The sequence below is a fragment of the Haloferula helveola genome (genome assembly GCF_037076345.1).
GTDB classification, from domain to species: domain Bacteria; phylum Verrucomicrobiota; class Verrucomicrobiia; order Verrucomicrobiales; family Akkermansiaceae; genus Haloferula; species Haloferula helveola.
The window spans coordinates 2,710,201-2,940,886 of record NZ_AP024702.1 but is presented as its reverse complement, the minus strand read 5'-3'; the positions used below and the strand labels follow the sequence as shown (position 1 = coordinate 2,940,886).

184 protein-coding genes and 1 pseudogene (2 of these 185 running past the window's edge) are annotated in these 230,686 nt (G+C 63.8%); 108 read left to right on the top strand and 77 right to left on the bottom strand.

The features are described 5' to 3' along the window. The 5 genes from HAHE_RS10840 to HAHE_RS10820 all read left to right on the top strand — a co-directional run. Nucleotides 1-1,184: the end of a hypothetical protein gene (locus tag HAHE_RS10840; protein ID WP_338684359.1), read on the top strand. The gene continues 9,082 nt to the left of window position 1, outside the view; only the last 1,184 of its 10,266 coding nucleotides appear in the window; its start codon lies off the left edge, out of view; the stop codon is at nucleotides 1,182-1,184. Between the two features lie 20 nt (nucleotides 1,185-1,204). Beyond that, a complete protein-coding gene (locus tag HAHE_RS10835) occupies nucleotides 1,205-3,718 on the top strand; it encodes a Calx-beta domain-containing protein (RefSeq protein ID WP_338684357.1) in 2,514 nt (837 codons plus the stop codon). A gap of 9 nt (nucleotides 3,719-3,727) precedes the next feature. Then, nucleotides 3,728-4,393, top strand: a complete 666-nt coding sequence (locus HAHE_RS10830) for a hypothetical protein (protein ID WP_338684356.1) — start codon at nucleotides 3,728-3,730, stop codon at nucleotides 4,391-4,393. After that, nucleotides 4,390-5,295, top strand: a complete 906-nt coding sequence (locus HAHE_RS10825; protein ID WP_338684354.1) for a peptidylprolyl isomerase — start codon at nucleotides 4,390-4,392, stop codon at nucleotides 5,293-5,295. Before HAHE_RS10830 ends, HAHE_RS10825 begins: the two co-directional genes overlap by 4 nt. Before the next feature lie 75 nt (nucleotides 5,296-5,370). Beyond that, the gene (locus HAHE_RS10820) at nucleotides 5,371-6,705 is read left to right on the top strand and encodes a hypothetical protein (protein WP_338684353.1); all 1,335 of its coding nucleotides are present in this window, start codon (nucleotides 5,371-5,373) and stop codon (nucleotides 6,703-6,705) included. An 11-nt stretch (nucleotides 6,706-6,716) separates the two neighbouring features. On the opposite strand, the gene HAHE_RS10815 is transcribed toward HAHE_RS10820, so the two are convergent. Both HAHE_RS10815 and HAHE_RS10810 read right to left on the bottom strand, forming a co-directional pair. Continuing rightward, nucleotides 6,717-7,028: an SLBB domain-containing protein gene (locus tag HAHE_RS10815; RefSeq protein ID WP_338690819.1), complete on the bottom strand. Its 312-nt coding sequence runs from the start codon at nucleotides 7,026-7,028 to the stop codon at nucleotides 6,717-6,719. Nucleotides 7,029-7,263: 235 nt separating this feature from the next. Continuing rightward, a complete protein-coding gene (locus HAHE_RS10810; RefSeq protein WP_338684351.1) occupies nucleotides 7,264-8,640 on the bottom strand; it encodes a sulfatase-like hydrolase/transferase in 1,377 nt (458 codons plus the stop codon). Between the two features lie 130 nt (nucleotides 8,641-8,770). On the opposite strand from HAHE_RS10810, the gene sthA reads away from it, so the two are divergent. Both sthA and HAHE_RS10800 read left to right on the top strand, forming a co-directional pair. Continuing rightward, a complete protein-coding gene (sthA, locus tag HAHE_RS10805; protein ID WP_338684349.1) occupies nucleotides 8,771-10,216 on the top strand; it encodes a Si-specific NAD(P)(+) transhydrogenase in 1,446 nt (481 codons plus the stop codon). Between the two features lie 34 nt (nucleotides 10,217-10,250). Then, entirely contained in the window at nucleotides 10,251-10,649 is a 399-nt protein-coding gene (locus HAHE_RS10800) for a hypothetical protein (protein ID WP_338684347.1), read from the top strand. Nucleotides 10,650-10,659: 10 nt separating this feature from the next. Here the strand turns inward: HAHE_RS10800 and HAHE_RS10795 are convergent, their stop codons facing one another. Next, the gene (locus HAHE_RS10795) at nucleotides 10,660-12,117 is read right to left on the bottom strand and encodes a hypothetical protein (protein ID WP_338684345.1); all 1,458 of its coding nucleotides are present in this window, start codon (nucleotides 12,115-12,117) and stop codon (nucleotides 10,660-10,662) included. 93 nt (nucleotides 12,118-12,210) lie between these two features. Between HAHE_RS10795 and HAHE_RS10790 the strand changes: the two genes are divergently transcribed. The 4 genes from HAHE_RS10790 (at nucleotide 12,211) to HAHE_RS10775 (ending at nucleotide 16,171) form a co-directional block, all read left to right on the top strand. Continuing rightward, entirely contained in the window at nucleotides 12,211-12,753 is a 543-nt protein-coding gene (locus HAHE_RS10790) for a glutathione peroxidase (RefSeq protein WP_338684343.1), read from the top strand. A 35-nt stretch (nucleotides 12,754-12,788) separates the two neighbouring features. Further along, on the top strand, nucleotides 12,789-14,282 hold the full coding sequence (locus tag HAHE_RS10785) for a sulfatase (protein WP_338684341.1): 1,494 nt from the start codon (nucleotides 12,789-12,791) through the stop codon (nucleotides 14,280-14,282). A gap of 52 nt (nucleotides 14,283-14,334) precedes the next feature. Then, the gene (locus tag HAHE_RS10780; protein WP_338684340.1) at nucleotides 14,335-14,589 is read left to right on the top strand and encodes a hypothetical protein; all 255 of its coding nucleotides are present in this window, start codon (nucleotides 14,335-14,337) and stop codon (nucleotides 14,587-14,589) included. A 154-nt stretch (nucleotides 14,590-14,743) separates the two neighbouring features. Beyond that, the gene (locus tag HAHE_RS10775) at nucleotides 14,744-16,171 is read left to right on the top strand and encodes a sulfatase family protein (protein WP_425510990.1); all 1,428 of its coding nucleotides are present in this window, start codon (nucleotides 14,744-14,746) and stop codon (nucleotides 16,169-16,171) included. A 6-nt stretch (nucleotides 16,172-16,177) separates the two neighbouring features. On the opposite strand, the gene HAHE_RS10770 is transcribed toward HAHE_RS10775, so the two are convergent. From HAHE_RS10770 to HAHE_RS10760, 3 genes are all read right to left on the bottom strand, one after another. Beyond that, nucleotides 16,178-17,518 (bottom strand): sulfatase, encoded by a 1,341-nt coding sequence (locus tag HAHE_RS10770; protein ID WP_338684336.1) that lies wholly within the window; start codon nucleotides 17,516-17,518, stop codon nucleotides 16,178-16,180. Between the two features lie 69 nt (nucleotides 17,519-17,587). Next, nucleotides 17,588-18,433: a serine protease gene (locus HAHE_RS10765; protein ID WP_338684334.1), complete on the bottom strand. Its 846-nt coding sequence runs from the start codon at nucleotides 18,431-18,433 to the stop codon at nucleotides 17,588-17,590. Between the two features lie 36 nt (nucleotides 18,434-18,469). Continuing rightward, a complete protein-coding gene (locus HAHE_RS10760) occupies nucleotides 18,470-20,500 on the bottom strand; it encodes a PDZ domain-containing protein (RefSeq protein WP_338684332.1) in 2,031 nt (676 codons plus the stop codon). Nucleotides 20,501-20,687: 187 nt separating this feature from the next. Between HAHE_RS10760 and HAHE_RS10755 the strand changes: the two genes are divergently transcribed. After that, nucleotides 20,688-23,414 (top strand): DEAD/DEAH box helicase, encoded by a 2,727-nt coding sequence (locus tag HAHE_RS10755; RefSeq protein WP_338684330.1) that lies wholly within the window; start codon nucleotides 20,688-20,690, stop codon nucleotides 23,412-23,414. A gap of 35 nt (nucleotides 23,415-23,449) precedes the next feature. On the opposite strand, the gene HAHE_RS10750 is transcribed toward HAHE_RS10755, so the two are convergent. The 4 genes from HAHE_RS10750 to HAHE_RS10735 all read right to left on the bottom strand — a co-directional run bounded on the left by HAHE_RS10750 (nucleotide 23,450) and on the right by HAHE_RS10735 (nucleotide 27,586). Next, nucleotides 23,450-23,572 carry a hypothetical protein gene (locus tag HAHE_RS10750; RefSeq protein ID WP_338684328.1) on the bottom strand — a complete coding sequence of 41 codons (123 nt, stop codon included), beginning with the start codon at nucleotides 23,570-23,572 and terminating at the stop codon, nucleotides 23,450-23,452. Nucleotides 23,573-23,729: 157 nt separating this feature from the next. Further along, on the bottom strand, nucleotides 23,730-25,166 hold the full coding sequence (locus tag HAHE_RS10745; protein WP_338684326.1) for a serine hydrolase domain-containing protein: 1,437 nt from the start codon (nucleotides 25,164-25,166) through the stop codon (nucleotides 23,730-23,732). A gap of 27 nt (nucleotides 25,167-25,193) precedes the next feature. Further along, nucleotides 25,194-27,095 carry a hypothetical protein gene (locus HAHE_RS10740; RefSeq protein WP_338684324.1) on the bottom strand — a complete coding sequence of 634 codons (1,902 nt, stop codon included), beginning with the start codon at nucleotides 27,093-27,095 and terminating at the stop codon, nucleotides 25,194-25,196. Nucleotides 27,096-27,154: 59 nt separating this feature from the next. Further along, entirely contained in the window at nucleotides 27,155-27,586 is a 432-nt protein-coding gene (locus HAHE_RS10735; protein WP_338684323.1) for a hypothetical protein, read from the bottom strand. A gap of 462 nt (nucleotides 27,587-28,048) precedes the next feature. Here HAHE_RS10735 and HAHE_RS10730 point away from each other — a divergent pair, with 462 nt between their 5' ends. The 3 genes from HAHE_RS10730 to HAHE_RS10720 are packed head-to-tail and all read left to right on the top strand — an operon-like array spanning nucleotide 28,049 to nucleotide 30,755. Further along, on the top strand, nucleotides 28,049-28,984 hold the full coding sequence (locus HAHE_RS10730) for a hypothetical protein (RefSeq protein ID WP_338684321.1): 936 nt from the start codon (nucleotides 28,049-28,051) through the stop codon (nucleotides 28,982-28,984). 5 nt (nucleotides 28,985-28,989) lie between these two features. Further along, the gene (locus HAHE_RS10725; RefSeq protein WP_338684320.1) at nucleotides 28,990-29,640 is read left to right on the top strand and encodes a hypothetical protein; all 651 of its coding nucleotides are present in this window, start codon (nucleotides 28,990-28,992) and stop codon (nucleotides 29,638-29,640) included. 5 nt (nucleotides 29,641-29,645) lie between these two features. Further along, the gene (locus HAHE_RS10720) at nucleotides 29,646-30,755 is read left to right on the top strand and encodes a filamentous hemagglutinin N-terminal domain-containing protein (RefSeq protein ID WP_338684319.1); all 1,110 of its coding nucleotides are present in this window, start codon (nucleotides 29,646-29,648) and stop codon (nucleotides 30,753-30,755) included. Nucleotides 30,756-31,023: 268 nt separating this feature from the next. On the opposite strand, the gene HAHE_RS10715 is transcribed toward HAHE_RS10720, so the two are convergent. Both HAHE_RS10715 and HAHE_RS10710 read right to left on the bottom strand, forming a co-directional pair. Beyond that, the gene (locus HAHE_RS10715) at nucleotides 31,024-33,681 is read right to left on the bottom strand and encodes a CHAT domain-containing protein (RefSeq protein WP_338684317.1); all 2,658 of its coding nucleotides are present in this window, start codon (nucleotides 33,679-33,681) and stop codon (nucleotides 31,024-31,026) included. Beyond that, nucleotides 33,639-36,758: a S8 family serine peptidase gene (locus HAHE_RS10710; RefSeq protein WP_338684315.1), complete on the bottom strand. Its 3,120-nt coding sequence runs from the start codon at nucleotides 36,756-36,758 to the stop codon at nucleotides 33,639-33,641. Before HAHE_RS10710 ends, HAHE_RS10715 begins: the two co-directional genes overlap by 43 nt. A gap of 385 nt (nucleotides 36,759-37,143) precedes the next feature. Between HAHE_RS10710 and HAHE_RS10705 the strand changes: the two genes are divergently transcribed. Together HAHE_RS10705 and HAHE_RS10700 are read left to right on the top strand one after the other, a co-directional pair. Next, complete coding sequence (locus HAHE_RS10705) at nucleotides 37,144-38,817, top strand: ShlB/FhaC/HecB family hemolysin secretion/activation protein (protein ID WP_338684313.1); 1,674 nt, start codon at nucleotides 37,144-37,146, stop codon at nucleotides 38,815-38,817. Nucleotides 38,818-38,873: 56 nt separating this feature from the next. Then, nucleotides 38,874-39,722, top strand: coding sequence for a D-hexose-6-phosphate mutarotase (locus HAHE_RS10700; RefSeq protein ID WP_338684311.1), 849 nt, complete (start codon nucleotides 38,874-38,876; stop codon nucleotides 39,720-39,722). A gap of 52 nt (nucleotides 39,723-39,774) precedes the next feature. Here HAHE_RS10700 and HAHE_RS10695 read toward each other — a convergent pair whose 3' ends face one another. From HAHE_RS10695 to HAHE_RS10680, 4 genes are all read right to left on the bottom strand, one after another. Beyond that, complete coding sequence (locus HAHE_RS10695; RefSeq protein WP_338684309.1) at nucleotides 39,775-41,568, bottom strand: chloride channel protein; 1,794 nt, start codon at nucleotides 41,566-41,568, stop codon at nucleotides 39,775-39,777. A 216-nt stretch (nucleotides 41,569-41,784) separates the two neighbouring features. Beyond that, entirely contained in the window at nucleotides 41,785-43,797 is a 2,013-nt protein-coding gene (locus tag HAHE_RS10690) for a hypothetical protein (RefSeq protein WP_338684307.1), read from the bottom strand. A 63-nt stretch (nucleotides 43,798-43,860) separates the two neighbouring features. Next, complete coding sequence (locus HAHE_RS10685; RefSeq protein WP_338684305.1) at nucleotides 43,861-45,879, bottom strand: hypothetical protein; 2,019 nt, start codon at nucleotides 45,877-45,879, stop codon at nucleotides 43,861-43,863. 162 nt (nucleotides 45,880-46,041) lie between these two features. After that, nucleotides 46,042-46,857 (bottom strand): methylated-DNA--[protein]-cysteine S-methyltransferase, encoded by an 816-nt coding sequence (locus tag HAHE_RS10680; protein WP_338684303.1) that lies wholly within the window; start codon nucleotides 46,855-46,857, stop codon nucleotides 46,042-46,044. A 224-nt stretch (nucleotides 46,858-47,081) separates the two neighbouring features. Between HAHE_RS10680 and HAHE_RS10675 the strand changes: the two genes are divergently transcribed. The 3 genes from HAHE_RS10675 to HAHE_RS10665 all read left to right on the top strand — a co-directional run bounded on the left by HAHE_RS10675 (nucleotide 47,082) and on the right by HAHE_RS10665 (nucleotide 50,787). Beyond that, on the top strand, nucleotides 47,082-47,951 hold the full coding sequence (locus HAHE_RS10675; protein WP_338684301.1) for a hypothetical protein: 870 nt from the start codon (nucleotides 47,082-47,084) through the stop codon (nucleotides 47,949-47,951). Between the two features lie 91 nt (nucleotides 47,952-48,042). Further along, the gene (locus tag HAHE_RS10670) at nucleotides 48,043-48,645 is read left to right on the top strand and encodes an N-acetylmuramoyl-L-alanine amidase (RefSeq protein ID WP_338684299.1); all 603 of its coding nucleotides are present in this window, start codon (nucleotides 48,043-48,045) and stop codon (nucleotides 48,643-48,645) included. A gap of 669 nt (nucleotides 48,646-49,314) precedes the next feature. Next, nucleotides 49,315-50,787 carry an NAD(P)H-hydrate dehydratase gene (locus HAHE_RS10665; RefSeq protein ID WP_338684297.1) on the top strand — a complete coding sequence of 491 codons (1,473 nt, stop codon included), beginning with the start codon at nucleotides 49,315-49,317 and terminating at the stop codon, nucleotides 50,785-50,787. 7 nt (nucleotides 50,788-50,794) lie between these two features. Here the strand turns inward: HAHE_RS10665 and HAHE_RS10660 are convergent, their stop codons facing one another. Beyond that, a complete protein-coding gene (locus HAHE_RS10660) occupies nucleotides 50,795-51,250 on the bottom strand; it encodes a hypothetical protein (RefSeq protein ID WP_338684296.1) in 456 nt (151 codons plus the stop codon). Between the two features lie 111 nt (nucleotides 51,251-51,361). Here HAHE_RS10660 and HAHE_RS10655 point away from each other — a divergent pair, with 111 nt between their 5' ends. After that, on the top strand, nucleotides 51,362-52,174 hold the full coding sequence (locus HAHE_RS10655) for a protein-disulfide reductase DsbD domain-containing protein (RefSeq protein ID WP_338684295.1): 813 nt from the start codon (nucleotides 51,362-51,364) through the stop codon (nucleotides 52,172-52,174). 28 nt (nucleotides 52,175-52,202) lie between these two features. Beyond that, the gene (locus HAHE_RS10650) at nucleotides 52,203-56,309 is read left to right on the top strand and encodes a PVC-type heme-binding CxxCH protein (RefSeq protein WP_338684294.1); all 4,107 of its coding nucleotides are present in this window, start codon (nucleotides 52,203-52,205) and stop codon (nucleotides 56,307-56,309) included. A 27-nt stretch (nucleotides 56,310-56,336) separates the two neighbouring features. On the opposite strand, the gene HAHE_RS10645 is transcribed toward HAHE_RS10650, so the two are convergent. Continuing rightward, complete coding sequence (locus tag HAHE_RS10645) at nucleotides 56,337-57,158, bottom strand: hypothetical protein (RefSeq protein WP_338684292.1); 822 nt, start codon at nucleotides 57,156-57,158, stop codon at nucleotides 56,337-56,339. A 134-nt stretch (nucleotides 57,159-57,292) separates the two neighbouring features. Between HAHE_RS10645 and HAHE_RS10640 the strand changes: the two genes are divergently transcribed. Beyond that, on the top strand, nucleotides 57,293-58,126 hold the full coding sequence (locus HAHE_RS10640) for an alpha/beta hydrolase (RefSeq protein WP_338684291.1): 834 nt from the start codon (nucleotides 57,293-57,295) through the stop codon (nucleotides 58,124-58,126). 90 nt (nucleotides 58,127-58,216) lie between these two features. Here the strand turns inward: HAHE_RS10640 and HAHE_RS10635 are convergent, their stop codons facing one another. After that, on the bottom strand, nucleotides 58,217-60,037 hold the full coding sequence (locus HAHE_RS10635; RefSeq protein ID WP_338684290.1) for an SLC13 family permease: 1,821 nt from the start codon (nucleotides 60,035-60,037) through the stop codon (nucleotides 58,217-58,219). A 136-nt stretch (nucleotides 60,038-60,173) separates the two neighbouring features. Between HAHE_RS10635 and HAHE_RS10630 the strand changes: the two genes are divergently transcribed. The 6 genes from HAHE_RS10630 to HAHE_RS10605 all read left to right on the top strand — a co-directional run bounded on the left by HAHE_RS10630 (nucleotide 60,174) and on the right by HAHE_RS10605 (nucleotide 66,995). Continuing rightward, a complete protein-coding gene (locus HAHE_RS10630) occupies nucleotides 60,174-61,247 on the top strand; it encodes an SPFH and helix-turn-helix domain-containing protein (RefSeq protein ID WP_343218185.1) in 1,074 nt (357 codons plus the stop codon). Nucleotides 61,248-61,324: 77 nt separating this feature from the next. Beyond that, a complete protein-coding gene (locus HAHE_RS10625; RefSeq protein ID WP_338684287.1) occupies nucleotides 61,325-62,530 on the top strand; it encodes a zinc ribbon domain-containing protein in 1,206 nt (401 codons plus the stop codon). Between the two features lie 101 nt (nucleotides 62,531-62,631). Then, nucleotides 62,632-63,228 (top strand): transposase, encoded by a 597-nt coding sequence (locus tag HAHE_RS10620; protein WP_338684285.1) that lies wholly within the window; start codon nucleotides 62,632-62,634, stop codon nucleotides 63,226-63,228. An 86-nt stretch (nucleotides 63,229-63,314) separates the two neighbouring features. Then, complete coding sequence (gene trmD, locus HAHE_RS10615) at nucleotides 63,315-63,989, top strand: tRNA (guanosine(37)-N1)-methyltransferase TrmD (protein ID WP_338684284.1); 675 nt, start codon at nucleotides 63,315-63,317, stop codon at nucleotides 63,987-63,989. 167 nt (nucleotides 63,990-64,156) lie between these two features. After that, on the top strand, nucleotides 64,157-64,621 hold the full coding sequence (locus HAHE_RS10610; protein ID WP_338684282.1) for a hypothetical protein: 465 nt from the start codon (nucleotides 64,157-64,159) through the stop codon (nucleotides 64,619-64,621). A 154-nt stretch (nucleotides 64,622-64,775) separates the two neighbouring features. After that, on the top strand, nucleotides 64,776-66,995 hold the full coding sequence (locus tag HAHE_RS10605) for an Ig-like domain-containing protein (RefSeq protein WP_338684280.1): 2,220 nt from the start codon (nucleotides 64,776-64,778) through the stop codon (nucleotides 66,993-66,995). A gap of 15 nt (nucleotides 66,996-67,010) precedes the next feature. On the opposite strand, the gene HAHE_RS10600 is transcribed toward HAHE_RS10605, so the two are convergent. Continuing rightward, entirely contained in the window at nucleotides 67,011-67,802 is a 792-nt protein-coding gene (locus HAHE_RS10600) for a hypothetical protein (RefSeq protein WP_338684278.1), read from the bottom strand. Between the two features lie 45 nt (nucleotides 67,803-67,847). Then, nucleotides 67,848-68,567 carry an AraC family transcriptional regulator gene (locus tag HAHE_RS10595; protein ID WP_338684276.1) on the bottom strand — a complete coding sequence of 240 codons (720 nt, stop codon included), beginning with the start codon at nucleotides 68,565-68,567 and terminating at the stop codon, nucleotides 67,848-67,850. A gap of 210 nt (nucleotides 68,568-68,777) precedes the next feature. On the opposite strand from HAHE_RS10595, the gene HAHE_RS10590 reads away from it, so the two are divergent. From HAHE_RS10590 to HAHE_RS10530, 13 genes are all read left to right on the top strand, one after another. Then, the gene (locus HAHE_RS10590) at nucleotides 68,778-71,636 is read left to right on the top strand and encodes a PSD1 and planctomycete cytochrome C domain-containing protein (RefSeq protein WP_338684274.1); all 2,859 of its coding nucleotides are present in this window, start codon (nucleotides 68,778-68,780) and stop codon (nucleotides 71,634-71,636) included. Nucleotides 71,637-71,889: 253 nt separating this feature from the next. After that, nucleotides 71,890-73,365, top strand: a complete 1,476-nt coding sequence (locus HAHE_RS10585; RefSeq protein WP_338684272.1) for a DUF1501 domain-containing protein — start codon at nucleotides 71,890-71,892, stop codon at nucleotides 73,363-73,365. Between the two features lie 75 nt (nucleotides 73,366-73,440). Beyond that, nucleotides 73,441-74,250 carry a hypothetical protein gene (locus HAHE_RS10580; RefSeq protein WP_338684270.1) on the top strand — a complete coding sequence of 270 codons (810 nt, stop codon included), beginning with the start codon at nucleotides 73,441-73,443 and terminating at the stop codon, nucleotides 74,248-74,250. Nucleotides 74,251-74,396: 146 nt separating this feature from the next. Next, nucleotides 74,397-74,864 (top strand): hypothetical protein, encoded by a 468-nt coding sequence (locus HAHE_RS10575; RefSeq protein ID WP_338684269.1) that lies wholly within the window; start codon nucleotides 74,397-74,399, stop codon nucleotides 74,862-74,864. Next, on the top strand, nucleotides 74,861-75,643 hold the full coding sequence (locus HAHE_RS10570; RefSeq protein WP_338684267.1) for a sterol desaturase family protein: 783 nt from the start codon (nucleotides 74,861-74,863) through the stop codon (nucleotides 75,641-75,643). Before HAHE_RS10575 ends, HAHE_RS10570 begins: the two co-directional genes overlap by 4 nt. Nucleotides 75,644-75,718: 75 nt before the next feature. Next, nucleotides 75,719-76,945 carry a putative DNA modification/repair radical SAM protein gene (locus HAHE_RS10565; protein WP_338684265.1) on the top strand — a complete coding sequence of 409 codons (1,227 nt, stop codon included), beginning with the start codon at nucleotides 75,719-75,721 and terminating at the stop codon, nucleotides 76,943-76,945. A gap of 243 nt (nucleotides 76,946-77,188) precedes the next feature. After that, entirely contained in the window at nucleotides 77,189-77,635 is a 447-nt protein-coding gene (tnpA, locus tag HAHE_RS10560) for an IS200/IS605 family transposase (protein ID WP_338684263.1), read from the top strand. A 270-nt stretch (nucleotides 77,636-77,905) separates the two neighbouring features. Beyond that, on the top strand, nucleotides 77,906-79,360 hold the full coding sequence (locus tag HAHE_RS10555) for a UdgX family uracil-DNA binding protein (RefSeq protein WP_338684262.1): 1,455 nt from the start codon (nucleotides 77,906-77,908) through the stop codon (nucleotides 79,358-79,360). A 49-nt stretch (nucleotides 79,361-79,409) separates the two neighbouring features. Continuing rightward, nucleotides 79,410-79,778: a DoxX-like family protein gene (locus tag HAHE_RS10550; protein ID WP_338684261.1), complete on the top strand. Its 369-nt coding sequence runs from the start codon at nucleotides 79,410-79,412 to the stop codon at nucleotides 79,776-79,778. Next, nucleotides 79,763-80,503 (top strand): DUF2071 domain-containing protein, encoded by a 741-nt coding sequence (locus tag HAHE_RS10545; RefSeq protein ID WP_338684259.1) that lies wholly within the window; start codon nucleotides 79,763-79,765, stop codon nucleotides 80,501-80,503. Before HAHE_RS10550 ends, HAHE_RS10545 begins: the two co-directional genes overlap by 16 nt. Beyond that, on the top strand, nucleotides 80,490-81,239 hold the full coding sequence (locus HAHE_RS10540) for a hypothetical protein (RefSeq protein ID WP_338684258.1): 750 nt from the start codon (nucleotides 80,490-80,492) through the stop codon (nucleotides 81,237-81,239). Before HAHE_RS10545 ends, HAHE_RS10540 begins: the two co-directional genes overlap by 14 nt. Continuing rightward, nucleotides 81,236-81,661 carry a hypothetical protein gene (locus tag HAHE_RS10535; RefSeq protein WP_338684257.1) on the top strand — a complete coding sequence of 142 codons (426 nt, stop codon included), beginning with the start codon at nucleotides 81,236-81,238 and terminating at the stop codon, nucleotides 81,659-81,661. The genes HAHE_RS10540 and HAHE_RS10535 overlap by 4 nt, the downstream gene beginning before the upstream one ends. Before the next feature lie 10 nt (nucleotides 81,662-81,671). Further along, nucleotides 81,672-82,583 (top strand): oxygenase MpaB family protein, encoded by a 912-nt coding sequence (locus HAHE_RS10530; protein ID WP_338684255.1) that lies wholly within the window; start codon nucleotides 81,672-81,674, stop codon nucleotides 82,581-82,583. A gap of 48 nt (nucleotides 82,584-82,631) precedes the next feature. Here HAHE_RS10530 and HAHE_RS10525 read toward each other — a convergent pair whose 3' ends face one another. Then, nucleotides 82,632-83,432: a ThuA domain-containing protein gene (locus HAHE_RS10525; protein ID WP_338684254.1), complete on the bottom strand. Its 801-nt coding sequence runs from the start codon at nucleotides 83,430-83,432 to the stop codon at nucleotides 82,632-82,634. Nucleotides 83,433-83,600: 168 nt separating this feature from the next. Between HAHE_RS10525 and HAHE_RS10520 the strand changes: the two genes are divergently transcribed. Together HAHE_RS10520 and HAHE_RS10515 are read left to right on the top strand one after the other, a co-directional pair. Next, entirely contained in the window at nucleotides 83,601-84,332 is a 732-nt protein-coding gene (locus HAHE_RS10520; protein WP_338684253.1) for an STAS/SEC14 domain-containing protein, read from the top strand. A gap of 36 nt (nucleotides 84,333-84,368) precedes the next feature. Beyond that, complete coding sequence (locus HAHE_RS10515) at nucleotides 84,369-84,893, top strand: RICIN domain-containing protein (RefSeq protein WP_338684251.1); 525 nt, start codon at nucleotides 84,369-84,371, stop codon at nucleotides 84,891-84,893. Nucleotides 84,894-85,347: 454 nt separating this feature from the next. On the opposite strand, the gene HAHE_RS10510 is transcribed toward HAHE_RS10515, so the two are convergent. Further along, a complete protein-coding gene (locus HAHE_RS10510) occupies nucleotides 85,348-86,166 on the bottom strand; it encodes a hypothetical protein (protein WP_338684249.1) in 819 nt (272 codons plus the stop codon). Between the two features lie 129 nt (nucleotides 86,167-86,295). Between HAHE_RS10510 and HAHE_RS10505 the strand changes: the two genes are divergently transcribed. Together HAHE_RS10505 and HAHE_RS10500 are read left to right on the top strand one after the other, a co-directional pair. Next, nucleotides 86,296-88,020: a sulfatase-like hydrolase/transferase gene (locus HAHE_RS10505; protein ID WP_338684247.1), complete on the top strand. Its 1,725-nt coding sequence runs from the start codon at nucleotides 86,296-86,298 to the stop codon at nucleotides 88,018-88,020. Beyond that, nucleotides 88,017-88,775, top strand: coding sequence for an aspartate/glutamate racemase family protein (locus HAHE_RS10500; RefSeq protein ID WP_338684245.1), 759 nt, complete (start codon nucleotides 88,017-88,019; stop codon nucleotides 88,773-88,775). The genes HAHE_RS10505 and HAHE_RS10500 overlap by 4 nt, the downstream gene beginning before the upstream one ends. A gap of 3 nt (nucleotides 88,776-88,778) precedes the next feature. On the opposite strand, the gene HAHE_RS10495 is transcribed toward HAHE_RS10500, so the two are convergent. From HAHE_RS10495 to HAHE_RS10485, 3 genes and pseudogenes are all read right to left on the bottom strand, one after another. Further along, on the bottom strand, nucleotides 88,779-89,861 hold the full coding sequence (locus HAHE_RS10495) for a substrate-binding domain-containing protein (protein WP_338684243.1): 1,083 nt from the start codon (nucleotides 89,859-89,861) through the stop codon (nucleotides 88,779-88,781). A gap of 72 nt (nucleotides 89,862-89,933) precedes the next feature. After that, nucleotides 89,934-90,743, bottom strand: a pseudogene (locus tag HAHE_RS10490) (IS5 family transposase); the annotation flags it as partial. A gap of 40 nt (nucleotides 90,744-90,783) precedes the next feature. Further along, nucleotides 90,784-92,514: a sulfatase gene (locus HAHE_RS10485; RefSeq protein WP_338684241.1), complete on the bottom strand. Its 1,731-nt coding sequence runs from the start codon at nucleotides 92,512-92,514 to the stop codon at nucleotides 90,784-90,786. A 136-nt stretch (nucleotides 92,515-92,650) separates the two neighbouring features. On the opposite strand from HAHE_RS10485, the gene HAHE_RS10480 reads away from it, so the two are divergent. From HAHE_RS10480 to HAHE_RS10470, 3 genes are all read left to right on the top strand, one after another. After that, nucleotides 92,651-93,592 (top strand): aspartyl protease family protein, encoded by a 942-nt coding sequence (locus tag HAHE_RS10480; RefSeq protein WP_338684239.1) that lies wholly within the window; start codon nucleotides 92,651-92,653, stop codon nucleotides 93,590-93,592. 146 nt (nucleotides 93,593-93,738) lie between these two features. Next, on the top strand, nucleotides 93,739-97,254 hold the full coding sequence (locus HAHE_RS10475) for a beta strand repeat-containing protein (RefSeq protein WP_338684238.1): 3,516 nt from the start codon (nucleotides 93,739-93,741) through the stop codon (nucleotides 97,252-97,254). 124 nt (nucleotides 97,255-97,378) lie between these two features. Further along, the gene (locus HAHE_RS10470; RefSeq protein ID WP_338684236.1) at nucleotides 97,379-98,863 is read left to right on the top strand and encodes a sulfatase; all 1,485 of its coding nucleotides are present in this window, start codon (nucleotides 97,379-97,381) and stop codon (nucleotides 98,861-98,863) included. A 6-nt stretch (nucleotides 98,864-98,869) separates the two neighbouring features. On the opposite strand, the gene HAHE_RS10465 is transcribed toward HAHE_RS10470, so the two are convergent. Further along, nucleotides 98,870-99,247, bottom strand: a complete 378-nt coding sequence (locus tag HAHE_RS10465) for a DUF1801 domain-containing protein (protein WP_338684235.1) — start codon at nucleotides 99,245-99,247, stop codon at nucleotides 98,870-98,872. Between the two features lie 187 nt (nucleotides 99,248-99,434). Here HAHE_RS10465 and HAHE_RS10460 point away from each other — a divergent pair, with 187 nt between their 5' ends. After that, nucleotides 99,435-100,661 carry an aspartate kinase gene (locus tag HAHE_RS10460; RefSeq protein WP_338684233.1) on the top strand — a complete coding sequence of 409 codons (1,227 nt, stop codon included), beginning with the start codon at nucleotides 99,435-99,437 and terminating at the stop codon, nucleotides 100,659-100,661. An 84-nt stretch (nucleotides 100,662-100,745) separates the two neighbouring features. On the opposite strand, the gene HAHE_RS10455 is transcribed toward HAHE_RS10460, so the two are convergent. Then, entirely contained in the window at nucleotides 100,746-101,243 is a 498-nt protein-coding gene (locus tag HAHE_RS10455; RefSeq protein WP_338684232.1) for a hypothetical protein, read from the bottom strand. Nucleotides 101,244-101,363: 120 nt separating this feature from the next. On the opposite strand from HAHE_RS10455, the gene HAHE_RS10450 reads away from it, so the two are divergent. Continuing rightward, entirely contained in the window at nucleotides 101,364-101,855 is a 492-nt protein-coding gene (locus HAHE_RS10450; protein WP_338684230.1) for a TlpA disulfide reductase family protein, read from the top strand. A gap of 77 nt (nucleotides 101,856-101,932) precedes the next feature. Here HAHE_RS10450 and HAHE_RS10445 read toward each other — a convergent pair whose 3' ends face one another. Both HAHE_RS10445 and HAHE_RS10440 read right to left on the bottom strand, forming a co-directional pair. Further along, on the bottom strand, nucleotides 101,933-102,286 hold the full coding sequence (locus HAHE_RS10445) for a zinc ribbon domain-containing protein (RefSeq protein ID WP_338684228.1): 354 nt from the start codon (nucleotides 102,284-102,286) through the stop codon (nucleotides 101,933-101,935). Nucleotides 102,287-102,337: 51 nt separating this feature from the next. Further along, nucleotides 102,338-102,658: a hypothetical protein gene (locus HAHE_RS10440; protein WP_338690806.1), complete on the bottom strand. Its 321-nt coding sequence runs from the start codon at nucleotides 102,656-102,658 to the stop codon at nucleotides 102,338-102,340. 114 nt (nucleotides 102,659-102,772) lie between these two features. Between HAHE_RS10440 and HAHE_RS10435 the strand changes: the two genes are divergently transcribed. The 4 genes from HAHE_RS10435 to HAHE_RS10420 all read left to right on the top strand — a co-directional run bounded on the left by HAHE_RS10435 (nucleotide 102,773) and on the right by HAHE_RS10420 (nucleotide 106,117). Next, nucleotides 102,773-103,570, top strand: coding sequence for a DUF4328 domain-containing protein (locus HAHE_RS10435; protein WP_338690805.1), 798 nt, complete (start codon nucleotides 102,773-102,775; stop codon nucleotides 103,568-103,570). Nucleotides 103,571-103,686: 116 nt separating this feature from the next. Beyond that, nucleotides 103,687-104,883, top strand: coding sequence for a glycine C-acetyltransferase (gene kbl / locus HAHE_RS10430; RefSeq protein ID WP_338690803.1), 1,197 nt, complete (start codon nucleotides 103,687-103,689; stop codon nucleotides 104,881-104,883). A gap of 156 nt (nucleotides 104,884-105,039) precedes the next feature. Continuing rightward, on the top strand, nucleotides 105,040-105,525 hold the full coding sequence (rnhA, locus tag HAHE_RS10425) for a ribonuclease HI (RefSeq protein WP_338690802.1): 486 nt from the start codon (nucleotides 105,040-105,042) through the stop codon (nucleotides 105,523-105,525). A gap of 166 nt (nucleotides 105,526-105,691) precedes the next feature. Beyond that, nucleotides 105,692-106,117, top strand: a complete 426-nt coding sequence (locus HAHE_RS10420; RefSeq protein WP_338690800.1) for a DUF6515 family protein — start codon at nucleotides 105,692-105,694, stop codon at nucleotides 106,115-106,117. A 54-nt stretch (nucleotides 106,118-106,171) separates the two neighbouring features. Here the strand turns inward: HAHE_RS10420 and HAHE_RS10415 are convergent, their stop codons facing one another. After that, nucleotides 106,172-106,993 carry a hypothetical protein gene (locus HAHE_RS10415; RefSeq protein ID WP_338690798.1) on the bottom strand — a complete coding sequence of 274 codons (822 nt, stop codon included), beginning with the start codon at nucleotides 106,991-106,993 and terminating at the stop codon, nucleotides 106,172-106,174. 202 nt (nucleotides 106,994-107,195) lie between these two features. On the opposite strand from HAHE_RS10415, the gene HAHE_RS10410 reads away from it, so the two are divergent. Both HAHE_RS10410 and HAHE_RS10405 read left to right on the top strand, forming a co-directional pair. Then, nucleotides 107,196-107,708, top strand: coding sequence for a gamma carbonic anhydrase family protein (locus tag HAHE_RS10410; protein WP_338690796.1), 513 nt, complete (start codon nucleotides 107,196-107,198; stop codon nucleotides 107,706-107,708). An 82-nt stretch (nucleotides 107,709-107,790) separates the two neighbouring features. Then, nucleotides 107,791-110,223: a hypothetical protein gene (locus HAHE_RS10405; protein ID WP_338690794.1), complete on the top strand. Its 2,433-nt coding sequence runs from the start codon at nucleotides 107,791-107,793 to the stop codon at nucleotides 110,221-110,223. Nucleotides 110,224-110,391: 168 nt separating this feature from the next. Here HAHE_RS10405 and HAHE_RS10400 read toward each other — a convergent pair whose 3' ends face one another. The 4 genes from HAHE_RS10400 to HAHE_RS10385 form a co-directional block, all read right to left on the bottom strand. Next, nucleotides 110,392-110,781, bottom strand: coding sequence for a response regulator (locus HAHE_RS10400; protein WP_338690793.1), 390 nt, complete (start codon nucleotides 110,779-110,781; stop codon nucleotides 110,392-110,394). A gap of 49 nt (nucleotides 110,782-110,830) precedes the next feature. Beyond that, nucleotides 110,831-113,080, bottom strand: coding sequence for a PAS domain-containing protein (locus HAHE_RS10395; protein WP_338690792.1), 2,250 nt, complete (start codon nucleotides 113,078-113,080; stop codon nucleotides 110,831-110,833). Nucleotides 113,081-113,281: 201 nt separating this feature from the next. Continuing rightward, the gene (locus tag HAHE_RS10390) at nucleotides 113,282-113,929 is read right to left on the bottom strand and encodes a L,D-transpeptidase family protein (RefSeq protein WP_338690791.1); all 648 of its coding nucleotides are present in this window, start codon (nucleotides 113,927-113,929) and stop codon (nucleotides 113,282-113,284) included. Between the two features lie 108 nt (nucleotides 113,930-114,037). Continuing rightward, nucleotides 114,038-115,483, bottom strand: a complete 1,446-nt coding sequence (locus tag HAHE_RS10385) for a tetratricopeptide repeat protein (protein WP_338690788.1) — start codon at nucleotides 115,481-115,483, stop codon at nucleotides 114,038-114,040. Between HAHE_RS10385 and HAHE_RS10380 the strand changes: the two genes are divergently transcribed. Together HAHE_RS10380 and HAHE_RS10375 are read left to right on the top strand one after the other, a co-directional pair. Beyond that, the gene (locus HAHE_RS10380; RefSeq protein WP_338690786.1) at nucleotides 115,482-117,314 is read left to right on the top strand and encodes a sialate O-acetylesterase; all 1,833 of its coding nucleotides are present in this window, start codon (nucleotides 115,482-115,484) and stop codon (nucleotides 117,312-117,314) included. The two genes, HAHE_RS10385 and HAHE_RS10380, sit on opposite strands and share 2 nt — an antisense overlap. A gap of 104 nt (nucleotides 117,315-117,418) precedes the next feature. After that, nucleotides 117,419-117,940 carry a hypothetical protein gene (locus HAHE_RS10375; RefSeq protein ID WP_338690784.1) on the top strand — a complete coding sequence of 174 codons (522 nt, stop codon included), beginning with the start codon at nucleotides 117,419-117,421 and terminating at the stop codon, nucleotides 117,938-117,940. 17 nt (nucleotides 117,941-117,957) lie between these two features. Here HAHE_RS10375 and HAHE_RS10370 read toward each other — a convergent pair whose 3' ends face one another. The 5 genes from HAHE_RS10370 to HAHE_RS10350 form a co-directional block, all read right to left on the bottom strand. Next, complete coding sequence (locus tag HAHE_RS10370) at nucleotides 117,958-118,344, bottom strand: hypothetical protein (RefSeq protein WP_338690782.1); 387 nt, start codon at nucleotides 118,342-118,344, stop codon at nucleotides 117,958-117,960. Between the two features lie 68 nt (nucleotides 118,345-118,412). Beyond that, nucleotides 118,413-118,847, bottom strand: a complete 435-nt coding sequence (locus tag HAHE_RS10365) for a hypothetical protein (RefSeq protein WP_338690780.1) — start codon at nucleotides 118,845-118,847, stop codon at nucleotides 118,413-118,415. 85 nt (nucleotides 118,848-118,932) lie between these two features. After that, complete coding sequence (locus HAHE_RS10360) at nucleotides 118,933-119,322, bottom strand: VOC family protein (protein ID WP_338690778.1); 390 nt, start codon at nucleotides 119,320-119,322, stop codon at nucleotides 118,933-118,935. Nucleotides 119,323-119,658: 336 nt separating this feature from the next. Continuing rightward, entirely contained in the window at nucleotides 119,659-120,174 is a 516-nt protein-coding gene (locus tag HAHE_RS10355) for a hypothetical protein (protein ID WP_338690776.1), read from the bottom strand. A gap of 298 nt (nucleotides 120,175-120,472) precedes the next feature. Next, nucleotides 120,473-120,877, bottom strand: a complete 405-nt coding sequence (locus HAHE_RS10350) for a hypothetical protein (RefSeq protein WP_338690775.1) — start codon at nucleotides 120,875-120,877, stop codon at nucleotides 120,473-120,475. Nucleotides 120,878-121,011: 134 nt separating this feature from the next. Between HAHE_RS10350 and HAHE_RS10345 the strand changes: the two genes are divergently transcribed. The 3 genes from HAHE_RS10345 to HAHE_RS10335 all read left to right on the top strand — a co-directional run bounded on the left by HAHE_RS10345 (nucleotide 121,012) and on the right by HAHE_RS10335 (nucleotide 125,660). Then, nucleotides 121,012-123,078, top strand: a complete 2,067-nt coding sequence (locus HAHE_RS10345; protein WP_338690774.1) for an HAD-IIB family hydrolase — start codon at nucleotides 121,012-121,014, stop codon at nucleotides 123,076-123,078. Continuing rightward, nucleotides 123,075-125,264, top strand: a complete 2,190-nt coding sequence (locus HAHE_RS10340; RefSeq protein ID WP_338690773.1) for an HAD family hydrolase — start codon at nucleotides 123,075-123,077, stop codon at nucleotides 125,262-125,264. Before HAHE_RS10345 ends, HAHE_RS10340 begins: the two co-directional genes overlap by 4 nt. Before the next feature lie 75 nt (nucleotides 125,265-125,339). After that, a complete protein-coding gene (locus HAHE_RS10335; RefSeq protein ID WP_338690771.1) occupies nucleotides 125,340-125,660 on the top strand; it encodes a hypothetical protein in 321 nt (106 codons plus the stop codon). 3 nt (nucleotides 125,661-125,663) lie between these two features. On the opposite strand, the gene HAHE_RS10330 is transcribed toward HAHE_RS10335, so the two are convergent. The 6 genes from HAHE_RS10330 to trxA form a co-directional block, all read right to left on the bottom strand. After that, nucleotides 125,664-126,572 carry a PQQ-binding-like beta-propeller repeat protein gene (locus tag HAHE_RS10330; protein WP_338690769.1) on the bottom strand — a complete coding sequence of 303 codons (909 nt, stop codon included), beginning with the start codon at nucleotides 126,570-126,572 and terminating at the stop codon, nucleotides 125,664-125,666. A gap of 142 nt (nucleotides 126,573-126,714) precedes the next feature. After that, on the bottom strand, nucleotides 126,715-132,753 hold the full coding sequence (locus tag HAHE_RS10325) for a beta strand repeat-containing protein (RefSeq protein WP_338690767.1): 6,039 nt from the start codon (nucleotides 132,751-132,753) through the stop codon (nucleotides 126,715-126,717). Nucleotides 132,754-132,957: 204 nt separating this feature from the next. After that, complete coding sequence (locus tag HAHE_RS10320) at nucleotides 132,958-134,391, bottom strand: SDR family oxidoreductase (RefSeq protein WP_338690765.1); 1,434 nt, start codon at nucleotides 134,389-134,391, stop codon at nucleotides 132,958-132,960. 446 nt (nucleotides 134,392-134,837) lie between these two features. After that, complete coding sequence (locus HAHE_RS10315) at nucleotides 134,838-135,440, bottom strand: nitroreductase family protein (RefSeq protein ID WP_338690763.1); 603 nt, start codon at nucleotides 135,438-135,440, stop codon at nucleotides 134,838-134,840. Nucleotides 135,441-135,469: 29 nt separating this feature from the next. Further along, nucleotides 135,470-135,673 (bottom strand): hypothetical protein, encoded by a 204-nt coding sequence (locus tag HAHE_RS10310; protein WP_338690761.1) that lies wholly within the window; start codon nucleotides 135,671-135,673, stop codon nucleotides 135,470-135,472. Between the two features lie 32 nt (nucleotides 135,674-135,705). Next, a complete protein-coding gene (trxA, locus tag HAHE_RS10305; protein WP_338690759.1) occupies nucleotides 135,706-136,020 on the bottom strand; it encodes a thioredoxin in 315 nt (104 codons plus the stop codon). A gap of 129 nt (nucleotides 136,021-136,149) precedes the next feature. On the opposite strand from trxA, the gene HAHE_RS10300 reads away from it, so the two are divergent. Then, on the top strand, nucleotides 136,150-137,022 hold the full coding sequence (locus HAHE_RS10300; RefSeq protein ID WP_338690817.1) for an IS1595 family transposase: 873 nt from the start codon (nucleotides 136,150-136,152) through the stop codon (nucleotides 137,020-137,022). Nucleotides 137,023-137,816: 794 nt separating this feature from the next. Here HAHE_RS10300 and HAHE_RS10295 read toward each other — a convergent pair. Next, nucleotides 137,817-138,308, bottom strand: coding sequence for a hypothetical protein (locus HAHE_RS10295; protein WP_338690757.1), 492 nt, complete (start codon nucleotides 138,306-138,308; stop codon nucleotides 137,817-137,819). Nucleotides 138,309-138,758: 450 nt separating this feature from the next. Then, complete coding sequence (locus tag HAHE_RS10290; protein WP_338690755.1) at nucleotides 138,759-139,313, bottom strand: TetR/AcrR family transcriptional regulator; 555 nt, start codon at nucleotides 139,311-139,313, stop codon at nucleotides 138,759-138,761. A 126-nt stretch (nucleotides 139,314-139,439) separates the two neighbouring features. Between HAHE_RS10290 and HAHE_RS10285 the strand changes: the two genes are divergently transcribed. The 4 genes from HAHE_RS10285 to HAHE_RS10270 all read left to right on the top strand — a co-directional run bounded on the left by HAHE_RS10285 (nucleotide 139,440) and on the right by HAHE_RS10270 (nucleotide 143,990). Then, nucleotides 139,440-140,366: an alpha/beta hydrolase gene (locus tag HAHE_RS10285; RefSeq protein ID WP_338690753.1), complete on the top strand. Its 927-nt coding sequence runs from the start codon at nucleotides 139,440-139,442 to the stop codon at nucleotides 140,364-140,366. Continuing rightward, on the top strand, nucleotides 140,363-141,307 hold the full coding sequence (locus tag HAHE_RS10280) for an archaemetzincin (protein ID WP_338690751.1): 945 nt from the start codon (nucleotides 140,363-140,365) through the stop codon (nucleotides 141,305-141,307). Before HAHE_RS10285 ends, HAHE_RS10280 begins: the two co-directional genes overlap by 4 nt. Before the next feature lie 58 nt (nucleotides 141,308-141,365). Beyond that, a complete protein-coding gene (locus tag HAHE_RS10275) occupies nucleotides 141,366-142,001 on the top strand; it encodes a hypothetical protein (RefSeq protein WP_338690748.1) in 636 nt (211 codons plus the stop codon). Nucleotides 142,002-142,070: 69 nt separating this feature from the next. Continuing rightward, on the top strand, nucleotides 142,071-143,990 hold the full coding sequence (locus tag HAHE_RS10270; RefSeq protein WP_338690746.1) for a glycoside hydrolase family 2 protein: 1,920 nt from the start codon (nucleotides 142,071-142,073) through the stop codon (nucleotides 143,988-143,990). Here HAHE_RS10270 and HAHE_RS10265 read toward each other — a convergent pair. The 3 genes from HAHE_RS10265 to HAHE_RS10255 all read right to left on the bottom strand — a co-directional run bounded on the left by HAHE_RS10265 (nucleotide 143,973) and on the right by HAHE_RS10255 (nucleotide 149,885). After that, nucleotides 143,973-147,545, bottom strand: coding sequence for a DUF2339 domain-containing protein (locus HAHE_RS10265; protein WP_338690744.1), 3,573 nt, complete (start codon nucleotides 147,543-147,545; stop codon nucleotides 143,973-143,975). The genes HAHE_RS10270 and HAHE_RS10265 overlap by 18 nt on opposite strands. A gap of 197 nt (nucleotides 147,546-147,742) precedes the next feature. Next, nucleotides 147,743-149,344, bottom strand: coding sequence for a SulP family inorganic anion transporter (locus HAHE_RS10260; RefSeq protein ID WP_338690742.1), 1,602 nt, complete (start codon nucleotides 149,342-149,344; stop codon nucleotides 147,743-147,745). 94 nt (nucleotides 149,345-149,438) lie between these two features. Beyond that, nucleotides 149,439-149,885 carry an RDD family protein gene (locus HAHE_RS10255; protein WP_338690740.1) on the bottom strand — a complete coding sequence of 149 codons (447 nt, stop codon included), beginning with the start codon at nucleotides 149,883-149,885 and terminating at the stop codon, nucleotides 149,439-149,441. A 242-nt stretch (nucleotides 149,886-150,127) separates the two neighbouring features. On the opposite strand from HAHE_RS10255, the gene HAHE_RS10250 reads away from it, so the two are divergent. Together HAHE_RS10250 and sppA are read left to right on the top strand one after the other, a co-directional pair. Then, nucleotides 150,128-150,478, top strand: a complete 351-nt coding sequence (locus tag HAHE_RS10250) for a YkvA family protein (RefSeq protein ID WP_338690738.1) — start codon at nucleotides 150,128-150,130, stop codon at nucleotides 150,476-150,478. 187 nt (nucleotides 150,479-150,665) lie between these two features. Then, nucleotides 150,666-152,438 carry a signal peptide peptidase SppA gene (gene sppA, locus HAHE_RS10245; protein ID WP_338690736.1) on the top strand — a complete coding sequence of 591 codons (1,773 nt, stop codon included), beginning with the start codon at nucleotides 150,666-150,668 and terminating at the stop codon, nucleotides 152,436-152,438. A gap of 67 nt (nucleotides 152,439-152,505) precedes the next feature. Here the strand turns inward: sppA and HAHE_RS10240 are convergent, their stop codons facing one another. Next, a complete protein-coding gene (locus HAHE_RS10240) occupies nucleotides 152,506-153,942 on the bottom strand; it encodes a DUF1501 domain-containing protein (protein ID WP_338690734.1) in 1,437 nt (478 codons plus the stop codon). Next, the gene (locus HAHE_RS10235) at nucleotides 153,939-156,329 is read right to left on the bottom strand and encodes a PSD1 and planctomycete cytochrome C domain-containing protein (RefSeq protein WP_338690815.1); all 2,391 of its coding nucleotides are present in this window, start codon (nucleotides 156,327-156,329) and stop codon (nucleotides 153,939-153,941) included. The genes HAHE_RS10240 and HAHE_RS10235 overlap by 4 nt, the downstream gene beginning before the upstream one ends. Before the next feature lie 381 nt (nucleotides 156,330-156,710). On the opposite strand from HAHE_RS10235, the gene HAHE_RS10230 reads away from it, so the two are divergent. The 7 genes from HAHE_RS10230 to HAHE_RS10200 all read left to right on the top strand — a co-directional run bounded on the left by HAHE_RS10230 (nucleotide 156,711) and on the right by HAHE_RS10200 (nucleotide 164,273). Further along, the gene (locus HAHE_RS10230; protein ID WP_338690733.1) at nucleotides 156,711-156,914 is read left to right on the top strand and encodes a hypothetical protein; all 204 of its coding nucleotides are present in this window, start codon (nucleotides 156,711-156,713) and stop codon (nucleotides 156,912-156,914) included. Nucleotides 156,915-156,974: 60 nt separating this feature from the next. Then, nucleotides 156,975-158,186, top strand: coding sequence for a VCBS repeat-containing protein (locus HAHE_RS10225; protein WP_338690732.1), 1,212 nt, complete (start codon nucleotides 156,975-156,977; stop codon nucleotides 158,184-158,186). A 49-nt stretch (nucleotides 158,187-158,235) separates the two neighbouring features. Next, complete coding sequence (locus tag HAHE_RS10220) at nucleotides 158,236-159,405, top strand: right-handed parallel beta-helix repeat-containing protein (RefSeq protein WP_338690731.1); 1,170 nt, start codon at nucleotides 158,236-158,238, stop codon at nucleotides 159,403-159,405. 143 nt (nucleotides 159,406-159,548) lie between these two features. Then, the gene (locus tag HAHE_RS10215; protein ID WP_338690730.1) at nucleotides 159,549-160,625 is read left to right on the top strand and encodes a Gfo/Idh/MocA family oxidoreductase; all 1,077 of its coding nucleotides are present in this window, start codon (nucleotides 159,549-159,551) and stop codon (nucleotides 160,623-160,625) included. A gap of 10 nt (nucleotides 160,626-160,635) precedes the next feature. Then, complete coding sequence (locus tag HAHE_RS10210) at nucleotides 160,636-161,871, top strand: DUF1080 domain-containing protein (RefSeq protein ID WP_338690728.1); 1,236 nt, start codon at nucleotides 160,636-160,638, stop codon at nucleotides 161,869-161,871. A 105-nt stretch (nucleotides 161,872-161,976) separates the two neighbouring features. After that, nucleotides 161,977-162,426 carry a type II secretion system protein gene (locus tag HAHE_RS10205; protein ID WP_338690727.1) on the top strand — a complete coding sequence of 150 codons (450 nt, stop codon included), beginning with the start codon at nucleotides 161,977-161,979 and terminating at the stop codon, nucleotides 162,424-162,426. A gap of 179 nt (nucleotides 162,427-162,605) precedes the next feature. Beyond that, complete coding sequence (locus tag HAHE_RS10200; protein ID WP_338690725.1) at nucleotides 162,606-164,273, top strand: DEAD/DEAH box helicase; 1,668 nt, start codon at nucleotides 162,606-162,608, stop codon at nucleotides 164,271-164,273. Nucleotides 164,274-164,325: 52 nt separating this feature from the next. Here HAHE_RS10200 and HAHE_RS10195 read toward each other — a convergent pair whose 3' ends face one another. Together HAHE_RS10195 and rmuC are read right to left on the bottom strand one after the other, a co-directional pair. Further along, a complete protein-coding gene (locus HAHE_RS10195) occupies nucleotides 164,326-164,952 on the bottom strand; it encodes a C40 family peptidase (protein WP_338690724.1) in 627 nt (208 codons plus the stop codon). A 112-nt stretch (nucleotides 164,953-165,064) separates the two neighbouring features. Continuing rightward, on the bottom strand, nucleotides 165,065-166,585 hold the full coding sequence (rmuC, locus tag HAHE_RS10190) for a DNA recombination protein RmuC (RefSeq protein WP_338690723.1): 1,521 nt from the start codon (nucleotides 166,583-166,585) through the stop codon (nucleotides 165,065-165,067). Between the two features lie 71 nt (nucleotides 166,586-166,656). Here rmuC and HAHE_RS10185 point away from each other — a divergent pair, with 71 nt between their 5' ends. Together HAHE_RS10185 and HAHE_RS10180 are read left to right on the top strand one after the other, a co-directional pair. After that, a complete protein-coding gene (locus tag HAHE_RS10185) occupies nucleotides 166,657-167,277 on the top strand; it encodes a superoxide dismutase (RefSeq protein ID WP_338690722.1) in 621 nt (206 codons plus the stop codon). A gap of 251 nt (nucleotides 167,278-167,528) precedes the next feature. Beyond that, on the top strand, nucleotides 167,529-167,717 hold the full coding sequence (locus HAHE_RS10180; protein WP_338690721.1) for a DUF4250 domain-containing protein: 189 nt from the start codon (nucleotides 167,529-167,531) through the stop codon (nucleotides 167,715-167,717). 82 nt (nucleotides 167,718-167,799) lie between these two features. Here the strand turns inward: HAHE_RS10180 and HAHE_RS10175 are convergent, their stop codons facing one another. Beyond that, a complete protein-coding gene (locus HAHE_RS10175; RefSeq protein ID WP_338690720.1) occupies nucleotides 167,800-168,600 on the bottom strand; it encodes a hypothetical protein in 801 nt (266 codons plus the stop codon). A 123-nt stretch (nucleotides 168,601-168,723) separates the two neighbouring features. Here HAHE_RS10175 and HAHE_RS10170 point away from each other — a divergent pair, with 123 nt between their 5' ends. The 5 genes from HAHE_RS10170 to HAHE_RS10150 are packed head-to-tail and all read left to right on the top strand — an operon-like array spanning nucleotide 168,724 to nucleotide 172,675. After that, on the top strand, nucleotides 168,724-169,581 hold the full coding sequence (locus HAHE_RS10170; RefSeq protein WP_338690718.1) for an ABC transporter ATP-binding protein: 858 nt from the start codon (nucleotides 168,724-168,726) through the stop codon (nucleotides 169,579-169,581). Next, nucleotides 169,578-170,486, top strand: coding sequence for a hypothetical protein (locus tag HAHE_RS10165; protein WP_338690716.1), 909 nt, complete (start codon nucleotides 169,578-169,580; stop codon nucleotides 170,484-170,486). Before HAHE_RS10170 ends, HAHE_RS10165 begins: the two co-directional genes overlap by 4 nt. Before the next feature lie 12 nt (nucleotides 170,487-170,498). Further along, nucleotides 170,499-171,446 (top strand): tetratricopeptide repeat protein, encoded by a 948-nt coding sequence (locus HAHE_RS10160; protein WP_338690715.1) that lies wholly within the window; start codon nucleotides 170,499-170,501, stop codon nucleotides 171,444-171,446. A 54-nt stretch (nucleotides 171,447-171,500) separates the two neighbouring features. Further along, on the top strand, nucleotides 171,501-172,283 hold the full coding sequence (locus HAHE_RS10155) for a metallophosphoesterase family protein (protein WP_338690714.1): 783 nt from the start codon (nucleotides 171,501-171,503) through the stop codon (nucleotides 172,281-172,283). After that, nucleotides 172,280-172,675: a (deoxy)nucleoside triphosphate pyrophosphohydrolase gene (locus HAHE_RS10150; protein WP_338690713.1), complete on the top strand. Its 396-nt coding sequence runs from the start codon at nucleotides 172,280-172,282 to the stop codon at nucleotides 172,673-172,675. The genes HAHE_RS10155 and HAHE_RS10150 overlap by 4 nt, the downstream gene beginning before the upstream one ends. Nucleotides 172,676-172,772: 97 nt before the next feature. Here the strand turns inward: HAHE_RS10150 and HAHE_RS10145 are convergent, their stop codons facing one another. Continuing rightward, nucleotides 172,773-173,456: a lysozyme inhibitor LprI family protein gene (locus tag HAHE_RS10145; RefSeq protein ID WP_338690712.1), complete on the bottom strand. Its 684-nt coding sequence runs from the start codon at nucleotides 173,454-173,456 to the stop codon at nucleotides 172,773-172,775. A 105-nt stretch (nucleotides 173,457-173,561) separates the two neighbouring features. Here HAHE_RS10145 and HAHE_RS10140 point away from each other — a divergent pair, with 105 nt between their 5' ends. The 3 genes from HAHE_RS10140 (at nucleotide 173,562) to HAHE_RS10130 (ending at nucleotide 177,164) form a co-directional block, all read left to right on the top strand. Further along, a complete protein-coding gene (locus tag HAHE_RS10140) occupies nucleotides 173,562-175,238 on the top strand; it encodes an amidase (protein ID WP_338690711.1) in 1,677 nt (558 codons plus the stop codon). A gap of 73 nt (nucleotides 175,239-175,311) precedes the next feature. After that, nucleotides 175,312-175,962, top strand: coding sequence for a PEP-CTERM sorting domain-containing protein (locus tag HAHE_RS10135; protein WP_338690710.1), 651 nt, complete (start codon nucleotides 175,312-175,314; stop codon nucleotides 175,960-175,962). 230 nt (nucleotides 175,963-176,192) lie between these two features. Then, entirely contained in the window at nucleotides 176,193-177,164 is a 972-nt protein-coding gene (locus HAHE_RS10130; RefSeq protein WP_338690707.1) for a family 43 glycosylhydrolase, read from the top strand. Nucleotides 177,165-177,223: 59 nt separating this feature from the next. Here the strand turns inward: HAHE_RS10130 and HAHE_RS10125 are convergent, their stop codons facing one another. Next, nucleotides 177,224-178,453, bottom strand: coding sequence for an ammonium transporter (locus tag HAHE_RS10125; RefSeq protein ID WP_343218209.1), 1,230 nt, complete (start codon nucleotides 178,451-178,453; stop codon nucleotides 177,224-177,226). Nucleotides 178,454-178,638: 185 nt separating this feature from the next. Between HAHE_RS10125 and rlmN the strand changes: the two genes are divergently transcribed. The 3 genes from rlmN to HAHE_RS10110 are packed head-to-tail and all read left to right on the top strand — an operon-like array spanning nucleotide 178,639 to nucleotide 181,313. Then, nucleotides 178,639-179,745, top strand: coding sequence for a 23S rRNA (adenine(2503)-C(2))-methyltransferase RlmN (rlmN, locus tag HAHE_RS10120; RefSeq protein WP_338690703.1), 1,107 nt, complete (start codon nucleotides 178,639-178,641; stop codon nucleotides 179,743-179,745). A gap of 19 nt (nucleotides 179,746-179,764) precedes the next feature. Further along, nucleotides 179,765-180,583 (top strand): glycosyltransferase family 32 protein, encoded by an 819-nt coding sequence (locus HAHE_RS10115; protein ID WP_338690701.1) that lies wholly within the window; start codon nucleotides 179,765-179,767, stop codon nucleotides 180,581-180,583. 13 nt (nucleotides 180,584-180,596) lie between these two features. Then, a complete protein-coding gene (locus tag HAHE_RS10110) occupies nucleotides 180,597-181,313 on the top strand; it encodes a hypothetical protein (RefSeq protein ID WP_338690699.1) in 717 nt (238 codons plus the stop codon). 180 nt (nucleotides 181,314-181,493) lie between these two features. Here the strand turns inward: HAHE_RS10110 and HAHE_RS10105 are convergent, their stop codons facing one another. Continuing rightward, a complete protein-coding gene (locus tag HAHE_RS10105; protein WP_338690697.1) occupies nucleotides 181,494-182,075 on the bottom strand; it encodes a DinB family protein in 582 nt (193 codons plus the stop codon). Nucleotides 182,076-182,156: 81 nt separating this feature from the next. On the opposite strand from HAHE_RS10105, the gene HAHE_RS10100 reads away from it, so the two are divergent. Next, complete coding sequence (locus HAHE_RS10100) at nucleotides 182,157-182,513, top strand: helix-turn-helix domain-containing protein (RefSeq protein WP_338690696.1); 357 nt, start codon at nucleotides 182,157-182,159, stop codon at nucleotides 182,511-182,513. Between the two features lie 4 nt (nucleotides 182,514-182,517). Here the strand turns inward: HAHE_RS10100 and HAHE_RS10095 are convergent, their stop codons facing one another. Genes HAHE_RS10095 through HAHE_RS10080 form a run of 4 tightly spaced genes read right to left on the bottom strand, consistent with a single transcriptional unit; the run spans nucleotide 182,518 to nucleotide 186,196 of the window. Next, the gene (locus HAHE_RS10095; RefSeq protein WP_338690694.1) at nucleotides 182,518-183,255 is read right to left on the bottom strand and encodes an isoprenylcysteine carboxylmethyltransferase family protein; all 738 of its coding nucleotides are present in this window, start codon (nucleotides 183,253-183,255) and stop codon (nucleotides 182,518-182,520) included. After that, nucleotides 183,252-184,034, bottom strand: coding sequence for a carboxy-S-adenosyl-L-methionine synthase CmoA (gene cmoA / locus HAHE_RS10090; protein ID WP_353415622.1), 783 nt, complete (start codon nucleotides 184,032-184,034; stop codon nucleotides 183,252-183,254). Before cmoA ends, HAHE_RS10095 begins: the two co-directional genes overlap by 4 nt. A 57-nt stretch (nucleotides 184,035-184,091) precedes the next feature. Further along, nucleotides 184,092-185,525: a sensor histidine kinase gene (locus tag HAHE_RS10085; protein ID WP_338690691.1), complete on the bottom strand. Its 1,434-nt coding sequence runs from the start codon at nucleotides 185,523-185,525 to the stop codon at nucleotides 184,092-184,094. Continuing rightward, nucleotides 185,522-186,196: a response regulator transcription factor gene (locus HAHE_RS10080; protein ID WP_338690690.1), complete on the bottom strand. Its 675-nt coding sequence runs from the start codon at nucleotides 186,194-186,196 to the stop codon at nucleotides 185,522-185,524. Before HAHE_RS10080 ends, HAHE_RS10085 begins: the two co-directional genes overlap by 4 nt. 120 nt (nucleotides 186,197-186,316) lie before the next feature. Between HAHE_RS10080 and HAHE_RS10075 the strand changes: the two genes are divergently transcribed. After that, nucleotides 186,317-186,847 carry a hypothetical protein gene (locus HAHE_RS10075; protein WP_338690689.1) on the top strand — a complete coding sequence of 177 codons (531 nt, stop codon included), beginning with the start codon at nucleotides 186,317-186,319 and terminating at the stop codon, nucleotides 186,845-186,847. A 261-nt stretch (nucleotides 186,848-187,108) separates the two neighbouring features. Here the strand turns inward: HAHE_RS10075 and HAHE_RS10070 are convergent, their stop codons facing one another. Next, complete coding sequence (locus tag HAHE_RS10070) at nucleotides 187,109-187,762, bottom strand: family 16 glycoside hydrolase (RefSeq protein ID WP_338690688.1); 654 nt, start codon at nucleotides 187,760-187,762, stop codon at nucleotides 187,109-187,111. A 137-nt stretch (nucleotides 187,763-187,899) separates the two neighbouring features. Between HAHE_RS10070 and HAHE_RS10065 the strand changes: the two genes are divergently transcribed. Then, nucleotides 187,900-189,501: a SpoIIE family protein phosphatase gene (locus tag HAHE_RS10065; protein WP_338690687.1), complete on the top strand. Its 1,602-nt coding sequence runs from the start codon at nucleotides 187,900-187,902 to the stop codon at nucleotides 189,499-189,501. Between the two features lie 8 nt (nucleotides 189,502-189,509). Here the strand turns inward: HAHE_RS10065 and HAHE_RS10060 are convergent, their stop codons facing one another. The 4 genes from HAHE_RS10060 to HAHE_RS10045 all read right to left on the bottom strand — a co-directional run bounded on the left by HAHE_RS10060 (nucleotide 189,510) and on the right by HAHE_RS10045 (nucleotide 193,599). Next, nucleotides 189,510-190,034 carry a phosphopantothenoylcysteine decarboxylase gene (locus tag HAHE_RS10060; RefSeq protein ID WP_338690686.1) on the bottom strand — a complete coding sequence of 175 codons (525 nt, stop codon included), beginning with the start codon at nucleotides 190,032-190,034 and terminating at the stop codon, nucleotides 189,510-189,512. After that, a complete protein-coding gene (gene gmk, locus HAHE_RS10055) occupies nucleotides 190,031-190,627 on the bottom strand; it encodes a guanylate kinase (RefSeq protein ID WP_338690685.1) in 597 nt (198 codons plus the stop codon). The genes HAHE_RS10060 and gmk overlap by 4 nt, the downstream gene beginning before the upstream one ends. 143 nt (nucleotides 190,628-190,770) lie before the next feature. After that, nucleotides 190,771-191,226, bottom strand: a complete 456-nt coding sequence (locus tag HAHE_RS10050) for an REP-associated tyrosine transposase (protein ID WP_338690684.1) — start codon at nucleotides 191,224-191,226, stop codon at nucleotides 190,771-190,773. Nucleotides 191,227-191,484: 258 nt separating this feature from the next. Further along, nucleotides 191,485-193,599, bottom strand: a complete 2,115-nt coding sequence (locus HAHE_RS10045; RefSeq protein WP_338690683.1) for a M3 family metallopeptidase — start codon at nucleotides 193,597-193,599, stop codon at nucleotides 191,485-191,487. A gap of 86 nt (nucleotides 193,600-193,685) precedes the next feature. On the opposite strand from HAHE_RS10045, the gene HAHE_RS10040 reads away from it, so the two are divergent. Together HAHE_RS10040 and dinB are read left to right on the top strand one after the other, a co-directional pair. After that, nucleotides 193,686-194,294, top strand: a complete 609-nt coding sequence (locus HAHE_RS10040) for an NUDIX hydrolase (RefSeq protein ID WP_338690682.1) — start codon at nucleotides 193,686-193,688, stop codon at nucleotides 194,292-194,294. A gap of 98 nt (nucleotides 194,295-194,392) precedes the next feature. Next, nucleotides 194,393-195,430 carry a DNA polymerase IV gene (dinB, locus tag HAHE_RS10035; RefSeq protein ID WP_338690681.1) on the top strand — a complete coding sequence of 346 codons (1,038 nt, stop codon included), beginning with the start codon at nucleotides 194,393-194,395 and terminating at the stop codon, nucleotides 195,428-195,430. Nucleotides 195,431-195,697: 267 nt separating this feature from the next. Here the strand turns inward: dinB and HAHE_RS10030 are convergent, their stop codons facing one another. Beyond that, nucleotides 195,698-196,105, bottom strand: coding sequence for a cytochrome b562 (locus HAHE_RS10030; RefSeq protein ID WP_338690679.1), 408 nt, complete (start codon nucleotides 196,103-196,105; stop codon nucleotides 195,698-195,700). Nucleotides 196,106-196,397: 292 nt separating this feature from the next. Here HAHE_RS10030 and HAHE_RS10025 point away from each other — a divergent pair, with 292 nt between their 5' ends. From HAHE_RS10025 to HAHE_RS10015, 3 genes are read left to right on the top strand one after another with little or no spacing between them, the layout of a single operon-like run. Then, nucleotides 196,398-198,245 carry a metallophosphoesterase family protein gene (locus HAHE_RS10025; protein ID WP_338690677.1) on the top strand — a complete coding sequence of 616 codons (1,848 nt, stop codon included), beginning with the start codon at nucleotides 196,398-196,400 and terminating at the stop codon, nucleotides 198,243-198,245. A 20-nt stretch (nucleotides 198,246-198,265) separates the two neighbouring features. After that, entirely contained in the window at nucleotides 198,266-199,372 is a 1,107-nt protein-coding gene (locus HAHE_RS10020; protein ID WP_338690675.1) for a DUF4956 domain-containing protein, read from the top strand. Beyond that, complete coding sequence (locus HAHE_RS10015; protein ID WP_338690673.1) at nucleotides 199,373-201,472, top strand: hypothetical protein; 2,100 nt, start codon at nucleotides 199,373-199,375, stop codon at nucleotides 201,470-201,472. Nucleotides 201,473-201,498: 26 nt separating this feature from the next. Here HAHE_RS10015 and HAHE_RS10010 read toward each other — a convergent pair whose 3' ends face one another. Then, nucleotides 201,499-202,293: a hypothetical protein gene (locus HAHE_RS10010; RefSeq protein WP_338690672.1), complete on the bottom strand. Its 795-nt coding sequence runs from the start codon at nucleotides 202,291-202,293 to the stop codon at nucleotides 201,499-201,501. A 585-nt stretch (nucleotides 202,294-202,878) separates the two neighbouring features. Here HAHE_RS10010 and mutS point away from each other — a divergent pair. Beyond that, nucleotides 202,879-205,731, top strand: a complete 2,853-nt coding sequence (gene mutS, locus HAHE_RS10005; RefSeq protein ID WP_338690670.1) for a DNA mismatch repair protein MutS — start codon at nucleotides 202,879-202,881, stop codon at nucleotides 205,729-205,731. A gap of 361 nt (nucleotides 205,732-206,092) precedes the next feature. Here the strand turns inward: mutS and HAHE_RS10000 are convergent, their stop codons facing one another. The 3 genes from HAHE_RS10000 to HAHE_RS09995 are packed head-to-tail and all read right to left on the bottom strand — an operon-like array spanning nucleotide 206,093 to nucleotide 208,580. Then, nucleotides 206,093-206,950, bottom strand: coding sequence for a response regulator (locus tag HAHE_RS10000; RefSeq protein WP_338690668.1), 858 nt, complete (start codon nucleotides 206,948-206,950; stop codon nucleotides 206,093-206,095). A 9-nt stretch (nucleotides 206,951-206,959) separates the two neighbouring features. Next, complete coding sequence (locus tag HAHE_RS21745) at nucleotides 206,960-207,406, bottom strand: response regulator (protein ID WP_353415621.1); 447 nt, start codon at nucleotides 207,404-207,406, stop codon at nucleotides 206,960-206,962. Continuing rightward, nucleotides 207,393-208,580 carry a PAS domain-containing sensor histidine kinase gene (locus tag HAHE_RS09995; RefSeq protein ID WP_338690667.1) on the bottom strand — a complete coding sequence of 396 codons (1,188 nt, stop codon included), beginning with the start codon at nucleotides 208,578-208,580 and terminating at the stop codon, nucleotides 207,393-207,395. Before HAHE_RS09995 ends, HAHE_RS21745 begins: the two co-directional genes overlap by 14 nt. 201 nt (nucleotides 208,581-208,781) lie before the next feature. Here HAHE_RS09995 and HAHE_RS09990 point away from each other — a divergent pair, with 201 nt between their 5' ends. Together HAHE_RS09990 and HAHE_RS09985 are read left to right on the top strand one after the other, a co-directional pair. Continuing rightward, entirely contained in the window at nucleotides 208,782-209,798 is a 1,017-nt protein-coding gene (locus HAHE_RS09990) for a transposase (protein ID WP_338690666.1), read from the top strand. Between the two features lie 859 nt (nucleotides 209,799-210,657). Further along, nucleotides 210,658-211,512 carry a toll/interleukin-1 receptor domain-containing protein gene (locus HAHE_RS09985; protein WP_338690665.1) on the top strand — a complete coding sequence of 285 codons (855 nt, stop codon included), beginning with the start codon at nucleotides 210,658-210,660 and terminating at the stop codon, nucleotides 211,510-211,512. A 201-nt stretch (nucleotides 211,513-211,713) separates the two neighbouring features. Here the strand turns inward: HAHE_RS09985 and HAHE_RS09980 are convergent, their stop codons facing one another. The 3 genes from HAHE_RS09980 to HAHE_RS09970 form a co-directional block, all read right to left on the bottom strand. Next, nucleotides 211,714-212,862 (bottom strand): hypothetical protein, encoded by a 1,149-nt coding sequence (locus HAHE_RS09980; protein WP_338690664.1) that lies wholly within the window; start codon nucleotides 212,860-212,862, stop codon nucleotides 211,714-211,716. A 564-nt stretch (nucleotides 212,863-213,426) separates the two neighbouring features. After that, nucleotides 213,427-213,945, bottom strand: coding sequence for a tetratricopeptide repeat protein (locus HAHE_RS09975; protein WP_338690663.1), 519 nt, complete (start codon nucleotides 213,943-213,945; stop codon nucleotides 213,427-213,429). A 384-nt stretch (nucleotides 213,946-214,329) separates the two neighbouring features. Further along, nucleotides 214,330-215,052, bottom strand: a complete 723-nt coding sequence (locus HAHE_RS09970; RefSeq protein WP_338690662.1) for a hypothetical protein — start codon at nucleotides 215,050-215,052, stop codon at nucleotides 214,330-214,332. A 347-nt stretch (nucleotides 215,053-215,399) separates the two neighbouring features. Here HAHE_RS09970 and HAHE_RS09965 point away from each other — a divergent pair, with 347 nt between their 5' ends. From HAHE_RS09965 to HAHE_RS09955, 3 genes are all read left to right on the top strand, one after another. After that, complete coding sequence (locus HAHE_RS09965) at nucleotides 215,400-216,026, top strand: hypothetical protein (RefSeq protein ID WP_338690660.1); 627 nt, start codon at nucleotides 215,400-215,402, stop codon at nucleotides 216,024-216,026. Nucleotides 216,027-216,169: 143 nt separating this feature from the next. Further along, a complete protein-coding gene (locus tag HAHE_RS09960) occupies nucleotides 216,170-216,655 on the top strand; it encodes a hypothetical protein (RefSeq protein ID WP_338690658.1) in 486 nt (161 codons plus the stop codon). A 193-nt stretch (nucleotides 216,656-216,848) separates the two neighbouring features. Further along, nucleotides 216,849-217,568, top strand: a complete 720-nt coding sequence (locus HAHE_RS09955; protein ID WP_338690656.1) for a hypothetical protein — start codon at nucleotides 216,849-216,851, stop codon at nucleotides 217,566-217,568. Between the two features lie 44 nt (nucleotides 217,569-217,612). Here the strand turns inward: HAHE_RS09955 and HAHE_RS09950 are convergent, their stop codons facing one another. Then, nucleotides 217,613-219,025: an SLC13 family permease gene (locus tag HAHE_RS09950; RefSeq protein WP_338690654.1), complete on the bottom strand. Its 1,413-nt coding sequence runs from the start codon at nucleotides 219,023-219,025 to the stop codon at nucleotides 217,613-217,615. A 359-nt stretch (nucleotides 219,026-219,384) separates the two neighbouring features. On the opposite strand from HAHE_RS09950, the gene HAHE_RS09945 reads away from it, so the two are divergent. From HAHE_RS09945 to HAHE_RS09925, 5 genes are all read left to right on the top strand, one after another. After that, nucleotides 219,385-222,597, top strand: a complete 3,213-nt coding sequence (locus HAHE_RS09945; protein ID WP_338690652.1) for a choice-of-anchor Q domain-containing protein — start codon at nucleotides 219,385-219,387, stop codon at nucleotides 222,595-222,597. A 746-nt stretch (nucleotides 222,598-223,343) separates the two neighbouring features. Further along, nucleotides 223,344-227,126 (top strand): DUF1800 family protein, encoded by a 3,783-nt coding sequence (locus HAHE_RS09940; protein WP_338690650.1) that lies wholly within the window; start codon nucleotides 223,344-223,346, stop codon nucleotides 227,124-227,126. 38 nt (nucleotides 227,127-227,164) lie between these two features. Further along, nucleotides 227,165-228,778, top strand: coding sequence for a DUF1501 domain-containing protein (locus HAHE_RS09935; RefSeq protein WP_338690648.1), 1,614 nt, complete (start codon nucleotides 227,165-227,167; stop codon nucleotides 228,776-228,778). A 71-nt stretch (nucleotides 228,779-228,849) separates the two neighbouring features. Further along, nucleotides 228,850-229,401, top strand: a complete 552-nt coding sequence (locus HAHE_RS09930) for a hypothetical protein (RefSeq protein WP_338690646.1) — start codon at nucleotides 228,850-228,852, stop codon at nucleotides 229,399-229,401. Further along, nucleotides 229,385-230,686: the 5' portion of a peroxiredoxin family protein gene (locus HAHE_RS09925; RefSeq protein WP_338690644.1), read on the top strand. Its footprint extends 780 nt past the window's final position; only the first 1,302 of its 2,082 coding nucleotides appear in the window; the start codon lies at nucleotides 229,385-229,387; its stop codon lies beyond the right edge, outside the window. The genes HAHE_RS09930 and HAHE_RS09925 overlap by 17 nt, the downstream gene beginning before the upstream one ends.

The window sequence follows — 230,686 nt, the reverse complement described above, 5'->3', positions numbered from 1 at the left end:
CCTCGACCACCACGCAGCTCCGTTACGAGGACTACACCTTCCGGACCTTCCACCACGACGCTCTGCGCAAGTACCGCAGCAGCTTCGACCTCGCCGCCCGTTACGCCTACCTCGCCGGCAAGGCCTACCAGTACGAACTCAACCTCGGTGACTTCCACGCCGCCAACGCGTCACCCCTGCTCGCCGAGATGCTCCGCACCCGGACGCTGGGCCAATGGGACGGCGGTGAACCGGTCCTCGGCCAGGGTGGTCTTGCCGAATGCCTCGCTTTGCTCGACGGCAACTTCCAAGCGCTCAAGGGCCAGATGGGGCTGAACCAGAGCTCCACCGAGATCACCGAGTTCTCGCTGCGCCGCGAGCTTGCGCGCGTCGGCATGAGTTCGCGGGTCAACGGCGATTGGCAGACCAAACTCGAGACCTGGCGCGTGCCCGACCTGTGGAACTACGAGTATCAGGAAAACGGCGTGAACTACGGCTACGTCTTCCGCCGCTACTGCCGTCCGTTCTCCTCCGAGTCCGCAGGCGCGCAACCCGCGCTGGTGATCCCCTTCACCACCACCATCGAGGCCGGCAAAAACTGGTTCGGGCTCGGTCTGGCAGGCGGTGACAGCACCTACAACGCGTCGAACTTCTCGACCAAGATCCGCTCGGTCGGTGTCCGTTTCGACGGCTACAATAACACCGCGCTGAGCCAGACGCCGCAGGCTTACTTCATCCCCGTCGGTCAGGACCGCATGTTCCTTCCGAACAGCGGCGACCTCGAGTTCCGCTCGTGGCAGGTGGCCGACCAGCGGATCCCGGCGCCGCTGCCGATCGGCACCCAGGAGCTCACCAGCGACGACTGGCAGCCTTACAGCGGCAGCGCCGACGGTCACTTCGAGGACCTGCGCAAGTTCAGCAGCTTCCGCGCCTACCATGATGCCGGCGGATGGTCGTCCGAGGAAATGCTCGGCTCCAGCCGCTTGCTCGGACGCAGCGCTTGGAACAGCCGCTGGGTGCTCATCATTCCGAGCAACACGCTGCTCTACGACGCCGCCAACGGGCAGGCCGGTCTCGACACACTGATCTACGGCGCGCCCCTGCCGGGCTTCGACCAGTCGACCGCCGGCACCGCGCTGCGCGACCAGGTCGGCATCCGCGACATCCGCCTCCTCCTTCAAACCTACAGCGCCAGCGGCAACTGAACCTCCTTCCCCGACGTCCCATGAAAACGTGGATCCTTCCTACGCTCATCGCGACCCTGGCGACCCTCACCGCCCGCGGCGCGATGCCCGAACCCGACATCGTCTTCTACGGCCGCGTGCTGCACCTCGGCGGTGGTGCCGAATACGTGCTGACCTCCGGCGAGATCGTCTGGACCGTGACACCCGACGAAGCGTCCGGCGGTGAAGTCCAGACGGTGCGTGGCAATCTCGCGCCGCTGAAGAACGGCACGATGTCCTATGTCTTGCGCATTCCCCAGCACCTCGCGGTGGAAGGTACGATGCCCGGCGTACTGGCCGGCCTCCGGTTGCCGTCGGGCACCCCCAGCCTGCCTTTCCGAAACACGACCATCTCGGTCGAGGGGCTGCCGACCCGGCTTGCCGACCCGTCCACCTCGACCTTCGAACTCTCGACCGAAGACCATGGGGACTTCCAGCGCCTCGATCTGATCGTCGAAGGCTCCCTTCCCGACAGCGACGGCGACGGCCTTCCCGACTGGTGGGAGGAGGAGAACGGCACCGACCCATTCCTCGCGGATGCGGATGCCGATCCCGATGGCGATGGCGCCACCAATCTTGAGGAATACGCGGCGGGCAGCGACCCGACCGGCCCCGACCAGGAGCCGAAGCTTCCTTCCGAGGTTCTGGCCAACCTCGAACCCGGCGGTGCGGCCGCCCTGGTGGTGCGCACCATCGACCGCGACTCAGCGCCGTCAGCGCTGACCTTCGTGCCGGGCACCCTCCCGGCCGGCCTGACCATCACCCGTGCCGGTAGCACGGATGCGCTCACCACTTTCACCCAGGCCGACCTCGACGCGGGCGACGTCGTCATCCGCCACTCGGGCAGCGCGGAAGGCGAATGGATTGTCCCACTCACGGTCCGCGACGAAACGCCGTCGCACGAACCGGCGGTTGCAGACCTGCGTATCGTCGCGGGCGATGCTGAAGCGATGTGGCTCGGTTGGGGGCTCGCGGCGGAATCCCAACCCGCTTCCCTGCCCACCGTTCACGATGCTTCCCGCCTCACGGGTGGTGCCACTCTGCGCACTCCCGGTGGTGACCGCGACGAGGCCCGGATCTTCATCGCGTCCTCCGGCGCGGACGAGGTGGCCGGATCACCGCACGACGACCTGATGGTCGTCGGCAATGGCGACCGCGTGCGCGGCAACGAGGGTGCCGACCGGCTGCTGCTGGCGAACGCGACCGGCACGGTCGAGATGCTCGACTTCTCGGTCGAGGAGCGCGACGTGATCGACCTGACGGGGTGCTTCTCCCCGACCACTCCGACCTTCCTTCGCGATCACGTTTCCCGAGTCGGCGATGCCCTCTGGGTCGACTTCAGCGGCGATGGCGGCAGCACGCCCGACCTGATCGTCGATCTCACCGGAGCCGAATTCCCTCAGGACCCGGCCGACCTCTGGGACCTCGGTCTTCTGGTCACCGGCGACATCGTTCCTGAAACCACCCTGTTCCTCACCCTCTCCGGTGCGGCTTCCGAGGAGAACCTGACCACCGCGACCATCACGGTCCGGCGTCGCGGCGATGCCAGTGCTCCGCTCGACGTGCCTCTCACCTGGAGCGGCACCGCAACCATGGGGCTGGACTTCCTTTCCTTGGCATCCACCGCTCACTTCGCGGCAGGTGTGAAGGAAATCGACTTCGAGATTGTTCCGCTGGCCGACGACATCAAGGAGCCGACCGAGACCATCCAACTCGAGCTCACGACCGCCGAAGGTTGGTCCATCGCCGAAGGCCACCGCACCCTCAGCGTGCCGCTTCTCGACCTCCCGAGCCGCGTGTGGATCGAGGTGACCGAAAGGATCGCCTACAGCGATTTCGGCATGCCGGCCCAGATCCTCGTCCGCCGCAGCGGGCCTATGAGCACCTCGCTGACCGCCAAGCTCGGGACCTCCGGAAAGGCCCTGGCCAACTTCGACTACAAGAAGCTGCCGGCGACCGTGACCTTCTCGCCCTATCAGGAGGTCATCGTGCTCGACGTCGAACCGCTTCCGATCGCGAACCTCCGCTACGGTGCCGAAGATGTCCGGATCAGTGTCCTTGCCGACTCCGCCTACCTCTTCGGCGAGACCCCGCAGGGGACCGTCCTGATTCTCGAGCGGCCCAAGACCCTCGACGAGTGGCGCACGGCTCACACCATCGAGGAATCGACGCCGCTCGGTTCGGACGGCGATGGCGACGGCCGCGACTTGCTCGGTGAGTTCGCCTTCGGCGGAAATCCGAATGTCTTCGACCACATCGAGCCGACCCGCCTCGGCAAACCGACCGACGGACGCATCCAACTGACGTGGAAACGTTGGCCGTCGGCTCCGGAAATCCGCTACGCGATCCGTGTCTCGACCGACCTCAAGCAATGGTCGGACGCGCCGGAAGCGGAGATTCGAGAGGTGGCCAGCGAGATCCTCTCCGACGGCATGGAACGGGTCACCGTGAGCCTGCCGGTCGAAGCGGGTGAGAACGCTTGCTTCTATCAGATCGAGGCCCAATATGCCGACTAAGTGACGGGCGTGGCGCGGATCCTGACAATCATCGCGGTCGCACTGTGGCTGCCGCTGCAGGCGGCGGTCAGCTCGCTCGACCTGCCGACGTCGACCTCGAACGCCACGGCAAGCTACAACCAGTGGCTGGGGACCTCGATCCAGGCCGGCGCCGCGGCCGATCCGGAAGTGTTCGCGGGTGGTCTGACCATGCGGATCCAGAAGCTGGTCCCCAATGCGAACACGACGATCATGATCGTCGGCGAAACCGGGCTCGCCCCCGATCTGTCGAAGGTGCTCGCGGTTTACGACACGAGCCCCTTTGACTCGTTGCCGACTGGTGTCGACTCGCTCGTGACTGTTTTGCCCGACCCGGAAATCCTGCCCTTGGGTCATCTTCCCAGCGTCGAGGGTGAGCGGGCATGGATCGTGTTCGGCGTGACCGCGCCGGACTTCGACCAAGCCCTGGCCACCGGACTTTACTACTGGCGCTTCGCCACGGCCACCGGACCCACCATCGACGACGAGCACGACTACTCGGTCGGCGACCGGGTGGCGGAGAGCGGAACCGCTGGAACGGGTTGGAGTTCGTCGGTCGACACTCCCTACTCGTTCAGTCTCGAAATCGTCCCCGAGCCCGGCGTCGCGATGCTGACCGCCATCGCGGCCATCTCCCTTCTCCGCCGGAAACGATGAAGTCCTGCGGTTGGATCCCTCCGGTGCTGGCCATCGCGGTGCTCCTCAGCTCCTGCGACCCAACTCCCCCGGCACCGTCCGAAAAGACCGCACCGCCGGACGCGGTCGCCAAGGTCGGTGACCGCTGGATCCTTGAGTCCGACATCGATTTCGCGATCGAATCCGGACGAGCGATCGACAAATCGTCCGCCCTTGAGATGCTCATCGAGGACGAGCTGTTCGCCGCGATGGCACGGCGGGAAAAGCTCGATGACGAGCCGTCCGTCCGAGCTGCACAGCGCCGGATGCTCGCCAGCCGCTACCTCGAGTCGGCCCCGGATCCCGAGCCGACGGAAGCCGACTTGAAAGCCGCATGGGAGGCGCTGCCCTCTGCGGGCGCCGCATGGGCCGTGACAGCGGTGCTCCGCCAGCGCATCACTTCCGACCGTGAAGCCGCGGTCGCGAATCTCGAAACGGCCCGCGAAGAGTGGCTGGGACTGGCGGACCCTGAGAAGCAGCGCGGCTTCGGTGCCCTCGCTGTGAAATTCTCGGATGATGCGGACACGCGCTACCAAGGCGGTTCGTTGGGTCGGGTGACACGCGGGCAACCTCATCTGATCCTCCCCGAAGAGCTCGTCGAATGGGCCACCGGGCAGACCGGTCCGGCATTGAGCAAGATCGAGGTGATCGGAGATTCCGCTTGGCTGATCCGCGTCTCAGAGGTCGGCAAGCCGGGCAAGCGCCCCTTCGAGGAGATGGCACCTGAGTTGAAAGTGAAGTGGAAAGCGGAGGCCATGCGTGAGGCCCAGCAGAAACGTTTCTCGGAGGCAGCAGAGGAGGTCTCAATTGAGCGGCTCGTCGAGTTTGAGGAGAAGAGAGCGAGCAAACCGGCCACTCCCGAGCCCCCGAGTCCGGAACGTTGATCCAGCCGAGGCTCTCCGGGTTTTCACACGCCCTTCACACCCCGGGCGTACCGGCAGGTCCTTGATCCCTTCGTCATGCGGCGCGCCATCCGACGATTCTTCGCCCTGTGTATTCTTCTACCTGCACTTGCACTGGTGCCATGTGCCACCAGTGCGTGGCATCTGTTCGGTGACCCGGGGCTGAGATCCGCGAGTTCCAGCCGCTTCGCCTTCACCCTGCACCGATCCCTGTCGAAACGGATCCCCTCCTACGTCGATGCGCGGATCGCGTCGGGAGCGGCCGAGACCCTCGACGTTTCCCAGATCACCGCCACGGAATGGCCGGTCTACGGAGCCTTCTTCTACCTGCTGGCGACGGAGAACCTGCAGCACCAGTGGGAGAATGATCCGTCGCTGTCGGCCCATCCACCAACCGAGTATGGCGCCGCGGCGATCGAGGCGAGCGTCCGTATCATGCTGGACGAAGGCCACGCCCACTGGGTGAAGACCTACTGGGGCGACGATTACTTGCAGGACCCGAACTGCTTCTACCGGATGCTGATGATCGGTTCACTGACCGCCCACCACAACCTGACCGGCAAGGACGATCACCTGCCCTTGCTCCGGACGCTGGTGGACGATCTGGCGACCGACATCGACCGCTCGCCCGTCGGGCTCGTCGACGACTACCCCGACCAGTGCTTCCCGGCGGACGTCGGTGTGGCGACCGCGATGATCCGCCATGCCGGCATCGCCCTCGGCTCCGACCGGAAGGAATGGGCGAAGGCCGCGATGGACCGGCTGGTCGGCACCTTCGGCGGACCGCTGCCACCCTACATGGCGGTCGATGACACCGGCAGGCCGCTCGCACCCAGCCGCGGCTGCACGAACGGCTTCTTCTTCTCGTTCATCCGCAGCGTCGATCCGGACATCGCGGACCGGCTCTATGCCAACTACGCGTCCGGCTTCTGGCAGGAAAACGACTGGTGTGCCGGCTGGCGGGAGTTTCCCCGGCCCGCGACCATCGGAGGCAAGGAAGAGACCTACTTCGATCCCGACTCGGGACCGGTCATCGGAGGCTTCGGGACCAGCGCGACCGGACTCGGGCTCGGTGCGGCACGGCTACACGGCGACCACGAACGTGCGGGGAAACTCGGCGCCGAGCTGATCACGACCTCGCTGCCCCTGCCCGGCGGTCGGCTGCTCGTTCCGGCGGCGGTCGGCGACCCGTTCCACGCTCCCCATTTCCCGGAGATCGTCATGCTCCACCAACTGTCGCTCTCATCGACGGCCCGCACCCCACCGGCACCGGTCCCGTGGGTGGTCTGGGCCGTTCTCGGCACCGAGTTTCTCCTCGGCGTACTCAGCCTGCGGGTCTTTTGGCGGCTGTGGCGCGGAAAGAAACGCCGCGAACCCCGAGTCGCTCCCTGACGAGTCGGTCGTCAGCGCCCGAGTACCATCTTCTGCGGCACTTTGATGACATCCTCCGGCTGCAGAAAAATCGCAGGTGGCGCCTCTTGGCTGAGGTCATACTCGTAGACCTTCCCCGCCCGATACAGCCTGACCCGCTGGATCGCACCAAACTCATTCGCTCCTCCCGCAGCCGCGATCGCTTCGCCAATGACCTGACCCGGGCGAATCTCCACCGGTCCCGGTGTCCGAACATTGCCACCAACCGTTACCTCGAAGGGCCTTGCCGACTTTGATGCCAGGGAACCTTCCCCGGGGTGGGCACCCCGGAGTGTCCGCTCCATCCGCCTCTCGGAGATGTCCACGTCACCGACCGGCCGATCCCACCGGTCGTTCCGAGCTTCGCGCAAACCTTCATGCCGCGCTTCGGCGGCTCGGCTTTCACCCTGCCGATGGCCCAAAGCCAGCACGCCCGCCACAGCGACGCAGACGGACGCCGAACCCAGCAATAGCAGCCGCTTCCCGATCATCCCGGGAAGGGTGCACTTCTCGGCTTTGTCATGCAAAGCAAAATCCGTTTCAGCGCGGCGAATCGGCGGGTTCGTCCTCGAGCTGCTGGTAGAAGGCCTTCCGCTTCTGGTGGTAGGTTCCGAATCCATGGAAAGCCGGCCGCTTGTTGGGCGCGTTCCACTTTTCCCATGCCGCCATCAGACCCGCTGACTTTTTTTCGATGGGCGACTGCTCGCCGATATCGGTCGACAGGTCGAAGACGGCGGTCAGGTCATCCTGTCGGAGGAACTTGAGGTTCCCCTGCCGGATCGCGAAGTCCTTTCGTCCATTGTTCCCCATCCGCCAGAAGAGCGCCTTGTGCGGTGGACCGGCAGGATCACCGCCTTCCGTCAGCCACGGCATCAGATCCACACCATCAAGCGGGCCATCGGTCGGTGCTCCGGCGAGATTCAAGGCCGTCACCGGAAGGTCGAGTGCGATCACCGGTTGTTCGAAAACGAGGCCCTTCGGCAACTTCGCCGGCCACGAGACGAGGTAGGGCACGCGGATGCCACCCTCGAATACGGTACCCTTCGTACCTCGCAGCGGTCCGTTGTCCGATGCGTTGTGCGGCTCGGGTCCGCCGTTGTCGGAAAGGAAGGCAACCACCGTGTTGTCGCGCACGCCGGCATCGTCGAGTGCCTTGAGCACCATGCCGATGCCGTCATCCATCGCGCTCACCATCCCGGCGTAGGTGCGGCGCTTCTTGTTCTTGATCGACGCGAACTGCTTGAGCTTCTCTTCCGGCGCCTGCATCGGCGTGTGCGGGGCGTTGTAGGCGAGGTAGAGGTAGAAGGGCTTGTCCTTGTTTTCGCCGATCCACTTCGCCGCCTCTTCCGAAAGCTGGGTCGTCAGGTAGCCCTCCACACCGAGGGGTGCGCCATTCCGCATCAGCGGTGCCTTGTAACCCTCGTGCTGGCTCTGGGAAAGGTCACTGGTGAAATAGTCATGACCGCCACCGAGGAAGCCGAAGAAGTAATCGAAACCCCGCTTGTTCGGATGCTTGCTCGGATGCGCGCCGAGGTGCCACTTGCCGACCACCGCCGTCGTGTAGCCCGCCTTCTTCAACCGCTCGGGGATGGTCACGACATCGTTGGGCAATCCGAGATTCGGGTTCTCCATGTCGTAGGGCACGTTCGTCTCGTAGCCGAACCGGTGCTGATACCGGCCGGTCAGGAAACCTGCCCTCATCGGCGAGCAGAACGGATGGTTCGAGTAGCCGTTGCTGAAACGAACACCGCTGCTGGCGATCGAGTCGATGTGGGGCGTCGGGATGTCCTTGCAGCCGTGGACCCCGACATCGGCGTAGCCGAGGTCGTCGGCGACGATGAAGACGAAATTCGGTGGCGCGGCGCAGGCGGAAAGGGCGCCAAGGGCAGTGGCGAGGGCAATCATTACGGGCTTCACGGCCTCATCATGGCGAACCTCCCTTGGTTTCCAAGCCCTCGCGGCGCCTGACGCGCCAGAGAAGCCGAATGGCCTGCAAGCTGCTCCTAATCAAGGAATCCCCAGACTTCACGGCCCCTCCACCCAACCCATGTACGACTTCGACCTCATCTGCATCGGCTCCGGTCCCGCCGGACAACGCGCCGCCGTCCAGGCCTCCAAACTCGGCAAACGTGTCGCGATTATCGAGAAGCAGACCTGCATCGGCGGCGTCTGTATCGAGACCGGCACCATCCCCTCGAAGACCTTCCGCGAGGCGGTCCGGAGGCTGTATGCCGATCCCGGGATCGACCACGGCACCCCAACGGCGCGCAAGGCCCGTCCGTCGATGGACCAGCTGATCGCCCAGGTCGACAACGTCGTCGCCAAGGAGTCCGAGACGGTCCAGGACGCCCTCTCCCGGAATGACATCGAGGTGATCCGCGGCCGGGCATCGTTCGAGGATCCGCACACCTTGGTGGTCGACGGGATCAGCTCGAAACGCCGGGTCAGCGGAGCGAATATCCTAATCGCGGTCGGCACCCGCCCGGCCGAGCCGCGGGGCATCGCCGCCGACGGCAAGGTGGTCGTCACTTCGGACTCGCTGCTGCAACTTGAGAAACTCCCGCGCAAGGTCGCCGTCGTCGGCGCCGGGGTGATCGGGATCGAGTATGCGTCGATGTTCGCCGCCCTCGGCGTGCAGGTCACGATCATCGACAAACGGCCCCGGCCGCTCGAATTCCTCGACCACGAGATCGTCGATGAACTCGTCCACCAGATGCGCAAACAGGACGTCACCTTCCGCTGCGGCGATGGAGTCTCTTCGATGGAAGTCGTCGAGCACGGCGGCCAACGCGAAGGCCTGATCGAACTGGAGTCCGGCAAGCACGTCGTCGCCGACATGATCCTGTTCTCGGTCGGCCGCCAGGGCGCCACCGACGCCCTGAACCTGCCCGCAGCCGGCCTCGAGGCCGACGACCGCGGACGCCTCAAGGTGAATGACGACCACCAGACCTCGGTGTCGCATATCTATGCCGCCGGCGACGTCATCGGCTACCCGGCACTCGCCGCCACCTCGTCGGAGCAGGGACGGCTCGCCGCCTGTCACATGTTTGGCAAGGAGGCCCAACCGATGGGCATTCATTTCCCGATCGGCATCTATGCGATCCCCGAGATCTCGATGGTCGGCAAGACCGAAGAGGAACTGACAGCCGCCCGGGTGCCCTACGAGACCGGCATCGCGCGGTTCCGGGAGATCGCCCGCGGCCAGATCCTCGGCGACGACTCCGGGATGTTCAAAATGATCTTCCACCGCGACGAAGGCACCCTGCTCGGAGTCCACTGCATCGGCTCAGGTGCCACCGAGCTGATCCACATCGGCCAGGCGGTCATCGGCCTCGGTGGCGGGCTCGATTACTTCCTCAATACCGTCTTCAACTACCCAACGCTGGCCGAGTGCTACAAGGTGGCGGCCTTCAATGCCGCCAACAAGATCCAGACCGTCCAGAGCCTGAAGCAACGCAAAGCCGCCAAGGCGGAAGCCGAAGCGCCTGCTTGATCCCGGAACGGCAGTCGTACAGGTTGGGGACGCTATGAAAACCTCCCTCCTGCTCGTCCTCGCCGCTTTCCTGCTCGCCTCCTGCGCGGGCGTCGGATCCTCGAATACCAAGCGCCTGCTTTCGGCGTCCGGTTTCCAACCGCGGAAGCCGCAGAACGAAAAGCAGACGGCCCTCTACGACCAGATGGAGCCCTACAAGCTCTACAACAAGGAGATCGATGGCAAGATGCTCTACGGCTACAAGGATCCGGATCAAGGAGTCGTTTATGTCGGCGGCCCGAAGGAACACGAGCAGTACCAGAAGCTCGCCGTGCAGCAGCAGATCGCCCAGGACCAACGGGTAGCGGCCGAGATGCAGATGGAAGCCGCCTATGGCTGGGGCTCGTACGGCTGGGGAAGCTGGGGTCCCTATGGACGCCGGATCTACTACTGATCCGGCCCGATCACTCGGCGATCGCAGGCAACTCGGGCTGGGGTGCGAATGGATCGCTGCTCTCGATGTAATCGATCCAGGCGGCTTTCTGTTCCGGCTCAAGTGCCAATCGGCCGACCAGACGAATCATCTCGGATTCGGAGTGCCCCGGGATCTGAGCCGGTAGCAGCCCATCGAAGAGCGGCCAGGTCGATTGAGGTGAAGACATGAAATGCTTGTACCGGAGTTGATTGAATGCCATGGGGTCGCCGTCCAGACCCCGATCCTCTAGCAATTGATACGCCCTGACAGGATCCGACTTGAACAGTTCGCGGGCCGTCGAGATCCAGTGATCGGAAACAACCGCGGACGGGTTTCCTTGTTCGAGGTCCGTCAGGAACCGGATCGCTCCCTCCGGATCCCTTGCCGTCCAATTGGAGAGCAGCGACTCGCGGGTGGTCGATGTAGCTACCGGCGACTGCGCTTGCTCCGGCGCTGCCCGATTGACTTCGTCAAACTCCGCCAAGTCCCACGCGAGATGCGGATCATGCTCGGCAACCCCCGCAAGAGCTCCGCCGACCGACGTTGCCAAGCTGGGGATGGAGAACCGGTGGGGATTGTTGAGAATCGCATCGATGCTGTTGCGTTCGATCGCGGCATCGCCGGTTCGCACGTTGGAAAGATTCACAAAGGAAGTGCTTCCCGCCATGAAGCCCAAGGACGAAGGATCGCTCTTCAGTTGTTCCAAGATCCGTTCGATCATGCCGGGGTCGCCAGTCGTCGCTAGCAGTCCCCGGTAAGCACCGGACCCTGCGCCGCTAACGGCGGCGAGAGCGGCTTTCGGATCCTGTTTTCCCCACTCCCGGAAGATCGCCTCCGTCGCCGAGCCGCTGGGCCACCATCGCACCGTGCCGGTCTGGATGAGAGGAATCCCGGGAATCGTCTGGGCATCGAGCGGTGAGATGAAATCGGCGTTGGTCCGGAAGGGCTCGGACAGTGATTCGAAGGCTTTCGCCGGACTGTGCCGCGCCAGTCCGACGAGAGCCGCCTGCCCCGCATGGTGGACCACGGCTGCGCCTGCCGGATTCGAGAGACTCCACTCGTCGATCAGTGCGGCAAATCCCTCATAGTCCCTTTCACCAAACTCGATCGAGAGAGCGCACAGCCACGGGACGACGGTCGTATCCGGTTCATCCGCCCGGACAAATTCATCGAGCAGCTCCAAGCTCAGCCGCCTGAGCTCTTCGTCGCTCAACGAAGCGGCCCAAGCCTCCCGTTTCTCAAATGGGGTGGTCCGTACGGCCCGGACAAGATCGCGGACGCGGACGCCGCGGGACTCCAGCACCGGTCGGGTGTGGGTCTTGGCGACTCCGGCTGCCTGCACCTCCGGCTCCTCCTCAGTTTCCCCGCCACGCGGACGCAGCGCCAGCCCGCCCGCGACCACGATCAGGGCGCTGGCAAGCACGATGGGACGGGAAATCGCGGCCACAGCCGGAACCCTGGATCAGAAATCATCCGACGGCAATCCGACAGCCGCATCGCTCCGCTTGCGGATCCGCCGAATGGCAGTAGGCTCGCGACGATGAAACATCTCCTGTCGCTCTTCTCCGCCACCGTCACGCTCGCCTCCCCGACCTTCGCCGGTGATCTGGCGAAGATCCCGTTCAAGACCATCGACGGCAAGGAGACTTCGCTGTCCGACTACAACGGCAAGGTCGTCCTTGTGGTGAACACCGCATCGAAGTGCGGACTGACCAAGCAGTACGACGCGCTCGAGGAGATCTACGACAAATACAAGGAGAAGGGTTTCGTGGTGATCGGTTTCCCCTGCAACGATTTCGGCAACCAGGAACCGGGGACGCTTGAGGAGATCCAGAAGTTCTGCACGACCAAGTTCGACGTCAGCTTTCCGCTGATGGAGAAGATCCACGTGAAGGGCGACGAGCAACACGCGCTCTACACCGCCCTCACCGGCAAGGACGGCGCGTTCCCCGGTGACGTGAAGTGGAACTTCGGCAAATTCCTGATCGGCAAGGATGGCAAGCCGCTGGTCCGCTTCGAACCGCGCCAGAAGCCGGACAGCAAGGAAGTGACCGAGGCCATCGAGAAGGCCCTCGCCGGTTGACAGGCCGAGGGCGCGGGAGGCGTAATTCCCGCCCCATGCGACGCCTCATCCCGCTCCTCTTCGCCCTCTCTCTCCCGGCCCTTGCGGCCGACCGGCCGAACCTGCTGGTTTTTCTTGTCGATGACATGGGGCTGATGGACAGCTCGGTGCCTTTCCTCGCCGACACCGAGGGCAAGCCGGAAGTCCACCCGCTCAACAAGTTCTACCGCACGCCGTCGATGGAGCGGCTGGCGAAGAACGGGATTCGCTTCGAGACCTTTTACGCCAACAGCGTCTGCTCGCCGACCCGGATCTCGATCATGACCGGGCAGAGCTCGGCGCGCCACCACACGACGCAGTGGATCCGCTCGGAAGGAAACAACCGGGGTGCGCTCGGACCGCACGACTGGAAATGGGAGGGCATCACCGAAGGCCAGCAGACGCTTCCGGGCGTGCTCAGGGAAGGTGGCTATCACACGATCTACGCCGGCAAGGCCCACTTCGGCCCGATCGGTCTCTACGGTGAGTTTCCGAGCAACTTCGGCTTCGACGTCAACATCGGCGGCTGCTCGTGGGGCCAGCCCGGCAGCTACTACGGCAAGGACGGCTTCGGCTGGATCAAGGGCAACAAGAGCCGCGCGGTGCCCGATCTGAAGAAGTACCACGGCAAGGACATCTATCTGACCGAGGCGCTCACCGAGGAGATGAATTCGGCGCTCACCGAAGCGGCCGAAGGTGACAAGCCCTTCTTTGCCTACATGGCCTATTACGCCGTCCACGCACCGTTCCAACCGAACAAGAAGTACATCGACCACTACGAGGGTGCCAAAGTGAAGGGGCAGGCCAAGACCTTCGCGACGATGATCGAAAGCATGGACACTTCGGTGGGACAGATCCTCGATCACCTCAACGAGATCGGCGCCGCCGAAAACACCTTCGTCATCTTCCTCGGAGACAACGGCACCGACGCGCCGCTCGGAGGCATCCACGAGATCGCTTGCGCCGCGCCGCTGCGCGGCAAGAAGGGCACGCACTACGAAGGCGGCATGCGCGTTCCGTTCATCGCGGGCTGGGCGAAGCCCGATCCGTCGAGCGAGTTGCAGAAGCGCCTGCCGGTGGCCGCGGGAACGCTGAGCCGCGAGGCCGGCAACATCACCGACATTTTCCCGACGCTGCTTGATCTCGCCGGTGTGGACTACAAGCAGCCGATCGATGGCGCCGACCTCAAGCCGGCGCTCGGCGGCGGCTCGCTCGAGCGCGAGCCCGAGTTCCTGATGCATTTCCCGCACGATCACCGCAGCAGCTATTTCACCTCCTACCGCCTCGGCGACTGGAAGCTGATCTACCACTACAACAAGCCCGCCGGAAAACGTTGCGAGCTTTTCAACCTGGCGAAGGACCGCACCGAGTCGGACAACCTTGCCGACAAGGAGCCCGAGGTCCGCAAGCGGATGATCGAGGCGATGGCCAAGGCACTCGAGAAGGCGGGGGCGCAGTATCCGCTCCAATCGAAGGACTCCGACAAGCCCGCGAAGCCGGTCGTCGAGTGACCGGTGGCCGCCGAGGCATTTGACGGCGCCGCGAATCTCCCGAGGGTGACTCATGAGCGAGAAGCCCAAGGCATCCTTCAGCATCGTCTCCCTGCTGGCCATCGTCGCGGCCATCTGGAGTTTCTTCCAAGGCGCGACCTTCGGCCTGCTGCTCGCGCTCGCTGCGATCGTCCTCGGTATCATCGGTCTGCTCATCTCCTTTTCGGCGAGCAAGAGGGGCGGGATCGTCAGCCTGACATCGATCGTCTTCGGCGTGGTCGGGATCATCGCCGCCATCATCAAGGCGTCGCTCTACCTGTTCGGCTGAGGCCGGGCGCAGCTTCGGAGGTTGATCCCGAAATCCACGCTCCTTAGCGTGCGGCATGATGGATTGGAGACCGGTTTCACTCGTCGTCGCATTGCTTTTGGCGGGACCCCCGCCCGCGCATTCGGAGAGTTCACGACCGAACATCCTCTTCATCATGGCCGACGACCACACGTCGCAGGCCATCGGGGTTTACGGTAGCCGGCTGGCACCGCTGAACCCGACCCCGAACATCGACCGGCTCGCCAAGAACGGCATCCGCTTCGACCGGGTCTTCTGCAACAACTCGATCTGCACGCCCAGCCGTGCCTCAATCATCACCGGCCAGTACCCGCAAACGAACGGCGTGCTCGACCTGACCGGCAACATCCCGCCGGACCGGCAGTTGCTGCCGATCGAGATGAAGCGCGCCGGTTACCAGACGGCGATGGTCGGCAAGTGGCACCTCAAGCAGGAACCCGCGGCGTTCGATTACTACTGCGTCCTTCCCGGGCAGGGAAAATACCACAACCCCGACTTCCGGATCCGAGGCGAAAAACCGTGGCCGAAAAACGTGATCCGGGCCGAGGGCAAGCACTCCAGCGACGCCATCACCGACATCAGCCTCGAGTGGCTGGAGAACGGACGGGACAAGGAGAAGCCGTTCTTCCTGATGCACCACTTCAAGGCGCCCCACGACATGTTCTCCTTCGCCGAGCGCTACTCGGATTACCTTTCGGACGTCACGGTTCCCGAACCCGACAATCTCTTCCAACCGCCGGCGGGATCCAAAGGCAGCGCGGGACTCGGCTCGGGCATCGGCAAGGATCACGCGCCGTGGAGGCTCGGCTGGCGGCTCGGCATTTCCCCGGACCTCGACGAAACCGCCTACACCAAGGCCAGCTACCAGGAATACCTGAAGCGCTACCTCCGCTGCGTGAAAGGCGTGGATGACAACGTCGGCCGAATCCTTGCCTACCTCGAGAAAACCGGCGAACTCGACAACACCCTGATCCTCTACACCGGCGACCAGGGATTCTTCCTCGGGGAACACGACCTGATGGACAAACGGTGGATCTACGAAGAGGCGATGCGGATGCCGTTGGTCGTCTCATGGCCTGATGGCATCAAAGAGACCGGAACCAACGACTGGCTGATCAACAATACCGACTTCGCGCCGACGATGCTTGAGGTCGCGGGATTGGAAAAGACACCCGAGGCCATGCAGGGCCGGAGCTTCGCCGCGGCCATTCGCGGGGATGAAAAGCCGACCGACTGGCGGGAGGTGACCTACTACCGCTACTGGATGCACTTGGCCCACAACCTCGCGGTGCCCGGCCACTTCGGAGTGCGCAGCGATCGATACAAGCTGATCTTCTTCTACGGCACGGACGAGAATGGATCGGCGAAGGACCGGACTCCCGTCGCATGGGAGTTCTATGATCTCGAAAAGGATCCGCACGAGATGCGGAACGAATACGGAAACCCGGAATACGCGCCGGTGATCCGCACGATGAAGGAGCAACTCACCGCAACCCGGAAGGAGCTCGACGAGACCGACGAAGGCCGACCCGCGATCCAGGCGATCATCGACGCCAATCCCTGATCCGGACTAGCGCTTCCGCTTCCCCGGCTTGTGGTTCGGGTTGGCGGTCATCATTTGAGCGCCGACGTCTTTCCGCCACGCCTTGAGATCCGCCAGCATCGACTTCGCGAGTTCCGGCTTCTTCTCGGAAAGGTCGCGCTTCTCGGAGGGATCGTCGACGAGGTTGTAGAGTTCCACGTCGCCGGTCTCGAACCACTCGATCAGCTTCCAGTCACCCTTCACCACCGATCCGCCGGGCATACCCTTGTGGTAGTGCGGATAGTGCCAATAAAGCGCGTCGCGTTCGGGTGCCTTTCCCCCTTTCCAAGCCTCGGTGAAGTCGAGGCCGTCGACACCGTCCGGCACCTTCGCACCGGTGATCGCTCCAAGCGTCGGCACGAAGTCGATGCTGCAGAAGCGGGCGTCGCTGGTCGTTCCGGCCGGAGCCTTGCCCGGCCAACGCACGATCATCGGCACCCGCGTGCCTCCTTCGTAGAGCGTCCCCTTTCCCGCGCGAAGCGGTGTGTTGTCAGTCGGACCGACCAGCCCGCCATTGTCGGAAAAGAAGATCACCAGCGTGTTTTCGGAGAGCCCCTGCTGGTCGAGCCACTTGAGCAATTGGCCGACGCTCTCATCGAGTGCCTCGACCATCGCCGCATACCCCGCGTTCTTCTGCCGCGGACTCTTCTCCTTCACGATCTCGTCGTATTCCGCCTTCAGCTTCCTGTTGAATCGCACCGGCGTGTGGACCGAGTAGTGCGACAGCCCGACGAACCACGGTTGGTCGCGATGCTTCCCGATGAACTCCTGCGCTTCGCGGGTCAGCGTGAAGACCCCTTTCGGATCCTCCCCATCCTCCTTCTTGTTGAGATTCCACTCCTCGCCTCCGGCATCGTAGCCGAAGCTCTGAGGTCCCGGCGCGCCCTCCTTGCCCTTCTTCAGACGGTTGCCGAGGTGCCACTTGCCGAGCCAGGCGGTCGCGTAGCCTTGCTCCCCGAGAATCTCGCCCAAGGTCACGTCCGCGTCGGAAAGACCCTCCATCCGCCAGTCGGGCACCTTCAGTTTGGCAGTCGGCTTCTTGTGGCCGGTCAGCCAGTCGGTGATGTGAAGCCGCGCCGGATAGATCCCGGTCTGCAGGCTTGCCCGCGTGGGCGAGCACACATGGCATGCGGCGTAGGCACCGGTGAACCGGACACCTTCGGTCGCCAGCCGGTCGATGTTGGGCGTGCGGTAGAGACTCGAGCCGAAGCAGCCGAGGTCCACCGCCCCCATGTCATCGATGAAGATCAGCAGGATGTTCGGCTTGTCCGCCGCCCGCAGCGGGAGAGCGAGCAAACCGACCAAAAGAAAGAGGAGCTTCCGGCGCATCATCGATGCATACCGTGAAGCTCCTCGGATCGTTAGCCTCAAATTGAGACATCCGCCCGGCGGAAGGCCTCAGCCTTCCTCGCTGTCTTCGGCGGGTGCGGTCTCAACCGGCTTCGCTGCCTTTGCCTGCTCGGCCAGCTTCGCCACCTCGGCTGCGGGAAGGATCACCGGCGCGAGCTTGGTCTTTGCGTCGAGGTCGCCGGCCGGCTTGCGGAAGACCGAGATCCCGAGAAGCTTGCCGTTTCCGAGGAACACCGGCGAACCGATCGAGTCGGTGCCGACGCGATAAAGCATCCGCGGGCGGGTCGTGATGCCCGAAATCTCGGTGGTCACCACGCTGGGCTCGCGTTGGAAGGACTCGTCCAACCGGCCGAGCGCGACACAATCGTCAAGCAGCTTGCCCTCGGCACTGTCGGCGAGATCGATCGAGCTGATCTCCACGCCTTGGGCTTCGTCGCTATCCATCCGCATCTTGATGAATCCGAGGCCGAGATCGGCATCCTTGAGCACAAGGTCGCCGGGGATCTCGGTACCGTCCGGCATGATCACCTTGATCTCGCGGATCTCGGACTTGGCGTTGAGCTTGATCGCCCCCATCGGCGTGTTGACCGTCTTGCCGTCGACCATCGTCGACTGGTCGAGTTGGGCGAGGGCGGTGACCAGCATGCCGTCGCTGCTGATGAAGGTTCCCGTCGTCTCGGCGGTGGTCTCCTGCTCCTGACCGGCGAGCTGGGCCTTGATCTGATCGGGGACATCACCTTCGGCCGACATGGTGATCTTGGCGACGACCGAGATCCACACGACCGCATCGCGGTGGGTTTCGGTCAACTTGGTGGCGGTGGCGTGAAGCTCTCCGGAAGCGGCCATGGCGAGGCCGGAAGTCGAGAGCAGGGCTGCGGTCAGAATACGGATCATGTTTCGGTTCGGTTGGATTGAGAGAAGGAAGGCGGATCACCACCAGGGCTCGATTTCCACGTAGTGGGTGCGGGGGCCCCGCTGGACGAAGAAAACGACGCTGCGTGGCTTGCTCTGGCGGAAGCCCAGCAGGGTCTGGCGGAAGGTGTCGAGCGAGTCGATCGGCTCGCCGTTGACGCTGAGCAGGATGTCGCCGGCAATCAAGCCGCCGAGCGCGGCCCAGCCGCTGGCCTCGACCTTGCCGACCGTGACTCCTCCTGCCGCGGCTCCCAGCTCGGCCTCACGGCGTTGTTCGTCATTCAGGCCCGCGACCGTGAACTCGAACCGGTCGTCCTCGAACTCGTCGATGCTGTCCTGCGGCTGCGGCCGGCTCTCGAGCTGGACCTCGATCGTCAGCGGCTCGCCGTCGCGAAGACCGGTGAACTCGACCTTCGCATCCACCGGATACGCGCGGATCAGCTCGGGCAGAACGCCCGCGTCTTCCGGCCGGCGGGCGTTGATGACCCGTCCGTCGAGCTTCAGCAAAAGGTCGCCTTCCTTCAGTCCGGCGCGGCCGGCCGGCGAGTCGGGCGCGACCGAGCTGACGCGCACGCCCTTCTTGCCGGCGACTCCGAGCGCCTTGGCGAGGTCGTCGGTGATGACCTGGATGGCGGCACCGAGCCACGGCTTGTCGGCGGTGCGCGGACGCTGCGGATCGATCTCGGGGCCAACTTCGATCACGGTGACGAGGTTCTCGTCGCCACGCTCGAATTCGACCAGCACCGGGGCCGGTTCATCGAGCTCGGCGGTGAACTTGGCGGTGAAGGACTCGAAGGCCTCCACGCTTCCGATCGGCTCGCCGTTCAGGCTCAGGATGATGTCGTCGGACCTCAGGGCCGGCTTTCCTTGGGACGACGCGCCGCCTTTGCGGACGGTGTCGATCAGGACACCCGAGGTGTCGTCACGTCGGCGCTCGAGCGCCGAAACCTTGGTCAGGTCACGAACGGTCAGTCCCCATCCCCTTGCTTCGGACTCCTTGTCGAGATTCGGCTCGCGGACTTCCACGGTGACCTTCCACTCCATCGGCTTGCCGTCGCGCAGACCGGCCAGTACGACCTCGCTGCCCGGCTCGCTTCCGAGCACCATGGCATTGAAAATCGGCAGGTCCTCGGGCGCGTGACAGTCGGGCAGTTCCTCGCCACCGAAAGCCGTGATGTAATCGCCGGCCTCGATGCCCGCCTTTGCTGCCGGGCTTTCTTCCCAGACATCGGCGACAAGCACGCCCTTCGCATCGCGGGTGCTGCGCAGAAGCGGTTGCGTCTCGAGGCCGATCCAGCCGCGGGTGACGTAGCCCTTGTCGATCAGCTCCTTGGCCACGTCCTTGGCGAGGTTCGAGGGAATCGCTCCACCGAGGCTGGCGATGCCGACCTCGTTGATGCCGATGATTTCGCCGTCGAGATTCACCAGCGGGCCGCCGGAATTGCCGCCGAAGATCACCGCGTCGTGGCCGATCCACCGGACGAGCTCTCCGACTTTCTCACCATCGAGCGTCATCGAGATCCGGTTGCGCGGAACGATCATCGCGGTGTTCGCCACGATGCCGCGGGTGATCGACTGCGAAAGCCCGCCCGGGCAGCCCATCGCCAGCACGGTGTCGCCGACCTTCAGGGCGTCCGAGTCGCCGAAGTTCGCGACCGCGAGGGGCTCGTCGGGATTGCGACGGGTCGACAGGTCGAGCTTGATCACCGCGAGGTCGGAGAGCGCGTCGGTGCCGACCAGATGGGCATCGACCTCTTCGCGATTCGAGAGCGTGCAGAGAAAGCGCGTGCCGCGACCGGCGACGTGATGGTTGGTGATCACGTAGCCGTCGGGCGAAATGATCGCACCGCTGCCGCTGCCCTGCTGCTTCTTCATGCGGCCGTTGGAGCCCTCTTCCATCACCACATGGATGCGGACGAGGGTCGGATACATCTTCGCGATCGCGGTCGAGACATCGGTCGCGGACGCAGGTGGAGCCGCGGTCTCCTGCGCCGCGGACGGCATCGGGACGACGGTGGAGATCAGAGCGGAAAGAATGAGCTTCTTCATTGGCGTTTGCACCGCCTAGCGAAGATCGATTCCGGATCTGTGGAACGAACTGCGACAGCCACCGGAATTGTGCACGGACTCCGGCCAGGACTCGCGAAGCCGCCGATTTATACCTCTTTGGGCAATTTAGTCCGAATTCACGCGCTGGACTCCACCGCCGGCAGACCTTATCCCCTCGCACCGAATCGTGCCTGAGCCTCCTGATATCCGCGACCACTTCACTTCCGACGCGTGGAAGGAGCGATTCGAGGACGAGGTCATGCACATCGCGGCCAAGCTGAAGGGCAAGGCGCGGGCCATTTCCACGGTTTGGGAAGACGCGGAAACCTTCGTCCTGCGCGGGGAAGTCGCCGGTGAATGCTGCGAAGCCGTCCACTGGCCGGCAGGCGGCCGCTGGGAATTCGAAACCTCGTGCCCCTGCGAGATCCGAACCTACTGCCCGCATGCCGCCGCCCTGCTCCTCGCGGCCACCAAGCCGTCCAAACTCCGCGATCTGCTCGCCGAAAGGAGCGCCGATTATGAAATCGGCTCCCAGATGACCACCTCCGAGGTGGCGTCTCCGACTCCAAGCTCTGAGCCCCAAGCTCCAAGCTTTTACCTCAAGGTGGTTCGCGAGCCGACCGGGTCGAAGGTCGTCCGGCTTCTCCTCCAGGCGCTCAAGCTCCCCGACACCGGCGAGTGGGTGGTCGCCCGTCCCTTCGCCATCTACGGTGACCATCGTATTCCACTCGGCGGCACCGCCGGACCGAGACACCACCGGGTTTCCGCCGACCTCGTGATCGAACGCGATGTCGCCGCGGAGATGAATGCCATCCTTCAGCTCCAACAGGCCGGTCTCACCTCGCTCGGCTCCCACGCCCAGTTCCGGTTCCTCCTCGCGCTGGAACAGAAGCAATCGTCAGGCGCCGACGCCCCGATCGCCTCGGCGCTCTGGTTCCCCAACCCCGGACACGGCACGCTCGACCATTACTGGCCGTGGCTGCGCGCCACCGGCACCGCACCGCTCGAGGCGGCGGGCTGGACGGTCGGGTTCGACGCGGACGTCGGCCACGAAGTCATCGAGGTCGACCCGGACGCTTTCTCCTATGTCCTCGAGGACGACGGTACCGGCTGGTTCCACCTTTCGGTCGGCTTCGACGTCGGCGGCAAGCAGCTCGACCTGCTGCCGATCCTCGCCGACCTCCTCGACCGCGGTGCCGATGAAGTGACCCTCGAGTTTCCCGCGGAAGGCAGCTTTCTCCACCACCTCGATGACGGCCGCGCGCTCAACCTTCCGGCCGATCGCATCCGCCGCATCCTCCGGCAGTTTTCCGCCCTCATCGACCCGAAGCGGTTCAAGGGTGGCAAGCTCAAGCTCCACCCGCTCGACGCCGCCACACTGGTCCACAACGACCCGCACCGCTTCAGTCCGCCATCCAAACTCGAAGCGCTCATCCAATCGCTCAGCGGGAAGACCTCATCACCGACCTCTCCGCTCTCCGTTCCAAGCTCCCTCAAGGCCGAACTCCGCGACTACCAGAAGACCGGGTTCGAGTGGATGCAGTTCCTCGCCGCCCACGACCTCAACGGCATCCTCGCCGACGACATGGGGCTTGGAAAAACCCTGCAGACGATCACCCACATCCTCGCCGAAAAGGAAGCCGGGCGGATGGAGCGACGGCCCGCGCTGGTGGTCGCGCCGACCTCGGTCGTCCCCAACTGGCTGGCGGAAGCGAAGAAGTTCGCGCCGTCACTGACGCCGCTCGTGCTCGAAGGACCGCAGCGGAAGAAATACTTCCGCTCCATCCCCTACGCCGATCTCGTGCTGACGTCCTACGCGCTGCTCCAGCGCGACATCGACAAGCTCCGGGACTTCCCCTTCCACCTCGTCGTGCTCGACGAGGCGCAGTACATCAAGAACCCGGCCGCCAAGGTCGCCAAGGCCGCCTGCGAGCTCGATGCCCGCCACCGCCTCTGCCTTTCCGGCACGCCGGTCGAGAACCACCTCGGCGAACTCTGGAGCCTAATGCGCTTTCTCATGCCCGGCTTCCTCGGCGGACAGGAGGAATTCAACCGCCGTTTCCGCAAGCCGATCGAAAACGAAGGCTGCGAGGAACGGCAGAAGGCGCTCAAGTCACGGGTCGCGCCGCTGATCCTGCGGCGGACCAAGGACCAGGTCGCCAAGGAGCTTCCGCCGAAGACGATCCTCGTCCACCCGGTCGAACTCAACACCGGCCAGAAGGATCTCTACGAAACGGTCCGCGCGACCATGGACAAGCGCGTGCGCCAGGCGATCGCGATCCGCGGTCTCGAAGGTTCGCGCATGCTGTTCCTCGAGGCGCTGCTCAAGCTCCGCCAGATCTGCTGCGAGCCGAAGCTGCTGAAGTTCGAGAACGAATCCAAGCTCGAGGCCGACGCCGCCGGCTCGGCCAAACTCGACTACCTCGCCGACCTGCTCGACACGCTGGTGGAGGAAGGACGGCGCATCCTGCTGTTCTCGCAGTTTACCTCGATGCTCGACCTGATCGCCGAGCATCTTAAAAAACGGCAGATCTCGTACTTGATGCTCACCGGCGCATCGAAGAACCGCGGCGAGCTGGTTGAGCGATTCCAGAACAACGAGATCCCGCTGTTCCTCATCTCACTCAAGGCCGGCGGCACCGGACTCAACCTGACCGCGGCCGACACCGTCATCCACTACGATCCCTGGTGGAACCCGGCCGCCGAGGCCCAGGCCACCGACCGCGCCTACCGGATCGGTCAGAAGAACCCGGTTTTCGTCCACAAGCTGATCTGCCAGGGGACGGTGGAAGAGCGGATCCACCAGCTTCAGCAGAAGAAAAGCCAGCTCGCCGACGCTCTCCTCGCCGATGCCGCCAAGGCCGCCGCGCCCGATGCGCAGCTACTGTCAAACCTGCTGGCTCCGCTCGGGTAAGGATCGGGAAGGGACCGGAAATCCCCTCTCCATCATCACCGCACGAATGACTGCAGGCGGTGTGGGAGGAACTCGCGGATGATACCGGCGAGGTGGAAGCGGGCTTGTTGCCAGTTCTGGCAGGGGCACTTCAGGTGGAGGTAGATTCGCGTCTTCATGGTCTTTCCTTTCCGTCCCTGAAGTCGTCAACCGCAGGCCGTGATCTCAAATTTCCGGAAATTTCCCGGAAAACGCCTCAGGCCAGGCGCCTCGGAGACGCCTGGCCCTCTGGGTTTGCCCGCGTGAGAAGACGGCCACGCGGGAAGGGGGAGAGAGCTACAATCCGATCTTCACCGGGCCGAGCGGCGCGTCGAAACGGCGCCGCTTGCCGATCGTGCCGGTCCAATCGGTAGTTCCGGGCTTGAGCCGGATCTTGCTGCCGCTCTGGGTGACCGAGAGCGCGTCGCCGAACGAATGGAACGGTCGGTGGTAGCCGCCGAAGTCGCCGTTGTTGCCGGCTCCGCCCGAGGGCACCGTCCAGAATCCGTCCGAAGTGCGGTTGATGACAGGGACTCCGATGTTGTCGATGTAGTTGTCGACCATCGTCCGCATCGTCCGGGCGTAGTTGGTGCCCGACGGATTGCGTTTGTTGAACGCGATGAAGATCCGGTAGCCGTCATCGCGCTGGAGCACCGCGCTGTTGGTGCCGCTGGGCATCGATCCGGTGTGGCCGTTCTTCTCACCGGCGGTCAGCGGGAAGTCGTCGAGCGACTCACCGATGTTGCCGCCGTTGTAGCCGACCCGGTAGTTGTCGGCCAAGGTCAGGTAGGCGGCTGCGGAGGTGACGAACGACCCCTGCCCGGTGCGGGCGTCATGATCCCATCCACCATACGAGCGGGGCACATTGTCCGGACCGACATTGTCGTAGACATTGCTCACGTCGGCGTCGCTGTCGTAGGCCGGTTCGCGAGAGTTCTGCCACGAGCGGAAGGTCCGTCCGGAGTGGATCTCGGTGGACGGCACCCACATCGAAGGCGTCAGCACGTTACTGCGGACGTAGTTGATGTAGCTCTGCCCGCTCTCCTGCTCGACCATCAGGCCGAGGGCGAGGTAGCCGGCATTCGAGTAGGTATTTCCGACCACCGTGCCGTCGCCAACGAGCGTTCCGTTGCCGGGGTTGAGCTGGAGCGGCTGCCCGAGGATGAAGCGCATCGTGGAAACCCGTCCGGGAGGCGAGTCGACGCCCATCTGGCCGGCGATGTTGGTCTCTTGGTAGGTCCAGTCGTTGATGTCATTCGTTCCATCTCCGTCCGGATCACGATTCCGTCCGCCCTGGTGGTTCAGCAAGTGGAACACGGTGACGTTGGGAAGGCGGTTGTCGCCGAGCGACGGCCACGGATCGTAGTCGAGGACCCCGCCGCCGACCTGGTCGAGATCGAAGGCGTTGGTGTTCACCGTGTCGTCGATCAACTGGTGGATGCACGAGGCGGTCACGGGCTTGGTCAGGCTGGCGACGCGGAACAGGGCGTTCTCCTGCAGGTCGTTGCCATCGTAGTCCTCGCCGAAGCCGCGGAGGTAGATGATCCGTCCGTCCTGCATCAGGCCGAGCACGCCGGCGGTGATGCTGTTGGCGTCCATGAAGGTGGACATCATGTCGTCGAGATCGGTCAGCTCCGGAACGGGGCGTCCCGAAACCGCGGGAACCGCCGCGGCGGGAAGAGCCGCCGCGGCCCACAAGGAGGCCGCGGCGAGTGTCAGGCTTTTCGGTTTCATGGCCTGGGTTGGTTGGATCCGTTATGCTTACTGGAGGGAAACGAGCACCAGCACGAGGCCGCGGCCTTCCTTGAGTTCGGTCATCGCCTTGCCGACGATCGCGCCTTGGGCCTGGCTGTGGTCGGTGACCTTCATGCCGTGTCCCGGAGTCGGGGAGGTGGTGATCAGGTCGCCCGGCTCGATCTGGCCGAACTCGGTGTCGACGTAGCAGTAGACGCGGCCAGTGAGTGCAACCGGGTGGTCGCCGTCGGCGATCGAGCCCTTCTGACCCATCAGCATGCCCGGCTTGACGCCACCCGCTCCGCTGATCACGCCCGCCGCGGTGCGGTCGTAGGCCTTGGTGCTGACCACCAGCTCACCCGGGTTGGTCGGGTCGATGGAAACCAGCATGCCGGGTTCCGGTTCGAGGGCGTTCGGGTTGATGTTGAACTGCTCGGTCAGGTCCGATCCACCGGTGATCTCAAGCACCTGGGTGCGGATGATGCCGTTGCCGTCTCCGTCCTGGGCATCGAACTCGATGGTCGTCTGGCCGGCGTGGTTGCGCAACTTGACGTGGCTTCCGCCATTCGTGGAGGCAGCGTCGAGGTCGATGGTCGTGTGACCTTGCTCGTCGCGGAGGCGGATCTGGCCGCCGCTGTCGCCGAAGTCGTTGGTGCCGCCTTCGATCTGGACGGTGTTCACCGAGCCTCCGCCGAGGAGGGCCTGGCGCAGGACGAGGCGGGATTCACCGAAGGTGCCGTAGGCGGCGTCCGCTTCGATGGTCAGCAGTCCTTGGGCGTTGCCCATATCGAGACTGGCCGAGTGCTTGCCGCCATACATGCGGAACTTGGTGTCACCCCACTGGTCGCGCAGGCTGATCGCGCCACCGCCTTGGGTCGAACTGCCGTAGAGCACGGCACCGAGGCCTTCCGGCTGGTAGAGCTTGATCGTGCCGGCACCGTTGCGGTTGCCATCGGGATTCTTCGGATCCGCGCCGCCTTCGCTGCCTTGGCCGAAGATCTCGACGCCGTTCACGCCTTCCGCACCGCGGACCACCACTTCGGCACCGCCGAAGTCGCCGAGCGCCTCGGCTTCGATGAAGGGTGAGGATCCGCCCTTCTGGTGCACCTCGATACGGGCACCACCGGCGTTCTCGCCGTCAAGGAACACGCCTTTCTCACCGGCGCTGTCGTGGACGATGAACTCACCGCCTGCGGAGCTTCCGTTGGCATAGGTCGCCGCGTCGCCGTCGGCCGTGATGCCCGGCTTGCCACTGATTTGAAACAGCTTCAGACGGCCGCCTCCGAGCAGGTCGCCCATCGAGGTGGTCGGGGTGCCGAGTCCGTCCCAGAAGTTCAGGATCGGCGAGTTGTTGGCGACCGTGAACTCGCTGAGTTGGCTGCCGCCCTTCTCAAGCTTGAGCGTCTCGAGCGTGATGGCATCGGCGATGTCGTCCGAGCCGACGCTGCCGTCGACGATGTGGCTGGAGGTGATGGTGTTGGCCGGGATCGCGCCGGGCGTGATCGCGCCGTCGGCCACCGTGGCGGCCTGCATCGCATAGCCGACCGAGGTCACCTGGCGGTCAGGGGTCAGCTGTTCGCCATTCACCCAGATGCGGAGGAAAACCTCGTCGGTGGTGAACACGGACGGCGGAAGCGCGACCATGCCGATGTCGGTATTGCCGAGCTGCACGTTGAACAGGCCGTCGCTGACCGGAAGGGCCACGGAAGCCGCGGGTTCGGAACCGGCGAAGCTGGTGCCGTCGTTGCTCCAGAAGCTGACGGTGGCGTCGCCATTGACGAACGCGAACTTGAAGTCGGCCGGGGCGTTCACGGGATTGCCTTCGTCATCCTGCAGGACTCCCTGGTGATGGATGAGGTTGGGCACGTCCGCCATGGCGGCGAGGCTGAGGGTGGTCGCGAGGACGGGGATGATGAGGTTGGTTTTCATGATGTTTTGGAGTGTTGTTGGTTTGAGGTTGTTGGTGGTTTTCAGGAGACGTTTCGAATTCACGGGAGATCGGGGTTTTCGAGGCGGAAGAAGCGGCGGTCGGCGTCGATCGGAACGACCACCGGATTGCCGTCGCCACCCGGGACGGGCGACCAGACGGAGAGGTTGGCCGAGGCGGTCCACGACCAGCCGGGCACATCGGGCACGGTGACCAGGTTGAGGAAGCCGGCCTCGCCCTTCAGGACGTGGCACTTCGGCGTACCGGCGATCACCGGGCGGTAGTTGCAGACCATCGGGCCGGAGCAGACGATGCTGTTCGGGCTGCCGACGGGGCGGGATGCGCTCGGATCGGAGGTGCCGTCGGTGGCGTAGCTGGCGCTGACGCTGGTTCCGCAGCCGCCGAAGGACGAGGCGACGAGTTCGATTCCGTGAGCCGCGGGGCCGATCAGGGCGGCGGCGGTCAGGAGTGGGATCAGGTGGTAGGTCTTCATCAGTTTGTGTTGGGTTGAATCGAGCCGTTCGAGGCCCTGCTGCCCGTCCCTTCGCCATCGCCCGACAGCGATTTCAAATTGCTGCGAAAAAAGTTCGGAACCCGTGTTTCCCCGGGCGTCGCGTGCCCTCGTATTGGACCGCCGGCTTCAGCCGGCCCCGGAGCCCGAGCGCTTCACCCTTCGCTCTCCCACCACCCTCCCGAGCGGTTCGGTCATGCGGCTGCCCACCGTTTCATCGACGACCGATGCCTGCGGAAGCCGGCACTCCATCCCCGGACGCCGATTCGGCTCTTCCAATCTGTCCGCACACAAATGCGGCCTAATTTGAAACTGCCAGCCCGCGCCCGCGAATAGGGGCTGACGCTCATGAACTCCTCGAACTCCATACCCGCGCCAACCCTCGCCCCGCCGCTTCCGGTTTTCGTTGCCACGCCACCTACCCTTTGCTGGCATCAGGCGGACATGACCCTTCCCGCGGAAGATCAGGCATTCTGGGAAAACCTCTGGAACGCGATGCTGGAACGCCTGCAACGGCCGGTGAACGGCGTGCTCGTGAATCGCGAAACCGCACTCCGCCTCGGCGAACCGCTTCTGCTCAACCACGTCCGGCTGCGCGACGAGACGAACGACAGCGCGCGGACCAATGCGGTGGTCCTCGACGATGCGACCATCAGCTCCAAGGAGTATGTCGCCGAAGAGCGCGTGCTGAGCCACGACCAGGAGCGCTACCGCGATCCGGAAGACCGGCGCTACGAGCGGAACCTCGACCTGCCCGCCCTGCAGGAGCGGAAGGGCGACGGACGTTTCGGGCATCCCGAGTGGGACAAGCTCGACCGCTTCCTCCGCCCGTTCGGCTTCCAGGTGATCCACCGCAAGGGTTTGCGCGACGAGGATGGCGAAGAGGTCTTCAACGACACCTTCGCCTCGCTCGCGCTTTCATCCGAAGGCCCGGCCCCGATCGAGGAGCTGATCGTGTTCGAGGAAATCATCCCCAACTTCTGCCGCCGCGTCGGCTTCCGGGCGATCGACTCGATCCGCCGCCGGAACACCCAGAAGGCCCGCCCAGACCATCTCCACAGCCTCGACGCGATGGAGACCGAGGAGGGAACTGCGGTCGAAATCGAAGACCCGGCCGCGGCCGACCAATCCCGCCCCGACACCTGGCGCTTCGAAGAGATCTACAAGCAGTGCCGTGAAGAGCTGAACGCCGTCGAGTGGGGCCTGATCTTCGATATCCACGTCGCCCAGAACTACACCGTGAAGGACCTCATCGCCGATCCGGCGAAGCTCGAGTTCCTCGGCATTGACCCGAACCAATCGGCATCGACCTTGAGACGTCGGGTCGAGGACATCCTCAACCCCGCGCTCGAGCGTCTCGCCGAAGCCCTTGCCATCTGACCGCCATGAACCCATCCGATTCCAACGACCGGATCGAACGGCTGAAGCAGGTGCTGGCCGACAGTTATCCGCAACGCGCCGAAGGCAGGGCGAAGGAGCCGCTCCCGGAGAGCGTGCTGGCCGCGCTGGAAGGTCGCGAAGCCCGGACACCGAGCCCGACCGTGGCCAAGGCGTCATTCTTCGAGAAGGTCGCCGCGATGTTCCGCACCCCGCAGCTCGCCGCAGTCGGCATGGCCGCGGTGGTTGTGATCGCCGCGGTCTGGATCTTCAACCCGTTCGGCAGCACGACCACCGATCCGGGCCCGGGACCCGGACCTCAGGATTTCCGAAGCCCCGGCGGGGACAGCAAAGCCTCGATAGTGATCGTCACCGGCCTCAGCGACGAGCAGGTCAGCGAACTCCAGGACTCCGGCTATTTCCGTGAGGATCAGCTGGTGGTCGTTCCCTCCGACTCGGATCTGCAGAGCGCCCTCGAAGCGAACCGGCGACCGAATCTGGTGCTGGTCGATGGCGGCATCGGCGAGATCAGCACGCCCTTCGCCGGCGACGACGGACCGGATGCCTTGGCATTCTCGAGCGACGATGACGATCTGGCCGAGCTCATTCTCGAAACCCTCGCGGAGTTGCCCGAACCCGCCGACGAGGACAGCGAATAAGAGCCATGAAGCAGGTCCAACCATGGCTCGTTGCCGCAAGCCTGAGCGCCACGCCGCTGGTCGCCGACGACCTCGGCAGCCCGATCGGCGCGTCGCACCTGCTCACACCGGGCACCGCAACCGGGCAGGTGGTGGGCAACTCGACCATCGTCAGCCTGAATGACAACACGGTGATCGAGTGGGATTCGTTCACGTTGCCCCAAGGTTCGGATCTCCAGTTCAACTTCACCAATCCGGCCGACACCGTCGTCAACCGCGTGACCGGAACCGGTGTGACACTGGTCGGAGGCACGATCGAGTCGAACGGCAATGTCGTCCTGCTCAGCCCGAACAGCTGGCTGCTTTTCCGCCCGTCCGCGCGGGTTGTCGCCGGCAGTTTCACCGCCAGCGGCCTGAATGCGGAGGCGACGCAATTCTTCAATGGCGGCAGCAACCTCGAGTTCGAAGCGACACCGAACAGCAACCCGACCACGGTGATCCGTGGCGAGATCACGAGCACGTCCGGCGATGTGATCCTCGTCGGCCGCGAATTGCAGGTTGTGGGTGACATCAAGTCGGCCGGCAACGTGGTCGCAGTGACCGGCGATGAGGTCGCGATCGACCGGAACGCTCCGCAGAACGCGGTGACCGATGGCGGCAGCCAGATCATCCAGGGTGGCGTGATCGACGCCGGAGCGGACATCGCGTTCGTCAGTCAGAATGCCATGAGCATGACCGGACAGATGACCGCGAACGACGGCCGCGGCCGCGCCTTTTTCCGGGTGGACGACGGCGGCAACATCCTGACCGGGGCCGCCGGGCTTACCGTCCGCGCCGGCTCGGCCGAGTTTTCCGTCGAACCGAACGGCGAGGTCGCCTTCATCGGTCCGGTCGAAGGCGAATTCACCGGCGGCATCTCCCCCGCCCTCAACGAGTTTCCCTCGCTGTCCTCGAACCGCAGCGCGCGCCGCACGGTGCCGACCAGTTCGACCGTGACCGCCCGCGCCGGGACCGGCTTCACCAAGGAGGACGAGAAGAAAGCCAAGCGCCGTTCCCGCGCCGTGGCGGAAAACGTGGCTCCGGTTCGCAAGCGTTCGTTCTTCCGCACCCGCACCACCGTCACGCCCAAGCGGTGAGTCGGCGGTTCGGTCGTTTGGTGATTCAAGTCCCGAAGGGACGCAGGCGGTTAGCCACGGGGTTCACCCCGTGGTTTTGGACCTCGCAAGATGATTGAGCCCCGGAAGGGGCGACGGCGAAGCGGTCCGGACTGATCGTTCGCGACTCCGCCTGCGCCCCTCGCGGGGCTTGTGAATTTCACTGCGAACGGTTCCACGGGGTGAGCCCCGTGGCTAAATGCCGACGCCCCTTCGGGGCTGGGAAGGGCCGAATCTCGGATATGCCCACTCACCGCGAACTCATCACGAATCCTCCGTAACTGAGGATCGCGGTTTCGACTGCGTCGCCTTTCGGATCCGCATCGCTGAGTTTCGCGAACTGCTCCGCCTGCATCTTCCACAACAGTTCCGAAGGCGATCCGGCATTTCTCAGGGAAGCATAGTATTTCCCCATGAACTCCCCCGTGCTCTGATCCGGAATCTCCCAAAGGCTGGCGAGGACGTTCTGTGCGCCCGCCTTGATGAATCCACGCCTCAGACCGAGCACGCCTTCTCCGGACACCGGCGTGCCGAGCGCACCGCGACAGGTGGAAAGCGTCACCAACGCGGTGTCCCGAAGATCCAGCGAAGCGGCTTCCTCGGGAAACAGGACGCCGTCGTCACTCCCCGACAACGCGAGCAGAATCCCATTCTCGTAGAGCGCACCGGGATCCGAGGCGAGGTCCCCGGCCCCGGCGAGCGGGACATTCAGGCCATGGCTCGCGAAGTGTAGCACGGCGGGCGAGGACTTAAACCCCCTCAGGGCCGCGAATGTCGCATCATCATTCAGCAGCAGCCCGCTACCTTCCGGCGCGATGCCCCGAAGTGACTCGATCTCGCGCTTCACCACCGGCAGGTCGCTGACATCGTCCAGCGCCTCGGCCCAGCGGGGCGACCAGAGGTCAGGCTGGGCGTCGGCCCGCTTCCGGAAGCCGGAGAAGTCGGAAACTCCGAGCGCCAGCCATGGCTGCTCCGACGGCGTGTCGTTGGGCGGGTCATCCAAAAGAAGCCGGCCGGCATCGATCACCTTCAGATCTTGCAGCGACTCACAGAGGAACCGTCCGTCCGCATCCCGAAGGATGGCGAATGGAAGCAGGTGCATCTTCCCTTCCGGGCAAAGAATCACCCTCCGCGTGCCCTCCGGCAAAGCCTCGGCAACGGGTTGCCAGAACGCCTTGTGAAGATCCGCCAGCAGCGGCGCCATCGGGATACCGGCCTTGCCTTCACCCTGGCGCAGGATGTTCGCGCGCACTTCCAGACTGCGATGGAGCAAATCAAGCCGCCCCATCAGGCGTTCCTCACCGAGCGGGATCCACCGCGGGGCAGCGTCGCGTGTGAGAACAACCGCGCCGTATCGCCACTTGCCCTCCTTGCCTTCCCCCTCGCGGAAGCGGACGCAATCCACGTACGCGGCGGCGTCGGGCAGAGCCTTGGCGAGATCTTGCCAACGCGGTAGCTCCGAAGAGGGCGCCTCAGGTTTCCCGTCGCCATGGGAAACCGCCCGAAGCTTGCGGCGAAACGCTTTCACCTGGGGATCGTCCTCGGTCGCGCCACCCAGAAGCAGGCGATCGATCTCGGACTGCAGTCCGTCGATGAGCGATGCCCGCTCGCTGGACTGCTGGCGGCGCGACAGAACGGCTTCCATGATCCGCCCCTTTCCACCCAGCAGACTGTCGGCGATCGCCTCCGCATCCCCCAGACGGCAGACGATCGAATGCAGGTCGACCTGCTGGCGGAAGTTCAGCAACTCGCGTTCCGTCCCTCCGGCGATCAGCGCATCGACCAGCTGCCCGGCGGCCCGGCGCGCCTCGCGAACGGCCGGGCCCGCTTCTCCGATGTTTCCCGTAGCAAGTCGGCACGCGGCGATCTGATACAACACCTCGACCAGTGCCTGGTGGTGCTCTTCGACGTGATCCATCAGCAACCTGCGCGCTCCCATCAGCGGCTTGAGAGCCTCTTCGGGATCACCTGCCTGCAATCGCACCGCACCGAGATTGGCGAGCACAGGAGCGAGCGAAGGGTCACCGGCTCCCTTCTCATCCTTCAGGATCTGAAGTGCCTCCTCGATCTCGCTCTCCGCGGCCGCAAGCTGATCGAGCGCGGCGTGGATCGATGCCGCGAGATTGAGCCTTGCGGCGTGCCGGAGCGGGTCGGTCGGAAGCTCGAGCAGGGCTTCCACCTCGGCCACCGCCCCTTCGGCATCCCCCTTCCGGAAACGGCAGAGCACGAGATTCGACCGCAGGTCGATCAGCAGGGGATCCCCGGCGTCCGCGATCTTCGATGCATGCCTGACGGCTTGGGCAAAGTGGTTCTCAGCGAGGCCGTAGGCGCGGATCGCGAGGTGGTAGCGGCCGAGGCAGTCGTGACGATGCGCCAGCAGGTCGTCGCGATCCGCTGGGGTATGGCGAAGCGCCGAATGAAACAGTCGATCCGCTCCGGCATAGCGGCCACGCACCAGTTCGAGCAATCCGAGGTGACCTTCGCTGACACCGATCCGGATTTCATCGCCGATCACCTGCCGAAGCTGGAGCGCGCGTTGCAGCGGGAGCGCGGCTCCGTCGAAGTCCCCAGAATTCTGCAACGCACGCCCGAGCCCGTCGTGCAGAAGCGCGACGAACTCCGGCTCATCCATTTCGGCCTTCGGAGCAAGCGCATCGATTCCGGCTCGATACCGCTCCGCACTCTTCTCGTGATCCCCCGCCTCGGTGTGCGCCCATGCCACACGGGCCAGAGCCTCGATCCACGCCCAGCGATCCTCTTCCGCTCCGGTCTTCTCGAACGCCTCGGCGAGGGCGCGCTCGGCATCGACCAGCGAGTCGATATCGCGCTGGACCGGCTCGGCGGCACTGAGAAGCCCGCAAGCAATCAGGGCGGGCCCGGCGACCCGAAGTCGAAACGAAGAAAGCATCGGTCGTCCGAATAAGGTCCCAGATCGATATCGAAGCGCAACTCCCGAAGCCCGTTGACCACCGGGCCAGTCAGAATCTGGTCGGGCGGCACCGTCTGCCAACCGGCGAGAGTTTCACTCAGCTCAAGCGTCACCGGCAATGCCCAGCATCCGTCGCCGAGGATCGCGCTGTCATTGACCACGCTGTCGGGAAGCCACGCGGAGAGCGACGCCTGGCTGCCATTGAGGGCGAAGTCGACCGGCACCCGGGCGCGGCTCGCACTGTCCATCGGGTCGGAGCTTCCGAGAAACTCAAAGATGTCCGTGTCACCATCGAGATCGGAATCCGTTTCGTAGTCGATCTCCGGCTCGCTCGCCACTTCGCCGAGACCATTGCGATAAAGCCAAGCCTCAAAGGCACATGCGCTACGTGCCAGGTGGATGTCACGGTCCGCGTCGTAAACACTCATCTCGACCAAAGCCGCCTCGACCTCGGCCGGAGTCGCTTGCGGATGGGCGGTGAGATGGTTGGCGACCAGACCGGCGACCAGCGCGCACGAAAAACTGGTGCCCGAAGACGATCCGAAGCCGGTATCAACCGAGCCGCCCGGCGCGAACAGGCTGATGATGAGTCCACTGTCATCAATGTTGCCGTGCTCGTACAGGGGATTCAGGTCCTCAAGTGTCGGGCTCCCGGACGGACTCGGGTTGAAGGAAGTCGCGCCCACCGTGATGACGCCGTCCTTGTCGCCATGCATCGCCGGCACGAACTGCGACGCCTGCGCCGGATCGAGGCTGTTACCCGCCGAAATGATGACCGGCACCCCTTGGTTGACGGCCTGCTGGAGCGCGCCGCCAATGTCCACCTGGTCCATCGGGTCCTCACCGCTGCTGGCAATCACGATCATCGTCGGAAGAACCTCGGAAAGGTCGCGCACGACCGCGTCGCTCAGGCTTTCGAGAATCGCATGGTTCACATAACTCGCGAAAGTCACCGAGTTCCCCATCATCGGCGATGCGCCCGAATACATGTCGGTCGGAATGATCTCCATCGCCGCGCCTTGGGCGGTGCCGAGATTGGCGGCAGCGAGCAGATTGACGACCTGGCGCGGATGGTCGGAAACCGTGTCCGGAACGTTCTCCCCATCCTCCACCGGGTGGACCAAGGCATCGACACTCAAGGCATTGGCTCCGTCGAAGACGATCGGCAGTCCGCCATCTCCGGCGAGATCCTGGAAAACGAACGGCTCGAAGTCCTCGAGACCCTTGTCGATCACGTAGACCCGCACCTTCTTCGGCGTGCTCGCTCCCATGTCACCGGTCGCGAGGGCCGATGGATAGAAGTAGCTGGCTGACGGGTCATCGGCATCGACGAAAAACGGATCGAAGATGCGCGCCAATCCCCAACCCGGATCACTCACTTCACCGAAGCCCGAGTCGGGCTCGATGATCAGCGGGTCCGCGACCACGTTCAGCACCGGGTTGCCACCCAAGGTCAGGAACTGGTCGGGCGTGAGCCATGCCGACACGCCGACGACTCCGTAGGACAGATAGTCAAGTTCGTCATGCACCTGCCCGCCTTGGGCTGTGACCAGCGCGTAGAGCGCTTCGATCGAATTGCCCGGCAGGTTCGGGTCGTCGTAGCTGATGAAATACGGGTCCTGCGGAGTGGCGATCGCTTCAAGCGACGAGAATGCCGACTGACCGCCGGTAGCGCCGAGAACGAGTCGGTTCTCGATGTCGGGAACCGCGCCCGCAGTCGCTGTCCCGAGCGTGGGCGTCTCAGTGTAATCGATGACGCGTCCTTTGCCACTCACCGTGAACTGTCCGGCACCGGTGATGGTGACCGCGATGCCTTCGATGATCCAATCGCCCGACCCCTGAGCGGCGACGTAGGCGTTCCCTCCTTCGTCCACCGAAAGCCCGGCCGGTGTGATTTGCGAACCGGCGAGTTGGGCGAGCGCCAGCGGCGTAAGCCAGCCGGGAGTGCCGTCGCTTTTGATCATCCCGATGAACGAGTGGATCCCGGAAGCGACCGTGACCGGAGCGGCATCGAGGTCGTAAGTGAGCGAGCCGAACGACACCTTTCGACCGGTAACGGTGAAGGTCACATAGACTTCTCCGTGCTCTCCGCGCTCCATCGCGTGGATCTCGTCGTCGGCCTCGGATCCGGCGCGAAAGTCATTGAGGATCTGGTCGCCGGTGAAGTCCGCCTCGCCGATCCACACGTCGGTGGTGCCACCGAGAAATCCGACCCCGCTCTTGGTGCCGCCGACCCACGGGGTGTCGTCGGTCGTTATGGTCGCTTCGGTCAGCCGGGTATCGTCGAGTTTCGTGTCCGTGATGCTCGCCGACGCCGCCAAAGCGGTGCCCGCTGCCGGAAGCGGCAACGTGTACTGGTGCACCCGGGCGTCGACGCCGAGGTAGTTCGGCACAAGACCGTCGCGCTCCTGACCCACGGTGACGAGGAAGCCGGCGCCGGTTTCGATCGCCATCGCGCTCGGCTGCATGTCCGGGTCGACCAGGTTCGCCGCAATGAAAGTGCCGCTATTCGACCATGCGACGAATCCCCGCTGGTCGACCGCGACCGGTCCGCCGACCAAGGAGAAGGTCGTGCTATTGCGGTTCTGAAAAGAGAAGGCGTCGTCAACGAGGCCGAGAAGATACGTGCGCGGGCGGCTGGCCACGGCAAGGTCGAGCGCCTCGGAGGTCGGCGAGCCGCCTGCCGTGTTGAGCGGCTCAAGCTTATCTGACTGCTGCGGCGAGAGACCGACCTCCCATTGCAGGGTGCCTCCATTGTAGTCGAGGACTCCGGCGAACACACATCCTACCCCGGAGGGGCCGAAAAGGGCGGGAGTCGTCGGGCCGGGCGGGAAGCTGGCGAAGAAATCGAAATTCCCCGCCATCACCACCGGCTTGGTGGCGCCCGGCAGGGCATGGGCGGCGATGTACTCCGAAGTGCCCAGCGCCGGCATCGTCCACGTCTGGTTCTCCTCGACGATCGAGAACCGGACTTGCGCGAAGGCACCGGTCGGCAGCGCGGCGGCGACGCATGCCCACGCGAGCCACCCGCATCGTGTGTGCCGAGTGATTCTCATCTTCAGGTCGGAGCATCTTCCATTCATCGCCGCGTGGCCAGTTCGTGTGGCGTTCGTTTTCCCCCTATTCGGGAGCCTCGACGACCAATTCCAAGATTTCACTAAAAACCTGACATCAACCGTCGGGAACCGCGAAGGAACGATCAAGGGAACCTTACAGAAAGAACCACGAATGGACGCCAATGGACACGAATATGGAGACGGCGAAGACGTTTCCGGCAAAACGTCCCTACCTACCGAAGATCGCGACGTTCCCGCTCGTGAGGTCCGAGTCACAGGTTCCAGAACATTCGCGTCCATTCGCGTTCATTCACGGTTCTCCATATTTGACGCGCCCCGATTTAGCTGGGCAGCGGCGACGACGGCCCCGCATGCTTGCGGAGCCTTGATCCGCGCCGTCCTGCCAGCGATCGCGGTGGCGATGCCATGGGCCGCCGCCCAGGACCTGATGCCCCGCGAACTGCCGGGCACGGGCGCCGCCGTGCTCCGTTTCGAGGCTGCGCCCGACGTCCACGGCTGGGCCGCCGACGATTCGCCCATCGTTCTCGAGCGGCTCGAATCATTGGTCGTCACCGGCGACCAACCCGGCCGCGAGCCGGTGACGATCGGATCGGTGCGGCTGGAGCGAATGTCGGTCGGCGGTCTCGAATCGCTCGCCGCCGAACTTTCCGAATGGATCGGCCGACCGCTGACCGAGGTCGGCCTCGACCGACTCACCGAGGTGGTACTACGGCACTACGACGACCGGGATCGCCCGATGAACGAAATCTGGATCCCGCCGCAGTCGGGTGAAGGCGGCGTGCTTCATGTCGAGTTGGTCGAAGGCCGGGTCGGGGCGGTCGCGGTCGAAACGCTGCGTCACTTCAATTCCGACCTGCTGGGAAGCGGCATGCGTCTCCGGCAAGGAGATCTCCTGCGGACCAGCGACATGCAGTCCGAACTCGACTGGCTCAGCCGCAACCCGTTCCGCCAGGCCGAGCTTTTCGTCGCGCCCGGCGAAGGCGTCAGCGCCGACCTGATGATCCGGATGAACGAGCGCCGTCCATGGCGCGTGTATGCCGGCTACGACAACAGCGGCTCGGAGTCGGTCGGGGAAAACCGCTACTTCGCCGGCTTCAATTGGGGCAACGGCTTCGGACTCGACCAGGTCATCGGCTACCAGTTCACCATGGGCGACTCGCTCGATGTGTTCCAGGCGCACTCGGTCTCGTGGGAAATCCCGGTGCATCCGTGGCGCGGATTTTTCCGACTCAGCGGAGCGTGGGCCGAAGTCTCATCGATCGATACCCAAGCCGGTCTGCAGGTGAATGCCGACGGTACGAGTTGGCAGGTCGGACTGCTCTACGGCGCGCCCCTTCCCCGGGTCGGCGACTGGCGGCACGAGGTCCGTGGCGGAGTCGAGTTCAAGCGGGCCGACAACTTCGTGATCTTCGGCCAGACTTCGCTGCCGCAGAACGAGGTCGATGTCGTCCAGTTCCGCGGCGAGTGGCAGGGCAACGGTTCGCTTTGGGGTGGTCGCGCCGAAGCCAAGGCGGAGCTGGTCGCAAGCCCGGGTGGAATCACCGACCGCAACAACCGCACGCAGTTCCAAGCCTTCCGCACCGGTGCGGATCCCGAGTACATCTACGGACGGATCGAAGGCAGCTGGGTGCGTCCACTGCCCGCAGGCTGGTCGTGCCGCGTGCATGGCATCGGCCAACTCGCGAGCGGGGCCCTGCTCCCGACCGAGCAACTCGGACTCGGTGGACACCAAACGGTCCGGGGTTATGCCGAGCGGGTCTATCTCGCCGACAGCGGCTATGCCATTTCCGCCGAGCTACGGACACCGGCGTGGTCGCCGAGCGCGGGGTCTCTGGGACGGCTTCCGCTCCAAGGACTGGTCTTTCTCGATCACGGCCGCGGATGGCGGGAGAGCGAAGGCGCGCAAACCCTCACAAGTATCGGCATCGGCGCCCGAGCCGCCCTCGGAGCCTACGGCAGCGCACGTCTGGATGTCGGCTGGGGGCTCGAGGACGGCCAAGGCGCCGAGATCCACGGCGGCGTGACGCTGTGGTACTAAGTGGCAGTCAGGCCAAGGGATTGCAAATCACTCCGCGATACATGGAACTGCATCGCATGCCCGACTCCATCCGAACCACCGAGCCCGTTGCCGGCTACCCGGTCTATGAGATCGATCATCCGACCTGCACCGCACGCGTGGCGCTGCACGGGGCGCACGTGATGGAGTGGCAGCCGAAGCATGTGTCCGATCCCGTCCTTTACCTCAGCCCGGAAGCGGTGCTTCGCGAGGGAAAGGCGATCCGTGGTGGGATCCCGGTCTGCTGGCCGTGGTTCAATGCGCACCCGACGGATCCGTCGCTGCCGTCACACGGCTTCGCCCGCTCGACGTTCTGGAAGACCGGCGAGTTTTCCACAGACGGTGACGCCGTGACCTTGCGTTTCACTTTTGAAAAGGGCGCTTGGCACGCGGAGCTCCGGCTGTCGCTCGGTGAGGCCCTCGAAGCTGAGCTGACGACCACCAACCGCGGCGACCAACCCGTGCCGGTGAGCGGCGCGCTGCACAGCTACCTTCGTGTCGGCGACATTTCCGCGATCCACATCGAGGGGTTCGACGGCTGCGGCTACCTCGACACGGTGGGCGCACCGGCTGCCCGGCGGCAGGACGGGCCGGTCCGTTTCGACAGTGAAGTGGATCGGATCTACGACACCCATGGTAGCTCCCGGCTGGTCGATCCCACGCTTCACCGGACGATCACCGTCGAGAAGTCCGGAAGCCCGTCGACGGTGGTGTGGAACCCATGGATCGAAAAGGCCGCCGCCCTCGGCGATCTACCGGACGAGGGCTACAAGGACTTCGTCTGCATCGAGGCCGCCATCGCCAATGACCTCGCCGTACGGTTGGCACCGGGCGAGAGCCACAAGTTCTCGACCCGGATCCGTGTGGAAGAGGAGCGCCGGTTATGAAATCGGCAGTCTTGGGCGATTCGTAGATGCCGATTTCATAATCGGCGCTCCACTACCCCTCCACCGCGTTCTGCTGGCGGGCAATGTCGTTGAGGGTCAGCCAGCCGAGTAGCTTCTTCGGATCGGCAGCGCTGACCACCGGCACCTGCTGGAAATCGCGGGCGATCATCCGGTTGGCGGCATCGCGGATGGAGGTATCGGCCGTCACCGTCAGCAGTTGCTGACCTTCGAGCAGCTTGCTCATGGGCGTGTCGCCGGGGTGGTCGGACAACTCGTGACGGGTGATCACCCCGGCCAGCTCACCGCTTTCGAGGGTCACCGGGTAGGCATGGAAGCGTTTGTTCGATGCCTTGATCCGCTTCAGTGCCGATGCCAGCGTCTCCTCCTTCGAGAGCGCGAAGACGTCATGGCTCATGATCGATTGGACCGGTAGCTTCCGGTAGTCCTGGGCGCCGCGGTAGGCGGGCAGGCGGCGCAGGGTGACGCCGTCCTGCATCAGCAGCGCGTTGTAGATCGTCACCGGCTGCAGCTTCTTGGCGATCTGCCAGGCGAGCATGTTGCCCGCCATCAGGGGCAGGATCAGCGAGTAGTTGCCGGTCATTTCGAAGATGATGATCAGCGAGGTGAATGGGCAGCGGATGACCGCGGCGAACATCGCGCCCATACCGAGCAGGACGCAGCCGCCGATCACCTTCTGGTCGGTCGGAAACATCGGAATCCACTCGCCGAGGTGGTGGAGATTCGCCAGACCGGCACCGACGATGCCGCCCAGCATGCCGCCGAGGAAAAGGGTCGGTGAGAACAGGCCGCCGGATCCGCCTGAAGCGTAGTTGAGAACCACCGCGAGGAACTTCATTCCGAGCAGCACCGCCAGGATCTGCACGGTGAGCTTGTTTTCGAACGCGGCCTCAAGGCTGTCGTAACCGATGCTGAACACCGAATTGCGTGCATCGCCCATCTCACGGGTCAGGAACCACGCGGTCAGTCCGAGCACGCCGCAGGCAAGCCCGCCGGTCGCCGGCCGGAACCACGACGGCAGAAAGCGGCGGCTCATGAACCACTTCCGCATGCCGAGGGTGCTGCGGACGAAGCCATGGCCGATCAGACCGGCCGCCAGCCCGAGCGGAAGCGCGACCAGCATCCATGCCGAGGTCTTGTAGCTGACCGCAACGTGCGCGCTGAGCACGGGATCCTCCCCAAGCAAGGTGCGCGAGACGGCCGCGGCGGTCACCACCGCGACGACCATGCCGCCGAGCGCCTTCATCGAGAAATTGTCGAGCAACTCCTCGAAGACGAAGGTCAGTGCGGAGAGCGGGGCGTTGAAGGCGGCAGCGATTCCCGCGGCCATCCCGACCGGCGCCATCGACTGGACCCGGGCCGGATCGCGGAATCCCCAGCGTCCGATCCGTGAGGTGATCGCGGTGCAGATGTGGACCGTCGGGCCCTCGCGACCGAGGCTGTTGCCGAAGCCGACGTAGAGAGATCCGAGGAGGAAGCGCCAAAGCCCGCTGCGGAAGGAAATCTTGCCGCCCTTGTTGTAGTAGGCCGCCTTGGTCTGCGGAATCCCGCTGCCCGCGGCCTCCGGGGCGAAGAATCGGACGCCGATGCCGACCAGCAGGCCGGCCAAGGTCGGCGCGGCGAGGAGGATGATCACGAACTCCTTCGGGTCACGGCTTTCGGCCTCGTGCCACAGCCACTCGAAGAGGTGATGGATCGCCAGATGGAAGGCGACCGCGGCAAGTCCGCAGAGAAGGCCCGCGACGACGCAGAACGCGACAAAGCGCTGTGCGTCGCTCAGCCGGCTGCGCATCCAGTCCGGCAGGCTCCTTCGTTTCTCACCACTCATCCGCGGGGCGCGGCGTTATCATGGTCCGGCGGAATTGGCTAGAGGGGAGCGGAAGCGGAATTTGTAAGGCCCGGCGCCGCAGGTGGACCGCGCGAGCCTACTCGCGCTCTGCAAGACCCGGGCTCCGGGGCGCGAGTGGGCTCGCGCGGTCCGCTCCGCCTCATCCGGACTTCGGAAGGAGGCCGGACCTCCCTGAGTTCTCGAAATCCTTTGCGGCTACTCCAGCCCCAGCAACTCCCGGGTTTCCAAGCGCAGCTGCTCGGTGACCGCGGCTTCGTAAGCGGTCATGCCTTTCGGCGCCGGTGTCGTGAGCTCGTCCTTGGCCATCCAATGACGCTCCTCGGACCGGAATTGAAGACCGAGAAAGACCACCGCCAGCATTCCGCCCAGCCACGCCGGACGCACGGCTTCCGAGACGATACCGAGCCGGAGGCGGCGTTGCCTGCCGCCGATGAAGGACGCCTGCATTCCGAGCCAGACCAGAGCCCACAATCCCAAAACCCCCGCTCCGATCATCAGCGGGATGCTGTGCCCACCGGGAGGAACGCCGAGGCCGAGAAGCACCATCGCCACCGGTGGCGCCAGCATTGCGGAAGTCGCGGTGACCGGGCCCCAGCGCCAGGCCATGACGCCCCCCGACTTCGACAATCTCCACTGCGCGACCGCGACCGGCCACACCCAGAGCATCAGCAGAAGGCCGACGAAGTGCCCGATCGGGATCACGAACATCGTCAGCCGCGGCCCCCAATCGAGACGGGCGAACGGTGTGAGGTAGCGGAGCATCAGAAACAGCGCAATCGGGCCGAGGACTCCGACAGCACCAATCCAGATCGCATCCGTCCGATCCGGAAATCGCCGCAGGCTTCCCCGGAGCCGCTTCATCAAGGCCGCTTGGCCGGCTGCGATCGACAGAGAAATCAGGCAGGAAATACCGAGGAGTTTCCAAATCGCGCCTGACGCCAGCCGTCCGATCAGGGCCTGATCCACCCGGCACCCGGGCAAGAGTTCCTCCTGGGTCAGCGGAAGTGGCTCCCGCACCTGGCGTTCGATCATCGGCAGAGCCAGCGAAGCGATCATCGAACCGTGCTGCGTCACGAGCTTCTCCGTTTCCGGATTATCTCTCTTTCCCACTCCCAGATAGTAGTCGCGAACCGACTTTTCCAGCGCAGCCCACTTGTCGGGCTCCACATCGAGGGTGGCAGCCGCGTCCCGCATGGGCGGCAGCGTGGTGGAAATGAAGATCCGGGTGAGAAGGCCGTCGACCAGGCTGTGGGATGAGTCGGTCTCGGCCTCGGCGATCCTCCACCACAGCGTCGCAAGTGCTTGAAATCCCTCGCGGTCTCCCTCGACCCGACACCGCTGTGCCTCCGCTCCGATCAGATCCGCCAGCTTCCTCTGGCTGCTGTCGAATCGCAGCCCCGCCATGTAGGCGAGCACATCGACGTTATCAAAGAACTCCTCGGGCTCCGGCAGCTTGCCAAATCTGGCTTCGATCAGGTTGCCTTGGTAAGAGGTCAGGCGTTTGGCCACGACCGCCTGCTTCAGCAGCCCGACCCTCTCCGACAGAGCCTCGGGATCGTGGATGTCCCAAGTCAGCGAGATTCCTTCTTCCTGCGCCTTTTTGCGGCGGGTGTAGCCCCCTTTCAAAGGGATCCTTTCGACCACCGGATCGAGTTGGTCGATGGCTTGGCGAAGGGCAAACCATCCATTGTCCGGATCGAGTCCGGTGCCGGTTTCCAGAAAGTCAGGCGGCAGCTCATCGCGATCCGACTCGTAGCCAAGCGCATACTCGATGTAGAACGCAGGGTTGTCCGGGTTGCTCTGCCAGAGTGGCAACCATTTTCCCGCCTCGCTGGGATTGGAGGGATCCCCAAACAGCAGCAAGCGGTCTTCGTACGACAGATCGCGCTTCCACTTGCTCGACATCGACGGGTCGGGCACGCCGGCGAGCCCGGAAACATCCCTGAGCATCCGCACCCCTTGGAGAGGCTTCCAAGAGATTAAGATCAGCACCGGCACCGAAACCACCAGAACCGCCATTGCCCAGATCCACCGCCAGCGGGGATCACCGGACCGCTCCAGGCGTTCGGCGGCAGCTTCGAATTCCGCCGCATCGGCATCCGGCGAAACCTGCTCGGACAATTCCTGCCACGCCGCGAGTTTCAGCTCGTCATTGTCCGCCAGAGGTTCGACTGCCGCCTCGATAAACCGCTGTACTCCCTCACTCATATCCCCTTGAGAATTCGAACTTAAAGTTTGAAGTTCCCGTGCGCGGCGGCGCCGCGCGGTCGATCACTCCGCCTCGAAGGCAGCCTTCAGCTCTTCGTAGCGATGGGCAATCCACCGTTCTTCGAGCGCGTTCGTGTAAGTCTGGCTGGTCCATGTCGGCAGCAGGGTGTCGCGCTGATACCACCAGCTCTCCATGAAACGCAGGACCCCGGCGGCAAGAAGGATCGATGCCAGTCCGGCGATCGCCCACGGCCGGAGCGTGCGCGCCACCAGATTCGCCTGCAATGCGCTGTGGCGCGGCGTGAAAAGGTTCATGCCGCCGACCCAGAGCAACCAGAGCAACCCGACCGCGCCGGCACCGGCGCAGCCGCCGATGAAAAGCAATTGGTCCTCCTCGTCCGGGAGCGTCAGGAACTTGAGCAGTCCGACCATCGGCAGGGCGAGCGCGACGAACCCCGCCGCGATCCAGCCAAGCCACGATGCCGAACGTTTGAGTCCGAGAAACTCGCCCACCTTGGCCCATCGCCATTGGACCGCCTGGACCATCAGCACGATTCCGAGGATCAACCCGAGGATCAACTGCAGGATCCATCCGAGAGCCTCGAGCTCGTCATTCGGACCATCGATATTGAAACCATCGAACCCGACCGGTGTCAGCCGGCTCACGCACCACCAGTAGGCCCACGGCAGCGCGATACCGATGCCTCCGATCCACGCATGATCCCGCCACGTCAGGAGCGGCATCAGCCCGCGAGCCATCCCCTGGACGACGACATGCCGGCGTCCCGCCTCGAACGCACAGAGCAGGCAGAACAGGATCGCGATCGCCGCCGCGGGCCAAAGGGCGAAGCGGTGGAACATCGCCATATCCGCCTCGCGGCTCGGCTTGAGTTCCTCGACCGTCAGATCGGGCGGCAGCGGACCGGATTCCTGGACCCGTACACCGGCCGCCCCACCGAGACCGCCGGGCAATCGTCTCGAAGAATGCCCCGAAGCGAGAGCGGTGAGAATGCGGTCGGCACGATCACGTTGCTCCGCGACGCCCGCCTGGCTGAAATGGTACTGGAAACTCCTCGCTTCCTCCTGAAGTTGCTCGTCGAACGAGTCGAACTGCCAGGCAGCGGAATCCATCGACTGCAGTCGTAGTAGTGCCAACTTTTGCCAGTCTTCGAAGAAAGGGGCCAACTCCTCTTCATTGAGCTCGTTGAGAGCTTGGGAAAGGCTTTGCGCTCGGGAAGAGGAATAGTAGTAGCGATTCCTTCCCGAATTGGATCGGACCAGCTGCACGAACCTCTCCCGGAGCATCCCTCCGAAGACGGTGGATTCGGGCTGGAACGCCTCGACCTGCCTTCTGGCCAGTGCCTGCCCGTAGTGGTTCATCTGCGGCAACGCCGCCGCTTCCCTAAATCGTTCCAGGCCCCGTCGGTAAGCTTTGGGATCACGCACCCGGCCCCGATGGGTCGACCACGGATCACCGCCACTCGCCTTGACGAACTCCCACTTCATCTCCAGCAGCGGCCACAGCGCGTTGTCCGGATCAAGCCGGGCGATCAATTCGCGCTCCTCCTTGGTCATGAAACCCGGCGCATCCCCGGGAACCCTCGTCAGATGCTCCTGCAGGACCGCGAGATCCTCGGGGAAACGTTCGCGAAGCAGGGCAGTCTCTTCCTGACCCGGCCGCCCCGTCAGCAGAAGATCGGGCGCCTCGCGTTCAAGCCAGCGGAAGAGGAATTGCGGCCAGAACTCGTCGCGGTCATCGTAGCCGCCGTAGTAGGATTGCCACGAAAGGTCGCTCGCCAGTCCCATCCGCAGACCGGCGAGAAAATCGCGGGCCGCTCCGGTCAGACCGATGACGGTCAGCAGGAGAAGCCCGAGGGTCAGCGCGACCCGACGCGGCCATGCCTTGCGCTGCGGCGCCGACTCGAGCCGGGCGGTCGGCTCCGAGACATCGATCATGTCGACCGGCACACCTTGGTGACTCAAGCGTCCCATCAACTCCGCCCGGGCCTCCTCGCGTGCCGCGTCGCGCTGGCCTAGCGGACGCACCACGAGATCGATGAATCGTTCCAACTCCGGAGTCACGGATAGCTGCTAACAACTGCCCGCACGGTCGGGAAGAACGGAAAGGGGAACCCATGATGCACATTGGTGCCCGCGATGGTGCGCGGACTTCAGTCCGCATCTTCCCGTGGCCTGGGCACCGGAGCGGACTGAAGTCCGCGCACCACGTCCATCACTGCGGCGCTACCGCTCAAGAGATTCCCTCGCGATCATCGCCCGCTTGCGGATCGTGCCCCAGCGGTAGCCTCCCAAAGCACCGGTTTCCCGGATCACCCGGTGGCAGGGAATCAGATAGGAGATCCGGTTGCTACCCACCGCCGTACCCACCGCCCGCGCGGCCTTCGGGCGCCCGACATCCGCCGACAGCTCACCATAGGAAACCAACCTGCCCGATGGGACCCGCAGCAACGCACGCCATACCTGCAGTTGGAAGGGAGTCGCCCGGACGCACGCCTTCAGTTCGCCACTCCCATCCCGGAAAATCCGATCGACCCACTCGGCCGCCATCGCGTCGTCGCGCTTCAGCGTCGCCCGCGGCCAATCCGCCGCCACCCAAGCGAGCATGTCGTCGTCCGACTCATCGTCGCCGAACGCGAGGTGACAGAGCCCGCGCGGGTTATCGGCAATCACCGCACGTCCGAAGGGCGTCTCGGCGAATCCGGCACGCATCACCCAGCCGTCGCCGCCCGACTTGATTTCGCCCGGAGTCGCTGCCTCGAGCTTCACCGTCAGGTCGTGCAGCCTTCCCGGACCGGAAAGCCCGGAATCAAGCGCGACCTCCAGCACGTTTCCCCCACCGCGCAGCAGTCCCCGAGCGTGCTCGAAGGTCACGCACTGCAGGAATGCCTTCGGCGAAACACCGGCCCAACGGGTGAAGAGCCGTTGAAAGTGCGAAGGACTCAGACCGACACGTTCCGCGAGTTGCCGGAGATCCGGTTGCTCGGCGAACGATTCGTCGAGATGGCGGATCACCGCCGCCACGCGCTCGTAGTCGGTCATCGGGAGAAACGCTAGCAGTCCCGCCGGCCGCCGCCCACCCGATCCTTGCGGTGGAGTGGCTCCCTCCGGGGAGCCGGGCGGCTGCATGCCGCCCCGCCATGCCATGGCGCTTGGAAAGCACCACTCCATCCATCGTGCAAAGCGCCATGCCCGCTACGTATTCCCCCGCCACCCCGATCCGTTGGATTGACGCGCCGCAGGACCTGAGTTACGCGTCGCAGCCCATGGCCCGTCGCATTCTTTCCGTTCTCGCCTTGCTGGCGGCGTTTGCCGTGCAGGCGTCCGCCCAGGTCTCCGTCGACCTGAGGTTCCAGAAGACGAGCTTCCTCGCTGGTGAGCCGATCCCGGTGACCGTCTCGCTGACCAACCTTTCGGGTGCCGACCTCACCTTCGCCGGCAGCGTGCGCAAGCCGTGGATCGATTTCATCGTCAACTCGACCCGCGGCGTGCCGCTCAGCCCGCTCGGCAAGCCGGCCTTCGGCGCCGTCAAGATCCCGGCCGGCAAGACCGTGGCCAAGTCCGTCGATCTCACCGAACTCTACGCCTTCAGCGAGATCGGGAACTTCTCGGTCTATTCCATCGTCCGGCTGCCCAACCAAACCACCGGCGGTTACCAATCGAAGCGCCACCTCTTCACCATCACCACCGCCAAGCCGTACTGGTCCCAGGTCGTGGGCGTCCCGGGCAAAACCGGCCGCAGCAACGAGTTCCGGCTGGTCCAGTTCACCGCCGGCCGCAAGAACCAGCTCTACGCGCAGGTGGCCGATGCCAAGACCGGCCGCATCCTGCGCACCCACCATCTCGGCGAGGTCCTGATGCTCAAGAAGCCGACCGTGGCGGTCGACAGCTCGCTGAACATGCACATCCTCTACCTGATCACCCCGACCTTCTGGGGCCACGCGCGGATCTCGCCCGACGGCTCGTTCATCGGTCGCGACCTCTACAAGCCCGGTGCCACCGACCCCGGACTCGCCCGACTCGAAGATGGTACCATCAAGGCCGTGGGCGGCGTCCCTTACGACCCGAAAGCCGAAGCCGAAGCGCGCGAAAAGAACCGAAAAGCTTCGGACCGGCCGGACTTTATCTACGAGTGAGGCGCGGAAATCCGCAGCCCGCCGGGGAAATGCTTTACATCGGGAAGCATTTTATTAATAAAACCAAACATTTCGAAACACCTTAGTATTCATGAAGAGCCTGATCCGTGCAGCCCTGGTCCTTGCCGTGGCGTTCGTTGTGACCGCACCGGCTCATGCGAAGTATTTCCGCACTGTGGTCATCGACCCCGGTCATGGCGGCCACGACAAGGGCGGCCAGTGGGGACTGGTGTATGAGAAGCACCTCGCCCTCGACACCGCCGCCCGTCTGGAGACCGAACTGAAGAAGCGCGGTTTCCGCACCGTGATGACCCGCCGCAGCGACTACTTCATCTCGCTACCCGAGCGCGTGCGCATCACCAAGAAATACAGCAACGCGATCTTCGTCAGCATCCATTACAACTACACGTGGAAGCAGCACGTCGCCGGCCTTGAGACTTTCTACACCTCGGCGCAGAGCCAGCCGCTGGCCTCCTACATCCAGTCCGGCATGATGCGGAAGGTGCGCACCACCAACCGCGGCGCCAAGTTCGCGCGCTACTATGTGATTCGCAACAACTCCTGCCCGGCGGTCCTCGTCGAGTGCGGGTTCGTCAGCAATGCCCAAGAGCGCGCCCGGATGAAGTCCGCATGGTGGCGCCAGGCACTCGCCGAAGGTATCGCCGACGGCATCGTGCGCTTCCGCAAGAGCTAGTCGGGCGAAGCGGACCGCGCGGCTCCGACCGCGCCCCGGAGCCTAGGGCCCGACTGTGCGCGATCGGAGTCGGTTCGCCCTCTTCTTTCCGCCGAACCGTTCGCAGGCCTGTCTCACAGTGGACCGCGCGACCCCAGTCGCGCCCCGGAGCCACGGGCGAAAACGCCCTACCGTGGCTTGCGACCGGCGATGAGTGGACAGGGGCCGGTGGTCAGTTTCTCGCTGCCGACGACTCAGGCTCATCTTCTAGCGGTTCCCGTAAGTGCCCTGAGACGTTTCGAATCACCGCCAAGGCGCAAAGGACGCCAAGCCCGGTTAGAGTGCTTTCCTTCGCGGCCTTGGCGTCTTTGCGGTTCCATCCATCGCGCTCGGAAGAATTCGGGTCAATTCGTCGAGTAGCCGATGCTCCGGGGCGCGAGTGGGCTCGCGCGGTCCGCTTCGCGATGCCTTTGCGATTCCACAGGCCGCGCCACCGGGGAAGCGGCGTCTTCTTTCCACCGAACCGTTCGCAGGCCTGTCTCAAGACGGACCGCGCGGCTCCGACCGCGCCCCGGAGCCACGGGCCCGACTGTGCGCGATCGGAGTCGCGCGGTCCGTTGTGAACGCTGCCATTGCCGACCCATGCCTTTGCGATTCCAAAGGCCGCGCCATCGGGATTAGCCTTCCCGCATGGGATGGGTGACGGCCGGTGAAATGCGCGCCATCGAGGAAGCGGCGTTTCGCGACGGCGTCGATGCCGGTGACCTGATGGACGCCGCGGGCGCGGGAATCGCCCGTCTCGTTCTCGAATCCTTTCCAACTCCCGGAACCGCGGTCGCCTTCATCGGCAAGGGCAACAACGGCGGCGACGCATTGGTCGTCCTGGAGCATCTCCGCAAGTGCGGATGGAGGGTCGCCTTCCGGCCAAGCCACCCGGAGACGGAACGAAGCATCCTCACCCGGCAGCGCGGGCGACGCCTCGGGATCGGCGAGTCGCCAGGGATTCCTGACGGACCCGGTCCCCTGCTGCTGCTCGACGGACTGCTCGGAATCGGCGCCGGCGGACCGCTGCGCGAGCCGCTTGCCGGACTCGCCGCCGGGATGAACGAGCTGCGCACCACCCGCGGCGCCATCGTCGCGGCCATCGACCTGCCGAGCGGTATCGATACCGACAGCGGCGAACCGTACGAGGGCGCGGTGGTCGCGGACCTGACACTGACCATCGGCGTGCCGAAGCGCGGGCTATTCGCCGATGCCGCAACCAATCACTGCGGCCGATTGTATCTCGTCCCCGTCCCGGAACTTCCTCCGCCCGATCGAACCGGCCCGCGCATCACCTGCCCCGCCAACTTTCCCGATCTCCTGCCTCCGCGACCCCACGACTTCCACAAAGGCAACGCCGGCCGGGTGGCCGTGCTTGCCGGATCGCCCGGCATGAGCGGGGCGGCCGAGCTTTGTGCGACCGGAGGGCTGCGCGGCGGCGCCGGCCTCGTGACGCTCTTTCTCGATCCCGACAACCTCGCCCGGCCGACTCCGGAAATCATGGTGCGGCACGTTTCACGGCGGATCGAAGCGGCCTTCGACTTCGCGGCGGACGCCCGGGTCATCGGCCCGGGCCTCGGCACGCTGACTCCACCTCAGATCGAGCAGTTTCTCGAGCGTCTGGCCGCGGATGATCGCCCGACCGTGCTCGATGCCGACGCCCTCAACCTGCTTGCCGCCCATGGCAAGGTCGACGCACTGCGCCCGAACCATTTGATCACGCCCCACCCCGGCGAGTTCGCGCGCCTCGCCCCGGACCTCGCCGGATTGCCACGGGCCGATGCGGTGGCCCGTTTCGTCGACCGCCACCCGTGCACGCTGCTGCTCAAGGGCGCGCGCACGATCGTTGCGGCCGAAAGCGGAGACCTGCGCTTCAACCCGACCGGCCATGCGGGTATGGCCAGCGGCGGCCAAGGCGACGTGCTCGCGGGTGTTTGCGGCGCACTGCTGGCGGCAGGTCATGCATCGGCCGATGCCGCCATGCTGGGAGCGTGGCTATGCGGTCGAAGCGCCGAGAGGGCGATCTCGCACGGGGGCCAGAGCGAGGAAAGCTGCACCGCGGGAGACACGCTCGTTCACCTTGGTGGCGCCTTCCTCGATTGGCGCGAACAGCGCCGCTGAAGCCGTCCTACTTGGACTTGTTCGACTTGTTGTTGCGCTGGTTCTGCTTCTTCAGCTGCTCCCGCAGCTTGCGGGCTTCCTCCTGCGCCTTCTTCTCCAGATTGTTGTCGCGGCGAGCCACCACCCGTGTCGCCTTGTAGAGCGAATCCGCGGACGTATCGCCGGCTTCCTTCAGGCTGCCGGTCACCATCGCCTGCATGCCGGGCTTCAGGTCACTGATCTTCGCCTCCTCGCCATTGACGATCACATCGGCGAAATCGCTCAACACGTAGGTCTTCTTGCCGACTTTGAAACGGTTGCCGCGCACCCACTGCACCGTGGGAAGCTCGGCGGCGTGGCCGGGCTTCGTCAGCGGCTTCTTCTGGTTCTTCTTTTTCTTCTTCGGAGCCGCGTGCGCTGTCGTGGCGGTCAGGCAGGCCGCCGCACCGAGAAGAACGAGGAACTGGCGTCGGTGGAGGTTCACGCTGGCCATACCGCATCAACCGCCCGCCTCTGTCAGCCAAGAAAGGCCGTCGGCGCTAGGATCGGGGCGAAATCCGCGTATCCTGCCGTCCCAATGCCCGCTACGAACCCCATGCTTCTCGCCCTCACGGCGGCAGGCCTCACTTTCGCCCACGCCGCGGAAAAAGAGGAAGGTGCCAAGCTCCGGTTGATCTCCGAAATGTCGGTTGTCGAACCCGGCAAGCCTTTCACCGTCGGCGTCCACATCCATCACTTCCCCGAATTCCACAGCTACTGGAAAAGCCCGGGAGTCGTCGGCTACCCGACCACCGTCGAGTGGAAGCTGCCGGAAGGTTTCTCGGCCGGTCCCCTCGAGTGGCCGATCCCCGAGAAGGTCGATATGGCGGGCCACATTGCCCACGGCTACACCCGCGATGTCCTCCTCACGGCGGTGATCACCCCCCCGGCCCAAATCGCCGGAAGTGAGATCACGCTCGACGCCCAGATCGCCTGGATGGCCTGCGCCGACGCCTGCCACCCGGGCAACGAAGCATTCTCGCTCACCCTGCCCGTCGGCGCGGACGCGAAGCCGGGCCCGAAGCATGCGAAACTCTTCGAGCAGGCCCGTGCCTCCCGACCGCAAGCGCTCGAAGGCTGGAAAGCGAGTGTCCTGAGCACAATCGACGCGAAGCTCATCGAACTGAAGCTGGAGCCACTGGACGACAGCAGCCCCAAGCTTCCCGATCCCTATTTCTACTCGGAGGACGGCCAGATCTCATCCATACCGCCAAAGATCGAAAAGCTCCCGGACGCCTCCCTTATCCTGCGATTCGAGCGCTCGAAGTACGGCCCCGAAGGCGTGACCCATCTACCCGGGCTTTTGGAATTCGGCGCCGAAGGCAGCCGGACCATTCGCGCCATCAACCCCGACGTCCCCTCCAAGTAAACCCAGACCTGACCCTCACGACCTTTCCATGAAACATCTGATCCTATCAATTCTCGCCGCGGCATTCGTGCCGCTGAATGCCGCTCCGGTCGTCTATCAGGGCACCGAAGGCCCTGGCGCCGGCAAGCACATCGTCTTCCTGGCGAGCGACCATGAATATCGGTCCGAAGAGTCCTGCCCGGCCCTCGCCCGCATCCTTGCCAAGCACCACGGCTTCAAGTGCACGGTCGTCTTCGGCGTCGATTCGAAAGGACACATCGAGGCCGGTTCCTCGAACCTCGAGGGCATCGAGGCGCTCGGCGATGCCGACCTGATGGTCATCTTCACCCGTTTCCTCAATCCGTCGCCCGAGCAGATGGCTCACTTCGAGGCCTATCTCAACCGCGGCGGCCCGATCGTCGGAATGCGCACCGCCTCGCACGCCTTCAAGATCCCGGCGAATGCGAAGTACGCGAAGTATGACTTCCGCTCGAAGGTCAAACGCTACGAGAACGGCTTCGGCCACCAGATCCTCGGCAATACGTGGGTCGGTCACTACGGCCAGAACCACAAGCAGGGCACCCGCACCCTGCTGGTTCCCGAGCAGACGAACCACCCGATCCTCCGCGGCGTCGCCGACGGTGCCTTCTGCCACGCCGGCGCCTACAACGGCGAGCCGCGCGACGGTTTCACCGTGCTGACGAAATCGCAGCCGCTGGTATCGATGGACCCGAAGGCCGAACCCGACACCAAGAAGCCGCCGGTGGCTTCGTCGTGGACGCGCTACTACTCGACCGCCGACGGCAAGCAGCACCGCGTGTTCCACACCACCCAGGGCGCTTCCGAAGACATTCTCGACCCCAACTACCGCCGCCTCGTCATCAATGGCATCTTCTGGGCCGCCGGTCTCGAGGACGCAATCCGCAAGGACCTGCCGATCGATCTCGTCGGTCCCTACCAGCCGACCACCTTCAAGATGAAGGGGCATGTGAAAGGGGTGAAGCCGAAGCAACTCGAAGGCTGGGACAGCCCGATCATGCCGAAGCCCGCCGTCCCCAAGGAGGATGCGAAAAACAAGAAGCTGGACCGGGCGGCGCCCGACAAGGATCCGGAGCTGGCACAATACGCGATCACCCTGAAGGGATCCCCCCGCCCCGGAAAGGCCCAGCCGATCGCGACCACCCTGCCGATCGATCCGGCCAAGGGAACGCGGATCGCGCTCATCGGCAACCTGCTGCTCGATGCGGAACGCCGCAACGGCCACCTCGAAACCCTCCTGCACCAGGCTTTTCCCGACCGCGAATTGCGGATCCGCAACCTGTCGTGGCCGGCCGATGAAGTCGACCTCCAGCCGCGCCCCGACAACTTCGGCGACCTCGACCAGCACCTCCTCTACTTCAAGACCGACCTGATCATCGCCGCGTTCGGCTCCAACGAATCGTTCGCTGGAGCCGAAGGCGTCGATGAGTTCGGCAAGCGTCTCGACACCTTCCTCTCCCGCCTGAAATCGCAAGCCTACAACGGCGAGTCGGCCCCGCGGATCGTGCTGCTGTCGCCGGCCGCCAACGAGGACGTCACCGAAGTGCAGGCCGCCACCCGCAATGCCGCGAACCTGAAACTCTACGCCGACGCCCTGCGTGCGGCGGCCGACCGCCACAAGGTTGGCTACGTCGACGTGCTGACCGCCACCTCATCCGCCTTCGGCGATCCGGCGTCCCGGATGACGATCGACGGCAACGCCCTCAACGCCGGCGGCCACGAGATCTTCGCCAAGACGACGTTCGAAGGCCTCACCGGCAAGAAGGCCCCGGCGGTTGACGAAGATCTCCGCGCCTCGGTGGTCGACAAGGCGTCGCAGTTCTTCCGCCGCTACCGGCCGCTGAACACGTTCTACTACACCGGTGGTAGAAGCGGCACCTACGGCTACCTCGATTTCCTCCCGGCAATGCGGAACTACGACCTGATGACCGCCAACCGGGACCGGGCGATCTGGAAGACCGCGGCAGGAACTCCGACCAAGCCCGACGACTCGAAGGTTCCCGCTCTCGACGACGTGCTGCTGGCCCGCGGCGCCAACGAATGGTTGTCTCCCGCCGAAGAGCGGCAGGAGTTCATGACCGATCTTGGTTTCGAGGTGAACTGCTTCGCCTCCGAAGAGGACTTTCCCGAACTCGCCTGCCCGATCGCGATGCGCTGGGACGCAAAAGGCCGCCTGTGGGTCTCCTGCTCGGTCGTTTACCCGCATCTCTATCCCGGCCAGGAACCGCGCGACAAAATTGTGATCCTCGAGGACACCGACGCCGACGGCAAAGCCGACCGTTGCTCGACCTTCGCCGACGATCTCCACATCCCGCTTTCCTTCGTCCTCGACGGCAATGGCGGCGTGTATGTCTCGGAGCAACCGCACCTCACCCACCTCCGCGACACCGATGGCGACGGCAAGGCCGACGAGCGCGAGATCGTGGCCACCGGATTCGGCTGCGAGGACTCGCACCACTCGCTGCACGACTTCATCTGGACCCCCAGCGGCAGGCTCCTCTTTCGCGAGTCGATCTTCCACAACACGCAGGTCGAGACGCCCTACGGACCGGTCCGGGCGAAGAACTCGGCGTGGTTCGAGTTCGAACCCGCCACCCGTCGGATCACCACTTTCGGCAGCTACCGGAACACCAATCCGTGGGGCGTCGCGTTCGATGATTGGGGGCATCACGTCGCCTCGCATCCTGTCTTCGCCGACAGCTTCCACGCCACCAATCCCCCCTATCCCGCGCAGCACATCCCGGCTCAGGGCATGCAGGCCTACTCCGGTGTCTGCGGCCACGATTTCGTCGACTACCTCTTCTGGCCGGAATCCATGCGGGGAGGCTTCATCAAGGTGCGCTACAAACCGACCAACCGCGTGGAGATCCACCGCTGGATCGAGAAGGAAGACCACTTCGCCGAGGAATACGTTTCCGACCTGATCTTCTCGAAAAACCTCTCGTTCATCCCGGTCGATTTCCAATTCGGCCCGCGCGGCGCGGCCTATGTCTGCGACTGGTACAATCCGGTGAAGGGCCATGCCCAGTACTCGCTGCGCGATCCCCGGCGCGACCGGAAAAGCGGACGGATCTGGCGTATTGTCCCGAAGGATGTCGAACTCGCCGAACCCCGGGAGATCGATGGCGCCTCGGTGGCCGAGCTGCTCGATCTACTGAAGATCCCGTACAAAAATGTCCGCCAGTGGAGCCGTCGCGAACTGCGGTCCCGCGATCACGAGGAAGTCCTGGCCGCGCTCAAGGGCTGGCTGGCCGGACTCGAAACCGGGAACATCCACGCCCGGCTCGAAGGGCTGTGGGTGGCCGAAGGAATCGGCGCGCCCGACAAGGCCCTGCTCGAGTCTTTGCTCACATCCGACAACCACCTCGCCGCGGCTGCCGCGATGAAGACCTTGCGCGCGTGGCATGAGGATGTCGGCAGCGAGGAAACCCGCCGCCTGCTGGCCGCCGGCGCGCTCCACCCGTCGCAGCACGTCCGTCGCGAAACCGTCCTCACCGCCAGCCACGTCGGCGGGCGCGACGCGCTGACCGCGGTGCTCCCGGTCCTCGACCAACCCGCCGGCACCCACCTCAGCTACGCCATCCGCACCGCCTTCGCCTCCGCCGCCCTCGTCAACGACTGGAAAGGCACCGAGATGGAGGCCACGGTGACCGCGAAACTCAAGCGACTCGGCAAAGGCGGCAGCGGCAGCGCGGTCGAGCTCACAGCCGAGGAGAAGGCCTTCGATGCCCAGCCAGGAGTCCAGTCGGTGGTCATCGGTTGCGTGCCGGAGCGACTTCTTTTCACCCTGAAGAGCTTCAGCGTGAGAGCCGGCAAGCCGGTCAAGCTGACCCTGCGGAACCCCGACGCCACCCAGCACAACCTCGTCATCGCCGACCTCGGCACCCCGGTCCAGGAGATCGGCGAAGCCGGCAACGAGATGGCGAAACGGCCGGACGGCGCGGCGAAGCACTTCATCCCCGATGACCCGCGCATCCTGCACGCGACCAAGCTCCTCGAACCGGAGTCATCGGAGACCCTCCGCTTCACCGCCCCCAAGAAACCCGGGCGCTATCCCTTCGTCTGCACCTTCCCGGGACACTGGATCCTGATGCAGGGCGAAATGATCGTGGAGTGACTGACTCTTCGGACGAAAGCCAGTCGTTCAGAGTTCTACAACCCGGTAGAAACGCCTAAAGTAGGTTCCGAACGGATTTAGATTCCTCTGCACGGTTAATCCAGTTCCACCAACCGTATCTTCGATGACCCAGCACCATAGATCTGAGCTGCTTTCAAGCCGATAGCTCGTCCCTATTTCGGTTTCCCACTCGAATTGCAATCCACCGGCTGTCCTCGTCAGCACGACCGGCACGCGTGGCTGGCTGACCCTAACACTCTTGGGGTCGATCACGAACGAAATCAGGTCGCTCCCCGCCCGAATCGATCCGGATGCCGATGTCATCTCGCAGATGTTGGCTACACCGTCGGGGAGCACATGCACGTCGAAGAGTTCAGCTGGCGACGTGCTATCGAGGAACTCGATCTTGAGTTCGCGGGCCGATTCCACACCGGAATACGGGAAACTCGGAAAGCTTCCACCCCGCTCAGCGTCCAGTATGACTGTGAACCGGTCAGGATTGCCACCAAAGTCCCAGCATACTGACTCCATAATGCTCGTGCCATCTGGAATATTGGCAATCGTCCCGGCCCACGTCAGCTCTCCGATGCGGACCGTCACAGCAAGGTTCACTTGGCCGTAGAACCAAGCCCGGCCCGCAACGGCGCCATCGAAGACCAGAAAACTGCGATCGTCGACGAGGGCATCGGAGTCGTATGCCAACTGAATCTCGACCTCATCTTCAGCGGCAACCCCTGTGAATCCGGTGCCGCCAACGGTACTGACCGCACCCTTCCCCGCCCATAGCACTTCGGAGGCCGAAGCCGTTGCGATCATTAGGCTGACTGGGAGAAGTGCGTGGCGAATCATGGTGCGAGGTCATCCCGATCTCTCATTACCCGCAAGCAGTTTCTAGAGGCGAATTTGCGCACGGCCCTGAATGCTTCGTACCTCTCTCCCTTCGATCGCGAAAGACTTCCCCATCCATGGAACGTTTGTTGAGAATGATCCGTCTTCTCCTTTTGCTGCTCGTCACCCCGTTGTTCGGTCTTGGCGCCTACCCGCCGGAATTCTCCGACGCCCGCGAGGAAGTCTACCGCAAGGTCGGCGACACCGAGCTGAAACTCTGGATTTTCGGCGAGACCGATACCGAGCACCCGAAGCCCGCCATCGTGTTCTTCTTCGGCGGTGGCTGGAACAGCGGGTCACCGGCGCAGTTCGAAAACCAGGCCCGTCATTTGGCGAAGCGCGGCATGATCGCGATCACCGCCGACTACCGGGTGAAGTCCCGGCAAGGCGCCAAAGCCGCGGACTGTGTCAGCGACGCCAAGGCCGCGATCGCCTGGACCCGGGAGAATGCCAAGCGACTGGGCATCGACCCCAAGAAGATCGCTGCCGCGGGAGGGTCCGCGGGAGGGCACATCGCCGCTTGCACGGGCACGGTCAGCGGATTCGGCAGCGACGAGCGACCGAATGCGATGATCCTCTTCAACCCGGCATGCACCTTGGCGCCGATCGAGGGTTGGGATCCTGCCGGCTTCGGAACCAAGGTCAGCGCCGAGCGCCTCGGCGCCGAAGCGAAGGCCCTCTCCCCCTCCCACCATGTCGGCGACCACACCCCGCCCACCCTAATTCTCCACGGCAAGAAGGACACCACCGTCCCCTACGCTTCCGTCGAGGCGTTCGAGACAGCGATGAAGAAGGCCGGGCGCCCCTGCCAGCTCGTCGGCTATGAAGGTCAGGGACACGGGTTCTTCAATCGAGGCGAGTCCTTCGACGAAACCTTGGCCGAGGCGGACAAGTTTCTCGTCGGGCTGGGCTGGATCAAGAAGCCGTAATGCCGCGGTGAACCGCGCGAGCCCACTCGCGCCCCGTCAGTTCGGCGAATGCGCGAGTGGGCTCGCGCGGTCCGTTCCTACAGTCCGCCTCTAGAACGGCCAGATCAGTGGGATCGTGATCGAGGCCACGATCCACAGCAGAAGATTCAGCGGCAGGCCGACCTTCACGAAGTCCTTGAAGTGGTAACCGCCGGCACCGAACACGTAAGTGTTGGTCTGATAGCCGATCGGGGTGGCGAAGGACGCGCTCGCCCCGAACATCACCGCGATCAGGAACGGGATCGGTGAGGCGTCCACCGCCTCCGCGATCCGCAGCGCGATCGGCGCAAGGACCACCGCCACCGCATTGTTCGAGACCATCTCGGTCATGATGCTGGCGAGCAGATAGAGACCGCAAAGGATGCCCCACGGACCGAGCGGTGCCAACCAGTCGGCGACGTGCGCGGCCACCGTGCTCGCCGCACCGGTCTTGTCCATCGCGATGCCGAGCACCAGCATGCCGATGATCAACAGCAGGATTTTCCAATCAACCGCCTCGTAGGCCTCACGCGGCGTCAGGCAGCCCGTAAGAAGCACGAACAGACCGGCAAGGAAGGCCGCGGAAAAGGTGTCGAAGTCGACCGACGGCAGCCCGATCCAGGCGAAGTCGAACGAGGCGAGGAAAACGAACAGGAGGATGCCCGCCAAAGCAAAGGGCGCCTTGCGCAGGTTGAACGCCTCGGGCCGTGGCTCGGACAGCGTGATGAAGTCCCGCTCCGCCTTCAGGCGCTCGATACCCTCGCGCGATCCTTCGACCAGCAGGGTGTCGCCGAACTCAAGGCGCAGGGTTTCGAAGTCACGCGTGATGTTCTGCCCTTCGCGGTGGATCGCCAGAATCAGCGCGCCGAACCTCTGGCGGAAGGCGAGCTCGGTCAGGGTGCGGCCGGCCAGCGACGAATTCGGCCCGATCATGCCTTCGAGAAGCACCGCTTCACGTTGCTCCATCGGCGTGAGATCGCTCTCGCCAAGACCGACATTCACTCCCTCCGAACGGTGGAGTTCGGCCACACCCTTGGTGCCGGTGCGGATCAGCAGTCGATCGCCCTCCTCGAGATAGATCTCATTCAGTGCATCCTCCAAGACACGTCCCCGGCGCCGGACCTCGATGACTTTCAGCGAGCGGGACCGGCCCTTCAGCACCTCCACTGCGGCCTGACCGATCAGCGACGAATCGGTCGGCACCTCGGCCTGGATCAGGAATTCCCGCCCGCGGGCGGCGTCGAGCAGGGTCGCGAGCGTGTCCCGCGCCGGCAACAGCTTCGAGCCGAACAGCCAGAGGTAGGCACTCCCGAGCACCGCGTAGATCATCCCCAAGGGCGCGATCGAGAACAGGTGGAAGGGCTCGATGCCCTGTTCACGCGCGATGCCGTCGACGAGAATGTTGGTCGAGGTGCCCGCCATCGAGCAGGTGCCGCCGAGAATGCAGGCATACGACATCGGGATCAGCAGCCGTGAAGGCTTGGCACCGCTGTCGCGGCAGAAGCCGAGGATGACCGGAAGCAGGATGACCACCAGCGGCGTGTTGTTGACGAAGGCGGAGCAGACGACGCAGACCACGAGCAGGGTCAGCAGTGCCCGTCTCTCGCTGCCTTTGGCAACGACATTGAAGAGGCGTCCGAGCTTGGCGATCTGACCGGTCCGTTCGAGTGCCGCACTGATGATGAAGAGTGCACCGATGGTCACCGGCGCCGGATTGGCAAAGGCGGAAAGCAGGTCGTCGCGGTCGACGATCCCGGTCAGCAGAAGCACCCCGGCGGCTCCGAGCGCCACCAGTTCCACCGAGAGCTTTCCCCACAGGAAGACCGCGAAGACCCCAAGGGTCACCGCGAACACCAGATACTGTTCCCACTCGGGCGGCACGGTGGAAATCATCGACCCGCCGGGCGCGCGAACCAAGGTCGAATTGCGCGGCACCGCGCACGCTCCGGTTCCATTTCCGCCCCGGTTTTCTCATTGCGTCACCCCGGGGCATCCCCGAGCCTGCGACGAACCTCAAAGCTTCACGATCATGGGACTCATGGACTTCATCAAAGGCGAGTTGCTCGAAATCATCGAGTGGCAGGACGATTCGCGCGACACCATTGCCTGGCGCTTTCCCGACGACGACAAGGCGATCAAGAATGGCGCCCAGCTCATCGTCCGCGAGAGCCAGACGGCGCAATTTGTCTACCTCGGCCAGTTCGGCGACACCTTCGGCCCCGGAAAGCACACGCTCAATACCGAGAACATCCCGGTCCTGACCCGCCTGAAGGGCTGGAAATACGGCTTTCAGTCGCCCTTCAAGGCCGACGTCTACTACGTCAACACCCGGCTCTTCACCGGCAACAAGTGGGGCACTTCCAACCCGATCATGCTGCGCGACCAGGACTTCGGTATCGTCCGCGCACGCGCCTTCGGCACCTACGACTTCAAGGTCACGAACGTGCAGACCTTCCTCAAGGAAGTCGCCGGCTCCGACCACGACTTCCGGGTCAACGAGTTCGCCGACACCATGCGCTCGCGCATCGTGTCGATCTTTTCCGAGGCCCTCGCCGAGGCCCACGTGCCGGTGCTCGACGTCGCCACCCGCTACTCCGAACTGGGCGACGCCCTCCTTCCGATCATCAATCCTGCGATCTCGACCAAGTACGGCATCGAGGTCGACTCGTTCATCGTCGAGAACGTCAGCGTTCCGCCGGAAGTCGAGGAGGCCATCGACAAGCGCTCCGCGATATCGGCCATCGGCAACCTCAACGACTACGTCAAATACCAGATGGGCCAGGGTATGGCCTCCGGTGAAGGTGGCGGCGGCCCGGCCGGCATGGCCAGCGAGATGGCGATCGGCTTCGCGATGGCGCAGGAAATGATGAAGAACTCCGGCATTGCCGGGTCCCCTCCGGCACTCCCCGGCCAACCCGGTGCGGCGGCCGCTCCGGTGGCCCAGAATCCCGACATCCTCGACCCGGCGTCGGTCGCCCGCATGCTCGGCGTGACCGAAGCCGACGTGATGGCCGAGATCGATGCCGGCAACCTGAAGGCCAAGAAGATCGGCTCCGCCCACCGCATCACGCGCGACGCGCTCGACGCCTTCCTCGCCCAGTGAGCTGACCATGGCTGGAGCGTCCCGCTCCAGTCCGTGACGGGAGCGTCCCGCTCCCTCGTCAGAACGCCCAGCCGTCCATGGCCGAGCCTCCTCCCATTCCCGAGGACCTCTCTGCAGACGCTGAGGGCGATCCTATCGTCGTCTCGAAAAAAGACGTCCCGCGCCACCATCCCGACCTCCGCGGTTCGGACGCGGAGGTGCGCTCGCTCGAGCGGCACGTCTGCCCCGAGTGTGGCGGCAAGGGCGAGTGGGACCCCGGGAAACGCAAACTCGTCTGCCCCTACTGCGGGACCGAGTTCGACCGCGTCGCGCCACCGCCGCTGCCGAATATCACCGAGCACGACCTCGACGCGATGATCGCCGATCTCGGCGAAAAGGCGTCAACCGTCGAGACCCGCGAGCGCAAGGTCCAGTGCACCCACTGCCATGCCATCCTCACGCGCGACGCCTCGAACGTCGGTCAGTCGTGCGACTTCTGCGGCTCGCCGGAGATGCTCGACTACGAGGAGATCGAGGCGCCGGTCCGGCCGGAGTCACTGCTCCCCGCCATCATTTCGAAGGAAAAGGCCTACCACTCGCTGAAGTCGTTCCTCGCTTCCAAGTGGTTCGCGCCAAACGACCTCAAGAAGCGCAACCTCGTCGACCGCATCCACGGAGTCTACCTGCCTTACTGGACCTTCGACTCGGCCGCCGAGTGCCCGTGGACCGCGGACAGCGGCACCTACTACTACGTCACCCGTACGCGTCGGGGTTCCGACGGCAAGACGCAGACCTACCGTGAGCGAAAAGTGCGTTGGCGGCCGGCCCGCGGCCATGTCTCCACCTGGTTCGACGATGTGCTGGTCACCGGATCCCGCGGCCTTGATCCCGACATCCTGCGCCGGCTCGAGCCATTCCCGACCAAGGAACTCGTGCCCTACGAGACGCGTTACGTATCCGGCTGGGACGTCGAGTCCTACCAGATCCCGCTGCTGCAGGCCGCGCGCACCGGCTTCGGCATCATGGAAGGGCAGCTGCGGGAGATGTCCGCCCGCGAGGTCCCCGGCGACACCTACCGGAACCTGCGGATCTACCCCGAATACTCGCGCAAGACCTTCAAGCACATCCTTTGCCCGGTCTGGCTGCTCGCCTACCAATACCGCGGCAAGCCTTACAAAGGCGCGATGAATGCCGTGACCGGCCAGACCTACGCCCACTTCCCGAAATCGCCCTGGAAGATCGCCTTCGTCGTCCTGCTGGTGCTGATCGTCGTCGCTGTGGTGTTCTTCCTCGTCAGCCGCTGACGCATGGGCCACTTACGGGGCATCGACATTCCTGTCGATGGATTGGACCGGGCATGAACCATCGACAGGAATGTCGATGCCCCTTAAAGGTGACCAAACGCATGTTCCTCGACCCCCACAAGGAGCTCCGCAAGACCGGGCGTGACATCCCGCACTGGGAGCAGGGTGAGGTCATGCAATTCGTCACCTTCCGTCTCGCGGATTCCCTGCCGAAATCGAAGATCGAGGATTGGATGTCCAAGCGAGAAGCGTGGCTCCGCACAAATCCGGAGCCTTGGACCCCTGAGCAAACCGACCGCTACCATCTCGAGTTCACGGATCGATTCGAGCGCTGGCTCGATGCAGGCCATGGCTCCTGTCTTCTGAAGGATCCAGCGAACCGGGAGATTCTCGCCGAGACCCTGATGAGGTTCCAAGGAGACCGGGTGATTCACCATTCGTGGGTGATCATGCCGAACCATGCTCATTTGCTATTCACTCCAAAGGCTCCGCTCGCCGACTTTATCAAGGCATGGAAGGGAGTCTCCGCCCGACGAATCGGAAAAGGTTCGATCTGGCAGTCAAACTACAGGGACACGCTGATCCGCAATGCATCCCATTTCGTGAATGCCGCCCGCTACATTCGCAGGAATTCGAAGGGGCTTCAAAATGACAGCTTCACCCTCTGGGAAGGTGAGCGCGTGAGGCGAATCCAGTGACTTCCGGGGCATCGACATTCCTGTCGATGGTTCATGCCCGGTCCAATCCATCGACAGGAATGTCGATGCCCCGTAATTTCTCCCGCATGCGAATCGACATCCTCACGCTTTTCCCCGAGATCGCGCTTGCGCCGTTGAGCGAGAGCATCATCGCGCGGGCGCGGGAGGCGGGGATCGTCGAAGTCCGCGCGCACCAGCTCCGCGACTGGGCCAAGGACAAGCACCGCCGGACTGACGACTACCTCTGCGGCGGCGGCCAGGGCATGCTGCTCCTGCCCGGACCGCTCTTCGACGCCATCGAGGAACTCCGTCGCCCGGAAACCAAGGTCATCCTGATGACACCGCAAGGGAAGGTCTTCAAACAGGCGATCGCCCGCGAGCTTTCCCAAGAGGAGCACCTCCTGATCATCTGCGGCCACTACGAGGGAGTCGACCACCGCGTCATCGACGAGCTCGTCGACCTCGAACTCTCGATCGGCGACTACGTCCTGACCAATGGCGCCATCGCCGCCGCGGTCGTGACCGATGCCATCGTCCGCCTGCTCCCCGGAGCGCTCGGCGACGAGCGATCGCCCGAAGACGAATCGTTCTCCGACCCGAACCTTCTCGAAGCCCCGGCCTACACCAAGCCGGCCGACTTCCGTGGCCTCAAAGTCCCCGACGTCCTGCTCTCCGGCCACCACGCGAAGATCGAAGAATGGAAAAAAGCCAAGGCGCTGGAACGCACCCGCGCCAACCGACCGGACCTGCTCGATTCCTGACAGTTCTGCCGAAACCGCTGAAACCCAGTTGGTTTTGTAACGGAGGAGTATCGCCGCAGGATTGACGGCAGCGGTTCCCCCGTGCTTTTGTGGAACCTGCAACCGAATCGTTCGGCATGGATAGAATGCACACTGGCAATCTCCGACAAGGGCCCCTGATGGCGGCCATGCGCCGGAAGTTCACGGTGGGATTGGTGATCGCGTTGTTGGTTGCTACCCAGCTTCCGCTTATCTGCGCAGCCGCATTGTCCGTCGCCAATCCGGGCAGCGACCACCAGCTTCTGGTCGTGATCGCCGATCGGCAGGTCGAGCTCACGCTCCACCATGTGGGCGACTCCGTTGCCTGCCGGCACCGGCACACGGCAATCGAACACCTGCTTGTCCATGGGGATCCCGACGCGCACCCGGACCACCACCTCAGCTTTGGCGCCGGGCCGCTGACCCTCAAGCCGTGCGCCGACGAGACCGGAAGTGAGGCTCCCGAGGAGCTCCCGGCAACCACCGACGACCCTTCCCTCCACTTCCGCGAGGAGTTCGAGGCGCTTCCGACAGCATGGACTGCCGGAGCCGATCGCAGCCCGCCGCACCCGGATCCGCGGGTGCGAAGAAAGGGCACCGTGATGCGGAATTGAGCGGCGATGGCATGGCGCGTGACACCGGCATCCGGTGATCCGCGCTCCCTTTGCATTCCCGGGCCCGAACGCCCGGATCCCCGGCCCGGATCCTTTCGATCCGGCCCCTCCCATCGAAGCACCGCTCCCCCCGGTTCAAACCGCACGCATCACCATGAAAACTCTTGCTCTTCTCATCGGCCTCGCCTCCGGGCTTGGCGCCCAGACCCTCATCGGCTGGAACAACCTCGGCATGCACTGCATGGACGACGACTACTCGGTCTTCTCCATCCTGCCGCCCTACAATACTTTCGACGCCCAGTTCATCGACGCCGGCGGCCACCTGGTCACCGACACGTCCGGCCTCGTCGTCACCTACGAAGCCATCGGTGATCCGGACGGCTCGATCAACACGACCTCGACCGGGAAAACGAACTTCTGGAACTACACGACCGACTACTTCGGCGTGGCCCTGCCATCCGACACCGGCCTGACCGGGAAGACCATGCCCGGTGCTGCGAACACACCGCAGTTCATGGACTTCGACGGCGTGATGAACTGGTTCGAAGGCGCCGGCGTGCCGATCACGGCGACCGACGACTCGGGACACCGCAATAGCTATCCGATGATGCGGCTGACCGCGAAGACACCCGGTGGAACCGTGCTTGCCACGACAGACATCGTACTTCCGGTGTCGACCGAAATGGACTGCCGCAAGTGCCATGGCTCGGGCACGGGACCCGCGGCGATGCCGGCCGGAGGCTGGGTCAACGACCCGCACCCGTCCCGCGACTACCGACTCAACATCCTCCGCCTCCACGACGAGCGCCACCTGGGTACGGAGCCCTACACCGGAGCGTTGGCCGATCGCGGATATCCTCCGGAGGGACTGGAAGCCAGCGTGATGGACCATAACCATCCGGTCCTATGCGCCGCATGCCACGCCTCCGAAGCGCTCGGCGCGCCGAGTTACCCGGGCGTCAAGCCTCTGACCGAATCCATGCACGGCTTCCACGCCGGAGTCGTTTCCCCCGACAATGGCATGAGCCTCAATGCGAACGCCAACCGGAGCTCCTGCTACCAGTGCCATCCGGGTTCGGACACCCGCTGCCTGCGCGGAGCGATGGGTTCGGCGGTGGCGGCGGACGGATCGGCCTCGATGCAGTGCCAGTCGTGCCATGGCAACATGAGCGCCGTCGGTGACCCGGGCCGGACGGGATGGCTGGACGAACCGAACTGCGGTTCATGCCACCAGAATAGCGAGCGTTTCACTTCGGTCTTCCTTGCGGGCGGCGGCGTCCGCCCTCCGGCCGGCACGTTCGCGAGCCCGCCCGACACCCCCGCGCCGGGAATCAGCCTCTACCGTTTCTCGGCGGGGCACGGCGGACTGCAGTGCAGCGCCTGCCACGGCTCGACCCACGCGGTCTACCCTTCGATCCATCGCAATGACAATCTGCAGAACTCCGCGCTTCAGGGGCACGCGGGAACCATCGCGAACTGCACCAGCTGCCACTCTTCCATGCCGGTCACCGTCAACGGCGGGCCGCATGGCATGCACCCTACCGGCGACAGTTGGGTTCGCGACCACCATGACTTCGGCCAAGGTGCCAGTTGCCAAGCCTGCCACGGCAGCGACCTCCGCGGCAGTCCGTTGTCACGCACCTTCGACTCTCGGACGCTCACAGCGCGTAACGACGGCACCACGCAGACCTTCGAGATGTTCCGCGGCGAAACCGTGAGCTGTTTCATTTGCCACCGGCAGGAGGACGACGGCGGGATCGGCGGACTGTTCAACAACAATGCCCCGCCCGTGGTTCCCGACAGCACGCTGATCACATCGACCGACACCCCGGGGGCAACCACGCTGACCGCCAGCGATGCCAACGGTCAGGCGCTCACACTCCGAATCGTCCACCAACCCCACCACGGCACCGTCGCCCTGACCGGCACTCTCGCGACCTACTTCCCGGATCCCGGCTTCAGCGGTCCCGACTCCTTCACCTACGCCGCCTTCGACGGATTCCGGGAGTCGAATCTCGGCACGGTCAGCGTTACAGTCGGAGACCCGCTGCTGGCGGACACTCTCGACACCGATCTCGACGGGTTGCCGGACGTCATCGAGTATCTCCTCGGGTTCGATCCCGGATTCCCGACCGCTCCCGGAGTCCGGGTGCCCGCCATCCGCGATGTCGGCGGCACGAACTACTACACCTACCGGATTTCGCGGGCGCCCGCTCCGGCAGACGGCACCGTGGTCGTCGAATTCACCTCCGACTTCGTGACGTGGGTGCCGGGAGTGATCCTGACCGACACGCCGTTCCTGCTCGACGTCCGCGATCCGGATCCGGCAAGCCTGCACCAGAAACGATTCGCCCGTATCCGCGGTGAACGATGAGCGACCTGGGGCGACTCAGCGACGTCGACGGAAGAACGGAACCAGTCCCAGCAGCCCGAGCACCGCGACGGACGGCTCGGGAATCACCGACACCGCAGCCCGCTCGATCAGCAGGCTGTCGTCGCTGTAGTCCTCGTTGAGGACGAGACGAACCGACTCGATGCCGCGGGTCGGGTCCAGAGTCGCAACGCCGGCCGAACTGAAGTTCGCGCCTCCGTCCGACGAGTAAAACAGTTCGGCGGTGGCAGCATCGAGATCGATATCGAAGATGGTAAGCAGCGAGCCGCTGCCGCCAAAGAACACATCCGGCGTATCCGACGCACCGGTCCCGACCGCGTTCCCGTACATCGTCACCTCATCGGCACCGGTGCGGGTGAAGAACGTCTCGGCCGTCACGAAGGTCGAACGTGGGTCGAAAGTGATCAGGGAAAGCCGGAACTCCTCGTCCTGTGCCGGATCGTAGATCGCATCATCGAACGACCATGAGACATGGAACAGCGCCAGCACACGCCCACTGTTGATTCCGTTGATATCGACGTAAACCGACCCGAAGTCCGTGTTCGCCTTGCCGGACGCGTCGAATTGCCCGGCGCCATTCGTCGAGGTGCCTGCCAGATCCCCGTCGGTGTCCCACGAACCGCCCTCAGTGCCGGTGTTCACCGTGTTCTCAATCGTGGTCCCCGCGGCGTCGTTGAACTCGAAGTCGGTCACGATGTTGCCGCTGTTGAAGTCGGTCAGGACCGTGGCGGTCACGGGGGAAATTAGAGCCAGCCAGAGCAGGCGGGGGGCGAGGGAGTTGATGCTCATCGTTCCCAAAAAGCCAGACTGCGCGCCCCGGTGTCAAACCTCCCGTCATCCTAACTCCTGACGCTGACGGTACTCCCTCGGCGAGCGGCCGGTGATCTCCTTGAAGACGCGCGAAAAATACGGCTCGTCGCAGAACCCGAGGGCCTCGGCCACGTCGGCGGACTTCATGTCGGTCTGGTCGAGCATCCGCTCGGCGCGGTTGACGATCTGGTGACGGTGGTAGCGATGGGGAGGCATGCCGGCGTGCTCGCGGAACCTCCGCCTGAAGGTGTCGTAAGGCAGTCCGAGATCTCCCGCGACCTGCCGCGCCGACGCTCCGGGACGCGCCAGCAACCGGCAGGCGTCGATGAACCACGGCGGCCCCTTGACCTCGCTGTCCCAGACATCGTCCGCACCCTCCAGCACTTCGGCGAGCAGGGTCTGGAATGAGCACAGGCGGACCACCACGGGAGCGGTCGATTCGATTACCTCCCTCTTCAGGCGCGAAACGACCGACTTCACATTGCTGACGAATCCGACCAACCGATCGGCCTCGAACTGCCCCGCCGATCGCCACGCCTCGAACACCGGCCCTTCGAACATCACATAGACTTCGTCCCACCCACCCGGAACCAGCGGGCGATAGGAATGGCCGAGTTCGGGAAGCACCAGAATCCAGTTGCCCGCCGAAAGACTCCGCTGGCGACCTTTCTCGTCCTCATAGATCCCCGAACCACGGGTGATCAGCACGAGCGCGTAGCGCCGCAGGTAGCGGAAACGGGCCATTCCGCCCCCGGAATGAGTCACCTCACCCGCCTCGACCAAGGAGCCCAATCCACAACGGATCTGGGTGGTCCAGCGGGTCCAGCGACTCTCCATCGCCGACAAGCTTCCACAGATAGGGCAGAATTGAACATAAAACACAAATTTTACTCAAATTTCACAAGTCGGAATACCGAATGATTCGGGATCGCTGACGTATAGTGCCGCCACAAGATGCGCCGCCTTTTTCCCACGCTCCTGCTCCCGTGCCTCGCTCCCGCGTCGGCCGGCGAGATCGATTTCAACCGCGACGTCCGCCCGATCCTGACGAAGAACTGCACCACCTGCCACGGCGGGGTGAAGAAGGCGGGCGACGTTTCCTATCTGTATCGCGAGGACACCCTCGGAAAGGGCGAGTCGGGCAAGACGATCGTCGTCCCCGGCGACCCGGATGCCTCGGAGATGATCCGACGTATCCTGACCGATGACCCGGACGACCGGATGCCGCCACCGGACCACCACCCGAAGCCCCTGCCGCAGGAGGAAATCGAGATCCTCACGAAATGGATCGCCGAGGGCGCCGAGTGGGGCGACCACTGGTCGTTCCAGAAACCGGAGAAGCCACCCGTGCCCGAGGTGGAGAACGCGGAGTGGCCGCGGCAGGACCTCGACCGCTTCGTGCTGGCCCGCCTCGAAGCCGAAAAACTCACGCCATCCTCCGCGGCCGATCCGGCCGAGTGGCTGCGACGTGCCTCACTCGACCTGACCGGATTGCCTCCGACGCTTGAGGAATATGACGGCTTCCGCGCAGCGGTCGCCAAGGATGCCGAAGCTGCTTACTCCGCCGAGGTCGATCGTTTGCTCTCGTCGCCCGCCTATGGCGAGCACTGGGCCGCGATGTGGCTCGACCTCGCCCGCTACTCGGACACCTTCGGATTCGAGAAGGATCCGCATCGCACCATCTGGCCATTCCGCGACTGGGTGATCGACGCCTTCAACGCGGACATGCCGTTCGACGAGTTTACCATCAAGCAGCTCGCCGGTGATCTGCAGGAGAACCCGGAACCCGGCGACCTGATCGCCACCGCATTCCATCGCAACACCCAGAACAACACCGAGGGCGGCACCGACGACGAGGAATGGCGGATGTCGGCGGTGATCGACCGCGTCAACACGACGTGGACGGCGTGGAACGCGACTACCTTCGGCTGCGTGCAGTGCCACGCCCACCCGTACGACGCGATCCCTCACGAGGACTACTATCGCTTCAAGGCCTTCTTCAACAACTCGGAGGACGTCGACATCAACTCCGACTTCCCTCGTACCAAAGTCGCGAACAACCCGGCCCAGCAGGCCGACGCGGTGCGCTTGGAAAAAGCCATCGACCGCACCCGCCACGAGCTGAACGCCCCGATGCGCAAGCTGGCCCAGGACACCGACGGATGGAACGCGCTGAACTTCTCCAAGGCCATCGTCCAACCCGGAACCGGCGCGCTTTCCCAGCAAGCCGACGGCGTGGTGGTCACCTCCGGCACCACTCCTTCCGACTGCTCATTCATCCTCGAGAGCGATGCGTCGACGGCGGGGCTGTTCAAAGTCGAGATCTTCCCGGAACAGGACGATCCCGCAGAATGGCGCGGTCGGGGTGCGGTGATCACCCTGTTCGAAGCCGCCTTCGTCTCGGCCGACGGCAAGCGCCGCCCGATCGAGATGCGCGAGGTCGCCGCCGACTATCTCGCCGGCCCCTTTGATCCGAACGACGCCCTGCAAAAGGGCCGCTCAGGCTTCGGCGAATACCCGATGACCAAGGCGCCGCGGACCGGATGGTTCATTCCGAAGACCAAGGTGGAGCCGGAACCCGGTGAGAAGCTCGAGATCAAGATCCGCCACGGTGCCCGCTGCAACGAGAGCCAGAACACCGTGCTGCCTCGGTTCCGGATTTCGGTGACCGGCGACGACACCCTGAGCCGCTATCTCGATTCTCCCGAGCACCACAAGTTGTGGGACGAGCATCAGAATACGAAGAAGCAGTACGACGCCATCAAGGGCACGACGATCCCGGTGATGAAGGATCGGGTCGGCGCCGCGACGCGCGAGACGCGGGTCTTCATCCGCGGCAACCGCATGACGCTCGACAAGGTCGTCGAGCCCGGCATTCCCGAACTCTTCGGAGGTCCGGAAAAGGCCAAGGACCGCCTCGACATGGCGCGGTGGATGGTCAGCGACGAAAACCCCTTGGCCGCACGCGTGCTCGCCAATCGCCTGTGGGCGCACCTCTTCGGCATCGGCATCGTCGAGACCCTTGAGGACTTCGGAAGTTCCGGCGCGTTGCCAACGCATCCCGAACTCCTCGACTTCCTCGCGCTCCGGCTTCGCGATGATCACGACTGGCACCTCAAACCTTTCCTCCGCGAACTCGTGCTTTCGTCCAGCTATCGCCAGACCAACAAGGCGACTCCGGAAATGATTGAAAGGGATCCCCGCAACCGCCTGCTCGCCCGCGGCCCGCGCAACCGCCTCACCGCCGAGATGGTGCGCGACCAGGCGCTGCTGGTCTCTGGCTTGCTGTCACGGAAGACCGGTGGTCCGCCGGTTTACCCGCCCCAGCCGGAAGGCGTCTGGAACTCGGTTTACAGCGGCGCCAAGTGGAACACCTCGACGGGCGAAGACCGCTACCGCCGTGCCGTTTACACCTACAACAAACGCACCGCCGGCTACCCCGCGTTCCTGACCTTCGACGGCTCCGCGCGCGACGTCTGCGTGGCCCGGCGCATCACCACCAACACGCCGCTGCAGGCGCTCGTCACCCTCAACGATCCGGCCCACATCGAGTTCGCCCAAGGGCTCGCCAAGCGCATGACCGAGGCCGGCACCGACCTGCGCGTGCGGCTCGCCCATGGCTACCGGCTGATCACGCTGCGCGATCCCGAACCCGAGATCCTCGACACGCTCGCCTCCCTGCATGCCGACGCCAAGTCGGACTACGAGGCCAGCCCCGCCGAATCCAAAAAGCTTGGTGAATCACCCGACGAGGCCGCGCTGGTTCTCGTCGCCAACACCCTTCTCAACTCCGACCTGGCTTTGAATCGATGAACTTCTTCGAAAAACTTCGCCGAAACGATGCCTCCTTCAGCCCCGGAGGGGCGCAGGCATTTAGCCACGGGCTTCAGCCCGTGGGTCCGCGTCACCTATCGAATCAAGCCCCGGAGGGGCGCAGGCAGTCGATGACTCACCTGATGCATCCCGCCCTGCCTTCGCCCCCTCGGGGCTGCATGTCCTTTCACCTTCGTTCCACGGGCTGAAGCCCGTGGCTAAATGCCTGCAGCCCTCCGGGCTTACGACTTTCATGAACCTCTTCCAACAACTCCAGCACGACCGCGTCCAGCACCTGACCCGTCGACACTTCCTGAGCCAATCGGCGCTTTCGCTCGGCGCCCTGTGGATGGGCTCGCAGGCGGACTCCTTGTTCGGCGCGAAACTGCAGAAGGATCCGGCTGCCCCGCTGGCACCGGACATCCCGCATTTCGCCCCGAAGGCGAAGCGCGTGATCTACCTCCACATGGCCGGCGCGCCAAGCCAGCTCGAGCTGTTCGACTACAAACCCGAGCTGACCAAATACGACGGCAAGGACTGCCCGCAGGAGTTTCTCGATGGCAAGCAGTTCGCCTTCATCCAGGGCGTGCCGAAAATGCTCGGCTCGCAGTATCCCTTCCACCAGGCCGGAAAGAGCGGCCAGTGGATCTCCGACCGCATGCCGCACCTCGAGGAGATGATCGACGATGTCTGCTTCATCAAGTCGATGTGGTCCGACCAATTCAACCACGGCCCCGCCCAGCTGCTGCTCCACACCGGCAGCCAGATTCCGGGCAGCCCGTCGGCCGGCGCATGGGCGACCTACGGGCTCGGCAGCGAGAACCAGAACCTTCCCGGTTTCATCGTGCTGACCTCCGGCGGCAAGAACCCCGACGCCGGCAAGTCGGTCTGGGGCTCCGGTTACCTTCCGAGCGTTTACCAAGGCGTCCAATGCCGCTCGCAAGGCGACCCGGTGCTTTACCTCGGCAATCCCGACGGCGTTTCCCAGAAGCTCCGCCGCCGCACGCTCGACGCGCTCAACGACCTCAACCAGCACGTCGCCGCAGAGATCGGCGACCCGGAAACCATGACGCGCATCGCGCAGTACGAGATGGCATTCCGGATGCAGATCCACGCCTCCGACGCGTTTGACATCTCGCAGGAAAGCGAAGCCGTCCACCAAGCCTACGCCACCCAGCCCGGCAAGGAGTCGTTCGCCAACAACTGCCTGCTTGCGCGTCGACTGGCTGAACGCGGTGTCCGCTACATCCAACTCTTCGACTGGGGTTGGGATTCCCACGGCACCAACGACCAGACGGACCTGCGCAAAGGCTTCGCCGACAAGTGCCGCCAGATCGACCAGCCGATCGCGGCACTGCTCAAGGACCTCAAGCAACGCGGACTGCTCGATGAAACGCTGGTCATCTGGTCCGGCGAGTTCGGCCGCACGCCGATGCGCGAGAATCGCGGCGGCGTCGAGATGCGGAATGTCGGCCGCGACCACAGCCCGTCGGCCTACACCCTGTGGATGGCCGGCGGCGGCGTGAAGCCGGGCTTCTCCTACGGCGAGACCGACCCGATCGGCTACGAGGCGGCGGTCGACAAGGTCAGCGCCCACGACTTCCACGCCACGCTGCTCACTCTCCTCGGCTTCGATCACAAGCGTTTCACCTATCCCTTCTCCGGCCTCGACCAGCGCCTCAGCAATGTGACCAAGCCATCGCGGGTGGTGAAGGATGTGATCGCGTGACGCTCCGGCGCGGCTCGCCGGTCATGCCATAGGATCATCTCGCCCGCAGGCGGACGATCATCCAAGTTCGCGGGTATGCGTTGGATTTCCCTGCTGCTCGCTCTGCCGGCCTTTGGTGCCGACGATCCGGTCTTCCTCGAAAAAGGCGGCGTCGTCATGATCGAGGCCGAGTCCACAGCTTCGCGCCTCGGTAAGTGGGAGCTGAAAACTTCGGTCGCAGGATTTTCCGGCGAGGGCCATCTCGAGTTCACGGGAAACAAGCCAGAAACCGGTCCGGCGAACTCGCCACTGAAGTATCGCTTCGAGGTTTCGAAGCCCGGCAACTACTCGCTCATCCTTCGCGGTCACAAGCGCCTGATCTCGAAACGCGAGGACATCTGCAACGACTGCTACGTTGCGCTCGACGGCGACTTCGACTCCGGCAGCAAGACCCCGAAGAGCATCCTGACTTCGGACACCAAAATGTTCGGCGGCAGTGCGGATGGCTGGGGTTGGTGCGTCAAACTGGATGCCAACCACAAGAAGTGGGATCCAATCTACACGCTCAAGGAAGGCGAGACCTACGAGCTCACCATCAGCGGCCGGTCGCAGAACTTCAATCTGGACGCGATCATCCTCCTTCACGAATCCGAGAGCCTGAACTCGGTGAAGAAGAAGTTGCCGAAGGAGAGCGAACGCTCCGGCGGCAAGCTCTCCTCAACCGATCGGCCCCAACCGGTCAGCCGCACGCTGACCCACAAGGACGGCCGCCAGATCAAGGCGACCCTCCTCAGCCGCGCCGGCGACAAGGTGACCGCCCGGGTCGACGGACGCAGCATGACGATCCCGCTCGACATTCTCTCCGAGGACGACCGCAAGTTCATCGGCGAGTGGAGTCCGGAGTAACGTGATGGAGCGCCGGTCATAAAACCGGCACCGGGCCCTACCGATTGATGCCGGTTCCATAACCGGCGCTCCACCTGCGGTAAACTTTCTGTAAACCGCACTTCACCCGCTTGACCGGGCGTCCCCCGCTCCGTATTTGCTGAGGGATGACGGAGAATCCGAAAGTCACGGCCCGGAAGCTCATTCCGCTGATCTTCTCGATCGGCCTCGCCTCCGGGTACATCGGCTGGCGGAACCACGAGGCAAACAAAGCCGCCAAGAATGCTGCGGAAGCTGCGGAGGAAACCGCTCCCGTCACCCTGATGGTCGGTTCGAAGTCGCCGGGTCGGGATGTCATCGATTTGCAATTCGAGGATCCGCCCGATGGCGAGAATGATCCCGGAAAACGCGCGGTGATGAGCAGTTCGAAATCGATGATCGCGACCGAGTTTCTCGAGGTCGACCCGTCGAACGCGGACGACTTCGTGCTTCCCCCGATCGAAGAACCGGAACCACAGCCCGACCCCGAGCCGGCCCCGCGAACCGTCCTGCCCGGTTCGAAGTCGATCAGCGGGATCCTGTTTCCGCCGACCGAGAAGGAGCCTGACGAAAAAGAAAAAGAGGAAAAGAAATGACCTTCGTTTGGACGCTTCTGGCCACCGGCGGCAGCTTCCTGTTCCTCTGCCTTGTCTTCCGGCCGCTCGAACTCGCCTTCCCGGCCAAGCGGGATCAGAAATTCCTGCGCCCGGAGTTCTGGACCGACGTCCTTTTCTTCCTCGGCCAGTACCTGCTGTGGGGTGGTGCCGTGCTGTGGGTATTGTCCCGCTTCGGCGACTGGATCGACGGCCTCGCACCTGTGGCCTTCCGCACGGCGATCGCCGACCAGCCGTTCTGGCTGCAGGCCATCGAGGTGGTGATCCTCAGCGACTTCTTCATCTACTGGGGTCATCGTATCCAGCACCGGGTCCCGTTTCTCTGGAGATTCCACTCGATTCACCACAGTGCCGAGCACCTCGACTGGCTCGCCGCCCACCGCGAGCATCCGGTCGACACCGTCTACACGATGGGACTGATCAACCTGCCGGCCTTCCTGCTTGGATTCCCGCTCGAAACCCTGACGGTCCTGATCGCGTTCCGCGGCATCTGGGCGATCTACATCCACTCGAACGTCCGGCTTCCGATCGGCCCGCTGCGGTGGTTCATCGGAGCTCCCGAGCTGCATCACTGGCATCACGACCGGGCACGCGACGCCGGAAACTACGCCAACATTTCTCCACTGATGGACCTGATGTTCGGCACCTACCGCTGCCCGGACCACGAACCGGAGGCCTTCGGGATCCACGAGCCGATCGCCCGGTCCTACTGGGGCCAACTGCTCCACCCGTTCCGCAGGAGCGGGAAGGCGAAGAAGTGACGGTTTCCCGAGCCGCCAACCGAGCAATTTCGACTGGAGATCCCCGCAGGATCATATACTGTTCACGCGGACAGTATGGATCTTCAGGAAAAACTCGCCATCCTCGCCGACGCCGCCAAATACGACGCCTCCTGCGCCAGCTCGGGGGCCCAGCGTCGTGACTCCAGCCGCGGCAAAGGCGTCGGCTCCGCGGGCGGTGCGGGCATCTGCCACAGCTATGCCCCGGACGGCCGCTGCATCTCGCTGCTCAAGCTGCTTCTGACCAATCGCTGCCTCTACGACTGCCACTACTGCATCAACCGCCGCTCGAGCAACGTCCGCCGCGCCGCCTTCACCCCTGAGGAAGTCGTCCGCCTCACCCTCGACTTCTACAAGCGCAACTACATCGAGGGGCTGTTCCTCAGCTCGGGCATCATCCGCAGTGCCGACCATACGATGGAGCAGGTCATCGAGGTCGCACGCACGCTCCGCGAAACGCATGACTTCCGCGGCTACATCCATCTTAAGACCATCCCCGAGGCATCGCCGGAGCTGATCGAGGAGGCCGCCCGCTACGCCGACCGCATCAGCATCAACCTCGAACTGCCGAAGCAGCAGAGCCTCGACCGTTTCGCGCCGGAAAAGAATCTCGCCCGTACCAAGCACGCGATGGGGCGCATCCGGCTGAAGCTCGACGATGCCGCCGACCGACGGAGAACCGGCGACCGCAAGCTGCGCCACGCCACCGGCCAGAGCACCCAGGTGATCGTCGGAGCCGACGCCTCGACCGACGCCGATTTTCTCGAGCGCTCGGAGGAACTCTACGGCTCGTACCGGCTCCGGCGGGTCTACTACTCCGCCTTCAGTCCGATCCCGGAGCCATCCGCGATTCTTCCCGCCAAGCCCGCCCCTCTGGTTCGCGAGCACCGTCTGTATCAGGCCGACTGGCTGATGCGTTTCTACGGCTTCGACCGCCGTGAGATCCTGACGAGCCAACAGCCGAACCTCGATCTGAACCTCGACCCCAAGCTGGCGTGGGCGCTTCGGAACCGGAACCAGTTCCCCCTCGATCTGCGAACCGCGACGCGTGAACAGCTCCTGCGGGTCCCCGGTCTCGGTCCGAGGAATGTCGATCGGATCCTCTCCATCCGGCGACACGCGTGGGTCCGGCTCGAAGACCTTGCACGGCTGCGCATATCCCTCCCCAAGGTCCGGCCCTTCCTCATCACCGCCGACCATCGCCCGCCTGCCGCCGAACTCGACAGCGACCGCCTCCTCGCCCGCTTCGCCCCCAAACCCGAGCAGCTCGAATTGTTCTGTTAGGCCATCAGCCCCTGACCCCTGACCCCTGACCCCTGACCCCTGACCCCTGACCCCTGACCCCTGACTTCCCGCCATATCCCGAAGTCCGACCAAGCGGTCTCTGCAGTCCGACGCTCCAAACTTTCTTCAGCCCCGAAGGGGCGCCGGCGGTTAGCCACGGGGTTTACCCCGTGGAACCCCACCGCAGAAATCAAGAGCCCCGGAGGGGCGCAGGCAGACTCCGCCCCATCCAAAGACACCGCCATGCCCGGAACCTACACCGCGCTCCACTACCATATCGTTTTCGCGACGAAGGACCGCTCGCCTCTGATTCATGCTGAACTCCAACCCGGCTTGTACGATTACATTGGCGGCATTGCCCGGTCGCTTGATGCGGTTCTCATCGAAATCGGCGGCATGCCCGACCATGTGCACCTCTTGGTCCGGCTCCCGCCAAAGACCGCGCTTGCGGACTTGATGCGCGTCGTGAAGTCCAGGTCATCCGGCTGGGTGTCGGCGAATCACCGGCACCATCTCCCATTCGCGTGGCAGGAGGGATATGGCGCTTTCGCCGTGAGCATGTCGGACATCCCCAAGGTCCGTCGCTACATTCAAAAACAACCGGAGCATCACCGGGAGGCGACGTTCCGAGATGAGTTTCAGCGGTTCTTGGATGTCCACGAGATTTCGTATGATGCGAAGTTTCTATGATGAAGCCACGTCCGCCTGCGCCCCTCCGGGGCTCCAAATCAAAACCCACCCCAGATCCACGGGGTGAACCCCGTGGCTAAATGCCGTCGCCCCTTCGGGGCTATTGACATCCCGCATCCCGCATCCCGCATCCCGCATCCCGCATCCCGCATCCCGCATCCCGCATCCCGCTCACTGCTCACTGCTCACTGCTCACTGCTCACTGCTCACTGCTCACTGCTCACTGCTCACTGCTCCCTAGCCACTAGCCACTAGCCACTAGCCACTTCCATGCGCTCCGTTGATCCAGGAAACCGCTTCTCGACTTGGCGGGACGCCGCCCGGCGGTTGCTTGCGGAGGACGTCGCGCCCGCAAACATCCTCTGGGAAAAGGAAGCCGGGCTGTTCGGCGGGCTCGCTGAGGAACCCGCCAACTACGTGGTCTCCCACCCTGCCCCGATCGACGTCCCGAAATCGTTCGTCGAGCTGGCGAAGAACGTCGCCTGCCACTCCGACCCCCGCCGCTGGGCTCTGCTGTATCGGATCGTCTGGCGAATCGTGAAGGGGGGCGAACGGACGCTACCCGCCATCTCCTCCGATCCCGACATCTCGCGTGCCCGGATGATGGAAAAGAACGTCCGCCGGGAGATCCACAAGATGCACGCCTTCGTCCGCTTCCGAAAGGTGGGCGAAAGCGAAACCGGCCGGGAACGTTTCGTCGCGTGGTTCGAGCCCGACCATTTCATCGTCGAGGCCGCTTCACCCTTCTTCCGCAAGCGCTTCGCCAACATGGATTGGTCGATCTTCACGCCGAAGGGATGCGCGCATTGGGATGGTGAGAAACTCGGCTTCACGGAAGGTGTCGCCAAGGACCCCTGCGACGACCCCGACGCGCTTGAGGACGCTTGGCGAACCTACTACCGCAGTATTTTCAACCCGGCCCGGCTCAAGACGAAGGCGATGCAGGCGGAAATGCCCAAGCGCTATTGGAAGAACCTTCCTGAAGCCGAACTCATCGGAGAACTCGTGCGCGACAGTCGCCCACGCACCGGCGGCATGCTGGAAACCCCGCTGCGCCCGCTGAAGCGCGAACCGAAGAACGCCTATCTCGATCACCTGAAGCAGCTCTCGGAACAACCTGCCTGCTCGCTCCCTCCGCCCGGCACCCCACCGGATGAAATCGCGCGCCTGCTGGCTTCCTGCCGGGCTTGCCCGCTATGGGAGCGCGCCACCCAAGCCGTGCCCGGCGAGGGACCAAAGAATGCAAGCATCATGATCGTCGGCGAACAACCCGGCGACCGCGAGGATCTGGAAGGACGCCCGTTCGTCGGGCCCGCCGGACAACTCCTCGACCGCGCCCTGGCTGATGCGGGCATCAACCGCTCCACCTCCTATCTGACCAATGCGGTGAAGCATTTCAAATGGACGGCCCGCGGAAAACATCGACTCCATCAGAAGCCGGACGCGGGTGAAATCGACGCCTGCAAGCCGTGGCTACTCGCCGAGCTGTCATCCCTCGCACCGCGCGTCCTGATCCTGCTCGGGGGAACCGCGGCCCACTCCTTGCTCGGCCCTGGATTCAAGGTAACCGCCAACCGCGGCCGTATCGATGCCCCCCATCTCGCGCCGACCGTGATTGTCACCGTGCACCCATCCTACCTCCTGCGACTTCCTGCCAACCAAGCCGAGGAGGCTTACAAACGCTTCGTGGCGGACCTCAGGATGGCCATTACCGAATCGCCTTAATGCCCGCTCGCCACACCGGCCGGGTCACCTTAGACATGAAGCGATCCCGATGCTCCACCGAGTCCTCCGATACGCCCTCGCCGCCGTCTGGCTGACGATGGGTCTGGGATGCAAGGTGCTCGGACTCGTCCCGCGCCACCGCGAGATCGTCGCACGCATCCTAGGCGAGGAATTCGCGGGACTGATCACCATCGCGATCGGTATCGGTGAGATCGGCATCGCCGCGTGGATCCTCAGCGGCTTCCGCCCCCGGCTCTGCGCGACCGTCCAGATCGGACTCGTCGCGGTGATGAACGTGATCGAATTCACGCTCGCCCGCGACCTCCTGCTTTTCGGAGCGGTGAATGCCGCCGTCGCGCTCGCATTCATCGTCATCGTCTACCTGACCGAACGCACCCGTCCATGTTCGCCGCGCTGAAACGCCACCCGTTCCCAGTCGTCGCTCACTTCGACCGGGTGATGGCCGTATCCTTCGCCTTTCCCGTCGAGGTGCTGAAGCCGCTGGTTCCCGAGCCTCTCGAAATCGACCGCTACGGGGATCTCGGCTTCGTAACCGTGGCGCTGGTCTGGACCAAGGGCCTCCGTCCGGCCGCCATGCCTGCCATGTTCGGCCAAGACTTCTTTCTTTCGGGCTACCGCGTATTCGTCCGCGCGCCGGACGGCGACCGACGGCTCCGCGGTCTGAAAATCCTGCGCAGCGAGACCGACAAAGCCCGCATGGTTTTTTCGGGAAATCTTCTGACCCACTACAACTATCGTAGAGTCGCGATCCGTGACGAACCCGGGCGTTTGCAAACCCGTCGACCGGATGGGCGACTGTCTCTCGACCTGAGATACGAGGTATCGCAAGACGCCGGCCTCCCGGAAGGCTCACCGTTTCCCGACTGGCGCACCGCGCGTCAGTTCGCGGGGCCAATGCCATTCACCTTCGACGTCGAACCGTCCGGCGGCGTGGTCGCGATCGAGGGCAAACGCGCCACCTGGAAACCCCGTCCCTTCAAGGTCCTCGGGTGCGAAGTCGGCCTTTTCGATGAAGAACCCTTCCGCGGCGTCGAGCCGCAACTCGCCAACGCCTTCGCGGTCGAGAACATCCCTTACCGCTGGGAACGCGGCCGACTTCTTGACCTCCATGCCCGCTCCTGACCGCACGCGTTTCGCGGGCATGCTCGCGATCGTCCGCTACAACTGGCCATTCTACCTCGTTGCGACGCTGGTATTAGTCGCCGCGACCATCCTGATCGTTTCCGTTTCGAACCCATGGATCTTCTGGGCATCGATGGCGGCCGCGCTCGGCTCGCTGTGGTTTCTGGCCGGCTCACTGGTGACCTCACACTGGGTCTACGACCGATCACCCCTCTACCGATGGGATTGGCTGCGAGGCCTGTCAGGCGACCCTCCTCCCAAGGAAGCGATTGTCTGCGTGTCCGGATTCGATGAAGCGTCGGAAGCCCTCGGGGCCGTGATGCCCGAGACCAGTTTCACGGTGCTCGACCACTACGACGCCGATCGGATGACCGAGGCCTCGATCCATCGCGCGCGTCGTGCCTTCCCGCCGGGTCCGGACGCGCTCGCCGCTCCATTCGACCGCTGGCCGGAAATCCACGCCGACCTGATCGTCGGTCCGTTGTCCATCCATGAGCTCCGCAGTGATGCGGAACGCGCCACGTGGTTTTCCCAAGCCAAGGACGCCCTCAACCCCGGCGGCCGCATCGTGATCGTCGAGCATGTGCGGGACCTCGCCAACTTCATCGCCTTCGGCCCGGGATTCATGCACTTTCACCCGGCAAGCTCATGGCAAGCGTGCTGGGAAAGCGCCGGCCTCGAGCCCGCAAGCCAGTTCCGCATCACGCCATTCGTCCGCGTTTTCGTCCTCCAATGATCGAGATCCTGCCCATCCTCCTCCGCATCGCCGGCGCCGGACTGATCGGCCTCGCCTTCCTGCACATGCCCATCGCGCGCTACCTCAAGTGGCACGAGGAAGCAGCCCGGATGTCGGAACTCAACGCCACCGTGTTCCACGTCCACACCTTCTTCGTGTGCGTCGTGCTCGTCGCGATGGGGCTGCCCGCGCTGGTCGACCCGTCCATTTTCCTGACACCGACCCGCGCCGCCTGCTGGGGCACCTGGTCGCTGACGGCATTCTGGTCGCTTCGACTCGTCTTCCAATGGACGACCTACCGGCCCGAGTGGTGGAACGGAAAGCCGTTCGAGAACTCGATGCATTGGTTCTTCAGTTTCGTATGGCTCTATCTCGTCCTCGTCTTCGGAGCGTGCGCGCTGATTCAGCAGGGATGGCTGTGAGGGGTGCGTCATGATTCCGCGATTCCTTGTCAAACGCCTCGACTCCCTGTTGCGCGAGCAGCTGGAAACCAACGATGCCGGTCTCGCGATCGACTTCACCAAGCCGGTCGGCGAAGCCGCTCTGGCGGAGGCGGACTCGGCTTCATGGCAAGTCTTCCGCAATCCCGTGTCCCTGCTGATCGGGGGCATCGCGGCGGTCCTCCTCGAACTCGCCGAGCCTCGTGTCCGCTCCGGGGTTTGGGAATACAGCAGCTTTGCCACCGACCCGCTCCGCCGCATGCGCCGCACCGGCATGGCGGCGATGGTCACCGTCTATGGCGCCCGCAGCACGGCCGAGCAAATGATCGCAGGGATCGGTCGCATGCACGCGAAGATCCAGGGCACCACCCCGGACGGAATTGCCTACCGGGCCGACGACCCCGTCCTGCTTCGCTGGGTCCACGCCACCGCGCTTTTCGGATTCCTCGAGGCCTACCGTCAGTTTGTCAGGCCGGTATCCGCAGCCGACCGGGACCGCTTCATTGCCGAGGGCGTGCCGGCCGCCCTGCTTTACGGGGCGCTTGATCCTCCGTCGTCCGAAACGGAGCTGCTCACCCTGTTCGACAACACGCTTCCGGATCTCGAGCCGTCGGAGATCGTCCACGACTTCCTCCGGATCCTGCGCGGCGTCGAGCTCTTCCCGCGCCCTCTCAAACCGATGACCGGGCTCGTGATCCGGGCAGCGGTCTCGATCCTGCCGGCGGCGGTCCAAGAACGCCTCGGACTGCGCAAGCTCGCCAATCTGCCGCCCGGTGGCCGCTTGCTGCTCCGGACCTTGGGGTCGCAAATCGACTGGCTTCCGCTCGACTCGACACCTGCTGCCCAATCGTGTCTGCGGATGGGACTCCCCTCCGACTATCTCGCAAAAAGGCGCCGTTCCTGAGAACGGCGCCCTGAAATTCGGAAGCAGGTATTTCCCGTGGCGAAAGCCTTACTTCTTGCGGCCAAAGCCTTCGAGCGGCTTGCCCTTGGCGTCCATCTTGTCGGTCGCCCAAAGCACGCCCTTGGCAATGAGGTCGAGGTAGCGGGCATCGCCGACCGTCTCGTTGTTGTGGCCGATCGTTGTGCTGAACACCCGGGTCTTCTTCGGACCGTAGTGGTTGGTCCAAGCAACAACCGTCTCCTGATTGCCTTGCTTGCCCTTGGCCAACACGTGCGAGCTGTCGTGCACCGCGATGTTGTTGTAGAGCTCCTCCTTGATCGTCGTCCAGTCGGCCATGCCCTTGGTGATCGGGTGGTTCTTGTCGACGAAGGAAATGTCGATCGGCTTCTGCGGACCGTGACCGCTCGACTGCAGGCCGAGGTATTCGAACCACTTCGAGTTGTCGGCTCCGATCTCGACGGGCTTCTTGAAGTTGCCAAAGCGGTAGCTGTGCATCGCACAGTGGAGATTCACCCCGGGAAGACCGTCAACGTGCGGCTTGAGGACGCCTTCGATGGTCGCGATGTCCGTGATCCCGGCCGCGCACTCGTCGTGGATGACCAGATCGTAGCCGGCCGCATACTCGGGATGGCCGAAAATCGGCAGCGGCGGCTTGGTGCTGCCGTCGTCGACGTGGATCTGCGTGACCTCGACATTGATCCGTTCCTCGAGGCCTTTCTTCAGCAACTCGGTCTGGGTCTTGTAATCGTGGCAGCAGCCACCGGTGATGAGCATGACCTTCAGCGGCTCGGCGGCATTGAGAACCGAGGCGGCGAGGGTCGTGGCGAAAAGAATCGTCAGGGATTTCATGGTTTGGATCGGAATGTGGCGGCTATACGCGGGAAGCGAAGGAAGTCATTCGGCGAATTGCCAGACCAATCTCAGCGATGACAGCCGGGACCGCCACCTCGAAGTTCCCCCGACCTGCAGGGGAAAAGTGCGTGCAGCCCGGCTGGCGGGGGTTCAGGATCGGACGCTATGATTGAATCCGAAATCCTCCCGAACTCCATCCTGGTCCTGCGACCCTCAGGGCCGATCTCGAAGGAAGACGTCGCCTCGGTCCGCGAGAAAGTCGACGCCATGGTCGCCGACGGCGGTAAACTCGCCGGGGTGATGATCGAGGCGGAGGCGTTCCCCGGATGGAAGGATTTCGCCGGCATGACCGAGCACCTCGGATTTGTCCGACAGCACCAGAAGGAAGTCCCGCGGCTGGCGGTCGTCTCCGACAGCCGCTTCCTGACCGCGCTGCCGAAGATCGCCCGGCACTTCCTCCACGCCGAGATCGCGCACTTCGATTCGGGGAAGGCGGACGAAGCGATGGCATGGCTCGAGGCAGGCCGGACCAAGCCGCATTCGGCGATTCGCCGCGGATGGTTTCCGGACCGCAAGCTCGTCTGGATCTACGTTCACGGCACGATCCACACCGAGGCCTACGGCGAGTTGGTCGAGTGGATGGAAGGGATCCTTGCGGAAAACGCGCCGGTCTCGTTCCTGATCGATCTCGAAGACCTCGAAGGCGTCGACTTCGGCGCGGTCCTCAAGGATCTGAAATTCGGGCTCAAGCATGTTGGCGACATCCGCAAGATGGCGCTCATCGGTGATGCCAAGTGGACCCACCGGCTCGCGTCGATTCCGAATCCGTTTTCGCTCGAGATCCGCGCCTTTGACGAGGCCGAGGAATACGACGCTTGGGACTGGGCGAGCAGCTGACCAAGCTGCAGGATCTCGCACCTGAACCCAACAAGGATGAACGCCCGCACGGCGCGAGCCGCAGCCCTCTTCCTCGCCGTCGCGACGATCGGCTGCTCGGAACCCGGAACCGACGCCCCGGATCGCGACCCGGAGACGTCCGAATCCACGGTCGAGCTGCCCCCGGTCGACACGCCGTTGATGCTGCGGGCGAAACACAGTGACAGCTGCCTGACCCTTGAGGACACGTCGGTCATCCAGCGCGCACACGGCGGCGGGGGCCAGATCTGGACTCTGGAACGGGACGACGATGGCCGATGGAAGATCCTCTTCAACGGTCTGGTGCTCGGAGCGACCGGCGAGGACGACGGCTCTTCCGTCATCGTTGCCACCGATGAAGGCCAGCCCAGCCAACGCTGGCGCTTCCAAGCCATCGACGAATCCTACTACCGCATCATCAATGCAGGTTCAGGGCGACTGCTTGAGGTGGCGGATGAATCCACCGCCGACAGCGCCCCCATCCAAGTCCGGCAGGAAACGGGGGCATCTAACCAAGCTTGGGGCATCCAAGTCGAAGATTAGGTGGGAAGGCAGTCGCCGGCTGACACGCCACTCCGCAAGACTCCCGAAGGAGCGTCCCAGTCGCCCACAGCCCCGTGATCGGGCCAGTCTCGAACGAGCGCCCGGACTACCCACGGCCCCGTCACCGAAACAGTCCCGAAGGGACGACGGCACTTAGCCCCGGGGTTCGCCCCGGGGACATTCAGCAGGAAAGAATCCAAGCCCCGGAGGGGCGCAGGCGAGGCCGGCTGAACCCCCGCAGCCGCACCACATACCTATCCCGCCTGCGCACCTTCGGCGCTTCATGTTTGTCCGATGCCCGGCGACCACGGGGTGAACCCCGTGGCTAAGTGCCGTCGTCCCTTCGGTGCTGTTGATTTCATCCCGTAGTCCGATGGCCCCTCGACCCGATCGCCGCTCGGCCCCCCTCCCCCATGGCCCCTCGGTCTGATGGCCGGCGGGGCGGCACTTCCGGCTACTGCCCGCCCTTCAACTCGACCCCGGCGTCCGCGAGGATCGCGAGATCCAGGGGCGTGATCGAGAACCGGTCCTCGCGCTGGAACACGACTCCGTTCATCAGGTCGTCGACCAGCATCTCAGGATACTCGACACCCTTCAGCCCGACGTGGTGGTAGTTGTTCGTTTCGGTGCTGAGCGGCACCGGCCCGCCGTAAACCTTCATCGCCCGCAATCCGACAAAGTAGAATCGCCCCTCCTCGAAGATGATCCGCTGGTCGTAGGTGCTCACCATGTCCGACTTCGGCTTCCCCGTCTTCTCATCGAGCCAGCCGTTGAAGCCGATGGCGTGGGCGATCTCGTGCATGAAGAGCGAGAGCGCGTCGAGCTTGTCGCGAGGAATCACCGCCTCACGCTTCTCCGGTTCGGGGTCGAACCAAAGGTCCTTGAGGTAGGCGCCCATCACCGTGATTTCGATATCCGGCTGGCCGCCGGTATTCACCTCCCGACCCTTGAGCTTGGCGATCGCGCTGGGCTCGAAGAGCCGGTTAGCTCCATGTTTCCCGATCTGAACCATCGAGGGACAACGACAACTCGCCCGTCCCTCACCGGGTTTGAGAATCACCAGAACCTCAATTCGTGCCTCGCCCGCGAGGTGCTCGCCCCACATCCCGGCCGCGGCCTCGACGGTCCGCTTGAACGCAACACTCCGATCGCCGAGCAGCGACTCCGGGTCCTCGACACGAACTGCGAACTCCGCCCCGCCCCCCTTCGCGATCGCCGACAGACCCACAACGAGCCACACCCCAAGGAGCATCCGTTTTGCCCAGCGCTTCATGACTTGAGAGCATCCCCAACCTCACCCCCTGCGTCCATTCCTTCCGACCGGCTTGCGGAATGGGCCGGTCCGTCAGGCCTTCCCGCCCTTGCGTTGACGATCGCTCCTCTCGAGACTCTTCCTCAGTCCATGACTCCTTTCCTCCAACTCTCCCGCTTGCTGGCCGTCCTGCTGCTCGTGCTGACGAGTACGGCGCGCGCCGAGCAACGCCCCAACGTCCTGTTCATCGCCCTCGATGACCTGAACGACTGGATCGGCTGCATGGGCGGTCACCCGCAGACCGTCACGCCAAACCTCGACCGGCTCGCGGCGGAAGGCATGCTCTTCACCAACGCCCACTGCGCGGCACCCGCCTGCAATCCGTCGCGCATCTCCATTTTCAGCGGCCGCTCGCCCCACAAGTCCGGCATTTACGAAAACGCCCAGAAGCTCCGCGACGTGCTGCCGGACGCGACCCTGCTGCCGAAGCACTTCTCGAATCACGGTTACCGATCGACCGGTTCGGGCAAGATGCTGCACTACATCATCGATGCCCAATCCTGGGACGACTACTTCCCCGAGCCGTCCACCGAAATGCCGATCCCGGAAACGAAGTATCCGGACAAACGCCCGCTGTCCCTGCCTCGTGGCGGGCCATGGCAGTACATCGAGACCGACTGGGGTCCGCTCGACGTCAGCGACGAGGAATTCGGTGGCGACTACACGGTGAGCGAATGGGTCGGCAAGCAACTCGGCAAGACCCACGACAAGCCGTTCTTTCTCGCCTGCGGCATCTACCGGCCGCACGAGCCGTGGTTTGTCCCGAAGAAATACTTCGAGAAGTTCCCGCTCGATTCGACCCAGCTTCCTCCCGGCTACAAGGAAGACGATCTCGACGACCTTTCGGAGCAAGGCAGGAACCTCGCCCGAAACCGCTACTTCGCGCACATCCGGGAACACGGACAATGGAAGCAGGGAGTGCAGAGCTATCTGGCATCCATCCACTTCGCCGATGCGATGCTTGGCCGAGTACTCGATGCGCTTGAGAAAGGCCCCAACAAGGACAACACGATCGTCGTGCTGTGGTCCGACCACGGCTGGCACCTCGGCGAAAAGGAGCACTGGCAGAAGTTCACCATGTGGCGGGCATGCACCCGGGTGCCCTTCATGATGAAGGTGCCCGCGGGCATTTCCAACGCGCTGCCCGACGGCACCAAGGCGGGCTCCCACAGTGACGCCCCGGTCAGCCTGCTCGGCCTCTTTCCCACGCTCACGGAACTGTGCGGCCTTCCCGACGGCGAAAAAATCGACGGCAAGAGCGTGGTGCCGATCCTGAAGAATCCCGCCGCTTCCATCATGCCGGCGGCGCTCACCTTTCTTCAGGATGGAAAGAGCGTCGGCGTCAGCGGCAAGGACTGGCGCTACATTCGCTACGCCGGCGGATCGGAGGAGCTCTACGACATTTCCTCCGACCCCTACGAGTGGAACAACCTCGCCGGAAAGCCGGAGCACGCCTCCGACCTCGAGCGGATGCGGAAGCTTGCGCCGACGGAGTTTGCCGATCGCCCCGAGGTGAAGGTCAAGGATCTCCCCGCATTGCCGTGGACCGCATGCACCGACGCGGCTGACCTACCCCCGTCGAAGCCCGATGGCAACCTGATGAGAATCGTCTTCGTCAACCGGCGCGGCGAACCCGTCCGTCTCGATTGGGTCAGCGGGAAAGGAGAACCGGTCGGGAAAGGCACGATCGCCGCGGGCAAGAACCTCGAAGTCCGTGGACGGCCGGGTTCGGTCTGGGCGATCCGCGACGATTCGGAGAAGTGCCTCGGCTATTTCAAGGTCGAGGACCGCGCAGCCAAGGCCGTCATCCGATGAAGCTCGGCTCGACCATTCAACCGCAGGGCGTCCAGACGACGTCGCTCCGCAAGTTCGGCCTGATAGGTGGCACTTCGTGGCGATCGACGCTTTCGTTCTACGAGGCAATCAACGATGCCATCAACCTGCGCCACGGAAACAACACCAACCCGAGGCTCAACCTCGCCAGCCTGGATCAGGCCTCCATCCACGCGGCACAAAAGCGGGGCGACTGGGAAGCGATCCTCGAACTTTTCGAGGCGGCGGCTCTGGAGCTCCAGTCAACCGGCGTCGAGGGCCTCGCCTTTTGTGCGAACACGCCGCACAAGATCTACGATGCCGTCCAGTCGGCACTGCGCATCCCCGTGCTTCACATCGCCGACGGTATCGGTCGCGAGTGCGCCCGCCGCGAGTTCCGACACATCGGATGGCTCGGAACACGGTTCTCGATGGAGGAGGACTTTCTTCTCGGCCGTCTCCGGCACCGGCACGGCCTGAAGGCAAGCGTGCCTTCCGAGGCAGCGCGCCAAGCGATCCATCGCTGCGTGGTGGAGAAGCTCTCCATGGGGCACTTCGACGATGACTCCCGCAATCTCCTGCTCGACCAGGTCCGGCAGTTTGCCGAGTCGGGAGCGGAGGCCGTCGTTCTCGGCTGCACGGAGTTTCCTCTCCTCATGGATGGCGGAGCCGCTGCGCTGCCGCTCATCGATTCGCTCGCCTGCCATTGCGAGCAGATCGTGCGCTTCATTGCGGGGGACGAGTCACCCGAAGCTTGAAGGTCACGCCTTCGCCTTCGCGACGCTCTCGCCTTCGACGATGTCCATCTTCAGGAAGTGCTTGCCGATCGGCCGCAAGCCGCCCGAGAGCCATTCCTTGAAATGGGACAGGGCCTTGCGATTGGGAAAACGAAGCATCGTCGGCTTCGGCTGACACCACTCGAAGTGGCTCTCGTAATTGGTGCTGATCACCGACAGCTCGTCCGGGATCCGGATTCCCCGGTCAGCGCAGAAACCGTAGAGCGAGAGCAGGTGGACGTCTTCTGTGACCACCACGGCCGTCGGGCGAACCCGCCGGAACGACTTCTCCCAATAGGTTCGCCAAACCTCGGGCACGGGCTCGGGGAAACTCGGACAGAGGTCTTCGACTGTGCCCGACTCGGGCGGCTCTCCCAGCCCTTTCGCAAGACCGATGATGAACGCTTCCCTGAAGCCGCCCGAGATCGAGTCGACCGGGATCAGGATCCTCCGGTGGCCCAGACCGGCCAAGTACCGGGCGACGGCTTCGATGCCCTCGTTGATGGCGAACGAGCACATGCTGAACTTCGGGCTCGTTCCATGCACCCCGCCCACCTGGAAACTCGGCAAACGTTCGACCGCTGCGGTGCCCCATTGGTGCAGCGGCACGTAAAGGACCAGCGCCGCCGCCTGATGGCGCTCGATCAGCCTGTCGAGCACCGGACCCGGATTACGATATCTCCCGTAGTCAACCCGCTCCCAGACCACCCCGCCGCGGGCCGCTTCCCACGCCTCGTGGAAACTCCGCAGCAGGTTCTCATCCTCGAGATTCATCGGTGAGGCCGTCGGCCGCAGGATCAGCAACCGCTGCCGCTTGGTCACGGTGCCCGGCTTCCCGTCCTCCAACGGCAGCACTTTCCTGCACCGACCGACCTCCGCGGGAGCGATCAGACCCCTCTGCTCGAGCACATCCATCGCCGCCACGCAGGTCTTGCGATTGACCCCATAGCGTTCCGCCAAAGTCCGGTTCCCGGGGAGCTTTCCGGCCCATTGCCCCGAACGGATCGCCGCCTCCATGCGGTCCGCCACCTGCACCGCAAGTGACTTCCTTTCGACCCGGTCATCCATCGTCGGAACACTTGACCCGGGGTTGCGTGGGGTCCAGATCAAACGTGGCCGCAGAAACCTAGGATCTGTTCACGAATTGCGTGCGATGATGAATGCCGCTACCAGATAGACCGCAGAGAAAAAGGTCTGAGAAAGCTTGTCGTAGCGCGTGGCAATGCGTCGGAAGTGTTTGATCTTGTTGAAGAACCGTTCGACCCGGTTTCGGCGGCGGTAGCGATTCCGGTCATACCGGATGACGCCTGCCCTTGAGTTGATCGGCGGGATCACCGCTTCAATGCCCTCGAAGTTCAGGCGCTCGCGGATGCGATTGGCGTCGTAACCCTTGTCGAGCATGGCTGCTTCCAGAACGTTCTCCGGCTGGAGGCTTTCGAAGAGTGTCTCGAACTGCCTGCCATCATGGGCCTGGCCAGGGGTAAGATGCAGCGCCACGCTACAGTTCTCATCAATGGTTGCTGCGTGAATCTTGGTGCTCAATCCCCCTCGAGAGCGTCCGAGAGCCTGATCGGAAGAGTTTTTTTTGGCGCTCCGGCCGCATGCTGATGAGCTCGGACTGTGGTGGAGTCCATCATCAGTTCACGAGCTCCGGCAAAGTGCCCGCCTTGCATTTCCTGCCAAAGGCGCTTCCACACACCACGCTCCTGCCACCGCCGGAAACGCATGTAGACGGCATGCCAATAGCCCAGTTCAGGAGGTAGATCGCGCCACGGGCAACCTGTCCGGTTCAGATAAAGAACCGCCTCCATGAATTCGCGATCACTCATGGCCGGTGGAGCTCCCGCACGCGAATGCTTCGCCTTGGTCAGAGCACTTTCAATCTGCTCCCAAATCTCGTCGGTGATCATGCTTCGAGGATGTCCAGCTGGCATCCGAAGCTTGAAACAAACGCTTCAGGAAAAGTACAGATTTAATTCGTGAACAGATCCTAGTCCGTTTTGCCCAGCTCTATGACAGCCGGGCCGTCCTTCTGCAGCTTCTTCACCGTGATGGTCTCGAAGTAGTGCCCATCCAGGCTCTCCGCGACGAAGACGTGACCGACAAAACTTCCCATCGGCTGGACCCCATCCTTCCCGATGTCCCAGTGACGGCCGCGCCGGCCCGAGGGATCGATCCACGTCAGCCGGACGACGCCGTCGTGTTGATTGACGAACTCCAGCGATGTCTTCGGTCCTCCCGCTTTCGAGTGGACCTTCGCCCGCAGGCTCACCGGACTCGGCGGCAACGTCTTATTCAGTTCCGCCTGAAGCTTGGCGATGATCTCGGGATGTTGGTCGGCGACGTTCACGTCCTCCGAATCATCCCTCCGGTGGTCGTATAGCACGCGCTCCTTCACCGATCCGTCCTTCATCTCGCGCCACTCGGTATATCTCCACTCGGCGGTTCGGATGCTGTTGCCGATCAACGGCCGATAGACGTACTGGCTGAAGGCGGCGCCGATGTGGTCGGCAGCGGGATCTTCGAGTAATGCCGCCGCACTCTTCCCTTCGAGGAAGCCCGGTACCTTGACCCCCGCCAACTCACACAACGTCGGGAAGAGGTCGACCGTCTCGACCAGCCTACCACAGCGCTTGCCATTCGCCTTCGCCTTCGGATCCCGGATAATGAACGGAACCCGGGTATCGAGTTCGAGATTCGTCATCTTCCCCCACCCGCCGTGCTCTCCGAGTTTGTAGCCATGGTCCGACCACAGGACGACGACGGTGTCCTCCGCCAGACCCATTTCGTCGAGGGCACCGAGCAAGCGGCCTACCTGGGCATCCGCGAATGAGACCGAAGCGAGATAGCCATGGATCAGTCGGCGCGCTTCTTTCTCGCTGACGCGACCGCCGGTTGGGGTCGGAAAATCGATGAGGTCGGCGTAATGACTGAACTCATAGTTGGTTCCCAACTCCACCGGCGGGACTCCCTTGGGCAAGTCGGGGTTGGACGCGAGCGGAAGCTTCTCCCGATCATACATATCCCAGTATTTCTTCGGAGGACACCATGGCAGGTGCGGCAGGATCAGACCCGCGGCTACGAAGAACGGCTTGTCCCCGTCCTTGAGCTTGCGGATCCGCTCGATGACCCGCGAAGTCATCGCGCCGTCAGGATGTTGCTCGTCGGTAATGTCCGGCGCATTCGTCGCCGGTCCGCGCAGGTTCGACTTGCGCCAGTCATCGCCGGGGAGCGACTCACGGACCTTCTCGATGAAGGCCTTCTGCTTGGCATCGTAGTGCCGGTAATCGCCCGAACCGAATTGATGCGGCCGGTCCCATGAACGTGGGTCCTGCCACGGATTGTGGAAGATCTTGCCGTAGCCTTCGACATGGTAGCCCTGCGAGCGCAGATACTGGGGCATCGTAACGGCGTCGGGTTTGGTTTCCCGGAAATGGTAGGGAAGCGTGTAGCAGTTCAGCGTCGCCGGCCGCAGCCCGGTCATCATGCTGGCCCTCGACGGATTGCACACCGCCACCTGCACGTAGCAGCGGTCGAAGATGACTCCCTGCTCGGAGAGCCGGTCGATGTTCGGTGACTTGACGACCTTGTCGCCATAGCAGCCGAGTTGGGTCCGCAGGTCGTCGATGCAGATCAGCAGGATGTTCGGACGGTCGGCAGCGGAGGCATGACTGGCAGCCAGAACAAGAGCGGCCGCGAAGATTCGGAGAATGGAGTTCACGCTGCAGTGATCCTAGCGGGTCCTGCAGCGATGGGAATGAAACAAGAAGCACCACAACCGGGCCTCGCGCGGGTCCGGGTGAAAAACGGATGCGCGCTTCGCGGACCGTCAGCTGGAAACCTATCCAACTCGGCGCATGAGAACCTTTCTCGCACTCATCCTCGTTGTCGCCACCGCCATCGGTTCGGAACTTCCCGATCTCGGTTCGATCCCTATGACCCGGACCCAAGGGTCCCAACACTACCTGCTCCCCGTCGAGGTCGAGGGAGAGCCCTTCAGCTTCCTGGTCGACTCGGGTGCCGGCATGGATGTCGTGATTTCCCTCGAAACCGCGACCCAACTCGGAAAATCGGACGGGGAGGAGTCGAAAGGACAGGGTGCTGGTGGCGGCGTCCGAATGCGGCGCGTCAAAGTCGATCAACTCAAGCTCGGCAAAACGGGTCCCAGCGTCTCGCCGAGAGCGGCCTACGCCGTCGATCTCTCCCACGGCAGGGTGAAGGTCGACGGAGAACTCGTGGCACCGGACGGACTGGTTGGAGTCGGACTGCTCAAGCAAACAAACGCCATCATCGACACCCGTCATGGCAACCTGCTCCTGCCTCCGGCCGACTCGCCGCAAGACGCCTACCTCAACACGCAAGAGGGGAACACCACCATCCGCGTGCCGATGGTCGAGGGTGTTCACGGCTTCGCCTTCGTCGACATCGCACTCGGCGATGAGACCTACGCGTTCCTCGTCGACATCGGCTCGGGAACCAACTCCCTCGAACCATCGATCGCCAAGAAGCTCGGGCTGAAGCTGAGCGAGGAATCCCGCGACATCCCCGGCGCCGGCACCCGCAAGGCACGCGGAGTCCGTCGGGCGACGGCCGAAAGCCCGGTCATCGGCGGCATCCTCCGGCTCCCGTCGATGCAATTCGAGGTCCACTCCCTCGCCAAACAGATCCAACCCCCGTCCGGTCGGAAACTCGGCGGAATTCTCGGTTCCAGGACACTCGGCAGCCTGGGCGCGCGGGTCGACTTCGGCAGCTACCACATCCTGACACCGAAGATCATCACGATCCCGAGGACCCGCTAACCGGACGCCTGCCTGAAGTGGCCCCCTCCCCGGCCCGGTGCAATTCGATGCGACCCCGTTGTGAGCCGGCCCCCGACCGAGAAGTGTGATGTGAGCCGCGTGATGCGGTGCACACAACCGACACCTCAACGCCTCCCACTACCGAAATGAAAACCTCCTACCTCCTGCTCGGCGGACTTATCGCCGGAATGAATATTGCGACGGGCGCGTCGACTCCACCCTACGAGTGGACGGGCGCGGCTGCTGACGGCGACTTCTTCAACGAAGCGAACTGGACCGGCGGCGGCGGCCCGATCGTCGACGACCTCTTCAACCCCGGCGGCGCCGGAATGCTCGGCGGAGCCGGTGCCTACAACATCACCGGCGCGGACTTCTCCGGCAGCGGCTTCGGCGAGATCGTTGATCAGGTTTTCTGGGATGCTGGCGCCGACGTGACCTTCACCAATACCACCGGCCGGTTTCAGCAGGTCATCCGCTCGCAACAAACCGGAACCCTCACCTTCGACAACTCCGACCTCAGCACCGGAGCTCTCGCGGAATGGAATACCATTGGTGAATTCAATGCCCAGAGCGGTCCGTTCTCGAACCAGTGGACGGGGTTCCTTGTGAACGACTCCGACATTCTCGCCACCAACAACGGAACCGATCCCAACCAAGGCACTTTCTACGGAAACCTCACGATCTCGGATACTTCCTCGCTCGCGACCCAGTACCTGTCGAACACCTACATCACCCTCGATGGCGCCAGTAGTGAGTTGACCCTCAACGGCGGCGGCAATCCGATCAACCAGTCGATCGTCAATCTCGACGCCGTCGGGGCCAGCATCCACTTCCTCGGAGAAACGGTCGACGCCGTCCTCGCCGAGCACCTTTACGCCAACAGCGCCGACCAACCGCAAAGCGGACTCCTGATCGGTGACCAGCTCGCAGGAAATGCCGGCATGGTCGCCGGCGATCTCGATGGTAGCGGCAACTTCACGAATTCCAACGGAGTCGGCTTCAACCTCGTCACCGACGGCGGCAGCGGAGCCATCCTCACCGTCACCGCCCTGCCACCCGCAGGCGACGCGCTGACCTACACCAATGGTTCCGGCTACTGGGACCGCAACTACGGCACCGACTGGAACAACGGCGTGACCGACGTCGTGTTCTTCGACGGCGACATCGTGACCTTCGACGACTCCGCCACCGGATTCCCCGGCACCATCAACGTTCTCATCGACGGCATCGGCGGACCGGTGCTTCCCGGAGGCATCATCGTCAACAACTCGGCCGGCAACGACTACGTCTTCGACATGGCCACACAGTCGGCCGAGCTGTTCGGCAACGCCCCGCTGACCAAGAGCGGTGCGGGAATCCTGACCTTCCTGCCGCTCGACAATGACACTCCGTATGGCGGTGAAATCACGATCGACGCCGGGGTCGTCGAGCTCGGCAATGATTCCTCAGGGCTGCGGAACGCCAGCATGACCGTCAATCCTGGCGGCACCTTCCGTCTGCTCCAGAACACCACGACCCAGAATTTCACGAATCCGACCATGACCTTGGCCGGAGGCACCCTGGATATCGAGGATCGTTCGTTCTTCTACCATTCGATCATTCTAGCAGACGGCACCACGAGCACGATCAATGTCGATCAGCTGACAGAGTTCGACGGTCTGTTCACGTGGGCCGGACCGGCCGATGCCTTCGGCGGAGGCCAGAGTGGCAATCTGATCAAAACCGGTGAAGGGCCGCTGATCATCAATGGCCGCGACGCCACCTACACCGGCACGACCACGATCCAAGACGGTCGCTACCAGGTGAATGCCAACCGCACCGCCGCATCTTCCGCATGGCTGATCGAGGGTGGATCGCTCCAACTCGTCGATGACAGTGGCGCACCGATCGAGAACCTGCTCGGCTCCCCCTCCGTTTCGCTTACCGGCGGCACGCTGAACGCCACCGGCAATACCGAGACCATTGGTGACCTGTCGATGGACTCGACCTCGAATCTCACGACCCTCGAGATCGATCCCGCCACGACCAACCTGACGGTCGCGAATCTCGACCTGACCGGCACGCTCAACACCGTGGTCTTCAATCCGGCGATCACCACCTCGGGCACCTACAACGTGCTGACCTACACAGGCACGCTCACCGGCACGCTCGGCACCAACCTGGTGCTTCCGCAGTACCGCGACTCCCAAGTTACGTGGAACGATGTGGGTGGCGTGGTGACCGTTACCCTCGACCTCTCCGCTCCCGGCCTCGATTTGACCTACACCGGCGTTTCGGGAACGAACGTCTGGGACACCGGTCTGACCGCCGACTGGGATGATTCCGGCTCACCGGAGCAGTTCTTCCTCGGCGACAACGTGACCTTCGACGACAGCGTCGATGCCGCCTTCAGCGGGACGCTGAACGTGGTCGGCAATCCGGTTCCCAACTCGGTGACCTTCGACAACAGCAGCGCCCAGGGCTACACGCTCACCGGTGACGGGATCATCGGCGCCACCGGACTGACCAAGACCAACGACGGCACGGTGGTTCTCCAGAACCTCAACACGTACACCGGCGACACCGTCGTCAGCGGAGGCACGCTGGTTCTCAGTGGAGGCACCGAGACCCTCGGCGACAACACGGCGATCGAGGTCAACAGCGGCGCCACGCTCGAGATCACGGCAACCAATGCGATCACACGTTTCCAGAACTCGGGTGATGCCGGGATTGTCGTCGATGGCGGAACCCTGCTCCACTCGGACGGCAACCACGCTCACATCCCCTCCATCACGCTGCGGAATGGAGCGCATTGGACTGCCACCAGCGCCGGAAGCTTCGCCGGGGTGAATACCGACCTCGACGGTGACGTGACCGTGGACGGAACAACGCCTTCGACGATCGGCCCCTTCAGTTTCGGCATCCGCTTCAACAACTTCTCGCCCGTCTTTGATGTCTCGGACGTCACCGGCGACTCGGCGGTCGATCTCAGCGTCAACAGCCGGCTGCGCGGGAACTCCGGCTTCACCAAGACCGGAGCCGGCACGATGTTCATCGCCGCCAATCCGAACTTCGACACCGACTACACGACGACCACGGTCACGGAAGGCTGCCTGCTTATCGAGGACCTCAGCGCCATCCCGGCCGACCTGACTCAGGTCAGCGTGGGTGCGGGTGCCTGCTTCGGCGGTGCCGCCGGTCCGTCGAACCTGACCGACGCCGATCTGGAAGCCATCGCCGCGAGCGTGGTCTGGGATGCGGGTGGCGATGCCCGCCTGCTGATCGACACCGCGGGTGGTGCGGTCAGCGTGGCCGCCAACCTCGCCGGCAACTTCAAGATCGTCGCCGCCGGCGGCGGCACGCTCGATCTGACCGGCACGCTGGCGGTGAATGACATCATCGCAATCGACGGCACCACCGTGAACACCGGCCCGGGCGCCGCGACCGCGATCACGATCGACAGCATCACCACCTCGGCCGGCACGACGCCGGGAACGACCAAGGTGACGATCGCCTTCACCGCCGACGGCACCGTGGACGTCTACGGCTCCGCCGACCTCACCGCATGGGGTTCCGCCATCGCCACCGGCGTGTCGGGCTCACCCATCGAGATCGACAACGTCGCGGACGCGAAGCAGTTCTTCGTGCTGGTTTCGGAAGGCGAAACCTTCCCCGCACCCTGACCCGATTCCAAGGCAGTTGGACCCGCCGGGGCGAAAGCCCCGGCGGGTCTTTTGTTTGATAGCCAGCCGATTCCTTTCCGTCTGGAAGACCGTTCCTTTCCCTCCGTAAATCTCTGTCCGACCCATGAACCTCCGCACTCTCCTTTACCTCGCGCTCACCGCGCCGGCCTTGGCCAAGCCGAACATCGTGATGTTCGTGACCGATGACCAAAGCCCGATCGCCGGTTGCTACGGATCGAAGCTGATCCAGACGCCCCACCTCGATGCCCTCGCCGCCGAAGGCACGCTCTTCACCAACGCCTTCGCCACCACTGCTTCCTGCTCGGCCAGCCGCTCGGTCATCCTCACCGGCCTGCACAATCACGCCAACGGTCAGTATGGACACGTCCACCACTACCACCACTTCGAAACCTACAACGATTGCGCCGCGATCAGCCTGCCGAACCAGCTCCGGCTGAATGGCTACCGCACCGCCCACATCGGCAAGTATCACGTCGCCCCGGAAGCCGTGTATTCCTACGACACCTTCCTTAAGGAACAGGGCGGAGGCCACAACACCCCTGAGTGGATCGAGTCGTGCAAACCGCTGTTCGAGGAGAAGTCGGACAAGCCGTTCTTCCTCACCTTCTGGACCCACGACCCGCACCGCAGCGGGGGTGTCGTCAAATCCGCGCCCGAGGAGCTGAAGCCGAACCTGTTCGGCAACCCGCAGCCCGGGAAACAATACGGGCAGACGCCTGAAGTCGCCTACGACCCGGCCGAAGTCACCGTGCCGGGATGGCTGCCGGACACCATCGAGTGTCGACGCGAGATCGCGCAGTACTACCAGAGCTGCACCCGTACCGACCTCGCGCTCGGCAAGCTGGTCCAGGCGCTGAAGGACGCGGGGCAGTACGAGAACACGATGATCATCTACACCGCCGACCACGGCATGGCCTTCCCGGGTGCCAAGACCACCGTCTACGAGGCCGGCCTGCGGGTTCCGTTCATCGTCCATATGCCCGGCCAGACAAAGGCCGTGGTCAACAACGCGCTGATTTCCCACGCCGACATCACCCCGTCGCTACTCGACGCGGCGGGCGGCTACGATGCCAAGACCGGCGGCCCGAAGAAACTCGCTCCGATCCCCAAGGTCGGACGCGGCGAGAACCCCGGCACCGGCAACCTGAAGCGTTACCAAGGCCGCAGCTGGATCCCGATCCTCAACGAAGCCGAGCCGAAGGGCTGGGACAGCCATTTCGCGTCCCACACCTTCCACGAGATCCAGATGTACTACCCGATGCGCGCCATCCGTGACCGCCAGTACAAGTTGATCTGGAACATCGCATCGCCCCTGCCCTACCCCTTCGCCAGCGACCTGTGGGCGGCCTCCTCATGGCAGGCCCAGTTCCGCAAGGGCAAGGACGCGAAGTACGGCCATCGTAGTGTCGATTCCTACATCCAGCGCCCCGCCTTCGAGCTCTACGACCTCGAGGCCGATCCATCGGAGTCGAAGAACCTCGCCGACGACCCGAAGCTCGCGAGCCGGCTCGAGATCATGAAGGAGCAGCTCAAGACGGCGCAAAAACAGACCGCCGACCCGTGGCTCCTGAAGTGGAGCTACGAGTGATCCGCATCACTCCTTCGCCGCCTCGATCACCAGTTCTTCGACCACGTCGAGATTCAGATTCTCCAGCTTGGTGAAGCGGACGCAGCTCTTGCCGACGGACACCTTGCCAAGCCGCGCGGCCGCCTTCTCGGCGAGGTAGCCATCCGGGCCGTCGCAGCACAGGTATAGACTCATGTGCGCCTTCTGGTTGGCCAGTGCCACCAAGGGCCACTCACCCGAAGAACCGCTCTTCGTCTCGTAGGGCCGCATGCCGTAGCCGATCATGCCGTAAACGATCACCGGCTCCAGATCCGGCGCCGTGCGGCGGATCAACTCGTGCAGCGCCCGCATCGCGTCCCGCCGCTTCTCCGGCACCCATTCCAGGTAATCCTCCGCCGTCTTCACTGAATCCGGGCATTTCACCCCTGAAACCTGCCCATCCCCGGCAGCTCCGTCCAGTTCTCGATGCCGGCTCCTTGCTCCCTTGGAAATTGATCATTCCTTGCTGGATATTGAATATTCACCCCTTCGATCGCTGCCCCACGCCGTCCTTGCAATCAGCTCCGGCCTTCCCTTCACTCCGCCCCCGGCCATGGCCCTGATTGTCCAGAAATACGGCGGAACCTCCGTCGGCACCATCGACCGCATCCGCAACGTCGCCGCACGGGTGAAACGCACCCGCGACGAGGGCAACCAGGTGGCGGCGGTCGTTTCGGCGATGTCGGGCATCACCGACAAGTTGATCGGCATGGCCAAGGAGTTCGGCGAGAACCCGAGCGAGCGGGAGATGGACGTGCTGCTGGCCACCGGCGAGCAGCAGTCGATCGCCTTGGTCTCGCTGGCTCTTCACGAGCTCGGCGTTCCCGCGCTCTCAGTCACCGGCCGTCAGGCGGGCATCACCACCACCGGATCACACACGCGCGGCCGGATCGACGCCATCGACCCGCAGTTCATGAAGCGCTCGCTTGAGGCGGGCAACGCGCTGGTCGTCGCCGGCTTCCAGGGCATCACCCCCGACGGCCTCATCCACACCCTCGGCCGTGGCGGATCTGACCTCACCGCGATCGCCGTGGCGGCCGCCGTCGGTGCCGATGTCTGCCAGATCCTCACCGACGTCGACGGCGTCTACACCTGCGACCCGCGGATCGTTCCCAACGCCCGCAAGCTACCGGAGATCTCGTACGACGAAATGCTTGAGCTGGCCTCGTCCGGCGCGAAAGTGATGCAATCGCGGTCGGTCGAGTTCGCCAAGAAATACGGCGTCGTCTTCGAAGTCCGTTCCTCCCTCAACGACAACCCGGGCACGATGGTGCTCGAAGAACATCCCGATATGGAAAACGTCGTCATCCGCGGAGTCTCGATCGAGCGCTCCCAAGCCCGCGTCACCATCACCGGCATTCCGGACGAGCCCGGCATGTCGGCGAAGATCCTCTGCGCCCTCGGCGACGCGGAGATCAACATCGACATGATCATCTCGAACATCGCGAGCGACGGCATGGCCCGCCATTCGTTCACGATGCACTCGAACGACCTCGGCAAAGCCCAGGCAGCGCTCAAGCCGGTGCTCGCCGAGATCAGCGGCGAGTCGAAGATCGAGACCGAGGCCGGCATCGCCAAGCTGTCCTGCGTCGGTATCGGCATGCGTTCCCACTCCGGCGTTGCCGCCACCATGTTCAAGGCCCTCGGCGAGGCCGGCATCAACATCGGCATGATCTCGACTTCCGAGATCAAGATCGCCGTGACCGTCGACGAGACCCGCATCGAGGATGCCGCCCGCGCCGTCCACGACGCCTTCGAGCTCGACAAGGCCCCGGCCTGACCCGCGGAGCTCTCGGAGCATCGAGCGATGGAGCGCCGGTTATGAAACCGGCATCTCCCCGGCCGGCAACACCTCCCAGCCGCTTCAGTCACCCGCAGCTGCGGGCTTCGGGTTTGCCAGTGCCCCCTCTTCCACGTGGCTCAGCAGCTCATCTAGCGTGAGCACCCCTGGCCTATCGTCGGCATGACAGGTGGCATCGACATGGTTCTCCTCGCGAAGCACCCGCTTGCCCTCGACCAAGGTCATCCCAATCCGGTCGACGGTGGTGCATCCGCCGCGGTTCCCTGCCTGATAGTAGGCGAAAAGTAAATCTAGGCCCTCGATCTCCGCCTTCACCAGCTTCTTCTCTCCGATGAGCTTGGCCTCCCACTCGATCTTTTCTTGGTCCTCTTTCGGAACGTATTTCCAGACCTTCACGCTGCCGTTGCGAAACTCGAACCGCGCCCTTTCATGATGGAAGCAGCCGGAAGACGTGTACTCCACCTTCAGAGTCGCTCCTTCCGGGATGGCGGAAGCCGTCAGCCAGTTCTCATCGGCTGCAACCGGGAGCAACAGAAGAAGCGACGCAAGGAAGATCCTCATCTGCCAGCCAATAGCATGGCGGGCGTCCAAAAGCGAGATATCACGGGCCGGCCCGACGGTGACGGGGTCGTCATCAAATTCTTGGACGAAAAGGACGCAGTCCGCCGTTTCTCCCATTGCATGAAAGCCGCCGCGTTTCTCGTCCTCGCCGCCCTCGCCCTGCCATTGTCCGCCAAGGACAAGGAGACGAAGGTGCCGGATGCCTCGGTCAGCCAGGTCCGCTGGGGCCAGGTGGTCAATGAGGTCGAATTCGATGCCTCCTCGCTCGAGGGCAAGGTCGTCGTGGTCGAGGAATGGGGTGTCAACTGCCCTCCCTGCATCGCCAGCCTGCCGGACATGGCGCGGCTCGCCAAACGCTACGACAGCAAAGGCCTCGCCGTGATCGGTTTCGAGGTCCAGGGCGGCGACAAGGAGACGATCAACAAGCTCCTCAAAAAGGCCCGGGTGAAATACCCGGTCATGACCGGGGGGATGGTTCCCGTTTCAACCGGCGGCATCCCTCACGCGCTCGTCTTCGACCACACCGGCAAGCTCGTGTGGCACGGCCATCCGGCCAACGACGACTTCGAGGACGCGGTGAAGGATGCCCTCAGGGCGATGCCGAAACTCTGAGGAGAGCGGCTTTTCAAGCCGCGGTTGGTGGATGGGTCAGCGGCTTGCAAAGCCGCTCTCCCGATTGCCTAGAGCGCTCAGGGAGAAAACGGATACTTCGGCGCGATCACCGCACCGCACTGCGGGCAGTAGAGGGCACCGGCCGTCGTGGTCGCGGCGCACTTCGGACAGTGAACCGGCTTGGGACGCATTCGGGTGTCCTCTGCTCCGTCCCGAAGATCGATTTCCCGAATCTTCCGCCGGAGTTCCTCATCGGTCATGCCACCCCGCTCACGCAGCAGCTCGTAGAGGGCTTGGCAAACCAGCTCGAGCTTCGAGATCCGGTGCTCCACGCCTCCGACCCGGAAGTCGGAGTTGCGCACCTGACCTTCGGCATCCGTCTGGCGGGACCGAAGATTGTTCAGTTCGATTTGTTGGAGGATATCCCACATGGGACGTTACCCTAGCCAACGACGGCAGCGGGGCACGGCGAATCGCGCCGCTTACTGGACCTTGCGCTCGGTCTCGGCGAATCCGGCGTCCTTCGCCCGCTTCAGGCGCTCGGAGAAGGCGGGGTCCATCGGTGGTGACTCCCGCTGGGAGAACAACTCCGCACCGAGGCTGCCGAATGCCAAGTTGACGAAAAGGAATACCACGCAGCCGGCCGCCAGAAGAAACGCGGTGCTGATGCAGTTGTAGGCGAGCTTTTCGTCGATGCCATCCCACGCGAGCAGGATCGAGGCCGCCGTGGCGGCAATGATGCACAGGGTGAGGACCCAGAAGGTGACCGCCTTGACGGCCTGGTGCGGGAGGTAGCCTTTCATGGTAATAGCGGGTTGGAACCGAAGAAGCAGCCGGAAACCTACGCCTGCTTTCGCCGCGACACAAGGAAATGGATCTTCACAGTCAGGTCTCGGCGGGAAAGGGTCGCGGCGCACATGCACGAGCCGTCGCTGAACCCCTACGATACCCCGGAGCACGCGCCGGAGGAATCGGGAGCCGACGTCTCGAAGCTGCCGCCCGGCCCCTACGGAGCTTACCGCGACAACCGCATCCTCGTTCGCTGGGTCATCGGGACGGTGCTGCTCTACCTTGCCTTCAACCTCTTCTGGGCGGTGGTGAACCTGCTCTACACCTACTCCGTCACCGCGTCGTCATCGGAACTCTTCAACCGCATCGTCGAGATTGCCGAACGGGCGGCTTGGGTGAATATCATCAGCTTTGTCCTCTTCGGTGTCTGGATCAACCGCACCGGCAAGAACGCCTGGCTGTTCCAGCAACTCAAGACGCGCGCCAAGGACCCGAAACTGCCCAAGGCCGAATCACTGTCGGACACCCCCGGCTGGGCCGTCGGCTGGTACTTCATCCCGATCGCCAACCTCTGGAAGCCGTTCACCGCCATGCGCGATTTCGTGCGTGCGTCGGTCACTGTCGAGCCGATGCCGTCCTACCTGCTGCCGTTCTGGTGGGCCTTGTGGCTGCTGTCCTCCTTCGGCGACACCACGACCGGCGACGGCTTCACCGCCCTGACCGCGGCATGGAGCGCCGATGCGGTCGTGGTCGCGGTCACTTGCGCCAGCGGTGTGAACGTCGGACTCGCCGTGATCGCGATCCAGCTGCTGCGCAGCGTCACGCGGCTGCAGCACGACTCGGCCATCTACTTCGCATCGATGCCACCGGAGCAGCTCGCGGCGCGACCAAAATCGGCACTGCCGATCGAGGGACCGCATGCCTGAAGGTGGCGCCATCCGCCCGGTTCGTTCCATTTCTTCGCGATCCCGCCGAAAACCGCACAAACACCGCGCACTTTCGCGTTCCGCCCATCGGCCGGCCCCGTCATCCTCTCCCCGCCATGTTCCCTCAGGACTTCAACCAGCACCTCACGGACACCCTTTCCGAGATCGACTCCGCCGGACTCTACAAGCGCGAACGTCTGATCGACTCGACCCAGAGCTCGACCGTCCGGCTCAAGGACGGCCGCGAGGTCATCAACATGTGTGCCAACAACTACCTCGGCCTCGCGGACCATCCCGAGGTCGTCGGCGCCGCCAAGGACGCGCTCGACCGCTGGGGGTTCGGCATGGCCAGCGTGCGGTTCATTTGCGGCACCCAGACGCTCCACAAGAAGCTCGAGGAAACGATCAGCCGCTTCCTCGGCACCGAGGACACCATCCTCTACCCGAGCTGTTTCGACGCCAACGGCGGCCTGTTCGAGGTCCTGCTCGGACCCGAGGACGCGGTGATTTCCGACTCGCTCAATCACGCGTCGATCATCGACGGCGTCCGTCTCTGCAAGGCCAAGCGCTTCCGCTACGCCAACAACGACATGGCCGACCTCGAAGCCAAACTTCAGGAAGCCGACGCCGCGGGTGCGCGCTTCAAGCTGGTCACGACCGACGGCGTGTTCTCGATGGACGGCATCATCGCCCAACTCGACAAGGTCCACGAAATCGCGGCGAAGTACAACGCGATCGTCCACTTCGACGACTGCCACGCCACCGGCTTCCTCGGCGAGCGCGGCCGCGGCACCCACGAGCACTGCGGACTCTTCGGCAAGATCGACCTCACCACCGGCACCCTCGGCAAGGCGCTCGGCGGCGCTTCCGGCGGTTACACGTCCGGCAAGAAGGAGGTCATCGACCTGCTGCGCCAGCGTTCGCGTCCCTATCTCTTCTCCAACACGATCGCCCCGCCGATCGTCGCGGCCTCGGTGAAAGTCTTCGAGATGCTCGAGTCCTCGACCGAGCTCGCCGACCGCGTGAAGGAGAATACCCGCTACTTCCGGGAAGCAATGGCCGGCACCGGCTTCACCATCGCCGGCAAGGACCACCCGATCTCACCGGTCATGCTCGGCGACGCGGCACTATCGCAGAAGTTCGCCGACAAGTTGTTGGAACACGGCGTCTACGCGATCGGCTTCTTCTTCCCGGTCGTCCCGAAGGACACGGCCCGCATCCGCACCCAGATCAGCGCCGCCCATACCCGCGAGCAGCTCGACAAGGGCATCGAGGCCTTCGTCAAGACCGGCAAGGAACTCGGTGTGATCTGATCCGGGAGCTGGATCCGTTGTTTCGAAGTTCCGCCTTCGGGTGGGAGAAGCGCCGGGGTCAATCCGCCTCCTGAAGGAGGAACTACAAACCACAGTGGCGGAACCTGTGGGCGATTTCGTTTGTGCGCCCTGCTGAGGGAGGTTCATCTCGTCCGCGTGAAGGAAGTCACCATCCACACCGACGGCGCGTGCCGGGGCAATCCCGGGCCGGGCGGCTATGGTGTGGTCATGGTCAGCGGCCGACACCGGCTCGAACTTTCCGAAGGGTATCGCCGGACGACCAACAACCGCATGGAGCTGCTTGCGGCGATCGTCGCGCTCGAGAAACTGAAGACCGCTTGCCGCGTGACGCTCTATTCCGATTCACGCTACCCGGTCGACGCCATGACCAAGGGTTGGCTGCGGGGATGGAAGTACCGTGGATGGCGTACTTCGAACCGGCAACCGGTGAAGAACCCCGACCTGTGGCGGCGCCTTGAGGCGACTTCAGAGCCCCATGAGATCGAGTGGAAGTGGCTGCGGGGACACGCCGGCCACAGGGAGAACGAGCGATGCGACGAACTCGCCGTCGCCGCTTCCCGCGGTTCCAGGCTGGAGATCGACGCGGCATTCGAGGCGCCGGCGGAGGACGGGCTGCTTTGAAACGACGGTCTGCAGGCCACCGTGGGAATTGCAATCCACAGGCCTTGCATCCTGCAAGAATCTCTGCAGCCAGAAACCATCGTTCAAGCGCAAGAAACCCTGAAGCCAAAGGGACTGGAGCGCCCCACCCGGCCATGGCTTGCCATCTGCGAAGAGGTAAGACGCTATGAAAACATCACTCCATCTCCTTGCCCTCGCCGGATCTCTCGCTCTCGCGAGCTGTGTGGTTCCGACCGACGGCGTCGTCACTGCCCGCACCACCGTCTATGAGCCCGGCTACCGGGTGAGCACCCTGCCTACCGGATACAGCAGCGTGATGGTCGGCGGAGACCGCTATTACACCCACAACGGGACCTACTACCGTCGCCGCGACAACGGCTACGTCGTGGTCGAATCGCCGCGTCATCACCACGACCGCTACGATCACCACGCACGCACCCACCGCGACCACTATAACACCGGAGCTTACGTGCAGACCCTGCCGAACGGCTACCGGACCATCACCCGCAATGGTGACACCTATTACCACTACGACGATTCCTACTTCCGCCGCCGTGGCGACGGATACGTCGTCGTCGACCTCGACATCTGATTCCCTCCCCGAATCGAAGCGCCCGGCGGATCATTCCGTCGGGCGTTTTCGCGGTCAGCAGAGACGCACCATGTCCTTTACGAACTGACCCCAGAGGAAAACGAGTCCCCGACCGGAATACTCGAAGTAGCGCTGGTCGCCCGATGGCCGGATGATGCCCGCTTCGAGATTGTGGCTGATCTGGGTTTTCATCTCCGACTCGATGTCCGTCTCGATCCGTTCCGGATCGGGTATCCGGAGGGCATCGGGATCGACCTTGCGGCGCCGCAGGAACTGCCTGTGGTCTTCGAGGATCTGGTGGAAACAATTCCGCTCACAGGGAACGTGGTTCCAGCGGACGTTCGGAGGGCACTTGAGCGTCGGCGAGAACGGGAAGTTGGTCGTACGCAGGATCCGGCCCTCGGCATCGCGCGAAGTGATCGACATGAATGCGAAGGCAACCTCGCCCTGCTCGCAAAGACAAACCGCGGCCTCGGCCCGCTCCTCGGGATGCCAGTAGATCTGGAAGTACTGCTGCATTCCCGACCACTCCCAGCCGCAGTCATCGACATGCTCGAAGCCGGCCTCCTCCATCGCCATCGCGGCTTCGGGGGCATTGGGAAAAAACGCGGGGTCGGGCACGACCCGGTGGCGGAGTCGGTTCTCCATCGGCAACCGCATCGGCTTGATCCGGGTCAGCAGCTCGATCCACGGAAGGAAAAACCATGGGATCACTCCGAAGAATCCCATCCACCAGGACCCGGTGAGGAAGTAGAACAGCAGATACCCCGCGACGAGGAAGGTCAGCGCGCCAAGTTTCCTCGGGATCGCGACCCGCGACGAGCGCAGGCCGACGGCCAGAACGACCAGACCGACGACGACGAGGGATTCACGCATGGATTTTCAGGGGACTCGACACGCCAGAAGCCGGAGGCAATCGCCAACCGGCCGCAGCGTCAAGCGGCCGTTTCCGCTCGGTTCGGTCGCCGATGACCTATCCGTCCGGGATTCGGATCTGTCCAGCGATACCTCGGGTCGGATCGGGATTGCCCGGACCCGAAGCTGGAACCCGCCGGGTCGCGATGCCAGAGTGCTTCCGATGGCCATCGAATCCTACGAGTCCTTCCACCCGGAGATCCACCCGACCGCCTTTCTCGCTTCGAGCGCCGACGTGATCGGTCGAGTCACTCTCGCTGAGGAAACAAGTGTTTGGTACAACACGACCCTCCGCGGAGACATCAACGAGATCGTCGTCGGACCCCGGTCGAACATCCAGGACAACGCCGTCGTCCACCTCGCCGACGACCTTGGCTGCTATGTCGGTGAACTCGTCACCGTCGGCCACTCCGCCATCATCCATGCCTGCACTCTGAAGGACGAGACGTTGATCGGAATGGGCGCCATCGTCCTCGACGGTGCGGTCATCGGCGAGCGGTCCATCGTCGGAGCCGGTACCGTGGTCACTGGCGGCACGATCATCCCGCCAGGCTCACTGGTTCTCGGCACCCCTGCCAAGGTGGTCCGCACACTGTCACTCGACGAGCAACGCGGGGTGAAGCACTGGGCCGAGAAGTACGTCGTCCAGTCCCGGAAATTCATGGCGAGGGAGTGAGCGCTATGGGTAACCCCAGGGACGAAATCTCCTTCCATGCGGAAACGGCCGACGGGTAGGGTCGCCCCGCAATTATCCGACCATGCGAATCCTCCTCCCAACCTGCCTTGCGAACTGTCTGCTCTGGACCGCATCCGCCCAATCGATCGACATCTCGGAGCTCGGCCTGGATACCGGCCGTTTCGAAGTCACAGCTATCACCGATACCGACCTCATCGTCGTTCTCGATCGATTCGACGGTGACCTGCTGCCACTGACCGGCACCACACCAAGCGGGATGGCGATCGTCCCGGCAGCTGTGCCCACCGTCGTGCGTGAGTTCGATGCCTCAGGCTCGCCCCGCGGGTTCTTCGATATCTTCGGCAGGGATCTCGCCACCGACACCACCGACTCCGATGGCGACGGCGTCACCGACCGCACGGAACTGAAAACCGGTGGATTCCTCAATCCGGTCGACGGCGTGGACGGAGCCAACGCGGACGTCTTTGACATCACTCTGGACGCCTCGGTCTCCGACGGAATTCCGGCGGCCGGTGCCGGCAATATCGAGATGCCCAACCACGCGGACATCTACCGTTTCGAAGGCGTGGCCGGCACGGGCGTGTTTGTCGATGCCGTCTCTCACGACCTCTCCATCAATCTTCACGACTACCGTTTGTTCGATCCTTATGGGAACCCGGTGAAGAGCTCGGCATTCGGACTCGGCGACATGGGCCCGGTCACCCTACCGCTCGATGGTGAATATGTGCTGATCGTAGGCGACACCGGACTCGGCGGTTCGGGAACCTATGCGATCAATCTCAGCGTGATCCCCGCCCCCGAAACATTCGTCATCGCGGTCGGTGACACGATCACCCCGGACGACCCCGCCCCCGGCGCCGGCACGATCGAAGCACCCGGAGCATTCGACATCTACAGCTTCGACGCCAACGCCGGCGACAGGGTCTTCCTCAACACCCTCTCCTACAGCGGCACCAACACTTTGATTTACCGCCTTCTCGATCCTGCCAGCACGGAGCTCGACAGCCAGCAGTTCAATCTGGGCGACATGGGCACCGTGGAACTTCCCTCGAACGGCACCTACACCATCGAGGTCGGAGAGGTCGGAAACGATGACACCGGCACCTACTCGATCGGGCTTACCGCAGTGCCCGACCCAGAGTCGTTCGGCATCAGCATCGGCGACACGATTTCCGACGGAGCGCCCGGTCCAGGAGCAGGCAACATCGAGACCCCCGGTGCCTTTGACCACTACACCTTCACCGGAGCCGCGGGTCAGAAGGTCTTCGTCGACTCGCTCGGTTTCTCCGGATTGAATCTCATTGATTTCAAATTGTTCGATCCGTCGGACAGCCTCGTTTTCTCCTCCGCATTCGGTCTCAGCGATGTCGGCACGCTGGAACTGCCCGAGACCGGCACCTACCGGCTCGAGGTCGGCGAAGCCGGCAGCGACCGGACCGGAACCTACTCCATCGCCATTACCGAAGTGCCGCCGCCGGATGTCTTCGGTATCGCCATCGGCGACACCGTCTCCAACGGGATCCCTGCAGCGGGCGCCGGCAACATCGAGGCCCCGGGTGCCTTCGATCACTACACCTTTGCCGGCACCGCCGGGCAGAAGATCTTCATCGACCAGGTCAGCTACTCGGGGCCGCAACTCATCGACATCCGGTTGTTCGATCCTTCCGACTCGCAAATCGCATACTCCGCCTTCGGCCTCAGCGACATCGGCACGCTGGAGCTTCCGGCCACGGGCACCTACCGGCTGGAAGTGGGAGAAGCAGCGGACGACAATACCGGCACCTACACCATCGGGATCACCGAAGTCCCCGCACCCGATGTCTTCGCCATTGCGATCGGCGACACCGTGTCGGACGGCATACCCGGAAGCGGAGCCGGCAACATCGAGACCCCCGGCGCATACGACCGCTACACCTTCACCGGAACAGCCGGCCAGAAGATCTTCGTCAACATGGTGTCCTATTCCGGAGTCAACACCATCAACTACCGGCTACTCGATCCGTCCGATGCGGAAATCGGCAACAAGCAGTTCAACCTCGGTGATATCGCCACCGTCGAACTTCCCGCGAGCGGAACCTACACCCTTGAGGTCGGTGAGGCTCCCAACGACGACACCGGTACCTACACCATCGCCATCACGGACATTCCCGCCCCGGACAGCTTCTCGATCAGCATCGGAGATACCGTCTCCGACGGCGTGCCGGGCGCCGGTGCCGGAAACATCGAGGTTCCCGGCGCGTTCGATGTCTATACCTTCACCGGCACCGCCGGCGAGTTCGTCAACATCTCCCACGGATCTTTCGTCGGCCTTTCCACGGTGAACTACCGCCTGCTCGACCCGACCGACTCCCAACTCGACTCCCAGCAATTCAACCTCGGCGACATGGGCGTGATCCAACTCCCGTCCACCGGCACCTACACGATCGAGGTCGGTGAGGCGACGAACCAAGCGACCGGCACCTACGACATCACCGTGGCGCCCCATGTCCCCTGACTGCTCCGCAAAGGGAGTCGGCGGGCTCGGTCGATGATTGTTACGCGTAGCGCGCAGTCCGGCGTGGGAGTGGCGCTTTCCAAGCGCCATACCATGGGGTGGCGGCTTCCAGCCGCCGCGGTCGGGAGACCGCCTCGCCCACTCATGGCGCTTGGAAAGCGCCACTCCTCACTTCCCCACTTCCTCGAGATGCTTTTCGATGCACGCGAGGATGGTTTCGAAATCGGACGTCTTGCTGACGAAGGCGAGCCCGCCGGTCTGCGTTTCGCCGTCGATGCTGTCGGGGTTCTCCTCGACCAGCGCGGTCAGCATCATGATCGGGGTGTCGCTCAATACCGGGTCGGCCCGGAACTTGGCCACGATGTCGCCGCCGTCCATGCCGGGCATGACGACGTCGATGATACAAAGGTGGGGCCGGAACTCGTGGGCCGCCTTCACCGCCTGCTCGGACTGGTTGACCTGGCGGACGAGAAAGTCGCCGGCCTCCTCGAGGTTGGCTTTCAGGAGCGCGGTGAAGTCCGGCTCGTCGTCGATGATCAGAATTCGGGTGGATCTCATGATGACCGTTTTAATCCCGTCGTGTCAGTCCGGGCAAGGCAAAGGCACTTCACCGGCCGGCCTCGGGGCACTTCAGCGTGATCCGGGCGCGCACGCCTCCCTCATCACGGTTGATCAGTTCCAAAGTTCCGTGGTGAAGCTCGACGATCTTGCGCGACACCGACAGCCCGAGACCGGTACCCACTCCGGTCGGCTTGGTGGTGAAAAACGGATCGAAGAGCTTCTTCAGGTTCTCCGGATCGATTCCCGGACCCTGGTCATCGATTTCGATCCGGATCACCCGGTCGCCGGCACGCAGGTGCGTCGCGGTCCGCACCCCTTCGTCCCGCTTCGCGTCGGTGAGGAAGGTGGCATAGGTCCGCACCGTCAGCTGCCCGCCGGTCTCCATCGCCTGCATCGCGTTGATCATCAGGTTCACCAGCACCTGCTCGATCCGCGTCGCATCCAACTCGATCCGGGGAAGATCCTCCGCGAACTCATCGGCCAGCGTGACTTTCCCCTTCCGCAACTGGTACTCGACCAGCGCGATCGCATCCTGAACGACCTGGTTGACGTCGGAAGGTTCGAGCGCGAGCTGCCTCGCCGATGAGAAGTCGACGAGACCCTTGATGATTCTCTTGGCGCGTTCGATTCCCCGCTTCATCCGGTCGAGGGCCTCGCGGCCCGATGCGTCTTCCTCCGGAATCCGGCGGGCGAGGAGTTCAAGACCCATCCCGATCATGGCCAGCGGGTTCTTCACCTCATGCGCCACGCCTGATGCAAGCCGCCCGATCGATTCCATCTTCTCCGCCTGGATCAGCTGTTCGTGCGCCTGCTGCAGGTCGTCATTCGCCCGCACCAGTTCGTCGTTGAGCTGCTGCATCGCGTCCTCCGCCACCTTGCGATCCGTGATATCGGTGGAGATGCTCGCCACCGCGTGGATCTGCCCCTCGGAATCGAAGAGCGGGAACTTCACCGACACATACCAGCGCGGTTCGCCGTCGACGTAGAGCTGCTCGTCGAGCTGCACCGGCTCGCGCTTGTCCATGACCTCTTCGTCGATCGCACGAAATCGCGCCGCGACATCCTTGTCGGCGATGAACTCGTCGTCCCGGCGACCGAGCACGTCGCCCCGCTCGAGTCCGAACAGCTCCTCGAAGCCACGGTTGACCATTTGATAGCGCCCGCCCCGGTCCTTCAGGGAGATGACCGCCGGGCTGTTGTCCATCAACTCCTGCAGCTGTCGCTCGGTCTGCTCGAGCTTCTCGCTCGCGAGCTTGTACTCGGTCATGTCGCGGTCCATCCCGACGATCCCCCAGCACCGTCCGTCAGGTTCGACAAGCGGCACCTTGGTCGTCACGAGATACCGCACGCCCTGCCCACCCATGTCGAAGGTCCACTCGCGGTTAAGCACCGGCTTGCCCGAGGCCAGCATGTCGAGGTCCTCGCGGGCACCGGCTCTGGCGATCGCCTCGGGGAAGTAATCATCCGGTGTCTTGCCTAGCATTTCCTCGGGTGAATCGGCACCGACCCACTCGGCCATCGCCTTGTTCACCACGAGGTAGTGACGACCGGGATCCCGCACGAAGATCTTGTCGGGGAAGCTGTCGATGAGTGAACGCAGGACGTTGCGCTCGCGCTCCAGCGTGTTGCGGGTCTGCATCAGCTCGGTGACATCGCTCGACATCCCGAACGTCCCGATGATCCGCCCGCTGCGGTCGCGGAACGGCATCTTGGTCGTCAGAACCCAGCCTTCGCGGCCCTTGGAAAAGGTCTCGTGCTCGACCTTGCCGGTGATGCCGCGCCCGGAAGAAATGATCTCCTGTTCGTCGCGCAAGGCCTGGTCCGCGTGCTCCGACTCGAAGAAATCATGGTCGGTCTTCCCCAGCATGTCGGCCGGATGGCCGCAGCCGAAGCTCTCGGCCATGCTCTGGTTCACCTTGAGAAAATGGGAGTCGGCGTCCTTGAAGTAGATGTTCGCCGGGATGTGCTCCATCAGGGTCTCGAAGTAGTGCTCCAGCGACCGGTGGTCGTCCTCGGCCTGATGGAGGCGGTGCTCGAGTTCGATGTTTTCCTCAACCAGCCGACGGGCGAGCAGCTCGGCCTCGCGGCTGGCGTCACCCGCCCGCCGCCGGTGGTGCCACGCGAGTGTGACGATCGACATCGCACCGATGGCCGACGCGGCGGCCCGGCTGGCCGGCGACTCGGGGCCGAAGCCAAGCCACATGATCGCGAGCAACCCGCAGAACGCCAGCGCCACCCGCAGCGCCCGCTGGTCCGAGGCGGTCCGCCCGCCCGCCGATTCAAGCTCATCGTCCATTCCCGTTCTCTATCAGGAGAACACGGGCGGACTGTCGGTGTAAATCCAAAGGTAGGGCCGAGCGCCCTCGCTCGGCCGCTGTCGGATCAAAGGCGCACTACTTATCCGGTACCGGAATGGTCTGCGGGAGACACCGAATCAATGTCGCCGACCTCAACGGCGGCTCCGCAGTCGAGCGAGGGCGCTCAGCCCCACCTTTCCTTACTCGACCGTCACCGGCGTGCCGACTTTCACCTTGCGGAAGATCGTCGGCATCACGGCGCGCGGCCCGCGGATGCAGGCGTGCGATGCCGGATAGCGCGGAACATTGCCGATGTGATGGCCGACGCCGTCCCACGTGAGTCGCATCCAGTAGGGCATCGGAGCACCGACGAACTTGCCGCCTTCCGGCACGTCACCCGGGGTTTCCTTGCCGTAGATCCGGTTGCCTTCGGCATCGTAAACCTTGCCGTAGGCGTTCGACGACTTGTCGGCCATCTTCTCGAGGATGGTGTAGCTGCCGGCAGGGGTCGGGTGGCTGCTCTTGCCGGTCGAAACCGGATAGTCCATCGCCACCTCATCGCCATTCATCAGGAATCCGCGCTGCAGTTTGCGGGAAATCACGATCCGCGAGTTGGTCGCGGTCGTCAGCGAGAGGAGCTGCTCGTTCTTCCAGATCTTCGAAGTCTTCGGATAGCTGGAGTCGGCCTTGAAGTGCTCGTAGGTGCCGGGCTCGAACGGGTTTACCGGGTTCCCGTCCTTGTCGACCGGCTTTCCGTCGGGACCGATGACGTAGCTGGACTGGTTGGCACAGCTTGCGATCAGGAGACCGATGGCGGCAGCGGAGAGACTCCGGAGTAGGGACTTCATGTGATTCTTTGGGCTGGCTGGGGGCCGGGTAATTACCCCAAAAGCACAAATCGTGCAATCCCCGGTGGTCAAGCGGTTCCTTCCCGGCAAAGAGGCGTGAATCCGCATTTACTCCGGCGGATCCAGCTCGTCGGCACGCTTCTGCAGCGGCCGGATCTCCGCCTCGGACCGCCCCTGCTGCCTGAAAACATCGGCGAGGCGCCGGTAGGCGCGAGCGACCTCCACGCCCTGCTCCGCTCCGTAGCCACGGATTGCGGTTCTCAGCCGGTCCGCCGCCGGTTCGGTCTGCCCGCTCTCCAGAAGGCACTCGGCAAACTCGAGCTGGAATGCCGGCTCGGTCGCGGGTCCGTCGGTGCCGGAAAGTGACTCGGCCTCGCGGAATCGCCACGCGGCGCTGCCCCGGGTCGATTCGTCGCGGCGGGTGGCGATCGCCAGCTTCACCGCGATTTCGGCATTCTCCGGGTGATCGAAGAGGCCTTTCTCAAGCAGCAGGCGGGCGTCGCGCGGAAGTTGGTCGTCGAGCAGCTCGCCGGCCAGTTGGACAAACTCGCCGGCATCGCCGCCGCGGATCTTCAGCGCCTCGATCGCGTGTGGTCGCGCCTTCTCCGGCATCTCACTGCGTCGGTAGTACTTGGCGAGGCTCTGGTGGGCGAGGCCCTGGCGGGGATCGATCTCGAGCACCTGCTTCAAGACCTCCACGCCTTCGTCGCCTCGCTCGGCCGCGAAGAGCAGAACCCCGAGCCTTACGCGAAGCTCCAGCGAAGTCGGATCGGCGGCGACATGCTTCTCCAGCATCTCGACCGCTTGCGGCAGGCGGCTGGTCTTGCGGAAATGCTCGCTCGCCGCCTTTGCCAAAACCGGATCCGCGGGCGAGCGCTCCATTGCCTTGAGGAAAACCTCATCGACCAAAGTGCGGGCCTTCTCGTCGTCACCGGGGAAAAGCGTCCGCGCCATCTCGGCCGCCGCCAGTGCCGGGCCGGCGCCCGCCCGCTTCACCACCTGGTCGAAAAGCTCGATCGATTTCTGCCGCATTCCCCGCTGCTCATAGCTGCGGAACAAGCGGCGGATGACGGAGAGTTCGCCGGGATGGTGTTCGAGCGTCCGCTCAAGCGCCTCACCCGCCAGCTTCGCGGCGAAGTCGTCGCCCGGCGAGCTGTTCCTGAGGAAGTCGGCATACGCAAGCTGCGGTCCCAGCCGTTCCGGATGCTCGGTCGCGAACTCGCGGAAAAGGGTCGAGGCCCCTTCCACGTCTCCGGCGCCAGCACGCGCCAAAGCCACCCGCTCAACCAGCGGCCATGCATCCGGGTCCTCCTCGCGAGCCTTCTCGAACCACTGAGAGCCATCGCCCTCCCTCGCTTCCTCCAGCACACCGCGGGCGAAATCCTTCTTCGGATCCGCCATCAGCGGTCCCGCCGCGAGAACCATCAGCATCCACCGCATCGTCCCGCAATCATCGCCACCCGCCGTCCGGTAGCAACCGATAAACCGCGGTGACAGCCCGGCCGCGCCCCTGCCGTAGCCACTCACCCGGATCGCTCCGGTCAAGAGCCTCATGAAAACCTCGAAGCCTCCCACCCTCGCTCAAGCCGTCGCCACCCTGGCGCTCCTGCCGCTCCTCGCCTCCGCCGCACCCCTCAAGGTCCACGGCATTTTCTCAAGCAACATGGTCCTCCAACGCGACAAGCCGATCGTCGTCTGGGGCTGGGCGGACTCGGGTGAAGCGGTATCCGTCAGTCTCGGATCGGAGAAGGCGAAAGCCACCGCCACGGGCGAGAAAGGACGCTGGGAGGTCAGCTTCCCCGCCCGCGAAGCCAGCAGTGAGCCTCAGAAGCTCACGGTCACTTCCGGAGGTGAAACGGTGGAGATGGAGAACATCGTCATCGGCGATGTCTGGGTGATGAACGGCCAGAGCAACATGGCGTGGAGCCTGGCGAAGACCCTTCAGTTCGACCTCGAAAGCTCGCAAGCCGACCTCCCGCTGCTACGCCAGATCAAGATCAGCCCGAACGAGCAGGAGACGCTGCAGACCGACATCCCGGTGTCGGTCATGCCGAATGGCGGTTGGGTCACCTCGACTCCAGAAACGGCCGGCCAGATATCCGCCATCGGCTACGCCTTCGGCTCCCGTCTCCAACGGTCGCTTCAGATCCCGATCGGCCTTATCGACAATGCCCGCGGCGGCGCGTCGATCGAAAGTCTGGTGCCCCATCACAAGTTCGACGACCACCCGTTGGCCAAGCGCTACGCCGAGTCAGTGAAGCAACGTCGCGCCGAGTTCGACTGGGACGAGCAGGTCGCGAAGATGGTCGCGAAGTGGGAGAAGGAAGTCGCCGACAAGCGCAAGAAGGGCGTGGCCGAAGACAAGCTGCCGAAGAAGCCGACCCGGGCGGATGTCCGTTCGTGGAACATCCCGGGCAAGAGCCCGTCCGACGCGGCGAGCTGCTACAACGGCATGTTCGGGGCGTTCAAAGGACTCAACATCAAGGGCGTCGTTTTCCACCAAGGCTACAACAACGCGATGTCATCGGCCTGCCGCCCCGAGCGCTACCGCGTGCTGATGAAGCTGATGGTCGAAGGTTGGCGCGAGGACTTCAACGATCCGGCCCTGCCCGTCAGCATCATCGGCTTCTGCGCCGGAGCGATCCCACAGAATGAGGAGAACTTCGAACTCTGGACCGTGTCCGGAGGGGCCTACATCCGCGAGTCGCAGCGGCTCGGTCTGGCGGACGTCGGCGACGCGGAGATGACCGCCTTCCTGCCCGCCTACGACGTCCAGATCCCGGGGCTCCATCCGTTCAAAAAGCAGGAACATGGCATCCGCGCCGCGCGCTGGGCGATGAACCGGGTCTACGGCATGGAAGTGGCATGGGACACCGCTTCACTGGTCTCGGCGGAAGCCAAAGGCGACGAGATGGTCCTGACCTTCGACAAGCCGGTCATGCCGGATGACATGTCGACGATCCCGAGGGGCTTCGCGATCGCCGGCGAGGACGGGAAGTTCTACCTCGGTCACGCCCGCTTCCGACTGAAGAAGGACGCCGGCATCTGGAACACCGCGAACAAGAGCTTCGACACGACGATCGTCCACGTCTGGAGCCCGCTGGTCGAAAAACCGGTCGCCGTGCGCTATGCATGGGCCACCAGCCCGCTCGGCAATCTCAAGGTCGGCGGCAAGTCATGGGCTCCGCTCGCCAGCTTTCGCACCGACGAGTGGGACTGGCCGGAAAGCGATGATCCCACCGAAAGCCTCTACGGCCGTTCCGACGGAAAAGCCGCCGCCGAAGATGCTGCGGAACGCCACCAGTTCCGCCGGGAAAAGGAAGCCGAGATGGCGGTCGAGGTGCTCAAGCGGCTCGATGCGCTGGGTCAGGAAGCGGAGGAGTAGACCGTGGTTCGATTCCGCTTCCGGAATTATAGTGGCGCGTCTGCCCACGCCGCCCAAGGTCAAAGCTGACCATCTCGTGGTCGTCACGCACTCACACGAACTTCATGAAATTCATTACCCCAATTCTCGCATCCGTTCTCGTCCTCCATGCGCAGGCGTTCCCGGAACGCTCTCCGGTTGATGAAGCCACGGCCAAAGCCATGGGCGAGTTCCTCGTCAAACAGGGGGCTTTGGAGAAAGACGACGACTTCCCGAATCTCGGCAAAGTCTTCAAGGGAGCCGAAATCTACATGATCTGGGTGATGAGCGAGGAGGCCGATGGTTCCGCCACGGGCCTCTCGCTAGGTATTCTCAAACAAGCCGGAAAGGTCGCGATCTTCAGCGACGCGAGGGAAGCGGCCATGTCACTGGTCAAGGGCTACAAAGAAAAGGTCGGCTCGGCCGACGAACTCGAAAAGGTGATGCGCGCCATCACGGAAGTCACCGAGGTGAAGGACGTGGGCGGCGGAACCTACCACGTCTACAACGGGGAGGACTTTATCGGCAAACCGTCGGGCTACGTCGTCAAACTTGAGGACGATCGTATTCAGTCCTGCAGGTACAAGCTCGAAATCGAGGAGGAGTGACCTTCAAGCCTGCAGGTTCACTCATCCCCGCGACCGAGGCGCATGATCAGCTTGCCGGTCGCAACATCCCAAAGCGCCCAGCCAGCTCGACCCGAGTTCAGGCAGCGGGTCGCGAGAGTATTGCCATCCGGAGTGAACTTCATCTCCACGACTTCGTCGCCGTGGCCGACGATCTTCCGCACCTGCTTGCCGGTCTTCGCATCGTGGATGGAAATGATTTCGTCCCAGCCGTCGCGGTAGTAGCCCGCGAACCAGCGGCCGTCGGTCGACTCGGTCTTGTGCTTGAGTTCGACGGCTTCACCAGCCCGGGCAAGCGGTTCCTCTGCCTGCTTGCCCGGCGGCTCGGCAGAAAGCGGCGGCAATGCACAGCACAGCAGGGCGAGCAGAATCCGTTGCGTTCTCATGTCATCCCCATATTGCCACAGGCCGGGCAATTGTGGGTAAACAATCGGTAAATCGGGGAGATCGATGTCTACCTCTCCGGTCCCTTCGGATCAGAAAGGGTCACCTTGCCGATTTCATGGAGCGCACCGTCAGGATCCCTATACTCCACGGTATAGATGCCCGCCGGATACTTCGACAGATCCAACGGCCCGGGCGTTGTCGTAGCGCCTTCACCGATGAGGCGTGTCGTAAGTGTCAGCTGAATCCTGTCGCCGGCCCGGCGATGTCTCACATCTCCGACTGCCAGCCCCGAGTTGATCATGGTCGGTTTGACAGTCACCTTCCGCAACCCAGAGACATCGCAGTCGACGGTCAATACCTTGCCTTCGTCGACCGACACCTTCATGCCACCGACCGACTGAACGAACTGCCAATCTCTGGATTGCTTGGTGAGGAGTCCGGGGAAACTGGCGAACGCGAACGCAGTCGCGAGCAGGAGAATCAGTGAGGTTGCGATCTTCATGGCAGCACCTCTATAGCGCAATTTTGCCTCTCCCGGTCATCGATTATTAAATCACCGACATCGATCCAATCGATGTCGGAAAATGTCACTTGCTCCTCTCTGCCTTCCGCTGGTGGATTCCGACGTGGTTCCCGTCGGGGTCGGCAATCACCGCGATGAAACAACCGGAGCCTTCGAAAGGACCGAGGCAGAACTCCACCCCACACGAGCGGATGTGATCGACGGCCGCTTGGAAATCCTCGACCTCAAGCACCAGCCCGAATGCGGTCTGCTCAGGTGGCCCGCCATCACTCCAAGCCGTCGTGATCGCCAGCGTGTGCGGTCCGATCTCGTACTCGAGCATGCCCGCATCGCCATCGAGCGTTCCGTCGATGGCACTCGGCACCGGCAACCGGAGCACCTGTTCATAAAACCGACGGGCCCGCTGAAGACTCGCCACCGGGTGGCCGACAAATGCGAATTCGGTGACTTTCATGATGGTTCAAATTGCTCCGTGGAGTCTTGGCACCAAAGGCGGGCGGACACAATCGAACGTGCCGACTCACCGTCTCCGGTTCATTCCGATCACAGAGACAACGGAACCGGTTAAGAACAACAGGGCGATCACTCCCACAACTCGACTGGCGCGATGAAGCAGTTCCGCATTGGGCGGATTGCCGGCACCCGAAGCCCAGCTCCAGAAAGCAGAGAAATAGAGTGCCACGAGTCCGAGCAGTCCGAAAATGACGGCCATCGCACATCCTGCCTTCTCCCGTAACCCTCTGTCCCCTTCTGGCATCAGACCCGCATGTCGGCCTCACTTCCGACTGCCTCAGCTTTTCCCCGCCTTCACCAATACGCCGGCCTTTTCCGTGAACGCCTTGAGCTTGAACTTGCCGGCCGCTTCGTGGTCCTTCACCCGCACGGTCACTTCATACTCACCGTAGGACTCGCCAGCTCGGCCACTTTGCTTCTCTCCGGTGAACTTGCTTTCCGCCACCTCGCACACGCCTTCCGGCAGTTCGATGGTGGCAGACGGTTGGGGAGCATCGGCGAACAGCCCGTCGGAGTGCTGGTTGTTGATCCACTTCGCGAGAGCCTCGGCATCGGTTCCGTCGGCAAACAGCACGACCGAACCCTTGACGCTGAACTTCGCGCTGTCGTTCGGGATCTGAAGACGCAGCACGGCGGCCGAGTCGCCGAAGGCGTAGAAGAGAAGGGTGTCACGCGGTCCCAGCATCGAATGCCGGACCTCGGTCTTCTTCGCGTTGTCCTGCTTCAGGACGGGTGCCTCTCCGCCAAAGGCCGGAAGCGCGAGCAACCCAAGAACGATCATCCAAACTTTCATGATCCAGCTTTGCACGGGATCCGCCGTACGTGACATCCAAAATCCACTGAGGAAACGTGCGATTCGGACGGCATCTCCGGAGGTGAGGGATGGAACCGCAAAGACGCCAAGGACGCGAAGCCTCGAGCAACGCACCTCCCATCTTCCCCTTCTTTGCGATCTTGGCGTCTTTGCGGTGAATCCAATCGCGTCAGACGATCTTCAGGAATCGGACTCACACATCGAGATTCGCGTCCATTGGCGGTTTCCCGATTCTCGAACCGAAGGTGTTGGCACTCCGTTTACCCAGATCCGCGGATCACGACATCAGCGGCCGGACGAGGTGGATGTCCTTTCCCGCGACGAAGACCCGGAATCTCGGCGTGCCGTGGATGCTGGCGGGAACGTCATTCCGGAACGGACGCGCACCGGCACGCACGACCTCGACCTCGAAGGCCTTCGCCTCTTCATCCGAATCGAAAGTCCCCACCAGATGCTGGTTCGGCTGTCGGCACATGTGGTCGAGAAAGTATTCGCAGGCTTCCGACTCGGACGTGGAAGTGAAGATCGGATCCGAATCCCTGCCACGCTCCGAGTAACAGACCTTCCACCTTCCCGCCTCCTTGATCAGGCAGAACGCGTCCGAAGCACGGCCGCCGACCGCGTAGTTCAGCGGCGAACACCCTTCCTCTTCGAGACGCTTCTTCAGTTGGCGAAGGTTCACCGGTCAACCCTCGCACAGCTACCCGGGAGTCTTGAACATTGCATTTCGCCATAAAAGACACCGGCCGTCGCGGGAAATGGACGTTTCCCCCCTTTCCTTGGACGAAACCGGGATCGCTGCTAAGGCTATCCGCGATGCCAGACACCAAGCCTGTCGCGTTGTTCTGCTCCGATCTGGACGGAACCCTCCTCGGCCGACCCGATTCCTCCTCCGACTTCCGCTGCACCTGGGAGTCCCTCGGTGAAGACCGCCCCCTCCTCGTTTACAGCACCGGCCGGCTCGTCAAGGACGCCAAGCGAGTCGTCAAACAGGCCGAACTGCCGCAGCCCGACTACTACATCGGCGGCGTCGGGACGGTGATCCACAACGAGAAGGACGACAACGTCGTGCGCGAGTTCTCGTCGATCCTCTCCGAGGACTGGGATCGCGAGAAGGCGGTCGCGGTGCTCCGGTCGTTCCCTGAGATCGAGGAGCAGCCGGTCCACCAGCAGCACGAATGGAAAAGCAGCTGGTTCTGGCACAACGCGACCGAGGACGACCTCGAACGGCTGCGCCAGGCATTGCGCGAGGCGGGAGCCGGCGCCCAGATCGTCTATTCCTCGGCTCGCGATCTCGACATCCTCCCACGCCCGGCGAACAAGGGCAACGCGCTGCGTTGGCTGTGCAAGCAACACGGGATCACGCTCGACGAGGTCGTGGTTGCCGGCGATACGGGCAACGACTCGTCGATGTTCCTGCTTCCGGGTGTGCGCGGTATCGTGCCGGAGAATGCCGAACCGGAGTTGCTCGAGGCGGTCCTCGATGCGAACGCTTTCGTCGCGAACGCCAACTGCGCCGCCGGCGTGCTCGAAGGACTGGTCCACTACGGCGTGCTCGACCGGATCATCGCCTGCCATACGACTCTTGAGGGACAGCACCACGATCCTGAAATCGTCCGCCTCTTCGAACCTAAGGCATCGACTGCGGGCAAGGAGTCGTCCTTCATTCACCTCGCCTACGACAAGGCGATCGAAGCCCTTGAGAAATGCATCACGCCGAAGGGCTTCAGCGCCTGCTCGATCTCCGACAACGACGTCACCGGCACCGATGAGAACTACAACTCGGTGTGGGGACGCGACGGCGCGATGGCAATCATCGGCAGCCTATCGGTTCCCGGCGACCGGTTCCGCGAGTGCCAGAAACAGACACTGCGGACACTTCTCGAACATGTTTCGGCATCCGGCCAGGTGCCGGCCAACGTACACATCGCCACCGGCATTCCCGACTACTCCGGCGTTGGCGGAATCGCCGCGATCGACAGCGGCATGTGGGTGGTCATCGCCCTCCACTCGTATGTCGAGAAGAACCGCGACCTCGCCTTGCTCCGCGAGTTCAAGCCACAGGCCGACGCCATCATGCGCTGGCTCGAGGCCCACGACAGCAATCACGACGGGCTGCTTGAGGTGCCCGAGGCAGGCGACTGGATGGACCTGTTCAACCGCAGCTACAACGTTCTCTTCGACGAGGTTCTGTGGTATCGCGCGAATGTCGCCTACGGACGCATCGCCGAGCTGCTCGGCGAGCGCGAGAACGCCTCGCGGCACCTGCTCAAGGCCGAGCGGGTCAAGCGCGCGATCATGAGGCGCTTCTGGCCGTCGACCACCCAGCAGCAGGCGACCGCGGAGACCTCCGGAAGCTTCGCCGACGTGCAGCGCGCGATCGGTGACGCCCGCTACCTGCTGGCCCAGGTCACGCCGTTCTCCTTCGACTGGCGGTGCGACATCATCGGCAACGTCATGGCGTTCCTCTACAACGTCATGGATTTCAACAAGGCCAAGATCGTCTTCCGTTTCCTGTGGGGCGTCGGTGCCAACAGCCCGTTCCCGGTGCGCAACCTCTACCCGGTTGTCCACGCCGGTGACCCGGACTGGAAAAGCTACTACACCGTCAATCTGCTCAACCTCCCCCATCACTATCACAACGGCGGCATCTGGCCGTGGTGCGGCGGCCACTGGGTGCGCTTCATCAACCGCCTCGGCCTGCGCGACATCGCGAAACAGGAGCTGCTCAAGCTCGCCGAACTCAACCACCAGGGTGTGTTCCGCGAGTGGGAATTCAACGAGTGGTGCCACGGCAAGACCGGGCGTCCGATGGGCAAGGCCTTCCAGGCTTGGTCCGCATCGGAGTTTCTCGCCGCCTACCACGACGTCATGGACGAATGAACCGCAAACTCGACATCCTCCACTTCTCCCTCCACGGCCTGATCCGCGGTCAGAATCTCGAACTCGGTCGCGACCCCGACACGGGCGGCCAGTGCCTCTATGTGCTCGAACTGGTCAAGGCTCTCGCCAAACACGAGCAGGTCAGCCGCGTGACGCTGGTCACGCGCCGGGTCTTCGATCCGCGCGTCAGCGACGACTACGCCGAAGCGGTCGAGGACCTCGGCGACGGCGCCGACATCCGGCGCATCGAGGCCGGCACCCGCCGCTATCTGCGAAAGGAAGTGCTGTGGCGCCATCTCGACGCCTTCATCGACGGCACCCTCGCATGGCTGCGCCGCGAACGCCGGGTACCCGACCTGATCCATGCCCACTATGCCGACGCCGGCTATGTCGGACGCCAGGTCGCCGCCGTGCTCGGCGTCCCTTTCGCCTTCACCGGTCACTCGCTCGGCCGCGTGAAACGCCAACGACTGATCGATGGCGGAGTCGATGAGGAAACGATCGAGCGGAAGTACAATCTCGCCGTGCGCATCGAAGCGGAGGAGCTCAGCCTCGAAGCCGCGTCGATGGTCTGCACCAGCACCCGGCAGGAAGTCGAGGAGCAGTATTCGATGTACGACCGCTACGCCGAGGAGTCGATGCGCGTGATCCCTCCGGGCGTCGACCTGACCCGTTTCGACGGCGAGGGCAACACCGAGGCCTATGAGTCGGTCGATGCCAAGATGAAGCGCTTTCTCAACGACCCGTCGAAGCCCGCGGTCTTCACGATCGCGCGTGCTGACGAGCGCAAGAACCTGACCGGACTGGTCCGCGCCTTCGGCAACAACGCGTGGCTGCGCGAGAATGCCAATCTGGTGCTCGTCGGCGGCAATCGCGAGACGCTGAAGAAGCTCCCTTCCGGGGCACGCAAGGTCTGGACCGAACTGCTTCGCCTGATCGATGATCTCGACCTCTACGGCGTCTGCGCGGTGCCGAAGCAGCACCAGTCACAGGAAGTTCCCGAGTTTTACCGCTGGGCCGCGGCGCGGAAAGGCGTGTTCGTCAATCCGGCCTTCACCGAGCCTTTCGGACTGACCCTACTCGAAGCGGCGGCCGCCAATTTGCCGTTGGTCGCGACCAACGACGGCGGGCCACGTGACATCCTCGCCAACTGCAAGAACGGCACCTTGGTGGACGCGATGGACGACAAGGCGATCGGCGACGCGATCGAGGAAATCGTCGCCGAACCGGACCACCAGCAGAAGCTGGCGAAAAACGGAGCGGAAAACGTCCGCCGCTTCTACAGCTGGGACGCCCATGTCGACAGCTACCTCAGCGAACTTTCCAAGGTTCTTCCCGCCGAGCCGCGCTCCCGCGAGCCGGGATCGCGCCAGTATCTGACGCGCAGCGAACACTGGATCGTGATGGATCTGCCGCCCCACCTCGAGGAGGAGCCTCCCGAACTGGTCGAGCGTTGGCGACAGTTGTTCCGCGAAGGCGAGGTCGGCATGATCTTCGCCACCGGCCTTTCCTACTCCGAAGCCCGCGACGTAATCGAGCGGCTCGAAATGCCGCGACCGTCGATCCTGATCACCGGCCTGGGCGCGGAGATCCACTACGGTTGGAAAACACCGATCAAGGATGAGATCTGGAACCGGCAGGCCCGCTTGCGGTGGAACCGGGACGGCGTGGTCGATGCCTTCAAGGACTTCCCGGGACTGTCCATGCAGCCCGAGGAACGCCAGCACGAGCTCAAGGTTTCGCTACTCCTCGACGAAGGGGTCAAGTGCACCCGCGAGAGCCTTCAGCGACATCTCCGGGAGGCCGGCCTTTCGGCAAAAGTGATGATCACCTCCGGCTGTTTTGTCGACGTCCTCCCGATCCGCTCGGGCAAGGATGTCGCGGTGCGCTACATCGAGATGAAGTGGGGCATCGATCCGGCACGTGTTTACTGCTACGGGACTTATGGTAACGACTCCGCGGTGATCCGCGGCCGGCTGCTTTCGGCTGTCGCCGCCGACTCCGATCCGGTGCTCCGCCGGCTTCGCGAGCGCCCGCGCCTCTACCACTGCTCGCAGCCCGGACTCGCCGGCTTCTTCGAGGGACTGGACCACTACCGCTTCTTCGAGGACCAACCGCCGCCGCTCCCGGCCGAGGAATACTACAGCGAGGACGAGGAAGTGCCGGCGATCGAGATCGAGCCCTGAGCCTGCGAGGACGCCTCCGACCTTGCATCGGGGTGGGAACGCTGGCATCGTTCAGGGTGGAACGAGATCCGCGCCATGAACGAACTGCTCCAAGCGTGGCGGTCGGTTGACCGCGACAAAATCGCCCTGCTTCTCAGCGTGATCCCCGGTGCGGGACACCTCTACAAACACCACTACGTCGCCGGCTTCGGGATCATGCTCGGGGCGACACCCCTGATGCTGTTCGCCGCCCTCCTGCTCGGGCTCGCGACTTTCGGGATGTCGGTGATCGTGCTCCCGATGGTCTACATGTTCGCGATCGCCGCCGCGGCCCATGAACTGCCGGACTGGCACGGCCACCACCACTGGCTCCACCCGTGGCGGGCGAAGATTCCGGTCGACCCTCCGGTTTCCTGACCCTTACTCGACGATCACCAAGCTGTTCGAAACGTCGTTGCCGAATCGCTCGAACTCGTCCATCTGCCAAACGACCTTCCTGGTTTTCGGATCGACCTCGACCAGCTGAGGCTGTCCCGGTCCCGCGTGGCAGTTGCCGATCACGTAGTTGCCGTTCGAGAGGACCTGAAGGGTCGTCACCCACGCGAGCGTGATGCCTTCGAGATCGCTCTGTTCGAGCTTCCAGACGATTTCCTTCCCGGGTGTCACCTCCAGCACCGAGTGCCCGTTGCCGGTGCTCACCAGGGTGTTCCCGTTCTTGAGGCGAAGCGCGCAGAATGCCTGGTTTCCAAATGCCTCAGGTCCGTGTCCTCCCTTCGGCTCCCGGCCGAAAAGCGGAACCGGAAACTCCCACACCACCTTGCCGTCGGAACCATACTCGCGGACGACACCGTCACCCTCGTGGCACACGAGGTAGTTGCCGTTCTCCAGCTTCCGCGCGAGGCGGGTGTCCCGATGCGGATGCGGTCGGTCGAGCTTCAGCTTCACTTCCTTCAGAAGCTTCCCGTCACGGTCGATCTCGATGATCCTGCCGGGACCGCTTTCGGCGACCATCATCTTGCCATAGCCCAGCGGCTGGAACGCGTGGACCTCGATCTTCTTCCCACCGTTGCCATTGTTACTGGACGCATCGTAGCTCCAGACCACCTCTTTCGTTTCCGGGTCGATCTCGCATACCTCCCGCATCTTCCGCTGGACGAAGACCTGCCCGTCCGGGCCGCGGTGGATGTCGTGGATCATTCCCCACGGCATCTCCCACTTGATCTCGCCATCGCTCCAGAGCACCAGCCGCCCCTTCCCGTGAAGAAGGACGTCCCTCGCGTGGCAGGGAACAAGCAGAAGAGCGAAGGCGGCGAGCAGAAGGGCTTTCATAGGTGTCATACAGATACCTCGCAAACAGGCCGGGTGTTTCCACGGACTCCGTCGAAACGGCCGGGTTGGCAAAGAAGAACCCGCGGAACCTCGGGCTCCGCGGGTCTCGAATTCTGGGCAAATGCCGGTTACGGTTGGCGGGTTACGGAGTTTCCTCCGCTCTGGCCCTGAGGAATCCCTTATCCGGCAGGCCGCTGGAGCCATCGAGGCTGAAGCTCCGGTATTCCCAACCGGCATTCGGGGTCGGAGCCCCGGCTGGCGGAATGGCCACGCTCTCGACGTTCACGGTTTCCGTGAAGGACGAAAGGTCGAGGCTGCCCTCGATGCTGTAGTCGACTCCATCCGCGCTTCCGGTCGCGGGAGCACCGCCCGTGAACACCACCGTGGAGCGAACCGCCACGGTCAGAATGAGGTCCGGATCGGTGTCCGGATTGTCATCACCGTCGGCGATCACCAGGAACACCTTGCCATTGTTTGCTCCATCGGTCGGGTCACCGTCGAAGCCATACTCGCCGATGTTGTCGATCCCGTCGCCATCAGGATCGGCTCCGGGCAGCTTGTCGGCCGGCGAGGCAAGGACTCCCGGATTGGCGAAAACGGTATTCTCGATCCAGTCCTCGAAGGGCGACAGGGCGCCGGTGACCACCAGTTCGATATCACTCCCGGTCACCTGCAAGGTGGCGGTCGCGCCACCGATCGGTCCGGACAGGTTTCCACCGTCGAGCGAACCCGAAAGGGAGCCGCTGCTGATCAGCGTGTAGGTGCCGTTCTCGAGTCCGCCGAGATCCGTGAACACGAAGTCCGAAAAGCCCAGCAGACCGCTACCGATGGTCGTGGTTCCGGTCACCGTGATCTGGTCGCTCGCGCCGATCGCATCCAGTTCGAAGTCGAGCGTTCCCGCTCCGCCGGCGAGCGCGGAAATGTCGAGGTTACCCGTGATATCGAAGCTGCCGACCGAGGCGCCCGGCTCCAACGAGGCTCCGGCAGCCACCGTCACATCCGAAGTCACCGAGCCGGTGCCACCGAGGGCTCCGTCGCTGACCACGGTCGGCCCGGTGTAGGTGTTGGCGCCGTTGAGGAACCACGTGCCGCTGCCGGTCTTGGTGATCCCGCCCGCCCCGAAGTAGGCCTTGTCGATCTGCCCCGTGCCGCTGCCGGTTAGCAACAGGTTGGGATTTCCGTTCAACACCAGCGCGGTTCCCACCTCAAGCACCCAGCGGTTCGCTCCGTTCGCCTCCAGTGTCGCTCCGCCGGCATTGATCGTGAACCCCCGGTCATAGGCGCAGTCGCCGACGCCGTTCATCCGGATCGTGCCGTTGTCGATGACGATGGCATTGGCGTTGTTGCGCAGGCCACCGAGCGAGGTCTGGGTGGCGTTGCCTTCGTAGTACTGCCAGTCGTCCAGTTCGAGCACGGCACCTGAGTCCACCGTGATGACCGAGGCGCCATCGTAGCCGTCGAACGACAGGGAACCGGTGCCGATGGCGGCGAGCGTTCCTCCGCTGACCCGGATCGGCCCCGTGCCGGTCTTGCGGCCGGTAAGCTCCATCCTGCCGGCTCCGGTCTTCACGAAACCGCGGTTCTCGTTGACGTTCGCCGAAAGCAGGAAGTCGGTTGCCGCCGCGCCGTCCTCGACATCGATCGGAAGCTGATTGCCCGGATTGTTTTCACGGATCGTGATCGCTCCACCTATTTCCGAGGTGGTCGCGCTCGCGAGCACGTTGATCTCCGATCCGGTTCCTCCGCCCGGGCCACCGAACGAAAAGCGCCCGTCCGGCGCGCTCGAAAGCATCGCGCTGCCGCGCATGTTCAGGACGTAGTTCCAACCGTTGTCCTGGGCGCCCAGGTTGTCGACGAATGCGCCGTCGAACAGGTTGAGTTCGTTGACCTTTTGTCCACCGGTGTAGCCCATCGCATTGTTCACATCGAGCCGGAGCACACTGCTCGAAGGACTGCCGTCGCCGGTCACCGTCACGACGCCCCGGACTGCACCGGTACCGCCGCCCGTTCCCAGAGCGAGCGTGCCGTCATTGACCGCCACACCGCCGGTGAACGTGTTCTGCGTGTTGTTGAGCTCGACGATTCCGTCGCCGTTTTTCGTCAGGCTGCCGGCTCCGCCGATCGACTGGCCGGTGAAGGTGTAGTCGTTGCCGGCGGTGTTGTTGAAGACGATGCCGCCGGGAAGGATCGGGTCATTCTCAAGGTCATCGATGGTGATCGCTCCGGCACCGGTGTCCCCGAAGGTCACCGTGTCGAAGTTGAAGTAGAATCCCGGCGCGGTCGTCCAGTTGTTGTCGAGGCCACCCACTTCCCAGAAGGCGCTCGTGGCACCGGTCCACTCGGTCGCCAAAGGCAGCAGCGTGACTTCCAGCGTGCCAGCGTTGTCCGCCCAACTGCCCGGGCGGAGGAAGTCGTTGTCGAGCCGCAGGTTGACCCCTGCGGTGCCGGTGAGCGTCGAGTTGTAGGTGATCACCGGGAACGGACCCGTTCCTGTGAGGGTCGAGAAGCGCACGAGGTTGTCCGTGCCGGTGAGGGTCAGCACATCCACCGTCAGGTCACTGCTGGCCGGATTGACGAAGAGCGTCGGAGTCCCGGTGGTCGAGTCCATCGTCAGGCCGGCGACGGTCTCAACGTTACCACTGTAGTCGAACGTGCCATCGGTCATCACCACGGTCGATGCAGGCGGCAGGTTGGCGATCGGCGCGCCACTGTCGTTGCCGAGCCGAAGAGTTCCACCTTCCACGGTCCAATCATCCGACTGCGTGGCCACATCTCCGTCGACCTGCAGCAGCCCTTCCTCGACTGTTGTCGAACCGGTGTAGGTCACCGGCTCGGCGCTCTGGAATTGCAAGGTGCCCGCACCCGACTTGATGAGGCTGCCGTCTCCCACGATCGTCGACAGCGCCGTGTTTACCGTGCCCGCGTTGACGGTCACCGTGCTCGTCGTACCGGTGACAAGGGTGATCGGATTCCCGGCCGGCCAGATCGCCATGCTTTCGTTGAACTCGAGCGTGCCACCGGCCAGTTCGAAGTCGGTCTCGGTGTCGTTGTCGGCATTGCCCGCGAGGTAGGCGAAGGTGCCGCCCGCATTCACACGGACGCTCGCATTGCGCAGCGCGCCGTCATCGGTCCCCAGCTCAACCCGGCCGCCGTTGATCGTGATCAGGCCGGTGTAGGGCATATCTTCATCCGGAGGAGTCAGGGTAAGGACTCCGGTCCCCGACTTCGTCAGAGCAGCGTCGCCGGAGAACTCTCCGACGATCTCGTAGTCGCCCGTCGAGTTGTTGACCGTGATCGCCGACGGCACCGGTGTGCCGGTGATGTTGACCACGCCTGCGAAACCACCGCTCACGGTGTCGTCAAAGATCACCGCATCGCCGTTGTAGAAGCGCTCGGGATTGATTCCGTCGGTCCAGTTGACGCTGGAATTGATGTCCCAGTCCGGCGTGGTTCCGACGAAGGTCAGCGTCTTGCCGCTGAGCGAGACTTCGATCGTCATCGCGTTGTCGCTGAAGACCGGAAGCCGGTAGGAGCCGGCATTCGCCATCACGAAGTTGTTCGACACGCCATCACCGCCATCGTCGATGGTCCCGGTGTAGTCGAAGAGGGCGAAGGGTGTGAAGGTGTCGGGCAACGAAACGAAGTCGACGGTGGTGGTTCCGTTCAGGACCACATCGGCCGCGGAGAATCCGGAGCCTCCATCCGGGTCTCGGATCAGCGTGGCGCCGCCGGTCGTGCCGAAAGTCAGGGTGCCATTGACCGTGCCGGATCCCGAAAGGGTGCCGGAGTCGCCCACATAGAGGTCCGCGCCGAAAGTCGAATCGCTCACCAAGGTGCCGTTCGCGACATAGAACTCACCCGTGAAGGTGCTCGCGTCACCGGTGAAGGAGAGCGTGCCGTTCGCCGTGGCGTTGGCCTCGTAGTTGAATTCGAGATTGCCCGATCCGAGCAGATCCCCCGAGAGAGTGGCGGCGGCTCCGTTGTAGCAAACCACCCGGGCACCTGCCGCGGCGATCGTGATGTCACCCGCAACCTCGGTGCCGGTGTTGAAGCGAAGTGCGCCAAGATCTCCGGCTCCTTCCGTCCAACCTTGGCCCTCAAGCGTGAAGTTGTTGGCGAAGGCGCCTGCCGTACTGACCAGAAACGCCTGACCGGACGGCTGCACCGTCACGTCGCCCGTGCCGAAAGCCTGCAACGAGTCGGCCTGCGCACGACCCGAAACGATCGTTGTGCCTCCCGTGTAGGTATTGGCGCCACTCAGGCTGAGCGAACCCGCTGGATCTACCGCGACGGCGCCATCCCCCGAAATCACGCCAGCCACATTTCCGGGGCCCGGTGCGAACACGGAACCGGCGGCCAGAGAGAGATCACTGTCGAGATCCGGCTCGGCGAGGAGCAGCACGGACGTGCCTTGGACTTCGATCGAGGTGCCTGCCGCTCCGACCACGAGATCGATTTCGACGGTCTGGGCCGCATCGGTGCCGGTCACCCGAAGGCGCCGCTCGCCCACCAAACCGATGTCCTCAGCGTAAGCCCCGTCATTCAGGACCACGGTCGAGCCGACATGCGCGGCGAAGAGTGCCTCGCTGATCGTGGCGAACGCGTCGGTCCCGAAGGTCGCCGGCTGAGCACCAGTTGTTCCGGCGTCGGCATCGGCGATCGGATCGCCGGACGCGAGACCTGCCCAAGCGCCATCCACATAGAAAACCGCGTCGGCATCCACCACGCTGACCGTCAGGGTATTCGAGGTGTCGGTGCCGCCGTAGCCGATCGTGAATCCGACCGGATCGAGAACGGGTGCTCCGGCGACCGCGATCGCACCATTGGGATCGTAGGTGTAGCTGCCGTCCGCGTTGATGGTCACCTCGGCTCCCGAGGCGAGCGTCACCGGATTTCCGACGTTGGCCGCCGACCCCTCAACCTCGGTCACGGTGACCGTGTCGGTCAGGTGGTCGAAGTCCGCCTGCAGGTTCGCCACCCGCATTTCCATCAGCGTGAAGTTGTTGGTGGTGGCGGGGGTGCCGTCCGAGTCGTTGCCCGTGATCCGGATCTTCGCGATGCTCGATCCGTCGGTCACTCCAGCAGCCGTCGAGGTCACCCGCAGGTGGGGAGTGCCCCCGTCCGGGATCGCGGCACCGAGAACCTCTCCCAAGACCACGTCCGACGCATCCAGGAAGGCGATGTCGACATCGTTGTCGCGATCCTGGTTGGCGTTTCGACCGTAAAGATCGACGGCGATCTGATTCGATGCGCCGTCGAGAATCGGGCTGCCCAAAACGTAGAGCAGGGTCGCAGGTCCGTTGCCACTGTTGTTGTGGAACCCGTCCGGTCCGTTGAAACCGGTGTCCGGCATCGGATTGGTCGGAGTCACGGGATTGTAGAGAAACCCGTCGTTCAGCGTGCCGGCCGGGTTCGTCGCCGAAGGCACGTCCGATCCGTAGGCCGCGGCCCCGGCGGTGACAGTTGGCGGATTGTCCACCGCCACTTCGGACTCGGAGACTCCGAAGATGGTCACGTCATCCACGCCGCCGAAGCCCCAGCCGCCGTGGTAGTAGTCGATGTAGTCGAGGACATAGGTATCCGCCGGATTCGCCGCTTCAATCGCCGCCAGCGCCTGCCAATTGAAGGTTTGGGTCTCGTACGCGGCATTGTTGCCGGAGCGTCGGGCCCACGCGACGTAGGCGTCATCGGAAAGACGCCGCAGTGCCAGACCCTGGAAGCCTCCATTGCCGCTTGCGGCGGGAATCGACGCGAGATCGGCGGCCGGCGCCGCAGCGGCTCCTGCGCCGCCCGCGAGGCCGAAGCGGATCACGATCGGGGACGACAGATCGAACGAAGGGGACGTGAGCACCAATGTCGGGTGCGAAGAGTCCTGATTGCCGGAGCCGTTCGCGAAGCCTCCGGTGGCCCGTCCGCCGGCGAAGGCGTTGTTGTTGAAGACCTGCCTCGATGGGAAGCTGGTGCCGACGGTGTCGGTCCAGTTCTGCAGCAGCGTTCCTTCGTCGAATCCGGGATTGTCGAAGGAATACTGGGCGACGGTTTCGACATCGGTGAGCACGTTGCCGCTCACGGCGGGTCCGGCTTCACTGACGGTGGCAGTGCGCGATTCAGCGGAGGGCGCCTGGGCAAAGGACGCGGTGCTAAGGCCCAGCCCGAGGAGGGCGAGTCGATGGGGTTTCATGGGTTAGGGCAGTGTGGATACTCCCGCAATCAAGCGGGGCGGACATGGGGTTCACAGTCCTGCGGGCGTCTGGGTTCATCGACACCCGTAACGCTTACCAAACAGTCGGAATCCTCCCACTTCAAGACGTTTGCTGCAGATGACGAGGATTACGGGCACTCTGGAGCGGCGACCCATTTCCGCCACAATCCGCTAGCCCGCATTCTACCCTCCCCCAACACCCGCGAGGCGCTTGGCCATCCGCGGAAAGAGGATCCAGTGGGCCGGCAGGACGGAGAACCAGTAGAGTCGGCCGAGCAGTCCCTGCGGTCGGAAAGTCGCGGTCTGTTCCAGCGCTCCACCCCGGATCGCGAACTCCAACCACGCTTCACCGGGAAGCTTCATCTCCGCGTAGAGGATCAGACGCCCGGCCTTCCGATCGGCCAAAACGACCCGCCAGAAGTCGAGCGCGTCACCGGGTCTCAGTTCGGTGGGATGCCGGCGGCCACGGCGGGTGCCGATCCCCCCGAACAGCCGGTCGATGGCACCGCGGACGTCCCACGCCCAGTTCATCGACGGCCACCCTTTCTCGCCACCGAGCGACCAAACCGCATCGATGACTTCGTCCTGCGGGGCCTGCAATGGAGCCCGCTGGCGGTCGGTGAAAACCCCGTGCTCCGGCACCTTGATCGCATCGATGAACCGCGGATCCATCGATCCCGCCGCCAGCGAGTCGATCCAGCTCGACGGCACCCGGTTCTGGGCGATGCGGGACAAGGCGCGCTCGACGGCGACGCGGTAGCTCGAGAGTTCGAGAGGCAGTATTTCCCGCAGCCGGCTTTCGCGGCAGACCGTTTCGTGCTTCATCGAATCGACCAGTGCCTGAGCCAGGGTGAACCGGGTCGAGGTCATCAGGTACAGCCACCAAGACGACAGCCGGGGGCTGAGGAAGGGCACCGGCACGAACCATCTCTTCAGCCCGCGCACCTCGGCGTAGCCGGCGAGCAGGTCGCGGTACCGGAGCACCTCCGGGCCTCCGATGTCATAGACCTCGTCCTCGGTCTCCGGGATTTCCAGCACGCCGCGCAGGTAGGAAATCACGTCACGGATCGCGATCGGCTGGCAGCGTGTGTTGACCCATCGCGGACAGACCATCACCGGCAGTTTCTCGGCGAGATCGCGGACGATCTCGAAGGACGCCGAACCCGAGCCGACGATGATCGACGCCCTCAGCACCGTCAGCGCCGCCTTTCCGCTGCGCAGGACGTCCTCGACGTGCCGCCGCGACTCGAGATGCTTCGACAACGGGCCGGACTCGTCGACCAAGCCACTCAGGTAGATCACCCGCCGACAATCCCCAGTGTCGAGCCAGCGGGTGAAGTGACGGGCAACCGCCTCCTCCCGTTCGGCGAAATCTCCTCCGCCGCCCATCGAGTGGACGAGGTAGTAGGCCGCATCGAGATCTTCCGGCAGACTCGGCAGCGAATCCGGGTCGAGCAGATCGCCCTCGATCACCTTGAGCCGGTCGGTATCGAACTCCTCGGCGGGAAACCGCCGCCGGTCGCGAACCAGCGCCGTCACCGTGTGCCCGGCTTCAAGCAAAGTCGGCAGCAGCCGCAGCCCGATGTAGCCGTTGGCGCCGGTCAGCAGAAGGTTCACCGCGCAGAGTCGGCGGCATCCCGAGCCTGTCCAGCGATCATCCCCGGCCAAGGTAGGGACAAGCGCCCTCGCTTGTCCGCCGAACCGCCACCTCACTCCCGGTTTCCGTCATGACCCGCGGCTGATCGGGGGCGGTCAGCCCTCCCCTGCCGTTAGTCCCTCGGAAGAAAATCCTAAAGGAGGAACTACAAACCCCCGTGGCCCGCGACCGGGGTTTGTAGTTCCCCGTTTACGGGGTCTCCATGCACATCCCAAGCGAACTCGTAGGCCATCGGCTCCGCCTCACGTCACGTACCCGTTTCCAAAAATGTCCCGGCGCCTTTCGATTCACCGCCAAGGCGCTGAGGACGCCAAGCTGGATCGATACGCTCTCCTTTGCGGCCTTGGCGTCTTTGCGGTTCCATCCATCGCCTTCGGAAAAGTCAGCTCATTCGCCAGAGCTCGCCTCAGAACCGATCATAGCTCACCACCTCGGAGTCGGGCAGGCGCTCACCGCGTGGCCACGCCGGCTTGGTTTGCTTTCCGACCGCGATCATGAAGCTGAGCACGTAGTCGGACGGCAGGTTGACCAGCTTGGCCACCGCTTCGGGATCGTAGCCGACCATCGGGCAGGACTCGTAGCCCATCCCCTTGGCCGCGATCATCAGGGTCATCCCGGCCAGAGCGCTCGAGCGCACGGCCTCGTCCCGGATCAGCTGTTCCTTGCCCTCGTAAAACGGCTGGATCGCCGGGCCGAGGATGTCCTGAACCTCCTGCGGCGCGTGCGACCAGTATTTCGCCGGGTCGGCGAGGTGGGCATTGAGGTCCGCACACATCAGGAAAAGCACCGAGGCATCGGTGACCTGCGCCTGATCCCATGCCACCGCGCGGAGCTGCTTCCGCAGTTCCGGATCGCGAACGACCAGAAGGCGGTAGTTCTGCATGTTGAAGGAGGAAGGCGCGAGCTTGGTGAGCTCGATCAGCTTCGCCAGGTCCTCCTCCGACATCACATGCTCGGGATCGTAGTGTTTGACGGAGCGGCGGCTTTCGATGGTTTCGATGGCATTCATGTGGGTAAGCGATTTCGTTGGAAGGGAGCTCAGGACCGCAGCCGCGCAAGCTCGGCTTCGAGCTCGGCGATCCGGTCGGTGAGGGGCTGCGTCACTCCGGCAAGCTCCTCGCGGGTGAATCGGGGCGTGATGAATTTCGGGCAGTTCCAGTCGAGCCCGATGACTTCGATGCGGAACAACCGCTCGGTCTGACCGAGCAGCTCCGGCGGCACCCGGGCTTGTGGCCCGGGCACCGCCGATTGGGAATTCGCCGGAACTCCGAACGTCAGGCACTCAGGGCGGCGGCAATCCGCTCCTTCGGCTGGACGCCCTGCAAGCGCTCGACCACCTCGCCGCCGCGAAAGACAAGCAGCGTCGGGATGCTGCGGATGTTGTAGCGGACGGCCAGATCGCGGGCCTCATCGACATTGACCTTGGCCACGACCGCCTGATCGGCGGTCTCTTCGGCCACTTGGTCGATCACCGGACCCAGTTGCAGGCAGGGACCGCACCACGGGGCCCAGAAGTCCACCAGCACCGGAGCGGCGCTGCCGGAAACCACATCGTCAAAACTCGCGGAGGTCAGTTCTCTCGTCTTCATCGTTGTTGTGGGGTCAACCCGCTGATCGCGGGATTCAACGATACGGATGTATCCCCTTGACATACGGTGTCATTTGAGTAGTATCCGCGCATGAGACCGAAAGCCGGTGAGCGCAAAAAGGAACAGTCGATGACGATCCGCGAGTTCTTCGCCCAGTTCCCGGACGATGAGTCCTGCTTGCAGCACATTTTCGAGTGCAAGTTCGGCCAAGGTCACACCTGCCCGAAGTGCGAGCGCGAGGCCAAGTGGTATCGGATCAAGGCGGAACGCGCCTACTCCTGCCAGTTCTGCGGCCACCACCTGCACCCGACCGTGGACACCCCGTTTCACCGGACCCGGACTCCGCTGCAACTCTGGTTCTTCGCCATCTACCTGTTCACCACGACTCGCAACGGAGTTTCGGCCAAGGAGCTGCAACGCCAGCTCGGAGTCACCTACAAGACCGCATGGCGCATGGGTCACGAGATTCGCAAGCACATGGCTTGGGTGGACGGCGACCCGACGCTTGCCGGGACTGTGGAAGTGGATGAGACCTACGTCGGCGGCAAGACCACCAGCGCCAAACGCTGGGACAACAAGGGCGTGGTTTTCGGGATGCTCCAGCGGGACGGCAAGGTTGTTGCCCGCGTCGTTCCGTTTGCCAGCAAGGGCAGGATTCTCCCGCTTCTCAAGGACGGCATCGCCAAAGGATCAACAATCTACTCGGACGAAAGCCATGTTTACACCGACCTTGAGCGATTCGGCTACACTCGCGACACCGTGAACCACTCCAAGAAGGAATACGTGGACGGCCCGTGCCACACAAACGGCATCGAGTCGTTCTGGTCCCACTTGAAAAAGGGTCTGACCAGCACCCACGTGGCTGTTTCAGAGACTCACCTTGAGAAATACGTCAAGGAGTTCGAATGCCGGTTCAATTTCCGGCAGAATCCGAAGGAGATGTTTCCGGCTCTGGTTTCTTCGTTCCTTCGCCCCGAGCCATCGCCTCAACCGTCCGCTTGAGGCGGGAGGCGTCGCCCTTGGGTTCATCCGCTTCACGATCGCGGATGAATTCCTCAAGCTTCCCGTGTTTCCTAGCGCTGCGAAGGTCCATTGATCTGAATCTACCCTAGATTTAGACCGAAGTCAGCCGGGTCAATCTCAAGCGCCGTGCATACCACTCGGATCACGTCGGGCATCAGCATTTCCTCTGGCTCACCAACCAGCGGGAACTGCATGATTTTCTCAGTCCCATCAACGGAGCGCTCCCAAAATACGTGGATCTCTCCAGACCCTAGATCTACAATCCTCTCCCGAACTCCGTAATCCGAGAAGAGCCGGTCTATGAAGTTGCCCCGGCGTATTGCGGGAGCCATCGGATATGCGGCCACTTCAGGCGATGGCAAAGGTTGCGCGGCCACCGAGATTTTGGAGGTCCACGCCGGTTGCAGCACGCCGCCCGATGGGCCTGCTTGACGCCTGCGTTGGAACCCGTCCCGTCAACTCTGCCAGAATCTCCGCGGGAGGAGCAGGGAGGTCAGCGAACGGCGTCCGTCCCATTGAAATGGCGAGGGCAATGTGACCTTCGACGGCCGTAACAAACCTAGACTGGCACTCATCGAGGGATGATCCCTGGACGCAGATGTCGTACTCGTGGCACTGAGCCACGAAGCAGAAATAACCGTCCGATCCGCGAGGCATCACGGAGACGGTCAGGGAGTTTTCTACAAAGTTTTTTTGTGAGTCCATGTGGTGTGTGTGGTGGTTACAGTAGCCTATCTGTCAATATGTTGTTGATTTGTTCGAAAGAACGGTGTTCATGCGGTGCCATTGTCCTCCTTGTGTTCAACAACCTCTGCCTTGATGTTTTTCAGGCGGTTCTCTCGTTGTTTCTTATACCCACGGCTCACCCAAAAGCTTCCGCCTGCGGCGAGTCCAAATAAGACCATGAAGAAAAATCTCACTCCGGTGAAACTCCACTCGCTGACGGTGTCCCAAACGCACCCGATCGAGAGGAATATGAACCCAGTTCCCAGAGAGGCCCAGAGGGTGAAGTTGGAATTGGACTCATCCAATGCGGATAATTCGTGTTCCTGAATGGGGTAAGTCTTCACCTTCCGATAGCAGTGAATCGCCTCGTAATAGCTTGTTCGCGGCGGCGGAGCCGAAATACCGCCGCGCTTAGGCGTAATCTTTCCGCTATGCGATTCTGGTTCGATTTCAGGCAATGGGCCCTCCTTTCGCTGCGATCTTTTCCCCTGCAAAAGTGGTGTCTGCTCCGGGAGGGAGCACTCCAGCGTCGATCCCATTGAAATTGAGAATCTGAGCGCATTTTGTGCACTGGATGGTCAAAAGTGGATAGAAGACGTAACCGCCGCCATGCCGGGACTCGTTGAGAGTTCGCATCTCGTTGATGTATGGGCACAGCTCCCAATTCGTGTTCCCGCAGGAAGGACAGCCTTTCTCGGGTAGGAATAGCGGCTTGCAGGTCTCTTCGAACCACGCCATCGCTTTCTCCCGTTGCTCTGGGGTAAGCTCCGCTCCAACTCGTGGAATTTCGTTTGGCATCACTGCTCAGGATGCGCAGCCAATTGCGGCATGCAAGCACCAGCAGAGGCGGGTAGACATATTCTATCATTGGTCAAAAATATTATAGTAACGCCTAAATCAGACAAGTCTGTCCTTTTTGCCGTATGCGAAGGGGATACATCCGCAACGATAAGAGAACAGACAAGTCGGTCTATTCCGTGGAATTCGAATTATTTCCAGCCGCCCAAGTTCAGCGCCGCCCGCTTCGCCTTCTTCACCGGCCATGTTTCGCGGAGATTCGTCGCCTCGGTGATCGCCCCGCTGTAGAGCAGAAACCAGGCGTCGCCGAGGTGTTTGGCCGCCTTGTGGGAGGGTTCGTGCTGGGCCGCCAAACCCCGCCAGAACTCCCGGCTTTGTTTGCGCTGCAGCGCCACCAACTCGCGAAGTTCCCCGCCGGCTTCGGTCATCGCCGCCGTGGTGCAGAACGGACAACCCGGGTAATCCTCCTCGGTCAGCCAGCGCTGCAGGGCATCGAACCGGTCTTCGAGCCGCTCCCGCACCGTCCTCGGATCCTCGAGCAGCCTGCGCTGGGTCCGCTCCGAATCCTCCGCCTCGGTCCGCAACCACTCGGCGCACAGCGCCTCCTTGCTGGGGAAGTGCTGATAGAAGGTGGCCTTGGCGATCTCGGCCTTGGCGATGATCTCGTTGATCCCGACGCATTCGTAGCCCCGCTCGCCGAACAGGCGGCCGGCCGTAGCCACAAGGCGGTCCCGTGCCTTACTCATACCCAAACCTGCAGACAGCACGGTCTGTTTGACAAGCCGAAGCCGCCCATCATCGGGATTTCGCGATGTTGGCTCCCGGATTATCGATGTGCACTCCCGCCGCCAATTCCCCATGCTCCGTGCCGAATGAAGGAAAACGAGCACGTCACTCTGCCGGATGGTCGCAAACTCGGATTCGCCGAATACGGCGACCCGCAGGGAATCCCCGTGCTGTTCTTCCATGGCTGGCCCAGCAGCCGCTTCCAAGCCGCTTACCTCGATCACGACGCCTCCAAGCGTGGAATCCGGCTGCTTGCGCCCGACCGACCGGGCGTCGGCCTCTCCGACCCCATGCCCGACCGGCGGTTCGGGGACTGGCCGAAGGACGTCGGCCAATTCGCCGACTCGCTCGGAATCGACCGGTTTCGGATCTTCGGAGTCTCCGGGGGCGGACCCTACACCCTCGCGACCTGTGAAAAGCTCGGCGACCGGGTGATCCGGGCCGCCGTGATCTGCGGCGCTCCGCCGCTCGCGGACAAGGCCGACCGCAGCCACATGCATTGGGCTTACCGAACGCTCTCGGGGCTGAAATCGCTGCGACGCGCCTCGCTACCGGTTCTCCTGCCCTTCAGCCGCTGGATGATCGACCGCGGCGTCGACCACGCACCGATGTCATGGATGCTCAAGAGCATCCCGGAGGCCGACCGCGAGGCGATCCACAGCGCCGGGGGCTGGGACATGGTGATCCGGAGCTACCTCGAGGCCATCCGCAACGGCCCTGGACCGACACTGGACGACGGCGAGCTCTACCTCGCGCCATGGGACTTCGAACCGGAGCGGATCCACGTTCCTGTGCACTTCTGGCACGGCATGGCCGACGCCAACCTGCCCTGCGATGTAGCCAAAAGGCTCGCCGCTCGGGTGCCGAAGGCGGAAGGCACGTGGCTTGAGGGCGAAGGCCACTACTCCCTCCCGGTCCGGCATTCCTGCGAAGCGCTGGATTGGCTGAAGGGTTCGGGCCAAGAAAACGCACATGCGGGCGTTTCGAACATGACCGGATCCTCCGCCTCATGAAGAGCCTCTGTCTCGTCCTTCTCGTCGCCGCTGCCGCCGCGCTGGCGGTGACGCTGCCCGACCGGGACGAACGGCTGAAAGCGGTCGGATCGCTGGACCGGCACACCCCGGCGGAGCGGCGCGCGTTCACGGACGCGGGAGAGTTCGAGGCAAAGAAGGCGCCGCAGCCGGCCGACTGGCTGGCCAGCCACCCCGAGCCGGGACAATCGCTCGGGCAATACCTCGACTCGAAACCGAACTTCCCCGACGACACCCGCAAGATCCTCTATGTCCTCCCGCTCGGCGAATTCGAGGAAGGGAAGGCGCCGTCGCTGGAGGCGTTGAAAGACTACACCGCCGCGTATTTCCAGCCACTCGAGGTCCGGATGCTCAAGCCGGTCGCCGAAGCCGACATCAAGGTGACGTCCCGCATCAACCCCGGTTCGGGCAAGAAACAGTGGAACTCGCAAGAGATGCTCAAGGGGCTCGCCGCGCGCTTGCCTGCCGACGCCTACGCGATGCTCGCCGTGACCATGACCGACCTCTACCCCGACGAGTCGTGGAACTTTGTCTTCGGCCAGGCATCGATCCGCAACCGTGTCGGGATCTTCAGCTTCGCCCGCTATCATCCGTCGTGGACCGGGCGTGAGGCGGATGAACATACGGAGACTCTCGTACTTCGTCGCGCCGCGAAGGTGCTGACCCACGAGATGGGCCACATGTTCGGCATCCGCCACTGCATCCACTACGAGTGCAACATGAACGGGGCCAACCACCTCCAGGAGGCCGACTCGACACCGATGCATCTTTGCCCGGTGTGCCTGCGGAAGCTATGGTATGCGGCCAAGTTCGATCCGGCGAAGCGCTACGGGGCGCTCGGGGATTTTTACACCGAACACGGACTGGAAGAGGAATCGGAGTGGGTTGAAAAGCGGCTCGAGTCGATTCAGGAAGCCCGCTGATCCGACAGCAGCTTGCGCCTTGGCATCGGCCATCCCGCCCGTCATGCTTGCGGATGCCATGAATCCCCCGCTCCTGGCTCTGGCCGCAACTCTCATCGGGATCCTGCTCGCCTCCTGTGGCTCCACGACCCAACGCCCGCCGCCGGCGGGCATGGCGGTGATCGACGTCACGCCCGATCTCGAAAAGCGCGACCGCCTCGACCGGCTGCGCGTCGTTTCGGTCAACGGGCAGCAGTCGCGCGGCACGCGGCAGGTGCTGAACCCGGGCGTCAATACCGTGCGGGTCGGGTTCAAATGGCCCCAAGGCGGCAACCAGGAGGCGGACCTCGCGTTCTTCGCCACCGAGGGGACGATTTATGCGGTCCACTATGAGGTGCATCCACCCTTCGTGAACCGGATGAATCAGTCGGTTCCGGCGGACCGGTATGTCGCGACCACCTTGGATGTCGCCTCCGAAATGGGCGAAGGGGCCTTCCTCGCCGTCCCGCCGCTCCTCGCCTTCGGCTCGGCGGCCGTCGCCCACCGGATCGGCAACACGGTTGCCGAGGAATCCAAACCGGCGGACTACATCGACCTGATCGTCACCGCGTCCCACTCGCGCGAGGGAATCGTCCGGCGGGTCCGGACCTATCCCGACGGGCGCGTCGACCCCAAGCCATGGGCCCGCTACGCCCAGATGAGGCATCCGAGGTGACCGGATCATGCCACGCACCGGTCATTCCCGGGCTTGCAACTTGTCTTCCCGGGGAGACGTTCGCCCACCGTGATCCGCGCTTTTTTCGCTCTACTCCTCCCGCTTGCCGCGTTCGCCGATGACTTCGCCGACTCGCCGGAGTTCGTCCACGCGATGGGCATCGAAACGCGGAAGCTCGACGGCTTCCCGGTAGTTTTCCACTACGGCCGGATCCGGCCCGACTTCGAGGACCGCTCGGAGAATCCGTTCCGCAGCCGGCTTGATCTGGATGGTCCTTGGGAGTTCCGGTTCGACCCGGAGAACGAGGGCCTTGATGCCGCGTCCGGCTGGACCCGCGTGACGGTGCCACACTGCTGGGACACGATGCCGGGCGGCCGCTTCTGGGACTGGTCGGACCACAGCGTGAAGAACCCGCCGTTCTATGACGGCGCCGCATGGTACATGAGGAAGTTCGACTTCGAACCGAGCGAGGACAAGCGGCACCGGCTTGAGTTCCTCGGAGTGCCACACCGGGTTCGCATCTTTCTCAACGGCGAGCTGCTGGCGCTTCACGAGGGAGGCGGCCAGCCGTTCGAGATCGATGCCACCGGAAAGCTCGCCAAAGGAGCCAACACGCTGGCAGTGCAGGTGATCCGCTTGCCGAACTATCGCAAGAAGACCGACGGCGACGGCTTCGACGAGATCGAATACGTCCACACCCGCCACCCGAAGGCGCCGGACAACTGGCCCTACGCCGGCATTCCCCGCTCGGTGTCGCTGGTCACCGAGAACCCTCTGACCATCCGCAAGACGCAGGTAAGGACGATGAAGGGCAAGCTTGAGGCGGTTGTCTGCATCAGCAACCACGGCACCACCCCCAGCAAAGGAACGGTCCGCGTCGCCTCGGACGCGATCGAGCCGTGCGAGCCACTCCCGTTCAATCTCGAGCCGGGTGCCCATGCGGCGATCCGCTTCCAGGCGTCGCTGAAGCCCGATGCCGCCCGCTGGCAGCCGGGCAACCCGAAGCTTCACCGGTTGGTGTCGACCTTGGAGACCGGCGGCAAACCCGGCGACCGCCTTCAGACCGAATTCGGAATCCGTCACTTCGAGATCCGCGGTGACCGCTTTTATCTGAACGGCAAACCGATCTTCCTGAAGGGATCGGCTTTCTACGAGGAACACCGTGGACGGGGCAACGCCCTGACGAAAGGAGATCACGAGGAGTTCTTCCGCATGCTCGGTGAGGCGGACGCGAATTTCGCCCGCCTGCATGTCGCCCAGCGGCATCCGTGGACCTACCAACTCGCCGACCGGAATGGGGTGATGCTGTGCGGCGAGTGGGGTGGATTCTGGTACAAGGAAAAGTCGATGGACGCCCAGACCAAGGATCCGCAGTCCGTCTTCCAATCGCTCGGCCGCTGCGCGCTGTGGGACCTGATGAACCATCCATCCGTGGTGATCTGGGGCATTCACAACGAATGCCACCAGTTCTGCCCCGAGTACGAACCGTTCGTCAAAATGGGCCACGATCTGGTCGATGCACACGACTGGCACCTGCGGCCGGTCACGTGGGCGGCCTGGCACCCGCACATGGGCGAGCCCCATTTCGAACACGCCGATGCCGTCGGCTTCAACGAATACCGCGGCGCGATGGACCCCTTCGAGAACCTCGATCCCGATCTCAAGCGGGTCACCGAAGAGAATCCCGGCAAGCCGTTGATCATCCTTGAAAACGGCGGTTGGTCGAAGCGCGGCGACCGCGGCCCGAAGGACCGCAAGGGCTCCGAGGACTGGCAGGCCGACCTACTGCGACGGCAGCACGAGGTGCTGACCGGACACATCCCGCCCCTGTCCGGCTACACCTACTGGCTCCTCGTCGACTACCGGTCGCGCAAGACCTACACCGGGAACGAAAACTCCGACGGTTGGTCGCGGATGGGACTCTACGACGAATTCGGCAAACCGAAGATGGTCCGGGATGTTTTCCGGGATCTACGATGGCGACCGTAGTTCCGGATCCGGCTTCGGCGGCGTTACGCCGTCGGCGCGCTCGATGAGGTGTCGGAACCGGTGGTAGAGGTAACCGACGCCGAGCAGCACCGCGGCGATCGCGAAGAACGCGTAGATCCGGTAGAGCGGATCCTCGATGTCGATCAGGAACATCCGCACCATCGACAACCCGAGGCCGAGCAGCCCGGTCAGACGATAGGGCTTGAGTCCGGCAACTAGGCCGATCCCGAACAGCACGATTGCGGTCGCACCCCAGCACACCGTGGTCAGCGAATCGACGCCCACGGTCGGAGAGGCAAAGGCGATGAAGGCCAGACCAAGCGCAGCCAAGCCATGGACCCAAACCCGCGAGCGTTCCGGCTTGGTCGCCTTGAGGGTAAGGATCACGCCATGCGCCGCGATCAGCACGGACACCGTAATCACCGACACCAAGGTGGCGTCCTCCGGACCGGCGATGACGCCCGCGATCCGGGCCAGCGACGCGACCATCGCCACCACCAGCGGCACGATGGACCAAGCCCGGCAGCCCGGCAGCTTGCCGAACCAGCCGAGCCCGGCCATCGCCACCGACACACCCGCCAGTGACACCAGGTGCCAAGGTTCCGGAAGCATCCGGAAGCCGACCACCGACAACACCCCGGCGGCCAGACAGGCAAACCCGCCAGCCACACGGCGACCGACCACCGGCTGGCTTTCGATCATGCGACGGTAGGCCAACCACAGCCAGCCACCGACGGCGACCGCCACGATCCACCACACCCAGCGCATGTCCTCCACGGCTCCCTCCATCACCCAAACGCGGCCAAAGTGGAGCAGCCCCAGCGCCCACGGCAGAGCCGAGACGAAGGGCAGCGAGCGGAACGGCAGGCGATTCGAAAAACCCACCATGAGGACGGCCAGCAATGCGTCAGCGAGGAACACCTGCGGCATGGGAAGCATGGTCCGCAGGAGCCAGTGCACCGAGACCACGGCGAGCACCTGAAGCACGGCATCGAAGCCGATCATCAGCCCGAGGCGAATCTTCTGCCGCGAGAGAACCCACGAGGTCGCGATGGAAATGCCAACGATGACGAGGGTCGAAACGACATGGAGGCTCGAGCCACCGGAGTTCTCGAACTCGTAAAGATAGACGCCGAAGCCCATGAGTAGCGGAAGACCTCCCGCCAGAGCCGGAACCGCACTTCGCGTCAGCCAGGCCGAGGCGAAGACGAGAGCCGCCGCGACCGTGAGCACGATCGGCAGTTGGTCGGCGTCGGGCATGAGTTCGATTCCAGCCCCGATCAGGATCAGGCCGGACACCGCTCCCAGAGCCCAGCGCATCGCCTGCGAGCTCACCGGATTCCCGGAGAGATGATCCACCGCGAACCCGACGGACTGGCGAATGCCCACGAAGCCTGCGGCCGCCGCGACGAGCAGGACGCAGAGCCCGCAGATCCATGGCGATGCATCGCCGGTGTGACGGATCAACAGGATCGCCAGCATCCACAATCCGGCACCCGACAGACCGACCCGCACCGCGTTCCCGAAGTGCCACTTCCGATCCCAGAAGCGCAGGGCCAGCTCCGCTCCCCCGAACGCCAGCAGGATCAGCCACAACCCGGTGAGCGTATCGTTCCATCCCGCCGATCCGGAGGGCTGAAGGTAGAGACCGAAGGCATAGCCGAGAGCGATCAGCCCGGCCAGGAGCGGAGGGAAGCTCCGACCCACTGCCAGAGGCGCTGCCACCATCAGGGCACCAACCGACGTCAGCACCGCTGCGGCAGGACCGCTACCCGGGTCCACCAACGGGATCACCAACAAGCCAGCTAACCCACCAGCGATCATGCGCAGGATCGCGCCGACTCCCGCTTCAATCGGTTCCTCGGCCGCAGGATCGGGTTCAGGCGAGTCCGACCACCGCGCGTGGAGGGCAAGGGTCAGCGTGAGAACGGTCAGCGACACGAACCCGACGACGTGGCGGATGCTGAAGAAGGCCCACTCACCCTCGACCGGCCGCATCACGTCGTGGGCGATGACCGTCAGAGTTCCGGCAAACAAGGCAGCCAGTCCGACTTCCACCCAGAGCAGCCGCGAGCGCCTCCACGCCCAGACGAGCGCCACCGTCTGGCCCGAAAGCGACAGCCACCGGGTGGGACCGTCGAACTTCGCCACGAAATACAGGGCCAGCAGACCCATGGCCTTGAGGAAAAAGGTCTCGGTGATCGCGATCGGGTGGCGGCGCCATCCGCGCAACGCCGCGAAGGCTCCGGTGAGTCCCGCGAAGGTGAGGTAGAAAATCGGCATCTGGCCGTCTTCGACCGACGACGGATAGGAAAGCCGGATCGCCAGCCATCCGACAGCCACCGCAAGCGAAGTGTTGGCCAAGGCGAGGTAGCGCCTCCAGCGCCCCTTCCCCTGATGCCCATCTTCGGAGGCGTGGCGTCCCTGATCGATGAACGAGGCGAGCTCGAGCACGACGGCCAGCAGAACCACGCTGCCCAACTCAAGCGCGTAGCCCGGCCCACCGCCCCGTGGCCAATCGAAGACTCCGAGAACGAAAAACCCGAACCAAGCCCCGGCCATGCCGATTGTGTGAGGCCAAAGCCAGCTGCGGAGCACCAACAATGCACCCCCTCCCGCCGCGAGACAGAGCAGACCGAGCATCACGAAGTGATCGAGGTCGTGGTAGTGCGAGAACAGGCACGCGATGAGCCCCAACAGGACCGCCATCGACGCGATCGCCTCATCCTTTTTCCACCAACTCCACGCAACCACGACGACCACCGCCGCGGCTTGGACGAGGAAGCCGGTGCCGGGGTTGTCGATCACCTTGGTCGCCTCGATCCCATACGCCGCGAGTGCTGTGAAGTAGCCCAAGGCGAGACCGCCGGCGGAGATCAGCCGGCCGAACACGGTCAGCTTCCGCTCCAGCCAGACGCCGAGCAGCGTGACGCCGGTGGCGATCGCGCCAAGCGTGGCAAGGCGAACCCACGGCGGCGTGTTCTCGGCGATCCGGACCCCGAAGAACACCGCGCCGATGATCAGGACGATCAGGCCGAGGCGCGACAACCACCATGCACCGATCGCGGCTTCGGCATTCTCGCCCGAGGGAGGCCAGAGTTTGATCTTCTCGAGAATCGGCTGCAGTTCGAAGGCTGGCTGCGGCTCGCGCGCCGGGAACTTCGGCGGGGCGGCAGGCACCGGTTCGGGCGGTGCCGGCGTGCTGGCGGCCGGAACGGGCTTGGCGGCGGGAGGCGGCGGCGGGGTAGGCTCGGGTTTTGTCTCGGTTGCAGGCGCGAAGGCGGGCATCGGCGGCGGAGTCGCGGCCGGCTTGGGAGGCGCTTCCGGCTGGGGTTCCGGGACGGTCGGCGGCTTCTCGGCCGCTTCCCGTTTCGCGCGCTCCATCGCGCTCTCGGGCTGCGGCGCCGGTAGCTCAACCGGTTTGACGCTCATCTGCTGCGAGCGCAGCGCCGTCAGTTCGTTTTCAAGCGCCCGGATCCGCTCCGACGACCGGCGGGTGTGGACCCAGATCCAGATGCCCAGACCGAGGATGGCGAGGAATTCGAAAGCGTTCATGGGAGGCTACGGCATGTGCCGATTCCGGCAGCGTAGCAAAATGCATCGCCATTCGGGTCATCCAAATTCTCTCACCAATCATCGATGGGATCGATGTCGTGAGCGGAAACCTGGCCGCCAACTCCCGGGTCCAGAAGCGACTCAGGATGCCGGCACACTCTACCTTCGGGCGCGGGAGCGCGCCGCTCGCCGGTCCCTCAGTGCGGCTTGATCCGCGCCACGAGGTATTCCGGATCGTCCTCGGCGACCTCGATTTCGATCAGCGCGCTGGCGCGGTCGAGCATCCGGCGGCAGTCCGGCGAAAGGTGGCGCAGTTTGAGGTTCTTGCCGGCTTTCCGGTAACGCTCGGTAAGGGCGTTGATCGCCTCGATGCCCGACAGGTCGCAGACCCGGGCGCGGGCGAAATCGATCACGATGTTCGGCACATCGGAGCGCGCTTGGAAGTGGTCGGCGAAGTCGCGCACCGAACCGAAGTAGAGCAAGCCGTCGAGCGAGTAGATCTTCTCGTCCTCCGTCTCGTGCTCGACCTGCACGTTGACGTGCCGGCTGCTTTCCCAAGCGAAAACGAGCGCCGAAAGGATCACGCCGACAAACACCGCGAGGGCGAGATTGTGCATGAACACGGTCACCAGCGTGACCGCCAGAATGACGAAAATCTCGGAAACCGGAACCTTGCCGAAAGTCCGCAGCGACGACCATTCGAAGGTCCCGATCACCACCATGAACATCACCCCGACCAGTGCCGCGATCGGGATCTGCACGATCACCGGTCCGGCGAAGAGAATGAACAGGCCCAACGCCACCGCAGCGACAATGCCGGAGGTGCGACCGCGGCCACCCGAGCGGATGTTGATGAGCGACTGTCCGATCATCGCGCAGCCACCCATGCCGCCGAACAGGCCGGAGAGCACGTTGGCCGCACCCTGGGCAGCGCACTCGCGGTTGCCTTGGCCGCGCGTTTCGGTGATCTCGTCGATGAGCTGCATGGTCATCAGCGACTCGATCAGACCGACTAGCGCGATGGTCAGTGCGATCGGAAGGATGGACTGGAAGAACGGCCAATCCCAAGTGAGTCCCGCGAAGTTGGCGGGCACCGGGAAAGCGTTGCTCAGGGTGCCGTCACCGCCGCCGTCCTTGAGCACGTCGGCAATGGTCCGCGCATCAAAGACTCCGAAGTAGCCGAGCGTGCCAATCAGAAGGATCGCCGCCAGCGCCGACGGGATGGCCTTGGTATATTTGGGGAGGAAATGGATGATCGCCATCGCGCCGATCACCAGTCCGACCATCAGGGCGAGTTCCGGAATGGGAAGCCACTCCATGATCCGCGTGCCGTCCTCCTTCACTTCGGCGAGCTTCTTGAAGAACCCGAGCTGGCCCAGACCGATCACGATCGCGAGTCCATTGACGAAACCGATCATCACCGGGTGCGGCACCAGACGGATGAAGCGTCCGAGTTTCAAGGCACCGGCGAGCAGCTGGATCACGCCGGCGAGAACCAGCGTCACGAAGAGATACTTGAGCCCCATTTCCTCGCCACCCGCCGCCTCGCCGAGGTCGACCGCCTTGGCCGCGACGATCGCGATGGCACCGGTCGCACCCGAGATCATCCCGGGCCGGCCACCGAGGGTCGAGGTGATGAATCCGACGAACACCGCCGACCAGAGGCCGATGATCGGATTGACTCCGGCAAGGAACGAAAAGGCGATTGCCTCCGGCACCAGCGCGAGCGCGACGGTCAGACCGGAAAGCGTGTCGTCTTTCCAGTTGCCGTTCTTTTTTCGGAAAAGGTCGGAGAACATCGGGCCGCGCGCATAGGCCCGACAGCGTGAAAGGGCAACCCTCAAGCGCCCGATTCCCGCCGGAGCGGGCGATTTCCGCCACCGAACCCGCGCCTCATCGGCACTTCACCACCCAAGTGCGGGTGATCGAGTCGTGCCAGCCGCGCTGCTCGCTGCCGAAGAAGGAGAACGGCTCGAAGGGAATGAAGCGGCACACCGTGCGGGCCAGCGCCCGGAGGAAGCTCGGCTTGGCGCCGTTCTCGTCGATCACCTTGGTGCCGGTGATCAGCTTGCCCAGCGTGCGGCCGAAAATCGACTCGCAGGCGGCGTAGTAGAGAAAGGTCGAGCCCAGCGCGAGGACCAGCTCCATGCCGGTGCCGAAGTCCTCCTCGATCTCCGACCCGGACGCCACGAGCGCGAAGCCGTAAGCGAAGCTGATCACGAAAACGACCACCATCGAAGCGATCCGGTCGATGATCAGATTCGCGAACCGGAGCCCGAGCGAAGCCGTTTCGGGGATGGCCGCTGCGGACGATTCGATAACGACGGGTGATGCTTCCACCGTGGTGGGAGCTGCGTAGGGGTTCTCGGTAGGATCTTGCACGACGGTTCCCGATCTATCGGTTTTCGTGCGGAGCGCAAGAACGTGGAATGGGAGCGCGTGAAAAACCGATACCAACACAACCCGCACGCCTGGCCCGTCGGAAACAACCTTGCGCCAACCGCGTTGCTCTTCATCGTTCTGGCGGCCGCGTCGGACCGCTTCGCCAATTCCGCAGGGCGGCACCCGCGCAGACAAAACGCATGGAAGACCAGGATCACTCAGACGAATACTCGGAAGACTCGCTTTGGAAGAAGCTCGGCGGCTTCGCCCGGAATGCGGGCATCGAGGTCGTGGAGAAGGTGCTGACTCTCTACGAGGCCCTCAAGGATGAGGACACTCCGAAGTGGGCGAAGGGCACAATCATCTCTGCCCTCGGCTATTTCATCGCACCGGTCGACGCGATCCCCGACCTCGTCCCTGTCGTCGGCTTCTCCGACGACCTCGGTGCGCTCGCGGTCGCCTTCGGCATCGTCGCCGCCCATGTGAAACGGGAGCACATCGACCGCGCCAAGCAGACCATGCAGCGCTGGTTTCCCGACAGCGGCGAGTGAAAGGTAGGGACGACCGCCCCGGTCGTCCGCGGCTCGAAGGGGTCTGAGAGCCGAACAGGTAGACCTACGGCCAGCCGAGGGTGACCGACCACCCCGTCCATTCCAATTGCCCGGCCACTTCGGAAGTGAATTCCCGACGGATCCGGTGTAGGTCGACGCTAAACCTCGGAGACACGTCCCACATTCCATGAAATCGCCACTCCTGATCCTTGCCGCCACCGCTTCATTCGCGCTGGCCGATGAAAAGCCGATCGTCGCCGTTTACGATCTCGAAGGTCCTCTGTCCGAAAGCGGAGTCACCTCAAACTCGATGTTCTCGATGGAGTTCAGCCCCGAGCGGCCGCTGACCTTCCACGACCTGACCCGCGGGCTCAAGATGGCCGCCGCCGATCCGGAGGTCACGGCGCTCGTGCTCGACGTCGATGGCGCGACGCTTGGCCTCGCCCAACTCGAGGAACTCCGAGGCCACCTCGCTGACGCCCGCGAAGCCGGCAAGGACGTGTGGCTCTACAGCGACTACTACTCAAACAAGTCCGCCCTGCTCGGCTCCGCCGCCAACCACTTCGTGCTCATGCCCGAGGCCGGCGTCGACTTCGCCGGCATCGCTTCGGAGTCGATGTACTTCAAGGGCCTGCTCGACAAAGCCGGCCTGCAGGCGGACGTCATCCACATCGGTGACTTCAAGAGCTTCGGCGAGGAGTTCTACCGCACCGGACCGAGCGAGTTCGCCGCCAAGCAAACCGAGGAACTGATCGACGGTATCTTTTCGGAAATCACCGGCACCGTCGCCGAAGGCCGCAAGCTGGAGCGCGAGAAGGTCCTGTCGCTGGTCGACCGAGGCACCTTCACCGCCAGCGACGCCAAGGAAGCCGGACTGGTCGACGACCTCCAGTACCGCACCGACTTCAATGCCAAGCTGCGCGAGGAATACGCCGAAGCGAAGTTCGACCGCGAGTACGGTTTGCCGGATCTCGACGGTCCCGACCTCGACAGCATCTTCGATGTCTTCAAGCTGATGATGAGCTCGGCCGACGACTCGAAGTCGAAGGACGACTACGTTGCCGTGGTCGCTCTCGAAGGGGGTATCTCCGACCAGTCGATCGCGCCGGTGCGCGCCGCGATCGTCAAGCTGCTGAAGGACGAGCATGCGAAGGCGATGGTCCTGCGGGTCGATTCGCCCGGCGGCTCGGCGCTTTCCTCGGAAGTGCTGTGGGAAGCCACCGACGAGTGGAAGGCGGCCGGACGTCCGTTCGCGGTTTCGATGGGTGGCGTCGCGGCCAGCGGTGGCTACTACGTTTCCGCCGGAGCGGACCGCATCTTCGCCGAGCCCGGCACCATCACCGGATCGATCGGAGTCGTCGGCATGAAGTTCGTGATGGCCGGCGCGATGGACAAGCTCGGCATCACCACCCACACGATCCAGCGCGGCAAGCACGCCGACGCGATGTCGATGACCGAGCCGTTTTCCGACGAGGAAGCCGCGATCATCCGCCAGTCGATGCTCGACGTCTACGGAACCTTCAAGAAGCGCATCACCGATGGCCGCGGTGACCGACTGAAGGGCGAACTCGAGCCGATGGCCGGCGGCCGCGTCTACACCGGACGTAAGGCGCTCGAGCTCGGCCTCGTCGATGAACTCGGCGGCCTGACCGACGCGATCGAATGGGCAGCCAAGGAAGCCGGCATCGAGGGGGCCGACTCCAAACTCCGCCCCGAGCCGAAGAGCGCCTTCGAAGGCATGTTCTCGAAGCCGGAAAAGAACAAGGATGGCGAACTTGTCCGCATGAGCAGCCGACCCGCACCGGCGGCCGACGCGGTGCGTGCGATCGTCCGCGAAGCCGGACTCACCGCACTGCCGGAACCCGCCCGTATTTCGGTCGGCCGAGCCATGGAACGCATCCAGGCGATCCAGGAGTCACGCATCCAGCTGATCGGTCCGGACGTGCGGATCGGTTGGTGATCGACAGCGCGATCGGGAGATCGCCACTCGGACGGACTTCGGCCCGGGGAAGAGCCCCGGGCCTTTTTCATGCCATGGCCTTCCGGACGAGATGGCCGTGAACGTCGGTGAGGCGGTACTGGCGGCCTTGGTACTTGAAGACGAGCTTCTCGTGGTCGACGCCGAGCAGATGGAGGATCGTCGCATTGAGGTCGTGCACGTGGACCGGATCCTCGACGATGTTGTAGGAGTAGTCGTCAGTGCTGCCGATGGTCACGCCCTTCCGCACGCCGGCGCCGGCAAGCCACATCGTGAAGCATCGCGGATGGTGGTCGCGACCGTAGTTCTCGCGGGTGAGCTTGCCCTGTGAGTAGATCGTCCGTCCGAACTCGCCACCCCAAACGACCAGCGTGTCTTCCAGCAGGCCGCGCTGCTTGAGATCTCGGAGCAACCCGGCCGTGGCGTGGTCGGTATCGCGGCACTGGCCCGCCAACGCCTTCGGCAATCCGCCGTGGTGGTCCCACCCCTGGTGAAAGAGCTGGATGAACCGCACACCGCGCTCGGCGAGACGTCGGGCGAGAAGGCAGTTGGCGGCGTAAGTTCCGGGCTTCTTGACGTCCGGACCATACATGCCGAGCACCGTCTCCGACTCGCCGGAGACATCGGTGAGCTCCGGCACGCTGGCCTGCATGCGGAAGGCCATCTCATACTGCGCGATCCGTGCCGCGATCTCCGGGTCGCCCACGATCCCATGGCGCCGCTGGTTGAGTGCGGCGAGGTCGTCGAGCATGTCACGACGGCGGACCCGGTCGATTCCGGCGGGATCCGAAAGATAGAGCACCGGATCGCCGGCATTGCGGAACTTCACTCCGGAATGCTCGGTCGGCAGGAAACCCGCGCCCCAGTAGCGATCGGCCAGCGGCTGGTCGTTCGGGCGACCGGTTCCGCGCGACGTGAGCACCACGTAGTTCGGAAGGTCGCTGTTGCTACTACCGAGACCGTAGGACACCCACGAGCCGATGCTCGGACGGCCGGCGAGCTGGGATCCGGACTGGAAGAAGGTCACGGCCGGGTCGTGATTGATCGCCTCGGTGTGCATCGACCGGATGATGCACAGGTCATCGACGATCTTCGCCGTCTCCGGCATCAGTTCGCTCACCCACGCACCACTCTGGCCGTACTGGGCGAATTTGAACTTCGATGGTGCCACCGGGAGCGTCTTCTGCCCCGAGGTCATCCCGGTGATGCGCTGACCCTGACGGATCGAGTCCGGCAGCTCCTCGCCGAATCTCTTCTCAAGCATCGGCTTCGGGTCGAAGAGGTCCATCTGCGACGGAGCACCCGACTGGAAGAGATAGATCACCCGTTTCGCCTTTGGCAGGTGATGCGGCTTGTCGAGCAACGGCACACCGCCCATCGCGTTCGATCCGAACATCGAACCCAGCGCGGCCAGACCGAAGCCGTGGGCGGACGAGCGGAGAAACGTGCGCCGGTTCAGCGCATCCTGGAGCGAGAGCGGGTTCATCCTTTGGTGATCACTTCGTCGAGATTGAGAATGACGCTGGCGGCGGTGGCCATGGCCGCCAACTCGGCAGGGTCGTGGCCATCCGAAACCGGGGCCTCACCGGTCTGCAGCAGCGCGTTCGCCTCTTCGGGATTCTGTCGGTAGAATTCCAGACGACGTTCGAAGCCGCTGACCAGCACCTTGACCTCCTCCGGATCCGGCTGGCGGGCGGTCGCGCACTTCCATCCCCACGCCAACCGCACTTCCGGCGTGTCGCCGTGTTCCATCATGCGCTCGGCGAATCTCCGCGACGCCTCGAGATAGGTCACGTCGTTCATCAACGCCAGCGCCTGCAGCGGCGTGTTGCTGCGCGAACGGCGGACGACGCAGACCTCGCGGCTCGGCATGTCGAAAAGCGTCATGCCCGGCGGCGCCGCGGTGCGCTTCCAGATCGTGTAGAGACTGCGCCGATACTGCCCGCCATCGGTGTCGTGTTTGTAATTACGAAGGTTGCCGTAGAAGTTCGTCTCGCTCCAGATCCCCTCCGGCTGGTACGGCCGCACGCTCGGCCCGCCCAGCTTCGGGTTGAGCAGGCCGGAAATGGCCAGCGCCTGGTCGCGCACGATCTCGGCCTGCACCCGGAAGCGCGGACCACGCGACAGGAAGCGGTTGTCCGGATCCTTTTCGAGCTTCACCGAGTCGACGGTCACGTCCTGCCGGTAAGCATCGGTCATCACCATCGTCTTGAGCATCGCCTTGACGTCCCAGCCGCTCTCCATGAACTCCGCCCCCAGCCAGTCGAGCAACTCGGGATGGCTCGGCCAGTCGGCCTGCACGCCGAGGTTCTCGCTCGACTTCACGAGACCCGTCCCGAAAACGAGTTCCCACAGTCGGTTGACCTGCACGCGCGCGGTCAGCGGTTGCTCGCGGCTGACCAACCAGCGCGCGAGTCCGAGGCGGTTCATGGCCTCTCCCTGCGGAAGCGGGGGCAGGAACGCAGGCAAGTCGGCCTGAACCTCCTCGGTCCGGTTCTGATACTCGCCGCGGTCCAGAATGAAGGTCTTCCGCGGGGCTTCCATCTCCCGCATCACCATGACGGAAGCGAACTGCTTCTCGACCTGCTCGTGCTTCTTGCGGAGCTCGAGATTCCGCTTCTTCAGTTTCTGAGCCTCCGGTTGCTTGAGCCCCTGGATCTGCTTCTTGAGACCGGCGTCGGCATTGCCACCACGCTCTCCGAAGGCGGTCTTGGCGAGTCCGTGGAGGTTCTTCGGCAACCACGGCAGGAGTTCCTTCTCACTGCCCTCAATCTCCTTCGCCAGTCGGGCCAGCTCCGCCTCCTGCTCCGGAGACGCGAGTTTCAGCACCGGTTCGAAATTCCCCTGACGACCGGGCCCCTTGCCCTGCTCCGGGACGTTGTGGAAGAAGGCGAAGAACTCGTAGAACTCGCGCTGCGTGAGCGGATCATACTTGTGGTCGTGGCAACGCGCACAGCTCAGCGTAAGTCCCAGCCAGACCGAGCCAACCGTGTCGACCCGGTCCATCACGTTCTCGACGAGCCATTCCTCGTCGAGGGCACCGCCTTCGGTGTTGATGCGGTGGTTGCGGCAGAAGCCGGTCGCGACGACCTGGTCCTCGGTCGCCCCGGGCAGCATGTCGCCGGCGATCTGCTCGATGGTGAACTCGTCGAAGGGCTGGTTGGTGTTGAACGCGCGGATCACCCAGTCACGCCATGGCCATTGGTAACGCTCCCAGTCGGCCTGAAAGCCGTGGCTGTCGGCATAGCGCGCGCCATCGAGCCACCACATCGCCATCCGCTCCCCGTAGTGGGCCGAGGCCAAAAGCCGATCGACCTGTCGCTCGTAGGCATCGGGGCGCTTGTCTCGGACGAAGGCATCGACCTCCTCGACGCTTGGCGGCAGGCCGGTGAGGTCGAGACTCAGGCGACGTAGCAAGGTTTCGCGCGACGCAGGAGGATTGCCATCGAGCCCTGCCTCTGCCCGGCGCTTCTCGATGAAGGCATCAACCGCCGCCGGCCCCTCTCCGCCTCCGGGAGCCTTCGGGCGTTCGACAGTCTGAAAAGCCCAGTGGCCCTCGTATTCGGCACCTTGCTCAATCCAGCGGACCAGCAGCCCCTTGTCCTTCTCGGTGAGCTGAACCGGATGCCGGGGCGGAGGCATTACCTGCTCCGGATCGGCGGCATGGATCCGACGCACGAGGTCGCTGGCATCCGGATCGCCCGGAACAATCGCCCGCACACCATCTCGCTCGGCGAACGCGCTTTCGGGGTCGTCGAGCCGGAGCCCGGCCTCGACCGCAGCCTCGTCCGCACCATGGCACGCGAGGCAGTTGTCCGCGAGAATCGGCCGTACATCGCGGTTGAAGCGGACATCATCCGCGAGCGCCGGCACAATTGCCAACGCCGGGATAATGCATCGCCACCCGAATTTCATCATAAAATCTGTCAGCGACAAACGTGTGAGCTCCCCCATTCCTTGCATGGCGGAACCGGGCGGAAGGGGCCCAGCCCCGCCATTTCAAGCACTTCGAGTCGCTGCCGGCACCTTGGGTAAAAGTCGTCCGAGTCCGCAGAGGTTTCACAAACACGCGCGATCGCGTCGTGACTTTCGCAAATCCGGTCGCTAGGATCCCGTCCCGGAACTCCCCATTCCGTCCCCCCACAACCCCCATCCCCCATGTCCCCCGACTCATCCCTCCCCCAGGGTCCCGGGCGCCACGCCCTGTTGGCCCGGTTAACGGCCGCGTTTGGCGGGGGCCTTTGCGCCCTCGGCATGATTTCCTGCGCGCCGACCGGAATGCCCGCCTCCGGCATCGCCGTCAGCTCGATCCGGAGCGATGAACGACTTTCAAAAGCCGAGTGGGACTGCGGCTCACTCCAGGTATCCGGAGATCCCGTCGTCCTGTTCGGCGACTTGAAACCCGACTACTTCGCCTCGCTGCTGCGCCGCCTGCCTGAGCCAAAGGAAATCCGGTAGGGCCCCGATCCCCCGAACAGCCGCCGGTGCCGGGCACGTATTGATGGCCCGATGAGTTCCATGAAACTCCGCCGCTGCTGGTTGGCGACCTTCCTGCTCGCCACCATCGAGCCTTCTTTCGCCGCCGAAACGTGGAAAGACTTCGCGGGCAAGCCGGGACCGGGCGGCTGGCGTTGCCACGTGATCCAGCCCGACCCGAAGGACCACGGACCGGACGGGATCAACTTCCATGATTGGGACGGCGACGGAGACATCGATGTCTTCGCCAACTACGAGGAAGGAAAATACAGCCGCCTTTACCTCAACCCGGGAAAGGAGAAGGCGCGTGGTCTCTGGGAGGACTCCATCGAGTTCCGTCACGGCCCGTGCGAGGACTCGGGCATCGGGGATCTCGATAACGACGGCGACATCGACTACGTCGCGAACGGCGGAATCATCTACTTCAACCCGGGCCCGGAAACACTCCACGATGCGGACACTTGGCCGCGGATCACGCTTTTCCGGGAAGAGCAGCGCGTGCCCGTCGTGGCCGATGTCGACGGCGACGGGCTCAATGACCTGATCGTCGGCGGACGTTCCTGGTTCAAGCAGCCGGAGACCGGGAAGCACGGGGCCGAACACTGGATCCGCTACGAGCTGGGTGAGGCGAAGTGGCCGATGAACTGCCTGCCGCGTGACGTCGACAAGGACGGCGACACCGACATCGTCGTGGCGGACCGCCGCAAGGAGATCTTCTGGTATGCGAACCCGGGGAAGGAGCGCGTGACATCAAAGTGGCCGCGCAAGCCGCTCCATCCCCACGGTCCGATGTTCGTCGCCATGGGGGACATCGACGGCGACGGCCGTGAGGACATGGCGATCGCCGGCGGAGCCGAAGGCAAGGACCCGTGGAAACTCAAACTGACCGTACTGCTCCGCACCAACGATTCCGGCGATCCGACCTACCATGAGATCCGCATCGACCAGCCCTGCGGCAATTTCCCGAAGGGCGTCGGTCTGCTCGATCTCGACGGCGATCCGAAAACCCTCGAGATCGTCGTCCTGCCGAAGCAAGGCGACCTGTGGACCGCCTCCTTCAGCGGCGACCCGAAGGACGCGGCGAACTGGAAGGCTGCGCCGCTCCCCACTCCGGGCTCCGAAACCCGCAAGAAGATGGACAACGTTTACCTCGCCGACCTCGACGGCGACGGAGATCTCGACATCACGACGACCGAAGAGAATGGCGGCTGGGGCGTGATCTGGTTCGAGAATCCGGCCGAAGCTCGAAAGTAGGAGCAGCGGGTCTTCGTTCAGCACCCCCTATGACCCAATCCATTCGCTGATGATTTCCAATCCCACACGTATTCTCCCGATCCTCTGTCTGCTTGCAGTGGCTGTCTTCTCACCCGCCCGGGCCGACACCCTGCGCTGGAACGTCCAGTCGGAGTTCGGCATCACCGCCAAAGGAGTCGGACAGGCCATCTCGAAGGCGAAGAAGCACTTCGGCCAGAAGCCGGATGATACCATTGTCCTTGAGTTCGACGCGGGCACCTACCAACTCGACGGCAAGGACTCCGACTTCGGAACGATCGACCTGAGCGGAGTCGAGCCCGGCCCGAACGGTCGGCTCGTTTTCCAAGGTGCGGGGATGGACAAGACGGTGCTGGTCTTCAGCGACAACGTCCACGCGATCGCCGGACGCAAGGTCTTCCGCGTGACGATGGCCGACATGCACATGACGCGGCGCAATTACACGGTCAGCCAAGGGACCGTGGTCGAGTCGGCGAGGGGCAGACTGGTTCTGGACATCCAGAACGGCTTTCCCACCCCGGCCGACATCTTCAACCCGCAGAGCGACCAAGGGCGCTACGTCCGTGAGTACGTCAACAGCAAGACCGATCCTCAACTGGTGGTAGAGAACAACCCGCAGTATGCGTGGCGCGAGGCCGTGCCACTGGGCGGACAGCGTTGGCAGCTCAACCTCGTGAAGAGGAATGCCGTGCCCCACTATGCGAAAGGCGCGCTGCTCGGCATCAAGTCCAAGCACGGTGGCCAGACTTATTGGCTGATGGGAGGGTCCGACTTCATCTTCAAATCAGTCAAATGGACCCACAAGACGCGCGGCGTCTTTCGGGGCGGGTTCGACAGGATCCAGGTCCTCGACTGCGTGACGGATCGCGCGGCTCCCATCAACGGGCAAACCCCTTGTCTTGCCGCCCCGGGTGGCGGGCCGCAGATCGGACAACCGTGGGACCCGCCAACTACCGGCAACGTGGTGAAGGATTGCCGTTTCATCGCATCAGGCGACGACGCCGTCGCGTTCTTCCACGCCAAGGGCGAGATCTCCGGCTGCTACATTCAGGACGCGTTCGCCCGTGGCATCCTCGCCTCGAACAGCCCGGAGGCGGTCATTGAGAACAACTCCCTCGTCCGCTGCCCGCTCCAGCGCAGCAAGGACCACAAGCTTCGCGGCAAGCTGTCCGACATGATTCCGGAGAAACCCGGCAGCTGAGGTTCGGGAGCGGCGAAAGTGAGGCTTGCCGACACCGGCTGCGCTTCCGCTCGCCAAAGGGCGTCGGACAGGCCAAGTTTCCGCCGATTTCTCACCTGACACCGAAACATTCCGTCAGCTCACCTCGTTTTCCCGCCCCAATCATGACCAAACCAATCCGAGTCCTCTGCGTCGGAGCCGGCCACATGGGCCGCTCGCACGCCCTCGCCTACCACAACATCCCGGAGTTCGAGATTGCCGGCATCTGCACCCGTTCGGCCGGATCCCGTGAGAAGCTGAATACCGAGCTCGGCGGCGGCTACGAGCTCTTCGATGACTTCTACAAGGCGCTCGAGGCGACCAAGCCGGACGCGGTTTCGATCTCGACCTATCCCGACACCCACGCTCCCTACGCCAAAGCCGCTTTCGAAGCCGGCTGCGATGTCTTCATCGAGAAGCCGCTCGCGGATACCGTCGCGGAAGCCGAGGAGATCGTGGCGACGGCCAAGAAGACCGGCCGCAAGCTGGTCATCGGCTACATCCTCCGCCACCACCCGTCGTGGCAGAAGTTCATCGAGATGTCCCACGACCTCGGCAAGCCACTGGTGATGCGGATGAACCTCAACCAGCAGTCGTCCGGCGACAACTGGGAGACCCACAAGAACCTGATGGCGTCGATCTCGCCGATCGTCGATTGCGGTGTGCACTACGTCGACGTGATGTGCCAGATGACCCGCTCGAAGCCGGTCCGCGTGTCCGGCCTCGGCGCGCGACTCAGCGACGAACTGCCGGAGGGCAAGATCAACTACGGTCACCTGCAGGTGACCTTCGAGGACGGCTCGGTCGGTTGGTATGAAGCCGGCTGGGGTCCGATGATGTCGGAGACCGCCTTCTTCGTGAAGGATGTGGTCGGCCCGAAAGGCTGCGTCACCATCGAGGCGCGCGAAGCCGCGGGCGAGGGCGCGTCGGCCGACGTCGACGCCCACACCAAGACCAACACCTTGCGGCGCCACTTCTCGGAACTCGACGCCAACAACCGGTTCGTGAAGCAGGACGAGTGGACCGAGACCGGGGATGAACCGGATCACGACGAACTCTGCCGTCGCGAACAGGACTACTTCCTGAAGGCGATCGTCGAGGACGTCGACCTCACCGACCACATGGACGACGCGATCAACTCGATGAAGATCGTTGATGCCGCCGACCGTAGTTTCCGCACCGGACAAACCATCGAACTCTGAAACCAAGACCATGAAATTCCTGATCCCGATCATCGCGCTCACCGCCGCCGCCCTGGCGGAGGAAGCCCCCATGAAGTTCGTCCCGATCTTCGACGGCAAAACCCTGGATGGCTGGAAGGGCGACGGCTACGTCGTCGAGGACGGCGCCATCGTCTGCACACCGAAAGGCCGCAACCTGGTGTCCGACAAGATCTACGCCAACTACGTCCTCGACTTCCAATTCAAGCTGCCGCCCGGAGGCAACAACGGCATCGGCATCCACTACCCCGGCCAGGGCGATGCCGCCTACACCGGGATGGAACTCCAGGTCCTCGACAACACCGCGGAGAAGTACAAAGGCAAGCTCAAGCCCTACCAGTTCCACGGATCGATCTACACCATGGTCCCGGCCAAGCAGGGCTTCCTCAAGCCGGTCGGCGAGTGGAACCAGCAGAGGATCACCGTCCATGGCCCGCACGTGCGTGTGGAACTGAACGGCACCGTGATCACCGAGGCGAATCTCGACGAACTGAACAAGAAGTTTCCGAAGCACGAGGGCGCCAAGCGCCGCGCAGGCCACATCGCGATGTGCGGCCACGGCGACAAGGTCGCGTTCCGCGGATTCAAGATCTGCGAACTCCCGCCCGCGGCGAATATCGACGGGGTAAAGTCCGCCGGCTTCACCCAGATCTTCGACGGCAAGACGCTCAAGGGCTGGAAGGCCCCGGCAGGCGCCGAGGGCCACTGGAATCCGGTCAACGGCATCCTGAAGTACGACGGCCGCAGTAAAGACCTCTGGAGCGAGAAATCCTACAAGGACTTCACCGTGGTCTTCGACTGGCGCTGGGGCGCACCCGGCAAGATGATGGATCGCCCGATCATCGGACCGGACGGCAAGGAGACCGGCGAGAAGGTCAAGGTGCAGGAGCTCGACAGCGGCGTCTACCTGCGTGGCAGTTCGAAGAGCCAGGTCAACCTGTGGAACTGGCCGGTCGGATCCGGCGAGGTTTACGGCTACCGGACGGACGGCAAGCAACCTGCCGAAGTGCGCGCCGGCGTCACTCCGACGGCGAAGGCCGATAAGCCCGTGGGCGAATGGAACCGCATGATGATCACGGTGAAGGGAGAGAAGCTCACCGTCGTTCTCAACGGCCAGACGGTGATCGAGGACGCCTTGCTTCCCGGAATGAAGCCGGAAGGACCGATCGCCCTCCAGCATCACGGATCCCAGATCGACTTCGCGAACATCTGGATCAAGGAACTCTGAGGCAAACGCCCGGAATCGTTTTTCCCAAGCCCCTCCGCGATCACGGCATCGCGGCGGGGCTTTTTCGTGTTAGTTTGAATGCCTCCCCCCAAACATCCCCCCAATATGAAATCCGCATCCCCCCTGCGGACGAGAAAGCCGGCCGGCTTGACGCTACTCGAATTGACCGTAGTGATCGCCGCCCTGCTTGCCCTCGTCACCGTAACGATGTTCGGTGCGCGCGGCTGGCGCCGCGCCTCCGACCGAGCCGCCTGCGTCATCAACATGCGCAACGTGCAAGCAAGTGTCCGTGCCTACCAAAACATGTACGGATACTCGGACGGCACGATCCCGTATGCCGACCACGGCACCCAGTCGATCGTCGACCACCTGTACTCGAAGGGCTACATCCAGGAGCCTCTCTACGAGATGGTCAAAGGCGTCCGGACCTGCCCCGGTGGTGGCGAATACCTCATCAAACACGAAGAGGTTTTCCCTCCCAGCAACGAGCTCTACCTGACCTGCTCCTTCGAGGCCACGCAGCGTCACGAGATGCCCGCGGACTGGAACTGGTAAGCCGGAGGTAATCCCCGGAACAACCCGGTGCGGCGCCCTGCCGCTCCGGGTTTCTCCGCATCCGGGACCCGTGGCCCCGAAAATCGCTGCTTGCCACGGGCGCGGAATCGATCAGGGTCCGCCCCCGCCGAAGACGGTCGCCCGACGCGACCCCGGCCGGCGGATTTCCCGCCTCCGTCATGGAAACGCCTCCATTCTCCGAGCTCGGACTTCCCGACTCCCTCCTCGCCGCCGTCGAATCCCTTGGTTTCGAGCGGCCTTCGCCGATTCAGGCACTTTCGATTCCGCCCGCACTCGAGGGCCGGGACCTGATCGGTCTTTCGCAGACCGGATCGGGAAAAACCGCCGCCTTCACACTGCCGATGCTGGCGAAGCTCGATCTTGATCGCTTCGAGCCGCAGGCCCTCGTGCTTTGCCCGACCCGTGAACTGGCGAATCAGGTCTGCGAGGACATCCACCGGCTCGGCTCGAAAGTCGCCACACTGCGTGCCGTGCCGGTCTACGGTGGCGCACCGATCGACCGCCAGCTCCGCGCGCTCCGACAAGGCGCCCATGTTGTCGTGGGAACGCCGGGACGGGTGCTCGACCACCTCCGCCGCGGCTCACTGCAGCCGGGAGCCATCCGCATGGTCGTCCTGGACGAGGCGGACCGCATGCTCGACATGGGTTTCCGCGACGAGATGGAAGACTTGCTCGCCGATCTTCCGGACGACCGCCAGACGCTGTTCTTCTCCGCCACGATGAACCGTGCGGTGTCGCAGCTGATCGAGCGCTTCGGCCGCGAGCCCCAAACGATCAAGATCGAACAGAAGGCGAAGACCGTCAGCTCGATCGACCAGTGCTGCTATGAAGTACGGCAACGCTCGAAGGTCGAGGTGCTGTCCCGCCTGCTCGACATCGAGCCGTCACGCCTTTCGATCGTCTTCTGCAACACCAAGCGCTCGGTCGACGAGGCGACCGAGGCACTGCTGGCCCGCGGCTACGCGGTCGACCGCCTGCACGGTGACATCACCCAGCAGATGCGCGAGCGAGTGCTGAAGCGCTTCCGCGACAGGACCATCGACGTGTTGGTCGCCACCGACGTCGCGGCGCGCGGCCTCGACATCGACGAGATCGATCTGGTCATCAACTACGACCTCCCGCAGGACCCGGAGGACTACGTCCACCGGATCGGCCGCACCGGCCGTGCCGGGCGCAGCGGTCGTGCGGTGAGCTTTGTCTTCGGACGCGATCTCCATCGGCTGGAAACGATCGAGCGCTACACCCGCCAGCCGGTCCGGCGCGAGCGGGTGCCGTCGCAGGAGCAGGTCGAGGGCCGCATGGCCGACCGACTATTCGAGCAACTCAAGGAGCGGCTTGGCGAAGGAAAATTCGAGTCTTACGCCGATCAGCTCGACCGTCTGCTCGAGCAGGGGTTCACGCCGACCGATGTCGTCAGCGCGTTGATCTCGATGCTGCGCGACGAAAGCGGTCGCGACTTCAACGAGATCCAGGAGGACCATGAGGAGCCCGGACAACGTCGCGGACGCCAGCAGCGCGAGCGACGGGAGCCGCGTGAGCGCGGACCGAAGCGCGAGCATTCGACCGGACCTGTCGACAACTCGAACATGACCCCACTGTTCCTCTCGCTCGGCAAGCAGCACGGCGTAAAGGTCGGCGAGATCATCGGCATGCTCTACAACGAGTCCGGCATCCCCCAAGGATCGATCGGCCACGTGAAGCTGTTCTTCAAACACAGCCGCGTCGACGTCGACGCCAAGGTCGCCGACCAGCTGATCGGCGCGATGAAGAGCGTGAAGTACCGCAACAAGCCCTTCGTCCTCGACCACGACAAGGGCCCCCGCTGAGGAGTGGCGCCTTGCAGGCGCCATGAGTGGGCGCGGCGACGTCCACGTCGCGCTACTCCCCTTTCAACCCCGGCGGTTTCCCATAGCCAACGAACCGGGCCTTCGATCCCTCGCGCGGGAGCCGGAAGTCATACACCCCGAAACCGCATCGCGCCTTGCCGCGATAGCTGCGTCCGTCGCTCGACCCGACCATCACCGCCCGGCCGTCCTTTTCCCGGCCGAGGTAGATCTGCACGTGCGTGATCTTGTTCGTCCGGCCGTCGGTCGGCTGGTAGGTGCCCGACCAGAACAGAAGGTCGCCCGGCTCCAGTTTTGAAAGTGACGGGTGATCCAGCGTGCGCGCCGCGGCCGGCACTTCGGTGAGGTTACCGGCCTTCTTGATCCAATCGAACTGTGCCGCCGAGCTCCGCGGCGGATCGATGCCGACCCTTTCCAGCAGGTAAAAAACCGCGCCCGAGCAATCGAAGCCACCCTTTGAGGGATCCGCGCTGCCGTAGAGGTAGTTCGATAGCTTCAGCTCGGCCGTTTCCTCCAAGGCAATCTGCACGAACCGCTTCCGACCCGCCTCAAGGTCAGCGAATTCCCGAAGCTCGGAAGCCGCGATCACCCCCGGCATCGGCCGCTCGGCGCCGGTGGCGAGACTGGCGAAAAGAAGGCAGACGATGGTCAGGAAGCGCACCCGATCAACCTAACACCAGGTCTACCGAACGCGAACGGGAAAGCACCGCGTGGCTCCGGCCACGCCTCCGGTGCGCTGGGGCTCAGGGGCGTGGTCGGAGCCACGCGGTCCATCACTCTCCCAAAGCTGACCTCAGATCGGACGCGACCGAACTCGCCTTTTCCTTCACGTCCGCCTCTTGGGAGTCTTCGCCCGGCTCGTCCTCCGGCGTCGCGAGCGGCAACCGGGACGTCTTCTCGATCCGCTCGATTTCCGGCAAACTCTGTCCGTCGGGCGCCGCCTGCAAATCCTCAAACTTCCGTGCGGTGCTCATCACGCGCGTCTCGTAGGAACCGACCGCCGAGTTGTAGTGCCCGACCGCGCTGTCGAGCGACCGGCCCAGCTTGGCGAAGTGGCCGGCGAGGGTCGAAAGCCGTTCGTGCAAAGTGCGACCGAGCACCGAAATCTCGCGGGCGTTCTCAGCCAGTGCCTCCTGACGCCAGCCGTAAGCGACCGCACGGAGCAGTGCGATGAGTGTCGTCGGCGTGGCGAGGATCACCCCGTGATCGACACCGCGCTCGATCAGCCCCGGGTCGCTTTGCAGCGCCGCGGAGAAGAACGACTCGCTCGGCAGGAACAGGACCGTGAACTCCGGCGCGTGCTCGAATTGCGAGGTGTAGTTCTTCGACGAGAGCTGGGAAATGTGGGTGCGGACCTGCCGCGCGTGGCGGGCCAGGGCCTCGTTGCGGGCGGTGTCGTCCTGGGCCTCGACCGCATCGAGGTAGGCATCCATCGGCGTCTTCGAGTCGACCACGATGGTCTTGCCGCCCGGCAGGCGCACGATCAGATCGGGACGCAGCCGCTTGCCTTCGTCGTCGGTGGTCGTCGTCTGAGTCTGGAAGTCACAGTGCTCCTGCATCCCGGCCATCTCGACCACCCGACGGAGCTGGATCTCGCCCCACTGGCCGCGGCCGGTCGGCTGGCGCAGTGCCTTGACCAGCTGCGCGGTTTCGCGCTGCAGGCCGGTCTGGGCCTCGGCCATCGCCTTCACCTGCGTCTTGAGCTCGGCGTAGGCACCCTCGCGGGCCTTTTCGATCTCGCCGATCCGACCCTCGAACTTGCCGAGCGTCTCGGTCACCGGCTTGACCATCTGCTCGATCGCCTGCTTGCGCTTGTCGAGTTCGCCCTTCGCCTCGTCCTGCTGCGCGGCGAGCGACTGCTTCGCGAGCTGGAAGAACTGCTCGGTCGATGACTTCAATGCGTCGGCCGACAGCGCCTTGAAGACGTCAGACAGCCGCTTCTCGGTCTGCTCGAGGATTTCCTGCTTCTCCTTGGCCGACTTCCCTTCCTCCTCAAGCCGTGTCTTCAACTCGGCGACCTGCGTCCGCAGGTTGCCGGCGTCGCGTTCCTCCTGCTCGGCTTCGGAAGTCGCCTGCGCCAGACGCGCCTCGAGATCGGTCGCCCGACGCTCCTCCGCCTTCAGCTTTTCCTCGATCCGCCCGCGGCGCGCACCGCCCACCAGCAGGGTCAGGATCCACCCGACCATGAAACCCGCCAATCCCCCCAGCAGCCACGGCCACTGCTCTCCCGACATATCCAGTTCGAATCCCAGCATGTTCAGATTGATTCTTGCGGAGCCGTCCACGCGGGCCATCGTGGCTCGGGACGTCGCCGGTCCGACCTAGCGACCCGTCCCCCCGAACGCAAACCAAACCAATTCCAACCATGGCACATTCTCTTCCCGATCTCGGCTACGCCTTCGACGCGCTGGAGCCCCACATCGACGCGCGGACGATGGAGATCCACCACGACAAGCACCACAACGCCTACGTCACCAACCTCAACGCCGCCCTCGAAGGCACCGGCCTCGAGGACAAGAGCCTCTGCGAGCTGGTCGGCGACCTCTCCCAGGTTCCCGACGAAAAGCGCGGTGCTGTCCGCAACAACGGTGGTGGTCACGCCAATCACTCGCTTTTCTGGAAAGTAATCGCTCCCGGCGGCGCCTCGGCACCTTCCGGCGACCTCGCCGCGGCGATCGACGCGGCATTCGGCTCGTTCGACGCCTTCAAGGAGGCCTTCGCCAAGGCCGGTGCCACCCGCTTCGGCTCCGGCTGGGCATGGCTGGTTAAGAAGGACGACGGCTCGCTGGCCGTCTGCTCGACCGCCAATCAGGACACCCCGTGCATGGGTGAGGCCGTCGCCGGCTGCTCCGGCAAGCCGATCCTCGGCCTCGATGTCTGGGAGCACGCCTACTACCTGAACTACCAGAACCGCCGCCCCGACTACATCGCAGCCTTCTGGAACGTCGTGAACTGGGACGTCGTCGCCGAGAACTTCGCCGGCTGACCCTTTCCCGATCCCCGATTCCGAACGGCCGCTCCTCCCGGGGAGCGGCCGTTTTTTCATACCGCCAGGCGGACCGCACGAGCCCACTCGCGCCCCGGAACCCCTGAGCAACACAACCAGTCTCCCCTTGCGGCGCCAGAGCCTTGGCGGTTCGATTTCTAAATTCCCCGCAGCGCGAGTGGGCTCGCGCGGTCCGCTCCGCCACCTCTCCCGCCTTGCCCTCCGGCACGCTTTCCGCTCCCTTCCCGCCCGTGAAGCTCCAGCGATTCGAGGAAATGGACCCGCACCTGCTCGTCGGGCTGGTCAATACCGAGCTCCGCAACGTTTCGGAGTCGCTCGACGACCTCGTGAAGACGCACGGCATCGAGCAGGACAAGCTGGTCAGCCGACTCGCCGACGCCGGCTACGATTACCGCCCCGAGCAGCGCCAGTTCCGCTGAACCCGGGTCCCTCTACGCAAAACGGCCGCCCCATCCGGGACGGCCATTCCTTTGGGAGTGTCGACATTCCTGTCGATGAAACTCACTTCAGCGTGACCTTGAGCTCTTCGTTGGCGTCCACCTTGACGCCCTCGACGCCCTTCAGCGCCTCGGTCATCTCCGCCGGCGACTCCGGCTGGGCCTTCTGCAGCTTGGCGAAGGCCGCGGGATCCTCCAGCAGCTTGTCCATATCCATCGAAATCAGCGTGACCGTGTCGCCCTCGTGATGGGTCGCGTTGGTCTCGGCAATCCCGCCGGGGCACTTGAGCTTCATACTCATCTTCATGCCCTTGAGCATCTGGGCCTGGGCCATCGCACCCGGGTCCACTTCAGGAACTTCCTCATCGGCGGCAGCCTCCTCGGCCTTGCCGATATTCGGATTCTTCACCGTCAGCACACCGTCGGCATACGAGAACTCAATCGGCTCGGACTTGTCCGCGCCCCCCGCCTCCTCGCCGGGACCCATGTCGTTCAGGGAATCACCGAATCCATACTTCACCTTGTTGATGTCCTCGAAGGCGTAGGTGATCTTGGCTCCTTTCCGGGCGCCATCGTCGATCTTCTCGATCGATTTCACCGTCACACCCTCACCCATCGTCTTCGCCTTCTCCTCGGCCTTCGCCTTGTCCATCATGTCCGCGGTCGGGTCCGCCGCCTCGCCTCCTTCGCCGCCGAGTCCGGCCGCCATCTGTTCGATCATCGCGATCGTCGCCGCCGAGAGCGTGCTCTCCTCGGTGACGGTTCCGCTGCCATCCTTGTTCAGCTCGATCGTCACATGGTGCTCGATGCAGCTGGTCGCCATCATTGCCAGGACCGCAGCAGCGGCCATCATCCATTTTTTCATAACGGGCCAGCGTAGGCACGGTCCGCGCGGCCCTCAAACTACAAACGTGCAACGCTTTTGGATTTCCTGAAATCCCGTTGCCCCGGCGGCATTTGCGCTCGTAAGCTCGGCGTTAGAGTCCGCATGGAACCCGCCGTTGAAATCCAGGATCTGGTCAAGGTCTTCCCCGCCCACTTCGGTGGCCGGCCGCTGAAGGCCGTCGACCGGGTGAACATCCGCATCGAGCCCGGCGAGGTCTACGGGCTCATCGGGCCGAATGGCTCGGGCAAATCGACGACCATGAAGGCGCTGCTCGGCCTGGTCGCCCCGACTTCCGGGAACTGCAGGATCTTCGGAGCCGACTCGCTCAAGGTCGATTCGCGCCAGCAGGTCGGCTTCCTCCCGGAGAATCCCTACTTCTACAAGCACCTCAGTGGCGCCGAAACGCTCCGCTTCTACGGCAAACTCTGCGGCCTCCGGGGCAAGACGCTTGAGGACCGGGTGAAGGAGCTGCTCCAGCTCGTCGACCTCGAAAGTGCCGCCGAACGTCGGCTCGGCGGCTACTCGAAAGGGATGCTCCAGCGGATCGGCCTGGCCCAGGCGCTCGTTCAGGAACCGCGGCTGGTGATCCTCGACGAGCCGACCGCCGGGGTCGACCCGATCGGCTCCCGCCAGATCCGCGACCTGATCTTCGCCCTCCGCGAGCGCGGCATCACCGTATTTCTCTGCTCCCACCTGCTCGAGCAGGTCCAGGAGGTCTGCGACCGGGTCGGGATCATCTTCCGCGGCCGCATGATCAAGGAAGGCCGGCTCGACGAGCTGCTGTCGATCGAGGACCAGACCGAGCTGGTCCTCAAGGACGCCGCCCCCGAGCTGATCGAGGAGATCCGCCGGCTGGTCGAGGCCGGCGGCAAGGCCGAGCTGATCCGGGCCGGCAAGCCGCGCACGACCCTCGAGCGACTGTTCCTACGGGAAACCACCGACCGATCCGAAAAGCCATGAGCAAGGCCCTTCCCAATCGACCGCTCAACCCGCGCCGGATCGGCGTGCTCGCCTACCATGCCTTCACCCAGCTGGTGCGGATGAAGGTGTTCTACTTCCTCGCGATCTTCGCGGTGATCGTGATCGGCGCCAACTTCCTCGAGCTTCCGACCCACGCCGCACCGGAGGCCGCCGGGGTCGACGTGCTCTACGCCATCAAGAACACCTCGATCGGCTGCATGAGCATCTTCTCGATCGTGATCGCGATCGTCGCCACCGGCCTGCTGCTGCCGAAGGACGTCGAGGACCGCACCCTCTACACCATCCTCGCCAAGCCGGTTCCCCGCCTCGACTACCTGCTCGGCAAGCTGCTCGGAGTGACTTCGCTGATCTTCGTCTCGATGCTCGCCATGGACCTTCTCATGACCGGCGTGCTGGCACTGCGGATGAACTCGGTCCTAGATGAGCAGACGCTCCGCCTTCAGTCGTTCGGCGCCGGACCCGACGTGATCGCCGCCCAGCTCTCCGAGACCCGCGCCCTCGGCCCGACATGGAATCTCCAAGGCGCGGTGTTCGTCGTTTTCCTCCGCTCCGTCGTGCTCGCCTGCATCGCACTGCTGCTCTCGACCTTCTCGACCAGCACCCTGTTCACCGCGATCGTCGGATTCCTCGTGGTTTTCATCGGCTTCTTCCAGGCCGACGCCCGCGAGATGTACTTCGGCGATGCCGGAGTGCTCGGGAAAATCGGCTCGGGGGCGATGACCACCATTCTCCCCGACCTCCAGATCTTCAACGTCATCGATGCCATCATCGAGGGCAAGCCGCTGGAGGCGCTCGACCTGCTCAAGATCACCGGGGCGACCTTCTTTTACTTCCTCGTCTACACCTTCTGTTCTTGGATGATTTTCGCCCGGAAGGAATTCTGAGCCGACCGACCCATGACCGCCCACCGACGCCTGACCCTCGCTGCCGCCGGCCTTCTGCTGGTGGCCGGGGTGATCCGTGCGCCGATCGAGCAGCGACTGACCGACGACCTGCGCGAAAAGGAGCTGCTCCAGAAACCGGTCGACATCGAACTCTCGAAAAAGGTCGGCCAGGGCTTCTGGGCCGTGTCCCTCGGCGGCCTGCGGACCTTGGTCGCCACCATCCTCAACCTGCGGGCATTCAGCTTCTTCGAGGAACACCGCTGGAACGAACTGGCCGACACCTACGGCACCGTCGTCCAGCTCGCACCGCATTCGCCCTACTACTGGGACACCGGATTCTGGCACATGTCGTACAACGCGTCCGGCTACATCAAGCGCAACGAGGAGGACCTGCCCGAAATCCGGGCCCGCGCCGAGTCGGAGCGATGGGTCCGGAATGGCATCAACTTCCTCGAGGAAGGCATCCGCCAGAATCCCGAGAACAGCTTTCTCTGGTACCGGCTCGGCTGGATCTACCGCGACGTCAACAAGCCCGAGACCCGCGACTACACGAAAGCCGCCGACGCCTTCCACAAAGCCGTCGAGATCGGTGACGTCCTCCCCTACATCCGCCGCGCCGAGGCCTACGCGATGGCCCGTTCGGACAAGTACATCGATCAGGCGCTGCCCCTCGTCCGCAAGCTCCAACAGGAGCCCGGCGGCAGCGTTCCAACCATGCTGTCGCTGCGTTTCGCCCTCGAAATGCGGGAAGATCCCGATCGCGACCCCGAGCCGCTCGCGATGGAACTCTTCGGCTCCGAGAAGCACGCCTACCGCCTGCTGGGCCAGTACTATCTCGATATCCGCGAGAACTACCCCATGAATGGGATTGCCAGCTACCTGCGTAAGCTTGAAAGAAAGCTCGCCATCGCCGAGAAAGACAGCGTTTTCACGGCCCGCGAGTTTCTCGAACAACAGTAATTCCCCACCCAGAGTCCGATGCAACGCCCGAGCGGCCCTCCTCCTGCCCCCAAAGTGGCCCATCCCCCCACGGAGGAAACCGCTGCCGATGAACCGGCCGCCGCACGGGAATCGAAACGCATCGCGATCTTCGGCGACATCCACGCCAACCTCGAGGCGCTCCAGACGGTCCTCGCCGACGCCAAGGAGCAGGGCTGCAACGACTACATCTGCATGGGCGACATCGTCGGCTACAATGCCGATCCGTCCGCCTGCCTGGAAATCGTCCGCGAGATGAACTGCCCGACGATCAAGGGCAATCACGACGAGGACGCCTCGGGCACCCACTCGCTCGACTCGATGAATCCGGTCGCCGCGACCGCCCTCGAGTGGACCCGCGAGCAGCTCACCGACGAACAACGGCTGTGGCTCCGTCGTCTGAGAATGGTCCGGCAGGTCGCCGACTTCACCGTGGTCCACAGCACCCTCGACCAGCCGTCGAACTGGAATTACGTGACCAACCGCTTCGACGCGATGTCGAACTTCTCCTACCAGTTCACGCAGGTCTGCTTCCACGGCCACACCCACGTGCCGCGGGTCTACATCAAGGATGACAAGGTCCAGGAGATCCCGGCCGAATCGGTCGCGATCGAAGGCGGCGCCAAGTACTTCATCAACGTCGGATCGGTCGGCCAGCCGCGCGATGGCGACTGGCGCGCCTGCTACGCAATCTACGATCTCGAGCACAAGCTCGTCGTCTTCCGGCGCGTCGAGTACGACATCGAGACCACCCAGCGGAAGATCCGCGAGGCGGACCTGCCGCCGATGCTCGCCGACCGTCTCGCCGAGGGCCGATGATCGATGTCGTCGCCGGCCTGATCCTCGCTTCTGACGGCCGCCTGCTCGCCTGTCGCCGCCCCGAAGGCAAGCACCTCGGCGGCAAGTGGGAGTTCCCCGGAGGCAAGGTCGAGCCCCGTGAAACCCCCGAGCCTGCTCTGGTCCGCGAGCTCAGGGAGGAGCTTGAAATCACGGTCGAGCCGCTCCGCCAACTCACCCCGGTGGTCCACGACTACGGCCGCGGCCCGATCCGGCTGATCCCGATCGTCTGCCGGATCACCGATGGCGAACCCCACCCTCACGAGCACAGCGAGATCCGCTGGTGCACGGCCGATGAGCTCGACGAACTCGACCTCGCCGCCGCCGACCTCCCCATCCTCGCCGAGTGGCTATCGCTGCCGGAGAAAAGGTAGGGCTGACCGCCCCCGGTAGGCCGCTGTCCGCCCAATCCCCCGGGCACGACGTACCTGATTGGTATCGGGCGCCCCTTCAGGGTGCCTGGACCCCGGCCTATTTCTCCTCGCCCTCGATCACCTCCCGCTTCTCCTCGTCGGTCAATTCACCCAGCCAAAGGTAGCTGCCTTCGAAGTAGGCCCGGGCCCCGTGAAAATACTGCGTGTTCGCCCCGAACACCCGGATCCGCCCGGTTCCGTCGTTCGTCTCCACAAAGGTCAGCCACGTCGGCGCGTCCTGCCCTTCCTCCTTCACTTCGAACCAAGCCATGCCTCCGTTCACCCGCAGCTCACCGCGGATGTCTCCGAGGTGAAAGGTCGGACCCCGAACCACGCTCAGGGCGAAGTGCACCTTGCCGTCCTTCTCGACGATCTCCAGCCATCCGCCACGGCTGTCGGAATACTTCCCGCTCCAGCCTTCGCGTTTTCCGATCCGGTTCCATGCGTTCAGCCACTCGACTCTCGACTCCGTCAGCCCGGCCGCGATCTCCCACTTCTCCGCCTTCTGCTCGGGTGTCTCGCGTCGCTCATCAAAGTAATCGCTCAGGTAATCGCGATGCTCGATCCACTCGCGCTGCTCTTCCTGAAGCTTTTCGAAAAGGTACGGCGCCAGCCCCTTCTTGAGCTCCGCATAGGTCTTGTTCAGTGCCGCGTCCTGCTTCTCGAACGACTTCTTCGCCTCCGACAATTCATCGGCTGACGCGGCCACCAACAGAACCCACCCGACCATCCATCGAATCATGCCGCGACCATGGACCATGCGACGGGGCGATTCAATCCGCCAGCACGTGCACAAGCGGGCTGGCATCCCGTCACCAACCGTCCATGATAACTGAGAATCCGGACCATGTCGTACGACCTGATCAAACCGAAGTCGCCCCGTCTGGCCGGCGCGAAGCTGCGGCTCCTGGTCTCAATGTTGGAAGAGCCCCGGATCAGCCGGCTTCTTCACCGGCCGCTTTTCGGAACCCTCGGCATTTCCAGACTGCGACGGCTGGAACTTGAGGAACCAGCGACCGAAACGCCCTTGGTCGAAGCCTCCTCAAACGACCAAGCCGAACTCTCCGAAAGCCGCGCCGCGCCACCGACCTTGCCTCAGCCCTCCATCGAAGACTTCCGGAGGGCGTACCAAGACAGCACCACCGATCCCGAAGCCGTTGCGACGCGTGTGATCGAATCGGTCCGCCGCTCAAATGCCGCGGACCCGCCGCTGCGCGCGATCATCGCCTGCGACGAAGACGATGTTCTCGCCCAAGCTCGCGCATCCTCCAAACGCTGGAAGCAAGGCCGGCCGCTGTCGGCACTCGATGGCGTGCCGGTCGCGGTGAAGGACGAGCTCGACCAACTCCCCTACCCGACCACCGTCGGAACCGCCTTTCTCCGCCACAGGCCGGAGCAGGACGCGACAACCGTCGAGCGCCTCCGCGCCGCCGGGGCACTCCTGATCGGCAAGGCCAACATGCACGAGATCGGCCTCGGGGTGACGGGCCTGAACCCGCACCACGGCACGGTCCGCAATCCCTTCGATCCGACGCGACACACCGGAGGCTCCTCAAGCGGATCGGCGGCCGCGGTCGCAGCCGGACTCTGCCCGGTCGCCATCGGTGCCGATGGCGGCGGCTCGATCCGCATTCCTTCCGGCCTGTGCGGAGTCGTCGGACTCAAGCCGACCTTCGGTCGCGTCAGTGAAGCCGGCGCGTTTCCCCTCTGTGCGTCGCTCGGCCACGTCGGACCGATCGGCAACAGCACGGCCGATGTCGCTTGCGCCTACGGAATCATTGCCGGACCCGACCTTCGCGATCCGATGACCGCGGGCCAACCGGCCCCGGTCATCCCGAGCGGACCTCCCTCCGATCTCAACGGCCTGCGGATCGGTATCTACGAGCCATGGTTCAAGGACGCCGAGCCCGAGATCGTCGCGGCCATCGAAAAGGTCGTCGAGGCTCTCAAAGATGCCGGGGCCAAAGTGGTGCCGATCGAAATACCCGGACTCGACGACATGCGCGTGGCGCAGCTGATCCTCATCGTCACCGAGATGCTCGAGTGCATGTCGCAGTTCCTCCCCGAACACCGCAAGGAACACGGCCTCGACGTCCGCATGAACTTCGCGCTCGCGGCATTCCTCGGCGACGCCGACCGGCGTATCGCCAACCGGGTCCGGACCCGCGCCATCCGCGATTTCACCCGCGCATTCGGGATGGCAGACATCATCCTGACGCCCATCACCGGACGCACCGCTCCGCCGATCCGACCCGATGCGGCGGACGGCGGAGAGTCCGACCTGGCAACCCTCTCGGAGCTGATGCGCTTCGTCGCCTGCGGCAACCTCACCGGCCTGCCGGCCATCTCGATCCCTGTCGGCTACGATTCGTTCGGGCTCCCGATCGGCATGCAGGCCATCGCCCCGTGGTGGCGCGAGGATCTGCTACTAAGTCTCTCGTATTTCACTGAGAATCTTGTCGCCCGCCGCCTTCCTGAAGTGAGCTTCTCGGAACAGCTCCTTCATCGGGGGCGGGTTGCATGATGCACGGTTTCGATCGCTGCTCCGCTGAACTTGACGCGCCTCGTCCAAAGCTGTTAGCAGATCGCAGCACCCCATGCGATTCCCCTCCTCCCTCCTCGCGGTCACCGCCATCGTATTCGGCTCCTCGCTCACCACGGAGGCAGCCACGATCCTCAACGGCGCGCCCAGCTACACGACCAACGCCACCATGGCTGCGGATCTGGAATACGGACCGGGCGGACCCGACATTTTCCTCGCCGCCACCGTCACCACCTCGGGCGGCACCCTCCGGTCGATCGAGTTCACGGGACAGGACTCCAGCGATGCCTTCCTCCCGGACTTCGCCATTGCCATCCTCCTGCCAAACGGACCCGCCGGCGGACCCGGCTCGCTGGTCGCGGAAAGCGAGACCACCCTCTACAACCGGACCCGGATCAATCCGACCGTTCGACGGTTCACCTATCAGGTCGACCTCGACACGGAGATCGTTCTCGCGGACGGCACCTACTTTCTCGCCATCGTCAATGTCGAGCCAGGGTCGGACTTCGTGATGGAGATGCTGAATACCGGCAGCGGTCAGGCCCACCAGTCGACGACCGACCTGACCTCCGGCTACGGGTCCGGCGTCGGCCGGATGATGCGCCTCTCGGGCGCCGATACCCGCTACGATCCGGTGCCGGAGCCGTCGGCTTTCGTTCTCGCCGCCTTCGGTGGCGTGCTGCTTTTGCGCAGGCGCCGGGCTTGACCGACGCCTCTGGAGAATCGCCCGTCCGCTGAGTCGGAGCCACGGGAGGCTTGGCAAAACTCCGGATCAGCCCTCCCTGTTGGAGGCTTCCTCACCATGCTTGGAGAGGTCGGGTCCGCCGATCTGGCATTCCGCGGGTCGCGCTCCGGAAATTGCAGCTGGGAACAGATGGCCCGCTCGCCAGATTCCCCCTAAACCATTTCCCCGCCCGGACCGTTCATTCGGAGCCCATGAAACAACCCAGCCGCCACTCCCTACGCCTCGGCGTCGCCTTCGTTCTGACCGCGATCTGCCAAGCCAATCCGGTCTTCCCCGGCGCCGATCCGCACGTCGCGGTCTTCGACGGCAAGTTCTGGGCCTACCCGACCCACGCCTCGGACCCCAAGGCCCAGTTCCACTCTTTTGACTTCGTCGCCTACTCGTCGCCCGACCTGGTCGACTGGAAAGCCAGCGAGCCGATCCTGAAAATGGCCGATATTTCGTGGATCAAGGACGACGGCGCCAGGAACCACTGGCTGTGGGCGCCGGGGATCACCGAGAAGGACGGGAAATACTACTTCTACTTCTCGGTCGGCCCCCAGAATCCGACCCCCAGCCGCATCGGCGTCGCGGTGGCGGACCATCCCGCCGGCCCGTTCAAGGACATCGGCAAGCCGCTGCTGACAGGAGGCAACGGCTTCGAGGCGATCGACCCGATGGTTTTCCAAGACAAGGACGGCACGGCCTACTTCTACGCCGGCGGATCGAACGGCGCGAAGCTGCGGGTGTGGAAGCTGAAGCCGAATCTCATTGAGCTCGGCGAGGAGGTCGAGGTCGCGACGCCTCCGGAGTTCACCGAGGGCGCCTTCATGCACGAGATCGACGGCACCTACTACCTCTCCTACAGCCACGGCGGCTGGAACAACCCGAACTACTCGGTCCACTATGCTACCAGTAGCTCGCCGGTCGGACCGTGGAAGTACCGGGGCGCGATCCTCAACTCGGGCGAGTCGCACAAGGGGCCGGGCCACCATTCGTTTTTCCAGCACCCCGGCACCAAGCAATGGTACATCTGCTACCACTACTGGCCATCGACCAAGAACGAGCCGCCACTCACCGGCCAGCGCCAATGCTCGATCCAGAAGATCAGCTTCGCGGCCGACGGCACGATTTCGAAGGTCACACCCACCGACGAAGGCCCGGAACCGGCGCCCATCCGCTGAGTCGGAACGAAAAAGCCTCCCGCAGCCGGAGCCACGGGAGGCTTGGGGAAAACTCCGGATCAGCCCTCGCTGTTGTAGGCTTCCTCACCGTGCTCGGAGCGGTCGAGTCCGCCAACTTCGACATCCTCGCTGACCCGCAGGCCGGTGACCACCTTGGCCACACCCAGCGCGATGAAGGCCGCGACCGCGCTCCAGCCGATGGTGACCAGCACGCTCAGCGTTTGCGCCCAGGTCTGCTGGGCCGTGGTCACACCTTCCTCAAGGATCCCTTCGCGGACGAAGACCCCGGTGAGGATGGCACCGACGATCCCGCCGACTCCGTGCACCCCGAAGACGTCGAGGGAGTCATCGAACTTCAACGCGTGCTTCAGTTTGGTCGCGGTGAAGTAACAGACGAAGCTCGAGATCGCGCCGATCGCCAGCGCGCCACCGACCGTGGTCGATCCCGCCGCCGGGGTGACCGCCACCAGTCCGGCCACGGCACCCGTCGCCACACCGACCGCGGTTGGCTTCTTCTGGATCATCCATTCCATGCCCATCCACACCAGCACCGCGGCCGCGGTCGCCGCGTGGGTGGTAAGCATCGCCATCCCGGCCGATGCATCCGCCGCGCAGGCCGAGCCGGCATTGAAGCCGAACCAGCCGACCCACAGCAGCCCCGCCCCCATCACGGTGAACGGAACGTTGTGGGGGACCAGGTTGGGCCCCGGGTAGCCGCGACGCCGGCCGACCATGATGCAGGCCACCAGACCGGCGATCCCCGCATTGATGTGGACCACCGTGCCGCCGGCGAAGTCAAGCACGCCCCAGTCGTGGAACAAACCGCCGCCCCAGGCCATGTGCCAGACGGGCAGATAGGACAGGATCGTCCAGAGGGTGGTGAAAATCAGCATCGCCGAGAATTTCATCCGCTCGGCGAAGGCACCGACCATCAGCGCCGGGGTGATGATGATGAAGGTCATCTGGAAGGTCAGCCACACGCTCTCCGGGATCGTTCCGTTCAGCGTGTCGGCCGTCATGTGCCCGAGCATCAGCTTCGACGAATCGCCGATGAACAGGTTCTCGTCGCTGCCGGTGGCGAAACTGGCACCGAAGGTGATCCACAGCACGCTCATCAGTGCCGCCATCACGAAGCACTGGACCAAGATGCTCAGCACGTTCTTGCCGCGGACCAGCCCGCCGTAGAACAGCGCCAGGCCCGGCAGCGTCATCAGCAGCACCAGCACCGTGGAAACCAGCATCCATGCGGTATCCCCACTATCCGGGGCCGTCGGAGCCTCCTGAGCCATGGCCGGAAGGACCGATGCCATGAGCAATCCCGCAACCAATCGCCATTTGTTATGAATGTTGTTCATGCCTCGGGCGTTTTCGATTCTCGCCCACAATCTGTCGAGTTCCCGCTGTGTCCGCGCCCGAGGCGGGATTCCGGGCATCCGGAGCCCCACGGCCCTCAATCTTCAAAGTTGGACGTTCGATGTTCGATATTCCACCCTCCCGCGTGCTCCCCGCCCTGACCGGCCTCTCGATTGACGACCTTTCCGCCCTGATGGCCGACTGGGGCCAGCCCGCGTTCCGGGCCGGGCAGATCCTCGACTGGGTCTGGAAGAAAAAGGCCGGGACGTTTGAGGAAATGACCAACCTGCCGGCCGCGCTGCGGGACAGGCTCGCCGAGACCCACCGTCTGCACGCGCTCGAGCACTCGCGAACCCAAGGCAGCGCCGACACCACCCGCAAGTTCCTCTTCAAGCTCCACGACGGCCGCTATGTCGAGTCGGTCCTCATCCCGGCCAATCCGGCCCTCTACGGCGAGCGCTCCGATCGCCGCACGCTCTGCGTTTCGTCCCAGGTCGGCTGCGCCTACGGCTGCAAATTCTGTGCCTCGGGACTCGCCGGCTTTTCGCGGAATCTGGAACCCGCCGAGATCGCCGGGCAGGTGCTGGCCGCCGAGTGGCTCTCCGGCGAGCGGGTCGACAACCTGGTCTTCATGGGCATGGGCGAACCCTTCGCCAACTTCGACCGGTTGATGGCGGCGATCGAGATCATCACTTCGGAGTGGGGACTTCATCTCGGTGCGCGCCACCTGACGATTTCCACCTCGGGTCTGGTGCCGCAGATCCGGAAGCTGGCCGACCACCCGCAGCAGATTCGCCTGGCGATTTCCCTTCACGGCGCCACCGACGAGGTCCGCGACCGGATCATGCCGGTGAACAAGAAGTGGAAGACCGCCGAGCTCTTCGAGGCACTCGACTACTGGAACTCCCGTAAGAAGCAGCACCTGACGCTGGAGTACATCCTCATCGAGAACGTCAACGACGACCTCGAGCAAGCCCGTATCCTCGCCAGCCACGCCCGTCGCCTGAAAGCCAAGGTCAACCTGATCCCCTACAACACCGTCGAGGGCCTCGACTGGGTCCGCCCTTCCGAAGCGCAGTGCCGCGCCTTCCGCGACATCCTCAAGAACGCTGGCGTGTCCGCCACGCTGCGCTTGGAGAAGGGTCACGACATCGATGCCGCCTGCGGCCAGCTCCGTCTCAAGCAGGAGACCGAGGAAGGCATCATCGAGGCTCCGGCAAAGGGATGAGGCAGCGGTCCCTGATGCCATGACCGAAGCTTCCGATCGCGACAATTCACCAAGCATGCCGGATATCGAGCTTCCGGCGTTCGAGCCGACAACCGGCATCCCGAAGCGCATCTACCAGACCTGTGCGGACCCGGAACGCCTGCCGCGGAAGATCCTCCGCAACATCCGCCGAATGCGGGAACGCAATCCCGGATGGAGCCACCGGGTTTTCAGCGATGCAGACATCGAACGCTGGATCGATGCCCGCTACGGCGACCGGGTGCTGGGGATCTACCGGATGATCCGGCCGGCCTACGGCGCCGCCCGGGCCGACCTCTTCCGCTACCTCCTGATGTATGCCGAAGGCGGCGTCTACCTCGACATCAAGAGCACCGCAAAAGAGCCGCTGGACCAGGTCTTAAGGCCGGACGAATCCTACGTGCTCTCCCACTGGAACCAGCAGCGTTTCCCCGAGTGGGGAATCACCGACACACCCGGAATTCCGGCGCTCGGCGAATTCCAGCAGTGGCACATCGTGGCCGCGGCCGGCCACCCGTTCCTCCGTGCCGCGATCCTCTTGGTGCTCGGAAACATTCTCAACTACGACGAGTCCCGCGACGGCATCGGTCAGCGAGCAGTCCTCCTCGTCACGGGCCCATGGGCCTACACCCAGGCGATCGTGCCGCTTCTCGACACCGCTCCCCATCGCTTGGTCGAGATCGATAAGGATTTCGGTTTCGAATACACCATCTACTGGCGCTACCGCCACATCCGGCTCTTCAAGCGTCACTACAGTCACCTGACCGAGCCGTTGGTCAGCAGCCAACGAGCACATCGACATCGAGGTCAAGACGGGTAATCTCGCCACAACCATGAAAATGCTACTAATGGTCGTGTTTCTCATTTCGGGCGTCTCGCTCAAGGCGGACGAAGAGAAGTCGATCCGGGTATTCGTCGCGCTCTGCGACAATGCCACCCAGGGAATCGTCAAGGTGGGCGAGAAGATCGGGAATGGCGACGACCCGGAGGGAAACCTTTACTGGGGATGCGACGACGGTCTGGCGTCCTACTTCAAGCGCAGCAGCAAGTGGAAGACCGTGGACGCGGTGAAGAATCCCGCACCCGGAATCCTGCGGCGCCTCAAGTTCCGGCACGCTGACGGGGGCCTCGTCCTGACCGCCGATGCCTATCGCGGTGCGGAGATGAAGAAGTGCCTCCTCGACTTCGAAGCGGCGGTGGCATCGAAGGAGCACGCGCTCGTCGCATTCATCGGTCACAACGGCTTCATGGAACTCCAGTTGCCGAAGCCGAAGCCCGTCGAAAACAACCCGACCGCAACCATCGCGCTGTGCTGCCTCAGCGAGAGCTACTTCACTCCACGCCTCGAACGGATGAGCTCGGAGCCTCTGCTTCTTACTCGGCAACTGATGTATCCGGGCTCCTTCATCCTTCACGATGCCATCGAGTCATGGCGCAAGGGCGGCAACCGCACAGCGATCCGGTCAGCCGCCGGTCGGGCCTACGCCAAGAACCAGAAGATCTCCGTCCGCGCCGGCACCGGCATCTTCGCGGATCTGGAGGCCAAGTAGGCGACCCCACTCGTGCTCAAAGCCCCGGAGGGGCGCAGGCACTTAGCCCCGGGGTTCACCCCGGGGATGTCGGACCGGAGTGGAATCCAAGCCCCGGAGGGGCGTAGGCAGAGTAGGTCGTCGGTGCATGTTCTCAAGGTGCGCCAACATCATCCGCGCCCCTCGGGGCTGAGCGATACGCTAACCCAACCCCTCGATGATCTTCTCGATCTGCCGACGGTGGATGCCCATGTGGAGCGCGGACAAGGCATGCCAGCCGGCCGCATCGAGCGGCCCGAACCATGGATGGGCGTAGCGCTCATCCGTTGCGAGATCGCTCACCGCGCCGACCGCCGACAACAACGCATCACAAGATGCCCCATACGATGCCTCGATCTCTTCACCCACCTCGGGCGACGGCTTCACATCCGCGGTGCTGGCTTCCTTCTCGGGAACTTGCCCGCGACTCAAACCGCCGATCACTGCCGCGAACACCCCGTTGCAGATGCGGAGGTGATCAAGCGTCATCCACACCGACCAGTTCCGACTGCTGTCTTCCAAGCCACGCAGGCGTTTGATGAGCACCCGCTCGCCTCGCCGCGACGGATCACAGGATGCAACCCGCTTCCGGATCAGCTCCCGCTCTTTGTGAAACTCCCGGTCAAATCCATCGCGGGATCCCGACTTCCGTTTTCGCCCGAACATGATCCGGGCGATCATCAGCTCCATCGCAGGCAATCCCGCTCCAGGAGCGGCTAGTTTCGGTTCGGTGACCACAGACATGGAGAAACCCCTACCCACTCACTTGCATTTCGCAAGTTATTTTACTTTTGAAATGCAAGTTTATGAATGCGAGCCTCGGGCATGGCAGCCCGCAACAAGCCCGAGTCCCCCGAACGCCGTTCTCCCTGTCCGGTCGCCTGCGCGCTCGATCTGTTCGGCGACCGCTGGACGCTGCTCGTCATCCGCGACCTGATGCTCGGTCGATCGAGGTTCAAGGACTTCGCCGGCTCGCCGGAAGGGATCCCGACCAACATCCTCAGCGACCGGCTCACCCGGCTGACCGAGGGTGGAGTGATCGAGAAGGTGCCCGCCGAAGATGGCTCGAAGCGCTTCGCTTACGCCCTCACCAAGAAAGGCGAATCGCTCAAGCCGCTCCTGCTTGCCATCCGCGACTGGGGCCTGAAATGGGAGCCCGGCACCGAGGCACGGCTCGGATAACAACTCAGGCCCGGGCTGCCTCGCCGGTCGGCTCCGCAACGGACTGGCGAAGCCGTCCGGTTTTCTTCAGGACGCGCGCGACTGCGTAGCCGATCACGGCGAGCGCCAAGATGCCCTCGGCCGCCGATGCGGTGAAACCAGCCATGTCACCGGCAAGCCATGCGTTCTGCAGTACCCCGACCGAAGCGGCGACGATCCAGATGAAAGCCGAGTTGTACTCCGCGCTCACCAGGCGACGCCAGTTGAAGCGCATCGAGCGCATCGTTTCGGCGAGTCCCTTCGGATTGAGGGTGAAGCGGCCGACCTCCGAACAATACCGATCGAAGACGTCGCCGAACTTGCCGCGCAGGAAGTTCTCCTCCGCCGCCACGATGCACGAATAGGCGAACAGGAAGAAGGCCATGCCGGCCGTAAGGAAGAGCAGCGAGTTCGACGCGACACCCGCGCCGAGTAGGATCGTCAGGTTGCCGACATAGAGCGGGTTTCGGCAGTGGCTGAAAAGCCCGCCGGTCACCAGGTCGTCGGCGTAGGGCATGCGGTTCTTGCCTCCGCGCTTGATGTAATCCAGCCCCACCGTGACCCCTCGCAGCAACTGGCCGGCGCTTGCGATGGCGAAACCGGCCAGTGCTGCGATCCGGTAGTCGCCTACCAGAAGCGGTCCCTTGATGAAGAGAAGCGAGTACACCAACGGAAACAGGACGTTCCGGTAGTGATAGAGGAAGTTACCGAGCCGGACCTTCATTTGACGGCGATCATTCCGGTGAAGTTGTACCACTTGAAGAAGGTGTCGCAGTAGCGGAAGCCGGCCCTGAGCAGCATCTCGCGGTTCTCGAGAAGCTTGTAGGGAATGAGCACGTTCTCCAGCGCCTCGCGCTTCTGCGAGATCTCAAGCTCGCTGTAGCCGTGGCGCCTTTTCAGGTCGTAGTAGTACTTGATGAACTGGCGGTTGAAGAGCGAGTCCTCGCCGATGACCTTCTCGACGAGGATCAAGGCGCCGTTCTCGTTCATGCCTTCGAGGATGTCCGCGATCAGCTTGTCGCGGTAGAGCGGGCGGACGAACTGCAGGGTGAGCACCAGCATCACCACCGAGGCGTTTTCGATGCGCACGCCGCCGTTGAGATCGGCATTCACCAGCTCGACCTCGTGGGTGATGCCGGCTGCGGAAAGCTTGGTGCGGCACTTGTCGAGCATCTCGCTCGAGTTGTCGACGCCGACGAATTTGACGGCCGGCGCCACCTTCCCGTCGATGCCTAGGAAGGTGGTGCCGGTCGAGCAACCGAGATCATAAACGTTGGAGCCGGGCACCGCGTAGTCGCCGACCATTTCGGCGATCATCCGCTGCATCTCCCCATAGAAGGGTACTGAGCGGCTGACCATGTCGTCGAAGACCGAGGCGACCTTCGCGCCGAACCGGAAGTCGGCGACATTCTCGTCCGGCGTGTCGAACACGCGGTCGGTGGTCTCGGCGGTCCGAACCACGGAAAGGGGCGATAGCGGTTGGGTGGATGCGACGGCTTTCATCGAACGGTGACGCCATCCTAACCACCCGAAGTGAGAGAATCGTGAGAACCGCGAAATTCAGCGGGAAAAGTTCACCTCCACCTCGAAGAGGTCTTCGTCACGCAGCCGAAGGTCAATAGCGCCACCCATCGCAAGCACCACCTCCCGCGCAAGGCTGAGCCCGAGGCCGGAACCTTCGTGACCGACCGATGCCTCGCCGCGTTGGAAGGGTTCGAACAAGCGCGGCAGTTCTTCAGGGGCAAGTCCATCGGCACGGTTCGTCATCACGACTCGGAACCCGGACGCTCCCTCGTCCGCAGACACCCTTGCCTCCGAACCGGAAGGTGCATGTCGAACCATATTGTCGACCAAGGTGCCGACCACCAGACGGAACAGCTCCGGATCACCATCAAGTGCGTGCGCCCCATCGGGGATCGAACTGGCCAGTTCGATCCCTCGGTCTTCGAAGCGCTCCTTCGCCTCGTCCAGCGTCTCGCGGACCGCCAACGCCGGGTCGAACGGCTCGCTCACCCCCTGCTCGAGCCCACCGCGGATCCGGGCGAGCCGCATCAGGGTGTGGACCGTGCCGCGCATGCCGGATGCGACACCGAGGGCGGATTCGATCCGCTTGGTAAGTTCGTCGGCATCACGCGGCCGACTAACCGCCTGCTCAAGGATCGCCTGGAGGCCTGAAATAGGAGTGCGCAACTCATGCGCGGCGTGCAGGGCGAAGCGACGCTCGCGCTCTCGGGCGGCCTCGACCCTCTCCAGCGTGCGGTTGAAGGCACCGGCCAGCGCCGTGAGTTCCACCGGCATCCCGTCGGGAATCGGCGGCACCGGACCTTCGTCCTCGCGGGAGCGACGATCAAGACGCTCCGCCAGCTCGTCGATCGGCCGCAGCGTCCGCCGGGTGATCCAGCCCACCGAAACCCAGATCGCGATCAGAGTGGCCGCACCCGCACGGATCAGGTGACCGCGGAATCGGCCAAGCTTCTGATCCAGAGATCGGGTTTCCCGGGCACAGACGAGCACCTGGGGAAAATCCTGCGGCTGTAGTACTTTCCCGAGGCGCTTCATCTCCTCAAGGCCCTCCCCGTCGAGGAAGGGAAGATGCAACACACCGACCGCCATGGCGGGGCGGCCGTCCGGCAAGGTGATCGGTTTGAGCACCGGCTGGTTCAGCTCGCCATGGAAACGTTCGATCGATTCGCCGCCGAGCGCCGGCGACCCGGCCGTCGTTCCGCTGTTCTGGTCCCAGAACTGGAACAACCCGAGCACCCCCGTCGTGTCGTCCGACTCCAGAGCCTCGTGCCACTCGTAAACCACCCCACCCGGCTCCAACTCCGATGACTTCATCAGCAGTGACGCGCTGTTGAGCAACTGAAGCCGCACTTCCTTGCGCAGCATCCGCGAGACCGACTGATAAATGATGACCAGCGAAACGAGCAGCACCACGCTCACCGCAAGACCGGTGCCGACCATCAGCCGGACGCGCATCGACGGATGCTTCATGGCTCGGTCGAAAGCACGTAGCCGAAGCCGCGGCGGGTGTGGATGAGCTCATCCCGGCCGCCGGCATTCAGCTTCTTCCTCAGGTAGCCGATGTAGACATCGACCGTGTTGCTGGAACCTCCCTCCTGGTCCTCGTACACATGTTCCCAGATATCCGTGCGGCTCACCGGTTGCCCCGTGCGGTGGGCGAGATACTCGAGCAACCCGTATTCGCGCGGGGTCAACGGGATCGCCGAACCGGCACGGGACACCTGCCTCGTGACCGTGTCGATTTCCAGATCCCCGACACGGAGCAATGGCGACTCGTGGTCGTAGCGGCGGCGCAGCAGCGCACGGGTGCGGGCCGCAAGCTCGGCCAACGCGAAGGGCTTGACCAGATAGTCGTCGGCACCGGCATCCAGCCCCTCGACCCGCTGGTCGACCGAGTCACGCGCGCTGATCACCAGCACCGGCGTTTTGTCCTGCAGCTCGCGCAACTTCCTCAGGATGGTCAGTCCGTCCACCCCCGGCAGCATGATGTCGAGCAGGATCACGTCGTACGGATGGTTCCGCGCGTACCAGAGCCCCTCGTCGCCCGTCGCGCTCGCATCCACGACGTAGCCGTCCTCCCGCAGGCATTCGGCCACGTTCTCACGCAGGGGGGCGTAATCCTCAACCAGCAGGCAGCGCATCGGTCAGCGGAAATTCCACCACGTTCCGGATGAGAGAAACATGAGAATTTCCGGGCCTGCTGCGGGAGTGCCACTTCAAAAGCTTTGCGCCGCGCGCCGGTTCGCGATTGAGTCGTATCCATGAAATCCCTGCTGCTTCTCCTCCCGATCGCCTTGCTCGCCTCCTGCGCCGGTCCGACCTGCTGGTCCGGCGGCATCGACCTGCGACCGATCGAGGAGCGCGCCCGCACCCAGGCGTGCATCGACTTCGGAAACACCTCGAATGCCGTGGTCTACCGCGGTCTCGCCCACCCGCAGGCCCAGACATCAACCTACAACAGGCAGGTCGAGAAGGGCGGCTGGGTGGAAATCGAGGGCTTCAAGTTCTTCAAGGAGCCGGTCGACGTGCCGCGCGAAAGCATCGACGAGGTCCTCAAACTCTACTGCCAGCCGAAGTCTCACCAGGCATGGGGGCCGAAGGAGAAGTGCGCCGGATTCCATCCGGACTACGCGGTCGTCTGGACCGACGGCTCCCGCCGCGTGCTGCAGCTCTGCTACGGCTGCCACGAGTGGAAGTTCTTCGGCCCCGGCGGCATGCTGCTCACCGACATTTCGGAGAAGGCCTACTTTGGCCCGCTGACCCGCAAGTGGCTGAAGAAGCAGGGGGACTGAAAAGCGCGATCTTCAGCCCCGAAGGGGCGAAGGCGTTTAGCCACGGGGTTCACCCCGTGGTCCCGGGAGCGAAATATCCAAGCGCCGAAGGCGCGTCGGCGGAGCGTGAGAAGATCCCGGGAGTTCGCCTACGCCCCTGCCGGGGCTCAATCATCTTGCCGACCTCGTTCCACGGGGTGAACCCCGTGGCTAACTGCCGACGTCCCTTCGGGACTAGGGAGGTTGGCGCTTCGGGACTAGGAATGGTGGCGTCTTCCGCACTCAGCGGATGATGATCCGCCGGAACTCGCCGGTGTCGTCAAATGACCCGAGGCCGATCTTCCCGCCGGTCAGGGTCTTGTCGGCGGCCGTCAGCACCGACTCGCCGTCGAACATGACGGCGATCTCACCGGTAGCCGGACGATGCACGACCCGCAACTTGTGCCACGTTCCTTCCTTCCAAGGCGTGCCCTCGCTCCGCCAGACAGTGATCGGTTTGCGGTCGGCATGGTTCACAAGATGGATCTGGTGATGCACCTGATCCGCCTTCTCGCCGAGATGCGCGTAGTAGAACTCCTGCGGCCCTTTCCCGGCGAACGCCACGCACAGGTCGTTGTTGCCCTTGTCGAACTTGGTCAAGCGCACCTCGACCTGCAGATCGAAGCCCTCCCAGCTCTTCTTTTCGAACCAGATCAGATTGAACGGCGAGCGCACCGGCGGCTTCACCTTGCTCTGCTTCACCAGGCACAGGACCCGCTCGCCCTCTCGCTCCTCCCACTTCCACGCCGCCGGGTCACCCGGCTTCCACGCGTCCTTGTCATCGAAAAAGCCCCGCTCGACCACGCCGGTCCCCTGCGTTCCGACAATCCGCTTCGGCGGGCTTTCCGCATCGGCGACGGCCGCCAGCGCGATCGTCATGGCAATCCACTTCTTCACCCCACCGTTCTGCCACCGGGAAGTCGTCGCGGCAAACCCGTTCGTGGCCGGAATCGACGTTACAAAGCGCATCCGGAACCCGTGTGTCGGGGAAACCGATTGCGCCCCGCGGAGGCCGCTGCTTGACTGGGCACTCCATGAAGCCGCCCTCGGAATCTTCACCGGCTCACCCCGCCAGCGACGCCGGTCGACTCGAGCTGGCACTGCGGGCATCGAACGAAGGCATCTGGGACTGGCACACCGACAAGCGGGAAATCTACTACTCGCGACGTATCCTCGAGTTCCTCGAATGCGGCGACAACCGGGCGCCCAACTTCTTCCTCTCGCCGCACGAGTCCGTCCACGACGACGACCGCGAGGAATTCGTCGCCGCGCTCGGCAACGCGCTCGACCCGGGCGGCCCGGAGCTGTTCGCCATCGACTGCCGGATCCACACCGGCAGCGACGACTGGCGCTGGCTGCGCATCCGCGGAACGGTCGTCCGCGACCGCACCGGCGCGGCCACCCGGATCGCGGGCTCGATGATCGACATTTCCCGTCGCAAGGCGGCCGAAGCTCAGATCGAGGAGGAACGGCACCGGCTCAAGATGCTGATCGATCACGTGCCGCTGCAGATCTACTTCAAGGACACTGACTCGCGCTTCGTCCTCGTCAACCAGCAGATGGCCGAGTGGAACGGCAAGTGCGCGCCCGAGGAAGTCGTCGGCAAGCACGACCGTGACTTCTTCGCTTACGCGCACTGGAAGGAGGCTTTCGACGACGAGCAGTACGTGATGAAGACCGGCAAGGCGATCACCGGAAAGCTCGAGCACGAGACGCGCGATGACGAAACCGGCGACACCTACGTGCTTACCTCCAAGTTTCCATGGATCGACCGCAAGGGTCAGATCTGCGGCAGCTTCGGGGTTTCGAGCGACGTCACCGAGCTGGTCAAGGCGCAGCAGCAGGTCGCCGAGTTCGCCGAGGAACTCGCGCGCCGCAACCAGTCGTACGAGGAGGAAGTCCAGCTCGCCCGTGAGATCCAGCAGGCGCTCGCGTCATCGCAATTCCCGCGCATCGGCGCGACCGGCAACCGCCTGAAATTCGGCGCCCGCTACCTGCCGATCTCCGGCCTGGCCGGGGACTTCTTCGAGGTTGTCCGAATCAACGAACGCACCGCCGGACTCCTGATCTGCGACGTGATGGGCCACGGCGTCCGCTCGGCACTGATTGTCGCGATGCTGCGCGGACTTCTCGAAAAGCAACGCCACGACGCCACGCAGCCGGGAGCCTACCTCAAAGGCTTGAACCAAGGCCTCAGCTCGATTCTCAAACGGGCCGACGCGACCATGTTCGCGACCGCTTTCTACGCCGTCATCGATCTCGAAGCCGGCGAACTCCGCTGCGCCTGTGCCGGTCACCCGGGCGCGCTCGTCCTCGGGCCCGGCGGCGTGCAACAGCTCGCCGCGCAACGGGACCAGCGGGGCCCGGGATTGGGAATCATCCCGAAGGCGGATTTCCCCATCCAGAAGCTCTCCCTCAAAGAAGTCGACCGGCTCATCCTCTTCACGGACGGTATCCTCGAGGCGGAAAACGAGGAAGGCGAAGCGTTCCTCGACAAGCGGCTGGTCGAAGCTGTCGGCGAACGGCGGGAAGAATCGCTCGAACAGATGCTCGATGGCGTGGTCGCCACCGTGCTCTCGTTCTCGGAAGGCTTCGACGACGACGTCTGCCTGCTCGCGACGGAGATCCCGAAGTAGGGCAACGCTCAGCCGATCGCCGCGAGAATGTCGTCCACCTCCGACATCCGGCCGATGCCCTGGTAACCGCAGGCGAGATCCCCCTCGGCGGGTCCGACGAATCGGCAGCCGTCCGACTTGAGCGTCTCGACATTTCGGCGGGTCGCCGGGTGATCCCACATCTTGCCATTCATCGCGGGCGCAATTACGACAGGCGTCGTACGGGGCAGCGCCAGATAGACCGACCCGAGCGAGTCACCGGCGAGACCGTTGGCGAAGCGTGCCAGCACGTCGGCGGAAGCGGGGGCGACGAGGAACAGGTCAGCGTTGTCGGCAAGCTCGATATGGCCGGGCTTCCACGATTCCTTCTCATCCTCGAGCCCGAGCAGCACCGGCCGCCGGGTCAGCGTCTGCAACGTCAGCGGCGTGATGAACTCGGTCGCGGCACGCGTCATCACCACGTTGACCTCATGGCCCGCCTTGACGAGTTGCGAGGCGAGATCCGCCGCCTTGTAGGCCGCGATCGATCCGCTGATGCCGAGGACGATGTTCATGATTCTCCGAGTCGGGATACCCGCATCCGCTCGGCGACCAACAGCGCCTTGAAGCGGCTGTAGTCCTCCTCGCGGGTCGCGGAAATGAGACGATACGAATAGTCCGGCCAGTGCGCCATCTCCTTGATCGCATTGCGCAGGCGCAGTGCGATGACATCCTTGCTGTCGGTGCCGCGACCGGTGAGCCGGGCTTCAAGCTCACGCTCGTCGGGCGGCATGACGAACAGGTCGACCAGCGCCGTCTGGATCGCCGTGTCCTCGATCGAGCGCACCTGGGCCGCGCCTTGGACATCGATGTCCATCACCACGTCGCGACCCTGCGAAAGACGGTCGACCACCTCGCTACGGAGCGTACCGTAGAAATTGCCGTGGACGACCGCGTGTTCGAGGAACTCGCCGGCATCGACACGTTGCCGGAACTCGTCGCGGTCGAGGAAGTGGTAGTCGCGGCCGTTCACCTCGCCCTCGCGCGGCGGGCGGGTCGTGCACGACACCGAGAACTCCGCTTCGCCCTCGGCCTCGAGCCGCCGGCAAAGCGTCGATTTCCCGGAGCCCGACGGCCCGGAGACGAGATACAGGATTCCGCTGCGCACGCCCAAACGTGGAAAGCCCGACGCCCCTCCGCAAGCGAAAGGTATCCCTGCAGAGGTAGGGACGAGCGCCCTCGCTCGTCCGCCGAACGACGAATCTTGGCCGCCACACCCTTTCCACCCCGGGCAAGCGGGGGCGCTTGTCCCTACCCCTGCTTTTTCCAGAAGTACGGCCACTCCCCGGGTGTCGCGCACAAACCCGCGCGCACCGGATTCATCGCAATATAGAGCGATTTCGCCTCGAACGATTCATCCCGCCGCAAGCGGTGGTCGAAGAAATCCCTCTGCCAAACGACACCCGCGTGCTTGGCGGTCCACGCCTTGAAGCTCGCCACCCGCTTCTTCAGAAATGCCTCGGCCGGAAGCGACACCATGGAATGCAGATGGTCCGGCATCGCCAGAACCCGATGAGTGTGCCAATGCCCGAGCCGATCGTAGTGGTGGAACGTTTCGAGAATCGATTGCCACGCCTCAGCGTTCGCCAACTGGTTCTTGCCTCTCGGCTTACAGCAAAGCGTTAGGAAGAACACCTGCCCTTCGATCTCCAACCACTCGGGCGGCGCATGCGGGAGCTGCTTTCGCTGAGGGCGCGGATCCTCCATTCATGTTAGAATGACCAATCGTCCGCCCGACGCCAGCCAAAGGTAGGGACGAGCGCCCTCGCTCGTCCGCTGAACGATGAGTCCGGCCCGTCTCTTCCTTCCCACCCCGGACAAGCGAGGGCGCTTGTCCCTACCTTTCGGAGGCCGATCAACCAGCCTAGGCAGGGTCGGACGCCCCCGGCCGACCGCCGTATGATGAAGCCGGCCCGCCTCTTCCTTCCCACCCCGGACAAGCGGGGGCGCTTGTCCCTACCTTTCCTACGCCACCATCTCCTCGGACAGGCCCGAACGCTCGAGCAGCGGCTCGAGTTCGGGATCCCGGCCCATGAAGCGGCGGAACAGCTCGTCCACCGGACGCGAGTTGCCCTTTGACAGCACGCACTCGCGGAACTCGCGGCCGACCTCGGCCGACATCACGCCGTTGTCGCGGAACTTGGTGAACGCGTCGGCGTCCAGCACCTCGGCCCACTTGTAAGAGTAGTAACCCGCGGCATAACCGGTCGGCGAACTGAACAGGTGGTTGAACCGACGCGCCATGCTCGGCGTCTCGGTTTTCATCGGCACCTTGTAGCGTGCGAGGATCTCGGCATCCACCTCGTCAAGATCGCGACCCTTGTAGCGGTCGAGGTGCAGGTGCAGCTCGAGGTCGAGTTTACCGAAGGCCAGCTGACGCATGAAGGTCGTCGCGCTCATGTAGTTCCGCGCGGCGATCATCCGGTCGAAAAGCTCGTCCGGGATCGGCTCGCCGGTCTCGTGGTGGCGGGCGAAGAGATTCAGCGAGTCGCGGTCCCAACAGAAGTTCTCCATGATCTGCGACGGCAGCTCGACGAAATCCCACGGGACGTTGGTGCCCGCCAGGGAACGCACCGGCACGTCGCTCAGCAGGCCGTGCAACAGGTGGCCGAACTCATGGAAAATGGTCTCGACCTCGCGGTGGGTCAGCAACGCCGCCTTGCCGTCGACCGGAGGGCTCATGTTGCCCGTGATCAGGCCGAGGTGCGGCTTGCGGCCGTCACCGCCAAGCGGCGGAAGACCGGTCTCGAGGCAGTTCATCCACGCGCCGCCGCGCTTCTCCTCTCGCGGATGCCAGTCGGCATAGAACGATCCGAGATGCTCGCCGCTCGTCGCATCGAGCAGGTCGTAGAACTTCACTTCCGGGTCCCACACCTCCGGGCGGCCGTCGGCATCGGCCGGTCGGCTACCACGTTCGTAGTAAACTGACGGCTTCTCCTCGATCCGCACATCGAAGAGCTTCGAGCACAGCTCGAACAGGCCGGACATCACGCGGTCGACCGGGAAATACGGGCGCAGCTGCTCGTCATCGAGGTCGAACTCCGCCTTGCGGCGCTTCTCGGCCCAGTAGGCGACCTCCCACGGCTCCAGCTTGTCGGCCGGCTCGCCGGTCTGCGACGCCTTGAACTCGCACAACTCCTCGTAGTCCTTCTGGAACTGCCCTTCGATCCGGTCGTGCAGGTCCTCGACAAAGCCGAGAGCCTTCTCACCCGCCCCGGCCATCCGACGCTGCAGCGTCAGGTCGGCGAAATTCGCGTGGCCGAGCAGTTCGGCCTTCTTCTGGCGCAGGTCGAGGATCTTCCAGATCAGCTCGGTGTTGTCGTAGTCGCCGGTCGCACCGACCGCGCTCGATCCTTCCCAAACCTGGCGGCGGATCGAGTCGTCGTCGAGATGCTGCATCACCGGGAACATCGACGGAAACTGCAGCGTGAAACGCCACGCCGGCTTGTCGTCGGTCGCCACGCCCTTGGCCTTGGCATTCGCCAGCGCCCCCGCCTTGGCCGACTCCGGCAGGCCGGCGAGACGCGACTCGTCCTCGATCACCAGATCCCACGCGTTGGTCGAATCGAGCACGTTCTCGGAGTAGCGCTTGGTCAGCTTCGATAGGTCCGCCTGCAGACCGGCCAGCTCGTCCTTCTCCGACGGCGGCAGGTTGGCGCCGCTCTGGATGAAATCGAGCATCGTCTCCTCGACGAAACGCTTGCGGATGTCGTCGAGCTCGTCGGTCGCGGCCGAGTCACCAAAGGCATGGAGGATCGACCACAGCTCGGCATTGAGCGGGATCGAGGAATGGAAATCCGACACCGCCGGGAGCATCTTGTTCAGCGCCTCACGCTGCTCCGGGTAGTCGCAGACCGAGTCGAGGTGCTGCAGCCGGCCCCAGCCGCGGTCGAGCAGTTCGGTCGCTTCTTCCAGCGCCCCGAAGGTCGATTCGTAGGTCGCCTGAGCCGGCTCCTGCTCGCAAATCTTGCGGATCCCTTCCTTGGCGACGTCGAGCGCGTGCTGGATGTCCGCCTCGATCGTCTCGGCCGTCAATGTCGACCACTTAACCTCAAAATCTTCCGCGAGAAATGGATGCATGAGCCTTTACCTAGGGCATCCCGACGGAATTGGAACCGGAAATTCCCGCGCTTTCCCCGGTCCACTTGCGGGGCCACAGTCGCCGCATGGAAAGCGCGCCAACCGACCTGCTCGCCCTCAGCCGGGAGATCAAGGGGATCGCCGAAACCGGGCTCCGCTACGGCGACAACGACTTCGATCGCGAGCGCTACAAGCGCCTCCACCAGATCGCCAGCGAGTTGATGGTCAGTCACTTGCCCGACTTCCGCTGGCCGGTGGAGCTCGGCTACCCGACCCCCAAGCTCGACGCCCGAGCGGCGGTGATCGACGACGGCCGCATCCTGCTCGTCCGCGAGGCGACCAACGGCCTCTGGACGCTCCCCGGCGGCTGGACCGACGCCGGCCACACCCCGGCCGAGAACGCCGTCCGCGAGGTCAAGGAGGAGAGCGGCTACGAGGTCGAGGCGACCAAGCTGATCGCCGTCTGGGACAAGACCCGCCACGACCACCCGCCCGAGCCGGAGTACGCCTACAAGATGATCTTCGCCTGCCGGCTGCTCGGCGGCGAACCGCAGACCGACCATGAGATCCTCGAGCTCGGCTGGTTCGCCCCCGACGACCTCCCCGAGATGTGCCCGCACCGTGCCTCGCCCGACTACGTCCACCTCGCCTTCCGCCACCACGCCGACCCCAGCCTGCCGACCGAGTTCGACTAGGTAGGGTCGGACGCCCCGGCCGACCGTCGAACCCGCCATACCAGTCCGCCCCACTCTTCCCACCGCGGACAAGCGAGGGCGCTTGTCCCTACCTTTTCATGCGCAAGATCCTCCACATCGACATGGACTGCTTTTACGCGGCCATCGAGGAGCGCGAGAATCCCGACCTCCGCGGCAAGCCGGTCGGGGTCGGCGGACGCTCGCGGCGCGGGGTCCTGACAACCGCCAACTACGAGGCGCGCAAGTTCGGCTGCCGCTCGGCCATGCCCGTCTTCAAGGCCCTCGAAGCCTGCCCGCACCTGGTCATCGTGCCGGTCCGCTTCGACCTCTACCGCGCCGAGTCGGCCCGCATCCGCGCGATCTTCGGCCGCTTCACGGAAATGATCGAGCCGCTCTCACTCGATGAAGCCTACCTCGACGTCTCCCACCTCCAATCCTCCGGCGCCGCGGTCGCCCGCGAGATCCGCGCCCAGATCCGGGAGGAAACCGGCCTCACCGCCTCGGCCGGAATCGCGCCGAACAAGCTGCTCGCCAAGATCGCCAGCGATTGGAACAAGCCCGACGGCCAGAAGGAGGTGCGCGAGGAGGACATCGACGACTTCCTGCGCGAGTTGCCCGTCGGCCGCCTGTGGGGGATCGGCCCGAAAATGAAGGCGCGGCTCGCCCAGCTCGGCATCCACACCTGCGGCGAGCTGCGGCAGTTCGACAAGATCCAGATGGCCAAACGCTTCGGCTCGTGGGGACTCGAACTCCACCAGCTATGTCGCGGCATCGACGACCGCCCGGTCCGCACCGAGCGCATCCGCAAGTCGCTCTCCAGCGAAAACACCTTTTCCGAGAACATCGAGACCCTCGCCGCGCTGAAGCCGGTGATGCTCGCCCAGCTCGAGGGCGTGCGCGAGGATCTCGCCCGCAAGCATTCCGACCGCGCCATCCGCTCGCTGGTCGTGAAGCTCAAGTTCGCCGACTTCACCCGCACCACCGCCGAGCGTGCCAGCCCGCACCTCGACCCCGCCATCTTCGACGAGCTCCTCACCGAAGCCTGGACCCGCGGCGCCAATAAACCGGTCCGGCTCCTCGGCGTCGGCGTCCGCTTCCGCGACCCCGAGGAAAAGCAACAGCTCGATCTTTTCTAATCCCCGCCCGACCCAAACCGCGCTTCACGGATGTTCGTAGTTCCGCCTTTAGGCGGGAGGAAGTGACTAGTGATTAGTGACTAGTAAAAAGTGCCCGAATCTCCGCAGCTCAGGCTCCGCAGCCCCCTGAAGGGGGAACTACAAACCCCAGTGGCCTGCTCCACACACTTCACTTCTCACTGGTCACTAGTAACTAGTAACTAAACAAAAAGCCCGGACCGCTCACACGGCCCGGGCTTCCCAAAATCGAATCGCGAGTTCAGACGATCAATCCTCTTCCATGAACTCGTCGTGGCCCGTCTTCTTGGCGTCGCGCAGCGGGCCGATCAGCTCCTGCACCTTGTCCATGTCCTTGGCGACGAAGGCTTCCTCGATTTCGCAAAGGGTCACGAGGAGTTGCGCCGTCTGCTTGCGGTAGGCCGCCATCGCGACCTCCTTGCCACCCGGGTGGCCACCCTTCTCGACGAACTCGGGCGTCATCGCGAAGGCCTTCACCACTGCCGCCTGCGCCTCGCGGGCCAGCTTGGCACCTTCGGCCGCGTCATCGGTCCGGCGGAACGCCTTGTACGAATCGTTGAGGATCTCCATTTGCTCGGCCAGCGGGGTGTCGTCCGCGCGGACGGGCACCAGGGCGAGCATGCCAACAGCAAGAGCGGGAATCAGAAGCTTGGTCATACGGCCCCGGATACAGCGGATCGCGTGCCGTCCTGTCAATCCCGTCAGGCATGACGGAAACGCCATTCCGTCCCGCAAGGCGGCCGCCACCCGGGAAGTCCGGCGGAGCTCGTTCCGTGCATTCTGCATACCCCGGACTCTCGGGGAGGCAGCTTGCATGGTTTCCCGAGTCGGGCCCTCTCCCGCCACCGCCGTGGCCGGCTTCACAAATGACTCACCTTCAAGGATTCGCACCGGAGGCAGATGCCGCCCGGAGCTCGGGGCACCGGTCTTGCTAATTGGAAACGTCCCGATGATCGCCCCGATCCTACCGCTATTCCTCCATCGATACTGTCTCGGACAGTCCCGAGCCCGCCGAGTCGCCGGGATCGCGTTCGCTCTCATTTCCCTGACCTTGCTGATGGCCGGCACGACCGACGCGCGGACGCTCAAGTTCCACGGCCCGGTGATCCAGTGGCATCGGGATCCGTGCACCACCGCGTCCTTCAGCTGGGTGGAGCAGATCGCCCCCGACGGCGAACCGCTGCCGGTCTGGCGGACGGGCAATGCGGGCTTCGGCTACGGCGATGACGACGATGTGACGGTGCTCGCCGAAATGGAGGACCACTCGACCCGCCTCTACCTCGCCAAGACATTCAACGTGAGCGGGATCCCGTCCGATGCGGCCCTCAAGTTGGGAATCCGCTACGACGATGCCTTCATCGCCTACATCAACGGCCGCGAAGTCGCCCGCTCGGCCAACATCCGTGGGCGACACGCAGGGGCTGACGTGACCGACGACCACGAAGGCGACACGGAAGAGGTCTTCGTCATCGCCAATCCGCGGAAGGTTCTCAGGTCCGGAAAGAACCTGATCGCCATCGAAGGACACAACGTCCGCAAGTCGAGCAGCGACCTGACTTTCCAGCCGAGGCTGCTTCTCAACGGCCGCGAGATCGTCGGACTGGGTTCCGAGTGGCACTACCTCGCGTCGGGCGACCCGCCGCTACGCTGGTACCTCTCGATGCCGAAGGAGTCCGCCCTGCCCGAACTCCCTAACGAGGACGAATCGGAATGGACGCTCTCCATCCGCCGCCGCGGCAGCGGTTTGGCCTTCCGTCCCATCGAGCATGAGCAGGACGAGTTCGGCTCCACCGGCAATCCGGTCTTCCGCGCGGTCGCTGAAGGACTCCGGCCCGGAACCGCCTACGACTACAACCTCTCCGCCGGCAGCCGCAGCGTGAAGACCGGCTGGTTCACCACCGCTCCCGCCCAACTGAGCCGGAACATGAAGTTCGTCGTCGGTGGCGATATGGGCACGGCCGAGGCGATTCCGATCTGCCGCGCGGTGGCCAAAGACGACCCGCTGTTCGTCGTGGTCGGCGGCGACCTCGCCTACGCCAACGGCCGGGCCGACTCGCTGTGGTACAGCTGGATCGACAATTGGACCGAACTGATGGTCGCTCCGGACGGCAGGTCGATCCCGATCGTCGCCGCGATCGGCAACCACGAGACGAAGAGTTTCTCCGGCCTCAAGAAGCGCGAAATCCTCAAAGGTCTCGCGACACTGCGACCCAAGAAGTCGCTCGCCCCATTCTATTTCAGCTTCTTCGACCTGCCTGACAACGAGTCGAACTTCCGCGTCGATTTCTCGAACTACATGAGCTTCGTGGTTCTCGATTCCGGCCACTCGCAACACGAATCGAGCCAGACCGGCTGGCTTGAGGACCAACTCGAGGACCGTGCCGGCGCCCGCCATCTCTTCGTCACCTACCACGAACCGGCATGGGGCGTGGGGATCAAGAAGAACAACGACGACGTCCAGGACGAGTGGTGTCCGTTGTTCGAGGAGTACCAGGTCGATTGCGTATTCGAGAACGATCACCATTGCTACAAACGCAGCCACCCGCTGATCCAGGGCGTCCGGAACGATCAACGCGGCATCCTCTATCTCGGCGACGGGGCTTGGGGCGCGAAACTCCGCCCGATCACATCCCGCATGCTCGATCGTGAGGGCGCGCGCAACTACCTCGCGGCGTGGAAGTCGATCCACCACGTGATCCGCGTGACGCTCCAGCCGAACGGCCGCCGCCTCTATCAGGCGTTCGATTCCGACCGTGCCGTCTTCGACTCGACCAGCGACTCGAAGGTCCGCCGCTGACCGGTTCCCCCTTTCAACCGATGCCTACCATCCGATCCACAATCCACAGCTGGCTCCTGCCGGTCGTGCTCGCCCTCGTTTCGCTCGCGCCGTCCCTGCATGCGGCACCGGAGGAAATCCGCGAAGCATTCCTGTCCCGCTACGGACCGATCGAGTCGGTCGATTGGGAAGTCGACTCCAACGGCTACTGGGAAGCCCAGTTCGAAAACGACGGCGAGTCCTACCGCGCCGACTTCGACACCGACGGCAACTGGATCGAGACCGAGCGCAACCTCGACTTCGAGGATCTCCCGGATCCGGTGAAAACCGCCATCCGTGCCGAACACGGCGACCGCGAAATCGCCGAAATCGAGGAAGTCGACAGTGCCGAGAAGGGCCGCTTCTACGACGTCGAGTTCCAGGAAAAGGGACCGAACCAGGACGTCCAGTATTCGCAGGACGGAGAACCGCTCGGGAGTTTCATTCCGGGGATCAGCTCACCGCTTCCGAAGATCGAGAACGGTCAGACGCTCGCCGACGGCATCACTCTTGGCGAGCTCGCCCTCGAGTCGATCACCAATCTTCTCACCATCCTGATCTACGCCTACCTCATCTACTACCGCAGGCATCACAACCATAAGATGATGTTCCTGCTGCTGGCGTTCAACCTGTTCCTCTTCCCGATCTTCCTCCTCAGCTCGGTGCTGACGATGGGCTTCGGCTTCACGATCTTCGCGCTGCTCGCGCTGGTCCGGTTGAGGAGCGAGAACTTCGGCAAGGCCGAGGTCGCCTACCTCCTCGGAGCCGTCTCCCTGACCTTCATCAACTCGCAGCTCTCGGCACAGGTCGAGGTCTTCGCCTCGGCCACGGTGCTGCTCACGGCCTTCCTTGCCGATCACCCTTACTTCTGGCGCGCCGCCTACCAGACCACCGAGATCCGCTACCGCATCTCCGATACCGAGAAGATGCTGGACCGCCAGTACCTGCGCGAGGCGATCTCGAAGGAGTTCAACATCATCGTCAACGAGGTCGAGATCGACCGGGTCTGCAACAAGGAGGTCCGCCTCACGGTGGTCTACAGCGACATCGAGGAGGACACCGACGAAAAGAAGAGCGGCAAGTCGAAGAAGAACGGGAAGGAGGACTGAATGCACACCCGCACGACACCGACCCGCGCGACGCGATCACCATTCTTCCCGACCTGGCCGGCGCTTGGCGGCATGGTCTGGCTGCTGGCCAGTTGCCAGGGAAACGGCCCTCTTCCGCCGACCGCGACCAGTGACTTTTCCCGCGCCTATCACCGCGACGACGCCCGCGCGTTCGAGCTTGGGCGAAGGGCCGAAACGCTCGAACTCACCCACCAGCGCGTGCGGACGAAGATCGCCACCCACCGCGAGAAGATCGCGGTGACCGATGACGAGGACGAACTCGACGACCTCGAGGACTCGCTCGAGATCCTCAACTTCCTCGACCGCTGGATCGCTGACACCTCACGCCACCATCCGTCCGACGCCGAACTGCTCTCGGTGAACCTGCAGGCCGAGCGTGTGCTGAACCTGATGGAAAACGAGGAGGCCGGAAGCTCCAAGGCGCACCGCGTGCCGCAATTGATCGCCGGACTCGTTCCAACCTTCGTGTTCGGGCACCGCATCGCATCGATTCCGCGCTACTCCCGCGACGAACCGCTCGGGCCTGAACTCGCCGGCAAGGAAGCGTCCTTCCTCTACGACTCGCGTCGGGGCGTCTACCTCACGCCCGACCACCTCGCGGGAATGACGCCGCTCGAGGTCGCGCACACCGACATCAGCCCGCGTCACCCAGCATGGCACCGCGCCCGCTCCCGACCTACGTCGACTCTCGTACATTTCGAGGGCGAGATGGAGCGCGGTGTGACGGCCGCCCTTCGCGAGGACGGCGACCTGCCGGCGGGACGTCGGTGGGATGTCGACAGCTCGCGACGCGTCCTGTTCCTCGACGAGGTCTACAAGTCCGCCACCTCCGCCAAGGCCGAAGTGGAAGATGCCTATGGCGTGGAGTGGAAAATCAAGTGGGGCGACGAGTGCCAGACCGAACCGGTTTCCGGCCGGCTCTACCTGCTCGCGGGAGCGAAGATGACCGACCTCGTTTATGTCGGCGGCGGAGGCCCCGACGAGATGATCCTGATCCTCGCCGAGCCGGACGAGTATTCCGCCGAAGGCGACAAGGCAAAGACCGAGCGGGAAGCCGGCACGGTCGAGCAGTTGGCCGAGTCGCTTGACGACTTCTACGGATTCGACATCGGCCCCTACATCCACAGCCATGGCGTCATCACCGAGAGCAATGTCGATCGGCTCCTCCGACACCTCCCGAACGGAGGAAAGTCCGATTACCGCAGGTCGAATCTGATCGGCCGCCACTGGGTCAGCTTCCGGGAATACTCGGTCGAACTCCGGCCGAAGGGCTACATCCGCACCCTCAGCGGAACCTCGATGACGGACCTCGCGGCGAACGAGGACCGCGTCGCGCGCGGACTCTATCTTTTCAGCCTCTGGCTGGCGGCACGCGATACCAAGAACGACAACAACAAGACCTACTTCATCAAGCAGCCGTCCGGGGGCCGTGGCTCGAAGATGCGGATCACGAGCTACTTCGACGGCCACCACGACCTCGGCGTCACGCTCGGCGACCTCGGCTCAGCCGGCGAGATCAACCGGATGAAAACCGGCGAGGATTTCCTGCGCGACACCGGCCGAGTGATCAAGGGACGCCAGCCGTTCGTCTACAAACCCACCGCCTACGACCACACGACCTGGTCGGACGCGAAGTGGATGGCCGACCGGATCACCGCCCTCACCGACCGCGAACTGCGGCAAGCCATCGACGCCTCGACCTGGCCCGACTTCGTTCGCGAGACGCTCTTCTTCAAGCTCGCCTCACGCCGCAACCAGATCGCGAAGATCTTCGGCACCGCCAACCCGGAGGCACGTCGGGAAGTCGCGCCACCGAATATCGCCATCGATCTCAGCAGCCCGTCCAAGATCCGCGATGCCGAGCAACGCTACCGTCTCGCACCGGGATCGCTGGCGGAAGAACTGCAGCGCCATCACTCGGGCGGCTCCGGCCGCGAAGTGCTCGTCCGCGATGGACAAATCGTGCCGTCTCCCGAGTCCGCCTTGATCACCCAGCTCGTGATCCAGCGCTACCCGTCCGGCCTCGCCGACCGCTACCGCCGGATGACCAATCAACCACCCGAAGCGCTCCGCCGATAACGCAGCGTATCTTCACCCAAGGCCGATCAGCCGATTGTCGGCGGTTCCTGTGGCTCCGGCAGCATCGCCGCCACCGCCCCGATCGCTCCCGACAGCGCAGTCATCGCCCCGACGAAGGTCAACGCCATGAGCGAGCTGGTGATCTTTCCCGCCAGCATCGACGGATCGAGCCTGCCACTCGAGTTCAGTACCGAGGTCAGCGGCCCGAAGCACACCACCAGCATGATCAAGCCGGCCAGCAGCAGCGCGCCCGCGCTCACCCGCATCAGCGCCGAGCCGACCGTCGGACCCGCCGACCCGATGTGATTCGACCGCAGCGCCGTCATGGCCGACAAAAACGCCACCGTCCCGAGACCCAGCGCCAGCAGCCAGCGCGAAGCATCGCCGCCTCCGACCGGCATGCTTTCACCCAGCATCTGGGGATCCGCCGCGCCCGACATCGACAGCATCTGAAACGTCGCGCGGATGTCGATCGACGCCCGCACCAGCAGCACCCCGGACGCCAGCAGGAAGGCAAAGGCCAGCAGCAGCGCGAACTTCAGCCGCCCCTTCACCCGCGGCCCGAGGAACCCGAGCAGCAGGAAATGCCCCGTCACCATCGCCGCGAAAGCGATCCCCGTCCGCGCCAGCTCCGCATTCATCGAACCCCACTGCTTCGTTCCCCAACTGAACTCCCCAGGCGGCACCGCCGCCGTCCGGTCTTCCGACATCGTCCCCACAACCAGATCGAGGAAAAACGTCACCAGGATCCGTCCGTCCGCCAGATAGAACACCAGCCCCATCGCCACCACAAACCCCGCCAAAAAGATCCGCCATTTCATCCACTCCCACCCTCACCAGCCGCCTCGCCCCAAGCAAGCTCCGACTCCACCCGAGGCGACCCGGTCCCGTTGTTCCAGCTTCGGTGATGAGTGCCCGGTGGCCGGTGGTCAGTAGGAGAGGGGACAGCGGTCGGGGGTTAGGGGCCAGAAATCAGGAGAGCGGGTTTGCAACCCGCCGCAGCATGTCCGCCGAAGCCTAGGCGAAGGAGGAAGCCCAAGCGAACGAACCACCCCCACTCGAGGCGACCCGGCCTCATTGCTCCCGCTTTGGTGATGAGTGGCCGGTGGTCAGTGGCCAGTCCCGCCTCCAATGAAACGGACCGCGCGGCTCCGACCGCGCCCCGGAGCCCCGGCATGGTGCGCGGACTTTAGTCCGCCCCGGAACCCAGTCCGAAGAAATGCGGACTGAAGTCCGCGCACCAACCCGCCCACCCCACACCTCCCGCTCTACCTGCCGACGCCGCCCACCCTTCCCCCCACTCCCTGGCCACTAGCCCCTCATCACCAAAGCCCGCACCACCCCAACGGCCATTCCCCCGAACTTCAAAGTTGGACGTTCGACGTTCGATGTTCAGCCTCTAGGCAATGGCCGGCACCAAGCTCACCCCGATGATGGCGCAGTATCAATCGATGCGCCGCTCGCTGCCCGCCGACGTCCTCCTCCTCTTCCGCCTCGGCGACTTCTACGAGATGTTCTTCGAGGACGCCCAGACCGCCGCGCCCATCCTCAACGTTGCCCTCACCCGACGCAACTCGGTGCCGATGTGCGGCGTCCCGTACCACGCGGCCGACAACTACATCTCCAAGCTCGTCAAGGCCGGCAAGCGCGTTGCCATCGCCGAGCAAACGACCGAGCCGCAGCCCGGGAAAATCGTCGAGCGCGAGATCGCCCGCATCATCTCCGCCGGCTCGATCATCGAGCACCACCTCCTCGACGACGCCCGCCCGAACTTCCTCGCCGCCGTCTTCCAGTTCGGGAAGAAGTTCGGCCTCGCCTGCGTCGACCACACCACCGGCTCCTTCACCCTCACCGAGTTCGACTCCCGCGGCCCGCTCGACGACGAACTCGCCCGCCTCACGCCCTCCGAGCTCCTCGTTTCCGACGAACAGCTCGAGGCCTTCGGCGCGCTCCCCGCCTCCCAGGCCTACGACGCCTTCGCCTTCCTCCCCGATCCCGCCGGCCAGCTCCTCAAGGACCACTTCGGCGTCCATTCCCTGCACGGCTTCGGCTGCGCCGAAATGCCCGCCGCCATCGGGGCCGCAGGCGCCGTCCTCCACTACCTCGTCCACCAGCTCCGCCGCCCCTGCGAGCACCTCCGCTCGCTCAAGGTCCGCGAGGACGACGGCATCGTGCTCATCGACGCCGCCTCGCAGCGCAACCTCGACCTCGTCGACTCCCGCTCCGGCCGCAAGCACACCCTGCTCGGCGTCCTCGACCGCACCAAGACCCCCATGGGCGCGCGACTCCTGCGCGACTGGATCCTCCACCCCCTGCGCGACCGCGAGGCCCTCCTCGCCCGCCAGGAAATGATCGCCGCCTTCCTCGCCGAGCCCTTCATCCTCAGCAAAGTCCGCGAGTCCCTCCAAGGCATCCGCGACATCGAACGCACCACCTCCCGCCTCTCCCAAGGCGCCGGCAACGCCCGCGACCTCCAAGCCCTCGCCACTTCCCTAAGCCACATCCCCACCCTCAAGGAGGACCTCCTCAGCCTCCCCATGGGGTCAGGGGTCGGGGGCCAGGGAGCAGCCGCCGGTGGTCAGGGTTCAGTGGCCGGTGGTCAGAATTCAGAGAACGGACCGCGCGACCCCAGTCGCGCCCCGGAACCCGAGCAAGGACCGCGCGGCTCCGACCGCGCCCCAGAGCCCCAGTCTCCCACTTCACACTCCTCACTCGTCACGAGTCACTCCGCCAAGCTCCACGACTTCACCTCTCTCACCGAACTCCTCGCCACCTCCCTCTCCGAAGAACCCCCCGCCACATTAAAAGACGGCGGCCTCATCGCCGACGGCCACAGCGCCGAGCTCGACGAACTCCGCGCCGCCGGCCGCGACGGCAAGAAGTGGATCGCCCAGCTTCAGGAGGACGAGCGCAAGCGCACCGGCATCGACTCGCTCAAGGTAAAGTTCAACAACGTCTTCGGCTACTTCATCGAGATCTCCGCCGCCAAGCTCGCCACCGCCACCATTCCCGACGACTACACGCGCAAGCAGACCATGGCCAACGCCGAGCGCTTCATCACCCCCGCGCTCAAGGAGATGGAAAGCAAGGTCCTCGGCTCCGAAGAGCGCGCCAAGCAACTCGAGCACGAGCTCTTCCTCGAGCTGAGGCAGCAGGTCTGCACCCACCTCGACGCCCTCCAGGAAACCGCCGCCGCCGTCGCCGAGATCGACGTCCTCGGCGGCCTCGCCGACGTCGCCCAAACCCACCGCCACTCCCGCCCCGTCCTTGAAGAAAGCCGCTACCTCGAAATCACCAACGGCCGCCACCCCGTCCTCGAGCAGACCTTGGTCGATGAGAAGTTCGTGCCGAATGACACCGAATTCGTCCCGCCCCCTGATTCGGGCTCTGGTGATGAGGGGTCAGTGGTCAGTGGTCAGAATCCAGAAAATGGACCGCCGGCTTCAGCCGGCCCCGGAGCCCAAGAGGTAGGGACGAGCGCCCCCGCTCGTCCGGCGGCGGAACCCCAGTCCCCACCGACCACCGACCACTCCCCACTCACCACCGGCCCCGAATCGCCGGACGGCCCCGCCGACCTCTCCCTCGTCCAAATCCTCACCGGCCCCAACATGGCCGGCAAATCCACCTACATCCGCCAGGTCGCCCTCATCACCCTGATGGCCCAGATCGGCGCCTACGTCCCCGCCGAATCCGCCACCGTCGGTCTCGTCGACCGCATCTTCTGCCGTGTCGGCGCCAGCGACGACCTCTCGCGTGGCCAGTCCACCTTCATGGTCGAGATGAACGAGACCGCGCTCATCCTCAACCACGCCACCGACCGCAGCCTCGTCATCCTCGACGAGATCGGCCGCGGCACCGCGACCTTCGACGGCCTTTCCATCGCCTGGGCTGTCGCCGAGCACCTCCATGATGTCACCCGGTGCCGCACCTTGTTCGCCACGCACTACCACGAGCTCACCGACCTCACCGAGACCCGCGCCGCCGTCGCCAACTACAACGTCGCCGTCCGCGAGTGGAACGACGAGATCATCTTCTTGAGGAAGATCGTCCCCGGCGCCGCCGACAAGTCCTACGGCATCCAGGTCGCCCGCCTCGCCGGCCTCCCCACCCCCATCATCGACCGCGCCAAGGACATCCTCAGCCACCTTGAGATGCACAGCGCCAAGCCCGACGCCAAAAAGCGCGGCCCGAAGGCGAAGAACACGCGGCCCAAGGACATGCCGGATCCCAATCCGCCCCAGCTCGATTTGTTTGACTAAGGGGCATCGACATTCCTGTCGATGGACCCCATCCGGAATCCCCAAAGGACCGCGCGGCTCCGACCGCGCCCCGGCATCCGAGCATGGTGCGCGGACTTCAGTCCGCCCCGGAGCCCAAGTCTGCCACTTCTCATGCCGTCAGGCACTCCGACGCAGTCGGTGGCTCCGCCGAAGGAGGCCACTCCCGCGCGGCGGGCACGCTCTCCCGCTTCCCTTCGATCCAACGGCCTGCTAGACCGTGATCATCAAAGCCTCATTCCACTCCCCAAACCAATGAAGCCAACAATCCAAATGCTCGAAAAACGGGACTGACCCCTTTCACTGACCGACCCCTTTCACTGACCCCTTTCACTTTCAGAGGTCACCTTCGCGCCCTTCTTTCGACAAAATCAAGGATTAAGCAACTCAACATCAGCACACCTGCGACGATATGAAACCAAAGCTCCTGACCTGAAAACCAAATGTCGAGGAAGCTATCTCGATGTTCTACGGCTATCGAAAAACTGGAGACTAAACACGCAGAAGACCATACCGTCAGAAGAGCCCAAAACGCATTCGCAAATCGTCGAAGTGGATTCCTGACGATCACAAAAACAAATACAATTCCACCAACCAACAAGGCGATCTGAACTTTCCCAGGCTGAAGCTGCGTGACGAGCCAGGTAAAAACTGCCGCTGCTACACCTGCCAATATGGCCTTAAAGAACCACTCAGACACCAGGGATCCAAATCGAACAGCAAGCTTCTTCGCGCCCCTAGCCTGCGCTTTGAGCCGTGCATTCTCTTTGATCAGTTTCTCAGCTTCTTCCCTGTCCGCCAAGTTTATGGTTGGTTCAAGCAATGCCTTGACGACCTTCAATTCGAGATGGCGAGAAGTCGGGCTCAAGAGGACTTTTGTCTTCTGGAGGAAGTCCGATGCACCAAGTTTTGTGCATTTGACCACGACGCCGTAGTCAAACTCCTGGCTGGAAAGTAAAATCACTCGAGTTTTAAAGTCTTTGTGTTTGGAAATCTGCTCCAATAGTTCGATGCCGGACATATCGATAAGATTGATATCGACCAGCATCAGATCAGGCGGATTCCTAATAGCCTCCTCCAAGGCCACCTCTCCGCTTTGAAAAAGTTCGGTGTTGTAAGATCCGCGGGCATTCTTCAGGCATAAGTCCATCAGAGTCGCATGTGCCTTGTCGTCCTCGACGATGAATACCCTGCAGCTCATTGGATGATCTTACGATGGGAGTCCTAGGCTAGATTTATTGCAAGTAAGCCAGTATTCGTCAATTTGGCGCATTAAGTGCGCCCATCCTTCAGGGGATCGAGGTTTTTCGAGATAGCTATTCGTGTAGTTATCATATGCATTGCTTATGTCCCTCGGATTGATCGAGGATGTGACTATCACAACTGGGATGCGGTGGAGACCAAGGATTTTTGCTTTCTCGTCTGTCTTGATCTTGGCGAGAATCATTGTCCCGTCTGCAGTCGGAAGCTTTAGATCAAGGATGATGAGGTCAGGTCGGTCAGCGGTCGGCGATTGCTCTAGTCCAAACAGAAAGTCAAGAGCCTCTCCACCGTCTCCAATACGAGAGATCTTGTCAGATGGGTTCGCGTTTCGTGTTAGCAACTCTGCGTGATCTTCATCGTCCTCGATTAGTAAGATATTTCTAGATGCCTTCATCGTCGGCTATAAGTTTTTGAGCTTCAGGAAGGGTGAAGTAGAATACGCTTCCTTGTGGTGAGTTGTCTTCAACCCATATCTTTCCTTGATATAAAGATACGATCCGTGAAACGATGGCAAGTCCTACTCCCATTCCTTCGTCATTAGATCGTAACTTCTGAAACATCATGAATACCTTGCTCTTGTTGTGCTCCGGTATTCCTACTCCGTTGTCGGCGACATAAAAGACGCTATGGCGGATATTAGCATGGTCTTCGCTAAGGCCAATTTCGATATTCGGGCTCTGCTTTGGGTCCCGATATTTGATGGCGTTGGAAATCAGATTCTGGAGGATCAAGATAACGTGGCTTCTTGCGACACGGAGTGTCTGTGAGATTCCCTCGCAGGTAATGGTCGCACCACTTTCTTCGATTTTTTCCTTCAAGATATCTTCGACATTCTCGATTGCGTTAACAACCTCTAGATCTATCCTTTTTTCTTTTCCATTCCCGATTCTATACAGTTCGGTAATGCTCTCGAACATCTCCTGCATTCGATCGGATGCTCTCTTGCAGCGATCGAGTTCGACTCTAGCCTTTTCAATTAGTTTGAGCGACTCTCGTTCCTTGGACGCTTTCTCAAGATGCTCAATTGCAATAGGTAGAAACGAGCTAAGTGTAATAAGCGGAGCATTCAGATCGTGCGAAAATGCGTAGGCAACCGATTCTAGCTCGCTGTTCTTGAGGCGAAGCTCCTTTTCCTCTCGTAACTCTTTCGTTACATTTCGGATAAAGAAGAAAGCCGACGTTTTGTTGTTCCACGTTCCGATGGTGGCAGTGACCTTCACATCGGAAATCCGCATATTTGGCCGGCAGAACACGAGTGCGGAAAACTCGGACTTCTTTTTCGCCCCAAGCTCACGCAATTTGGCTTCCACTGGCGAACCAGTTCTAGTGTAAAGAATTTCGGTGATGTGGGAGACCTTCTCTCTCTTCAGGGAAGCTAGAGAAGTTCTGGAATTTTCGTAACCCAGAATTGATAGCATGTTGTCGTTTACGAATTGAAATTCGTAGTCGTCGTTTGGGTCTGCGACGATAACGCCAAGCGGCACTTGCTTCACTAGCCGCCGGTAAGACTCCCAGATCTGCTTTTCCCGTCCCGATGCCATCGCTGTCGATGATCTTTGGGAACTCACGGTCCTTGTCAATTGTGGAGATGCCGGTGCAGGAGCGGGTCCCTTCAAAGGGGTCTCCCTTCAAAGGGGTCTCCCTTCAAAGGGGTCAGTCCCGTTTTTCAAGCATTTGGCGGGGTCAGTCCGTGAATCCTGACATGAAAGGGGTCAGTCCTCGCACTTTAACATTGTTGGCCAACTGCACGATCCCCACCCTGCCCATTAATGGCCCGGCCCCTCCGCTACGAAGCCGCCGGTGCGGTGTACCACGTCATGGCCCGCGGCGATGGCGGCAAGGACGTGTTCGAGACCGACTCCGACCGTCACGACTGGCGGTCGCGGATCGAGGAGGCATGGGGACGTTTCGGCTGGCGGGTCCACGCCTATGTGTTGATGGGCAACCATTTTCATCTGCTGCTCGAAACCCCCGAGCCGAATCTGGTGAAAGGCATGAAGTGGATGATGGGGGCCTATTCGCAAGCGTGGAACCGACGGAGGAAGCGCCGCGGCCACGTCTTCCAAGGGCGCTACAAGGCGGTGGTGGTCAACGGGGAAGGCGACGACCACTACTTCCGGATCGTCGCCGACTACATCCATCTCAATCCCGTTCGAAGCGGCTGGGTCGGAGGAGACACGGGCCGGGAACTCAAGGAGTGGGCGTGGAGCAGCTTCCCGACCTACGCGAGCCGGAGGACGCTGCCGTGGCTGGAGACGGACCGGGTTTTGCGGGCATTCGAGCTGGCGGGCAACCGTCGCGGCCGGGCGGCCTACGCCTCCTACCTGGAGGCACGGGCGAAGGATCGCGAGGGCACCTTGAACGATGAGTCCCTGAAGTCGCTCCGTCGGGGATGGTATCTTGGAGAGGAGGGTTTCGGTGACCAGTTGCTGGACGTGCTCGCCGGCGGGCTCCGCCCCAAGCGCAAGCGGGGAAGCGTGACTGGCGCGGGAGCACGCGCGCATGACGAAAGGGAGGCTGAACGGCGGATCCGGGAAGCGGTGTTGGGCTTGGGCTTGCCTACCCGACCGGCGGAGCTCTCCGGGCGAGGTCGCTACAGAGACGAAAAAGCGGTTGTGGAGTGGTGGGTGAAGCGGCAGACGTCGGCATCGAATGCCTGGCTCGGCGAGCGGCTCGCGATGGGCCACCCGGGAAGCGTCAGCCGTGAGGTTGGCAGGATCGCCAAAGAGCCGAACCTTGCGAGACAAGCGAAGGCATTGGAGCGAATGTTAAAGTGCGAGGCCTGACCCCTTCGAGACCACTTCGAGAGCCTTTGGGGAGAGACCTCTCTGGCATTCTCGCAAATCGGGTTTGAATTCAAAAAAAGTCGTGTAGCTTTCTAACGTGAAAGGTTGGTCGCTTTTTTTCGGGTTCTTGATGCAAATACTGCATGTTGAGGCGAGCACCGGACCAGAATTGCTTGCAGTTCAGCCCAATCCGCCAATCTTCAACATTGGGCCAAGTGGCCACCTCGGTGGAGGAACGTCTTCTACGGCGGACAATTTAAGTGTCATCCACGGACAACCGACTGAGAACCTTTGGGCCATTACGCTCACATCGTATTCCGGAGGTAGCGGAACAGTCACGTTCTTAGAATCAGAGGGACAGACGACCTCAACGCATACGTCGGTTACCGAAATACCAAAGATTGAAAGCGGATTGGGGCTCGCTTGGTTCCCGCCGCCGACTTCGATGGTCTGCGTTGGACCTGACTCGGTAGAATGCGAGGTGGGATTTTTGCGTGAATTTCCAAGCGGTGAGTCAGCCGGATGGTTGGAAGACGGCGCAACTTCTTATCCGGAGCTTGGGACGTCGCTCTTCGTTGGTCCTGATGTTGCGCAGCTCATCGACGGCTCCCGAGTGGATTCCGGCGCGTGGGGTGATCATCCTTCCTTTCCCCCGCACACTTCAGGAGAGGTTGCGGGCGTCCCCAACTCCCCTGTTGCGCCAGCTCGATCGGCCACCTCGAATCGTTCTCCACCCAGTGGCCGAGAGGAGAATCTTGTCATACTCATCCACGGATGGAATGGGGACTCGCCCTCAGCGAGCGCTTCGATTGCGACTCCCGCAGAAACGGAGAAGGCGATCCTACGTGATTGCTGGAACTTGGCCCAGTACGACTGGACCAAAGACGCATCGCTCGCAGCTATCACCCAACAGGGAAACCACCAACGAATCCCGGCAGGGGAATTCGTTGCCTACACACGCGGTCATGACTTGATGCTGGTCGGCGCCGTCGATGCCGATCAGGCGAAAGAGCTAGTCGCAGTCGTAGTCCACTTGCCACAACTGGGCATTCATCTTGAGGTTCGCATCAGTTCCGAGGCGGTCTTGGCCTCAGGCACCGCTGGCGTGGTCTTGCTCTTGTTCTTCCTCCTTGTTGCAAACCGCCAACCTCGTTCCCCTTTGCCACAAATTAAGGTTCACGAGTCCCGTCAAGTCGAGCATCGCGAACCATGCTCGCTGTCGCCCATCAACCTTTCACCAACTTACTCGTTTTTCCTGAGTCACAGTTCGAACGACAAAGCCACAGTGGGCCTTGTCGAAAGAGCCATCCGAGCGCTGGGTCACCATTGCTGGTACGACGCTGAAACTCTTCCACCGGGGTCCTTTCTCGCTCCAAACATCACCAATGGGATCCAATGCTCGGACTGCTTTTTGCTTTTCTGTTCAAAAAGCTCCTTAACTAGCGATTGGGTTTTGCGAGAACTTTGCATTGCCCTATATCGGGAGCACGAACTTCAAAAGGAGTTTGGACCACAGTTCTCCCTGATTGTCCCAATCGACCTCGACGGCTACGTTTTCAGCGATGAGTTCAACTGCTGGGCGAGAGCCGAATTACACCAGCGGTTGATTTCAGACTTTACTGAGATTTCTGACCCGCTGGTCCTCGCTGCCGCACTCAGAAAACTGCTGGAGTCGATCCAGAATCACGCGTGTGACTCTGCTACCCACCTCTAGAGGACAGCACTCAAAGGAGTTTAAATGGGTAGGTCCGCGAATCAAAAATTTCATCTTCAGCGGGGTCTCGAAGGCGTCTGTCAGTCAATCGTGACATTGACCGCTTCTACGACCCCTTCGCTGAGACCCCAACCCTCGAAACGGTCCGCCGGAGGCAACGGTAGGTCCCGCTGCCAAAGTGGTGGCTGGGAAATCCCCCGCTCAGTCTGCCCCCGGATCCTCGCCGAGGGCGACGGCGCAGCGGTCGAGGAGGCCGTAGGGGGCACCGGTGTTCCTGAGGGCGGGGCGGGCCTCGCAGAACTCCTGGATTTCCTGTACTTTGGCAAGGGCCGCCGGGGTCTTCAGCACGCCGAGGAGATTGATGAGCTGCATGCTGTGGTCGAGGCGCTGCTGGAGGGGGCTGGGGCCACCTTCCGCGTCGCTTTCATTCCACCAGTTCGGGGCGAGGGAGGGGGTGGTCTTCTCCCAGAAGGCGAGATCCCGGTCCACCATGCGGAGGATGAGGGGGGCGAAGGTCTCGCTGGCGGTGTCATCCCCGTCCTGCCCCCTCAGCAGAATGATGAGCTGTTGATGCATGGGATTGTCGCTCCAGCCGGGAGCCGGCTCGCTCAGTAGCTTTTCCACATGCGGGATGGCGGCGGCACCGCAGCGGACCAGGATGTGCCGGGCGTGCTCGGCGATGACCCAGCAGTCCGAAGACACCAGCCGGACCGCCATCGCGGCACGTTCCGCGGGGTCCTCGTTGGCCAGACATTCGACAAGCAGCTCGCGCTCCTCCGAGACCACGGCGATCTGCTCACGGACCTCCGACAGGGTTTCCCTGTGCTCGTACAGGGACAGCTTCTCTGGTTCACGGTACAGCCCCGAGGGCAGGAAGATCCTCTGGTCCTTGATTAGTGCGGCATGGGACTCCATGCCCGGCTGCGGCAGGGGTTTCCCGCCGGGGACGATGTCGTAGTCAGGGATGCCGGGCATCAACCCTTCCGGAACGAGGAAAAGCATCATCCGGCCGGCCGGGACCACCTCCGGCACGAATTCACCCTCCCGGGGACCCAGCAGCATGCGGTCGTCCATGGTGGTCCGGGCCTCCTCCGGGGCGAACTTGGCGAGGTCGGGGAAGTCGAGTTCGTCTCCCACCTTCTTCGGTCCGTAAAGCACTTCCTCCACGGTCACCTTTCCATCGATCTCCCCGCCCTCGGTCACGATCAGGATGTCCGTGGCCTCTAGGATGTGGCTCTCCAGTTTGAAATACCAGTTGGGCGGCGCATGGGTCGGTCCCTTCTCAACCGCATGGGCCGGAGCAAGGGCAACAAGGGCGGCGGCGAGGAAAAGGGCGGCGGCAGGCTTCATGGAATCGTCCAGTTGGAAGCACTTCGCACGGGCGGGACGGATTGTGACAGGGTAAGCGGGTTTTCCGCGAAGGGTGCCCCCCTTATCGCTCCATCTACCGGAGCGGCTGAGCTTCCAGCGTCCTCGTATCGAGCTCGTATATGATCCCGCTTGGAGTTCGCCCACTTGCCTCGCTTGTATCGACCTTAATCGTCACTTTGGAACCGACCGCAGTTTGGACCGAACCACCGAAGGTTGGCGAATAGGCTCCAACCGGAATAATGACTGACACCTCACCCTTGGTGGTTGTCGTCACACTTGCCTCATATGTCATTGATTCGGCCCCGCTCTCCCTTGCAGCCTTCGCAGCCGCGATCACCGAATCCTTCAGCGAAACAGTCTCGATCTTCGGAGGCTTGGTGAGGCAGCATGATGGGAGGCAAACTGCGGTGAGAATCGAGGACGTCAGCCATCTTGTCATTAGTCACAAATGCTATCACCGCGAACAGATTCCAAGCATCAAACTCAAAGGGGGTCGCGGTGAGCGGAGACGCGTGCTCAGGTTGAAGCAGAGAACACCCGCAGTCATTCTACCTCGTCCTTTGCGGCGAGTTCCTGCGCGCGTTTCGCATGTTCATTGGCCGCGGCATCGTCGCCCAAGCCCTGGAGCGCCATCGCCGCAAGACGGTGTGCGTCTTTCGATTCCTCCCTCTCCAGAATTTCCGTGGCGAACTGGAGTGCCTCTTCGTTTTTGCCGAGCCTGATGTAGGAGCTTCCCAACAGAGTCAGGCAATCCAGGTCATCGAAGCCCTGCTCTCGGGCGAGTTGAAGTGACCCGATGGCGGCTTCGTAATCCTCCCGCTGATGATGAATGATTCCAAGGAGGTGATGGTCGAAAGCCTCGGCCTTCAGGTTCTCGATCAGGTATTCGAGGTGGCCGACCGCTTCGTCGAGCGGGCCGCCCGCCTGTAAAAGCGCCGTCGCCAGGGCTCGACGCATGGCCCGGTTGTCGGGTTCCTTTTCCACGGCGGATTCCAATTTCTCGACCGCCTCCTCGGACATGTTTTCGGCCATGTAGCCGCCTGCGCGTCGAAAATCCTCCATGGCGGTCGGGACCCCGTTCCTGTCGCTCGCTTTGGGGGCTCGTCCGGGGCCCGCATTCTCTCCGGCCGTTTCCGCTCCGAGCGAGGCCTGCCCCTGGGAACCGGTGTACGGATCACCCGTCGGCGTGTCTTCGCCAAGGCTTCCGAAACGTCCCTCCCGCACCTTCACGATCCAGAAGACGATGGCAATGGCGACCAAACAAAGCGGGACGATATATCGAGGCTTTGGCATATCCTATTTCCCATCAGAGTGATGCACGCAGGTCCCTTTCGCTCGACCCCGGGAATGTGACGGAAGTGTGATCCATCAGACACCACCTCATCTCTCAGTGGGGCCGGTTCTGGAATACGAGCATTCGAATCCAAGGGGCTGAAGGCTGACCCCTTACTCGAAGCCGACCGATTCACGCAATGCCGAAACGGAGTCTCGCTCCTTCAGCAATCCTTGTTTCCGGAATGCCGACATGGCCCGGGCTTTGGCCTCATGCTCGAGGACCTCGCCGTGTCCCGGAATGATCCGTTGGATCGGAAGATTTATGATTTCACGAAGGCTCTCTTCAAAGGCGGCGCGATCTTTGACGGAGGCCTTCAATCGTCTGGAGAAGGCCGGGGCCGGGTTTCTTCCCAAAGTCGGGGTGAGCAGGAGCTTCGCCCACAGCGAGTGGATCTCGGGAAAGTGGAAAAGCAGATCGCACACGATCAGGGTTCCGGACGGCTGGTGGAAAAACACCTGCTCCCTCATCTTCGGAGCACCCTCCAGCGGCAGGACCCGGATTTCGTCGCTCCACTCCGCGGGGGGATCGAGCAGGTTTTCCACCTTGAAATCGACTCTCTCCGCGAACCCGAGAGGCGCATAGAACGGCAGATCCGGGAAGCTTTGGTGGCCCTTTGCGCTGAAGGTGTCGTGATCGATCATCCCTTCAATCAGCCAGCCGGGCTCGCCCAGCTCTTCGATCTGCTGTCGGTCCGAATCCGTGAAGGCGGCCGTCGAGTGGATGAGAAGCTTGCCACTCGCAAGACGGATGATCGTGACATTGCGGCGGATATCGACGCCGAGGATTTTCAACGGAAAGGAAAAGAGCCAGAGGTTCTCGGAAAGCTTCTTCATGGAACAAACGGTCAGCTCGAACCTGTAAGCCAGAACTCCCGCGTGTCCACCCGAGGTCCGGAATGTCTGTCAAAGGGGCCGGCCTCAAAGCGAGCATTCCGGAATGGCGCTGCTTTGACGGCTGTTGCGGTCGGAAGGTCGGAAGGTCGGAAGGTCTCAAACTCGAAAGCCCGAGCAATCTGCCCGTTGCGGTCGTGCGGCGACGCTTGATCGGCGGGACTTTCGACCTTGGACTTTATGACCTTCAGCCGTCCTTCCATCCAAGTCGCCCGGCACCTGACTGAAAGGTGCGAGATGCTCATTGAAAGGTGACGGTGATTCGTGATGGTCTCATTTCCCCCCTCCCCGTGACTCGTTTGTTCCATCACCTTCTGTTGCTTGGCAGCGCGGTAATGCTTGCCAGTTGCTCTTCCAGCCAACTCCCTCCCGCCGACCAGCGACGGGTGAACAAGGAAGCATCGCTTCAGGACTTCGCTGGCAGTTATCGGAACGGAGCGACCCGGGAAGCCAGCGTCAAACTTTGGTCCAAGCTCGGGTCCGGTGCGTCAGGGCGATGGCACCAGCAAGTCTTCAGTCCACCGCGTGACCGCTACGGCAACCCGGCGAGTGACAGTGCCCGCTTCAGCAGGACCATCCAGCCGGATTCCCGGATCACACTCAGCATCGAACCGAACGGCGACCTGAGTTTCCGGAATCGGCTGAAGGACGGCACCGAAGTCGGACGCGGCCTCATCCGCGCCGGAGACTACCGCTTCGAGGATGGCTGGATCGTGATTAAGGAAGATACCGCCGGCCATGGTCCCGGGGCCTACTACCCGGGCGTCGCTGTGACCCACAAGCGCTTCGCCCTCGCGCTGAATGCCGAGCGATCGCTGCTGGTCGAAGAGAAAGGCCGGATCGTCGGCACCAATATGATCATCCTCCCCTGGGTCGAATCCAATCACAAGATCACCCTCTACCCGAGGATGGACTGAGCCCTTCGGTACCTCTTCGCGTGTTGGTGATTCCGTTCAAAGGGGTTGTTCGCTCTTTGAATTTGCCCACGCCCCGGGGACTGCCTTAGCCTCAAGGGCTTGGTTTTCTGACAAGAACTCCATCTAACAAAAGACGTCGAACGATGAAAACGCCCACTCATTTTCTGATCGGCCTTACCGCGATTGTTGTTCTGGCATCGACCCCGTTCCACAGCTTTGCCGGGGACCAGCCTTCCGCTACGGAGCATCCGGAAGGTCAGGAGAGACCGGAGCATCCGGAAGGTTCGTCGGGCCAGAAGGCGCCGAAGGGTTTGATTGGGTTTGTCGGTCAGGTTCGTGGGGTCGTTGTGAAAAACCGCGACGATCAAGGCGTTGAGTTCAAGGTCATCCGTGTCATTGCGACGCGGGAAGACAACAAGGCCCAACAGCCCAAACTCCTCGAGGGGCGGACCGTCTCGATCGGTCCGAATCTGTCTGAGGAGGGGAAATGGAACCCGGTGGAAAGGCAAATCAAGTATCTCCGGACCCTGAAGCCCGGCGAAGAACTGACCCTCGATTTGGGCCATGCCGAGCGGGAGCATTTCGTTCTTTTGAGGAAAAGGGGACCATGGTCGGGAAAGGAAAGATAAGGACCGTGGAATTGCCGAACTGAGCCGCGAAGTCGAAGGGGTCAGCTACGCTACATTCTCAGCGCGACATCAGCCAGCAGTAGAGGTAGATCACCGCCGCGCCGATGAGGTTGAGCACCACGCCCTTCGGGAACTCTTCGCGTATTGGTGATTCTATTGGCCCGTGCAGTTGGCTTTGTGTTAGGCCATCCGCGTGTTGCCATCATTCTGGTTCCGTGTGTCCGTCCTCGCATTGCCATTCCTCGCCGGGCCGACCGCGGGAGCGGCAACCCTTGTGACGGGCTCGATCGAGGCGACTGTCTCGACCATCACCGAAGAAGGAAGCTCGACCGCGCCAGCCGGAGTGGCCATCGGCCAAGCGGCGACGATCGAGTTCCAGTATGATGCCGATGCGCTTTTCACCGTGGCGTCGCCAACGGCGCGTGCCTACCGCGACGGCATCGGCCTCAACATCCGGGTAACGATCGGGGGCACGGTCTGGGAGGGAAGCGACAGCAATGGACTGGCTTCCGTAACCAACGACGGGCCGGGCGGCGTGGATCGCCTGGTGTATGAGCTCTACACGCTCTCCGGGGATCCCGCGCCGGTCTTCACTTCCTTCCCGAACCAATTGACCACGGGCACCAGCACCTCGTTGCTGAGCCTTGTCCTCGAAGACACCACGCCACCGAACGAGCTGTTGAGTTCCTTGGAACTCCCGGCGGATCTCGCGGACCTCAACCCGAGCGCGGCGACCTTCAGCTTCTTCCGGATCGAAAGCTGGGACACGGCAACCGGAGATCGCTACCGGATCGACCTTGCGACCGATGTCGGTAGCCTGACGCTGGTACCCGAGCCGCGGGTAGCGGTTCTCGCCGGTGTGGCCTTCCTGCTGGTCGCCGGGCGCCGCCGACGTCCCCCGGTTTCGATTTGAGCGCCAAGGGTTGGGCCTCAAAGGTGGTCACTTACGCTGAACACTCAGCGCGACATTAGCCAGCAGTAGAGGGCGATCACCACCGCGCCGATGAGGTTGAGCACGAGGCCCTCCCGGACCATGCGTTGGACGGTGAGGTGACCGGTGCCGAAGATGACGGCATTCGGTGCCGTGGCGACCGGCAGCATGAAGGCGCAGCTGGCGCTGAGGGCGGCCGGGAGCATCAGCAGCTTGGGGTCGAGGCCGTTGGCAACCGCCGCCGACCCGAGGATGGGCATCATGAGGATGGTGCTGGCGGTGTTGCTCGTCAGTTCGGTGAGGAAGGTCATGACCAGGCAGACCACGGCCACCAGCAGCAAGGGTGGCAGGTTGGAGAGATTCTTGAGAGAGCCGGCGGCGATCTCGCTGAGGCCTGACTCGCGGATCCCTTCGGCGAGGCAGATGCCGCCGGCGAAGAGAATCAGGATGCCCCAAGGCACCTCCTTGGCGGTGTCCCAATCGAGCAGCCGGCCCTCGGCGCCGGGGCGGCCGGTGCCATCGGGAATGAGGAACATCATCAGGGTTCCAACGAAGGCGACCGAAGCGTCGTTAGCTCCCGGCAGGCCGAGCCACTCGCTCCATCCGCCGAAGGGTTCGGCCCGGGTCATCCAGGCGAGGGCGGTGAGCCCGAAGACGATCAGGGTACGGATCTCGGCCGGCCGCCAGGGTCCGGTTTCGGGGAGCTCGACGGCGTCGGCTTTCCGCTGGTGCCGGGCGAGCCAGAGCCAGGTCAGCGGCACCATGATGACCACCACCGGCAAGCCGAAGGCCATCCATTGGCCGAAGGTCATGACGGTGCCGGTGAAGACCGCATACTGCTCGATGAAGACGAGGTTCGGCGGGGTTCCGATGGGCGAGCCGAGTCCCCCGAGGCTGGCGGCGTAGGCGATGCCCAGCATCAGCGGCGCGGCCATCGGGTTGACGCCGTCGGTCTTCTTTCCGGCCTCCAGCACCGCCATGGCGATCGGCAGCAGCATCAGGGTGGTGGCGGTATTGGAGATCCACATGCTCAGCACCGAGGCGGCGAGCATGAAGCCGAGCAGCAGGCTTCTCCCGCCGCCGCCGCCGCAGAGTCGCACCATCCCGAGCGCGAGCCGGCGGTGGACGCCGCTGCGCTCCATCCCCTTCGAGAGGAAGAAGCCGCCGAGCAGCAGCAAGATGAGAGGGTGGCCGTAGCTCTGGGCCACGGCGGTCTTGGCGGAAAGCACGCCGAAAAGCGGGAGCAGGGTGATGGGCACCAGCGAGGCTGCCGGGATCGGGACCGCCTCGAGCATCCACCAGACCGCCGTGACGATCGCGATGCCGAGCGTGATCGACGCATCGCGCGGCATTCCGCCGAGGTCGGCCAGCCAACCGGCGGCGACCCCCAGCACCGGTGCCCACCAGCGGGCGTGTTCGCGGATGGCCTGCTGGTTCATGTCGACAACTCCATCGCGCCCAGCATGGGTCGCCGGGCGACAGGAGGCGACACCCAATCCACCGGGCGTTCCGGTGGCCGTCGGAGGGGTCCGTCCCGAATGTCGCTGCCTGACTGGCGGTTGCGGTCGGGCGCCGTCGCTTGAGCAAAGGGACTTTCGACCTTGGACCTTTTGACCTTCAGCCGCCCTTTCGAACGAGTCGTCTCCGCTTGGAAAGACCGCACGAACGGCGTGCCATTCAGGACGGCCCCCTCGTCACTCAGCGCCTTCCGTCATGGCCTGCGGCCTGCTTCATCCGTTGCCGAACCCTCGCTCGCCCTTGCGGACGGACTCCCTTCCCGCCAAGGTCTTACTTACCCATGAAGAGCTTCCCCCCTCTGCGCACGCTCGCGCTTTTCCTCACCGCCTCCCTTCCGCTTGCCGGCGAAATCATCGGGGTGGAGACCTTCGCCTACCAGGACGGACCGCTGGCGGGTTCCGACGGCGGCACCTTCTGGGACTACGCCAACAACACCCCCACCCCGACCCACACCGGCACCGCCTCGGCCTGGCAGGACGTCGGCAGCAACCCCCCGGTCGTCGGCCGTCAACTTGTCACCAACAACTCCTCAGTCCTCCGCGACTACAACGGTGCCAGCACCGCCGACGGGGCGGTGAATGACCCCCTCAGCTCGCCCAGCTCGGACGCCAACGTCGTCTACTTCCGCGCCAGCGTCACCACCGGCGACACCCTGCCCACCTTCTTCGGGATTTCCTCGTTCGACTTCGGGGTGGAGCGCGTCTTCTTCGGGAAGCGCTTCAACCAGCCCAACTTCGGCCTGCAGGACCTCTTCACCGTGACCGACTCGGCGGTCCCGGTAGCCACCAACACCCGCTACACGCTGGTCGCCAAGATCGACTACGTCGGGAACCAGATCTCGATGTGGGTCGACCCCGACCTCAATGCCTCCGAGCCGGCCCCCCTCGTTGCCCAGGCCTTCCCCGAGACGAACTGGAGCACCGGCCTGCGCCTCGCCAGCGGCGGCGGCGCCGTCAGCTGGGACAACGTGGTGGTCGCCACGTCCTGGGAGGATCTCGGCACGGTGGTCACCACCACCGACGACGAGAACGACGGCTCGCTGGCCGGCGCCGAGGTGTCCCTCCGCGAGGCGGTCCTCCATTCGCCCGACGGCGCGCTCATCACCTTCGACACGGGCCTCAGCGGGCAACACCTTGACGTAAATACCGGGGAGATCACCAAGAGCTCGGGCACCCTCACCATCGACGCCTCCGAGCTGCCGCAGGGTGTGACGATCGACGCGCACCGGGCCAACCGGATCTTTTTCCTCTCCGGCACCGCCGACCTGCGCATCGAGGCGCTCCACCTGACCGGCGGGACCACCAATAGTGTCGGGGGGGGCGTTTTTGTGGGGACCACTGCGTCCGTGCGGCTGTCCCGCTGCACCCTTTCGCACCATGCCGCGGCCGACGGCGGGGCGCTCTGGGTCCAGAATTCCGCGACCTGCGAGCTCAAGGCCTGCACCATTTATGGAAATCGCTCCACTGGATCGTCTGGCACGGGCGGGCTGGTTGCCATCGCCGATTCCACCCTGCGCCTCGACTCCTGCACCATCACCGGCAACACGGGCACCGGCTCTGGAGGGGGGCTCTATTTCCAAAGCTCCGTTCCCCTGCTCCTCCACAACAGCGTCCTCGCCGGAAACACCGATCCATCGTTCGGCGACATCGCCCGGGTGAGCGGCACCATCACCCCCACCGGCACCAACTTCATCGGCAACAACAGCAGCGTCTCGGCCACCTTCCCGGCCGGCCCGCTGGTCGGCACCCCCGCCGCGCCCAAGGACCCGCTGCTCAGCGCCCCGGCCTGGTTCGGCGGGCCGACCAAGACGGTGCACCCGCTGGAAGACTCCCCGCTGATCGACGCCACCAGCTCCACCGACCCGGGCGTCGACCAGCGCGGCTTCCCCCACCTCGTCGGCGGCACGCGCGACATCGGCGCGGTGGAGGCCGGCCCGGTCGTGACCGTCACCACCAACTTCGACGAGGACGACGGCTTCCCCGGCGGCGGGGCCGGGGTCTCGCTGCGCGAGGCCATCGCCGCGGCCGACCAACCCGGCCACCGCATCCTCTTCTCCAGCACCCGCTTCCCGAACCGCATCGCCCTCGCCCTCGGCCAGCTCGAGATCCCTTCCCACCCCGGGCTCTTCCTCGACGCCTCGGCCCGCTCCGGTGGCGTCCTCCTCGACGGGCTCTCGTCCTTCACCGGCGTCACCCCCACCCGTCACTTCGACCTCGGGACCGGGGCCACGGTGGTCCTGCAGAACCTCAGCCTCGGCAATGGCCAATCCCCGGACGGGGTGGAGGATGGCACTTTCGATGACTACAGAGGGGGCGACGGAGGATCGATCCGGTCCGCCGGCTCGCTCTCCCTGCTCTCGTGCCTGCTCTTCAACAATCGGGGCGGCAACGGAGGATACGTGGACCTCGGCGGGGGAATCCTCGTAGGTGTTGGTGGCCGGGGCGGAGCCATCTCAAACGGCGAGAACGGACGCCTGCGCCTCCACGACTGCCTCGTGGAGGAGAACAGGCCCGGCCGTAAGGGCGGCACGGAGCCGCTGGAGCAGCGCGTCCTTGATAGAGGAGGCGCGATATTCAGCTTTATCGATTGTGACGTGGAGCTCTCCTTCTCGACCTTCGCCCGCAACCGGGCGGGGGATGGCGGCGCGGTCAGCACGCGCTTTGCTCGAGGCGTCACCGTCGACCACTGCACTTTCTCCGCAAACGAGGCCACCTCAATCGGCGGTGCCCTGTTCCTCAATGGACCCCAACCGGTCACCGTCACCCACAGCACCTTCACTGACAACCTCGCCGGATCGGGAACCGGCGGCGGCATCAGCAACAGCTTCGCCACCTTAACCCTCGAGAACACCATCAACGCCGGGAACCTGCCGGGGAACCTCGAGGAAGTCGGCGCCACCGCCACCCTCCTCGGCACCAACCTCACCTCCGGCGACCCGATGCTCGCCCCCCTCGCCATCCGCGGCGACGGCTTGCCGGTCCACCTCCCACTTCCCGGCTCCCCGGCGATCGACGCCGCCACCACCAGCACGGCCTTCACCGACCAGCGCGGTTTCCCCCGCGACGCCGCACCCGACATCGGCGCCGCCGAATCCCAGGGACTCGACGACCTCGCCCTCTACTGGGACGAGGACTGGGACTTCGATGGCAACCCCTTCGGCGTCGAGCACTCCACCGGCACCGATCCCTTCACCTTCGACCGTGACGACCCCGCCGCCCTCGCCTTCAGCCTCAACGCCCCGCTCTTCAGCCTCAGCAACAGCATCCATCCGGACGCCGCGCCCTACATCCGCGTCCACCTCCGCCGCTCCACCGACCTCGTCGATTTCAGCGAGATCATCCTCACCCACGACGGTCCCAGCGGCACCAACACCTTCGTCGCCCCCGGCTACATCGATTCCTTTTCCCCCGCCACCGGCGAGCTCTCCGTGGTCGGCTCCGCCAATTCCCCGAGGGCCTTCTTCCGGCTCGAGGCGGAACTGCTCAACCCTTGAGGGTGACCGGAGACGACGGGTGAAACCTGTCGGATGTCGAAGAGGTCCGCCCGGAATTTCACTGCTTGAATGGCGGTTGCGGTCAGTAGGTCGCAAAGTCGAAAGTCCGAGCACGCTGACCGTTGCGGTCGTGCGCCGACGCTTGAGCAAAGGGACTTTGGACCCATTGACCTTCTGCCGTCTTTGCATCCAAGTCGCCTCCTCTCGAAGACACGCCTTAGACCGCTTGCCAAAAGTCCTTGCCGAAACGGGTTCGTTCTTTGGTTAGAAGGATAGCCGCTTCGCGGATCGGTTCTTGGGGTTCCGGCCTGCGGGAGCTAATCCCAGCGTTGCTCGTCGGTTGTGGATCTCGATCCACGCCCTCCTCGCGCCTTGGCCTTGGCTCCCCCAGGCTCGGCCGTTTCGGCAACTACTTTTGGCAAACGGTCTAGGAAGCACCGTTCAGGACCAACCCCTTTCACGGGAGATGCGGCGGGGATGGAGAGCATGGTGGCCGTCCCGCTGTGGCTCCGCTCGCCTGCCCCCCTTTGATCTGGCCGATTTCCGGGGCTCGAAGGTCCTTCGGGGCCCCGGAATTGCCGGGAAGCCCGCAGCGTCAGAATACCTTGGCACACCCGCCCGGAAAGCTATGCTCTCGCCGAATGGTCTCTTGCCCCAAAAAACCCGAGTCCCTCATTTGCCGCCCGAGGCACGGGCGGTTCTTGCCGAAGCGCCTGCCTCGGACGCGGGGCAGGACGTTCGCTCGCTTGGCGACATTGGTTGGTGTTCTCGCCACGCCAGCCGCCTCGGCAGACCCGCGCATCGGGGTGCACTACCAACTCAACGGGAGCTCCCTGGAGGCGCGTGGTCTCGGCAAGGGAACCCTGCAGGGCTTCGGTGCGGACCCTTTCGTGCCGGGCAGGATCGGATCGAAAGCGCTCCGCTTCAGTTCCGTCGGGCAGGCCGTCGCGCTTCCGTCGTTTTACTCCAATGGAGGCCATCGGGACGTTTCGGTGAGCGTGTGGGTCAAAACCGTGGTCGGCACGGACCAGGTGATCGTGTCGTATGACACCGACAAGTTTTGGCAGCTCGGGATCGACGGCCCCGTGGCCGGTCCCGGGCAGATCGGCTTCAGCGTGCAAACGAATGCCGGGCTCAGGGAGCTCGCCTCGACCACGCCGGTCAACGACGGGCTGTGGCACCATGTCCTCGCCGTGTTCAACGGCTACGGGGAATCGATGCAGATCTTCATCGACGGGACGCTCGATGCGGATCTGGCTGTCCCCGGTTCGACCAGCTTCGGCACCGGCGAGAAGCGCTTCGGCTACCTCGGCGTCGGGTCGAAAGCCCCCGAGCTCGGCGGCGAGACCGGCCCGCACCAGTGGTTTCGGGGAGACCTTGATGACGTCCGCGTTTACTCGTCCGCCATTACCCCGGCGCAGGTGAACGCCATTTTCACCGAGGATCCCTCGCCGGCGGCTGACGCGACCCGCGCCCCGGCCGATACCGACGCGGATGGCATCGCCAACGAGTGGGAAGTACTGCACGGGCTCGACCCCAACAACCCCGCCGATGCTGATACCCAGACGCCTGATGCGGAGGGCGCTGCCATCGGCGCAACTTACCTCCAGCAATACCGTGCAGGGGCCGATCCCAGCGTCGACAACGACTACACCCCTCCCTCGCCCATGCCCGTCGTCGGGGTGGAGGTGGTGACCGCCGACGCCTACGAACTCGAGGGCACCGTCGGTGTCTTCCGCATCACCGCCACCGGGGGCAGCGGGCCGGCCGTCCCGGTCTTCTTCACCCTCGGCACCAGCAGCGATCCCGGCGAGGGGCACTCCGATCCGTCCGACTACGAGGTCACCGACGCCGCGGATAATCCGCTTGAGGGCTTCATCATGCTCAATCCGGCCGGGGGCAGCGCCGACGTGCGCATCCATCCCGTTCAGGACACCACTGCGGAATACCCGGAGGTCGTCGAGCTCACCATCGATAGCAGCAGCGACTATGTCCGGGGAGGCCTCTCAAGCGGGCGCTGCCTGATCATGGATGCCACGGACATCCCGGAAAACGTCACCACCTTCAAGGCGGTCTTCACTCCGGAACGCGGCGCGGCCACGACCGCCTCCGGCTTCGCGACCCTCACCATCAACGGCCCCAAGACCGAAGCCTCGTTCTATTCGACCTACGGTGGGCTCAGCTCGACCCAGACCAACCAGCACATCCACCACGTCGCGGAGTCGGCGCCCGGTGTTCCGAACTTCAACGCGGGCGGCCCGGTCATCGAGCCGCTGAGCATGACCGATCCGCATGACGGCGTTGCCGCGCCGCTCCACACATGGACGATCCGCGACACCGGCGGCTACAGTGCGCAGGACCTCGTCGACTCGCTCTTTCGACAGAACGGCCTCAGCCTCTACTGCAACGTCCACACACTGAATAACGGCGGGGGCGAAATCTGGGGATTCCTCGAGGAGTTCACCGGCGCCGTCGCCCTCAGCGCCGAAGAGACCGCGGCCTACGAATCGGCCGCCGGAGCCGCCTCCTTGCCCGCCGGCGCAGCCCTCCTGCGCGACGTGGCCCGCTTCCTCACCCAGACGACGTGGGGGCCGCGCATGGCGGACATCAACGCGCTCTACACCGAGATCACCACCAACCCGGTGTACGACAAGGGCGACGGGACCTACGACCAGCTCGCCGCCTACCAGCAGTGGATGACCGACCAGCTCGCTCTCGATCAGACGCGCCTCTATGATTATGTCTGGGCGCTTGATGAGTACGAGTTCCACGGGCACCGCTTCGCCCGGACCGGCGGGGAGGACGGCGAGGGGGCGACGAGGCGCCTCAATCCCGTGCAGGGATACGAACCCCAGGCAACCAACTTCGAGGGAAGCATGTGGACCCTCTTTTGCTACTCCCACGACCAGTTCCGTCAGCGGATCGCGCTCGCCTTCAGCGAAATCTGGGTCATCTCCCGCCTGGAGGGGACCGTGAATTCCCGCCACTACGGGGCCGCCAGCTACTGGGACGCCCTCGCCGACCATGCCGACGGCGAATGGCGCGACCTCATCGAGTACGTCTCGAAGTCGCCCATGATGGGCCAGTACCTCAGCCACCTCAAGAACCAGACCATCAAGGACACCGGGGGCAACATCCTCGTCTTCCCTGACGAGAACTACGCCCGGGAAATCCAGCAGCTGTTCTCGATCGGCCTCCTGGAACTCCTTCCGGACGGCCGCGTGAGGCTCGGTGGCGACGGCCAGCCGATCCAGACCTACACCAACACCGACATCGAGAACCTCGCCCGCGTCTTCACCGGCTGGAGCTTCAGCCAGTATGAGACCAACTCCGGTGACGTCGTCAACAACACCAACTTCAACCAGGGAAGCGGGAACCGCTACCTGCCCCAGCTCCAGTGGACGAGCCCCATGAAGTGCTTCGACGCGAGCATCGGGCAGAACCGCCACGACACCGACGAGAAGGTCTACCTCGGCCAGACCTTCCCCGCCGGACAGAACGGCCAGCAGGATCTCGACCAGGCGCTCGACCTCCTGATGGCCCACCCGAACACGGCACCCTTCCTGTCGAGCCTCCTGATCAAGCGCTTCACGACCTCGAATCCGAGCCCGGCCTATGTCTATCGCGTGGCCAACGTCTTCAACGGCGGCACCAACCACCAGTCCGGGTCCGGCATGGTCGATGCCGGCGGCACCTTTGGCGACATGGAGAAGGTGATTCGCGCCATCATCCTCGACCCCGAGGTCCGGGACCTTGAGATTGCCGACAATCGCATCGATGCGGGCAAGTCGAAGGAGCCGGCCCTCGTGGTGGCCCATGCCATCCGCGCCCTGAATGCCCAATCGCGCATCCCCCTGGAGATTCTCACGCGCCTTGAATCCGGACCGGATTACACCGTCAACCCGGGCTCCGGCAACCTCATCCCCCTCCCGGTCACCGGCGAGGACGGGGCATGGCCCGCGCAAGACTACCCGTCCGACCAGTTCGACAATTTCCCGCCGGACGCCAGCATCATCCACTTCACGTCCCGCACCCCGACCTTCGGCCAGTCCCCGATGTCGGCCCCTTCGGTCTTCAACTTCTTCCTGCCGGATTACTCACCGGGCGGGGGTCTCGGCATTGCCGGTCTCTCCGCCCCCGAGTTGCAGCTCGCCACCGAGACCCAGGTCGTCGATGCCGTCAACTACACCGAGAACCTCGTGCATACCCCCGGCTACATTGATGCCACCGGTCTCGAAGGCTTCGCCAACGCGGACGACTATGTCCGGGCCGATTTCTCCGAATACGTCGCGGCCTACAACGGAGCCAGCGGAACGGTCGTCGACAAGGCAGAGGCGCTCGTCGATTACCTCGACCTCGTCTTCGCCGCCGGGGCGCTCAAGGCCGACTACGGGTCTGATCCCTCCCCGGAAAACCCGCGGCAGTACGTCATCAACACCGTCCTCAACACCAACGAGGGGACCCTCGAGAAGGTCAAGAATGCCCTCTACCTCATCGTCCACTCTCCGGCCGGACTGAGCCAGCGATAGGCTTCCGTCCCCAGAAGAATCCACCATCTTACCCATCCATGCCCTACAAGACATCCAAGCCCACCGACAAGGGGATCGATCGCCGGACCTTCATGTCGAGGTCCGCCTGCGGCGCCATGGGGATCACCGCCCTCGTCAACTCGCTGGCCCACCTGCGCCTCATCCAGGCCGCCATGGCCTCCGGCGAGCCGGTCGGCGGCAACGACTACAAGGCTCTCGTCGTGGTCTTCCTCTTCGGCGGGAATGACAGCAACAACATGCTCATTCCCACCATCAACCATCCCCAGCGCGCCGACTACGACGCCGGCCGGGCCGTGCTGTCCATTTCCGATGGCAACCTGGCCAAACTGCAGGGGTGGGACGAAACCGGCGCGCCGGTCGCGCCGGGGGCGGAACAATACGGGGTCCATCCGAACTTCGGCGCCAACTCCGGCACCAACAACAACCCCGGCCCGCAGGCGCTCTACAACGCCGGCGAACTGGGCTTCGTGGCCAACGTCGGCACCCTCGTCGAGCCGTTCCACACCGACATCAACACCTTCGAGGCGGAGGCCCTCCCGAACTTCCAAAGCGGCAACTTCGCCAAGCCCCCGCAGCTTTACTCGCACAGCGACCAGCAGGTGCAGATGCAGAGTTCCGTGCCGGACCAGCCCTACCAGACCGGGTGGGGGGGGCGTGCCGCCGACCTTCTCAACGCCTCCTACAACGCCGGCGGAAACGTCTCCATGAACATCGCCCTCAACGGGGTCAACAAGCTCCAGGTCGGGACCGCGGGCGGTGTGTCGCAGTACATCGTGACCTCCAACGGCGCCAGCAGCCTGAGTGGCTTCGGCACCAACTACTCAAGTGCCGCCACCCTCAACCCCGACGGCAGCGTGGCGAGCTACAAGCCGAACAGTGCCGGGAAACGGCTCGAGGGCTTCGACAAGATCATGCGCCACACCCACGACAACCTGCTCGAGCAGGGCTACAACGAGGTCATGCAGCGGTCCCGCGACAATGAGGTGTTCATCAACACCGCCCTCCTCGAGGCGGCCAACAGCGGGGTCGACTTCAACGCGATCTTCGACGGCGAGGACCACGACCTCGGCAACGAGCTCAAGATGGTCGCCCAGTTGATCGCCGGCCGGAACTGCTTCGGCAACCAGCGCCAGATCTTCTTCGTCAGCACCGACGGTTACGACAACCACCAGAACATGCTCACCGCCCATGGGAACCGCATGTCGGACCTCGGCGGGGCGCTCGCCGCCTTCAACGAGGCCATGCACCAACTCGGGGTGCACGACAACGTGCTCACCCTTTCCCAGTCGGACTTCACCCGGACCTTCACGCCCAACCGGACCGACCCGGCCACGGCCGGCTCCGACCACGGCTACGGCGGCCACCAGATCGTGATGGGCGGCCCGGTCCAGGGTGGACGCGTCTACGGGCGCTTCCCGACGTTCAAGATCGGGAACGTGGCCGGCAGCATCGACACATCCGGCACGCGGGGCCGCTGGATCCCGTCGACTTCCACCGACCAATACCTCGCCGTCGCCGCCGACTGGTTCGGGATCGCGCGCGGTTCGAGCGAGATGGAGACGATCTTCCCGAACCTCGGCCGCTTCGACGACCCGTGGACCGGCGCCAGCAACCTGTTCTACACGGCTTGAGCCCCGGTCCACGTTTTGATGACCCGTTCTCTCGACTTCAGGTCGGACAGCGGTAGCGTTTCCCACTCTCGATGAAGCGCCGGACCATGATCTTGGTTGGGGTGGCCACCGTGGTGGTCGCGGTGATCGCCGTGCGCCCATGGGACCATGAACAACCGGGGACTGAGGTCGGCGACGAACGTGACACCTCGTCCGGGGTGACCGACAGGCCGCAGGCGGGATCCCGTCCGGTATCGACGGTGAAGAAGCAGCCGGTTCCTCCCAAGGAACCGGTCGAGCTTCCGGAAATGATCGCCCTTGCCGATCGACTCAACGAGAAGAACCGCTCGGCTCAGGATGACCTGCAGGTCGTGGAGGAGTTGATCCGGTCCTACCTGCGCTACGTCGGAACCGTTCCGGAAGGCGGGCTGAACGAGGAGATTGTCGACGGCCTGCGCGGCAACAACCCGATGAAGCTGATCTTTGTCGGGAAAGACCACCCGAAGATCAACGAGGCCGGCGAGCTGCTTGATCGCTTCGGTCACCCCTACTATTTCCACCCCGTTTCGCGGTCCGAGATCGAGATCCGCTCGGCGGGTTCGGACGGACTGCTCTGGAGCGATGACGATGTGCTCTTTGAATAGCTGGCTGGTCGTTGCCGGGTTCGTCCTCACGGGACCCCTTGCGCCCGCGCAACAGGCCGCACCGCCGGACAATAACGCTTGGAAGGGACGCCTCTACTGCATGGCGGCCTGGGCGCGGAGCGCCAATCCGGAAGAACCCCGCAGCGTGCAAGAGGCCTTCCTTGGCGCCCCGTCGCTCCTGCCGCGCGAGATCGAAGGTCTGGAGCCGCTGACGTTTCCGGTCGATTCCGCCTCCGACGAGGCCCGCCGCTGGTTCGGACAGGGGCTGGCGTGCCTTCACCTGCTGTGGAACGAGGAAGCCGAGCGCGCCTTCCGGGCGGTTGTCGCCGCCGATCCCGACTGCGCCATGGGTTACTGGGGGCTCGCCATGGTGAACGTCGACCGCCCCGGTCGCGGTGCTTACTTCGCCCGAATGGCGGCCGGCAAGCTCCGCCCGCAGTCCTCCGCGACGGTGCGCACGTGGGTCGAAGCGGTGCAGCGATACTACGCGGACCCGGCTGCGGACCCGGTCCCCCGCCACCAACGATTTGCCTCCGACCTCGAGGATCTCGCCATCGCCGAGCCGAACAACGTCGAGGCGAAGGCGATCTTCCTCCGTCAGCTCGTCCTCAACGCCTACCGGGGCGGCCTCGAACTCCGCAGCCCGTGGGCGGCCGACCGCCTCGCGGCCGAGATCACGGCCGCCGTCCCCGGGCACCCGGCCCGGAGCCATCGGTTGCTCCTGTGGATGAACAGCAAACCCAACTACCTCGCCGACCAGGGACTCCTCGACCCGGGCCGACTGCCGCCGGAGGCGGTCGTTTCGCAATGGCGCTTCCTCGCCGAAGCCCAGGGCGCCGCCGGCCGTTGGGAAGCCAGCGCCGAGTCCATGGTCCGCTCGGTCGATGCCGGCATCCGCCACCGCAAGGGCTGGTTCGACCAGCCGCTGCTCGTGCCCGGATTCGACGAAAACGTGGAGGTTCTCGCCGGGACCCTGAGCCTTCTCGGACGGGTCGAAGAGGCCCTCAGCCTCGCCCGGGCCATGGTCGCCCAGCCCCTGCCGTCCACCGTCGTCGGCACGGTGGACACCGACCCGTTCAACAGCTCGGCTTACGCCCGGGGGTTGCGCTCCTACGCCCGCATCTGCATTGAGCATGGACTGCAGGAGAGGCTGTCCCGCTACGCCACCGACCTGCCCGTCCAACAGGTCCCGGGTGATTCCGAGACGGTCCTCCGCGGCGAGATCGAGGCGCTGGCCGCCGGCAAGCCGGCCGGTGACATCGCATGGCTTTCGCCGGAAGCGCGC

What these genes read in the sequence shown, in the direction of transcription:
- HAHE_RS10835 (WP_338684357.1), top strand. Translation starts at nt 1,205, where the DNA reads ATGAAAACGTGGATCCTTCCTACGCTCATCGCGACCCTGGCGACCCTC.
- HAHE_RS10825 (WP_338684354.1), top strand. Translation starts at nt 4,390, where the DNA reads ATGAAGTCCTGCGGTTGGATCCCTCCGGTGCTGGCCATCGCGGTGCTC.
- HAHE_RS10820 (WP_338684353.1), top strand. Translation starts at nt 5,371, where the DNA reads ATGCGGCGCGCCATCCGACGATTCTTCGCCCTGTGTATTCTTCTACCT.
- HAHE_RS10815 (WP_338690819.1), bottom strand. Translation starts at nt 7,028, where the DNA reads ATGGAGCGGACACTCCGGGGTGCCCACCCCGGGGAAGGTTCCCTGGCA.
- sthA (WP_338684349.1), top strand. Translation starts at nt 8,771, where the DNA reads ATGTACGACTTCGACCTCATCTGCATCGGCTCCGGTCCCGCCGGACAA.
- HAHE_RS10800 (WP_338684347.1), top strand. Translation starts at nt 10,251, where the DNA reads ATGAAAACCTCCCTCCTGCTCGTCCTCGCCGCTTTCCTGCTCGCCTCC.
- HAHE_RS10790 (WP_338684343.1), top strand. Translation starts at nt 12,211, where the DNA reads ATGAAACATCTCCTGTCGCTCTTCTCCGCCACCGTCACGCTCGCCTCC.
- HAHE_RS10785 (WP_338684341.1), top strand. Translation starts at nt 12,789, where the DNA reads ATGCGACGCCTCATCCCGCTCCTCTTCGCCCTCTCTCTCCCGGCCCTT.
- HAHE_RS10780 (WP_338684340.1), top strand. Translation starts at nt 14,335, where the DNA reads ATGAGCGAGAAGCCCAAGGCATCCTTCAGCATCGTCTCCCTGCTGGCC.
- HAHE_RS10775 (WP_425510990.1), top strand. Translation starts at nt 14,744, where the DNA reads ATGGCCGACGACCACACGTCGCAGGCCATCGGGGTTTACGGTAGCCGG.
- HAHE_RS10770 (WP_338684336.1), bottom strand. Translation starts at nt 17,518, where the DNA reads ATGCGCCGGAAGCTCCTCTTTCTTTTGGTCGGTTTGCTCGCTCTCCCG.
- HAHE_RS10765 (WP_338684334.1), bottom strand. Translation starts at nt 18,433, where the DNA reads ATGATCCGTATTCTGACCGCAGCCCTGCTCTCGACTTCCGGCCTCGCC.
- HAHE_RS10760 (WP_338684332.1), bottom strand. Translation starts at nt 20,500, where the DNA reads ATGAAGAAGCTCATTCTTTCCGCTCTGATCTCCACCGTCGTCCCGATG.
- HAHE_RS10750 (WP_338684328.1), bottom strand. Translation starts at nt 23,572, where the DNA reads ATGAAGACGCGAATCTACCTCCACCTGAAGTGCCCCTGCCAGAACTGG.
- HAHE_RS10745 (WP_338684326.1), bottom strand. Translation starts at nt 25,166, where the DNA reads ATGAAACCGAAAAGCCTGACACTCGCCGCGGCCTCCTTGTGGGCCGCG.
- HAHE_RS10740 (WP_338684324.1), bottom strand. Translation starts at nt 27,095, where the DNA reads ATGAAAACCAACCTCATCATCCCCGTCCTCGCGACCACCCTCAGCCTC.
- HAHE_RS10735 (WP_338684323.1), bottom strand. Translation starts at nt 27,586, where the DNA reads ATGAAGACCTACCACCTGATCCCACTCCTGACCGCCGCCGCCCTGATC.
- HAHE_RS10730 (WP_338684321.1), top strand. Translation starts at nt 28,049, where the DNA reads ATGACCCTTCCCGCGGAAGATCAGGCATTCTGGGAAAACCTCTGGAAC.
- HAHE_RS10725 (WP_338684320.1), top strand. Translation starts at nt 28,990, where the DNA reads ATGAACCCATCCGATTCCAACGACCGGATCGAACGGCTGAAGCAGGTG.
- HAHE_RS10720 (WP_338684319.1), top strand. Translation starts at nt 29,646, where the DNA reads ATGAAGCAGGTCCAACCATGGCTCGTTGCCGCAAGCCTGAGCGCCACG.
- HAHE_RS10715 (WP_338684317.1), bottom strand. Translation starts at nt 33,681, where the DNA reads ATGCTTTCTTCGTTTCGACTTCGGGTCGCCGGGCCCGCCCTGATTGCT.
- HAHE_RS10710 (WP_338684315.1), bottom strand. Translation starts at nt 36,758, where the DNA reads ATGAGAATCACTCGGCACACACGATGCGGGTGGCTCGCGTGGGCATGC.
- HAHE_RS10700 (WP_338684311.1), top strand. Translation starts at nt 38,874, where the DNA reads ATGCCCGACTCCATCCGAACCACCGAGCCCGTTGCCGGCTACCCGGTC.
- HAHE_RS10695 (WP_338684309.1), bottom strand. Translation starts at nt 41,568, where the DNA reads ATGAGTGGTGAGAAACGAAGGAGCCTGCCGGACTGGATGCGCAGCCGG.
- HAHE_RS10690 (WP_338684307.1), bottom strand. Translation starts at nt 43,797, where the DNA reads ATGAGTGAGGGAGTACAGCGGTTTATCGAGGCGGCAGTCGAACCTCTG.
- HAHE_RS10680 (WP_338684303.1), bottom strand. Translation starts at nt 46,857, where the DNA reads ATGACCGACTACGAGCGCGTGGCGGCGGTGATCCGCCATCTCGACGAA.
- HAHE_RS10675 (WP_338684301.1), top strand. Translation starts at nt 47,082, where the DNA reads ATGGCCCGTCGCATTCTTTCCGTTCTCGCCTTGCTGGCGGCGTTTGCC.
- HAHE_RS10670 (WP_338684299.1), top strand. Translation starts at nt 48,043, where the DNA reads ATGAAGAGCCTGATCCGTGCAGCCCTGGTCCTTGCCGTGGCGTTCGTT.
- HAHE_RS10665 (WP_338684297.1), top strand. Translation starts at nt 49,315, where the DNA reads ATGGGATGGGTGACGGCCGGTGAAATGCGCGCCATCGAGGAAGCGGCG.
- HAHE_RS10655 (WP_338684295.1), top strand. Translation starts at nt 51,362, where the DNA reads ATGCTTCTCGCCCTCACGGCGGCAGGCCTCACTTTCGCCCACGCCGCG.
- HAHE_RS10650 (WP_338684294.1), top strand. Translation starts at nt 52,203, where the DNA reads ATGAAACATCTGATCCTATCAATTCTCGCCGCGGCATTCGTGCCGCTG.
- HAHE_RS10645 (WP_338684292.1), bottom strand. Translation starts at nt 57,158, where the DNA reads ATGATTCGCCACGCACTTCTCCCAGTCAGCCTAATGATCGCAACGGCT.
- HAHE_RS10640 (WP_338684291.1), top strand. Translation starts at nt 57,293, where the DNA reads ATGATCCGTCTTCTCCTTTTGCTGCTCGTCACCCCGTTGTTCGGTCTT.
- HAHE_RS10635 (WP_338684290.1), bottom strand. Translation starts at nt 60,037, where the DNA reads ATGATTTCCACCGTGCCGCCCGAGTGGGAACAGTATCTGGTGTTCGCG.
- HAHE_RS10630 (WP_343218185.1), top strand. Translation starts at nt 60,174, where the DNA reads ATGGGACTCATGGACTTCATCAAAGGCGAGTTGCTCGAAATCATCGAG.
- HAHE_RS10625 (WP_338684287.1), top strand. Translation starts at nt 61,325, where the DNA reads ATGGCCGAGCCTCCTCCCATTCCCGAGGACCTCTCTGCAGACGCTGAG.
- HAHE_RS10620 (WP_338684285.1), top strand. Translation starts at nt 62,632, where the DNA reads ATGTTCCTCGACCCCCACAAGGAGCTCCGCAAGACCGGGCGTGACATC.
- trmD (WP_338684284.1), top strand. Translation starts at nt 63,315, where the DNA reads ATGCGAATCGACATCCTCACGCTTTTCCCCGAGATCGCGCTTGCGCCG.
- HAHE_RS10610 (WP_338684282.1), top strand. Translation starts at nt 64,157, where the DNA reads ATGCGCCGGAAGTTCACGGTGGGATTGGTGATCGCGTTGTTGGTTGCT.
- HAHE_RS10605 (WP_338684280.1), top strand. Translation starts at nt 64,776, where the DNA reads ATGAAAACTCTTGCTCTTCTCATCGGCCTCGCCTCCGGGCTTGGCGCC.
- HAHE_RS10600 (WP_338684278.1), bottom strand. Translation starts at nt 67,802, where the DNA reads ATGAGCATCAACTCCCTCGCCCCCCGCCTGCTCTGGCTGGCTCTAATT.
- HAHE_RS10595 (WP_338684276.1), bottom strand. Translation starts at nt 68,567, where the DNA reads ATGGCCCGTTTCCGCTACCTGCGGCGCTACGCGCTCGTGCTGATCACC.
- HAHE_RS10590 (WP_338684274.1), top strand. Translation starts at nt 68,778, where the DNA reads ATGCGCCGCCTTTTTCCCACGCTCCTGCTCCCGTGCCTCGCTCCCGCG.
- HAHE_RS10585 (WP_338684272.1), top strand. Translation starts at nt 71,890, where the DNA reads ATGAACCTCTTCCAACAACTCCAGCACGACCGCGTCCAGCACCTGACC.
- HAHE_RS10580 (WP_338684270.1), top strand. Translation starts at nt 73,441, where the DNA reads ATGCGTTGGATTTCCCTGCTGCTCGCTCTGCCGGCCTTTGGTGCCGAC.
- HAHE_RS10575 (WP_338684269.1), top strand. Translation starts at nt 74,397, where the DNA reads ATGACGGAGAATCCGAAAGTCACGGCCCGGAAGCTCATTCCGCTGATC.
- HAHE_RS10570 (WP_338684267.1), top strand. Translation starts at nt 74,861, where the DNA reads ATGACCTTCGTTTGGACGCTTCTGGCCACCGGCGGCAGCTTCCTGTTC.
- HAHE_RS10565 (WP_338684265.1), top strand. Translation starts at nt 75,719, where the DNA reads ATGGATCTTCAGGAAAAACTCGCCATCCTCGCCGACGCCGCCAAATAC.
- tnpA (WP_338684263.1), top strand. Translation starts at nt 77,189, where the DNA reads ATGCCCGGAACCTACACCGCGCTCCACTACCATATCGTTTTCGCGACG.
- HAHE_RS10555 (WP_338684262.1), top strand. Translation starts at nt 77,906, where the DNA reads ATGCGCTCCGTTGATCCAGGAAACCGCTTCTCGACTTGGCGGGACGCC.
- HAHE_RS10550 (WP_338684261.1), top strand. Translation starts at nt 79,410, where the DNA reads ATGCTCCACCGAGTCCTCCGATACGCCCTCGCCGCCGTCTGGCTGACG.
- HAHE_RS10545 (WP_338684259.1), top strand. Translation starts at nt 79,763, where the DNA reads ATGTTCGCCGCGCTGAAACGCCACCCGTTCCCAGTCGTCGCTCACTTC.
- HAHE_RS10540 (WP_338684258.1), top strand. Translation starts at nt 80,490, where the DNA reads ATGCCCGCTCCTGACCGCACGCGTTTCGCGGGCATGCTCGCGATCGTC.
- HAHE_RS10535 (WP_338684257.1), top strand. Translation starts at nt 81,236, where the DNA reads ATGATCGAGATCCTGCCCATCCTCCTCCGCATCGCCGGCGCCGGACTG.
- HAHE_RS10530 (WP_338684255.1), top strand. Translation starts at nt 81,672, where the DNA reads ATGATTCCGCGATTCCTTGTCAAACGCCTCGACTCCCTGTTGCGCGAG.
- HAHE_RS10525 (WP_338684254.1), bottom strand. Translation starts at nt 83,432, where the DNA reads ATGAAATCCCTGACGATTCTTTTCGCCACGACCCTCGCCGCCTCGGTT.
- HAHE_RS10520 (WP_338684253.1), top strand. Translation starts at nt 83,601, where the DNA reads ATGATTGAATCCGAAATCCTCCCGAACTCCATCCTGGTCCTGCGACCC.
- HAHE_RS10515 (WP_338684251.1), top strand. Translation starts at nt 84,369, where the DNA reads ATGAACGCCCGCACGGCGCGAGCCGCAGCCCTCTTCCTCGCCGTCGCG.
- HAHE_RS10510 (WP_338684249.1), bottom strand. Translation starts at nt 86,166, where the DNA reads ATGAAGCGCTGGGCAAAACGGATGCTCCTTGGGGTGTGGCTCGTTGTG.
- HAHE_RS10505 (WP_338684247.1), top strand. Translation starts at nt 86,296, where the DNA reads ATGACTCCTTTCCTCCAACTCTCCCGCTTGCTGGCCGTCCTGCTGCTC.
- HAHE_RS10500 (WP_338684245.1), top strand. Translation starts at nt 88,017, where the DNA reads ATGAAGCTCGGCTCGACCATTCAACCGCAGGGCGTCCAGACGACGTCG.
- HAHE_RS10495 (WP_338684243.1), bottom strand. Translation starts at nt 89,861, where the DNA reads ATGGATGACCGGGTCGAAAGGAAGTCACTTGCGGTGCAGGTGGCGGAC.
- HAHE_RS10480 (WP_338684239.1), top strand. Translation starts at nt 92,651, where the DNA reads ATGAGAACCTTTCTCGCACTCATCCTCGTTGTCGCCACCGCCATCGGT.
- HAHE_RS10475 (WP_338684238.1), top strand. Translation starts at nt 93,739, where the DNA reads ATGAAAACCTCCTACCTCCTGCTCGGCGGACTTATCGCCGGAATGAAT.
- HAHE_RS10470 (WP_338684236.1), top strand. Translation starts at nt 97,379, where the DNA reads ATGAACCTCCGCACTCTCCTTTACCTCGCGCTCACCGCGCCGGCCTTG.
- HAHE_RS10460 (WP_338684233.1), top strand. Translation starts at nt 99,435, where the DNA reads ATGGCCCTGATTGTCCAGAAATACGGCGGAACCTCCGTCGGCACCATC.
- HAHE_RS10455 (WP_338684232.1), bottom strand. Translation starts at nt 101,243, where the DNA reads ATGAGGATCTTCCTTGCGTCGCTTCTTCTGTTGCTCCCGGTTGCAGCC.
- HAHE_RS10450 (WP_338684230.1), top strand. Translation starts at nt 101,364, where the DNA reads ATGAAAGCCGCCGCGTTTCTCGTCCTCGCCGCCCTCGCCCTGCCATTG.
- HAHE_RS10445 (WP_338684228.1), bottom strand. Translation starts at nt 102,286, where the DNA reads ATGTGGGATATCCTCCAACAAATCGAACTGAACAATCTTCGGTCCCGC.
- HAHE_RS10440 (WP_338690806.1), bottom strand. Translation starts at nt 102,658, where the DNA reads ATGAAAGGCTACCTCCCGCACCAGGCCGTCAAGGCGGTCACCTTCTGG.
- HAHE_RS10435 (WP_338690805.1), top strand. Translation starts at nt 102,773, where the DNA reads ATGCACGAGCCGTCGCTGAACCCCTACGATACCCCGGAGCACGCGCCG.
- kbl (WP_338690803.1), top strand. Translation starts at nt 103,687, where the DNA reads ATGTTCCCTCAGGACTTCAACCAGCACCTCACGGACACCCTTTCCGAG.
- HAHE_RS10420 (WP_338690800.1), top strand. Translation starts at nt 105,692, where the DNA reads ATGAAAACATCACTCCATCTCCTTGCCCTCGCCGGATCTCTCGCTCTC.
- HAHE_RS10415 (WP_338690798.1), bottom strand. Translation starts at nt 106,993, where the DNA reads ATGCGTGAATCCCTCGTCGTCGTCGGTCTGGTCGTTCTGGCCGTCGGC.
- HAHE_RS10410 (WP_338690796.1), top strand. Translation starts at nt 107,196, where the DNA reads ATGGCCATCGAATCCTACGAGTCCTTCCACCCGGAGATCCACCCGACC.
- HAHE_RS10405 (WP_338690794.1), top strand. Translation starts at nt 107,791, where the DNA reads ATGCGAATCCTCCTCCCAACCTGCCTTGCGAACTGTCTGCTCTGGACC.
- HAHE_RS10400 (WP_338690793.1), bottom strand. Translation starts at nt 110,781, where the DNA reads ATGAGATCCACCCGAATTCTGATCATCGACGACGAGCCGGACTTCACC.
- HAHE_RS10395 (WP_338690792.1), bottom strand. Translation starts at nt 113,080, where the DNA reads ATGGACGATGAGCTTGAATCGGCGGGCGGGCGGACCGCCTCGGACCAG.
- HAHE_RS10390 (WP_338690791.1), bottom strand. Translation starts at nt 113,929, where the DNA reads ATGAAGTCCCTACTCCGGAGTCTCTCCGCTGCCGCCATCGGTCTCCTG.
- HAHE_RS10380 (WP_338690786.1), top strand. Translation starts at nt 115,482, where the DNA reads ATGAAAACCTCGAAGCCTCCCACCCTCGCTCAAGCCGTCGCCACCCTG.
- HAHE_RS10385 (WP_338690788.1), bottom strand. Translation starts at nt 115,483, where the DNA reads ATGAGGCTCTTGACCGGAGCGATCCGGGTGAGTGGCTACGGCAGGGGC.
- HAHE_RS10375 (WP_338690784.1), top strand. Translation starts at nt 117,419, where the DNA reads ATGAAATTCATTACCCCAATTCTCGCATCCGTTCTCGTCCTCCATGCG.
- HAHE_RS10370 (WP_338690782.1), bottom strand. Translation starts at nt 118,344, where the DNA reads ATGAGAACGCAACGGATTCTGCTCGCCCTGCTGTGCTGTGCATTGCCG.
- HAHE_RS10365 (WP_338690780.1), bottom strand. Translation starts at nt 118,847, where the DNA reads ATGAAGATCGCAACCTCACTGATTCTCCTGCTCGCGACTGCGTTCGCG.
- HAHE_RS10360 (WP_338690778.1), bottom strand. Translation starts at nt 119,322, where the DNA reads ATGAAAGTCACCGAATTCGCATTTGTCGGCCACCCGGTGGCGAGTCTT.
- HAHE_RS10355 (WP_338690776.1), bottom strand. Translation starts at nt 120,174, where the DNA reads ATGAAAGTTTGGATGATCGTTCTTGGGTTGCTCGCGCTTCCGGCCTTT.
- HAHE_RS10345 (WP_338690774.1), top strand. Translation starts at nt 121,012, where the DNA reads ATGCCAGACACCAAGCCTGTCGCGTTGTTCTGCTCCGATCTGGACGGA.
- HAHE_RS10340 (WP_338690773.1), top strand. Translation starts at nt 123,075, where the DNA reads ATGAACCGCAAACTCGACATCCTCCACTTCTCCCTCCACGGCCTGATC.
- HAHE_RS10335 (WP_338690771.1), top strand. Translation starts at nt 125,340, where the DNA reads ATGAACGAACTGCTCCAAGCGTGGCGGTCGGTTGACCGCGACAAAATC.
- HAHE_RS10330 (WP_338690769.1), bottom strand. Translation starts at nt 126,572, where the DNA reads ATGAAAGCCCTTCTGCTCGCCGCCTTCGCTCTTCTGCTTGTTCCCTGC.
- HAHE_RS10325 (WP_338690767.1), bottom strand. Translation starts at nt 132,753, where the DNA reads ATGAAACCCCATCGACTCGCCCTCCTCGGGCTGGGCCTTAGCACCGCG.
- HAHE_RS10315 (WP_338690763.1), bottom strand. Translation starts at nt 135,440, where the DNA reads ATGAATGCCATCGAAACCATCGAAAGCCGCCGCTCCGTCAAACACTAC.
- trxA (WP_338690759.1), bottom strand. Translation starts at nt 136,020, where the DNA reads ATGAAGACGAGAGAACTGACCTCCGCGAGTTTTGACGATGTGGTTTCC.
- HAHE_RS10300 (WP_338690817.1), top strand. Translation starts at nt 136,150, where the DNA reads ATGACGATCCGCGAGTTCTTCGCCCAGTTCCCGGACGATGAGTCCTGC.
- HAHE_RS10295 (WP_338690757.1), bottom strand. Translation starts at nt 138,308, where the DNA reads ATGGGATCGACGCTGGAGTGCTCCCTCCCGGAGCAGACACCACTTTTG.
- HAHE_RS10290 (WP_338690755.1), bottom strand. Translation starts at nt 139,313, where the DNA reads ATGAGTAAGGCACGGGACCGCCTTGTGGCTACGGCCGGCCGCCTGTTC.
- HAHE_RS10285 (WP_338690753.1), top strand. Translation starts at nt 139,440, where the DNA reads ATGAAGGAAAACGAGCACGTCACTCTGCCGGATGGTCGCAAACTCGGA.
- HAHE_RS10280 (WP_338690751.1), top strand. Translation starts at nt 140,363, where the DNA reads ATGAAGAGCCTCTGTCTCGTCCTTCTCGTCGCCGCTGCCGCCGCGCTG.
- HAHE_RS10275 (WP_338690748.1), top strand. Translation starts at nt 141,366, where the DNA reads ATGAATCCCCCGCTCCTGGCTCTGGCCGCAACTCTCATCGGGATCCTG.
- HAHE_RS10265 (WP_338690744.1), bottom strand. Translation starts at nt 147,545, where the DNA reads ATGAACGCTTTCGAATTCCTCGCCATCCTCGGTCTGGGCATCTGGATC.
- HAHE_RS10260 (WP_338690742.1), bottom strand. Translation starts at nt 149,344, where the DNA reads ATGTTCTCCGACCTTTTCCGAAAAAAGAACGGCAACTGGAAAGACGAC.
- HAHE_RS10250 (WP_338690738.1), top strand. Translation starts at nt 150,128, where the DNA reads ATGGAAGACCAGGATCACTCAGACGAATACTCGGAAGACTCGCTTTGG.
- sppA (WP_338690736.1), top strand. Translation starts at nt 150,666, where the DNA reads ATGAAATCGCCACTCCTGATCCTTGCCGCCACCGCTTCATTCGCGCTG.
- HAHE_RS10240 (WP_338690734.1), bottom strand. Translation starts at nt 153,942, where the DNA reads ATGAACCCGCTCTCGCTCCAGGATGCGCTGAACCGGCGCACGTTTCTC.
- HAHE_RS10230 (WP_338690733.1), top strand. Translation starts at nt 156,711, where the DNA reads ATGATTTCCTGCGCGCCGACCGGAATGCCCGCCTCCGGCATCGCCGTC.
- HAHE_RS10225 (WP_338690732.1), top strand. Translation starts at nt 156,975, where the DNA reads ATGAAACTCCGCCGCTGCTGGTTGGCGACCTTCCTGCTCGCCACCATC.
- HAHE_RS10220 (WP_338690731.1), top strand. Translation starts at nt 158,236, where the DNA reads ATGATTTCCAATCCCACACGTATTCTCCCGATCCTCTGTCTGCTTGCA.
- HAHE_RS10215 (WP_338690730.1), top strand. Translation starts at nt 159,549, where the DNA reads ATGACCAAACCAATCCGAGTCCTCTGCGTCGGAGCCGGCCACATGGGC.
- HAHE_RS10210 (WP_338690728.1), top strand. Translation starts at nt 160,636, where the DNA reads ATGAAATTCCTGATCCCGATCATCGCGCTCACCGCCGCCGCCCTGGCG.
- HAHE_RS10205 (WP_338690727.1), top strand. Translation starts at nt 161,977, where the DNA reads ATGAAATCCGCATCCCCCCTGCGGACGAGAAAGCCGGCCGGCTTGACG.
- HAHE_RS10200 (WP_338690725.1), top strand. Translation starts at nt 162,606, where the DNA reads ATGGAAACGCCTCCATTCTCCGAGCTCGGACTTCCCGACTCCCTCCTC.
- rmuC (WP_338690723.1), bottom strand. Translation starts at nt 166,585, where the DNA reads ATGGCCCGCGTGGACGGCTCCGCAAGAATCAATCTGAACATGCTGGGA.
- HAHE_RS10185 (WP_338690722.1), top strand. Translation starts at nt 166,657, where the DNA reads ATGGCACATTCTCTTCCCGATCTCGGCTACGCCTTCGACGCGCTGGAG.
- HAHE_RS10175 (WP_338690720.1), bottom strand. Translation starts at nt 168,600, where the DNA reads ATGAAAAAATGGATGATGGCCGCTGCTGCGGTCCTGGCAATGATGGCG.
- HAHE_RS10170 (WP_338690718.1), top strand. Translation starts at nt 168,724, where the DNA reads ATGGAACCCGCCGTTGAAATCCAGGATCTGGTCAAGGTCTTCCCCGCC.
- HAHE_RS10165 (WP_338690716.1), top strand. Translation starts at nt 169,578, where the DNA reads ATGAGCAAGGCCCTTCCCAATCGACCGCTCAACCCGCGCCGGATCGGC.
- HAHE_RS10160 (WP_338690715.1), top strand. Translation starts at nt 170,499, where the DNA reads ATGACCGCCCACCGACGCCTGACCCTCGCTGCCGCCGGCCTTCTGCTG.
- HAHE_RS10150 (WP_338690713.1), top strand. Translation starts at nt 172,280, where the DNA reads ATGATCGATGTCGTCGCCGGCCTGATCCTCGCTTCTGACGGCCGCCTG.
- HAHE_RS10145 (WP_338690712.1), bottom strand. Translation starts at nt 173,456, where the DNA reads ATGATTCGATGGATGGTCGGGTGGGTTCTGTTGGTGGCCGCGTCAGCC.
- HAHE_RS10140 (WP_338690711.1), top strand. Translation starts at nt 173,562, where the DNA reads ATGTCGTACGACCTGATCAAACCGAAGTCGCCCCGTCTGGCCGGCGCG.
- HAHE_RS10135 (WP_338690710.1), top strand. Translation starts at nt 175,312, where the DNA reads ATGCGATTCCCCTCCTCCCTCCTCGCGGTCACCGCCATCGTATTCGGC.
- HAHE_RS10130 (WP_338690707.1), top strand. Translation starts at nt 176,193, where the DNA reads ATGAAACAACCCAGCCGCCACTCCCTACGCCTCGGCGTCGCCTTCGTT.
- HAHE_RS10125 (WP_343218209.1), bottom strand. Translation starts at nt 178,453, where the DNA reads ATGGCTCAGGAGGCTCCGACGGCCCCGGATAGTGGGGATACCGCATGG.
- rlmN (WP_338690703.1), top strand. Translation starts at nt 178,639, where the DNA reads ATGTTCGATATTCCACCCTCCCGCGTGCTCCCCGCCCTGACCGGCCTC.
- HAHE_RS10115 (WP_338690701.1), top strand. Translation starts at nt 179,765, where the DNA reads ATGACCGAAGCTTCCGATCGCGACAATTCACCAAGCATGCCGGATATC.
- HAHE_RS10110 (WP_338690699.1), top strand. Translation starts at nt 180,597, where the DNA reads ATGAAAATGCTACTAATGGTCGTGTTTCTCATTTCGGGCGTCTCGCTC.
- HAHE_RS10105 (WP_338690697.1), bottom strand. Translation starts at nt 182,075, where the DNA reads ATGTCTGTGGTCACCGAACCGAAACTAGCCGCTCCTGGAGCGGGATTG.
- HAHE_RS10100 (WP_338690696.1), top strand. Translation starts at nt 182,157, where the DNA reads ATGGCAGCCCGCAACAAGCCCGAGTCCCCCGAACGCCGTTCTCCCTGT.
- HAHE_RS10095 (WP_338690694.1), bottom strand. Translation starts at nt 183,255, where the DNA reads ATGAAGGTCCGGCTCGGTAACTTCCTCTATCACTACCGGAACGTCCTG.
- cmoA (WP_353415622.1), bottom strand. Translation starts at nt 184,034, where the DNA reads ATGAAAGCCGTCGCATCCACCCAACCGCTATCGCCCCTTTCCGTGGTT.
- HAHE_RS10085 (WP_338690691.1), bottom strand. Translation starts at nt 185,525, where the DNA reads ATGAAGCATCCGTCGATGCGCGTCCGGCTGATGGTCGGCACCGGTCTT.
- HAHE_RS10080 (WP_338690690.1), bottom strand. Translation starts at nt 186,196, where the DNA reads ATGCGCTGCCTGCTGGTTGAGGATTACGCCCCCCTGCGTGAGAACGTG.
- HAHE_RS10075 (WP_338690689.1), top strand. Translation starts at nt 186,317, where the DNA reads ATGAAATCCCTGCTGCTTCTCCTCCCGATCGCCTTGCTCGCCTCCTGC.
- HAHE_RS10065 (WP_338690687.1), top strand. Translation starts at nt 187,900, where the DNA reads ATGAAGCCGCCCTCGGAATCTTCACCGGCTCACCCCGCCAGCGACGCC.
- HAHE_RS10060 (WP_338690686.1), bottom strand. Translation starts at nt 190,034, where the DNA reads ATGAACATCGTCCTCGGCATCAGCGGATCGATCGCGGCCTACAAGGCG.
- HAHE_RS10050 (WP_338690684.1), bottom strand. Translation starts at nt 191,226, where the DNA reads ATGGAGGATCCGCGCCCTCAGCGAAAGCAGCTCCCGCATGCGCCGCCC.
- HAHE_RS10045 (WP_338690683.1), bottom strand. Translation starts at nt 193,599, where the DNA reads ATGCATCCATTTCTCGCGGAAGATTTTGAGGTTAAGTGGTCGACATTG.
- HAHE_RS10040 (WP_338690682.1), top strand. Translation starts at nt 193,686, where the DNA reads ATGGAAAGCGCGCCAACCGACCTGCTCGCCCTCAGCCGGGAGATCAAG.
- dinB (WP_338690681.1), top strand. Translation starts at nt 194,393, where the DNA reads ATGCGCAAGATCCTCCACATCGACATGGACTGCTTTTACGCGGCCATC.
- HAHE_RS10030 (WP_338690679.1), bottom strand. Translation starts at nt 196,105, where the DNA reads ATGACCAAGCTTCTGATTCCCGCTCTTGCTGTTGGCATGCTCGCCCTG.
- HAHE_RS10025 (WP_338690677.1), top strand. Translation starts at nt 196,398, where the DNA reads ATGATCGCCCCGATCCTACCGCTATTCCTCCATCGATACTGTCTCGGA.
- HAHE_RS10020 (WP_338690675.1), top strand. Translation starts at nt 198,266, where the DNA reads ATGCCTACCATCCGATCCACAATCCACAGCTGGCTCCTGCCGGTCGTG.
- HAHE_RS10015 (WP_338690673.1), top strand. Translation starts at nt 199,373, where the DNA reads ATGCACACCCGCACGACACCGACCCGCGCGACGCGATCACCATTCTTC.
- HAHE_RS10010 (WP_338690672.1), bottom strand. Translation starts at nt 202,293, where the DNA reads ATGAAATGGCGGATCTTTTTGGCGGGGTTTGTGGTGGCGATGGGGCTG.
- mutS (WP_338690670.1), top strand. Translation starts at nt 202,879, where the DNA reads ATGGCCGGCACCAAGCTCACCCCGATGATGGCGCAGTATCAATCGATG.
- HAHE_RS10000 (WP_338690668.1), bottom strand. Translation starts at nt 206,950, where the DNA reads ATGAGCTGCAGGGTATTCATCGTCGAGGACGACAAGGCACATGCGACT.
- HAHE_RS21745 (WP_353415621.1), bottom strand. Translation starts at nt 207,406, where the DNA reads ATGAAGGCATCTAGAAATATCTTACTAATCGAGGACGATGAAGATCAC.
- HAHE_RS09990 (WP_338690666.1), top strand. Translation starts at nt 208,782, where the DNA reads ATGGCCCGGCCCCTCCGCTACGAAGCCGCCGGTGCGGTGTACCACGTC.
- HAHE_RS09980 (WP_338690664.1), bottom strand. Translation starts at nt 212,862, where the DNA reads ATGAAGCCTGCCGCCGCCCTTTTCCTCGCCGCCGCCCTTGTTGCCCTT.
- HAHE_RS09975 (WP_338690663.1), bottom strand. Translation starts at nt 213,945, where the DNA reads ATGGAGGATTTTCGACGCGCAGGCGGCTACATGGCCGAAAACATGTCC.
- HAHE_RS09970 (WP_338690662.1), bottom strand. Translation starts at nt 215,052, where the DNA reads ATGAAGAAGCTTTCCGAGAACCTCTGGCTCTTTTCCTTTCCGTTGAAA.
- HAHE_RS09960 (WP_338690658.1), top strand. Translation starts at nt 216,170, where the DNA reads ATGAAAACGCCCACTCATTTTCTGATCGGCCTTACCGCGATTGTTGTT.
- HAHE_RS09950 (WP_338690654.1), bottom strand. Translation starts at nt 219,025, where the DNA reads ATGAACCAGCAGGCCATCCGCGAACACGCCCGCTGGTGGGCACCGGTG.
- HAHE_RS09945 (WP_338690652.1), top strand. Translation starts at nt 219,385, where the DNA reads ATGAAGAGCTTCCCCCCTCTGCGCACGCTCGCGCTTTTCCTCACCGCC.
- HAHE_RS09935 (WP_338690648.1), top strand. Translation starts at nt 227,165, where the DNA reads ATGCCCTACAAGACATCCAAGCCCACCGACAAGGGGATCGATCGCCGG.
- HAHE_RS09930 (WP_338690646.1), top strand. Translation starts at nt 228,850, where the DNA reads ATGAAGCGCCGGACCATGATCTTGGTTGGGGTGGCCACCGTGGTGGTC.